This is a genomic window from Mucilaginibacter sp. OK283, from assembly GCF_900110415.1.
Lineage (GTDB): Bacteria > Bacteroidota > Bacteroidia > Sphingobacteriales > Sphingobacteriaceae > Mucilaginibacter.
The window spans coordinates 230,687-461,372 of record NZ_FODR01000005.1; the positions used below are offsets into that span (position 1 = coordinate 230,687).

General features: G+C 43.2%; 187 protein-coding genes and 1 riboswitch (1 of these 188 only partly in view). Of the genes, 103 read left to right on the forward strand and 84 right to left on the reverse strand.

What is annotated here, in order from left to right:
* The first annotated feature begins 171 nt into the window (after positions 1 to 171).
* Positions 172 to 567, forward strand: coding sequence for a hypothetical protein (locus tag BMX56_RS13960; RefSeq protein ID WP_090648789.1), 396 nt, complete (start codon positions 172 to 174; stop codon positions 565 to 567).
* A gap of 143 nt (positions 568 to 710) precedes the next feature.
* Entirely contained in the window at positions 711 to 1,538 is an 828-nt protein-coding gene (locus BMX56_RS13965) for an SDR family oxidoreductase (RefSeq protein WP_090648792.1), read from the forward strand.
* Between the two features lie 225 nt (positions 1,539 to 1,763).
* On the opposite strand, the gene BMX56_RS13975 is transcribed toward BMX56_RS13965, so the two are convergent.
* Both BMX56_RS13975 and BMX56_RS13980 read right to left on the reverse strand, forming a co-directional pair.
* On the reverse strand, positions 1,764 to 2,162 hold the full coding sequence (locus BMX56_RS13975) for a pYEATS domain-containing protein (RefSeq protein ID WP_090648800.1): 399 nt from the start codon (positions 2,160 to 2,162) through the stop codon (positions 1,764 to 1,766).
* A gap of 7 nt (positions 2,163 to 2,169) precedes the next feature.
* Positions 2,170 to 2,784 carry a hypothetical protein gene (locus BMX56_RS13980; RefSeq protein WP_090648804.1) on the reverse strand — a complete coding sequence of 205 codons (615 nt, stop codon included), beginning with the start codon at positions 2,782 to 2,784 and terminating at the stop codon, positions 2,170 to 2,172.
* A 407-nt stretch (positions 2,785 to 3,191) separates the two neighbouring features.
* Here BMX56_RS13980 and BMX56_RS13985 point away from each other — a divergent pair, with 407 nt between their 5' ends.
* Together BMX56_RS13985 and BMX56_RS13990 are read left to right on the forward strand one after the other, a co-directional pair.
* Positions 3,192 to 3,854 (forward strand): hypothetical protein, encoded by a 663-nt coding sequence (locus BMX56_RS13985; protein ID WP_090648807.1) that lies wholly within the window; start codon positions 3,192 to 3,194, stop codon positions 3,852 to 3,854.
* Positions 3,847 to 4,398, forward strand: coding sequence for a hypothetical protein (locus BMX56_RS13990; protein ID WP_090648811.1), 552 nt, complete (start codon positions 3,847 to 3,849; stop codon positions 4,396 to 4,398). Before BMX56_RS13985 ends, BMX56_RS13990 begins: the two co-directional genes overlap by 8 nt.
* Before the next feature lie 618 nt (positions 4,399 to 5,016).
* On the opposite strand, the gene BMX56_RS14000 is transcribed toward BMX56_RS13990, so the two are convergent.
* Positions 5,017 to 5,265: a hypothetical protein gene (locus BMX56_RS14000; RefSeq protein ID WP_090648821.1), complete on the reverse strand. Its 249-nt coding sequence runs from the start codon at positions 5,263 to 5,265 to the stop codon at positions 5,017 to 5,019.
* Between the two features lie 187 nt (positions 5,266 to 5,452).
* Between BMX56_RS14000 and BMX56_RS14005 the strand changes: the two genes are divergently transcribed.
* Positions 5,453 to 6,730, forward strand: coding sequence for a glycosyltransferase (locus BMX56_RS14005; protein WP_143065444.1), 1,278 nt, complete (start codon positions 5,453 to 5,455; stop codon positions 6,728 to 6,730).
* 173 nt (positions 6,731 to 6,903) lie between these two features.
* Here BMX56_RS14005 and BMX56_RS14010 read toward each other — a convergent pair whose 3' ends face one another.
* Complete coding sequence (locus BMX56_RS14010; protein WP_090649506.1) at positions 6,904 to 7,947, reverse strand: cellulase family glycosylhydrolase; 1,044 nt, start codon at positions 7,945 to 7,947, stop codon at positions 6,904 to 6,906.
* A 527-nt stretch (positions 7,948 to 8,474) separates the two neighbouring features.
* Between BMX56_RS14010 and purL the strand changes: the two genes are divergently transcribed.
* The 3 genes from purL to BMX56_RS14025 all read left to right on the forward strand — a co-directional run bounded on the left by purL (position 8,475) and on the right by BMX56_RS14025 (position 12,047).
* Positions 8,475 to 10,697, forward strand: a complete 2,223-nt coding sequence (gene purL, locus BMX56_RS14015; RefSeq protein ID WP_090648831.1) for a phosphoribosylformylglycinamidine synthase subunit PurL — start codon at positions 8,475 to 8,477, stop codon at positions 10,695 to 10,697.
* Positions 10,697 to 11,086, forward strand: coding sequence for an SMU1112c/YaeR family gloxylase I-like metalloprotein (locus BMX56_RS14020; protein ID WP_177183811.1), 390 nt, complete (start codon positions 10,697 to 10,699; stop codon positions 11,084 to 11,086). The genes purL and BMX56_RS14020 overlap by 1 nt, the downstream gene beginning before the upstream one ends.
* A 274-nt stretch (positions 11,087 to 11,360) precedes the next feature.
* Complete coding sequence (locus BMX56_RS14025) at positions 11,361 to 12,047, forward strand: NUDIX hydrolase (RefSeq protein WP_090648835.1); 687 nt, start codon at positions 11,361 to 11,363, stop codon at positions 12,045 to 12,047.
* 214 nt (positions 12,048 to 12,261) lie between these two features.
* On the opposite strand, the gene BMX56_RS14030 is transcribed toward BMX56_RS14025, so the two are convergent.
* Positions 12,262 to 14,976 (reverse strand): bifunctional YncE family protein/alkaline phosphatase family protein, encoded by a 2,715-nt coding sequence (locus BMX56_RS14030; protein ID WP_090648840.1) that lies wholly within the window; start codon positions 14,974 to 14,976, stop codon positions 12,262 to 12,264.
* Positions 14,977 to 15,281: 305 nt separating this feature from the next.
* On the opposite strand from BMX56_RS14030, the gene BMX56_RS14035 reads away from it, so the two are divergent.
* A complete protein-coding gene (locus BMX56_RS14035; RefSeq protein WP_143065445.1) occupies positions 15,282 to 16,058 on the forward strand; it encodes a hypothetical protein in 777 nt (258 codons plus the stop codon).
* A 5-nt stretch (positions 16,059 to 16,063) separates the two neighbouring features.
* On the opposite strand, the gene BMX56_RS14040 is transcribed toward BMX56_RS14035, so the two are convergent.
* Both BMX56_RS14040 and BMX56_RS14045 read right to left on the reverse strand, forming a co-directional pair.
* Positions 16,064 to 16,939, reverse strand: a complete 876-nt coding sequence (locus BMX56_RS14040) for a glycoside hydrolase family 25 protein (RefSeq protein ID WP_090648850.1) — start codon at positions 16,937 to 16,939, stop codon at positions 16,064 to 16,066.
* A 49-nt stretch (positions 16,940 to 16,988) separates the two neighbouring features.
* Entirely contained in the window at positions 16,989 to 17,381 is a 393-nt protein-coding gene (locus BMX56_RS14045; protein WP_090648854.1) for a group III truncated hemoglobin, read from the reverse strand.
* 135 nt (positions 17,382 to 17,516) lie between these two features.
* Here BMX56_RS14045 and BMX56_RS14050 point away from each other — a divergent pair, with 135 nt between their 5' ends.
* The 5 genes from BMX56_RS14050 (at position 17,517) to BMX56_RS14070 (ending at position 21,509) form a co-directional block, all read left to right on the forward strand.
* Entirely contained in the window at positions 17,517 to 17,954 is a 438-nt protein-coding gene (locus BMX56_RS14050) for a MarR family winged helix-turn-helix transcriptional regulator (protein WP_090648858.1), read from the forward strand.
* Positions 17,955 to 17,980: 26 nt separating this feature from the next.
* Positions 17,981 to 19,246 (forward strand): MFS transporter, encoded by a 1,266-nt coding sequence (locus BMX56_RS14055; protein WP_090648862.1) that lies wholly within the window; start codon positions 17,981 to 17,983, stop codon positions 19,244 to 19,246.
* Positions 19,247 to 19,319: 73 nt separating this feature from the next.
* Complete coding sequence (locus BMX56_RS14060) at positions 19,320 to 19,892, forward strand: isochorismatase family protein (protein ID WP_090648867.1); 573 nt, start codon at positions 19,320 to 19,322, stop codon at positions 19,890 to 19,892.
* A 148-nt stretch (positions 19,893 to 20,040) separates the two neighbouring features.
* On the forward strand, positions 20,041 to 20,892 hold the full coding sequence (locus tag BMX56_RS14065; RefSeq protein ID WP_090649513.1) for a YitT family protein: 852 nt from the start codon (positions 20,041 to 20,043) through the stop codon (positions 20,890 to 20,892).
* A gap of 188 nt (positions 20,893 to 21,080) precedes the next feature.
* Positions 21,081 to 21,509: a VOC family protein gene (locus BMX56_RS14070; protein ID WP_090648873.1), complete on the forward strand. Its 429-nt coding sequence runs from the start codon at positions 21,081 to 21,083 to the stop codon at positions 21,507 to 21,509.
* Here BMX56_RS14070 and BMX56_RS14075 read toward each other — a convergent pair whose 3' ends face one another.
* The 6 genes from BMX56_RS14075 to BMX56_RS14100 all read right to left on the reverse strand — a co-directional run bounded on the left by BMX56_RS14075 (position 21,510) and on the right by BMX56_RS14100 (position 28,014).
* On the reverse strand, positions 21,510 to 22,280 hold the full coding sequence (locus BMX56_RS14075) for an SGNH/GDSL hydrolase family protein (protein ID WP_090648877.1): 771 nt from the start codon (positions 22,278 to 22,280) through the stop codon (positions 21,510 to 21,512). It abuts the gene before it with no gap.
* Positions 22,281 to 22,359: 79 nt separating this feature from the next.
* Positions 22,360 to 22,746 carry an acyl-CoA thioesterase gene (locus BMX56_RS14080; RefSeq protein WP_090648882.1) on the reverse strand — a complete coding sequence of 129 codons (387 nt, stop codon included), beginning with the start codon at positions 22,744 to 22,746 and terminating at the stop codon, positions 22,360 to 22,362.
* Positions 22,747 to 22,873: 127 nt separating this feature from the next.
* Positions 22,874 to 23,878 (reverse strand): beta-ketoacyl-ACP synthase III, encoded by a 1,005-nt coding sequence (locus BMX56_RS14085; protein ID WP_090648886.1) that lies wholly within the window; start codon positions 23,876 to 23,878, stop codon positions 22,874 to 22,876.
* Positions 23,879 to 23,936: 58 nt separating this feature from the next.
* Positions 23,937 to 26,243 carry a 5-methyltetrahydropteroyltriglutamate--homocysteine S-methyltransferase gene (gene metE, locus BMX56_RS14090; protein WP_090648891.1) on the reverse strand — a complete coding sequence of 769 codons (2,307 nt, stop codon included), beginning with the start codon at positions 26,241 to 26,243 and terminating at the stop codon, positions 23,937 to 23,939.
* 166 nt (positions 26,244 to 26,409) lie between these two features.
* A riboswitch (cobalamin riboswitch) is annotated at positions 26,410 to 26,612 on the reverse strand.
* A gap of 103 nt (positions 26,613 to 26,715) precedes the next feature.
* Positions 26,716 to 27,390, reverse strand: coding sequence for a hypothetical protein (locus BMX56_RS14095; protein ID WP_090648895.1), 675 nt, complete (start codon positions 27,388 to 27,390; stop codon positions 26,716 to 26,718).
* A 12-nt stretch (positions 27,391 to 27,402) separates the two neighbouring features.
* Complete coding sequence (locus tag BMX56_RS14100; RefSeq protein WP_090649516.1) at positions 27,403 to 28,014, reverse strand: phosphatase PAP2 family protein; 612 nt, start codon at positions 28,012 to 28,014, stop codon at positions 27,403 to 27,405.
* 190 nt (positions 28,015 to 28,204) lie between these two features.
* Here BMX56_RS14100 and BMX56_RS14105 point away from each other — a divergent pair, with 190 nt between their 5' ends.
* Genes BMX56_RS14105 through BMX56_RS14115 form a run of 3 tightly spaced genes read left to right on the forward strand, consistent with a single transcriptional unit; the run spans position 28,205 to position 30,175 of the window.
* Complete coding sequence (locus BMX56_RS14105) at positions 28,205 to 28,948, forward strand: dioxygenase family protein (RefSeq protein WP_090648899.1); 744 nt, start codon at positions 28,205 to 28,207, stop codon at positions 28,946 to 28,948.
* Positions 28,949 to 28,959: 11 nt separating this feature from the next.
* Positions 28,960 to 29,511 carry a hypothetical protein gene (locus tag BMX56_RS14110; protein WP_090648905.1) on the forward strand — a complete coding sequence of 184 codons (552 nt, stop codon included), beginning with the start codon at positions 28,960 to 28,962 and terminating at the stop codon, positions 29,509 to 29,511.
* The gene (locus tag BMX56_RS14115) at positions 29,474 to 30,175 is read left to right on the forward strand and encodes a pirin family protein (protein WP_090648908.1); all 702 of its coding nucleotides are present in this window, start codon (positions 29,474 to 29,476) and stop codon (positions 30,173 to 30,175) included. Before BMX56_RS14110 ends, BMX56_RS14115 begins: the two co-directional genes overlap by 38 nt.
* A 305-nt stretch (positions 30,176 to 30,480) precedes the next feature.
* Here the strand turns inward: BMX56_RS14115 and tatA are convergent, their stop codons facing one another.
* The 5 genes from tatA to BMX56_RS14140 form a co-directional block, all read right to left on the reverse strand.
* On the reverse strand, positions 30,481 to 30,636 hold the full coding sequence (gene tatA, locus BMX56_RS14120; protein ID WP_090648911.1) for a twin-arginine translocase TatA/TatE family subunit: 156 nt from the start codon (positions 30,634 to 30,636) through the stop codon (positions 30,481 to 30,483).
* 142 nt (positions 30,637 to 30,778) lie between these two features.
* The gene (locus BMX56_RS14125) at positions 30,779 to 32,035 is read right to left on the reverse strand and encodes an aspartate kinase (protein WP_090648915.1); all 1,257 of its coding nucleotides are present in this window, start codon (positions 32,033 to 32,035) and stop codon (positions 30,779 to 30,781) included.
* Positions 32,036 to 32,842 carry a DUF3298 and DUF4163 domain-containing protein gene (locus BMX56_RS14130; RefSeq protein ID WP_090648921.1) on the reverse strand — a complete coding sequence of 269 codons (807 nt, stop codon included), beginning with the start codon at positions 32,840 to 32,842 and terminating at the stop codon, positions 32,036 to 32,038.
* 277 nt (positions 32,843 to 33,119) lie between these two features.
* Positions 33,120 to 33,575, reverse strand: coding sequence for a GNAT family N-acetyltransferase (locus BMX56_RS14135; protein ID WP_090649519.1), 456 nt, complete (start codon positions 33,573 to 33,575; stop codon positions 33,120 to 33,122).
* A 221-nt stretch (positions 33,576 to 33,796) separates the two neighbouring features.
* Positions 33,797 to 34,486, reverse strand: a complete 690-nt coding sequence (locus BMX56_RS14140; RefSeq protein WP_090648924.1) for a YggS family pyridoxal phosphate-dependent enzyme — start codon at positions 34,484 to 34,486, stop codon at positions 33,797 to 33,799.
* A gap of 43 nt (positions 34,487 to 34,529) precedes the next feature.
* Here BMX56_RS14140 and BMX56_RS14145 point away from each other — a divergent pair, with 43 nt between their 5' ends.
* The 5 genes from BMX56_RS14145 to BMX56_RS14165 all read left to right on the forward strand — a co-directional run bounded on the left by BMX56_RS14145 (position 34,530) and on the right by BMX56_RS14165 (position 39,770).
* Entirely contained in the window at positions 34,530 to 35,141 is a 612-nt protein-coding gene (locus tag BMX56_RS14145) for a DUF4296 domain-containing protein (protein WP_090648927.1), read from the forward strand.
* Positions 35,122 to 37,491: an endonuclease MutS2 gene (locus tag BMX56_RS14150; protein ID WP_090648932.1), complete on the forward strand. Its 2,370-nt coding sequence runs from the start codon at positions 35,122 to 35,124 to the stop codon at positions 37,489 to 37,491. Before BMX56_RS14145 ends, BMX56_RS14150 begins: the two co-directional genes overlap by 20 nt.
* A 19-nt stretch (positions 37,492 to 37,510) precedes the next feature.
* Entirely contained in the window at positions 37,511 to 38,029 is a 519-nt protein-coding gene (locus tag BMX56_RS14155) for a hypothetical protein (RefSeq protein WP_090648936.1), read from the forward strand.
* Positions 38,030 to 38,129: 100 nt separating this feature from the next.
* The gene (locus tag BMX56_RS14160; protein ID WP_090648940.1) at positions 38,130 to 38,492 is read left to right on the forward strand and encodes a VOC family protein; all 363 of its coding nucleotides are present in this window, start codon (positions 38,130 to 38,132) and stop codon (positions 38,490 to 38,492) included.
* A 192-nt stretch (positions 38,493 to 38,684) separates the two neighbouring features.
* Positions 38,685 to 39,770 carry an SGNH/GDSL hydrolase family protein gene (locus tag BMX56_RS14165; protein WP_090648945.1) on the forward strand — a complete coding sequence of 362 codons (1,086 nt, stop codon included), beginning with the start codon at positions 38,685 to 38,687 and terminating at the stop codon, positions 39,768 to 39,770.
* A gap of 177 nt (positions 39,771 to 39,947) precedes the next feature.
* On the opposite strand, the gene BMX56_RS14170 is transcribed toward BMX56_RS14165, so the two are convergent.
* Positions 39,948 to 40,490 (reverse strand): hypothetical protein, encoded by a 543-nt coding sequence (locus BMX56_RS14170; RefSeq protein ID WP_090648950.1) that lies wholly within the window; start codon positions 40,488 to 40,490, stop codon positions 39,948 to 39,950.
* Between the two features lie 229 nt (positions 40,491 to 40,719).
* Here BMX56_RS14170 and BMX56_RS14175 point away from each other — a divergent pair, with 229 nt between their 5' ends.
* The 4 genes from BMX56_RS14175 (at position 40,720) to BMX56_RS14190 (ending at position 42,999) form a co-directional block, all read left to right on the forward strand.
* A complete protein-coding gene (locus BMX56_RS14175; RefSeq protein WP_090648956.1) occupies positions 40,720 to 41,415 on the forward strand; it encodes a CoA transferase subunit A in 696 nt (231 codons plus the stop codon).
* A gap of 91 nt (positions 41,416 to 41,506) precedes the next feature.
* Positions 41,507 to 41,857: a four helix bundle protein gene (locus tag BMX56_RS14180; protein WP_090648961.1), complete on the forward strand. Its 351-nt coding sequence runs from the start codon at positions 41,507 to 41,509 to the stop codon at positions 41,855 to 41,857.
* A gap of 57 nt (positions 41,858 to 41,914) precedes the next feature.
* Complete coding sequence (locus BMX56_RS14185) at positions 41,915 to 42,571, forward strand: 3-oxoacid CoA-transferase subunit B (RefSeq protein WP_090648966.1); 657 nt, start codon at positions 41,915 to 41,917, stop codon at positions 42,569 to 42,571.
* A 92-nt stretch (positions 42,572 to 42,663) separates the two neighbouring features.
* Positions 42,664 to 42,999 carry a superinfection immunity protein gene (locus BMX56_RS14190; RefSeq protein ID WP_090648970.1) on the forward strand — a complete coding sequence of 112 codons (336 nt, stop codon included), beginning with the start codon at positions 42,664 to 42,666 and terminating at the stop codon, positions 42,997 to 42,999.
* Positions 43,000 to 43,078: 79 nt separating this feature from the next.
* Here BMX56_RS14190 and BMX56_RS14195 read toward each other — a convergent pair whose 3' ends face one another.
* Genes BMX56_RS14195 through BMX56_RS14205 form a run of 3 tightly spaced genes read right to left on the reverse strand, consistent with a single transcriptional unit; the run spans position 43,079 to position 45,521 of the window.
* Positions 43,079 to 43,711, reverse strand: a complete 633-nt coding sequence (locus BMX56_RS14195) for a uridine kinase family protein (protein WP_090648974.1) — start codon at positions 43,709 to 43,711, stop codon at positions 43,079 to 43,081.
* Positions 43,704 to 44,735: a LysM peptidoglycan-binding domain-containing protein gene (locus tag BMX56_RS14200; RefSeq protein ID WP_090648977.1), complete on the reverse strand. Its 1,032-nt coding sequence runs from the start codon at positions 44,733 to 44,735 to the stop codon at positions 43,704 to 43,706. Before BMX56_RS14200 ends, BMX56_RS14195 begins: the two co-directional genes overlap by 8 nt.
* A gap of 6 nt (positions 44,736 to 44,741) precedes the next feature.
* Positions 44,742 to 45,521: a DUF4905 domain-containing protein gene (locus BMX56_RS14205; protein WP_177183813.1), complete on the reverse strand. Its 780-nt coding sequence runs from the start codon at positions 45,519 to 45,521 to the stop codon at positions 44,742 to 44,744.
* A 95-nt stretch (positions 45,522 to 45,616) separates the two neighbouring features.
* Between BMX56_RS14205 and BMX56_RS14210 the strand changes: the two genes are divergently transcribed.
* Entirely contained in the window at positions 45,617 to 46,096 is a 480-nt protein-coding gene (locus BMX56_RS14210; protein ID WP_090648986.1) for a Dps family protein, read from the forward strand.
* A gap of 228 nt (positions 46,097 to 46,324) precedes the next feature.
* Here the strand turns inward: BMX56_RS14210 and BMX56_RS14215 are convergent, their stop codons facing one another.
* The 3 genes from BMX56_RS14215 to BMX56_RS14225 form a co-directional block, all read right to left on the reverse strand.
* The gene (locus tag BMX56_RS14215) at positions 46,325 to 46,681 is read right to left on the reverse strand and encodes a hypothetical protein (protein WP_090648991.1); all 357 of its coding nucleotides are present in this window, start codon (positions 46,679 to 46,681) and stop codon (positions 46,325 to 46,327) included.
* An 80-nt stretch (positions 46,682 to 46,761) separates the two neighbouring features.
* Positions 46,762 to 47,694 (reverse strand): helix-turn-helix domain-containing protein, encoded by a 933-nt coding sequence (locus BMX56_RS14220; RefSeq protein ID WP_090648995.1) that lies wholly within the window; start codon positions 47,692 to 47,694, stop codon positions 46,762 to 46,764.
* A 214-nt stretch (positions 47,695 to 47,908) separates the two neighbouring features.
* Positions 47,909 to 48,997 (reverse strand): DUF695 domain-containing protein, encoded by a 1,089-nt coding sequence (locus BMX56_RS14225; protein WP_090649000.1) that lies wholly within the window; start codon positions 48,995 to 48,997, stop codon positions 47,909 to 47,911.
* A gap of 197 nt (positions 48,998 to 49,194) precedes the next feature.
* On the opposite strand from BMX56_RS14225, the gene BMX56_RS14230 reads away from it, so the two are divergent.
* The 6 genes from BMX56_RS14230 to BMX56_RS14260 all read left to right on the forward strand — a co-directional run bounded on the left by BMX56_RS14230 (position 49,195) and on the right by BMX56_RS14260 (position 57,517).
* Positions 49,195 to 49,623 carry an SRPBCC family protein gene (locus BMX56_RS14230; RefSeq protein WP_090649005.1) on the forward strand — a complete coding sequence of 143 codons (429 nt, stop codon included), beginning with the start codon at positions 49,195 to 49,197 and terminating at the stop codon, positions 49,621 to 49,623.
* Between the two features lie 424 nt (positions 49,624 to 50,047).
* Positions 50,048 to 50,635, forward strand: coding sequence for an RNA polymerase sigma-70 factor (locus BMX56_RS14240; RefSeq protein WP_090649009.1), 588 nt, complete (start codon positions 50,048 to 50,050; stop codon positions 50,633 to 50,635).
* A 59-nt stretch (positions 50,636 to 50,694) separates the two neighbouring features.
* Positions 50,695 to 51,768, forward strand: a complete 1,074-nt coding sequence (locus BMX56_RS14245; protein WP_090649013.1) for a FecR family protein — start codon at positions 50,695 to 50,697, stop codon at positions 51,766 to 51,768.
* Positions 51,769 to 51,991: 223 nt separating this feature from the next.
* Positions 51,992 to 55,339: a TonB-dependent receptor gene (locus tag BMX56_RS14250; protein WP_177183814.1), complete on the forward strand. Its 3,348-nt coding sequence runs from the start codon at positions 51,992 to 51,994 to the stop codon at positions 55,337 to 55,339.
* An 11-nt stretch (positions 55,340 to 55,350) separates the two neighbouring features.
* Positions 55,351 to 56,799: a RagB/SusD family nutrient uptake outer membrane protein gene (locus BMX56_RS14255; RefSeq protein ID WP_177183815.1), complete on the forward strand. Its 1,449-nt coding sequence runs from the start codon at positions 55,351 to 55,353 to the stop codon at positions 56,797 to 56,799.
* Between the two features lie 25 nt (positions 56,800 to 56,824).
* A complete protein-coding gene (locus tag BMX56_RS14260) occupies positions 56,825 to 57,517 on the forward strand; it encodes a fasciclin domain-containing protein (RefSeq protein ID WP_090649028.1) in 693 nt (230 codons plus the stop codon).
* Positions 57,518 to 57,650: 133 nt separating this feature from the next.
* Here the strand turns inward: BMX56_RS14260 and BMX56_RS14265 are convergent, their stop codons facing one another.
* The 6 genes from BMX56_RS14265 to BMX56_RS14290 form a co-directional block, all read right to left on the reverse strand.
* Positions 57,651 to 59,474 carry a glycoside hydrolase family 35 protein gene (locus BMX56_RS14265; RefSeq protein WP_090649032.1) on the reverse strand — a complete coding sequence of 608 codons (1,824 nt, stop codon included), beginning with the start codon at positions 59,472 to 59,474 and terminating at the stop codon, positions 57,651 to 57,653.
* Positions 59,475 to 59,549: 75 nt separating this feature from the next.
* Positions 59,550 to 60,887 (reverse strand): vanadium-dependent haloperoxidase, encoded by a 1,338-nt coding sequence (locus BMX56_RS14270; RefSeq protein ID WP_090649035.1) that lies wholly within the window; start codon positions 60,885 to 60,887, stop codon positions 59,550 to 59,552.
* Between the two features lie 4 nt (positions 60,888 to 60,891).
* A complete protein-coding gene (locus BMX56_RS14275) occupies positions 60,892 to 64,230 on the reverse strand; it encodes a VCBS repeat-containing protein (protein ID WP_218152418.1) in 3,339 nt (1,112 codons plus the stop codon).
* A 102-nt stretch (positions 64,231 to 64,332) separates the two neighbouring features.
* Positions 64,333 to 66,177: a RagB/SusD family nutrient uptake outer membrane protein gene (locus tag BMX56_RS14280; RefSeq protein ID WP_090649040.1), complete on the reverse strand. Its 1,845-nt coding sequence runs from the start codon at positions 66,175 to 66,177 to the stop codon at positions 64,333 to 64,335.
* Between the two features lie 10 nt (positions 66,178 to 66,187).
* Complete coding sequence (locus tag BMX56_RS14285) at positions 66,188 to 69,487, reverse strand: SusC/RagA family TonB-linked outer membrane protein (protein ID WP_090649043.1); 3,300 nt, start codon at positions 69,485 to 69,487, stop codon at positions 66,188 to 66,190.
* A gap of 499 nt (positions 69,488 to 69,986) precedes the next feature.
* Positions 69,987 to 74,174 (reverse strand): hybrid sensor histidine kinase/response regulator transcription factor, encoded by a 4,188-nt coding sequence (locus BMX56_RS14290; protein ID WP_090649046.1) that lies wholly within the window; start codon positions 74,172 to 74,174, stop codon positions 69,987 to 69,989.
* Between the two features lie 718 nt (positions 74,175 to 74,892).
* On the opposite strand from BMX56_RS14290, the gene BMX56_RS14305 reads away from it, so the two are divergent.
* The 25 genes from BMX56_RS14305 to BMX56_RS14425 all read left to right on the forward strand — a co-directional run bounded on the left by BMX56_RS14305 (position 74,893) and on the right by BMX56_RS14425 (position 120,669).
* The gene (locus tag BMX56_RS14305; RefSeq protein WP_090649055.1) at positions 74,893 to 77,244 is read left to right on the forward strand and encodes a GH92 family glycosyl hydrolase; all 2,352 of its coding nucleotides are present in this window, start codon (positions 74,893 to 74,895) and stop codon (positions 77,242 to 77,244) included.
* A 108-nt stretch (positions 77,245 to 77,352) separates the two neighbouring features.
* Complete coding sequence (locus tag BMX56_RS14310; protein WP_177183816.1) at positions 77,353 to 79,050, forward strand: RICIN domain-containing protein; 1,698 nt, start codon at positions 77,353 to 77,355, stop codon at positions 79,048 to 79,050.
* A gap of 228 nt (positions 79,051 to 79,278) precedes the next feature.
* Complete coding sequence (locus tag BMX56_RS14315; RefSeq protein ID WP_090649060.1) at positions 79,279 to 80,664, forward strand: SGNH/GDSL hydrolase family protein; 1,386 nt, start codon at positions 79,279 to 79,281, stop codon at positions 80,662 to 80,664.
* Positions 80,665 to 80,691: 27 nt separating this feature from the next.
* Positions 80,692 to 81,513 carry an alpha/beta hydrolase gene (locus tag BMX56_RS14320; protein ID WP_090649063.1) on the forward strand — a complete coding sequence of 274 codons (822 nt, stop codon included), beginning with the start codon at positions 80,692 to 80,694 and terminating at the stop codon, positions 81,511 to 81,513.
* Between the two features lie 310 nt (positions 81,514 to 81,823).
* Positions 81,824 to 83,575 carry a RagB/SusD family nutrient uptake outer membrane protein gene (locus BMX56_RS14325; protein WP_090649067.1) on the forward strand — a complete coding sequence of 584 codons (1,752 nt, stop codon included), beginning with the start codon at positions 81,824 to 81,826 and terminating at the stop codon, positions 83,573 to 83,575.
* 24 nt (positions 83,576 to 83,599) lie between these two features.
* Entirely contained in the window at positions 83,600 to 84,043 is a 444-nt protein-coding gene (locus BMX56_RS14330; protein WP_090649072.1) for a DUF5004 domain-containing protein, read from the forward strand.
* 34 nt (positions 84,044 to 84,077) lie between these two features.
* Positions 84,078 to 85,079, forward strand: coding sequence for a DUF4961 domain-containing protein (locus tag BMX56_RS14335; RefSeq protein ID WP_090649076.1), 1,002 nt, complete (start codon positions 84,078 to 84,080; stop codon positions 85,077 to 85,079).
* A 108-nt stretch (positions 85,080 to 85,187) separates the two neighbouring features.
* On the forward strand, positions 85,188 to 88,283 hold the full coding sequence (locus tag BMX56_RS14340) for a SusC/RagA family TonB-linked outer membrane protein (RefSeq protein ID WP_090649079.1): 3,096 nt from the start codon (positions 85,188 to 85,190) through the stop codon (positions 88,281 to 88,283).
* Between the two features lie 27 nt (positions 88,284 to 88,310).
* Entirely contained in the window at positions 88,311 to 90,020 is a 1,710-nt protein-coding gene (locus BMX56_RS14345; RefSeq protein ID WP_090649521.1) for a RagB/SusD family nutrient uptake outer membrane protein, read from the forward strand.
* A 36-nt stretch (positions 90,021 to 90,056) separates the two neighbouring features.
* Positions 90,057 to 93,176 (forward strand): SusC/RagA family TonB-linked outer membrane protein, encoded by a 3,120-nt coding sequence (locus BMX56_RS14350; RefSeq protein WP_090649082.1) that lies wholly within the window; start codon positions 90,057 to 90,059, stop codon positions 93,174 to 93,176.
* 335 nt (positions 93,177 to 93,511) lie between these two features.
* A complete protein-coding gene (locus BMX56_RS14355) occupies positions 93,512 to 94,678 on the forward strand; it encodes a prolipoprotein diacylglyceryl transferase (RefSeq protein WP_090649085.1) in 1,167 nt (388 codons plus the stop codon).
* A 29-nt stretch (positions 94,679 to 94,707) separates the two neighbouring features.
* Entirely contained in the window at positions 94,708 to 95,904 is a 1,197-nt protein-coding gene (locus BMX56_RS14360; protein WP_090649088.1) for a DUF4185 domain-containing protein, read from the forward strand.
* A gap of 558 nt (positions 95,905 to 96,462) precedes the next feature.
* Positions 96,463 to 97,125, forward strand: a complete 663-nt coding sequence (locus BMX56_RS14365) for an SGNH/GDSL hydrolase family protein (protein WP_090649091.1) — start codon at positions 96,463 to 96,465, stop codon at positions 97,123 to 97,125.
* 103 nt (positions 97,126 to 97,228) lie between these two features.
* Positions 97,229 to 99,511 (forward strand): GH92 family glycosyl hydrolase, encoded by a 2,283-nt coding sequence (locus BMX56_RS14370; protein ID WP_090649095.1) that lies wholly within the window; start codon positions 97,229 to 97,231, stop codon positions 99,509 to 99,511.
* A gap of 411 nt (positions 99,512 to 99,922) precedes the next feature.
* Positions 99,923 to 102,850 (forward strand): discoidin domain-containing protein, encoded by a 2,928-nt coding sequence (locus BMX56_RS14375; RefSeq protein WP_090649098.1) that lies wholly within the window; start codon positions 99,923 to 99,925, stop codon positions 102,848 to 102,850.
* Between the two features lie 125 nt (positions 102,851 to 102,975).
* Positions 102,976 to 104,217 carry an L-fucose:H+ symporter permease gene (gene fucP / locus BMX56_RS14380; RefSeq protein WP_090649101.1) on the forward strand — a complete coding sequence of 414 codons (1,242 nt, stop codon included), beginning with the start codon at positions 102,976 to 102,978 and terminating at the stop codon, positions 104,215 to 104,217.
* A gap of 137 nt (positions 104,218 to 104,354) precedes the next feature.
* A complete protein-coding gene (locus tag BMX56_RS14385; protein ID WP_090649105.1) occupies positions 104,355 to 105,383 on the forward strand; it encodes a LacI family DNA-binding transcriptional regulator in 1,029 nt (342 codons plus the stop codon).
* Between the two features lie 245 nt (positions 105,384 to 105,628).
* A complete protein-coding gene (locus BMX56_RS14390) occupies positions 105,629 to 107,986 on the forward strand; it encodes an alpha-L-rhamnosidase-related protein (protein ID WP_090649108.1) in 2,358 nt (785 codons plus the stop codon).
* Positions 107,987 to 108,272: 286 nt separating this feature from the next.
* A complete protein-coding gene (locus tag BMX56_RS14395) occupies positions 108,273 to 109,220 on the forward strand; it encodes a BT_3987 domain-containing protein (RefSeq protein ID WP_090649111.1) in 948 nt (315 codons plus the stop codon).
* A gap of 243 nt (positions 109,221 to 109,463) precedes the next feature.
* On the forward strand, positions 109,464 to 110,036 hold the full coding sequence (locus BMX56_RS14400) for an RNA polymerase sigma-70 factor (protein ID WP_090649113.1): 573 nt from the start codon (positions 109,464 to 109,466) through the stop codon (positions 110,034 to 110,036).
* Positions 110,037 to 110,279: 243 nt separating this feature from the next.
* Entirely contained in the window at positions 110,280 to 111,245 is a 966-nt protein-coding gene (locus BMX56_RS14405; RefSeq protein WP_090649116.1) for a FecR family protein, read from the forward strand.
* A 203-nt stretch (positions 111,246 to 111,448) separates the two neighbouring features.
* Positions 111,449 to 114,796, forward strand: coding sequence for a SusC/RagA family TonB-linked outer membrane protein (locus BMX56_RS14410; protein ID WP_255369845.1), 3,348 nt, complete (start codon positions 111,449 to 111,451; stop codon positions 114,794 to 114,796).
* A 30-nt stretch (positions 114,797 to 114,826) separates the two neighbouring features.
* Entirely contained in the window at positions 114,827 to 116,641 is a 1,815-nt protein-coding gene (locus tag BMX56_RS14415; protein WP_090649122.1) for a RagB/SusD family nutrient uptake outer membrane protein, read from the forward strand.
* A 243-nt stretch (positions 116,642 to 116,884) separates the two neighbouring features.
* Positions 116,885 to 117,820, forward strand: a complete 936-nt coding sequence (locus BMX56_RS14420; RefSeq protein ID WP_090649125.1) for a hypothetical protein — start codon at positions 116,885 to 116,887, stop codon at positions 117,818 to 117,820.
* 266 nt (positions 117,821 to 118,086) lie between these two features.
* Positions 118,087 to 120,669 carry a BamA/TamA family outer membrane protein gene (locus BMX56_RS14425; protein ID WP_090649128.1) on the forward strand — a complete coding sequence of 861 codons (2,583 nt, stop codon included), beginning with the start codon at positions 118,087 to 118,089 and terminating at the stop codon, positions 120,667 to 120,669.
* A 162-nt stretch (positions 120,670 to 120,831) separates the two neighbouring features.
* Here the strand turns inward: BMX56_RS14425 and BMX56_RS14430 are convergent, their stop codons facing one another.
* Positions 120,832 to 121,833, reverse strand: coding sequence for a hypothetical protein (locus tag BMX56_RS14430; protein WP_090649132.1), 1,002 nt, complete (start codon positions 121,831 to 121,833; stop codon positions 120,832 to 120,834).
* A 281-nt stretch (positions 121,834 to 122,114) separates the two neighbouring features.
* Here BMX56_RS14430 and BMX56_RS14435 point away from each other — a divergent pair, with 281 nt between their 5' ends.
* A complete protein-coding gene (locus tag BMX56_RS14435; RefSeq protein ID WP_090649135.1) occupies positions 122,115 to 122,684 on the forward strand; it encodes a hypothetical protein in 570 nt (189 codons plus the stop codon).
* Between the two features lie 22 nt (positions 122,685 to 122,706).
* Here BMX56_RS14435 and BMX56_RS14440 read toward each other — a convergent pair whose 3' ends face one another.
* The 10 genes from BMX56_RS14440 to BMX56_RS14485 form a co-directional block, all read right to left on the reverse strand.
* Positions 122,707 to 123,084, reverse strand: coding sequence for a DMT family transporter (locus BMX56_RS14440; RefSeq protein ID WP_090649138.1), 378 nt, complete (start codon positions 123,082 to 123,084; stop codon positions 122,707 to 122,709).
* A gap of 2 nt (positions 123,085 to 123,086) precedes the next feature.
* Entirely contained in the window at positions 123,087 to 124,046 is a 960-nt protein-coding gene (locus BMX56_RS14445; RefSeq protein ID WP_090649141.1) for a sterol desaturase family protein, read from the reverse strand.
* Between the two features lie 3 nt (positions 124,047 to 124,049).
* Positions 124,050 to 125,489, reverse strand: coding sequence for an N-acetylneuraminate synthase family protein (locus BMX56_RS14450; RefSeq protein ID WP_177183817.1), 1,440 nt, complete (start codon positions 125,487 to 125,489; stop codon positions 124,050 to 124,052).
* Between the two features lie 14 nt (positions 125,490 to 125,503).
* Positions 125,504 to 126,310: an SDR family oxidoreductase gene (locus BMX56_RS14455; protein WP_090649144.1), complete on the reverse strand. Its 807-nt coding sequence runs from the start codon at positions 126,308 to 126,310 to the stop codon at positions 125,504 to 125,506.
* A 56-nt stretch (positions 126,311 to 126,366) separates the two neighbouring features.
* A complete protein-coding gene (locus BMX56_RS14460; RefSeq protein ID WP_090649147.1) occupies positions 126,367 to 127,713 on the reverse strand; it encodes an aminotransferase class III-fold pyridoxal phosphate-dependent enzyme in 1,347 nt (448 codons plus the stop codon).
* An 11-nt stretch (positions 127,714 to 127,724) separates the two neighbouring features.
* On the reverse strand, positions 127,725 to 128,663 hold the full coding sequence (locus BMX56_RS14465) for a transketolase family protein (RefSeq protein ID WP_090649150.1): 939 nt from the start codon (positions 128,661 to 128,663) through the stop codon (positions 127,725 to 127,727).
* Positions 128,664 to 128,665: 2 nt separating this feature from the next.
* Positions 128,666 to 129,535, reverse strand: a complete 870-nt coding sequence (locus BMX56_RS14470; RefSeq protein ID WP_255369846.1) for a transketolase — start codon at positions 129,533 to 129,535, stop codon at positions 128,666 to 128,668.
* Complete coding sequence (locus BMX56_RS14475; protein WP_090649153.1) at positions 129,525 to 130,367, reverse strand: cytidylyltransferase domain-containing protein; 843 nt, start codon at positions 130,365 to 130,367, stop codon at positions 129,525 to 129,527. Before BMX56_RS14475 ends, BMX56_RS14470 begins: the two co-directional genes overlap by 11 nt.
* A gap of 15 nt (positions 130,368 to 130,382) precedes the next feature.
* Entirely contained in the window at positions 130,383 to 131,447 is a 1,065-nt protein-coding gene (locus tag BMX56_RS14480) for a hypothetical protein (protein WP_090649155.1), read from the reverse strand.
* Between the two features lie 343 nt (positions 131,448 to 131,790).
* Positions 131,791 to 132,630 carry a phosphatidylinositol-specific phospholipase C/glycerophosphodiester phosphodiesterase family protein gene (locus BMX56_RS14485; RefSeq protein WP_090649531.1) on the reverse strand — a complete coding sequence of 280 codons (840 nt, stop codon included), beginning with the start codon at positions 132,628 to 132,630 and terminating at the stop codon, positions 131,791 to 131,793.
* A gap of 243 nt (positions 132,631 to 132,873) precedes the next feature.
* On the opposite strand from BMX56_RS14485, the gene BMX56_RS14490 reads away from it, so the two are divergent.
* On the forward strand, positions 132,874 to 133,503 hold the full coding sequence (locus BMX56_RS14490) for a hypothetical protein (protein ID WP_143065446.1): 630 nt from the start codon (positions 132,874 to 132,876) through the stop codon (positions 133,501 to 133,503).
* An 81-nt stretch (positions 133,504 to 133,584) separates the two neighbouring features.
* Here the strand turns inward: BMX56_RS14490 and BMX56_RS14495 are convergent, their stop codons facing one another.
* The 3 genes from BMX56_RS14495 to BMX56_RS14505 form a co-directional block, all read right to left on the reverse strand.
* Positions 133,585 to 133,914, reverse strand: a complete 330-nt coding sequence (locus BMX56_RS14495) for a PD-(D/E)XK nuclease family transposase (protein ID WP_369829640.1) — start codon at positions 133,912 to 133,914, stop codon at positions 133,585 to 133,587.
* Between the two features lie 233 nt (positions 133,915 to 134,147).
* Positions 134,148 to 134,669: a YceI family protein gene (locus BMX56_RS14500; RefSeq protein WP_090649161.1), complete on the reverse strand. Its 522-nt coding sequence runs from the start codon at positions 134,667 to 134,669 to the stop codon at positions 134,148 to 134,150.
* A 192-nt stretch (positions 134,670 to 134,861) separates the two neighbouring features.
* Positions 134,862 to 135,626, reverse strand: coding sequence for a DUF4262 domain-containing protein (locus tag BMX56_RS14505; protein ID WP_090649164.1), 765 nt, complete (start codon positions 135,624 to 135,626; stop codon positions 134,862 to 134,864).
* Between the two features lie 201 nt (positions 135,627 to 135,827).
* On the opposite strand from BMX56_RS14505, the gene BMX56_RS14510 reads away from it, so the two are divergent.
* Both BMX56_RS14510 and BMX56_RS14515 read left to right on the forward strand, forming a co-directional pair.
* Positions 135,828 to 136,535, forward strand: coding sequence for an RNA ligase family protein (locus tag BMX56_RS14510; protein WP_090649534.1), 708 nt, complete (start codon positions 135,828 to 135,830; stop codon positions 136,533 to 136,535).
* Entirely contained in the window at positions 136,507 to 137,634 is a 1,128-nt protein-coding gene (locus tag BMX56_RS14515; protein WP_255369847.1) for an AAA family ATPase, read from the forward strand. The genes BMX56_RS14510 and BMX56_RS14515 overlap by 29 nt, the downstream gene beginning before the upstream one ends.
* 127 nt (positions 137,635 to 137,761) lie before the next feature.
* Here BMX56_RS14515 and BMX56_RS14520 read toward each other — a convergent pair whose 3' ends face one another.
* Together BMX56_RS14520 and BMX56_RS14525 are read right to left on the reverse strand one after the other, a co-directional pair.
* The gene (locus BMX56_RS14520) at positions 137,762 to 138,223 is read right to left on the reverse strand and encodes a DUF1569 domain-containing protein (RefSeq protein WP_090649170.1); all 462 of its coding nucleotides are present in this window, start codon (positions 138,221 to 138,223) and stop codon (positions 137,762 to 137,764) included.
* Positions 138,224 to 138,352: 129 nt separating this feature from the next.
* Positions 138,353 to 142,543, reverse strand: a complete 4,191-nt coding sequence (locus tag BMX56_RS14525) for a hybrid sensor histidine kinase/response regulator (protein WP_090649174.1) — start codon at positions 142,541 to 142,543, stop codon at positions 138,353 to 138,355.
* A gap of 359 nt (positions 142,544 to 142,902) precedes the next feature.
* On the opposite strand from BMX56_RS14525, the gene BMX56_RS14535 reads away from it, so the two are divergent.
* The 3 genes from BMX56_RS14535 to BMX56_RS14545 all read left to right on the forward strand — a co-directional run bounded on the left by BMX56_RS14535 (position 142,903) and on the right by BMX56_RS14545 (position 144,579).
* Positions 142,903 to 143,448 (forward strand): hypothetical protein, encoded by a 546-nt coding sequence (locus tag BMX56_RS14535; RefSeq protein WP_143065447.1) that lies wholly within the window; start codon positions 142,903 to 142,905, stop codon positions 143,446 to 143,448.
* Positions 143,449 to 143,496: 48 nt separating this feature from the next.
* Positions 143,497 to 143,916: a response regulator gene (locus BMX56_RS14540; protein WP_090649184.1), complete on the forward strand. Its 420-nt coding sequence runs from the start codon at positions 143,497 to 143,499 to the stop codon at positions 143,914 to 143,916.
* A gap of 96 nt (positions 143,917 to 144,012) precedes the next feature.
* On the forward strand, positions 144,013 to 144,579 hold the full coding sequence (locus BMX56_RS14545) for a Crp/Fnr family transcriptional regulator (protein ID WP_090649187.1): 567 nt from the start codon (positions 144,013 to 144,015) through the stop codon (positions 144,577 to 144,579).
* 15 nt (positions 144,580 to 144,594) lie between these two features.
* Here BMX56_RS14545 and BMX56_RS14550 read toward each other — a convergent pair whose 3' ends face one another.
* The 5 genes from BMX56_RS14550 to BMX56_RS14570 form a co-directional block, all read right to left on the reverse strand.
* On the reverse strand, positions 144,595 to 148,734 hold the full coding sequence (locus tag BMX56_RS14550) for a hybrid sensor histidine kinase/response regulator (RefSeq protein ID WP_177183819.1): 4,140 nt from the start codon (positions 148,732 to 148,734) through the stop codon (positions 144,595 to 144,597).
* Positions 148,735 to 149,056: 322 nt separating this feature from the next.
* Positions 149,057 to 150,277, reverse strand: a complete 1,221-nt coding sequence (locus tag BMX56_RS14555; protein ID WP_090649193.1) for a glycosyl hydrolase family 8 — start codon at positions 150,275 to 150,277, stop codon at positions 149,057 to 149,059.
* 191 nt (positions 150,278 to 150,468) lie between these two features.
* Entirely contained in the window at positions 150,469 to 152,034 is a 1,566-nt protein-coding gene (locus BMX56_RS14560; protein WP_090649196.1) for an ArnT family glycosyltransferase, read from the reverse strand.
* A gap of 179 nt (positions 152,035 to 152,213) precedes the next feature.
* Entirely contained in the window at positions 152,214 to 153,521 is a 1,308-nt protein-coding gene (murA, locus tag BMX56_RS14565; protein ID WP_090649199.1) for a UDP-N-acetylglucosamine 1-carboxyvinyltransferase, read from the reverse strand.
* Between the two features lie 499 nt (positions 153,522 to 154,020).
* A complete protein-coding gene (locus tag BMX56_RS14570; protein WP_090649202.1) occupies positions 154,021 to 154,770 on the reverse strand; it encodes a DUF4290 domain-containing protein in 750 nt (249 codons plus the stop codon).
* 335 nt (positions 154,771 to 155,105) lie between these two features.
* Between BMX56_RS14570 and BMX56_RS14575 the strand changes: the two genes are divergently transcribed.
* From BMX56_RS14575 to BMX56_RS14600, 6 genes are all read left to right on the forward strand, one after another.
* On the forward strand, positions 155,106 to 156,215 hold the full coding sequence (locus BMX56_RS14575) for a mandelate racemase/muconate lactonizing enzyme family protein (RefSeq protein WP_090649205.1): 1,110 nt from the start codon (positions 155,106 to 155,108) through the stop codon (positions 156,213 to 156,215).
* 273 nt (positions 156,216 to 156,488) lie between these two features.
* Positions 156,489 to 156,947: a GNAT family N-acetyltransferase gene (locus tag BMX56_RS14580; RefSeq protein ID WP_090649208.1), complete on the forward strand. Its 459-nt coding sequence runs from the start codon at positions 156,489 to 156,491 to the stop codon at positions 156,945 to 156,947.
* A 416-nt stretch (positions 156,948 to 157,363) separates the two neighbouring features.
* A complete protein-coding gene (locus BMX56_RS14585; protein ID WP_177183820.1) occupies positions 157,364 to 159,106 on the forward strand; it encodes a sensor histidine kinase in 1,743 nt (580 codons plus the stop codon).
* Complete coding sequence (locus BMX56_RS14590; RefSeq protein WP_090649214.1) at positions 159,103 to 159,861, forward strand: LytR/AlgR family response regulator transcription factor; 759 nt, start codon at positions 159,103 to 159,105, stop codon at positions 159,859 to 159,861. The genes BMX56_RS14585 and BMX56_RS14590 overlap by 4 nt, the downstream gene beginning before the upstream one ends.
* 13 nt (positions 159,862 to 159,874) lie before the next feature.
* Entirely contained in the window at positions 159,875 to 161,401 is a 1,527-nt protein-coding gene (locus BMX56_RS14595; protein WP_090649216.1) for a TlpA family protein disulfide reductase, read from the forward strand.
* 453 nt (positions 161,402 to 161,854) lie between these two features.
* Complete coding sequence (locus BMX56_RS14600) at positions 161,855 to 162,877, forward strand: LLM class flavin-dependent oxidoreductase (RefSeq protein WP_090649219.1); 1,023 nt, start codon at positions 161,855 to 161,857, stop codon at positions 162,875 to 162,877.
* Between the two features lie 110 nt (positions 162,878 to 162,987).
* Here the strand turns inward: BMX56_RS14600 and BMX56_RS14605 are convergent, their stop codons facing one another.
* From BMX56_RS14605 to BMX56_RS14610, 3 genes are read right to left on the reverse strand one after another with little or no spacing between them, the layout of a single operon-like run.
* The gene (locus tag BMX56_RS14605; protein ID WP_143065448.1) at positions 162,988 to 163,551 is read right to left on the reverse strand and encodes a hypothetical protein; all 564 of its coding nucleotides are present in this window, start codon (positions 163,549 to 163,551) and stop codon (positions 162,988 to 162,990) included.
* A gap of 10 nt (positions 163,552 to 163,561) precedes the next feature.
* Positions 163,562 to 163,771 carry a hypothetical protein gene (locus BMX56_RS30185; protein ID WP_177183798.1) on the reverse strand — a complete coding sequence of 70 codons (210 nt, stop codon included), beginning with the start codon at positions 163,769 to 163,771 and terminating at the stop codon, positions 163,562 to 163,564.
* Between the two features lie 11 nt (positions 163,772 to 163,782).
* Positions 163,783 to 164,172, reverse strand: coding sequence for an SMI1/KNR4 family protein (locus tag BMX56_RS14610; protein ID WP_218152419.1), 390 nt, complete (start codon positions 164,170 to 164,172; stop codon positions 163,783 to 163,785).
* A gap of 168 nt (positions 164,173 to 164,340) precedes the next feature.
* Here BMX56_RS14610 and BMX56_RS14615 point away from each other — a divergent pair, with 168 nt between their 5' ends.
* Positions 164,341 to 164,985, forward strand: coding sequence for a hypothetical protein (locus BMX56_RS14615; protein ID WP_090649224.1), 645 nt, complete (start codon positions 164,341 to 164,343; stop codon positions 164,983 to 164,985).
* 185 nt (positions 164,986 to 165,170) lie between these two features.
* Positions 165,171 to 166,190 carry an LLM class flavin-dependent oxidoreductase gene (locus BMX56_RS14620; RefSeq protein ID WP_090649227.1) on the forward strand — a complete coding sequence of 340 codons (1,020 nt, stop codon included), beginning with the start codon at positions 165,171 to 165,173 and terminating at the stop codon, positions 166,188 to 166,190.
* Between the two features lie 223 nt (positions 166,191 to 166,413).
* Here BMX56_RS14620 and BMX56_RS14625 read toward each other — a convergent pair whose 3' ends face one another.
* Positions 166,414 to 166,815, reverse strand: coding sequence for a protease inhibitor I42 family protein (locus BMX56_RS14625; protein ID WP_090649230.1), 402 nt, complete (start codon positions 166,813 to 166,815; stop codon positions 166,414 to 166,416).
* A 337-nt stretch (positions 166,816 to 167,152) separates the two neighbouring features.
* On the opposite strand from BMX56_RS14625, the gene BMX56_RS14630 reads away from it, so the two are divergent.
* The 4 genes from BMX56_RS14630 (at position 167,153) to BMX56_RS14645 (ending at position 174,332) form a co-directional block, all read left to right on the forward strand.
* On the forward strand, positions 167,153 to 167,893 hold the full coding sequence (locus BMX56_RS14630; protein WP_090649234.1) for a hypothetical protein: 741 nt from the start codon (positions 167,153 to 167,155) through the stop codon (positions 167,891 to 167,893).
* 1 nt (position 167,894) lies between these two features.
* Entirely contained in the window at positions 167,895 to 170,666 is a 2,772-nt protein-coding gene (locus BMX56_RS14635; RefSeq protein WP_090649237.1) for a TonB-dependent receptor, read from the forward strand.
* 67 nt (positions 170,667 to 170,733) lie between these two features.
* Positions 170,734 to 171,921 (forward strand): DUF4249 domain-containing protein, encoded by a 1,188-nt coding sequence (locus BMX56_RS14640; protein WP_090649240.1) that lies wholly within the window; start codon positions 170,734 to 170,736, stop codon positions 171,919 to 171,921.
* A gap of 14 nt (positions 171,922 to 171,935) precedes the next feature.
* On the forward strand, positions 171,936 to 174,332 hold the full coding sequence (locus BMX56_RS14645; RefSeq protein ID WP_090649243.1) for a hypothetical protein: 2,397 nt from the start codon (positions 171,936 to 171,938) through the stop codon (positions 174,330 to 174,332).
* A 20-nt stretch (positions 174,333 to 174,352) separates the two neighbouring features.
* Here BMX56_RS14645 and BMX56_RS14650 read toward each other — a convergent pair whose 3' ends face one another.
* The 3 genes from BMX56_RS14650 to BMX56_RS14660 form a co-directional block, all read right to left on the reverse strand.
* Positions 174,353 to 175,156, reverse strand: coding sequence for a helix-turn-helix domain-containing protein (locus BMX56_RS14650; protein ID WP_090649246.1), 804 nt, complete (start codon positions 175,154 to 175,156; stop codon positions 174,353 to 174,355).
* Positions 175,157 to 175,340: 184 nt separating this feature from the next.
* Positions 175,341 to 176,312, reverse strand: a complete 972-nt coding sequence (locus BMX56_RS14655) for an aldo/keto reductase (protein WP_090649249.1) — start codon at positions 176,310 to 176,312, stop codon at positions 175,341 to 175,343.
* Between the two features lie 187 nt (positions 176,313 to 176,499).
* Positions 176,500 to 176,949, reverse strand: a complete 450-nt coding sequence (locus BMX56_RS14660; protein ID WP_090649252.1) for a hypothetical protein — start codon at positions 176,947 to 176,949, stop codon at positions 176,500 to 176,502.
* Positions 176,950 to 177,226: 277 nt separating this feature from the next.
* Between BMX56_RS14660 and BMX56_RS14665 the strand changes: the two genes are divergently transcribed.
* Positions 177,227 to 177,658 (forward strand): DUF1801 domain-containing protein, encoded by a 432-nt coding sequence (locus tag BMX56_RS14665; protein ID WP_090649255.1) that lies wholly within the window; start codon positions 177,227 to 177,229, stop codon positions 177,656 to 177,658.
* 55 nt (positions 177,659 to 177,713) lie between these two features.
* On the opposite strand, the gene BMX56_RS14670 is transcribed toward BMX56_RS14665, so the two are convergent.
* From BMX56_RS14670 to BMX56_RS14685, 4 genes are all read right to left on the reverse strand, one after another.
* On the reverse strand, positions 177,714 to 178,265 hold the full coding sequence (locus BMX56_RS14670; RefSeq protein WP_090649257.1) for a nuclear transport factor 2 family protein: 552 nt from the start codon (positions 178,263 to 178,265) through the stop codon (positions 177,714 to 177,716).
* 58 nt (positions 178,266 to 178,323) lie between these two features.
* Positions 178,324 to 178,749 carry a tautomerase family protein gene (locus tag BMX56_RS14675; RefSeq protein WP_090649261.1) on the reverse strand — a complete coding sequence of 142 codons (426 nt, stop codon included), beginning with the start codon at positions 178,747 to 178,749 and terminating at the stop codon, positions 178,324 to 178,326.
* 46 nt (positions 178,750 to 178,795) lie between these two features.
* Positions 178,796 to 179,371, reverse strand: coding sequence for a Crp/Fnr family transcriptional regulator (locus BMX56_RS14680; protein WP_090649540.1), 576 nt, complete (start codon positions 179,369 to 179,371; stop codon positions 178,796 to 178,798).
* A gap of 110 nt (positions 179,372 to 179,481) precedes the next feature.
* A complete protein-coding gene (locus BMX56_RS14685; protein WP_090649543.1) occupies positions 179,482 to 179,829 on the reverse strand; it encodes a winged helix-turn-helix transcriptional regulator in 348 nt (115 codons plus the stop codon).
* 105 nt (positions 179,830 to 179,934) lie between these two features.
* On the opposite strand from BMX56_RS14685, the gene BMX56_RS14690 reads away from it, so the two are divergent.
* The 3 genes from BMX56_RS14690 to BMX56_RS14700 all read left to right on the forward strand — a co-directional run bounded on the left by BMX56_RS14690 (position 179,935) and on the right by BMX56_RS14700 (position 182,290).
* Positions 179,935 to 180,531 carry a short chain dehydrogenase gene (locus BMX56_RS14690; RefSeq protein WP_090649264.1) on the forward strand — a complete coding sequence of 199 codons (597 nt, stop codon included), beginning with the start codon at positions 179,935 to 179,937 and terminating at the stop codon, positions 180,529 to 180,531.
* 174 nt (positions 180,532 to 180,705) lie between these two features.
* On the forward strand, positions 180,706 to 181,764 hold the full coding sequence (locus BMX56_RS14695; RefSeq protein ID WP_090649267.1) for an alpha/beta hydrolase: 1,059 nt from the start codon (positions 180,706 to 180,708) through the stop codon (positions 181,762 to 181,764).
* Positions 181,765 to 181,846: 82 nt separating this feature from the next.
* A complete protein-coding gene (locus BMX56_RS14700) occupies positions 181,847 to 182,290 on the forward strand; it encodes a DoxX family membrane protein (RefSeq protein ID WP_090649269.1) in 444 nt (147 codons plus the stop codon).
* A 94-nt stretch (positions 182,291 to 182,384) separates the two neighbouring features.
* Here BMX56_RS14700 and BMX56_RS14705 read toward each other — a convergent pair whose 3' ends face one another.
* Both BMX56_RS14705 and BMX56_RS30520 read right to left on the reverse strand, forming a co-directional pair.
* Entirely contained in the window at positions 182,385 to 183,275 is an 891-nt protein-coding gene (locus BMX56_RS14705; RefSeq protein ID WP_090649275.1) for a dienelactone hydrolase family protein, read from the reverse strand.
* A gap of 293 nt (positions 183,276 to 183,568) precedes the next feature.
* Positions 183,569 to 183,697, reverse strand: coding sequence for a hypothetical protein (locus BMX56_RS30520; RefSeq protein WP_255369849.1), 129 nt, complete (start codon positions 183,695 to 183,697; stop codon positions 183,569 to 183,571).
* A gap of 403 nt (positions 183,698 to 184,100) precedes the next feature.
* Here BMX56_RS30520 and BMX56_RS14710 point away from each other — a divergent pair, with 403 nt between their 5' ends.
* The 3 genes from BMX56_RS14710 to BMX56_RS14720 all read left to right on the forward strand — a co-directional run bounded on the left by BMX56_RS14710 (position 184,101) and on the right by BMX56_RS14720 (position 187,455).
* Positions 184,101 to 186,401, forward strand: coding sequence for an ATP-dependent helicase (locus BMX56_RS14710; RefSeq protein WP_090649278.1), 2,301 nt, complete (start codon positions 184,101 to 184,103; stop codon positions 186,399 to 186,401).
* Between the two features lie 150 nt (positions 186,402 to 186,551).
* Positions 186,552 to 186,920, forward strand: a complete 369-nt coding sequence (locus BMX56_RS14715; RefSeq protein ID WP_090649281.1) for a helix-turn-helix domain-containing protein — start codon at positions 186,552 to 186,554, stop codon at positions 186,918 to 186,920.
* A 232-nt stretch (positions 186,921 to 187,152) separates the two neighbouring features.
* Entirely contained in the window at positions 187,153 to 187,455 is a 303-nt protein-coding gene (locus tag BMX56_RS14720; protein ID WP_143065449.1) for a hypothetical protein, read from the forward strand.
* A gap of 229 nt (positions 187,456 to 187,684) precedes the next feature.
* Here the strand turns inward: BMX56_RS14720 and BMX56_RS14725 are convergent, their stop codons facing one another.
* Positions 187,685 to 189,124 carry a tetratricopeptide repeat protein gene (locus tag BMX56_RS14725; protein WP_090649287.1) on the reverse strand — a complete coding sequence of 480 codons (1,440 nt, stop codon included), beginning with the start codon at positions 189,122 to 189,124 and terminating at the stop codon, positions 187,685 to 187,687.
* A 556-nt stretch (positions 189,125 to 189,680) separates the two neighbouring features.
* Here BMX56_RS14725 and BMX56_RS30190 point away from each other — a divergent pair.
* The 11 genes from BMX56_RS30190 to BMX56_RS30215 all read left to right on the forward strand — a co-directional run bounded on the left by BMX56_RS30190 (position 189,681) and on the right by BMX56_RS30215 (position 201,628).
* Positions 189,681 to 189,836 (forward strand): hypothetical protein, encoded by a 156-nt coding sequence (locus BMX56_RS30190; protein ID WP_177183821.1) that lies wholly within the window; start codon positions 189,681 to 189,683, stop codon positions 189,834 to 189,836.
* Positions 189,837 to 189,901: 65 nt separating this feature from the next.
* Positions 189,902 to 190,045 (forward strand): hypothetical protein, encoded by a 144-nt coding sequence (locus tag BMX56_RS30195; protein WP_177183822.1) that lies wholly within the window; start codon positions 189,902 to 189,904, stop codon positions 190,043 to 190,045.
* A gap of 50 nt (positions 190,046 to 190,095) precedes the next feature.
* Entirely contained in the window at positions 190,096 to 190,251 is a 156-nt protein-coding gene (locus BMX56_RS30200) for a hypothetical protein (RefSeq protein WP_177183823.1), read from the forward strand.
* A 66-nt stretch (positions 190,252 to 190,317) separates the two neighbouring features.
* Entirely contained in the window at positions 190,318 to 191,313 is a 996-nt protein-coding gene (locus tag BMX56_RS30205) for a hypothetical protein (RefSeq protein ID WP_177183824.1), read from the forward strand.
* A 39-nt stretch (positions 191,314 to 191,352) separates the two neighbouring features.
* Positions 191,353 to 191,523: a hypothetical protein gene (locus BMX56_RS30210; RefSeq protein ID WP_177183825.1), complete on the forward strand. Its 171-nt coding sequence runs from the start codon at positions 191,353 to 191,355 to the stop codon at positions 191,521 to 191,523.
* Positions 191,524 to 191,711: 188 nt separating this feature from the next.
* Positions 191,712 to 193,085: a dipeptidase gene (locus BMX56_RS14740; protein ID WP_090649296.1), complete on the forward strand. Its 1,374-nt coding sequence runs from the start codon at positions 191,712 to 191,714 to the stop codon at positions 193,083 to 193,085.
* A 160-nt stretch (positions 193,086 to 193,245) separates the two neighbouring features.
* Positions 193,246 to 195,063 carry a glycoside hydrolase family 2 protein gene (locus BMX56_RS14745; RefSeq protein WP_090649299.1) on the forward strand — a complete coding sequence of 606 codons (1,818 nt, stop codon included), beginning with the start codon at positions 193,246 to 193,248 and terminating at the stop codon, positions 195,061 to 195,063.
* Between the two features lie 278 nt (positions 195,064 to 195,341).
* The gene (locus BMX56_RS14750) at positions 195,342 to 197,831 is read left to right on the forward strand and encodes a glycosyltransferase family protein (RefSeq protein WP_090649304.1); all 2,490 of its coding nucleotides are present in this window, start codon (positions 195,342 to 195,344) and stop codon (positions 197,829 to 197,831) included.
* A 509-nt stretch (positions 197,832 to 198,340) separates the two neighbouring features.
* On the forward strand, positions 198,341 to 200,557 hold the full coding sequence (locus BMX56_RS14755) for a transferrin receptor-like dimerization domain-containing protein (RefSeq protein ID WP_090649307.1): 2,217 nt from the start codon (positions 198,341 to 198,343) through the stop codon (positions 200,555 to 200,557).
* 491 nt (positions 200,558 to 201,048) lie between these two features.
* The gene (gene tnpA / locus BMX56_RS14760; RefSeq protein ID WP_218152421.1) at positions 201,049 to 201,444 is read left to right on the forward strand and encodes an IS200/IS605 family transposase; all 396 of its coding nucleotides are present in this window, start codon (positions 201,049 to 201,051) and stop codon (positions 201,442 to 201,444) included.
* A 7-nt stretch (positions 201,445 to 201,451) separates the two neighbouring features.
* Positions 201,452 to 201,628 carry a T6SS immunity protein Tdi1 domain-containing protein gene (locus tag BMX56_RS30215; RefSeq protein WP_177183826.1) on the forward strand — a complete coding sequence of 59 codons (177 nt, stop codon included), beginning with the start codon at positions 201,452 to 201,454 and terminating at the stop codon, positions 201,626 to 201,628.
* A 43-nt stretch (positions 201,629 to 201,671) separates the two neighbouring features.
* Here the strand turns inward: BMX56_RS30215 and BMX56_RS14770 are convergent, their stop codons facing one another.
* The 3 genes from BMX56_RS14770 to BMX56_RS14780 all read right to left on the reverse strand — a co-directional run bounded on the left by BMX56_RS14770 (position 201,672) and on the right by BMX56_RS14780 (position 204,612).
* Positions 201,672 to 202,031, reverse strand: coding sequence for a response regulator (locus tag BMX56_RS14770; protein ID WP_090649313.1), 360 nt, complete (start codon positions 202,029 to 202,031; stop codon positions 201,672 to 201,674).
* Positions 202,032 to 202,058: 27 nt separating this feature from the next.
* Entirely contained in the window at positions 202,059 to 202,469 is a 411-nt protein-coding gene (locus tag BMX56_RS14775; protein ID WP_090649316.1) for a response regulator, read from the reverse strand.
* A gap of 181 nt (positions 202,470 to 202,650) precedes the next feature.
* Positions 202,651 to 204,612 carry a M1 family metallopeptidase gene (locus tag BMX56_RS14780; protein WP_090649319.1) on the reverse strand — a complete coding sequence of 654 codons (1,962 nt, stop codon included), beginning with the start codon at positions 204,610 to 204,612 and terminating at the stop codon, positions 202,651 to 202,653.
* 195 nt (positions 204,613 to 204,807) lie between these two features.
* Here BMX56_RS14780 and BMX56_RS14785 point away from each other — a divergent pair, with 195 nt between their 5' ends.
* The 5 genes from BMX56_RS14785 to BMX56_RS14805 all read left to right on the forward strand — a co-directional run bounded on the left by BMX56_RS14785 (position 204,808) and on the right by BMX56_RS14805 (position 211,448).
* The gene (locus tag BMX56_RS14785) at positions 204,808 to 205,752 is read left to right on the forward strand and encodes a DUF6438 domain-containing protein (RefSeq protein ID WP_090649322.1); all 945 of its coding nucleotides are present in this window, start codon (positions 204,808 to 204,810) and stop codon (positions 205,750 to 205,752) included.
* 100 nt (positions 205,753 to 205,852) lie between these two features.
* Positions 205,853 to 207,862, forward strand: coding sequence for a thioredoxin domain-containing protein (locus tag BMX56_RS14790; protein ID WP_090649325.1), 2,010 nt, complete (start codon positions 205,853 to 205,855; stop codon positions 207,860 to 207,862).
* A 25-nt stretch (positions 207,863 to 207,887) separates the two neighbouring features.
* Positions 207,888 to 208,385, forward strand: a complete 498-nt coding sequence (locus BMX56_RS14795) for an FKBP-type peptidyl-prolyl cis-trans isomerase (protein ID WP_090649328.1) — start codon at positions 207,888 to 207,890, stop codon at positions 208,383 to 208,385.
* 525 nt (positions 208,386 to 208,910) lie between these two features.
* Positions 208,911 to 209,432 carry a hypothetical protein gene (locus tag BMX56_RS14800; protein WP_090649331.1) on the forward strand — a complete coding sequence of 174 codons (522 nt, stop codon included), beginning with the start codon at positions 208,911 to 208,913 and terminating at the stop codon, positions 209,430 to 209,432.
* Positions 209,433 to 209,561: 129 nt separating this feature from the next.
* On the forward strand, positions 209,562 to 211,448 hold the full coding sequence (locus BMX56_RS14805) for a S9 family peptidase (protein ID WP_090649334.1): 1,887 nt from the start codon (positions 209,562 to 209,564) through the stop codon (positions 211,446 to 211,448).
* A 392-nt stretch (positions 211,449 to 211,840) separates the two neighbouring features.
* On the opposite strand, the gene BMX56_RS14810 is transcribed toward BMX56_RS14805, so the two are convergent.
* The 13 genes from BMX56_RS14810 to BMX56_RS14875 form a co-directional block, all read right to left on the reverse strand.
* A complete protein-coding gene (locus BMX56_RS14810) occupies positions 211,841 to 212,725 on the reverse strand; it encodes a polysaccharide deacetylase family protein (RefSeq protein ID WP_218152422.1) in 885 nt (294 codons plus the stop codon).
* 187 nt (positions 212,726 to 212,912) lie between these two features.
* Complete coding sequence (locus BMX56_RS14815; protein WP_090649337.1) at positions 212,913 to 213,800, reverse strand: NAD(P)-dependent oxidoreductase; 888 nt, start codon at positions 213,798 to 213,800, stop codon at positions 212,913 to 212,915.
* Positions 213,801 to 213,804: 4 nt separating this feature from the next.
* Positions 213,805 to 214,083: a LapA family protein gene (locus BMX56_RS14820; RefSeq protein WP_090649341.1), complete on the reverse strand. Its 279-nt coding sequence runs from the start codon at positions 214,081 to 214,083 to the stop codon at positions 213,805 to 213,807.
* A 1,070-nt stretch (positions 214,084 to 215,153) separates the two neighbouring features.
* The gene (locus BMX56_RS14825) at positions 215,154 to 216,056 is read right to left on the reverse strand and encodes a DMT family transporter (protein ID WP_090649344.1); all 903 of its coding nucleotides are present in this window, start codon (positions 216,054 to 216,056) and stop codon (positions 215,154 to 215,156) included.
* Between the two features lie 52 nt (positions 216,057 to 216,108).
* Positions 216,109 to 217,212 (reverse strand): LptF/LptG family permease, encoded by a 1,104-nt coding sequence (locus BMX56_RS14830; protein ID WP_177183827.1) that lies wholly within the window; start codon positions 217,210 to 217,212, stop codon positions 216,109 to 216,111.
* 83 nt (positions 217,213 to 217,295) lie between these two features.
* Positions 217,296 to 218,426, reverse strand: coding sequence for a tRNA guanosine(34) transglycosylase Tgt (gene tgt, locus BMX56_RS14835; RefSeq protein ID WP_090649347.1), 1,131 nt, complete (start codon positions 218,424 to 218,426; stop codon positions 217,296 to 217,298).
* A gap of 187 nt (positions 218,427 to 218,613) precedes the next feature.
* Positions 218,614 to 219,318, reverse strand: a complete 705-nt coding sequence (locus tag BMX56_RS14840; protein ID WP_090649350.1) for a hypothetical protein — start codon at positions 219,316 to 219,318, stop codon at positions 218,614 to 218,616.
* 61 nt (positions 219,319 to 219,379) lie between these two features.
* On the reverse strand, positions 219,380 to 220,099 hold the full coding sequence (locus tag BMX56_RS14845; RefSeq protein ID WP_090649353.1) for a hypothetical protein: 720 nt from the start codon (positions 220,097 to 220,099) through the stop codon (positions 219,380 to 219,382).
* 274 nt (positions 220,100 to 220,373) lie between these two features.
* Positions 220,374 to 221,063, reverse strand: a complete 690-nt coding sequence (locus tag BMX56_RS14850) for a hypothetical protein (protein WP_143065452.1) — start codon at positions 221,061 to 221,063, stop codon at positions 220,374 to 220,376.
* The gene (locus tag BMX56_RS14855) at positions 221,039 to 223,429 is read right to left on the reverse strand and encodes a hypothetical protein (RefSeq protein WP_090649359.1); all 2,391 of its coding nucleotides are present in this window, start codon (positions 223,427 to 223,429) and stop codon (positions 221,039 to 221,041) included. Before BMX56_RS14855 ends, BMX56_RS14850 begins: the two co-directional genes overlap by 25 nt.
* Positions 223,430 to 223,507: 78 nt before the next feature.
* Positions 223,508 to 224,674, reverse strand: coding sequence for an alpha-xenorhabdolysin family binary toxin subunit A (locus tag BMX56_RS14860; RefSeq protein ID WP_090649363.1), 1,167 nt, complete (start codon positions 224,672 to 224,674; stop codon positions 223,508 to 223,510).
* Between the two features lie 753 nt (positions 224,675 to 225,427).
* Positions 225,428 to 225,643, reverse strand: a complete 216-nt coding sequence (locus BMX56_RS14870; protein WP_090649368.1) for a hypothetical protein — start codon at positions 225,641 to 225,643, stop codon at positions 225,428 to 225,430.
* 184 nt (positions 225,644 to 225,827) lie between these two features.
* Complete coding sequence (locus BMX56_RS14875) at positions 225,828 to 226,712, reverse strand: Rpn family recombination-promoting nuclease/putative transposase (RefSeq protein ID WP_090649371.1); 885 nt, start codon at positions 226,710 to 226,712, stop codon at positions 225,828 to 225,830.
* A 240-nt stretch (positions 226,713 to 226,952) separates the two neighbouring features.
* Here BMX56_RS14875 and BMX56_RS14880 point away from each other — a divergent pair, with 240 nt between their 5' ends.
* From BMX56_RS14880 to rsmG, 3 genes are read left to right on the forward strand one after another with little or no spacing between them, the layout of a single operon-like run.
* Positions 226,953 to 228,071, forward strand: a complete 1,119-nt coding sequence (locus tag BMX56_RS14880) for a glycosyltransferase (RefSeq protein WP_177183828.1) — start codon at positions 226,953 to 226,955, stop codon at positions 228,069 to 228,071.
* Positions 228,062 to 228,667 carry an RNA polymerase sigma factor gene (locus BMX56_RS14885; protein ID WP_090649377.1) on the forward strand — a complete coding sequence of 202 codons (606 nt, stop codon included), beginning with the start codon at positions 228,062 to 228,064 and terminating at the stop codon, positions 228,665 to 228,667. Before BMX56_RS14880 ends, BMX56_RS14885 begins: the two co-directional genes overlap by 10 nt.
* Positions 228,657 to 229,289: a 16S rRNA (guanine(527)-N(7))-methyltransferase RsmG gene (gene rsmG, locus BMX56_RS14890; protein ID WP_090649380.1), complete on the forward strand. Its 633-nt coding sequence runs from the start codon at positions 228,657 to 228,659 to the stop codon at positions 229,287 to 229,289. The genes BMX56_RS14885 and rsmG overlap by 11 nt, the downstream gene beginning before the upstream one ends.
* Before the next feature lie 247 nt (positions 229,290 to 229,536).
* Here rsmG and BMX56_RS14895 read toward each other — a convergent pair whose 3' ends face one another.
* The gene (locus tag BMX56_RS14895) at positions 229,537 to 229,779 is read right to left on the reverse strand and encodes a hypothetical protein (RefSeq protein WP_090649383.1); all 243 of its coding nucleotides are present in this window, start codon (positions 229,777 to 229,779) and stop codon (positions 229,537 to 229,539) included.
* A 627-nt stretch (positions 229,780 to 230,406) separates the two neighbouring features.
* Positions 230,407 to 230,686: the 3' end of a M56 family metallopeptidase gene (locus BMX56_RS14900; protein WP_143065453.1), read on the reverse strand. 1,376 nt of this gene lie beyond the right edge of the window; 280 of the gene's 1,656 nt are visible here — the last part of the coding sequence; its start codon lies beyond the right edge, outside the window — the gene reads right to left on this strand; it ends in the stop codon at positions 230,407 to 230,409.

Below are 230,686 nucleotides of genomic sequence, written 5' to 3' on the forward strand. Positions count from 1 at the left end.
ACTATTTATTTTCTACAAACAGGTAGCCTCTACGAGGCAGCTTGGAAGTGTATTATCGTTTAAAGGTTAACCGTTTGTAGATGAAAAAGTGTAAAAGCGATTTCGCTGTCCGGGAATCAAAATTCTCATCACATACTGAAACAAAAAGCTATTTTTAATCAAAAAATATTGATGAAACGTTTACTGGTATCCCTTTTCATTTTAACGTTGTTTATAACCGGGGTAGAAGCCCAGGACGCTATTGGTACAAGTAAGCGTGAAAAGAAGGTTTTAAAACTGATAAACTCGTTACCTGAGATTGTAAGGGCCAGGAAGTATATGGCAGAACATGCTAAAGAGAAGCGAACGTTAAAAGCTTATATAGAAAGCACGCCTACTTTAAGCAAAAAGTATTACAATGTTTCGGTGTGCGACGATGCTAATGATCATTTGTTTGCCCACTATAGATTTAGGGTGAATGCAGGTACTTATGCCATTTATTACGACGATTTTGAGCATGATAAACTTGTCCCTTTAAAGGTTTGGGAAAAACATGCATATGGCATATATAGCGCGCCCGCATTGTAACCCATTGCCGTACGCCGGCAAGCAATGGATCAACGTAAACAAAGGGAGGTGGTTAGAAGCCGGGGAGGATGATTCGTATAACATTCAATAAAAAAAGGTAGGAATTTTGTGTCGTAATAATTAACATAAACAAGCATATATTTATGAAGAATGTAATTGTAGTAATTGGCGCAGGCTCCATAGGGCAGGCTATTGCACGCAGGGTTAGTGCCGGAAAGCATATTTTGCTGGCCGATTTGAAGCAAGAGAATGGAGATGCTGCCGCCAAAGTGTTGAGCGAGGCAGGTTTTGAGGTAAGCACCACAACGGTTGATATTTCGTCGCGTATGTCTATCCAGGCGTTGGTTGAAAAAGCGACATTAATCGGCAGCATAACCGGATTGATACAAGCCGCCGGTGTATCGCCGTCACAGGCATCGCCTTCAACGATACTGCATGTCGATCTTTATGGCAACGCTGTCGTATTGGAAGAATTTGGCAAAGTGATTGCCAGCGGCGGATCCGGCGTAGTTATCGCTTCCCAGTCGGGGCACCGCTTGCCGGCATTAACTCCTGAACAGGATAAGGCGTTGGCAACCACACCTGCGGACGAATTGCTATCTTTAGATTTTTTACAGCCTGCCCAGGTTAAAGATTCATTACATGCTTATCAATTATCCAAAAGAGGAAATTCACTGCGCGTAATGGCCGAAGCTGTTACTTGGGGCAAACGTGGTGCGCGGATCAACGCGATTAGCCCCGGAATTATTATTACGCCGCTGGCTAAGGATGAACTAAGCGGCCCCCGCGGCGAAGGTTATCGCAAAATGATCGATATCTCCGCTGTCGGAAGAGCCGGTACTCCCGACGAGATTGGAAGCGTAGGCGCTTTGCTTATGGGGCAAGACGGAGCCTTCATTACCGGCAGCGACTTTTTGATGGATGGCGGTGTAACAGCTGCTTATTGGTACGGCGACCTTGCTCCGAAATAGCGAGATTGACCGCGAATCTCGTGGTCTCTATGCCCTCCCAGCTACTGCAAAGTATTTTCGCTGAGCTTGTTATAACTATGGGGATACCCCGTTGATAAGTAAACACCATGCAGCGTAATAAATACCCAACTCCCCATGTTTAACTCCATCCGGGAGTTTGCGTTTTTTAACCGTATAAAAACATACTGGCGTACAAACCCGGGGGGCGGCGCCCAGGTACAGAATTTACCTGTCATTACAAATTAAATTTACATTTCGCTTATTAGGCGATGTTAAATCTACCCGGTACGATTCAAATGTATCTGCTAAGCCGTTATTGTAGCTGATTCTTATTTTTATATAAATTTCTCCCCAACCTTTATTACACATGGTAAAAAAAGGATTATCACCGTTGTTTATTACCACAATATGTTGCTGCCCATAAGTGCCATCCAGGGTATAATCAATTTGTTTTATTGATTTTATAAATTGCGGGTTGCCTATTACAAAAACCTTCCAGCTTTTATAATCGGTTCTGTTGGTACTATACTCTTTGTACTCATTGTCAAAGTGTCCGGGCTGAGATTGTCCCCAACATTCGGGCAAGGTTAATAATAGGAGAAACAAAATTGATACAATTTTCATGGCGCAATCAATTTTCGGGGATCAGTTCAACAGTAGGAGTTATTGGGTTAAATGTTGGCGACACCCATCTTTTTTTTGTTTTCGTATCTTCCAGCACTACTTTAGGGTAGGCATCCTGAAAATCTTCGTTAGTATAATAAAAAGTGACTTTATAACCTTGCCCCGATGGTTTAACAGGCAGCTCAACGCCATTTTGAACGTCATTATAGTTTTTGTAAAAAGTAAACTTTAATGAAGAAACCTCCGGGGGCACACCGTTTGGAAGGTCCTTCAGTTTAAACCGGTAGCAGAAAAAATTTGATTTTAAAATAGTGATAGTTTCGTAGGTGTTTTGTTTAGTATTTATACTGTCCAGCTGCATTCTTTTAATCATTGTTTCATAAGCTGTTAATTTGCTGTCTGTTGATTTATAATAAAAGAAAACACTAACAGCGATGGAGAGTACCGCAATTAATATAAATAACGTTATCACCGAAATGTCGAGTTGCAGGCCATAGCCCCCAAAGTGTTGCTTTTCTATCAGTTTTGCCTGGTTTCCCCACCGGTACATAGCCATGCACAGCAAAATGATGATCATCCCAAATATTGGCAGTATTGTGTAAATAAGCGAGCCGATGGTCATGTCGATGCGAGTTACAACCTTAATTTGCTACTTGAAAAAACTTATTTAAATGTAAAGCTTATTTAAATTTCAGGTAAATGAATTTCTTTAAAATAAAGTTATTGTATCGCAAATTGTAAACTATTGTAAATGAAATGTAAACTATTGTAAATGATGTTTTACACTTTATAATGATATTCCCCGGCAAGATTATCCTGTGCCGGCCGAAATTAAAGCACCTGCGGAAAAATGGGTTGCACATATTCTTTTTATCCACTATATTAGTTTAATATTCAGCTTGTTATAAGTTGCCGGTATTTTAATTTCTCCGTTTTAAAATGCCAGTCAATCTGTGCCCTCTTAAGCCTGTTAGTATGACTTTGCAATGTGTTTTAAAAAAAGCTGCTATCCTTTTGGTCTTTATGCTCATGTGTAGCTTAAAGGGTTTTTCGCAAACTGATAGTCTTCGTTTTTATGCCAGTCAGTTAGATTCAATTTATAGTAAATGGGTTAACTCGCCCGATAGCACGCTTAAAAAAGATTCGGTTATAACGGCCTTTTTACACGTAAACCCTACATCTAAGATAAAAGCTGCAGGCACGCTTCAAGGCTTTGCCCTTACATATAATACCCCCGAAATAAACTGGTATGAATTGGCAACGGTAATAGACAAAGATTCTGTTGGTTATTTAATTAAGGTGCGCATCCCCCGAAAAATTTATAATCAGCATAAAATGCTCACCTGCTGGGCTGTTTGGTGGGGGCGCGAGACGCAGGTTGTTAAATATGGCGGTATTAATATGCGAATAAAACTAACGCTGCAATCCCAACCGCAAAAAGCCAGCGTATATTTAATACCGCACAGAATTTGGAAGAGCAAATTTGAAAACACCACGTGGCAAGATCATATCGGTTTGTTGAGTGATTACATGGTGGATAGCGATCAAACAAACACCGCTGTAACCATTGATGAAACTGTCTATACAGTGGTATTCAAGTTGGGTAATAAATTCCTTACCCGTACGCACTATACCAGGCCGATGGATATAGAACCAACTCAAAAAGTCACTGTAGATTTTCAAAATGAATAAATGGAAAACTATTTTAAAAGCCGGTTCGGGAGTGTTTGCAACCATTCCGGGTTTGGCGGTGCTTTTAAGCAATATTGGGGTACCACCCGATAGTTCAAAATACCTGTTTTGTGGCATTATAGAATCCTTTGGCGTATTTACGCTTTTAATATTGAGGTTCAACTCCGGCTATTTCAAATCCCTTTCTGTAAAAACCATCAATCTTTTAGCTATAGTTTCGATAGTAACATTTGGGCTTACATTGTTTTTTTACCTGTTCCTTTTTAACCAGTATGTTGTGGGGTATAAGGATTCGAAGTCCGTATTTTTCCCGGTATGGCCCCAGGGCGAACTTAGGCAGGGGCTGCAGGAAACAGGCAGTAAAGCCAACTTAATAAGGGAGTGGGGCCGTGATGATGTACGCACGGTTATCCAGTCGTCGTCATCGGCCATGTTAAACTATAGCATGCTGCTGTTTTTACTAATATACCAACTGATTTTCGTATCGCTTACCTTTGCATTTGGGATACTTTCGATAAGGGTTAGCGAGATTGATAAAGGATAGTATTGGAGAGCTTTTTTGGAATGAGGCAGTTTTAGCGTTAAAGTGTACTGTGCCGGTACAAGGTGACACACCCTGATACGGGATGACACGCCATGGTACGGGGTGGTACACCACTGGTGGTTAATATTTTTAACTGAAACGGAGTTTTTGAGCCAGGAAATCGGTATTATGCTTTACCGGTAATCCGCGCCGTTGTTGGAGGTGACAACTCCAACAATAAGCAGCCGAAACTTTCAGACTAAGAAAATCACAAGTCAGCCATCGCTCAATGTCCACAATACAATGCTTGCACCAAAATTGGTTTCTAATTTATAAATCATTGCTTTCGTAAGAGAGCTTTATATTAGGTTTAGCGGAGGCAATTTTGTTTATTATCTCATGATCCAATGAGTCGTCATAAGTGATTTCATTAAGAAGAGCAAATTGAATTATGCTATTCGTGAATACTGTCCGGTCATTGAACTTTACATTTTGTAAAATTAAATGCTGTACCGGCAAGCCTCGCATAAGCCAAAGTTCATCTAATTCCACATACTCAAATTTTAAAAAATCGATTTTTTTAAAAGCCAACAACCAGTCCGGAATTTTACAATAAGTTCGCTCGTCGGGGCGGATATATTAGAAAGTGGGCTGTAAAATTAATCGCTTCACTTCGTATAGATCTTCGCTAACGGCTTTTGTCAGGTCATCGCGGTTGAAATCGGCGGTAATAAATAATATATATGGCACATCGTTTAATCCAACTAAAACGCATTTTGGATTGAGATAAAATATTTTGGCCTCGCCATTTAGGCCACTAAAATCTGCATTTACAGTAGTATAGCTTATTTTCGATATCGGAATTTTATCATTTTGAGGTTTCCTCATCGTAGCCTAATAGTCTAATTACAAAAAAGTATCAAAAAATAAATATAAGAAAATTGGCTTTCGCCAAGCAATGAATTGATTATTGTTTTAGCCTGAAAAACTGCCTCGATGAGGTGCCCATTATTTTTTACCAATTACTAAAAGAAATCCTTTTGTATCAGTTCCTTTGTAAATAAACCAACCACAATTGAACATAGGGATTTTTACTTACGGAACACGGGGCGATATACAGCCCTATATTGCTTTGGCTTTAGGGCTTAGCGAAAAAACACACCAGGTAATTATTGCGGCGCCAGGAAATTTCAAGGAATTAGTGGAGGGCTATGGCCTTGCCTTTCATCCGCTGTATGGAAATGCCGAAAAAATGATGAATTCGCCGGAGGGGCAGAGCGTATTAAAAACAGAGAACACCATTAAGCTGATGAAGTACTTTTTTAAAGCGCTTCATGAAATAAGGGGGCCTTTACGCAAAAGCTGTATAGAAGGAATTAACCAGGTAGATTTTATTATAGCCAATGCAGCAACGCTGCCCATTACCAGCGCGATTGCAGAAAAGCAACATAAAAAAATTGCGCTGACCTATTTTATGCCGCCGGTTGTACCTACAGCTGAATTCCCCTTGGGCGATTTTGATTTCCTGAATTTTGCCTGGTATAATAAACTTACCTATAAGCTGGCGCACCTGTTTTTCTGGAAGTTTGTAAAGAAAGAGACCAACGAATTCAGACAAGAATTAGGCCTGCCCATTTTAAAGGTAAACCTTATAGACTATATTGGCAAGCAACAGCCACTCGACTTATATTGCTTAAGCCCCAGCCTGATTCCGCAACCTAAAGATTGGGATGATAACCATAAAATAACCGGCTTTTTAACTGTTCCGGAAGAAAAAATACCGGGCCAGTTTAAGGACGAAACCCCGGCTACATTAAATGATTGGTTACAGCAGGGTGATAAACCCATATACATTGGCTTTGGCAGTAACGGCGTTGGCAATACCGAAAAGTTTATAGATATTTTAAACACCATTTTAAATAAAACCAATGAGCGGGTTTTGTTTTGTACAGGCTGGTCGCTTTTCGAAAACCTACCGGTGCATAAAAACCTGTTTGTAGCAAAATATGTAAACCACGGGGCTGTTTTACCAAAATGTAAGGCAGGCGTATTTCACGGTGGCGCCGGAACGCTGGCAGCTATGCTGCGTAGCAATTTGCCGGTAATTATTATTTCGTTTTACACCGACCAGCCAACCTGGGGCAAAATAGCCGAACGGATGAAATTCGGGGTGCATATCCCGGTTAAAAAGCTCGATGCCGATAAGCTGATTTCGGCGCTATCAAAAATTCAAACCAATGAAGTAAGGAACAATGCGGCAGCTATTGGCGGGCAAATAAGGAATGAAAAAGGACTTGAAAATGCCGTGAACGAAATTGAAAAGTACTTTAATGAAGCAGCTACCGGAAATTAAGCCGGATCTACATAGTTTTATACATGGCAGACGGCTTTAGAGTTTCTTTTCAAGTAGGTATTGAAGAGCCCGGAATAAAAAACCGCCTCATAATTGCATATGAGGCGGCCTTATTGATTGTCTTGCTAACGATATTCTTGGATATATATATTAAAGGTAAATTGTAAAAAGGGTTAGTTTAGTCCCCAACCATAACGAACGCGGAAAACGCCGGAAGAATTTACAGTGGTTAGGGTTATGTTATTGCCGCTTCCGCCTCTTTTTTGGATGCTGTAACTATCATTGTCTCTCAGGCCAGGCCAGTAAACGCTTGCAATACCATTGTTCCGGAATACATTACTCGATCCTACTATGTAAGCAATCTCATTGTCGGATTGTGAACCATTCTGGTAATCTTTACCACTGTTCATTGTTGCCCCAAATTCGGTAACTACAGTCCTTGAACCATAACTGCCATACCTGTTTTGCCAGTCGGTTTGCCATCCAGCGGTAGAGTGTGTTGACCAATAAGCATAGTTATGCAATGAAAGCAGGCAGCTGGTAAAGCGGCTGTCGGCGCCAACCCCTGTTACGTTGTCTGAATAGCCAGTACCGCTTAGCAACACCCTGCCTTTTGCAACGCTGGGATAATTAGCCAGCCACTGCGCATAGATGGTTGTTAAACTGGATAAACTGTAGCCGTGCGGTTCATTAAACACCTCAAAATAAACGTTACTGTTGCTGCCATATTTATTAACTACAGTTTGCCACATGGCCCAGAAATTGGTCATGTTATCTATCAATCCATCGTTGGCCGATGCGCTATCCCAGCAACATATAATTACTTTCATTCCTTTGTTAAGGGCTGCATCTATGGCGCCAGTATAAGCGCTCCACCACGACTGGGATACACTGGGATAATTAATAGGTAACCTTACTGTATTGACGCCCGGCATGTTGGTTTGAAAGCCCGATAATATTGAATTGGCTTTTGCATTAACCGTGCTGTAACTGTCGGAAGCGGTTAAACCGGATGGGATAACCCAGCCATCCACAAAGTTATCGCGGCCATCGGCCCAGTTTACACCGGCTATAGAGGCAGCTCCAACCGCCATTGTGGTTGCCGAACTTGTTGGTTTGGCATTTGCCAATGAGTTCGCTGGTGTCAGGTCGGTTGTGTTTTTTGTACAACTACAAAAAATAGAAATGGAACATAGGAAAATTAAGGTTTTTTTCATTTGTTTTTTTTGGTTTATAATTGGTTGGTTAGCAAGCATATTTGGCATATATCCCGTAAAGCCGTCAAAGCATAGGCTACGGAATTGGTTAGTACGCAATAGTTGATAATCAGAACCAGGAAGTTTTGGTTGGTTTATAATGTGAGGCTAAGGTAGATGGCAATGTGCAATATAATGACTGGCTTAATCAGCATTGTAAGGGGGTAAACTCAGCATTTGCGTGTTTTTTTCTGTCCCTCAGCTTTCTAACTGCAAATTCCATTTCCTGTGAGTTTCTTTTAAAGGGGGTATGTGTATACGCTTCTTTTATTAAACAACCAACGCTTTTTAGTAGCGGGTAGTTAGTATCAAGTATCAAGACGGGAGAAAAGTCCGGAAGTCCGATCGGTCAGCTGCGAGATGGCATTCCTCTTTCCCGACTTTCGGACTCCCGGACTTTCGGACTTTTTTCCATCTCAATACTACCTTTCGCCTTTCCGCTTTTTTTCCTAATTTTGCGCATCCTTTCAAAATAAAACAATATTACCTTGGAGCACCAGGAATTAACCACCGTTGAAACCGCCAAAGATTTAGGCTTACTACCCGAAGAATTTGAACGTATTAAAGAGATATTAGGGCGCGTGCCCAACTTTACCGAACTATCCATCTTTGCGGTAATGTGGAGCGAACACTGCTCGTACAAAAACTCCATCACCTGGCTAAAAACCCTGCCTAAAGACAGCGACCGTATGCTGGCCAAAGCAGGTGAAGAAAACGCCGGCCTGGTTGATCTTGGCGATGGCATTGGCTGCGCTTTCAAAATAGAATCACATAACCACCCGTCGGCCCTTGAACCTTACCAGGGTGCTGCAACCGGCGTGGGCGGTATTAACCGCGATATATTTACCATGGGTGCAAGGCCCATTGCCCAGCTAAATTCCCTGCGCTTTGGCGACCTCAAGTTGGAGAAAACCCAGTGGCTGGTTAAGGGTGTGGTAAAAGGCATCAGCCATTACGGCAACGCTTTTGGCATCCCTACCGTAGGTGGCGAATTGTTTTTTGACGATTGCTACAACGTTAACCCGTTGGTAAACGCCATGTCGGCAGGTATTGTTAAGGCGGGCGAAACCGTTTCGGCAACATCATACGGCGTGGGTAACCCTGTTTATATTGTAGGTTCTGCCACAGGTAAAGATGGTATCCATGGCGCGGCCTTCGCGTCGAAGGATATCAGCAAAGATTCGGTGAACGATTTGCCTGCCGTACAGGTAGGCGATCCTTTCCAGGAAAAACTGTTGTTAGAGGCTACCTTAGAAGTTATTAAAACCGGTGCCGTGGTTGGCATGCAGGATATGGGCGCTGCCGGTATCATTTGCTCCAACTCCGAAATGAGCGCCAAAGGCGAGCATGGTATGCGTATCGACCTGGATTTGGTACCTACCCGCCAGCCAAACATGAAACCTTACGAAATTCTGCTTTCTGAATCACAGGAGCGCATGCTGATTGTGGTACATAAAGGCCGGGAAAAAGAGGTGGAAGCCGTATTTGATAAATGGGACCTTAATTGCGCCATCATAGGCGAGGTTACCGATACCCAGCGTTTAGAGTACTACATGCACGGCGAAAAAGTAGCCGATGTACCTGCCGATGACCTGGTTTTAGGCGGTGGTGCCCCGGTTTACGAACGCGAATACCGCGAGCCTGCTTACTTTGCCGAGAATAAAAAATTTAATATAGATGATGTTGCCGAGCCCGCCAATTTGGTTGAGGTTGCCGAGCATCTTTCTGCACACCCTAACCTGGCATCAAAACGTTGGGTAACCGACCAGTACGATAGCATGGTAGGTGTACAAACCATGACAGCCAACCTGGCCTGCGATGCAGCCGTTGTTGCCGTTAAGGATACCAACAAGGCCATCGTATTAACAACAGACTGTAACTCACGCTACGTATACGCCGACCCTTACACAGGTACAGCGATAGCCGTTGCCGAGGCTGCACGTAACATTACCTGCGCCGGTGGCCAGCCTGTTGCAATTACCAATTGCTTAAACTTTGGTAACCCTTACAATCCCGAAGTATACTGGCAGTTTGTAAGCGCCATTAAAGGTATGGGCGATGCCTGCCGCAAGTTTGAAACCCCTGTTACCGGTGGTAACGTAAGTTTCTACAATCAATCTGCCGATGGCGGTTCGGTATTCCCAACACCAACTATTGGTATGCTGGGCGTAATGGAAGATACCGAAAATATCATGACCGCCGATTTTAAACAACCCGGCGATTTGATCTACCTGATAGGCGAATCGGTAAATGATATCGCTTCATCGCAATACCTGGCCTCATGGCATAAAATAACCGCATGCCCGGCCCCGTATTTCGATATCGAAAAAGAGTATGCCACGCAGCAAACCATTAAAGAACTCATTAAACACCGCGTGCTTGAAAGCTGCCATGATGTGGCCGATGGTGGTTTATATACTTGCTTGTTAGAGTCCGCCATGCCAAACGGCCTGGGCTTTGATATCGAAACGGATGCGGCTATCCGCAAAGATGCTTTCCTTTTTGGCGAGGCGCAAGGCAGGATAGTGGTAACCGTAGCACCAGAAGAGCAGGAACGTTTTGTAGAGTTTATGGCCACCAGCGAAACGGAGTTTAGCCTGCTGGGTACTGTAAACAACGGTTTCCTGAATGTAGATGGCGAACTATTTGGCCACGTTACCGATGTTAAAATGGTACACAGCAATGTGTTACATTCAATATTAGGCGAATAATGCTGAAACTGAACCGGGTGCACCACATCGCCATTATTTGTAGCGACTACCAAAAGTCGAAACATTTTTACAGCGAGATACTTGGTTTAAAAATAGTGCGCGAGGTTTACCGCGAAGCACGGCAATCATACAAGCTTGATCTGGAAGTGGGCGACAGCTACCAGATTGAGCTTTTTTCATTTCCACACCCTGCCCCACGTCTGTCCCGACCCGAAGCTGCAGGCCTGCGCCACTTAGCCTTTGAGGTAGATGACCTTGATGAGGCCGTATTACATCTGCAGGAATTGGGGGTAGAGGTAGAACCTATCCGGGTGGATGAACTTACCGGTAAACGCTTTACCTTCTTTGCAGACCCGGATGCTTTGCCATTGGAGCTGTATGAGGGATAGTGGTAAGTATCAAGTAGTAAGTATCAAGTATCAAGATTTGACATTCGGACAAAAGACTTTCAGAATTTCTCGAATTTGCTTTTAAAATTATTCTAATTCTTTAATTCTATAAATTCAGGTTCAGACAATGCGTTAGGGACAGTAGCGGATACCGGCCTGAACGTAACGCCTTGTGACGTATGAGCGAATGGCCCGGCCGCAGGCAACGCCCACATATTAAATTCCGCTACTGAATAATTTGCGTAAATTTTCCGCATATTGATAACTTTGCAATATGCCCACCACACAGGATATTAAAGTAGCCGTTGATGCCGTAGTATTTGGATATACCTCCAAAGAAGGACTATCCGTGTTGCTGATTAAACGCAACATCAATCCTTTTAAAAATACATGGGCATTGCCCGGCGGCCTGGTGGACAACCATGAATCATTAGAGGATGCCGTACAACGCGAACTAAAAGAAGAAACCGGCATCAGCATCAACTACCTGGAACAGCTATATAGTTTTGGCAACCCGGGTCGCGACCCGCGTAACAGGGTTATCTCCATCACTTACTATGGCTTGGTTAAACCGGATGCATTCGAGATTAAGGCTGCCACCGACGCCGCCGAGGCGGCCTGGTTCAATATAAAAAAAGTCCCTCAACTGGCGTTTGATCATAATACGATTATTGGCGCGGCACATGATCGCCTCAAAAACAAAATCCTTTACCAACCGGTAGGCTTCGAGTTGCTGGAAGAAAAATTTCCCTTCTCCGAACTGGAAAAACTCTATATGGCCGTGTTGGATAGAGAGATGGACCGGCGTAATTTCAAAAAGAAGGTCATCAAGTTTGGTTTCCTGGAAGAAACAACAGAAAAACAAGTGCTTGAGGGAGCGGGCAGGCCGGGAAACCTGTTCCGTTTTAACCAGGAAAAATATTTCCACCTTCAAAAACAGGGCATCAATTTCGAAATTTAATTTTTTGCACAGTTTTTATTGGGCAAGCTTTGAACCGCCGGGGTAATTGGTCGGGAAAATAAGTCAGCCTACAGCCAGCTACCACGCATATAACTATCGTCTTTACGCTCCTCGGCCCCGTTTTTCCTGTCGGCATCACCACATTCAATGCAGCTATCAATGCGCCAATTTTCCGCGCTTTATCAAGAAAGAGGGGGGCATCTCCAGGGCCTTATTAATCGTCATCATCATCCTTGCCGGCTTTGCCCGCTAATTTTGTGGGGTAATTTTTTTTGCCTTTTGCGGCATACCATAAAATGCGGTTCAGCATGTCGTCGTTGCCGCCGTCAATGTGGTCAAACTCCGGTTTTGATGATGCTTTGGCAAAATATAAAGCTTGCCCCTTAAGCGCGGCAAGTTTAGGGTTGATATTATTTAGCGGGATGCGGTTTGGCACAGCGTTGTAAGTGTAGGCAGCTGGCCTGTCGCTAAAGCAGCCGAACATGGGCAAAGCTGTCGCATCAATAATATTCATCGGCGGGATGCCCAATATTTGTTCTATCGACCGTACAACGCAAGTTTGATTATAATTGGTTGATACGGTTTTTTGCAATTGACTGTACGGGCTTACCACAAAACCGGTTGTACGGTAAGCAGATACGTGGTCCCACCCGGCTTGCGAGTCATCCTCGGTAACAAATATCACGGTGTTTTTCCAGAAACGGCTTTTGGATACGGCTTCAATAATGCGGCCAAGGGCAAGGTCGTTATCGGCCACCATTGCTTCCGGTTTAGGAAGGCCTGGCCGGGTACCTTGCGTATGATCGGTTGATAGCGCCATTACCATCAGTTCGGGCAGTTCATCGCCGGCTTGTTTTTCATAGCCCTTTAACTCGCTGATAAAAGCCGAGGCCCGTACCTGGTCGGTTATTTTTAACTCGTCCGATCCGGGGTAGTTTTGCGATAGCATGGGTCTCACCCTTGATATGGTACTGGTGTTATAAAACTTAAGCGGGATGCCGGCTTTATAGTTATTGTACATATCCGTCCAGCTTAATTTTTCATCATAATGCGGTGCCGATGCCTCGCCGTAGATCCTTACTTTTTTACCATGGTCGGCGGCGTTATTCCATATAAAACCTTTCTTGTCGTACACCAACGCGTCTTCCTGCACATGCGGGTAGCTGCGGAACCAGGCGCGCACGTTTTTTTCTACGTAGTCGGTCACCATGGCGGCGTCAGTCCATTGGTGCCCTTCGGCCGAGCATTTGCCGGATGCATAGTAATTATCAAGCAATACAAAATCTTTGGCCAGTTTATGCTGGTTGGGGGTGATGCTATCGCCATAAATACACAACGAGGGCATGCCTTTACCTTTAGGCAAATCGCCTAAAACCTGGTCATAAGTGCGGTTTTCTTTGATAATGTATAGCACGTGCTTAAATACCGATGGTTCGCCAATACGGTCGGGCATTGGCTTTGGTGCTATGTTTTTGCGCGGTACCAGTTGGGCTATATCCTGCCTGAAGGTGAGGTTAAGCGTTTTAACACGGTTGGTATATGTTTTTAATAACTCATCATCAGGTAAGGGGATGATGGATACCGTAGCCTTTTCGTGGTGCGAGTTATAAGCGGTAACATCATCAGGTACCTGCGGCCCGGCTTTAAACTCTTTGGTGCTTACCCTTGATCCTTCGCCTTCCAGGTTGGTTACAAAAAGGGTGTTACCAACAACCAGTAAGCCGCCGGGATAAGCCTCGGTAGGGATAAAGCCTTTAACAGCTGTTTTGCCCTTGCCATTGGCTGATGAAGTTGAGCCAAGCTGAACTACCGCAACCGCATTATCAAGCCCGTTGGCAACATACAACGTGTGTCCATCTCCACTAAGCGCCAAAGCGTTTGGCGAATCGCCGATGTAGCCGTTTTTATCCTGCATTAGCCGTACAGGGATATTTTCAATCACTTTTAATGTTGTGGCATTTATTACAGATACATTATCGCTGTTGGCATTGGCAACATATAAAAAGCGGTTGCTTTTATCGGCTATGATAACATTGGGGTGCAGGCCAACCGGGATTTCGTTTAATACATTACCGCTTGCAATATCAAATACCTGTACGCTCCCGGTACTTGTTGCGCCTGTTTTTGGGTCGATGTAGGTTTTGCCATAAGGTACGCCCGCGGTTTCCCTGCTGGTTGTATCGGCAGGTTCGGCACCGCCCCAGTTGGTAATGAACAGGCGTTGCCCAACAAGCGCAAGGCCATAAGGCGCTACCCCGGTTGGTTTGGTATAAATGGTTTGGCCGGTGCTTAGATTGATTTTTACAAGCTGGTTGTTGCCGTTTAAAGCCACATATAAATAATCGGTACCGGCTTCATTGTTAATAACCAGTTCATTGGGCAAGGCCAGTGGCGATGGCGCAGCGGGTTTGAATTCAAATGCATTTTTGATACTGATATTTTGCCCGTCCCATACGGCTTGCATCACAAATGATTTATGCGAATCGCCATTGGCGGCGCTCCAGAAAATGTGTGTTTCTGAACCATTTTTATGAACCTTTAAGCCCGAATAGGTGCTCATCAATCCGTTGTATCGTTTATCCTGGGTATAAGTCCATTGCGCTGTCACCTTGCTGCCAACAGAATCTATGAGGGTAATGCCGTACCGGTCTTCAACGGCTAAAACCGAGGTTCCCGGGATCAGTTTGATATCAAGGCTATGGTTTTCAAAATTCGGGTCGCCAAAGCGCACCACTTTACCGGCGGGGTCAATTAGCCTGTTGTACGGCATCATTACAGGCAATATCTTATTGTTTAAGGTGCTATCGTCATAGGTACTGTGTATGTTGCTTTGTTCCTGGTTGCCGGCGGTGCCATCGGTTATAACCGAATGACAGGCAGAAAACAGCGCAATCAATAAAGCACAAAAAGATAATGTAGATATTTTCATAATAAAAGATGTCTTGTATGATGGGTGCCTTTCAGGGCTAAAAGTTTTGGCATATGATACGATTCCGGGGTATATGGTGAAATCGCTGGCTTATCGTTGCGCTTTCTGTTTCCAAACAAATTGCTCATATTTATGCAAGATACTTCCATTCTGCCATGAAAAACTGTGTACTCCAGTGTATGTGTTTAATTGTGTTGTGTGCTTGTTCACATAAAAAGCAACCTTCGGCAGAAACGAAACATGCTGTTAAGGCTAATAAGCCGGCTAAAACTTCAATCACCAATAAGGCGCAATATACAAACCCCTTGTTTAATCAGTATGTGGTATTTATTAAATCTTTAAATTTAACCGATCCGGAAAATGCCACAAAGGCCGCGAGAAGGTATGCAGATTTATTTAAAGGACAAGCACCCGCCACTTGCGATACCGCTTTTTTGATTTTTAGCGCATACTACGATAAACTGAATAATAGTCTTGATGATACCCATTTTAACCGTGCCGACCGAAGCGATACTATACTCATCAATAAAGTAAAGCCAGGCAAACTGCCGGTAAAAGTTGCAAAATACCTTAAGCAATTAAACGATAACGGTTTTACGATTATTATGGAAGAAGGGGATACCTATGTGGGGCAAGACAGGGATTTTATAGCCAGGTGGTTTTATGATTCTGTTTCGCCGGTCATGAAGGTGTACCTGGAGCAATTGAATAACGAGAATAAAGCTGTTTACATTGAAGATGCTTCGATAATTATAAGCGCAAAGCGGTTGGTAGACAGGGAAATATGGTGGGAGCAATTTGTAAAGGACAACCCCGGTTTTATAAGCATTGCCGATGCTGCCATTAACCAAAAAAGTTACTTGCAGGCACTGCTCCAGGGAACCGATAACACCTGGGTTATGGACGATAAAAACAATTTAAGCGATTATTTTAAAGATGCTTACAGCTATCTGCTGGATAAATACCCTTTGTCATCTGCCGCTAAACTCGTAGCGCCATACTATACCTTTTTAAAGGAGGGACGTAGGTACCGGGCCGATAGCTTGATGAATGTTTATAAGAAAGAAGGGATAACGGGGTGATTTTTTTACTTCACCAGCAAATTTTCAAAAGCAGTAGTATCGCCTTTAAAAATACTCATATCAACTCTTTCATTAATGCCATTGATATGGGCCCTGTCGGAGTGTTGCCAAAACTGCCAGTTGGTATTGCTGCTTACATTTAACTGCGGTTGGTAATAGTGGGCTATCCACAGCGGGTACTCGTCAAAATAGCCTTGCAGGTAGTCCCGGTAAAAGCTTAAGTTGGTGTAAATAATGGGTTTTACACCGGTTTTAGTTTCTATTTGGTGAATGAACAGCTTAAGCTGGGTACGCATTTTTTCGGGTGTGGTGCGGTATAGCCTCTCCACGTCGACAACCATCGGCAGGTCGCCTTTTTCAATTTTTACCGTTTGCAGCATGAATTTAGCCTGCCATAAGCCGCTTTTCTGGGGCAAAAAGAAATGGTACGCGCCGCAAATCAGGCCGGCCTTCGGAGCTTCGCGCCAGTTGCGCTGGAAATAAGGATCAGTCATTAAAACACCTTCAGTAGCCTTAATAAATGCGAATTTGATATGTACGCCATCCTCGTTCATCTGCTTTACCTTTTGCCAGTTTATTTTGCCCTGGTACGATGACACATCAATGCCGTGCACGGTATAATTGGCCGGTATGCGCACGCCAAAACTTTTATAGGTACGGTAATTAGTGGGCTCGCCGGCATCTAATATCCATCGCCAGGTTGCGGTTGCCGTTTTTAAAACATAGCCATAATAAAAAGGAGAAAGCACTATGAGTAGTAAGCCAATAGCAGCAAATATCCATCCTGTAGGAACTGCGGACGATGTTTTTTTCTTCGCGGCAGCTTTCCGTTTTACCGGAACTGTGGTTTTGGCAGGTGTTTTTTTAACAGGTGGCGGCACAAGGCAAAATTACTAAAATGCGCCCGCATATTGCCCGGTAAATAAATAGCTAAACGATATTATGCGGATTATTTTTAAAGTAGGCTATTTTATATTGGAACATTTCGGCCATTTTACCGGCACGCCATTTGGCTTCATCGGCCTTTTCGCCGGCAAAAAGGCTGTCAACTGTGGCTGTAAATAAATTCAGCCATCCATTAAAATGCTTTTCGTCAATAGGTAAGCGTGCATGGGGCGGAAACGGGGCGCCGTTATACGTATGTTCCTGTAAGAGCAGGGTTTGCCAAAAGGTATACATTTTTTCAAGGTGGGGCAACCAGCCATCGCCTAAGCGTTGGTTAAAAACGGGAGCCAATAAAACGTCTTCGCCAATTTTATTGTAAAAGGTATCAACTAATAGTTTGATATCATCTAATGAAGTTATATCGTGTTTTGTACTCATGGCTATACCAGCAATTCCACAGCAAAGCTACCCAATGTGATATAACACCTATGTAAAAAATAGAGGTAATTCAACAAATGCTTAAAATTACCTTATATTTGTAAGGTAAACTTATAAGTTTACTTTATAATAAAGATGACAGAGCAAAAAGATATTCAACTGGCAGCCGACTTGCGTACAGTGGTAACCAGGCTGATTAAAGTACTGCGAAAACATTCGGTTACAGCCGACAAGTTGTCGTTAACCGAACGGTCGACGATTGCCCTGCTTGATCAGCACCAGGAATTGCTGCCTAACGAACTGGCGGCTATGGAAAAAATAACTACCCAAAGCATGTCGCAGATATTGGCCAACCTGCTGCAGCGCGGTTTAATCAAAAGGCGGATCTCGGAAACCGATAAGCGAAAGGCCATCATCACCTTGTCTGATCTTGGCCGCAACATGCTATACCAGGTGCGTAACGAGCGCAACGCCTGGCTTAATGAAGCCATAGCTGCAACCTGTACACCCGAGGAACAGGAATTGATAAAAAAAGCCATTGGCCCGCTAACAAAAATTGTTGATTTTGAATAAAGCCTTTTTTAAAGGATAGGGGAGTAATGAATATAAACACTTTTAATGCATTTAGAAGCCGGAATTACAGGCTCTATTTTACCGGGCAATCCATATCATTGGTAGGCACCTGGATGCAGAAAACCGCTGTTAGCTGGGTAATATACTCGCAAACACATTCTAAATTTTTATTGGGGGTTACCCTTTTTGCCAGCCTGTTCCCTTCGTTTTTATTTTCGTTTTTGGGCGGGGTAGTTTCAGATAGGTATGATCGTTATAAATTATTGCTGTTTACACAGGCCGGATCAATGGTGCAGGCCATTTTACTTACAGCGCTTGTGTTTTTTGGGCGATACGTGATTTGGGAAATCATCGGTTTAAGCGCTCTTCTGGGTATCATTAATGCTTTTGATGTGCCTGCCCGTCAATCGCTGGTTTATGAGATGGTTGATGATAAAGCCGATTTGCCCAATGCGCTGGCGCTTAATTCATCTATGGTAAACCTGTCAAGACTGGTTGGGCCGGGTATAGCCGGCCTGGTGCTGGAGAAATTTGGCGATGTAGTGTGCTTTGGTGCCAATGCCGCCAGTTTTATTGCTGTAATTGCTTCGATATTGTTAATGAAGCTGCCCCAATCCAAGCCGAAAGTACATGCGCACAATATCTACTTTGAGCTTAAAGAAGGCTTTAGTTATATCAAAAATACGCCTTCAATTAAGTTTGTGCTGGTAATTTTGGCCTTAATAAGCCTGATGGTTTTGCCATTTAATACGCTGATACCGGTTTATGCCAAGGATATTTTTAAGGGAACGGCATCAACTTTTGGGATAATAGATAGTTTGATAGGTTTGGGTGCATTTTCGGGCGCCATATTCCTGGCATCATTAAAAGTAGGGGGAGACCTTAAAAAGATACTGGCCATAAGTACATTGATTTTTGGCGGGGGGCTGGCGTTGTTTTCGCATATGCCCAATTATTATATCGCCCTTTTGTTTGCAGCTATTACAGGTTTTGGGATGATGGCCCAGATCACCATCAGCAATACACTCATTCAAACTACCGTTGATCCGGCTATGCGCGGCCGTGTAATCAGTTTTTATGCCATGGCATTTTTTGGAATGCAGCCCTTGGGGGGCTTGCTGGTAGGAGCTATCTCGCAAAAAATAGGCGTTCCAGATACTGTTTTAGGCGAAGGCCTTGTGGCGCTGCTGCTGGGTTTGTTGCAATTAAGGTACCTCAGGAAAACGAGGCTCAAAAAAGCTACCGAAGTATCTTTGCAACACTCTCCTGTTAACTCACTAACATCGAATTGATACACACGAATTTCACGAATTTGATGGACACGAATGAATACTAACAGCGATAATTGAAATAAATGCAAATTATATGATAACTACAATTGATAAAAACACCGCACTCGTATTAATTGATTTACAAAAGGCTGTTGTGCAAATGCCCACGGCGCATCCTATGAGCCAGGTATTGGAAAATTCGGCTAAGTTGCTTGCAGCTTTTCGTAAGGCAAGCCTGCCCGTTGTAATAGTAAATGTTAACCCTGCAGGCTCGGCTGCTTTTGCCACCCGCAAGGATAGTAATCCAAACGCCGGTTCGGTACCTGGTCCGGATTTTTTGGATATAGTGCCCGAAATTAAAGTAGAAGAGGGCGACATCAGGATAACCAAAAAAACATGGGGCGCTTTTTACCAAACAGGCCTGCATGACGAATTGCAAAAGCGTGGCATTACCCAGATTGTGCTGGCCGGTTTGGCTACCAGCATAGGTGTTGAAGCTACCGCCCGCAGCGCCAATGAATTTGCCTATAATATTGCCTTTGCCAGCGATGCTATGAGCGATAGGTTTGCCGATGCACACGATAGCAGTTTGAAATATATTTTCCCGAGGATTGGAGAAGTAGGCACCACAGATGAGATTATTGCTAAACTGAGTTTACAGGTTTAGCACTTTTAAATAGCCGGGAGTTAGGATATTTAGGTTTTGGCACTTTAAACTATTTATATTTTGCATCTCAAAACCAATTCGTTCTTAATTATCTGCTTTATTAAAACCCGTTTTAGCGCCGGATAAATTATATTTGGGCATGAAGGTAATGAAGGTCATCAAAGAATCAATATCTATCGGGTTGGGTATCCTGGCAGCCGGCTTTGGCCTTAAGGGTTTCCTATTATCCAGCCATTTTATTGATGGGGGGGTAACAGGTGTATCAATGTTGGTTGCAGATATCTCGCCCATTCCTATTTCGGCACTTATTTTTGCAATCAACGTTCCTTTTTTATGGCTGGGTTATAAAAAGCTGGGGCTGTGGTTTGCCATAAAAAGCACCATCGCCATTGGTTTGCTATCGGTAAGCCTGGTAGTAATTAATTTTCCGGATGTAACGCATGATAAGTTGCTTACAGCGGTTTTTGGCGGCGTTTTTATAGGTACGGGCAGCGGCCTGGCTATGCGGGGCGGCGCCGTGCTTGATGGTACCGAGATAGCAGCAGTACTCATCAGCAAACGAACTCAGCTGCTAAAGGTGAGCGATTTTATTTTGCTGCTCAATGTAGTGATATTCGGGCTTGCTGCCTTTTTGCTGGGCGTTGAGCCGGCCATGTACTCTATATTAACCTATATGGCTGCCGCCAAAATGATCGACTTTATTTTGAACGGTATTGAGCAGTATTCGGGTATCACGGTAGTATCTACCCATAGCGAGGCCATTCGCCGGGCAATTACGCTTTCGTTGGGCAGGGGGGTTACCATTTACCAGGGTAAAAGTGGTTACGGCAAGGATGGCCACGTAAACGACCCACGTGACATTATTTTTACCGTTGCCACCCGGTTGGAGATTCCGTCGTTAAAACAAACCATCCTGCGGATAGATCCTAAGGCATTCATTGTACAGCAAAGCGTGGATGATACTACCGGGGGATTATTAAAACGTAAAGGATTACATTGAGGAAGTCCTTAGTCGATAGTCTTAAGTTCTAAGTCAAGAAACAATATATATGATGGCACTAATTATAAGTGGAATTTTAAGTTATGAGCCTGGGAAGAATAAATTTGATAAGTGCTAACCTTGAAGTCAAGTTTTCTTTTTGACTTAGCACTTAAGACTATTGCCTTAAGACTTAAAATTAAATAGTTATGAGCAAAATAACACCTTTCCATGTTGCTGTGCCGGTTTATGACCTGGACGAGGCCCGCAAATTTTACCGTGAAGTTTTAGGCTGCAGCGTGGGCCGCAGCGATACGAATTGGACAGACTTTAACTTATATGGCCACCAGTTTGTTATTCACCTGAAACCCAAACCGGTTGATGATGCCAAACATCATTTTAACCCGGTTGATGGTCACGATGTACCGGTGCCCCATTTTGGTGTGGTACTGGAATGGAATGACTGGGTTGCGCTTGAGGCTAAATTAAAAAGCCTGAACGTGAAATTTGTTATTGAACCCTACATTCGTTTTAAAGGCCTGCCCGGCGAACAAGCTACCATGTTTTTCCTTGATCCATCCGGAAACGCATTGGAGTTTAAGGCTTTTAAGGATATGGGGCAACTGTTTGCAGTTTAACTAAGCCGGGAAACCGTAATTCTTTTTTGCTGCCTTAATCCATTCACGGGCTATCAATTCGTGCCCGGCCGGCATAGGGTGCACTCCATCCCAGATCCAGAATTCGGCTGGTGCTTTTTTGAGTGCCGCATTAAATATGGCTTGCAGCGGTATAAAAACGGCATTGTATTTTTCCGCAAGTTGCTTGGCTACCAATTGTCGCGGTGCTATTTCGTCCTGCCAGCGTTTTAAATCGGTATTTACCTGCCCAACTGGCAAAATAAATGGTTCGCAAATCAACAATTTTATATCGGGGAGCGCGGTTTTAGTTTGATTAAGCAGGGCATCATAATCGTCCCTGAACTGATCAACCGTAGTTGGATTGTTATTGTGGATTACATGGTGTACATCGTTTACACCAATCAGAATATTCAGGATGTCGGGCTTCAAATCTAAAGTATCCTTTTGCCAGCGCGCCTGTAGGTCGCGCACGGTATGACCACTGATGCCCCGGTTTAAAAACATCATTTGCTGGTCCGGATGATCAAACCAAAGCCTGGCTGCTACAAGGTACGGGAAACTTTGGCCCATAATATGGTTCCAGTCTTTATCGTATGACCGCCCGCCGTCGGTTATGGAATCGCCCTGGAAGAGGATGGTTTTGGGTGCAACATCCGCATTAACTGCATTTTGAGGAGATGCAAACAAATAAGGCGCGGCCAGGGTGCCAATTGCACCTAAGCCAATTTTCCTGATAAAGTCTCGTCTTTTATTGGTGTTGTTCGTGCCCATTGCCAGAATACTAACCTGTATTGTTTTACTAACGGGTATAAATATAGGCGTTTTAGTTAAAGCAGAGATTTTAATTACCTTAATCTACAACCTTTACCGGGTGTTTATGCTCGTCAATAGCCACAAAGGTAAATGTGCCGGTAATGGCCTTCTCGCGTACAAAGGAGTACATCTCTTCTATAAAAATCTCCACCAAAACTTTCATACTGGTGTTGCCAATATGCGATACGGTGCCTACCAGTTCGATAATGGTGCCCGCCGGGATAGGTTTATTAAAATCAATCCTGTCGGACGATACGGTAACCATTCTTTTTCGGGTGAAACGTGTGGCGGTTATAAACGCTACCTCGTCCATCATGGCCATAGCCGAGCCGCCAAACAGCGTATCGTAATGGTTGGTGTTATTGGGGAACACGGTTTTAAAAATGCGTGTTTCGGATGCTTTTATTCTTTCTTCGATGGTCATGGAGCGAACAAAATTAAAAGGCCTGTCATGCTGAGCCTGTCGAAGCATAGCGGGCTAAGGCCTCTCCGCGCGTCCTTCGACAGGCTCAGGATGACAGGCCCGTCATGTTATTTAATTTAAAATTATCCTACGCTTTCCTCAAAGTGCCCCATTTCAACAAGGTTGCACCCCATGAAAAGCCGGCGCCAAAGGCGGTGAAAATAATGTTATCGTTGTGTTTAAAATCGTTCTGAAAATCCCAAAGGCAAAGTGGTATGGTAGCTGCTGTAGTATTACCATATCTGTCGATGTTTACCTTAACACGATCTTCGGGCAAGCCAAGGTTTTCGCCAACGGCATGGATAATGCGGTAATTGGCCTGATGAGGTATCAGCCAGTTTACATCATCTATCGTCATATCGTTGCGTTTTAATACCTCGGTACAGGTTTCTGTCATGCCTTTTATTGCCGCCTTAAAAACAATCCTGCCTTCCTGGCGAATGTAATGCTGGTTAGCCTCAACAGAATCTACCGTAGCCGGAATTTTTGAACCGCCACCAGGCACCAGCAGGTATTCGCGGCCATGGCCATCAGTTTTAAAAACGCTGTCAATTAAACCTATATCCTCGGTGGTAGGCTCCAGCAAAACAGCGCCGGCGCCATCGCCAAAAAGGATACAGGTATTGCGGTCTTTATAATTAATAATAGCACTGTTTTGGTCGGCGCCAATTACAATTACTTTTTTGTACCGGTTGCTTTCTACCAGGCTTGCACCAAGCGTGTAGGCATATAAAAAACCACTGCAGGCAGCGTTTACATCGGTAGCCCAGGCGTTGCTTAAACCAACCTTATCGCACACGATGCTGGCGGTTGATAAAAGCAGGTGATCGGGGGTAGATGTAGCTATAATAAGGCAATCAATTTCTTCTGCGGAAACACCTGTATTTTCTAACAAATTTTTCACAGCAGCAACGGCCATATCTGAGGTGGCAAGTGTAGGGTCGGTTAAAATCCTTCTTTCCTTAATTCCTGTACGTGATACGATCCAATCGCTGTTTGTGTCAACCATCTTCTCTAAATCGCTGTTACTTAATATATTATCCGGAACAAAACCCCCAACCCCTGTAATAACCGCGTTACTTTTTAATCTCATAAAATGCCAAAAATCTGAAAAAACAGGCAAGTATACGCAAATTGCCTGTTTTTACCCGTCAGGATGCTATTGTTTCTACAACTAACTGACGAAGATGTTTCGCAGCGGCCACCATATTTATGAGTGCCACCTGGGTTTCCGGCCATTTACGGGTCTTCAATCCGCAGTCGGGATTAACCCATAAATTGCCGGCGGGCAACAATTCGGATGCTTTCTCCAGCAGGCTTACCATTTCATCAACGGTAGGTACGCGCGGTGAATGGATATCATAAACACCGGGGCCAATTTCGTTTGGATATTTAAAATCGGCGAAGGCCGCTAACAGCTCCATTTGCGAGCGCGATGTTTCAATGGTGATCACGTCGGCGTCCATATCGGCAATGTTGCCAATAATGTCGTTAAACTCGCTGTAGCACATGTGCGTATGGATCTGTGTTTCGTCGCGAACGCCGCTGGCCGAAATACGGAATGCTTTTACCGCCCAGTTCAAATAGTTTTGCCAGTCTTTTTTACGCAAAGGGAGGCCCTCACGAATAGCAGGCTCATCAATCTGGATTACTTTAATGCCGGCCGCCTCCAGTGCCACAACTTCATCACGAATGGCCAAAGCTATCTGGTTGGTAGTTTCGGACCGTGGCTGATCATCCCGAACAAACGACCATTGCAGTATAGTTACCGGGCCGGTTAGCATGCCTTTCATCAGTCTATCGGTGTTTTGCTGCGCAAAGCTGCTCCACTTGACCGTCATATCCGCGGGGCGGCTTACATCGCCATAAATAACCGGTGGCTTAACACAGCGGCTGCCATAACTTTGCACCCAGCCATTTTTGGTGAACAGGAAGCCATCCAAACGCTCGCCAAAGTATTCAACCATGTCGTTACGTTCAAATTCACCATGAACTAACACGTCCAGGCCAATCTCTTCCTGCCAGCGGATGGCATCAATGGTGGCTTTTTCTATCTCGGCATCATATTGAGCTTCGGTTAGCTCGCTTTTTTTAAGCCTTGCCCTTAACGAGCGGATATCATCAGTTTGCGGGAACGATCCTATGGTAGTTGTAGGGTACAGTGGTAATTTAAAGCGTTGCTGCTGAATTTTTTGGCGGGAGATGAATCCGCTTTCACGTTGCGCATCGGCATCAGTTATGGCTGCCACGCGTTGTTTGATGTCCTGCTTATGAATGAGTTTTGAAAGGCTGCGGCTGGTAATGGCGCGCAGGTTTTCTTGCAGTAATTCATTGTTGCCGCCGATGATTTGCGCCAATTCATTTATTTCGTTCAGTTTTTGTTTGGCAAAAGCCATCCAGTTTTTTATCTCGGGAATGATGGCGGTTTCCAGCTCCAGGTCGAACGGGGTATGCAGCAACGAGCAGCTTGGCGCTATCATCACCCTATCCGCGCCCAATACGGCAATAGCTTTTTTTACGTGGGTTAACGAGCGTACGTAATCGTTTTTCCAGATGTTACGGCCATCAACTACACCTAACGATAAACTCAGGCTATCGGGCAATACGGTGAGTACTTTGTACAACTGATCGGGCGCTCGCACCAAATCAACATGAATGGCGCTTACCGGCAAGGTTACGGCCAGTTCGGTGTTTTCGTGCAGGCTCTCAAAATAGGTAGTAAGCAATACTTTAATGCCCGGGCATTGCTTGCTTATCTCCATGTAGGCATAAGCATAAGCGGCTTTCTCTTTGTCGGTAAGGTCAAGCGACAGGAAGGGCTCATCAAGCTGTACCCAAACAGCACCATAACTTGCTAATCTTTTTAACACCTCGACGTAAACCGGCACCAGTTTTTTGATCAGGTCTATCTTATCAAAACCGGGTTGTTTTTCTTTACCTAATAAAAGGTAGGTTACCGGGCCAATCAATACCGGTTTTGGTATGTTGCCGGTGTGTTGTTTGGCCAGGATAAACTCGTCAAGCACTTTTTCGCTGAATAGTTTAAACTGCTGATTTTGTACAAACTCTGGCACAATGTAATGGTAGTTGGTATCAAACCATTTGGTCATTTCCATGGCTGTAACGTCCAGTCCATCCTTTTGATAGCCGCGGGCCATGGCAAAATACAGGTCGATTTCGGTATTGGCCTTGTTTTGGGTTAATACGGGTGTGTACCGTTCGGGGATGTTGCCCAGCATGAGCGAGGTATCCAATACCTGGTCGTAAAAGCTGAAATCGTTACAGGGGATCAGGTCGATACCGGCATCAACCTGGGTTTGCCAGTTTTGCAGGCGAATTTGCCGGGCAGCGGCAAACAAATCGTTGCGGGTAATTTTACCGGCCCAGTATTGTTCGCTGGCCTTTTTGAGTTCACGGTGGGCACCTACACGTGGGTACCCGAGATTGTTTTTGAGCATACGCTAAAACGTTTTTGGTTAAACATTAAGTTGACTTAATGCTCCTTACGGTTTTCGGTATGCTTTCGGAGTAAATGGTAATAAAAGACAAAAGCATAACATACGGGCATATAATGGCCATGTACGTCATTCTTTTTTCTTCGACTACTGCTTCATTGCGCGAAAGCATTGTCTTTTACATAGGGGCAAGTATCCTGGCTTGTAACATTGTTGCCGTCCTTCTCATTCGCGCGGGGGCGAACAATGGACTTTGTTAAAGGCAACAACCTTTTGTGTTACTTACAGTTGCGCGACAGCCCGTGATTTACACACGGTTCCTTATTAATCCCTGTGTTTTAAACACCGGGAACCACTCTGCAGAAAAAAAGTAAAGAACTTTATTGGGGACAAATATAGGGAAAAAATGTGCAGATTACAGATTTCAGATGTGCAGATGAGTTTTTGAATTTGAAAATTGACAAGGTGATATGCATTAAATTTTAGAAAAGACATTGGCAGTTTCTTTTTTATTGGGCCGTACCAATCTCAAATATTTTCTCTCGAATTTAAATGGCAAAAATGGTTCGATGCTGTCGATATATTTTTCAAATTCACTATCCGCTTGTTCAAAAGGAAACCACAAAGTCATGCTAATACAGTTACTTCGCGATAACCACACCAAGATTCCAGAGGTGTATTGTTGATTTGGTAATATAGTTTTTGAAATAGGATCGATCAATTCAAAGTCGTAAGATAACATCAGATCAACCGGGCCTAAATTATATTTTGGCCAAGGCTGGCCGATAATCATGAAATCGATGGCTTTTTCTAAATCATCATTTATCAATTGCCATTCTATTTTTTGTTGTTTTGTAGGGATATTGTCAGGATAATGATAACCTACTGGAGTGGCTGTACCATTGCCGAAAAGCTTTTTAATTTTATCTATTACTACATTAGCCAATTCCGGAGATTCTCCATGATCTTCATCGGCAGTATAACCTTTGAGGTAAATATTTTGAGGTATAGTTACATCTGCTGTTGTGCAATTAACTAAAAATATTTTTATTTTTTCCCAGGCATTTTCAATTTTTCTTCCTCCTATTAAGGCTTGGGTTATTCTGCTTGCGGGCAAGCTATAAAGGATATATGGTTTCTTTGCTATCATAAAGGCAATTTTCTACTTCTTCAAAAACAACATCGGCAACGCGCTCGCAGCTCCCAGTCCCGCACCCGTTGCTACATCTGTAGGGTAATGTACCCCCAGGTACATCCTTGAATACGCGGTTGAGCCCGCCCATAGATACGCGGGAACTATCACATACCATTTTGGATAAGCGGCAGATAAAGCCGTTGCTGTGGCAAATGATGATGAACTATGCCCCGATGGAAAAGAGTAGTTTCCGGGGCGGTAAACGGGTGTGATATTGATGTTCTGGATGAATGGCCGCGGGCGCTTTACCAGTACTTTTATGAGTTGGGTTAACCCGGCGGAGATGGCCGTGCTGCTGGCTACGTAAAGGGCATTTTGCCGCATCTCCTTATTATTACCGATGATACCGCCAACCAGCAGGCCCGCAGGTACGCCAATATTGCCATATTCCAGGTGATTGCTCATGAACAGGAAAAAACCGGTTTGGGCCGGAGTGCGGTGTTCCTGTAAATTTATCAGGATGGCATCATCAAATGGTGGAGTGCGTAACTGTGCGAAGGTAGTGTTAATATGCAGGCATAAAAGCAGTTGCGATGGAAGCGCGATGACTAAAAATCTGAAACGTAAATACCCGCGCATTGCCATTTTTAGTTTTAGGGATTTGTATTGCCCCAATATAAGGCTATTTACAGCGATTTGTTTAGCCGGTTTATCTTTTCATCGACACAAAACTCTCGCTTACCGACACTTGGTATGTCACTTTCCTGATACATTTTACTTTTGAATCGTTAACCGGCATCACAAAATATAAACTAAAAAGATTAAAGTCATGGAACGTAAAAATTTCTTAAAAAGCCTGATGATAGGCGCAGTGTCAACATCGGTATTGGTTGAAGCCTGCAAAAAAGATTCAGTAACCACTACTACAAGCAGTACATCAGGCACCACTTCTTCGTCGAGTAGTTCTTCCGGGTCAAGTTCCAGCTCGGGCACCTGCAGTGTTATCGAAACCGAAACCGAGGGGCCTTATCCAACCCATTCACCGGCATCATATGTACGTAGCGATATTACCGGCGACCGTACCGGTTATAAAATGACTGTTAATATTACCGTTAACAACAGCAATAACAGTTGTAATGCCTTATCGGGCGCGCAGGTTGATATCTGGCATTGCGATGCCGAGGGCAATTATTCGGAGTATGGCGGCAGCGGCTCACAAGCTACCAATTATACTTCGGTGCATTTTTTACGTGGCAGGCAAACTACCGATGCCAACGGCCTGGTTAGTTTTACCTCTATTTTCCCCGGTTGGTACACCGGCCGTGCAACGCACATTCATGTGCATATATATAATTCGGCAGGTACATCATTAAAAGTTACACAAATAGCTTTTCCTGAAGGTACGGGAACTGCATTGGCTAGTGTGGCAGGATACAGTAAGGGAATGAGCGGTTATACCTATAACGCTACCGACGGCGTGTTCAGCGATGGCTATGCCCTTGAGCTGGCCACCATTACCGGCAGCAAGACAGCCGGCTTTGTATTGTCAATCAGCATGAGCGTATCTGCTTAACCAGAAATAACATGGACACCCGCGTAATTACACTTTGCTATCGAAAAATTATCGATATAAACTCAGCCAAACAATGGGATAAGGTGGTGTTTGAGGCATCGTACATGGAGTTTAAAATGCAGGCCCAAAACTACAGCCACGGTACCGCTTTTACCAGCTATGCCAACCTGCTAAAACATGTGCCCAATGCCAAAAGGCTTGCCGGCATGGTTACCCCGGCCATAACCGGGTATTTGCAGCAGTTAGGTGGTATAGTGCCCGATGTGCTTAATAATGTGGGTAAGCGTTTTTTAAAGTTCGATAAATTTCAGTTCGAGATCATCAACTCCGATATTAACGACAAAGCCAGGCACCAGGTGGCTGTTAATTTTTATACAGACACGCTGGTTTGGCACGATACCATTGCCGACTTTTTGCTGGTAGCCGATTACCGGCCCCAAGCAACCGGCGACGAAGAAGTGCTGAGCAACCTGTTTAAACTGCCGCCATATGTAAATATTCATTCACTCCAAAAATTGCAACAACATGGAAAAGACCTCACCCGGGCAGATTCACCTTGCTGATCAGCGGGTAATTACCGAAAATAATACCTTCAGGCGGTGCAGCACTTTTAATTACGACGGGCATTTTAATGAGCACCGTAAGGCTTTTGGCCCCCTGCGTGTATTTAACGACGAGATTTTGGCTGCCGGTAAATCAATTTCCATACAGGTACAAAACGCCTGCTATTTTGTAGCGGTGCCGGTAACCGGCGCCCTGCTTGTTGAGGATACCGAAGGGAAAAGTACGGTAGTTGATGTAGGCGAGGTATATATTAATTACGCAAACAGCGGCGATATTTTAACTTTAAATAACCCATACCCAAATGATTGGGTTAACTTTTTACAGCTGCAGATAGATGCTGATACAGAAGTGTTCCCGTTTTTTAAGCAAACCTTTTGCTTTGATTTTGTGGGCAGGCAAAATGAATTGATAAGTATTATTCCCACTTTATTCAGGCTGCCTTTTAACCTGCACATAGGTCGGTTTGATGGACGTGCCGATGCCCTTTATCAGTTGAAAACACCCGGTTCGCTGTTTTATGCATTTGTAATTGCAGGCGCCTTTGAGCTGCAAGGCCGCCTGATGCACGAACGCGACGGCCTTGCTTTGTGGGGCCTGCAAGAAGCTGATATGGAGGCTTTAAGTAATAGCGCCGTGATGCTGGTTTTGGAAATGGAGGGATAAAATAAAAAAAATGTCATTTCAAACGAACCAGAGGTGGGCTAAGTAGGAGGGGTGAGGAGAAATCTTATACGCTCTGCAATGCGACTATGCTTATGTATTGCAAAGCGTATAGGATTTCTCCTCACGCCAACACTCAAAGCCCGCCCCAGTTCGTTCGAAATGACAATTTTTCTTTTATTAAAAAGATGTGTTCACAAGGTAGCCTTGTTTATATGGATAACATTTATTGATAATGTTTTTGCAAGCAAAAAAGGCGCATCGAGATAACTCATGCGCCTTTGTTAGTTTTCCTTTTTTTAGTTAAATTATTCTTTAATGGCTGCGTCTTTTTCGGTTTTACCATCGTTAAATGCTTTTATACCCTGGCCCATGCCGCGCATCAGCTCAGGGATTTTTTTGCCGCCAAACAATAACAATACTGCAATAATGATGAGTATTATTTCAGGTGCTCCTAATCCCATAATTTTAAGTTTTTTTGATGAATGTTTTAATTATTAATCCCTTATCAACCTAAAAGTACCAAAGTCGACACATTATACAGGGCATTGTATCGGCGAGGTGCTAATTTGTGCCGATGAATTGGTTGTCGCGTCCGAAAATACCTTATCTCACCACCATTTGCGCCGTATTCCTGCTGATTTGTTCCAGTAAGATCGTTTTGCCTGCAGTTAATTCTTTTAGCGAATCTTCATCATAATGCCTGGTGGTAATCAGCGTTAAGCCACTATTGTATTTTACTTTAAATTCCTGCTTAAGATTACGCAGCAGTTTTTCAAAGCGCTCCTCATTAAAATCAAAACAAACCGTAAAACTAAGGGCCGAGGTTTGCATTACGTTTACCTTTACCTGGTTTTGGGCAAACAAGCCAAAAATGCCGCTCAGGTGATCTTCGGATATAAATGAATAATCAATTGGCGAAATGGAAAGTAATACCTGGTTTTGTTTCAGGATAATAACCGGCTTTTCAAACTTGTTGAAGCCATCTTCTTTAATCACGGTGCCGGGAGCATCGGGATGGGTAAAAGGCTTTACCAACAAAGGTATTTTGGCGTTTTGCAACGGCTTTATTGTCTTTGGGTGGATAACGCTGGCGCCGTAATAAGTCATCTCGATGGCTTCGGTATAAGATAGTTCATCAAATTTTACCGTGTCGGCGAAATATTTGGGGTCGGCATTCAGGATACCGGGAACATCTTTCCAGGTTGTAACCGATTCAGCACCCAAACAGGAGGCAAATATAGATGCAGTATAATCAGATCCCTCGCGGCCCAAAGTGGTAGTGAAATTTTCGGATGTGCCACCCAAAAAACCCTGGGTTACCACAACGCCTTTTTGCAGCATGGCAGGGATATCCTTGCTGATGCTTGTCCGCGTTTTATCCCATTGTACAATGCCCTCGCGGTAGCTGTTATCGGTGTGGATATAGCCACGCACATCAAGCCATTGGCTTTTTATACCGGCTTTGTTAAGGTAAGCAGATACAATGCGGGTTGATACCAATTCGCCAATAGATACCACCTGGTCGTAAATAAAATCGTAGCTATCGTGCGGCTCATCTTCAATGGCCCAGTCAATTTCCACAAAAGTATTGGCAACATCATCAAAAACAGGATCGTTGGCATCAAACAACTCATGCAAAATATCAAAGTGATATTGTTTGATGCTGTCGAAGATGCTATGCATATCCTCGGTTTGATCTACATAAGCCTTGGTGAGCTTCTCCAGCGCGTTGGTGGTTTTGCCCATGGCCGATACCACGATGAGTAATTGTTGGCCATAGTATTGCTTTACAACACTGGCTAAATTGATAATACCATCGGCATCCTTAACTGATGCCCCTCCGAATTTAAATACAAGCATTTATTTAATGAATTTACCCACAACCGAATTTGGCCGAAGTAATGTTTTAATTTGTGAATAGGGGATAAACAACCCGGTTATCCCGGCAGCATAGGGCTTAATTTCATATTGGTTGTAGATGAATTTGAGCCCTATGGGTGTAACCGAAAAATTATCGTTCAGCGCGAATTTATTGTCCTTAAAAAAATAGTCGCGGGCCAGGGATGCTGTATCATTTAGCTTTTCCTCCTTACGGAAAATTCCCTCGGCAATGGCCTTTAGTTTATCGGCATAACCGTCAATAAAAAGATCATTTAAGGTGATGCTTTTGTTGGCTTTGGTATTCCAGTTGATAAAATATGTTCCCGATGATCCGTGTGCGCCGCCCTGATAGGTATAACCACCAACTTCGAGGGTGGTTATGCTGGAATCCTGCATCAACACTTTGGCATAGCTGTCGAGCGTAAAAAACATGCTTGACCGTGGATCCGTTTTTTTAAAATCGGCGTAAGCTTTTAAAAAATGTTTACCCATCAGTTCAATGCTGCTATCTGGTTTGCCATCCATTGCAAACAAGCTGGTGAGCTTTTGAGTAACCGAATCGTTAAGCTTTTGCTGAGCCGTAAATACAGGGTATTTTACTTTTACCACGGTACAACCGCTATCCGGTTTGCTGCCGCAATCTGCCGCACGCTCATGAATAGATTTATAAGTATAGGCAAGCGTGTCTTTTATTGTTTGTTTATCTTCTTTGGGTTTAACGCTCCATTGGCACGATGCAAATGCAAATCCAACTAAAATAAAACAAAGCCTGTTGATGGTTTTCATGTTAGATGTTGTTTTAATAGTTATAGCTTAATACACCAATAGCTTGTTTGGTTTTACAAGGGCATTGTTTTTGAACGCTGGCGAAGACTCACCCGACGAGGCTTCGCCCGTCACCCTCTCTTCACCTGCGGTGGAAAGAGGGGCTTGGAATTTGACTAATGTTGCTCATTTACAATAATTTATCTGTAGTCAAGCCCCTCTTTCCGGCGAAGCCGAAGAGAGGGTGGCCAGCGCAGCGTAGCCGGGTGATTCTTCCCCGCCATGCAACGCCGGTTTGTTAATACTGCTCCAACTGCTCTTTCGACAACGACACATTAAGCCACCCCGCCTCAATATTAGCCTCGTATTTTTTGTAAAAGTTAATAGCCGGTTCGTTCCAGTCAAGCACTTGCCAAACCATGCCGCTAAAGCCAAGTTCTTTGGCTTCCACAATTAACCTTTCAATCAAAAGCTTGCCAATTTTTTGGCCGCGATATGCCTCGGTAACAATTAAATCTTCCAGGTACAAGCGGCAGCCTTTCCAGGTTGAGTAGCGGATATAATAAAGCGCGAAACCCACTATCAGTCCGTCAACTTCGGCCACGTAAGCCTTCCAAACAGGTTTGGCGCCAAAACCGGCATCAATAAACTCGTCTAAAGTAACGGTTACTTCCTCCGGCGCCCGCTCAAATAAGGCCAGCTCATGCACCAGTTCCAACAACCGCGGGCAATCTTCAACGGTGGCAACACGCAAGGTAGCCGAAGCCCCCCCCGCCCCCTGAAGGGGGAGCTTTTGATTGGTATGGTTTGTTATTTCGTTAGTTTCCAATTCTGTAAATTCTTTAATTATGTAAACCGTGCAGCGCTCTTGAGCACCTATTAAAACAAATAATTTGCGAAAAATTCCGGCCCAGTTACCCCAATCAACCTAATCAACCACTCACTACTCACTACTCACTACTCACTACTCACCAACTAATTATTCTTCCAATGCTTCACCACCCTGGTGCCAAAAATAGTGCTGCCCAGGCGTACCATGTTGCTGCCTTGCTCAATGGCTATTTTATAGTCGGACGACATGCCCATCGATAAAATGTTAAAACTATCATCTTTTCTGAAATAGCTCACTTTTATTCCGTCAAAAAAGGTCTTCAGTTCGTAATATTCCTCTTTTACCTGCTTTTCGTTATCGGTATTAGTGGCAATGCCCATTAACCCGCGTATGCGAACGTTTTTACAAGCTGCAAATTCATCAGATCGTAATAGCTCTATCGCCTCATCAAAACCCAGCCCAAATTTAGTTTCCTCGTCGGCAATATAAATTTGCAGCAGGCAATCAATTACCCTGTCGGCTTTTTGGGCATGCTTGTTTATTTCCTGTAGCAGCTTTACGCTATCAACAGATTGTATCATGCTTACAAAAGATGCTATGTATTTTACCTTATTGGTTTGCAGGTGGCCAATCAGGTGCCATTCAATATCCTTGGGCAATTGCTCGTATTTTTCAACCAGTTCCTGTACCTGGTTTTCGCCAAATAAACGCTGCCCGGCATCATATGCTTCCTGCAATACGGCAGCGGGTTTTGTTTTTGATACGGCTAACAATATTATCTTGTCGGCCTCCGTTTCTTTTTTTAAGCTTTTGATATTATCTGCAATGCTCATTTATCCGTAAATTTGCTTAATTAATCAGCCGCTAAATTACAGAATGTATAAATACTTGACCTTGTTTTTTTCAGTAACACTTTTTTTGTGCGGTTGCAAAAGCGATAGTGTCCCCTCAAAATTTATCCAGCCCAAACAAATGACTGGCTTATTGATACAGATACACCTCATAGACGGTTCGTTATATAACGGTTTGCAGGGGGGCGATAGCCTGTACAAATATGGCATGGGCAAATATTTAGCAGCCTTTAAAAAATTCAATACCGATTCGGCCCAGTTCAGGAAAAGCATGCAGTACTACGCCAGCGAACCCGATAAGCTGTTTAAAATATATGACTCTGTTGAGGTTAGGATAAAAACCATGTCGGATTCTGTTAACCTGGCTCAAAACAAACAGCGAATGGCTAATCAAAAAGCCGATTCGTTGAAGGCCGATTCGGTAAGAAAAGCGATGCTTAGACCGAAAACTGCTGCCCAAAAAGCCGATTCGGTTAAGCAGGCAAAAATCAGGGAAAGCGTGATGGCGCGGAAGGCCGATTCGCTAAAGAACGATTTAGCTAAACAAGCAAAAATCAGAAGAGCGATGAATTCAAAAATCGACTCGGCAAAAAAATTAAAACATAGAAAAAAACTTAATGCTGTACCCATTAAATAGTGTAGATAAGCTTGGGTTTACCGAAGTAAAGGAATTAATAAAAGCTCATTGCCTGAGCGAAATGGGCCAGCAAATGGTTGATAAGATACAGGTGATGAGCAATTACGACCAGATTGCCAAGTTTTTAAGCCAGGCCAACGAGTTCAAAAATATCCTAGTAAACGATGCCGCACTACCCATTCATCATTTTTTTGATATTAAATCCCTGGCCAATAAAGCCCGTATAGAAGGTGTTTTTTTGAGCGAGGAAGAATTTTACCAGGTGCAGGCCTCCCTGCAAACCGTATTTGCCGTTATCGCTTACTTTAGCGAACGGGAAGGCCTTTACCCCAACCTGGAGGCCCTTTTTGAGCACCTGCCTATTGAGAAAGCCATCCTGAAAAAGATTGACGCGGTTATTGACCCTAAAGGAAAAATACGCCCCAATGCATCGCGCGAGTTACAGGAAATAACATCGGGCATAGCCAAAGCCGAGCAGGAAGCCCGCAAAAAGATTGACCAGATATTTAAAAATGCGTCATCAAGCGGCTGGACGGCTGATGGATCGCTCACGGTACGCGATGGCAGGCTGTGTATCCCGCTGTTAGCCGAAAACAAGCGTAAGCTAAAAGGTTTTATCCACGACGAATCGGCCTCGGGCCAAACCGTTTATATGGAACCCGAAGAGGTTTTTACCCTCAACAACCGGGTACGCGACCTGGAATTTGAGCGTCGCCGCGAGATTGTAAAGATATTGACAGCGTTAACAACCGAGTTAAGGCCTTATGCGCCGCTTTTGCTATCATACCACAGCCTGTTAACCAAGCTTGATTTTGTACGCGCCAAGGCCCTGTTTGCCATTGATATTGAAGGCGAAATGCCCCAGGTGGTGAACGAGCCGAAACTAAAATTATTTAATGCCCGTCACCCGCTGCTGTTCCTGAATTTTAAAAAGGAGCAAAAAACGGTGGTGCCTTTAAACGTACAGATTGATGAAGGTACACGCATTATTGTAGTATCGGGCCCTAATGCGGGCGGTAAATCTGTTTGTATGAAAACGGTTGGCCTGCTGCAAATGATGGTTCAGGCGGGCTTGCTGATACCGGCTGCCGAAGCCAGTGTAATAGGTGTGTTTAAGCAGATGTTTGTTGACATAGGTGACGATCAATCCATCGAGAGCGATTTGAGTACCTATAGCGCCCATCTATCCAAAATGAAAAATTTTGTGGAGCAGGCCAATGGTAAAACCCTGATACTGATTGATGAGTTTGGTACCGGTACCGATCCGCAATTTGGCGGGCCCATTGCCGAAGCTGTGCTGGAATCGCTAAACCATAAAAAGGTGAGGGGCATGGTCACTACCCACTACAGTAACCTCAAGATCTTCGCCAGCAATACCGAGGGGATAGAGAATGCATCGATGCTGTTTAATAACGTAGAGATGAAGCCGCTTTACCGGCTGGAAGTTGGCAAGCCCGGCAGCTCGTATGCTTTTGAGATAGCCCAAAAAATAGGCCTGCCGCCAAGTGTACTTAACCTTGCCCGCAATAAAATAAGCGAAGGCCAGAAAAAGGTAGATACCCTGCTGGTTGACCTGGAACGCGAAAAACGCGAGATATCTGAAGCCAAACAAAAGCTGGACAAGCAGCAGCGTAAGGTGAACGAGTTACAGGCCGAGAACGAAAAGCTGAAAAGTTACCTGGACGAAAATAAAAAAGTACTGATACGCGAAGCTAAAGACCAGGCCAAAAATATTATCCTAAACGCCAATAAGCTGGTGGAAAACACCATATCTGAAATTAAAAGCAGCAACGCCGATAAGGAGAAAACCCGCACCCTGCGCGAAAACCTGAACATTGAACTTAAAAAGAACACGGTAAAAGTTGAGCCGGTAAAACAAAGCCCCGCGGCTTCCGCCGAGGAAGAGCTGAAGCCTGGCGACTGGGTAAAATTAACCGATTCGGAAACTACCGGGCAGGTGATTGAGATCATTCGTGATAACGTGGTAATTGCCATCGGCGATTTGCGCACCGTGGCTAAAAAGAAAAAGGTAGAGCGGGTGAGCAAATCGTCGGTGCCTAAAGAGGTGAGGCGTACCATGAACTCGCATACCAGCGATTTCGCTAATTTTAGTCCGGAGATTGACGTGCGCGGCCAGCGCACCGAAGATGCGCTGCACAATATCGAAAAACTGTTTGACCGCGCCCTGATGATGGGTTTTGGTAACCTGAAAATCATCCACGGCAAAGGCGATGGCATTTTGCGCAAAATGATACGCCAATACCTCAAAAAATACGACCAGGTTGATCGCCTTGAGGATGAACATGCAGATAGGGGTGGCGATGGAATAACTTATGTATATTTGAAATAAAAGTAATTATTGATTTAGAATGAGATATTGGTTTGTCTTTTTTCTTTTAATAAATTTATCAGCAAAAGCACAAAGTGTCATTAAGCCTGATATATTAAGGGGTGACACCACGTTTAGTATCCAGGGTGAAAATTATTCTGGTTACGTATTCCCTGCTAAAAGTAAGGTTGATATAGATGCAGAACAAAAAGGAAGATTTACCCCTACGATTGATGATATTAAGGCGGCAGAACTGGCTTTAACTCACATTTCCAAACATCCACAAATAATAGATGGAAAAAAAATGTATGGACGAAAAGTTTTAGCAGATGTTACGCCTGGCTTTAGTAATTACAAAAGGCAGTATGTGGGCTATATAAATGTCGAAAACCAGAAAGTATTGCTTATTAATATTTTGAATTTCAAGAATCGGACTGAAGCCAAGGAATATTTCAAAAATTGGGAACATCATTTTATTATGGGTTTTGATGGCTTTTATGAATATAACTACACAGATTTTAGGTTTAATTTATCAACAAAAAAGATGGAGGATAATTAAACTGGTGAGTAACACGCTGTAAAAATTCATCATCCCGGTTTAAGGAGTAACTTGTGTTTATTTGAAATAAGTTAGTATATTTTCCAAATATTATAAACCAATGGGCCTAAAAACTATCACTCCAATGTTATACACCCGGCAGGTACGGGAAACAGTAGATTATTACATTAGTAACCTGGGCTTTACATGTGTTGGATATGATGAGCGCTGGGGTTGGGCAACGGTTAGCCGCGATGATATCGAAATTATGTTTGCGCTACCCAATGAGCATGAGCCCTTCGGGATGCCCAAGTTTACCGGGTCGTTGTACATCCGTACGGATAAAGTTGATGAGCTGTGGAAGGAACTGAAAGAACAGGCCATCATTTGTTACCCCATTGAAACTTTTGATTTTGGCATGCGCGAATTTGCCATTTACGATTACAACGGGTACCTGTTGCAATTTGGTACTCCGGTTGATTAGTCATTTTGCTTCGTGTCATTAGGTCATTAGTTGGTGTGTGCTTCAAAGGTGCTTGCGAAGGCATTGAAAGGTGTGAGTTTGGTGTTTAAAAGGATGTTGAAGGTGTGCGAACGGTGCATGGCAGGAGGGATGTTTACTGGCTTGTTTTACGCCGGCAAAATTCATAAATTAGGCCTGTAAACCGGCAAAAAAATGCGTAAATTATACTTTATAATTCTGTTCCTGGTAACTTCAGGAGGCCTATTAACCTGCCAGGCGCAAAGCCTGGTGCTCAAAAGCAAGGATACCCATATCCGATACACCGGCCGCATTAACATGACCGATGAGGCTGCGGAATTTTACTGGACAGGTTCATCGGCCGTAATTAACTTTAAAGGTACCGGCGTATCGGCTGTGTTACAGGACGAGCGGGGCGAAAACTATTTTACAATTATTGTAGATGGTAAGGTAACCAACACCTTACACCTGGAAAACGCCCAGAAAACATACACCCTTGCCGAAGGCCTTCCCGACGGTAACCATAGCCTTGAACTATTCAAACGCACCGAATGGGATAAGGGTAAAACCACTTTTGTGCAGTTTATATTGGATAAAGGGGCATCTATATTACCGGCGCCACCTGTTAAAAAACGCAAAATTGAATTTTTTGGTAATTCCATCACCTGTGGCTACGCTGTTGAAGATACTACAGGGCAGGATAGAGGGAGCGCCCCTTACGAGAACGGCTATATTAGCTATGCCGCTATAACGGCACGCCATTATGATGCGGCTTACGTGGCAACGGCTAAAAGCGGCATAGGGGTATTGGTAAGCTGGTTCCCGCTCATTATGCCCGAAATGTATAACCGCCTTGACCCAACCGACCCGACAAGCCTTTGGGACTTTACAAAATATACCCCCGATGTAGTGGTAATCAACCTGTTTCAAAACGATTCGTGGATAGTTAAAATGCCTGATAATCCACAATTTAAAGAACGTTTCGGCACAAAGCCACCCGAGGCTGATCAAATCGTCAAAGCCTACCGGGAGATGGTAAAAAATATCCGCAAAAAATATCCCAAAGCCCAAATTCTTTGCATCCTGGGCAGTATGGATGCCACCAAAGACGGTTCGCCATGGCCCGGATATATCGAAAAGGCCGTTGCAAGTTTAAGCGATAAAGGCATTTACACTCACATGATCCCTTACAAGAATACGCCAGGGCACCCAAGCGCTAAGGAACAGCAGGCCATGGCCGATGACTTGATAGCTTTTATCGATAAGAATATTAAGTGGTGACAAATGTGCAGATTTCAAATTTCAGATGTGCAGATAATTTTTGTCTGAACATGGATTAAGCACATTTATCAGATTTTGATTTGCAAAGCCACATTTCCTGTAAATCATTTAATCAGAAAATACCGAGTTCAAAAAAAAATCTGCACATCTAAAATCTGCATATCTGCACATCAATTTTTATTCCCCAACTTTCTGCTGGTCAGGCACCTCATTTGGCCCTGGTATATTGGCTTGGTTGTCTTCGCCTTTGCCGTCATCGTCGGCGGTTCCTTCCTGGTATTGTTGCTGCGATTCGCCGGGTTTTTCGTCTTCCTCGCTACCGGTATTTTCGCCGTTACCCTGGCTACCTGTAGCCGCATTATAATCTGAATACCCTGACTGGTTAGGATCCTTAAAATTATTATTTTCCGGATGCTCTTCAGATGGCTGCGTGCGGCGGAAGTACTCATTGTTATAACCCGCGTTTTGCGACGGATTGGCCGGGTCATCACCCGATGGTGTCAGGTTGTTTTCGCCAAAACTTTGCCCGCCCATGCCTTGCCCTTCCATACCGGGGGCATCCTGTTTTTTTATGTCGTCTTTCGATGTTGGGTAGCCATGCTGCAGGTTTTCTTCCGTCAGGTTATCATCATCGTCTACCCGATATGCATTAGGCTTATTTTGCGTTTGTTCGTTTGGTAAGTCATTACTTTCGCCAAACCCGTTATCTTTTAATTCCATAGTTTTTATGTGTTGATGGATAATTATAATGTTCTAATTTTCTAATTGTTTTATTTGTTTAATTATCATGAATAATTAAAAATCAAAAGTTAAAAATTGAGAATTAAAACCACTTCAGTATGGTGGCGCGAATAATTTATCGTTGGTGACTACCGATTGAAAAAATCTTGATTCCTGGCTCTTGATTCTTGACTCTTATCAGTAGTTTTGAAATAACCAATTATAAAACATGAACAAAGTAGTAAGTGATGCCGATGAGGCCATTCGCGACATCCGGGATGGTATGACCCTGATGCTTGGTGGTTTTGGTTTATGCGGATTACCCGAAAAATGTATAGCCGCACTGGTGAAAAAAGGAGTAAGCCAGCTTACCTGTATCAGCAACAATGCCGGCGTTGATGACTTTGGCATCGGCCTGATGCTGCAACAACGGCAGGTAAAAAAAATGATTTCATCGTACGTTGGCGAAAACGCTGAATTTGAACGCCAGCTTTTAAGCGGCGAACTTGAGGTGGAGCTGATCCCCCAAGGTACGCTGGCAACACGGTGTATGGCCGCAGGCTACGGCATGCCAGCTATTTTTACCCCGGCGGGCGTTGGTACTGAGGTAGCGATAGGCAAAGAGGTCCGCAATTTTAATGGTAAAGATTACCTGATGGAAATAGCCTTTGATGCCGATTTTGCCATTGTAAAAGCCTGGAAAGGAGATACCATGGGTAACCTTATTTATAAAGCAACCGCCCGGAATTTTAACCCTGTTATGGCTATGGCCGGAAAGGTAACCATTGCAGAGGTAGAAGAACTTGTTGAACCTGGTGACTTGGATCCTGATCACATTCATACGCCGGGAATTTATGTACACCGGATTTTCCAGGGTAAAGACTACGAAAAACGGATTGAACACCGGACGGTAAAGACAATTTGAAAATTTGAGAATTTGAAGATTTGAAAATGTATGAATAATTTGAAGATTTGAAAATGGTTAAAAATGGTTAAAAATGGATAAGAATGATTAAATGAGAGACGATAAAGAAAACCTGATTGTTAAATTGACTTTTGAGTTCGCGCTTGATATTATTGAGTTTTCGGAGGAGTTGGAAGCTAATAGGAAATTCGCTATTGCGAAACAAATCATCAGATCCGGTACATCAATTGGGGCAAATGTGCGTGAAGCTCAAAATGCGGAAAGTAAAAATGATTTTATACATAAGTTTAAAATAGCTGCTAAGGAGGCCGACGAGACTGAGTATTTCCTATTGCTTTGCCAGTTTTCTAAGGGTTATCCGTTTAGTATGTCATTGATTGAGAAGTTGAAGGTGATCAATAAAATATTATCAAAAATTATAGCGAGTGCAAAAAGTGGATAGTATGAAAATTAAATCCATCTTCAAATTTTCAAATCCTCAAATTTTCAAATTAATTTTATGTTAGATAAAAACGGCATCGCTAAACGCATCGCCAAAGAAATAAAAGACGGTTACTATGTTAACCTTGGTATAGGTATCCCCACATTGGTGGCCAATTACATCCCCGAAACGATGGATGTGGTTTTGCAATCGGAGAACGGGTTGTTGGGGATGGGGCCATTTCCGTTTGAGGGAGAAGAAGACCCGGATGTAATTAACGCGGGTAAGCAAACTATTACCATGCTGCCTGGTTCGTCAATATTCGATTCGGCTATGAGTTTCGGGATGATCAGGGCCAGGAAGGTTAACCTGACTATATTAGGCGCCATGGAAGTATCCGAGAACGGGGATATAGCCAACTGGAAAATTCCCGGTAAAATGGTGAAGGGTATGGGTGGTGCTATGGACCTGGTGGCATCGGCAGAAAATATCATTGTAGCCATGCAGCACGTAAACAAAGCGGGCGAATCGAAGTTATTACCTAAGTGCACCTTGCCTTTAACCGGCGTGCACTGTGTAAAAAAGATAGTAACCGAGCTGGGCGTATTTGACGTTTTGCCGCAGGGCGGCTTTAAATTACTGGAGCGGGCCCCCGGCGTAACTGTAGAAGAGATAATAAAAGCGACCGCCGGGGAGTTAATTATAGAAGGAGAGGTGCCGGAGATAGTGCTTTAAAAAAATACCTTAATGAGGTATGGCATTAATAGAAAATTATTTGCATCTTACAGATAAGTTATTGCGTATAAATGACAATATTAAATTAAGTTATGATAGATTATCCAGAACTGATACTAATATTCATTTTGTTATCCATTACAATGCCCGTTTATCTCCTGCCATCTATAATGGCCAGGGAAAAAAATAACTTTTTATCAGTGCTACTGTTGAACGTACTTTTAGGCTGGACTGTGATAGCCTGGATAATTTCGTTAGTTTGGGCGCTCCGCACTGACAAAGACCCGCTGCGATCATACAAACTCAATACCCACAACTGCTGCCCTAAAATAGAAGCTGAACTTACAAAGTTGAGAAACCTGTTCAGGGCCGGCGTAATTACCAAAACCGATTACCACAACGAAACCAGGAAAATTATAGGAAACTAATCTTAATTTGAGGATTTGAAAATTTGAAGATTTGAAAATGTCTGAAATAATTTGTTAATCCTCAAATTTTCAAATTCTTTTAAAAAAGCTTTTCTCTCAAATCAGCTGATATTTCTTCTGTCACCGCGATGATATCGTCTGCAACGTGTGTGTTGTTGGTTATCACCTTATCGCATTCATCTTTGTAAGGTAACAGGAACTCTTTATAGGCTGGCACCACATGGTTTACCCATTTGTACATCACATCATCGTGCGAGTAGCCACGTTCCAGCAAATCGCGTTTAAGGCGGCGCTGCAGGGCTATGTCATCTTCGGCCTCTATGAAAATTTTCATATCCAGCATGCCGGCAATCTCTTTAAAGTGCAGTATAAACAGGCCTTCTACTATCAGGATTGGGGCAGGCTTTATTTCCAGCACCTTTGGGATGGCATCGGGGTTGTTGAAAGTATACTCATGCTTAATAACCGGTTCTTTATTTAAAAGCTTGCCAATATCATCATGAAAATGCCGGTCATCTATAGTCGAGGGTAGATCAAAGTTGTATAGCTTATTCTCCTCCTTGGTCATATTGTGCGCCACGGGGATGTAGTAATCGTCTTGCGATACCAGGGATACTTCATCGGCAGTAAAATGCTCCAGGAAACATTTCAAAAAAAAAGTTTTGCCAGATCCGCTTCCACCGGCAATTCCAATAATATAAGGTTTATTCATTCGGGCTTCCGTAGCTGATATTTACGTTAATGCGTTTATCTAAGGCGCCTAAAGCATCGGCAGTATTTTTGGTCATTACAATGAGCACATTTTTGGTAGCCTCGCTATCGGTGAAACGACCCACTACTTTAGCATAAGTAGTATGATTATTCATCGGGTTGGTGATTTTTATAACCGTGCCTATTGGTGCGGTGCGGTGTAACACCAATTCTTTTTTAGGGTCAAGGCTGGTATCATCTATCCAGGTGGCTACGCCTTTTTCGTTTTTTTCATATAAGCCAAAACGGTTGGCTTTAAATTTTGCGTCGGCACTATCAATTGGCATGTTTGCCGAATCGGTTTTCAATACATCCTGCTTGGCAACCGTCCGTTCTTCTGGCGGCATACCGGTACGAACTTTGATTATCTGGTCGGCTTTTAGATCATCAGAGCTTAAGTTGTTTAAATTTCTGATATCCTCAACTGAAGTATTGAACCTTTTTGCGATAGAGTAAATCGTCTCGCCGGCCGATACCTTGTACTGTTGTACATTATCCATATTTACAGCTGCGGCTGGCTGCGTTGTTGTTGGTGCAGGTGTAGCTGGCTTTGGCGCTGCTGCAACCGGTTGCTGTACTACCGGCGCGGTTTGTGGCTGTGCAACCGGTTGTTGAACTACAGTTGGCGTTTTGGTAACAGGGGGCTGAACCTGGGGCTTTTGCTGTACTACAGCCGGTTGTACCGCAGGTTTTGTAGGCTGCACAGTGGTTGCCGTTTGTGTTTCATCAAATGGCAGGTCGGTAGGTACTTTAATAGTACCGCCAATTTTAAGCGGGGCGTTGTTGTTAAACTGGATAATGGCTTTTGGGCTTACTTTATAGCGCCTGCCTATGGAGTAGTAATTGTCTTTAGGATCTAATTTGTGAAGGATGATTTTTTTACCATTTTGGTTTTCAACACCAATGGAATCTTTAGCAGTGCTTGCAAAAACGGAGACAGAAATGGTTAGTAGGGGAGCGATCAATAAAAGGACCTTTAATTTCATAATATGTTATAATACAGTATTTTGTAAATTTAAAACTATTAACACCGACCTGTTTTTAAGGTAGATCAGTTTATTATCATGTACTACAAACGCCTCGGGCTGCAATTTTTGTATATCGCTTTGCAACAAATCGTGATAAACAGTACCACCTTCATCGTCAAAAATATAAAGGTGCTGTTTAAGTTGCCCGTCCAAAAACGTGTGCAAAGATACAATTCTAAAATTATTGTGCTCAAGGTAATCCACGGTATTTCCGTAGGCGTCAACACCGGGGGGCAAACTTTTAAATGCTTGTGCCGGTAACACCTGCGGGCTTAAAATATGGTTGTTGAAGCCCACATCAATAACAGGCTGATAGGTTCTTACTGTCCCCCCGGTTTTGATATCGGCCAGAACGAGCTTTGGGGGCTGTATTTGAGTATTGTAAACTACCGGTCCAGTTGCCGAGAGATGATCAAATGCCAGGGTGTAATTGCTCCATAAGGTTTTTCCGGACAGCCCGTCAATAGCTGTTAATCCCTTGTGTGCCGGGCCTTTTTCTGATTGATAATTATGCAAAACAAGTACTCCGTCAAACGCGGTCTCGATACCTGTAAGCCATCGCTCGGGAGTTGTAAGTCCTTCAAAGTTTACGATACCGCTATCCAGGCTGATTGATGTAAATGAAACCAATTTATCCCCGCTATTGCGTACTTCCAGAAATATAATATTACCCGGCCCGTCAATCTCGATACGCCACACGGGCCATTTACACTGATGTTGGATGAATGGTAGCAACTTTGTCATAAAGTGTGTAAATATGCTTAATATCTTCAAAACAGTGTTAATTTTACCAAACATTGCCGCTGCGGCGGTATTAAAAGCACTAAATCACTACTACTATGAATGCTGAACAAATTAGCTTAGAAGAAACAAAAGTAAAGCCGGTTGTCGACCATTTGAACGATCTTTTGGCAAACTACCACATCCATTACCAAAAACTACGCGGATGCCATTGGAATGTAAAAGGGCCAAGTTTTTTTACGTTGCACCTTAAGTTTGAGGAGTTGTATACCGCTGCTTTATTAACCATTGATGAACTGGCCGAAAGGATCCTATCGTTAGGTAAACCACCGTATAGTACTTTCAAAGACTATATTGAAACTGCCCAAATTAAAGAAATCCAAACCATTGGTTTAAAGGATACCCTAATGGTAAAGGCCATTATTGACGACCTTGCCGCCCTGATAGCCAAGGAAAGGGAAATATTAGATATCACTGCCAAAGCCGGCGACGACGGTACCAACGATATGGTGAACCGCTTTATGCAGTTTAATGAAAAAAATACCTGGATGCTGCGTTCATTTGTGAACGAAGATTAAGGCGTTAATAAAATAGATGCAAGAATTAAGAATCAAGAATTAAGAGGGCCGCTTGCATTTGTAAGTGGCTTTTTTATGAAAATTTTTGCTGATAAAATATAGCGAAATTTATGCAAGTATCTTATTATCTATTACCTTTAAAGCCATTAAACTAATTTATAAAGTAATTAAACATACGTTGATTTAGCTTTGATGATAAGAATGAGTGATGTGTTAATTATAAGTAATTTATCCAAGTGGATATTTCAGATATATCAATGCCAACGGAATTAAAAGAAAAGGTATCTCAATTAAAGCGGTTTTGAATTCACGTACGTAAAAAAACATCACCATCAGGAAAAATATCAGGGCAGCGTTTAAAATGTTACCTGCTAAAAAAGTCTGCGGCATAAGGATAAGTAGTCCGCTTAGCAGTGTCAAAACCGATAGTACTTTTAGTGTAGCCTGGCTTAAATTCAATTTGCCAAACAATTCTGCTTCGAGGCCAGTGGCACCTGGTTTCATTGTTAATCCCTGCCAGCCGTGTTTTATGCTCATAAAGGCTGCAAATAAAATAAGGGCGCCGCTAATTAATTTAATGGTCATGATGTTATGTTGTTATAGCGCTAAGCTACGTGCCATTGTCCATAACATGTTTGCAATCATCAATCAGCTATTTATCAATTTCAAACAATTTTTGCCCGTATCTCAATTGGCGATAGTGATGTTTGTTTTTTAAAGAAGTTTGAAAAGTGCGATAGCTGTTCAAATCCCAGGCTGTAGGCAATTTCTGATATGTTCCAATCGGTTTGTTTGAGCAGGATTTTAGCTTCCTGGATAAGCCGGTTGGTTATATGCTCGGTTGTGGTTTTGCCGGTATTTTCTTTCAAAACTTTATTCAAATGATTACTGTGGACGGCCAAGCGGTCGGCATAATCGCGCGCAGTTCGTAATGTTATTTTTTGCTGTGGAGATGCTATCGGGAATTGCCTTTCCAGCAACTCGATAAACAGGGATGATACCCTGGCCGATGCATTATGCGCACTGTTGTAGGTGGTTAGGGGCTCCAGTTTTTGGCCGTAATGAATTACCTCCATTACATAATTGCGGATAAGATCGTACTTAAACAAATAATTAGAGCTTATTTCCTGCTGCATTTTTTTAAACATCAGCTCCAGTTCGTTTGCCTGCGCATCGGTAACCTGGAAAACCGGGTAGCCACCCGGGCGAAAGATGGGTAATTCATCTAATACAGCCCCACTTTTTGATTGTATTAAAAAATCGCCGGTAAAAATGCAGAAATATCCGGCCTGGTCCGTATCCTGCGGTACCCAGTTATAGGGTATTTTAGGCGTAGCAAAAAGCAAAGCATTTTTTTCGATGTGGATCACCTTATCAGCATATTCCGCAATGTTTTTCCCCCTCACCAGGCTTATTTTGTAGTAAGCCCTGCGGTTGTAGGGCATATGCCCCGGGTCGTCTTTAAAACGAGGAATCAGTTCTTCCAGGTTGAATATATTGAAATGTCCTATTTCTTTATTGATGCCGGCCGGTAACAGCGACTCTGTATCGTCTTTACCTACCTGTTTATAAAATTCGTCGATAGTGATGGCTTGCATAGCTGCTTGTTAAATACTAAGATAAAGGTATTAATTACCACACAATTAAACTGATAGTGATTTGAATATGATAAATATATGATGCTTTATTTCTTAATTTATATCCCCAATACTATGATTTTAAAATACATTGCACTTGAATATAGTAAACAATGATTCTACTGGTAGCCCATCGATACAACATAAATTAATTGCTGTTCGCCGCATGTTATAACTATCTAAACCGCTCGAATGATTGCCAGTATTTGTCTTTATAAACATCATATGTTATATCAACCTGGCCGGAATACTTTTGTACAATACTATAAGCGACAATGGATGGTTTTCTGAAATCTCTGCAGGCAAAATATATATCCCGGGTGTTTTCTGCAGTTTGGCGGCCAATGTTCAGGTAACCGTCGAAGTCTTTCAATTCACGAAGTATATCCTTTTCAATATCATCCAACAGTTGATAGGTTTTGTCGTCGGGCATGCCGTTATTGGCTGTACCGCCATATTTAATTTCAACACTCATAATCCAGGGGTGCGATGCTTTGCTGTCCCAGTTAAGTAAATCGGTGTTAATGATAGCCACCACGGGATTGCCGCTGTTCAGGGTTGCTTCAAGCCCCGAATAAGTGTCGTTTTGTGTGTTGTGTCTTATGCCTTCGTACTTTTCAATAAATTCTTTTTCGCGCCATTTTAAAAAATCTTTTAGTTTGGCTATTGGTACTAATTCTTTTTCCGCCTCGCTTTTACCTATAACATTCACGTTATCTATGGTTGTAGCAAAATTTAGTTCGCCAATGAAATTGTCAAGGAAAATGTATATCCCATTGATGATGGTGTCTTTATTTTTTTGGGTAAGGTCGTCATGTAAAACGGTGATATCTATTTCATCAGGGAATTCATTCGAAGTGTTTGCATAAAAATGGATGTTTTCATCTGCAAATTTATAGCCGCCCATTTTGATATATACGTTTGTAATGTCTAAAGCAGGTTTCAGTGCGGTAAACTTCCAACCATTTATTTGGGGGGCGGCTTTAACAAGCTCTTCTACAAAGGGAATGTTTTTGATTGCGCCATCGGCAGTCAAAACAAGTTTGACGGTATGCTCATCAAATATGCCGGTTGAAAAATAAAATCCATCTTTAAGCTCGTTAAGCTTTGGCGAAAGTTTGTCGAAAAAATCTTTGTGGATATCCCTCTTTTCTTTAACTACTCTGAAAAAAGCCTTTTCATTTTTTTGAAACCAAGTCCAAAAATCTGCGTACGACCTAACAGGTTGTTCGCCACCTTTAAATATATTCTTTAGAAAACTCATCGGCTATAGTTTTTTTAATGATAGGGCAGAATTATTGTGATAAAGGATGCTTATTGTTGCGCCAAATATAAAAACGCAATTAATTATATTAAACATTTCTACCTGTAATTCACACCCCACAAATGTCGCATTTAGCCATATTCCGTTTTAAAATATTCTGCTAATTTTATAAACAACAAATCAATAAAAAAAATAAAATGGAAACTGCAGCTAAAACACCTATCACCGTAGAAGCCACCATAAACGCGCCTATAGAAAAAGTTTGGGAGTCATGGACTAAACCGGAGCATATTACCCAATGGTGCCATGCATCAGACGATTGGCACGCGCCTTACGCCGATAACGACGCGCAAACAGGCGGCAAGTTTAAAACAACCATGGCTGCAAAAGATGGAAGTTTCAGTTTTGATTTTGAAGGTGTTTACAGTAATGTAGCGCAATATAGCCTGATAGAATATGGGCTTGGTGATGGCCGGAAAGTAAGAATTGAGTTTGTTGGCGATGGCGACACCACTAAGGTAACGGAAACATTTGACCCCGAAACGCAAAATCCTATTGAAATGCAAAGGGGAGGCTGGCAGGCTATCCTGGATAATTTCAAAAAATATACTGAAACCAGTCTTTAACTATTTTTGCTAAATAAAGCCATTGGTCTTATATTTGCATATTAAGCAGGCGTAATCTGCGCTTGATTGATATTTTCCTATGGTGTAATGGTAGCACTTCTGATTCTGGTTCAGACAATCGTGGTTCGAGTCCATGTGGGAAAACCTTGAGCGGACAGAGACGGATTTTCGTCTCTGTCCGCTTTTTTTTTGATACCATTGTTATAGCAAGGAAGTATTTTATTGGGCGCAGCAATTTCCTGATCTTCCCTCCATATTCGCTTTAAGACCCGCCTCAACAACCACTGCTTGTTCGAATTGTAAAAGCAGATTAGTAATAAGCTATTATAGTTTACTTCTGCTTTGTTTTTCTCAACTAAATTTAGCGTAACCAATTGTATGCATTTCCCCCCTGTAAATGCGCGTACCAAAACCTCATTAAAGAATGTTAAATATTAATATTAAAGATCTATTAATAAAAATTGCGCGTGACAGTGATCTGGCATCTTTTAAAAAGATCTACTTTTTATACTACGAAAGGTTGTTGAAGTTAGCCTGCTCCTACGTGAAGGTAACGGAGGTAGGCGAGGAGATTGTGGACGACGTTTTTGTGAAAATATGGGCTAACCGGGCCGGGCTAACAGAAGTGAACAATTTGACGGTTTATTTATATGTAGCGGTAAAAAACAGGGCCATCAATCATAATTTGTCAAATCGGATAACTTGTGTTGATATAGAATCGGTTAGTTTTGAGCTTAAAGATGCCAATGGTTCTGTTGAGGATGTAATCATCACCGATGAACTCGCAAAAATCATCAATTATACCATACAGCGGCTACCCGATGAATGCAAAGTAGTATTTAAATTAGTTAAGGAGGATGGTTTGAAATATCGTAAGGTGGCCGAGATACTAAATATCTCAGTTAAAACCGTTGAGTATCACATGAAAAATGCGCTTAAGGCAATAGCCACGGCAATATCTGCATCGCCTCATCACCATAAAAGAACAATAAAAAAAGCATCCTCAAATTAAATTTTATTTTTCACTGGGGTATTTTCATTTTCTCCTGTCCTTGTTTCTGAAGCAAAAAAATGGATCAGGACACTATTTGGACACTTGTCGGCAAAAAACTTAATAACGAGGCTACTCCCGAAGAGCTTCGTCAACTGCATCATTTGCTCATGCAGCCCTGGGCCGATGTTTATTCCATACAAATATTAGAGGCCATGTGGCGGCAAAATCCCAATAAGCCACCCCGTTTTATTCCGCATAAACTTCAGCAAAAATGGGATAAACTCGAGAGCCGACTCGAAACCGGTAACACAGATTCCGATACATTTCAAAGCCCTGCTAACGAGGCTGTCCCCCGGATTAAAAATACAAAGCGTAGGGTTATTCAGGCACTCGTTGCAGCGGCTTGCCTGGTGTTTGCCCTATTGTCTTTTTTTTATTGGAAAAATTATTCAGGTAACTATAATGTTAAAACCTATCAAGTTGTAGCAGCTGGAAGAAACATTAGCAAGATTGTATTGCCCGATGGCACTAAGGTTTGGCTTAACGCAGGGAGCGAAATTTTTTACAAAACAAATTATGGTAACGGCAACAGGGAAATACGCCTGACCGGCGAGGCTTTCTTTGATGTTGTGAAAGATGCCGAACATCCATTTATTGTAAATACGGCTTCTATGCGTATAAAAGTGCTGGGCACTGCTTTTAATGTCCGGTCGTATGCAAACGACAATGTTTCTGAAACATCACTGATACGGGGGAGAATAGAATTGATTACCACTACGGGGCCAAAACAACGGATTATATTAAAACCCGCCGAGAAATTGACAATCCTTAATCCCAAACACAATCATAACAATAAAGACGAAGCCCTGATTACCTTGAGCACTTTGCGCACCGCAAAAACCGACTCGTTGCCGTCAGAAGCGCAATGGCTGGAAAATAAACTGGTATTTGATAACGAGTATTTTGATGAAGTGGCAAAAAAAATGGAAAGATGGTATGGCGTTTCCATTTCATTTAAAAATGATGATTTAAAGGAGAAAAGGTTTAGCGGGAAATTCACCACGGAGTCGCTAAGTACAGCGTTGGAGGCACTAAGAGCAACCAGCAATTTTAACTTTTTGATTGAGTACAAAGAGGTGATTATTTACTAACCAATAATGTTAATACCTAAAAATATGCCTATGATAAAATTTGAACTTTAAAACTATTAAACCAAAAAAGCGGAGAATGTTGTCGCATTCCCCGCAATAATTGGTACCGCAACTACGAGTCTTCTTAAACCAATAATTAAAGTAACCTAAATACTAAATTATGAAAAAAAATGCTTGCCGCATAAGTAATGTGCGGTTGCAATGCCTATTAAAAATATTACTCATGACAAAGTGTACCTTAATCCTGATAATTATATCTGCATTTCAGGTTTTTGCAAAAGGCTACGCCCAGGATAAAATTAACGTTAATCTTCACGATGTTTCGGTAAAAAAGGCGATTACCGAAATTGAGAAAAAAAGCAGTTATCGTTTTGTTTACAACGACGATGCCCTGAATGAAAAGAATATTGGCAACATCATCCTTAAAAATGCTTCGATAAGCGAGGCGATGGATGTATTGCTAACCAAAACAGATTTAAAATATAAGCTGGGCAATAACAACCTGGTTATAATTTTTGATAAAACCTTACAGCCGCCGCCCCGGTATATTACCGGGCGTGTAACCGACGATAAAGGAGGCCCGTTGCCTGGCGTAAGTGTAAGGGTAAAGGGGGCGCAAACGGGTGTTGTTACCGATTTAGACGGAAAATTTACCATCAACGCGCCGGATAACGATGCTGTGTTAACGTTCTCATTTATCGGCTTTATATCTACAGAAGTAGCGGTCGGCGATCGTAAAACTATCAATGTTACACTAAAGGAATCGTCTACCGATTTAAACGAGGTAGTGGTAACCGGGTACGGTCAATCGGTGGTAAAACGCGATTTAACCGGGGCAATATCAACCGTAACTGCCAAACAGATAGAAGAACGCCATCCAATAAACCTTATCGATGCTTTACAATCACAGGCATCGGGCGTATTGGTAGTAAATGACTCGGGCGAGCCTGGCGCAACCGGCTCCATTCAAATACGCGGCGGGTCTACCTTTTCAACTGCCGGTAATTCGCCCCTCTTTGTAATTGACGGTATTTTAAGCCAAAGTGCCGATAACGTAAACCCCAATGACATCCAATCAATTGAGGTGCTAAAAGACGCTGCATCCGCCGCTATTTATGGTTCGCAGGCAGCCAATGGTGTCATATTAATTACAACCAAGCGTGGGCAGCCGGGTAAGCCGCTTATTAACGCCCAGTATGCCCGCATTTTTGGCGTAATGGCCCATAAGCTGGAGCAGCCAAACTCAAAAGACCTGCGTGTTGAAAGAAATTTGTACAACGGTAATAGCCCCGATAAACCAACCACCACAAACGACTCATTAAATGTGGTTTTTAACTCAGATAACGATAATCAGAGCGTAATTACACAACTGGCCAAAAAAGATATCATTGATTTTGGCGTGAGCGGCGGCGAAAAAAGCGTACAATACTACTCAAGCATAAGGTATATTAATGATCAGGGGCTGATAGTTAACAGCTATTCAAAAACGTTGCAGGCCCGTTTTAATTTAGATTACCAGGTATCGCCTAAGTTTAAATATAGCAACCGTTTATCTTTTGGTTTCAATACCAACAATAACATTAACGAAGGTAATACCATTAACCAGGCATTTCAGCGGCCGTCAAACTTAGCGTTGTATTATCCCGATGGTACCTTAACCGGTTACATTAGCGGGCGTCGCAACCAGTTGTCAGTTGCATTACTGGAGGTTAACGTAACCAATACGTATACCGGCGATTTGTTTAACCAGGTTGATTATAGCATTACCAAGGACCTGCGCTTAACCAATAACTTCGATTTTGGTTTATCAACGCCCCATAATACTTTCTTTGATCCTAAATTATTAAGCAGTGCCAACCCGTTGGTTAATTCGGGGAGGGAGAGTTTTGCCGTTAACACCAACTGGGCATACCAGGGATTTTTAAATTACAATAAAACATTTGGCCAAAACCATTCCATATCTGCCGTAGCAGGTATAAGTGCCGAAAAAACGCAGAATAACAGCTTTAAAATAGCGGGTACAAATTATGCAAACGAAACTATATATACCTCAAACGTTGCCGGTACTGTAGATTTGACCAATACGGGAACCGACGCCGGATCAACCAGCCGCGAATCATTTTACGCCCGTGCAGGTTACAACTACAAAAGCCGGTACATCATCAGCGCAGTTTATCGCCGGGATGGATCGTCAAAATTTGGTTCATCCAATCAGTTTGGTAATTTTTATGGCTCATCTGCTGCCTGGCGCTTCTCCGACGAATCGTTCATGAGTTGGTCTAAAAAAGTCCTGGGCGATGCTAAGCTGAGAGTGAGCTATGGGCAGGTGGGTAATGATCGTATTCCGGCCAACTCCAACCTGCTGATTTATACTTTTGGCTCGTCCTTTTATAATGCTATCAATGGCGTAGTTTTAAGCAACCAATTTGGCAATACGCAATTAAAATGGGAGAGTAACATTCAGAAAAACATTGGTTTAGATCTTCAATTCTTCAATTCCCGGCTCAATATAACAGCTGATTATTATCAAAAGGTAACTAAAAATTTGCTTTATCAACGTAATATTCCCGTGGAGACGGGTTTTACCAACGTATATGTAAACGTTGGCGATATTGCAAATAACGGCTGGGAGTTTTCTGTAAACGCAACACCGGTTGCTGCCAAAAATTTTATCTGGAATATTAACGCGAGTTTATCTATCGAGCGCAACAAAATCAGGAGCCTTTACAATCATCAACCATTTTTGGCCACGGCAGGAGGCGCTACCTACCTGGTTCAGGAGGGCGGCAAAATCGGCGATTTTTATGGCTACAAGGGCCTGGGCGTTTACAGGTATGATGCCTCAAACGCTTATGACGGTGATTGGAATAGGTTAACACCGGTTGGCGTATCTGCCGATGGTAAAACTGCCACGGGCTATGAGCTGAACGGTAATACTTATACGGGTACAGTGCACCATATGTACGCTGGCGGAGCTTTATTGCTGGGGGGCGATATGATATTTGACAACGTTAAAAAGGATAGCGTGATTGATGCTAACGATAGGCAGATCATTGGTAATGCCCAGCCATCGTTTTACGGTGCTATCATCAATACGTTTACTTACAAACAATTTAGCTTGTCGTTTACGCTTAACACCACCTGGGGCGGAGAGGCTTATAACAGCCCAAGGCAAACTTTAGATAACCTTGCAACATCGGGCATTGTTGCCGATAATAATACCACTTATAATTCGTGGAAAAACCAGGGGGATATTACCAATATACCTTATATGGGTCGCAAAAACTCAACCGCTAACTTCCCTGGTACGCAAACCCGGTTCCTGGAAAATACTTCGTTTATAAGGCTCAGCTATGCAAAGTTTACCTATAACCTGCCTGCAAATATAGCTTCGCGCATTAAACTCAAAAATATTGGGGCTTATGTGTATGGAGCAAACCTGCTCACCTGGACAAATTATTCCTGGTACGATCCTGAGTTTTCTTCAAGTTCGGCATTAACACCGGGGAATGACAGTGGCCGGTATCCGCGTAGGCGCGAGTTTGGTTTTGGAATAAATGTTAATTTCTAATGAATTTAGTCATGAAAAAAATATTACACATTACTTTTTTGATGCTTTCCATTGCGTTGTTTAGCTGCAAAAAGCTGTTGGATCAGCCCCCAAAAAGTCAGTTGGCGAGTAGTGAATTTTGGAAAACATCTGATGATGCCAAGGCCGGTATTGCCGGGATATACGATGGTATTCAGGATATGTTTAGTACCCAGTATATTTATTGGGGCGACGGACGGAGTGATAACCTCACTTTTCACCCCACTTATAATGATGGCCTGCCGCTGGCATTAAACGTATTAACGCCTACAACCACCGGTGCCGATTGGACGCTGATATATGCTGCTATAAGCCGGGCTAATTTTGCCATAAAATATATTCCTGCTATTGATGGTATCGATCCTGTTTTGTCAAAGGATCTGCAGGCGCAAGCCTTGGGTATAAGGGCCTACTGTTATTTTTGGTTGATACGGCTTTGGGGAAATGTGCCAGTATGGACAGAGCCTTATGAAGATTTAAGTACCGACCCATACAAAGTTGTAACACCGGCAGCTGATATTGTAAAAAACGTCATCCTTCCAGATTTGCTTAAAGCCTATGACCTGTCTGACCACACCGCTGCTGTAGTATGGAATTTGAATTCCGGTGGTATTGCAGCCATGCTAATGGATGTTTATATGTATAATCATGATTATACCAATGCCTTATTGTGGTGCGATAACCTGTTTAAATTAAACCGTTACAGTTTGGAATCCACCGCCAATTGGAAAAACAATTTTATTGCCCCAACAAATACAAAAGAGAACATTTGGAGTTTAAACTGGGATTTTACGGTTGATGGCGGTAACAAAACCTCGCAGGAGATAGGTGCCGGTGATACCAATAGTGATTTTGCTGTTGATCCGGACTTATGGACCTATTATACAACGGTAACGGCTGATATCAGGGGCTCTCAGAGTATTGATTTTAAAGTGAGTAACCACGATAAAATATTAAAGTATTATGCCCCCAACCTGGATAAGAACGGTAACCAGATTTATCCCCCTTCGCCACAGGCCAACTTGTATTTTCCGCTGTATCGCCTGGCCGATATTTACCTGCTGAGGGCCGAAGCTTTAAACAAAACAGGCGACCTTACCAACGCCCTGGTTTATCTGAATAAGGTACATACCCGGGCGGGCCTGCCTGCGTACCAGGCAAGCGATTTTGCCAATGCCGATGCCATGCTTTACGGCAGCCCGGTAAATGCCAACGGTATCCTGCGCGAAAGGCAGTTGGAATTTTTCTGCGAGGCGAAGCGCTGGTTTGATTTGCAAAGAAACGACATCATCATCAGCACTATGGATCCGGTGATCAGGAACAGGCAGTTGGCCAAGGGATTCCCTTCTACCGGTTTTGGCGATCCGAGAAAGGTATTGTGGCCAATCAATCAAAACGTATTAAACGCTAATACTAAGCTAACTCAGAATCCACCTTATTAATCATGGCATTTTAAAACAATATCAAATGAAAAAGATAAAACAAGCATCCATATGGTTAGTTTTTGCAGGCTTATTAATAAGCATGGCGGGCTGTAATGTGGCCGGATTAAAGTTGCAGGAAAATGCCGATTATCACCCTTATGTGCTCGATCCGCATATTGATAAAACCACCTGGCAATACATTAAGGACCGCAGCTACAATTTTGCCGGTAAGGACACCATTTTTAAACTGATGCGGCAGGCTATTGAATATTCGGGGATAGATACAAACCTGTACATTAAAACAAACTGTACATTTATCCTATTGCATAACGATGCCATTTACAGAACAACCCTGGTGAATAAAGTACCCACCATAACTGCTGATTGTTATTGGGGGAAATACCTGGTAAATGGTGTGCCGGGCAAAAAGTGGAGCGATTACCCCAAAGAGCAGGTAAAAAACTACCTGTTGTATTTGATTGTGCAGGGAGCATACTCATTTAATAACTTAACGCCCGGCAATGTGATTGCCACTACGCTTCAGCCATTAAATTATGATCCGTTAAATCCCACGTCCGTGATAACACTGCGTGTTAACGACGATCAGAATTTTACCATGCGGTTAAATGATTTCTCAAATTCTGTAGGCTATGTAAGTGTACGAACAAGCAATATTTTGCCTGTAAACGGCGCCATACAGGTAATTGACAGGGTACTTTTCTATCAAACTAAATAATACCTAAACTTTATTTGATGCCTGCCGCATCGGAAAATCTGCTGTGGCAGGTTAATCAAAAATTAAAGCACTGATGATAAATTCCGGTTGTGGAATAGTATCCGTATGGATTTATCATTAGTGCTTTTTGTTTTTAAAGCTGTAGTTGATCTAATACCGGCTTACTCAAGCCGGATAATTGATTTTGTTCCGGTTTCAATAGTTCCAGGATAACAATATCATTATGTCCTTTTTTTAGCCATTCTGCAGGCAGGTATAGGGTTTGCTGCGGGCCGATATTCCAGTATCGCCCCAGGTTGTGCCCGTTCACCCAAACCACGCCTTTGCCCCAGTGGCTCAGGTCAAGGTAGGTATCTGCAACCTTGCCGAGGTTAAAGCTTCCCTTTTTAATTGATGGCGAACTGGAATTATGCTTAGCTGTACCAAACTTAACCGTGTTTAAATTATTGAAGGGTAACGAATACATTTTCCAATGCAGCACTTCGTTGCCGGCGAAAAGAACCTGTTGGGTAATGCCCTTTTTATTTTGTAACAGGTACTTGCCGAAGTTGATTCGGCCGAGGTTTTCAACCAAAATATCCAATTTTGCTTTCCCGGCTGGCAAAGTAAGGGTTAAGCTATCCTGGTTCTGCCGGCGATCAAGCGTGCCAACGGTTTTGCCATTAATCATCACTACCGCATAGTCTCTTAATTCTTTAAGCTTAAGTACACCGGTTTTACCGCCTGTGATTGTGCTACGGTATAATACAAAGCCATAGTCCTGACGCAGGTCTTCAAAAGTAAGCGGGGTGATGTTTGCTTTGGGGGCAGGCAAGGCATTCAACAGGCTTAACGAATGTACAAACTTAATTGCCGGTATAGCTACAGCCGGTTTAGCTGCCGGAACAGCAGGAAGCTTCACGCTGGCAGGCAAGTGTTTTTGTATTACCTCCCTGAATTTCATGAACTTTGAGGTGGCATTACCTGCCTCATCCAATGGGGCATCATAATCATAGCTGCTGATTTGCGGCTCGTAAGGAGTTCCGTCTTTATAATTGGCGCCGTTCATGAATCCGCGTGTTGTACCGCCATGAAACATATACATATTGATAGATATACCTGCTGCCAACACAGAATCAAGGTGACCTGCATAATGTTCGGCAGGTACGGTATGATGTTTGGTGCCCCACCAATCAAACCAGGCCGGGTACCATTCGGCAATATAGTATGGGCCTTTACCATCATGGTTGTCGTTGATGATTTTTTTCACCTTAGCGGGGTCATCCAGCCCGTTAACGGCCGGGAGCAGGCCAGGCAAGTGGCCTTTTACCAAATCGGGCGCCGGATCGCAGGTGTACAGCAAGCCATCGAAACCGGCCTCTTTAAAGAACTTTTGGTTGATAGCAAGGTATTCCTTGTCGCTGCCGTAGGAACCGTACTCGTTTTCTATCTGTACCATTAATATGTTACCACCGTGGTTTATTTGCAGCGGGGCCAGTTGTTTGCCTATCTCTTTAATATAGCTTTCATATTCTTTAAGGTACCGGGGCTCTTTACTGCGTACTTCTAACCCTTTTTCGTTTTGCAGCCAGTAAGGATAACCGCCAAATTCCCATTCGGCACATACATAGGGGCTTGGGCGCAGTATTACCCATAGTCCTTCTTCCCGGGCTATGCGCACAAATGCTGCTACATCGTTATTTCCTGTGAAGTCGAATTTTCCTTTTTGCGGTTCGTGCAGGTTCCAAAACACGTAAGTTCCTATAGTATTTAGTCCCATCGCTTTGGCCATTTTCATACGCGAGCGCCAGGCCTCGCGCGGTACCCGGGGGTAATGCATCTCGCCCGATATCATCTGGAAAGGTTTGCCATCCAATAAAAAGGCATCGTCACCTAACGCAAAGGTATGGGTTTGAGCAATTGTGTTAATGACATTTAAAAGGAACAGTATAGATAGTGCAAGGTATTTAAGTTTCATATGGGCATTATTAAAGTGTGAGTTGGGTTAGCATTAGATTGGGACAGAATAGATTGCAGGCAAAAATTATTTTATTTAATGATGTATCGACGGGTTTTCATACTTGGCCAATACCCATTGGCCAACTTTAACTCCTTGTATTATGCCATTATCAATTGCATCTTTAAAGTGAATGCCACCCCAAAACCGGGACATACCTGCTTCGGTAGCGGCCTGTGTAAATGAATTGAAACTGCGGGGGGCAAGGCCATATTTTTGTTCCACATTATCGATATAATGGAAATTGTTGCCGAAGTAATGGCTAAGTATTACTGCTGATGCTGACGATATAACCGAGTGGCCGCTGATGTACTCAGGGAAGGGCGGTGTTTGCAGCAGCGGCTTCCAGTTAACATCAATATATTTACGTATTGCAGTTTCAGGGCGCACCCTGTTGGTGCGGTATTTATCGTCCCAGCAACATATAAAACCATCCAGCAATCCTATGGCCACCATGGTATGAATCTCCAGCGCTTTTGAAAAACCGGTTTTTGTTTGTCTGCAGGCTATACCGGTGATGCCCATCCAGTGTGCGCCTGGCGAAATCTTTTTTAACCCTATCAGCATGTGCCCGTTATCCTGAACAGCAAATGGATTGCAATCCCAAAAGCCTGCTATAGTGCGTTGCGCGGGTGTTAATCCTTCGGCGCTTGCTTTATAATTCATCATCATGAATTTATAAAAGGCGCTATTTTTATCGGTCGAAAAAGGTATAGGGGGCGCGGGCAGAAACTGAGAGGCCGAATCAAGCGTGAGCGGACGAATAGTGTTAAAATAAGGCTCAACAGGGGCCATATAAGCCGGTGGGGTAGGGTCCCAGGTCCCCTCTTTGCCAAGCGGGGTGTACCTTGTATAATTACTAATCCTGTTGTATTTGTCTTTTTTAACATAAGCCAGTATCTGCTTACTGATAGCCTGCGCATAATGTTTTGAGCTGTCGATAACCTCGTCGGTAAAACCTATCTTTTTACACGAATCCAAAAAACTCTGCTCATATTTTATTAATAAGCTACCTGAGGGCTGCAGCTTTCCGGCAGTTTCCATCATGGCTATTAATGCACTTAACTGGTAGGCATATCCTTTGGCATAAGCCGGTTTTTTAACAACGGGGTATTCATTTAAAACGCCATGCATGCTCTTAACACTTTTGTCGTTTTGCGCTACAACTTCATATCCCGCAAGGCAGGTATATGAAAAGAAACGAGCGGCTAAAGGAGGGTTGGTTACATCATGGATCATAATAACCGTCATATGATCAATTACCTTGGTAATATCGGCGCTTGTTAATGCCGGCTGAGCCTGCTTTTTATTACAGCTGTTATATAAAATAGCCGTTGTAAACAGGATAGTTGTTAAAAATGCCTTCCTTTTCATAAAATTAAAATCCTTTATAGGCTTTTACTCCCTGTTGATTGATCCCGAATAATAATGTTTGATTAATTTCTATAACGCTTCTTACGTCGCCCCATAATTTAAACCCAGATTGAAGTTGAGGGATATATTCAAAATGTCCCTTCCCATCGCCTTTTAACAGTATGCCATAATTGGCGTCGTACTTGCCTAAACGCAGCCGGGCCCTGTTAATGTTGCCGCATAAAAGTAAATCCTGGTTGCCGTCATGATTATAATCGAGACCGGTTATTGTAAAAACGGGTGAATACTGAACCTGTAAAGGTAACGGGGATGAATGTAATTTACCTTTGCCATCACTTAAAAAGCAGGTAGTAGCCAGGTTATTGGCTTGTAAATGTCCTACGTCTTTTAATTCTACCGGGGTAAATATATCTGTAAGCGTAGCATCGGCATAACTCTTATAATCAGGAAAACGCGGGCGCATCATGCTAATCTGCTCTAAAAGCTCATCCCTTGAAACATATGGATAGCTGTTATGCTGAATGTAAAAGCAAAAGATAGGATCAACTGCGCCGTTATCGTCAAAATCCTTATAATACATTTCTGCTGGCTCTTTATCGCTGGCTTTGCACTGGGTATTTAACCCCTGGTTGCCAACAATCAGGTCGGGGTGCCCGTCGTGGTTAAAATCTTCTATTAATATTTTGTTCCACCAGCCACTATTGGGCTTGTCAAAATAAGCCTTTGTGTTATTTACCAGCTTTCCGTTTTCATTGATCATTACGGTTACCGGCATCCATTCGCCAACTAAAACCAAATCGGGTTTTTTATCTCCATTCATATCTACCCATGCAGCATCGGTTACCATACCTATATGTTGCAGGCCTGGGTTGTATTTTACGGTTTCGTCGGTAAAGTGTCCTTTGCCATCATTTATCAGGATGTAACTCTGTGGAGTTTCCGGATACCTGCCAGGTATTACCCTGCCGCTTACAAATAGGTCAGGATGGCCATCTGCATTAATATCAGCTACTTTTACACAGCTTTTACTACTGCGCATTGCGGGTAATGCATCTTTTGCTGCCCGGGTGAAATTACCTTTTCCATCATTTAAATAAAGCCTGTCCTGTAACAAAGGATCATCAGCTGTATAATTATCATAACCTCCGGAGGCCACGTATAAATCTGGCTTGCCATCGGCATTGGCATCAAAAAATACGGCATCCGCATCGGTGCTTTTTTTATCGGCGTCAAAAGCAGGCTGTGATTTTACGGCGAATTTACCACCTGCTTCTTGTATATATATGGTGCCTGGTTTTCCGTTACCGCCACCTACATACACATCCTCCAGGCCATCGGCGTTTACATCGCCTTTTATCATACACGGACTTGTGAATGATAACGGGTTTACCATTAGTGGCTGCCTTTTAAAATCATTAAGCGCATTTTTTTCCTGTTTGTTATTTACTGGTGAGGCCACCTCTGCGAAAATAGGCTTTACAGCCCTGGGTAACAAAGAAGTGTTAACAGCATTTTTTTCATCCAGCGTTAACTGTTGATTTGCTTTGATGTTTTTTATCACCTGCTCTTTGCCCTGCTGCCATACTATGCGCAATGAATCAACTTCACTATCGTTACCTAATCCGAAATGCAATATAGGCGATACGCTGGATTGAAAGCCGCGGCTTGGCATCTGTTCAAGGTACTGTTTTTTGTTTTTTGTATAAATGGTAACTTTTGCCCCTACACCCTCGGTGTTTTTACCCGCACCATTTAGTTTGAGTTGCAGGTAATGGTTATTTGCTTGTTTATCTGATTCGTTTTGATAGATGAATGCAGGCTGGTTAATGTTATTGGTCACCAGGTCCAGGTCACCATCGTTATCCAGGTCGGCATAGGCTGCGCCGTTGCTGTTTGATGATTGTGTAATGCCCCATGAGGCGCTGGTGTTGGTAAACGTTAAATTGCCATTGTTTTTAAAAAGGTAACTTTTTACCTGCGATGATGGCATTTGTTGTACCAGATTGTATATATCCTTACGCATTAATCTTTTATCCTTCAAAAAATCGCCCATATATTTTACAAAATCCATGTTGGTAAAATCGCGGGTGTAGCCGTTGGTTACAAACAGGTCTTTCCAGCCGTCATTGTCATAATCGGCAAATAGGGGAGCCCAGCTCCAGTCGGTATTGGAGATGCCTGATAGCTGCCCTATCTCGCTGAAAGTACCATTCCCATTGTTTATTTGCAGCATATTGCGCATATATTGGTAATAGAACCCCGTACGAAGCGTTAAGCCGAACTTTTCGTAATTATCAGGTGCAAACAATAGCTTTTGCCTGTGATTATCTTCAGGAAGCATATCAAGTGTAAAAATATCCGGTAAGGCATCATTATTTATGTCGGAAACATTATTCCCCATAGAAAACTGTGAGGTATGCCCCAGTGAAGATTGCAATTTATTGGTGAAGGTACCATCGCCGTTGTTGATGTACAAAAAATCGGGTATGGTGTAGTCATTTGATATGTAAATATCCGGCCATCCATCGCCATTGATGTCGGCTATTGCCGCTCCCAGGCCATAGGTTAAATCAGAACTGCTTATTCCAGCTTGTTCTGTTACATTTTTAAAAACGTTATTGTCGTTTTTGTATAGTCGCACGCCATTAGGCGAATTTAATTTCTTTAAGATAGCCGCTGTATTTACCTCATCTAAAACCGGCAGTTGAATAGGGCTGTGGTTTAATAAAAACATATCCAGGTCGCCATCCCTGTCGTAGTCAAAAAATACAGCTTGTGTGCTGTATCCGGCATCTGCTAATCCATATTGTTGTGCCTGTTCTGTAAAATGCGGAACACCATCTTTGTCGTTCCCGCCATTGATAAATAGTTGGTTCTGGCGTTTTTCGGGCCTTAAGTTTCCTGAGTAACAAACGTAAATATCCAACTTACCATCGCCATTTACATCGGCCATGGTAACCCCTGTTTTCCAGGGACCGGGCCGGCCGGCCACATCTGCAACGGTGGTAATATCCGTAAACTGCATGTGTCCTTTGTTCAGGTACAATTTATTATCGGTCATGTTGCCGGTAAAATATATATCCAGTAAACCATCGCCGTTTAAATCGCCCGTTGCAACTCCGCCGCCGTTATAAAAGTATTCATACATCAGCACGTTGGTATTTAACCCTTCGGTTAAAGTATTGCTGAAATCTACGTGGGTTTGTTCCGGGGCGAGTAAAGTAAATAGGGGAGTGCCGTTGTTTCCATCGGTACCCTTAACTTCGGCTGAATGCCCGCAACCTGTTAATGCAATAATGCCGGTTAAAAGTAACTGTGGAAATAATTTAATGTAAGTGTTCACCAAGGGCCGTTTAAATTTATAGGTTAAAACTTTAAAAGAATGCCGGTATTTTACCGCCGGCATTCTTTAGGATAAATATATAAGAATTTTATTTCCCTTTAATTAATACCCAGGGTTTTGAACTAACTTATTGTTTTTGTTAATCTCGTCCCTGCTAATAGGCATAAAGTAAACTCTATCCTTCCATGTACGGTTTTCAACTCCGGGGTCAAGTTCCTGTACTGTGTAGGTGTAGTTGTAATTATCGGTACTATGCCTGTAAACACTTACTGATTTACCTGCCTTTAAAGTCGCCGTAATTTTCATGATCCTTACTTTATTGCCCAGCGTTGTTGGCGCAATCATCCAGCGGCGTGCATCATAAAAACGTTGTTCTTCAAACATCATTTCTACATTGCGTTCGTTGCGGTACCGCTCTTTAAGCGCGGCGCCTGCATCTGTAATTGCCGGCATGCCCGAACGGAAACGGATTTTATTAAGCCAGTTTCGGGCCTCGGTCTCCTGGCCAAGTTCAATACATGCTTCTACATAATTGAAAACAATTTCGGTGTACCTGATTAAGGGCGATGGCACTTCCGACCGGGTGTTCTGATCTACAATGGCCGGGTTAGGGTCCATAAACTTCCTGATGGCATAACCTGTACGGGTACCGTTCCAGTTTTCGATAGGCCCATTCCTGGTATCCAAACCAAAATAAGCTACAGGACTGCCCGAACTGCCGGTTTGATAGGTACCCATTTGTATTTCATTATAAGGGTCTATCCCCGCGCCATCAGGTGTACGTGGTTTCCAGGGCGCGCCATCATATAAAACAGATGCATAAAAACGAGGATCCCTGTTTGTATAAGGATCTGCCTTTTGTGCCGCATTGTTCCAGTCGAATTTTGAACCATCCATCATTTCATAATCATCTACCATGTTTTGAGTAGGCTCGCTCGATGTCCAGCCATGGTATCCGTTAGTACAATTGTTCCTGCCGTACCATGCACCCCATTCATCCTTGCTATTGCTGAAATAGCGGGCAAACAAGATCTCTTTTTCGCCCCCATTTCTTGATAAATAGGAATTTTGATAATTGGTAAATCCATCGGCAGCAGTAGCAGGCGCACTTAAATTAAGCGCATAGCCATATGTGCCGGATTTAGCCAATATAACCAATGCGGCATCCTGTGCTTTTTTCCAACGGGCATCGTGGTCGCTGGTTGTATAGCCCAAATATTCGGGATGCGCATAACCGCTTAGGGTGCTTATAGTTTTTAATTTTACGGGGTCATGCAAATCACTGGCTGCATACATTAGCACCCGCGCTTTTAGCGCCAAAGCAGCATCACTTGTGGCACGGCCTTTTCCCAAATCTTTGCCTTGCAGCAATGTGCTCGCTGCATCCAGTTCGCTTACTATAAAATCAACACATTCCGCGTAAGTATTCCTGGCAATGGTAAAATCAGGAGTATTAAGGGCATAAGTAGCTTTTACAAGTGGAACGCCGCCGTAATAGCGAAGCATTTGATTATAAAAATACGCGCGCATAAAATGAGCTTCGCCGGTAAGCCTGTCTACAAGCGTTTTGTCAAGCTTAGATTTGGCAAGTTGCTCTAAAGCAAGGTTAGCCGACCTTATCCTGGCGTACATTTCGTTCCATTCATAGGTATTGTTCACCCAGCCTAAATTATCCGGGCTTATGTTCCCCTCCATTATATTCTGCTTCCCAAAATTATAGAGCGCATTATCGGTGATACAATCCATATTTTCCTGGTTCAGCCCGGCATCATGCAGTCCGTTATACAACTCTGTTACAAAGGCTTCAGAAAGATTTGGATCTGCCCAGGTAAGTTCTGCCGATGCCTGGTTCAAAGGTTTCGTATTCAAAAATTCCTTTTTACATGACGCAAGCAGCACTCCCGACAGTATCGCGATTGTTGAAATATTTCTTATAAATGTTTTCATATCGTTCAAATTAAAATTTTACACTTACGCCCATATTAATAACTTTTCCCTGTACATAATACTGACCAGATGAACTGGTTGCTTCGGGATCAAATATTTTCTGTTTAGAGAATGTAAGCAGGTTAAGACCATTTACATACAAGCGCAAATTGCCTATACCAACTTTTGAGGTTAAGGCTACTGGAAGAGTGTAACCCAATTCGGCATTTTTTAGCCTGATATAATTGGTATTAAGCAACCAATAAGTATTTCCGCCTGAAAAATACTGGTTATTTCTATCAACTGTACGCGGGTCTTTTGTACTTGGGTTATCAACTGTCCAACGATGATCATAGCTATATTGCAGGAAGTTACCAATGGTTCCAGACTCTGTTTGCAGGAAGAGTTGTGCGCCTGCCGCACCCTGGAATAAAACAGTCAGATCGAAGTTTTTATATTGTACTCCAAAATTAAAACCGCCCTGGAAAGTAGGCAAGGTGCTTTTATTGCTCCACACACGGTCATCTCCGGTAATTTTGCCGTCAGGTCCAATGTCATTACCATTGGCATCTTTTTTACCATGCAAATCTTTATACCTCATGTCGCCCGGACGAAGGGTACTGGCGCCTACGGCGCTGTAATCAACCGTATTGGCATCAACTTGCGCCTGGGTAGAGAATATACCGTCATACACATAATAAAGCTGAGATCCGATAGGTTGTCCGGTAGATTTTTGCCAGGCCGGTGCTCCCGGAGATTCGTTCCATAAATCGATCCGGTTTTTGTTAAATCCGCCGTTAACTCCTACATTATAGCTTACTTCACCAACCCTGTCATGGTAATTTAATTGAAACTCCCATCCTTTGTTGGTTACCTTTCCATAATTTATAGGAGGTAATAGTCCCCCTGGTATTGCTGTCGCGGGTGTTGACCCAAGCGCATTTAACAATATCTGGGTGCGTTTGTTTAAAAATGCCTCAAATGTAAAATCTAATTTTCCGTTTAATGTAGTACCTTCCAATGCCACGTTGGTATTGTTGGCAACCTCCCAGGTGAAATCGGGGTTTGGCGCCACATTTTCTGAAAGTGTTTGAACCGGCGCACCATTTACGATGTACGAGCCAACGTTGTATAATGCCAGATATGCGTATTCTGATAAAGTTTGGGTGCCTGGCTTAACAACATAATCGAGACCCATTTGGCCCCATGACCCACGTAATTTCAAGTTTTGAAAGATTTTTACGTTGTTTTTAAAGAAATCTTCTTCCGAAATTCTCCAACCGGCAGATATACCGGGGAAAAAGCCAAAACGGTGATTCTCGGGAAACATATAAGAACCATCTACCCGCCATAAAAACTCAGCCAGGTATTTTTCTTTATAGTTATAATTAACGCGGCCAAAATAATTTAAACGCGCTTTTTGCCAGGCGGTGCCATAATTACCTATCTCTGAGTTGCCACCCCAATTTAACTGGTCAATAGCAATTGAGTTGAAGTATTTGCGGTTCGCGCCAAATTGGCTATCGTTTGATTTTTCTTTGGTTACACCGGCAAGCAATACAACGTTGTGGCTGCCAAAGCTGTGGTTATAGCTTATGATACCTTCAAGCATGCTGCTCAGCTGATCGTCTGATCCCTGGCTTAAATTTGCCTGGGCCGGCCCGCGGGCTACTTTGGTAAGTACCGGGGTGCCGCTTGCATCTTTGGTAACATTATCCCAGCTGTACACATACCATGGTGTTTGCCAGTTTTTGGTTTGTTGCATGTATTTATCCAAAGCAACATTTCCGGTGATTTTTAACCCTTCAATGCCCGGAATTGATATTTCAATTTTGCCGTTAGTTTGTAAAAAATACCTGGTATCTTTAGCATAACCTGTTTTATTGGTAGTGATAAGTACCGGCTGCTGACCGTTTTCAATATCGGGGCCTGGTAAGCCATTTGGCCAGTAAGCCGGCCTGTAAGGGTACCCCCGCATCAACATCCTGAATATATCATTTGCACCTCCACCGTCCGGGAAGAAACGGTTTTCCTGGCGGCCTGATACACCAACCCAGGTGTTGATGTACTTATTAACTTTGGCATCAACGTTTAAACGGAAATCATATTGTTTATACCCTGTAGCCGAGTTTTTGTAATATCCATCTTGGTTTTGATACCCTATTGAGGTGAGGTACTTAATGGCCTCTGAACCACCCGATAATTGAACAGTTTGGCGTGTTTGAGGCGACCAATCTTTTAACGTTGCTTTAAACCAGTCGGTATTGGGGTGTCCCCAGGGATCAGAGCCATCAGCAAATTTTTGGAAATCGGCTGGCTGAAAGGTAGCCGTTGTTGTGGCCCCATTATCCGGCCGGGTAAACTTTCCCGCTGTTTTAAATGCGGCAGCAGCCTGGCTCCAATAGTTTGAAGGCAAACCATACAGGTCAATCTCGTTTACCATGGTGGCATATTCGGTTGCATCGGCCATTTTAGGTAAGATTGTAGGCCGTGACCATCCCTTATTATAGCTATAAGAAAGATCGGGTTTGCCCAGTTTACCATGCTTGGTAGTAATCAAAATAACACCATTAGCCGCCCTTGCGCCATAAATGGCTGCAGATGCATCTTTTAACACCGAGATACTTTCAACATCGGCAGGGTTTATACGGTCGATACTGGTTTGCCCGGCAGGTGCAGGAACCCCGTCTATAACAAGTAATGGAGCGTTATTGCCCAGGGAGTTTCTACCACGGATTAGGATGGTTGAACCATCGTAACCAGGTTCGCCGCTTGCATTCGTTGCAACAACGCCTGGCATACGGCCGGCAATAGAGTTGGAAAGGTTAACAGCGGGCGATTTTACTAATTCATCTCCCTTAACGGTTGTAACTGATCCGGTAACGGTTACCCTTTTTTGCACGCCGTAACCAACCACAACAACCTCGTTTAATCCTTTTGATGATGACTGTAGCTTGATGTTTAGTATGGGTTTGCCACCTACAGGTACCTCTAATGTGGTATAGCCGATATATGATACAACCAATACCGCATTCTCGGCAGCTGTAATTGTAAACTTTCCTTTTACATCGGTTACAGCCCCTACGTTTGTACCTTTAATCAATATTGATACACCAACCAGTGTTTCGCCGGTAGACTGATCAGTTACTGTTCCTGTAACTTTTATCGGGGCGTTGATATTCCCCTCGTTTGTTTTTGTGAAATTTGTTTTTTCGATTTTTGCTGCGCCGGCGTATGACGAACCAACAAATATTAATGCTATTAATATTTGACTTAGCGCAATTTTAAAGACCCTTAACAAGTTTACAGTCTTATGTAAATTGTATTCCATATTAGCTTATTTAAGTTAATTAATATTTAATGCACGCTATAAAAGCGGGATAATTGGAGGGGGTAAATTCGTTCCGATTATTTTCCCCCGGGTTGTGGGTGACTGTGCTTATTTTTCTTCCATATTGCTTATTTAGGTTTTATATAAATTAATTGGTTGTATTCGGCAATGGATTACAAAAAGCAAACCCGGATGGTATCCTTATCGGCGCAATATGTGATACTATCAGGCCGCCTATCCTTTATTAAGCTATTAATTGGATAAGCCTTTGTAACATTTTTGTGTCTAAAATAATATCGTAGTCAAACCTGCGTTTTTCAAGTTGACACTACTTGTCGACCGTTATTTTAATAAAATTAAATGTGGTTAGTACATTTATAGTTGGCAGTACTAAGATGGGTAAAATAAACACCCCCCAAGAGAGGTAAATTCATACAACTTGAGGGGGTAATTGGTAAAAAAATGCTTAATATTTAAATTTTCGCTACTTTTTAAGAAATTAATTTTTGTTGATTTTAACCTTTACAATATTCCTGGTGATATTGGCATGAAATGGAACGCGAAATTTTTTTATGTATTCAGAAGGGTTAAGTCCGAATAGTTTGCTAAACTGCTCTCTGAAATATTTAGGGTCGTTTATGCCCACCTTATAAGCAGCCTCAGAAACGGTACAATCGGTGTTAAGGAACATTTCGGCAGCTTTTCTTAAACGAATAAACCGTATAAACCCATTAGCAGATTGCCCGGAAATGGCCCTGATCCTTTTATAGAGGTTAGAATGGCTCATTCCTACCTCATCGGCCAGGGTTTTGATGCAAAAATCACTATCGCTTAAGTTATCTTCAACCACTTTGATACAGGCCGCCAAAAACTCCTTATAATCCGGCGGAACTTTAAGGTCATTTGATTTTAAGGTAATTTCATTATAAAAATATTTTTGAAGGCTGTTCTTACTTTTAAGAATACCTTCAACGCGGGCTAAAAGTAATTCCCGCTCAAATGGCTTGCTTATATAATCGTCGGCGCCGCCTTCTATGCCTTTAAGTTTTATTTCGGGAGATGAGCTTGCGGTTAATAATAAAACGGGGATATGGCTTAGTATTGGGTCCTCCTTAATCCTGCTGCATAACTCAATACCGCTTATCCCTTGCATCATAACATCGCTGATAACTATATCCGGCAAAAACTGGTATACCTTATCTAAACCTTCGGCACCATCTGCCGCTTCAAAAATTTCGAACTTTGACGAGAAAATTTGTTTCAGGTACTGTCTCATCTGTGCATTGTCATCTACAATAAGCATAGATTTTGATTCGAAATCAAATGGATCACTTTTTTTACTTTTGGCCGCACCTGAATCTTTATTCAGCCCCGGAACTTCCTCATAACTCTCAATAAGTTCGTCTAAAAAAACAGAGGTTTCTATAACATCTTCAAAAATAAAGTTCGGGCTTAAATGCTCTTTTCCTTTTAACAAGCAAACCTTAAATATGGTGCCCGCTCCATTTAAACTGGTATAACTGATGCTCCCTTTATGGCTTTCGATAAACTTTTTTACAAGGTAAAGGCCAATGCCAAATCCACCACTAAGTGGCGTCTCATCCTGTACCTGGTAAAATTTATCAAATAACTTTTCACCTATATCCTCGGCAATTCCGCGTCCTGTATCTTTAATTTCTATATTCACCAATGTTTCTGTTTGGGATATATAGCAATTTACCATCCCATTATCCGGCGTAAATTTTAATGAATTTGATATCAAATTAAACAAAACGATCTCGATTTTTTCCCTGTCGGCAAATACTTCTATCGTGTCTGTCTCGGAAACAAAGTCAAACAATATGTTTTTACTTTTGGCCTGGTGGCTGAAGCATAAAAAAACCTCTTTGCATAAGTTTACAATATTTAACCTTACAATTTTAAGGCTGTCAGATTCGCTTTCCGCTTTTCTGAATAGCAATAACTGATCAACCAAACTTAAAAGCCGGCGTGCGTTACGAAAAACGATACTCAGGTTGTTTGTTTCAGTCTCTCTTGCTCCCGGGTTAAATAATAATTCTTTAACCGGGTTGATAATTAGGGTAAGTGGTGTCCGAAACTCATGGGAAATATTGGTAAAAAACGACAATTTTCGCTCGTTAAGCTCTTTTTCTTTTTCGGCAGATATCTGGGCTATTTTTACTTCATACTTTAACCGGGCCGCGTTGCTGCGATAGCGTAAATAGTAATAAATCAATGTTGCTATTATTAGCAAAGAGCTCATATAGGCCCACCATGTTTGATACCATGGGGGCAGAATTTTTATTTTAAATGTTGCATAATTTTCAAACCAGATACCATCCTGGTTTGCTGCTTTAACTTTAAATATATAATCGCCGGCCGGCAAATAGCGGTACGTAACCGATTTTTGATTTTTTACATAATTCCAGTTTTGTTCTAATCCCACCAATTTATAGGCAAATTCGCTTTTTTCGGCATAAGCATAGTTTAATGCTACATATTGTATCGAAAAAACCGGTTGGTCGGGCTTTAAGGTAATTTGGGTTGATTCATTAATACCAGCGTTTAATATACTGTCTTTCTGACCCACTTCAACCTCTTTGCCAAACAGCTGGAGTCCTGTAATCAAAACCTTGGGTTTAAATGAGTTTTGCTTAACCTCTGCCGGATAAAATACGTTGTAACCCTCGGTACCGCCAAATACCATAAATTTTTTAGTACTGCTGTACATTGACGAACCTGGGTTAAACTGCCCGGCTTGCAGCCCTTCTGAACTATCGTAATTAATAATCTTGCCTGTTTGCAGGTCAATCCGCGATAATCCTCTGTTGGTACTTATCCAAATGCCGCCGGCCTCATCTTTTTGTATCGCGTTTACTGTATTATCAGCCAATCCATCTTTTTCAGTATATCTTTTAAATCTTTTGTTTTTTATATCATACACAACAAGGCCATCTCCTTCGGTACCTATATAAAGGTTTTTGTTTTCATCTAAATACAAAGCATATATAAAGTGGCTGGGCAAAAACTTTTCTGCTTCGGCTTCACTAAAATAATTAACAAACTTATTTTGATTTTTTATGTAATATTTAAGGCCGGATGCCGATGTACCAATAAAAAGGTTGCCGTTGCCATCTTCGGCAAGTGCCCGGATATAATCTGAACCAATGCCGCTATTTTGTGGGTTGTAGTTAACAAACTTGTCACTTCCGGCGGGCAATAAGCTTAAGCCTCCGCCATTGGTGCCAATCCATAAATTATTTTTTGAATCATCAATAATCGTCCTTATATCGTTTAAACATATACTTGTGGGGTCATTTGTTTTATGAAAAAAATTGGTAAAGGAATCCGTTTTTTTATTGTATCTGAATAACCCGTGCGAGTAAGAACCAAACCATAATGTATTGGAATGATCTTTATATGCGCAAAGTATATTATTGCAGGTTAATGAACCTTTTTGCCCATCGGACCTGTAATATTTTACAACCTCGCCACTGAGTTTTTTCTTGTAAATCCCGTCGCCGTCGGTACCCATCCACAGGTATCCTTCATCATCCATACACATACCATAATATCTTAAAAAGCTGCTGCCATAGTTATCTTTCAACTCACTTTGGAACTTTTGAAATTTTTCCGGCACGCTGCTCAATAAATAAATTCCATCCCCATATGTTCCAACCCAGATATTTTTATCCCGATCCTGGAATAAGGTTTCGATGGTACGGGCGGTAATGCTGTAATTGTCTTCCGATCTTACGGGATCAATCGAGATATCTTTATACGATGACTTTGCAGCTTTGTCGAGATTTATAGTATACAAGCCTCCATCAAGCAAGCCAACAAGCAGGTTTTTATGTTCATCCTCCAAAAGCGAAAAAAAATAGTTACTTCGTAATTTATAAGTTGAGCCTAAAAAAACGCGAAAGTTGTTTTCTTTTCTGTTATAAAGCACCAGCCCTTTACTGGTTGCTATCCAAATGTTATGATTATGATCTTCATAAATAGAAGTAATGAGGCCCTGGGGAATAAGTTTAAGGGCGAACTGGCTATTCAGGTTTTTTGAAACCACTCCATTACTCGTATTAAAAACATTAAGGCCGCCGTCCCTTGTTCCTACCCATAATAGCCCGTATGCATCTTCAACAACATTAGTAACTGATAAATCGCCTAATAAACCAGGTTGTTCCTTTTTAGTATAATTTTTAAACTGATGAGTTTTTATATTGTAGGAAGAGAACCCTGATGCGCCACACGAAAACCACAATTGGCCTTTATTATTTTCAAAAATACTGTTTACATTGTTTAAATAGGTTGGAGGAACCCCCAGGGGGGCAAATTTTATAAACCGTTCCTTGTTGGTATCAAATTTATAAATCCCTCTTCTGGATGATATCCAAATATCCCCCTGCGTATCTTTAAATATGCTTTGAACATAATTACTTGGCAGGCTATATGGATTATTGGGATCCAGCTTAAATACCTTGAAATTTGTACCATCAAACCGGTTTAAGCCATCGCTGGTAGCAAACCAGATAAATCCTTTGTTATCCTGGGTTATGCCATTGATTATACCAAAAGAAAGACCATCTTTCAATGAGTATTTCGTTATTTTTTTGGTAAATAAATCTTGAGAAAAACAAAGGGAAAAGGCAGATACGCCTACCAGGGTAAGTAATAATTTTCTCATTAAGTATTAATAACAGGTTATGAAAGGCCAGGCGTTTTTCAAAAAAACGCCATATTCAAATGTAGTTTATTTAAAATAAATAACATATCAAAAACAATAAAATTTAGTTTGCTGCGTTTTTCGACACTTGTATGTTCCCGATTTTTTATTTGAAAACATACACCGGCTGGTTGCTCTTTTTGCGGCCCGTTCCTGTTGCTATTTGTCTGGCAAATTGACGGAAGTATTGCAGGCTGCATTTAAATTATGTGAAAAAAAATGCAAATTATCTGTAGACCAATGCGGTTAACAGACGATTTTTTATCATAAACAGGCAAAAAAATACAAATAATTTCAAAGAAATATTTCCTTCGCCTCAACATCATATTTTTGCGCTTTTGAAGGGTTGCCGGCACCACGGGCTTTTTAAATATTTTGTGATGTAGCTGCATTCAAAATTTGTTTTGATAACATTTGTCCCTTACCGGTTTTTTTGAAGGTGCAAATTCCGTTTTACAGTTTATTCCCCGATATAAACCCGCCATGAAATAAACGGCTATGGTTGATCTGTTTTACGGGCAGGCATAAGTACAGCTTCGCAATGTATTTCGTAGTAATAAAAATACTTTGTAAAAATTATCTCACAAAATTTTGCTAAATCGTTTTTATTAGATAATTTGGTCGATAATTACCAATTAAGGATAACCGCTTCTTAAATATATTTTTCGGGGATTAAAAGATGAGCAAAACTAAACGGGCCGTGTTTGCGGCTTTGCCGGGTAAAAAATATTTCACTGTATTGCTAACTGCAGCACTTGCCATTAGTGTAACGTTATTAAAAGCCCAAAGCCCCGCAGGTTACGTTAATCCCTTTATAGGTGCCAGTACAAGTACTGCCGATGCAGGTACATATCATGGCCTGGGCAAAACTTTTCCGGGGGCTACTACGCCGTATGGAATGGTGCAGGTAAGCCCTAATACCATTACGGGCGGCGATAACGGCCCGGGTTACAGTTATGAGCAAACCAGTATTGAGGGCTTTGCCATGACACAAATGAGCGGTATAGGGTGGTACGGCGACCTGGGCAACTTCCTGGTGATGCCTACCGAAGGCAAAATGTACACCATAGCTGGTAAACCGGATGGCTCCATGAAAGGCTATCGCTCGCTATACGATAAAAAAAGTGAGAAAGCATCGGCCGGATATTACAGTGCTTTGTTGACCGATCATAACATTAAGGCCGAAATGACGGCTGCCCCTCATAGCGGGATGCTGCGTTTTACCTTTCCGCAAGGCAACGATTCGCGTATCCAGATTGATTTGGCGCGCAGGGTAGGGGGTACGTCAACGCTGCAATATGTAAAAGTTGTTAACGATTATACTATTGAAGGCTGGATGAAATGCACGCCCGACGGCGGCGGTTGGGGAAATGGCGACGGGCATGCCGATTACACCGTTTATTTTTATGCTCAATTTAGCAAGCCGTTGAAGGATTTTGGTGTTTGGAGTGCCAATATCCCCGATGACTGGACCCGTAAGCTTGATGATGTAACCGGAAAAAAATACTTAGATAGGGTTGCCGAAGCCGAAATATTAAAAGGCGCAACAGAAAAGCAAGGCAAACACCTGGGTTTTTACACGCAATTTGCCACCAGGGCCAATGAGCAGGTATTGCTTAAAACAGGTATCTCCTTTATCAGCATTGCCGGAGCGAAGAACAATTTAAATACCGAAATAAAAGACTGGAATTTTGATGCTGTATACCAAAAGGCTGTTGCAAATTGGAACAAAGCTTTATCAAAAGTAAGCGTGCAGGGCGGCACGCCGGAGCAAAAAACTGTTTTTTACACAGCGTTGTATCATACCATGATAGATCCCCGGATTATAAGCGATGTAGATGGCAAGTATCCGGGCGGCGATGGTAAAGCGCATCACGCGGTTAATTTTAACAAGCGGACTATTTTTAGCGGGTGGGATGTGTTCCGCAGCCAGATGCCCCTGCAAACCATCATCAACCCGGGCCTGGTAAACGATGAGATCAATTCGCTGGTAACATTAGCGCAGGAAAAGAAAATGGATTACCTGGAGCGCTGGGAGATCATGAACGCTTATAGCGGTTGTATGATTGGTAACCCGGCTGTATCGGTAATTGCCGATGCTTACGCCAAAGGCATCCGTAACTATAACGTGCCCGAGGCTTATCGCCTTGCGGTGGGCTCTGTTGAAAAATTTGGCAATGGCGATAAAGGTTTTACAGGTGGTGATTTGAGCTTATCCTTAACTTTAGAATACGCCTATACCGATTGGTGTGCAGGCCAGCTGGCTAAATGGCTGGGGAAAACTGCCGACGCCACAAAATATGCCCAACGAGGGCAGGCCTACAAAAACGTGTTCGATACCGAAAAAGGCTGGTACAGGCCCAAAGATGATAACAGTAACTGGAAAGCCTGGCCCGATTCGGCACGCACCAAACAATGGTACGGTACTATTGAAAGTAACCCCTATCAACAAGGCTGGTTTGTACCGCAGGACGTAAAGGGCATGGCCCAAATGATGGGTGGCAACGCCAAAACCATTGCCGACCTGAACAATTTTTTTGAAAAGGCCCCCGATAACATGATGTGGAACGATTATTACAACCACGCTAATGAACCGGTACACCACGTGCCGTTTTTGTATAATCGGCTGGGCGCACCATGGCTTACCCAGAAATGGACACGGGAGATTTGCCGCCGTGCCTACCACAATTCGGTTGAAGGCCTGGTTGGGAACGAAGATGTGGGCCAGATGTCAGCCTGGTATGTGCTGGCTGCCAGTGGCATTCACCCGGTTTGCCCCGGCGATACCCGGCAGGAAATTACCAGCCCCGTATTTAATAAAGTAGTTTTAAAGCTCGACCCGAAATATGCAAAAGGGCAAACGTTTACAATAACTGCGCTCAAAAACTCGGCGGCCAATGTTTACATCCAAAGCGCAAAATTAAACGGCAAGGCTTACAACAAGTGTTACCTCGACTTTAAAGATATAGCCGCGGGCGGCACACTGGAACTTACCATGGGCAGCAAGCCAAATAAAAACTGGGGAATTTAATATAAGTAATGTTTTAATTAAGAGTGGTTGAATTGTGAAGATATGCTAAATCGATTTATAGAAACCAATAATAAATTATATATCTATCAATTAATCAAAAACCAAATTATGAAAACCAAATTATTTACCCTGCTTATTGCCGGCACCACTTTAGTTGCTGCCTGCAAGCGCGAAAAATCGGCTAAGCCCGAGCCCCCTGTAACTAATCCCGGAGGGGCCAAAATTCCGTTGTCCGGATCGCCTGTATCCGCATATGGCACTTTTTATATCAGTAATGTATCCAGCAGTAAAATCATCGAAATAAATGGCGTAGGCATGTTAAATGATGGCAATGCTGCCCAGCAATACCAATATTTTGGCAGCGGTACGGCAACAAACCCTAATCAAAAATGGTACATTGTTCAGCAAGGTACCGGCGCCATTACCAGCAGCACCAAATTTAAACTCATGAATGTTGCCAGCGGCAAATACCTTGAGGTACCCCTGGCATCTACCACGCCGGGAGTAGGCTTATGGCAGGATAAAACCAATACTAACAATGCGCAGCAATGGTATATCCAATCGGTAGGTACCAATGTGTACAAAATTATTAATGTAGGCAACGGCCTGGCGGTAACCAACGAGGGCGCTTCAACCAGTAATGGCACCGCCATAACGCAGGAGCCTTTTGTATCTGGCAACACCTCCCAGCAATGGGTATTAAACAGCATCACTGCCGAATCATATCGTGATGATGATGTGGTAAACTTTTTTCACCGGGTAAACGGTACCGTTGCTTTTGATGAAGGTAAAAGTATTGCCCTTACCTATGGCGCCAATAGCGGCAAGGTACTTTGGATAACCGAGGATGCGTACGCGGCCGATCAGCTGCAATCAAACGGGCAGTTGTATTGCCAGTTTTTTAAATACCATAATTCGGCTTTATTACAGCCGGCAAGTCATAGCTGGGATCAATCATTAACGCCCAATATAACTACTACAAATTCGCCCATTAGCAATTTGGAGATTATTGAAAGCCCCGGTGACCATAACAGTACTTATCGCTGGCCGGGCATTGGGATTGAGGCAGGCAGCAAGGTTTTGTTGTATACTTATGAATCTGCAAACGGATCGACCCCTGCAAACCAGGCCGTGTACTCCATTAACCAAAATACGGCTGGTTTAAACTGGGGTGCGGCAACAAGGCTTACGCCAAATGGTATGTCGGGCCAAACTGATGTTGGTTTTTCCAACGGTATGGTGAAAAATCCGGCGGGAGATTCGGTTTATGTATATGGCAGCAAAAGTGTTTATTTTAATTCATCAAATGTATTCCTGGCGCGGTTTGCGGTGAGCAACCCAACCAGCTGGACATTCTGGACGGGCTCAGGCTGGTCGGCCAGCCTGCAATCTGCATCAACAGCTGCAATTACGGTTGGTTCGGGCAATACAACGCAGCAAAATGTAATCATATCAAAAGTGAACGGCAAATATGTAATGATGCAAATGGATCTGGGTTACTTCTGCGATCCGGGCAATCACAACATTTATATATCTACAGCAAGCAGTCCGAAGGGGCCGTTTACTGCGCCGCAATTGGTATTTACCATTAATGATATGTACAACGGGCACCTGGCTAAATATTACACGCCGGCAATACATCCCGAGTTTAATAATGGGCATAACGAGCTTTTGGTTACCTATTGCTTAAATTATAATGCCGATGGTGGCAGCTGCTCAACCCAAACCTGTTTTAATAATAACCAGGACCCCAATTATTACCAGGTGAAAGGGGTAAGGATACCATATTCGCTGGTGGGATTGTAACAGGAAAAGAGCGGGGAAGGTGCGACTCTCAGCTTGAGAGAGGATTTAACAAGAAAAGAGCGGGGGAACGTGCGATTCCCCTCTTGAGAGGGGGGAGGGGTGTGTTTATACGGGCGGATAATGAACGCCGGTTAACACACCCCTGCCACCGCCCGGTCTTTCGCGCCCCCTCTCGAGAGGGGAATGGCAAAGAGAACAGAAAAGAATATAATTTGAACAAACCATACTATGAAGAGAACATTTTTACTATTAGCCGGCATTAGCCTTTCCATTTGGGCCAGCGCGCAAAAAATTACCCCTTTTAAGGCGGGTGACAGGGTGGCATTTGTGGGCAACAGCATTACCGATGGCGGACATTACCACTCGTACATATGGCTGTATTACATGACCCATTACCCCAACGCACGGATAACCTGTTTTAACGCGGGTATTGGCGGCGACGTTATAGGCCAGATTTATGATAGGTTTGATGATGATGTGCTTGATAAAAAGCCTAACGTTTTAACCCTTACCTGGGGCATGAATGATAGCGGCTATTTTGAGTGGTACCGTGCCGATGCCCAGGATGTGATGGATAAAAGGATCCAGGGGAGCTATAAATATTACGGCATGCTGGAAGATAAGCTGAAACAATTGCCGTCTATTAAAAAGATCTTTATTTTGGGTTCTCCATACGATGAAACTTCTAAGTTCACCACAAAAAATATCTATCCTAAGAAAAGTATAGCGTTTTCAAAAATTATCGATTTTCAGCAGGAGGCGGCTAAAAGAAACGGCTACGGTTATGTAGATTTTTATCACCCCATGGCAGCCATCAACCTGCGCGAACAGGCAAAGGATTCCACTTTTAGCCTTACGCCAAATGATAGGGTGCACCCCGATAACGATGGCCATCTGGTGATGGCCTACCTGTTTTTGAAAGCCCAGGGGCTGGATAATCAGTATGTTGCCGATTTAAGCATCAATGCCCAAAACAAAAAAGTGTTAAAGGCTGTAAACTGCCGCATCAGTAATATAACAGCCGGTGCAGATTCGGTTGCGTTTAATTACCTGGCCAATTCGCTGCCATATCCAATCGATACCATTCCGCGTGGTTGGGGCAATCGTAAAAAGCAGGCCGATGCGCTAAAAGTAGTTCCGTTCACCAAAGAGTTTAACCAGGAATTGTTGAGCGTTAAAGGCCTTAAGGACGGCGATTACAAGGTGATGATTGACGGCGAGCAGATAGGCAGCTGGTCGGCCCGGCAACTGGCCGATGGCGTTAATATGGCCGAAATTACCACAACTCCCCAATACCAGCAGGCCATCCAGGTTCGCGAACTGAACGAAGAGCGTTGGGATATTGAGCGCCGCACAAGAATGTATGTTTGGATGCAGTATGATTTTTTAAAGGGCAAAGGTTTGCTGCACAACGATAGCAACGCAGCTATGGATACCGTAAAAAAATACGCTGTAAAAGACATTTTTGTGAATGGTAATAAAGATAACTATAGCCGCGCCCGCTACAAAAGCCTGCGCGATGCCTGGCAAAAAGAAACGGATGTATTAACCGACCAGATTTATGCCATTAACAAACCCAAAAATCATCGCATTACCATTATAGCTGCCAAATAACCATAACCGGAAAATACCTATACCCATATGAATAAAAGAACAATAATAGCCCTTATAGTCTTTTTTATAAGTTTTATAAAGGTTGATGCAGCTACAGTAGATACCGTTTTAACGCACAGTAACGCCATGCGCCAGGATATTAAGGCGGTAGTAATAAAGCCTGCCGGTTACCAGGCGGGCAAAAAGTTCCCGGTGCTGTACCTGTTGCACGGCTTTAGCGGCAAATACAGCGATTGGATTTTAAAAGTACCAGCCATTACCAAACTGGCCGATGAGTATCAAATGATGATAATATGCCCCGATGGCAATTTTGCCGGTTGGTATTTTGATAGCCCTATGAATAAGGATTGGCAATACGAAACTTATGTTGGAACCGAACTGGTGAACTGGGTTGATAAGCATTACGCAACAATTGCCGATAGGAGCGGGAGGGCCATTACCGGCTTAAGTATGGGTGGGCACGGTGCCATGTACATTGCCTTTAAGCACCAGGATACTTTTGGCGCGGCGGGCAGCATGAGCGGCGCGCTGGATATCAGGCCCTTTTCGGATGCGTTTGGTATTGAGCAGGTGTTGGGAAAATACAGCCAATACCCCGAACGGTGGGAAAAAAACAGCGTTATCAATATGATATACCTGTTGAAGCCAAACTCGCTGCTTATTACGTTTGATTGCGGTTACGATGATTTTTTGTACCCGGCAAATGTTGCTTTTCATAATGAGCTTTTAATGCGCAAGATTCCGCATGATTTTACGGTAAGGCCGGGAGCGCATACCTGGGAATTTTGGAGCAACTCGATTGTTTACCAGGCGCTGTTTTTTAGCCGCTACTTTAACAAAATAAAGTAGGGGATAGTGTTATGAAATTTAATTACCGGGCTTATAATATTTAGCCCGGTTTTTAACCACTTTTTTAATTTTTAGCGGCTTTTAGTGCAAACAAAATAAATTAAAAAAAAGTGTTCGAAAAATTTGCTAAATCGTTTTTATGATTTAAATTAGCAGTCAGATTAAACATCTGTTATAAACCAACTAATACCAATATACTTTTTTTTAGGCAATCTGCGTAAAGCTGCCAAATTTAGCTAAATCGATTTTTCGATTTAATTTAAATGGACTTGTAGTGTTAAAAATATGCTATTGTAAATAAACCTGTAATATGAAAAAAATTTACTTCAAGGTTCTTACTTTTTCGATGTTCGGGCTTGCGCTTTGGGGCATGTCATCCTGTAAAAAGGATGGTTTCCTGGGGCAAACCACTACATCAAACTTAACCCAAAGCACGGTATTTGCCGATAGCGCCAATACGGTGGCGTTTTTGTCAAATATCTACAGTAATGTGGGGTTCAGCTTTAGTCCCGGGCGCTTTTTATACGGGCCTATTTTATCGCCCACAACCAACGGCGGACTTGATGCTGCTTCGGACGAAGCAGAGGTTTACACATCAGCCGGTTCTACCGCTTTGGCTTTTGAATCGGGTACTATCAATGCGGCTGTAGTTACCGATGATGCTTATAAAAACAGCTATACCAACATCCGCGCAGTAAACCAGCTGCTGGCCAATTTGCCAAAATCGCCTATAAATAATTTCACCAAAACGCAGATGCGTGCCGAGGCTCATTTTTTGCGGGCCTGGTACTACGCTATATTATTAAAACACTACGGCGGGGTGCATATAGTTAACGATAAGATTTACAACTATACAGATGCCATTCCCGCAAAACGGAATACCTACGCCGAAACGGTAAACTATATTTTGGCCGATTGCGATACCGCCGCGCTTGAGTTGCCAACCGTTCAAAGCGGCTTAAACTATGGCCGCGCTTCAAAGGGCGCCTGCCTGGCCTTAAAATCAAGGGTATTGTTGTATGCTGCAAGTCCGTTATTTAACGGGCAATCGATAGGTGATGGCGCTACAAAAGAACTGGTAGGCTATGCCACTTACGATAAAGAACGCTGGAAACTGGCCGAAGATGCCGCAATTGCTGTAATTGGCACAGGAGCCTATAAACTCAATGTGGATAATGCGACCGCAGCAGGCTATGGCTTTCAGCACCTGTTTACCTTACCCCTTAATACCGAATATATTTTTGAGCTGATGCGCGGCAATAATGCCGATTTTGAAAGCTTGTGGCAACCACCATCACGTACGGGCAAAAATGGAGCCCTGCCTTTGCAGGGTTTGGTTGATGCATTCCCGATGAACACGGGCAAAGCCATTACCGACCCAACTTCCGGCTACGATCCGCAAAACCCTTATGCCAACCGCGACCCACGTTTAGATTATACCGTTATCCGCGATCAAACGCTTATCCAAAACAGGCTGTCGTCGGGCAAATCGCCTATTAATATTTTTACAGGTACGTATAATGGTCAAACAACCGGTCCCGATGCGGTTAATGTGGGCACCCGTACGGGCTACTATACCAATAAAATGCTCGATCCGGATGCGGTATCGCAGGATTTTACACATCCAACCAAAAGATGCTGGCCATTAATACGTTATGCCGAAATTCTGCTGAACTACGCCGAGGCTGCCAACGAATATGAAGGCCCAACCACACAGGTTTACCAGGCTGTCGAGGCTATCCGCCAGCGGGCAGGGTTAAACCCGTACCAGTTGCCAACCGGGTTAAGCCAGGCCGATATGCGTAAAGCCATTCAGAACGAACGCCGTATTGAGCTGGCGTTTGAGGAGCACCGCTTTTGGGATGTGCGCCGCTGGAAAATAGCCGACCAAACCGACAATATCCAAACCTACGGTATGGAGGTTGACCGCAATAATGCATCGGTTACTTATAAAACGTTCCCGGTGCGCAAGCGCAACTTCCGCACGGCTATGTACCTGTGGCCTTTCCCGCAAACGGAGGTGGCCAAATCGCCTGAGATGTTACAAAATCCGGGATATTGATCACCATTATAACCTAAAAAGCAAATGAAAAAGAAAAATATAATGCAACAGTGCGGCTTTTTGCTGGTGGCGATAGCGGCTGTTTTGATGGCATCATGCAAAGCCGAAAAGGTATTGCCGGTAAAAGAATCTATCAAAGATATCACGGGCAGCTGGCAGGTGATCAGGGCAACACGTAACGGCACCGAACTTACAACCCTGATCGATTTTACCAAATTCAGGGTGAATTTTAAAGATGGCGGCTATACCATTGAAAACCCGCTGCCATTTTTGGTAAACGCCAACGGCAAATTCTCGCTCGACGATCCGGAATATCCGTTTAAAATAACGTTTACGGCAACCGGGGGCACCCCTGTATCAACGCCATTCAATTACCCTATTGTGAATGGTAAAAGGCAGCTGAGCATCACATTTAGCCCGGGCTGCCCAAACAACAGCTATGTGTATGTACTGCAAAAAGTTAACTAACCATAAACCATAACATACTAATACAACAGATTTTATGAGATCATATTTACATATAAAAGGTAAAGGTTTATGGAAGTTTTGCGCCTTAACTGCCCTGGCTATTGTACTGGCCTGCTGCGGCGAGGTGATAACCAGCGTTGACCAGCCTGCAACTGCAACAGCGGGGTCTACAATGACCGTAACCGTTCACCTATCTATACCAACGGCGGCAGATGGCGGGCCCGATTACCTGGTGTTTGGCTTTTTGGTACCTAAGGGATGGAAAGCGGCCCAAAATACCGTTGTAACCTACTCCGGCGCGCAGGGCAGCGGCAACATGACGCTGATACCCGAAGGAACCTTAGGCAAAAACGGAAACGGTTTAACCTGGACAGCCTACATGAAAAAAACTTTCCAGATTGGCGGTAACCTTATTGACGATATGGAATGGGTGGCTTATCAGTCAGATAAAGCATATTCACACACCGGCGGGCTTGAATTTAAGGGCGATATCACCATTAAAACAAAAGTGGCCGCCGATAATAATAACTACCTGGTAAAATTAGGCTACACCATTACCGATACCGGCCACGGCTTTACCAGCGATCAGTTTGGTACCTATTACAGCGAAGTAGTAACACCCTGCTTTGAAGTTACCGGCGGCACCGGCGACCTGATTGATTTTTGTAATCCGCAGCTTACCACAGTTAACCCGCCAAAATCGTTAGATAACGACATCATTACGCTAACCTTTGATGGAACGGTTGTAAACACGCCGCTAAACAACGCTGCCGAAACTTACCTGTGCGCTACCGCCTATACCAGCGATGGTAAAACCATCAGCGTTTGCGAGCAAACTGATAAAACCAAAATGATACAGGCGGTGCCAAACAGTAAAAAGTACCAGTTAACGTTTTGGCCCAAGTCGTTTTTTAACACAACGGCGGCGCAAACCATCACGAAAATAGAGTACTTCATTACCGATAAAACAGGCACTGCAAAGGTTGGCTATGGTAACACACTGGCGCCGTTTGTTTACACTTTTAAGTGCTCGTAACCAATTATAATACAAAAGGATGCTGAATTAACCTCGTTTTTAAAATCAAAGGTTGAGGTAGCTGCTAAAACGATATTTAATTATTGCCAACAATTTAAATCTTATACTATGGCTTATTGCTACTTAAAGAAATGCTTTACAGGTTTCGTCATATTGATGCTTATGCTGGTAAAAACCGGGTACGCAGCTATGCAGGATACCACAGGCAGGGGTAGTACCCATCCTGGTTGGGTAAGCGGGGTTGTACTTGATGAATATGCCAACCCTTTAAACGGGGTTAAGGTAATGGTAAAAGGTAAAACCGATGCCAGCTTTACTGATAAAGACGGTCGCTTCGAGATTAACGCTGTCAGCGGCGATAAGCTGGTATTTACGATGCTTAACTATTACACCAGCGAGGTAAATATCAGCAGTAAAAGCCCAGTCACCATAAAATTGCTTGATACCTATTTAAAAACGCCCGAAACGATAAACGTGTTATACGGCACCAAAAAGGCAGCTGCAAACCTTGGATCGGTTGCTGCCATTTATACCAACCAGCTTACAACCACACCGGCATCGTTGTATACTTATGCATTGCCGGGGCAGCTGCCAGGCTTGTATACGCAGCAATACAGTGGCTTTGCCAGCCCGCAAACCAGCACCCAAACCGTAGCCGATTTTATTGGCAACGTGGTGCAACACAACAATTACTCGGCAAATGATAATACCGAAATAGGTTTATCGCTGCGCGGACAAACGCCTATAACCATTATTGACGGGGTACAGCGCGAAATCTCTTCTATCGATCCGGAAAGTATCGAATCGGTATCGGTTTTAAAGGATGCCTTATCAAATATATTGCTGGGTATCAACAGCTCGCGCGGTGTTTTACTGATCACTACCAAACATGGCCAGGCTGGGGCGCCCCGCATTTCGTTTACGGCCGAAGCAGGTTCGCAGCACCCTCTTGATCTGCCGAAACCGTTGCCGGCCTACCAGTATGCTTATTTATATAACGAGGCGCTGCAAAACGACGGTAAGCCAACCATTTACAGCGCCGATGACTTTAACGCCTATCGCAACCATACCGATCCTGCTCATCACCCTGATGTAAACTGGTTTAATACCTTGCTGCGTAACAGTTCGCCAATAAGCAGCTACAAGCTGAATGTTAACGGCGGCGGCAGTGTGGCGCAGTACAGTGTTTCATTAAACTATATGGATCAGCAGGGCATGTTTAAAACCTCGCCGGCTGCAACTTATAATACCAATAACGAACTTAGCCGCTACATTATCAATTCGGATCTGAGTGTAAACGTTACCAAAAAGTTTACGGTTGATTTGCAATTGTTTGGCCGTATTCAACAAGCCACCCAGCCGGGAACAGGCTACTCGGGCATCCTGAACACCTTGTACAATACGCCAAACAACCCCTACCCGGTTTATAATCCTAACGGATCATTCGGCGGTACTACGTTGTTTACCAATAACCTGTTGTCGCAATCGCAGTTTTCGGGCTATCAGCGCACCAACAGTAACGATGTAATGGCCAACCTCGATCTTAATTACGATTTAAGCAGCGTAACAAAAGGCCTTTCTGTAAAACTAAAAGGCAACCTTGCTTTTGAATCGCAGGGCCTGGTAAACCGGTCGTTGCAAAACAATACCTATTTGCTTAACAAGGATAGTTCGTACTCGGCTGTAGGTACACCAATATCGCAATCAAACGGCTTTGCCACGGTATCAAGCGCCCGTTATTCTTTTGCGCAGGCCGCTTTAAATTACGAGAGGCAGTTTGGAAAAGGCACCGTAAGCGGCATGTTGTTGTATGATACCCGGTCGGTTGTATTAAACTATGACTTATCTGGTGTTACCACCAACAGGGCAGCCAAACTGGGCTACAACTACGATGGCAAATATTTTATTGAAGCATCGGCCAACAGCAGCGGCTACAACAGGTATCCGCCTGGTAACCAGTATGGCATGTTTTACGCCGTTGGCTTAGGCTGGCAAATGGGGCAGGAACGTTTTATAAAAGATATTAGCTGGATAAGTTCATGGAAATGGCGTGCCACTTATGGTAAAACCGGCAATGCCAATGTTGATAATTTTGGTTACTACAACTTTTTGCAAACATACGGTACGTCAATTGGCTATCCTTATACATTGGGTACTGCCCGCAGCGTAATTCAAAGCTATAACGAAAATACCCTGGCCAACCCTTACATCCGTTGGGAAAACGCCAAAAAGCTGGATATTGGTACCGATATATCCCTGTTTAAAGATCACTTTAAAATCACTGCCGATTACTTTCATGACAGGTTCTATGACCTGTTACAAACCCGCGGCAATAGCATAGCCTTGTTAGGAACTACCTACCCGGCCGAGAATATTGGCGTGAAGCTGTATAAAGGTACCGAACTTACCTTAACCTACCAGGACCACGCCGGTAATTTGAACTACTTTTTAACGGCTAATGCAACGCGCCAAACATCAACCAATGTATTCAGCGATGAAGAGCCCGCGCCGTATCCATGGTTAAGGCGCACCGGCTTATCAAACGATGTAATATTTGGCTATACTGCTTTGGGTTTCTTTAAAAACGCGCAGGATGCAGCCACCAGCGCCACCACAGTTGGCTATACACCACAGGCCGGTGATGTAAAATACAAAGACCTTAACGGCGACCACGTGATTAACCAGTTTGATCAATCGGCCATAGCCAATACCAAACCTTTAATTTATTACGGCTTATCATTTGGTGTTAACTATAAAGGTTTCAGTGTAAGCGTAATTATGCAGGGTGTTACCAACCACCAGATTATTTATAACAACAACCTGGTAAACGGCTTTGCCGGCCTTGGTCTGTTTGGCAACATTTACCAGGGCCAGGGCTATGACGCCCTAACCGGAAGGTGGACACCAGAAACAGCCGATATAGCTACCCTGCCGCGCTTATCATCAACCGGCAATGTTAACAATGGTTTGCTATCAACACTGTACATCCGGTCGGCAAATTACATGAGGCTTAAAAATGCCGAGGTAGGCTACAGCCTGCCGCTGGAGTGGGCACGCAAACTAAGGTTATCGGGCATCAGGGTATTTGCCAATGGCGAAAACCTGTACACATTTTACGGCTACAAGGGCGTTGATCCGGAAGTGTATGGCTTGGCGTACCCTATACAACGCGTGTTTAATGCAGGTATAAACATTAAGCTTTAATTATTGGCCAACATTAAAATTATGATCATGAAGAGAATTAAAAATATACACATAGCGGCCGTACTCATTTTGGTAATACTGGCAGGCTGTAAAAAATATGAGCAATTTCCGGTTGATAAGGTAGGCATTCAATATGTTTTTGATCCTAAGGATTCCTTAGGCAGCAGCGCGCAGGAATTTTTGTATGGTATTTACCCGGTAATGAAAAGCGGTCATAACCGAGTAGGCGGCGATTACCTGGATGCTGCATCTGATGATGCGATGTCATCGGCATCGGGGCCAACAAACCAGGTAACCATTTTGGGTACAGCCGCATACAACTCCTACACCATTCCTGCAGATGAAAACCTTTGGGCCTACTATTATGCGGGCATCCGCAAGGCCAATATTTTTGTGAATAACATTGGCGTAGTGCCGGTGATGGCTAAATACAAAGGCTACTCGCAAAAGTATGTTTGGAAAAGCGAGGCCCGTTTTTTAAGGGCGCTGTTTTACTTTGAACTGGTAAAACGCTATGGCGGTGTGCCATTGCTTGGCGATAAAGTATTTACCATAAGCGATAACGTATCGTTACCACGCAACTCATTTGCCGATTGCATTAAATACATTACAAGCGAGTGTGATGCCATTAAAGATACATTACTAACCGCCCCGGTTGATAACCCCAATGCCGATGCGCACAGGGTAACCAAGGGCGCGGCGCTGGCTTTAAAAGCAAGGGTGTTGTTATACGCCGCAAGCCCGTTGTTTAATGGCGGTAATATTGATGCGGCAAACCCGCTTACGGGTTATACCGATAATAGCCTGGCCCGCTGGGCGGCGGCATCGGCGGCGGCAAAGGATGTCATGAACCTGGGCGCATACTCGTTACCGAACGATTTTAAGGGTGTGTTTTTGAACCAGAATAACAGCGAAATGATCCTTATAAGGCAAACGGGTTCTGATAACGGGATTGAAACTGCCAACGCACCGATAGGTTTCCCGGGCGCGGCTGCCAAAGGCCAAACCAGCCCAAGCCAGCAACTGGTAGATGCTTTCCCGATGAGTAACGGCCTGGCTATTACCGACCCGGCATCTGGCTACGACAGCAATAACCCCTACGCTAACCGCGATCCGCGCCTTACTTATACGGTGTTTTATAATGGAGCCCGCTGGCTTAACAGCGATCTGCAGCTGTATGAGGGCGGTCAAAGCAAGCCAAATACCAGTCTGCAGCAAACTAAAACCGGGTACTACATGCGCAAATTTATGGGTAACGAAGAAAATGCGAACAGTTTCCAGGGCCACAACGCCGATTGGCTGGTGATACGCTATGCCGATGTGATATTAGGGCATGCCGAGGCTGAAAACGAAGTGAACGGCGCCACCAGCGATGTTTATAACGATATGATCAGTATTCGCAAGCGTGCAGGCATAGCAGCAGGCGGCAATGGCTTATACGGTTTAAAAGCCGGTATGACCAAAGATGAGATGCGCGATGCCATCCACAACGAACGCCGGATAGAATTTGCCTTTGAAGAGAGCCGCTACTGGGATATCCGCCGCTGGAAAACAGCCAATGTGGTCATGAACCAGCCATTGAAAGGGATGTCTATCAATAAAATAGGATCGAGCTTAACCTACAATATAGTTACAGCGCTGGATACCAAATTTAACCAGCCGGCTATGTACCTGTACCCTATACCCTACGATGAAGTGTTAAAGAACCCGAATATGAAACAAAATCCCGGATGGTAATCCTTCAATCAATTTAACCAAATTAATTAAGCAGTTATGAGAAAATTCATACTTTTCTTTCAAATAATAATAGCCATGCTCCCGGTGGTGGTATTTGCGCAAAACAAAACCGTAACCGGTACCGTGCGCGACCTTACCGGCGCTTTGCCGGGCGCATCAGTGGTTGAAAAAGGATTGCCAACCAACGGGGTAATTACCAATGGCAACGGTAAATTCAGCCTTACACTTAAAGGGCAGTCAAACGCTATCATTGTTAAATTCATAGGTTATATACCGCAAACCTATACGTTTAAGGATGGCAACACAGCCGATATTATCCTGCAAACCAACAGCAACGGTTTAGATGAGGTTGCAGTAGTAGGGTATGGCAAAAGATCAAGGCCTACCAATACAGGCGCTGTAAGTTCCATTTCGGCGGCTGATATACGTACTGTGCCAACGGCCAACGTGCAGAATGCTTTAACCGGCAAATTGCCGGGCTTTTTCTCGCAGCAGGCATCGGGCCAGCCGGGTAAGGATGCATCTGACTTTTATATCCGTGGTGTAAGTTCATTAAACCCCGCAGGTAACCAGCCGCTAATTATTGTTGATGATATTCAGTATAGTTATGACCAGTTGCAGCAGATCAACGTAAACGAAATAGAAAGTATATCGATATTAAAAGATGCCTCGACCACGGCTATTTACGGTATTAAAGGAGCCAATGGTGTATTGGTAGTAACCACCCGTCGCGGTAAAAATGGCGCACCAAAAGTTAACTTAAGGGTCGAGACCGGTTTGCAGGCGCCAACCAAAACGCCAACCTTTTTAGATTCATACAACTCGGCAGTGTTAATCAACGAGGCCTACGGTAACGATGGGCTCAACAAGCCATTCACGCAGGCAGATATCGACCATTTCAAGGCCGGCGACGATCCTTACGGGCACCCGGATGTTGACTGGTATAACAAGATATTCAAGAAAAATACCTACCAGGCCAATACCAACCTGGATATATCGGGCGGTAACAACGCGCTCAAGTATTTTATCTCGGGAGGTATCCTGAAACAAAATGGATTGGTGCGTGACTTTGCCGATCCACAAAGTCTGGTAAACACCAACTATTATTTCAACAGGTACAACTTCCGCTCCAATCTCGATTTAAAAGCCAACAAAACGTTAGACCTTCGTTTGGATGTAACCACCCGTTTTTCTGACTTAAATCAGCCTTATAACGAAAACGCCGTGGGCGAGATCTATAATTTTACCAAGGAGACGCCATTTACGGCACCCTACATCAATCCCAATGGTTCGTACTCTTATGCTTACTCGCCGTTTAACCCCGAGCATTTGCCAACGCTGAATGCCAGGCTGGCAACAGGTGGCTACCAGCACTCGCGCCGTACCGACTTTAACTTTCTGTTTGGCGCTACCCAGAAGCTGGATGCGTTAACCGAAGGTTTATCATTAACCGGCCGGGTTGCCTACTCCAGTATTGAGCAGTTTACCAAGCAAATTTTTAATGGCGGTATCCCGGCTTATCACTTTGATCCAACAACCAATCAATATGCTTTAAGGCCAGGTGCTACTTACGTATATACACCTTACGCGCTTACGGGTAATACCGATATCAACAGCAACAACTACGATGTACAGCTATATGCCAATTACGATCATAATTTTAGCAACTCGCACCATGTAACCGGCTTGCTGTTGTTTAACCAAACATCGCAAACTTACAATGCGCAGTCGCTGCTGGACGCCTCGCTGGTTGCGGTGCCGCAAAAATTCCAGGGGATATCCGGCAAGTTAGGGTACGATTATAAGCAGAAATACCTGTTGGAGTTTAATATTGCTTACAACGGTACCGATAGGTTTGCTGCCAATCACCGGTTTGGATATTTCCCGGCGATAAGCGTTGGCTATAACCTGGTGAAAGAGAAGTTTTTTACTGAAAAGTTCCCGGTGTTTAGCCTGTTCAAGATAAGGGGCAGTTATGGCCTTGTTGGCTCAGATGCTGCACCAGGTAACCGCTACGTGTACAACCAGGTTTATAAACAGGGCGGTGGCTATTATTTTAACGAAAACCCGCAGGGCTACGGCACCATTTATGAAGATGCCCTGAGCAACCCCAATGTAGTTTGGGAGCGTGCCAAAAAAACCGACGTAGGTTTGGACATGAACTTGTTTAACGATAAGATCTCGGCCACTATCGACTTTTTCCACGATATCCGTTACGATCAATTGATTGTTCCAGGCAGTGTACCCGAAATTATTGGTGTGGCCTTGCCTGCGGTAAACATCGGTAAAACCCGCAACCAGGGTTTCGATGGGCAGATATCATACCACAGCACTTTAGGAAAAGTACAATACAATGTAGGCCTGGTATTTTCATACGCCAAAAACAAAATCCTGTTCCAGGACGAGGCATCGCCTGCCTATCCATGGCTGGCTTCAACCGGCAAACCGATAGGGCAGCAGTTTGGCTACCATTACCTGGGTTATTACACGGCTAATGATATATCGGCTATAAACGCCTACCAGGCTGCCCATGGCGGATCAAACGCGGGTAACCCTATAGCCGTGCCCGATAACGGCCTGCCGCTGCAACCCGGCGACCTGCGTTACCAGGATTTGAACGGCGATGGCATCATCAATGTGTTTGATAAACGCGCAATTGGCAATCCTAATTTGCCTAATACCTCCCTGGGCTTGTCGCTGCAGGCCGTATACAAAGGATTCAGCATCAGTGCACTGTTTGCCGGTTCGTTTAACTATAGCTTCGCGGTGCTGGGCACCGGTATCGAGCCATTTCAGAGCCAGTTTCAGCCCATCCACCAGGAACGCTGGACGCCGGCAACCGCAGGCACCGCCAATTTTCCGAGGTTAACCACCAACCCTACATCGGTTAACAGCCCTACATCTTATTTCTCAGATTACTGGCTTATTAACGCGCATTACATCCGCTTAAAAACAATTGATGTGGGTTATCAGCTGCCTACCAAATTGCTGCCATTTAAAATTAATAATGCCCGTATTTACTTAAGCGCATACAACCTGTTTACATGGACAAACTTTAAAAAATACCAGCAGGATCCTGAGGTTGCCACCAACACCGCGGGTGATGCATACATTAACCAACGGGTACTTAATATTGGCATCCAGGCCGGGTTTTAATAATGAGGGGGGGAAGCGCGTAGTACCCATCAGCTAAACTGGAAAAATAGTAATGACATGGTGGCAAATGGGGCTGTTGTGAACGCAATAATATTTTGTGTATCCCCTAAAAAAAGCGGCGGAAAAGTGCGATTCCCCTCTCGAGAGGGGTGGAGGGGTGTATTTATGCGCGCGCAATAAAACGCTGAAAAACAAACCCCTGCCAACGCGCTTCCCATCCCGCCCCCTCTCGAGAGGGGAATAAAACGTAGCCGGGTTGAGTAGTGGCCCGCGTTCAATCCGCTGCCATTACATATTGTTTGCTTATGGAATCATTTAATAATTAAATTAGTGCAATGTTTCCAACTATAGGCCACCTCATTTATTACCTGTTCGGCATTAATTTTACGTTTCCTGTTCAAACGCTGGGCTTGTTTGTGGCATTGTCTTTTTTGTTTTCGTATATGGTCTTTAGCTCGGAGTTTAAACGGTACGAAGCCTTAGGTAAAATTAGAGCGTTTACCCGTAACGTAGTGGTAGGAGAAAAGGCGTCCGTTGCCGAAATCAGTATCAACTCCATTCTTGGCTTTTTATTAGGTTTCAAGGCCTTTGGGGCCATGTTTAACTATACGGTGTTCAGCGCCAATCCACAAGGGTACCTGTTGTCGCTTAAAGGTAACCTGGTAATGGCCATACTCACCGGTGCTGTATTTGGTTTATGGGTTTATGCGGATAAAAAGGAAAAGGAGCTGGAACAGCCTAAGGCCGAGGTGCAAACGGTTCATCCTTACCAGCTGATGGGGCTTATTGTTTTTTCGGTAGGTTTTTTTGGCTTTATTGGCGCAAAGTTATTTGACACGGTAGAACACTGGAGTAATTTCAGGTACGACCCCGTGGGCACTTTATTCAACGTTCGCGGCTTTTCATACTACGGGGGATTGATATTTGGCGCTTTAACTTACCTGTACATCGGCCATAAAAAAGGAATGAAGCTGGTACATTTGGCCGATATCGGTTCGCCGGGCATGATGCTGGCTTATGGCATTGGCCGTATAGGTTGCCAGCTTGCCGGCGATGGCGACTGGGGTATTACCAATAGCCATCCTAAGCCAGGTTTAATACCGGGTTGGATGTGGTCGTTTACCTATCCGCATAATGCCATTAACGCGGGCCTTCCAATACCCGATTGTGCCGGCAATTATTGCAACCAACTGTTACATGGCGTGTACCCCACACCTTTTTACGAGGCCACTATTTGCCTGCTTTTTTTTACGCTGATGTGGGTGTTCAGGAATAAGATTATCAAACCGGGTTTTATGTTTTTTTTATACCTGGTGCTTAACGGCGGCGAAAGGTTTATGATCGAGCTGATCCGCATTAACCCCAAATATCAAATTTTTGGAATGGACTTTACCCAGGCCGGCTATATTGGTTTATTAATGGTAGTTGGCGGCCTGGTTGGCTTTGTATGTTTAATTATAAAAACTAAAAATAACTTGCAAAAGCTACAACCCGTAACATAGGTTGTATGCTTTATTAATTGAATTACCCTATGAGAAACTTTGCAGTCATCACCTTGTTTTTTTGCATTGCAGCAAGCCTGCAAACCATAGCACAAACCGATGGTAAAAAGGTAAACCTTACCGATCTTAATTTCACTGTCGAGGCGGCCCCCGAGTGGAGCAGCCTGTTAAAGCGCGAAACCGGCTGGTTTGGAGGCGACGGGATTTATACTATCCCGTTAAACGGAGTAGAAAACAAGCAGGCGAAAGCCAGCGATAAAATCCTGTTTATTTTCAGCGACTCGATGATTGGCAAAATAGAAAACGGCACGATGGTGCCGGGCTTTAAAATGATCCATAATTCGGTGGCTGTACTCCATGGCAACCAGCCTGCCGATACGGAAATAAAGTTTGCCTGGGATATCGATAAGGCAGGCGCCCCCGAATCCTTATTTATTCCACACACTGCCCAAACCGCTGCCGGGGATTACTACTGGCTTGGCGATGGCTTTGTAAACCAGGAATTGAATAATGCCATTTATATTTTTGGCTACAGGGTCCGTAATGTGGGCACCGGCGCCTTTGGGTTCAGGGAGGTTGGCAACACGCTGATAAAAATTCCCGCAGGATCGCAGCCGCCGTACAAAGACCTTAAGCAAATGGATACGCCATTTTACCTCACGGATGCAAAAGGTGACATCGGATCGTTCGGGGCCGGCATTTATGTGAATACCACAAAAGCCGGTGCACCGAAACCCGATGGCTACATTTACGTTTACGGGGTGCACGGCATAGGCAAAAATTTGATGGTGGCCCGGGTTTTACCAAAAGATTTTGAAAAGTTTGACAGGTGGACTTTTTACGATGGCACCAACTGGATAAAAGACATGAACAAGGTAGCCGATGTTACCAACAGTGTATCCAATGAGCTAAGTCTCACCGCGCTGCCTGACGGCCGCTATGCGCTCATTTTCCAGGTAGGAGGCATGAGCACCAATGTGGGCATGCGGATAGGGGCGACACCCTACGGTCCCTTTGGCCCGGTAATAAAGATATGGGATTGCAAACCCGACCTGGAAGAGAAAACCTTTTTAGTTTACAATGCCAAAGCACACCCAAGCCTATCCGCCCCCGGCGAACTGCTGATTAGCTATAACATTAACTCTGTTGATTTTATCCCCGATTTGATGAAGAAGCCTAACCTGTACAGGCCAAGGTTTATCAGGATGAAAATTAGTAGCAAGTAGTTAGTATCAAGTATTAAGATTTTTAAAATCTACTGTCGCCCTAATATTATTAAGATGGCCGGAGCGTGCAATCATGGTTAACAAAGGTTAACATAATTTCGATTTATTTTAACTTAAATATCTTACAGTTAGTGAGTTAAGTAAAAAACATGGTTAACATGTGTTAACCATGTTTTACTGTCGCCTTAGGTTTCTCCGATGCTATTAAGTTAAGCGTTTTCAGCCCCGTAGGGGCATAACATTTGTAGATAAAAATAGAAAAATAATGCTCCGTGCCGTAGGTATGGAACTTATGTGGCGTACCTACGGCACGCAAAAATGTTAAATTACAAGTTACTACAAATGTTTTGCTCCGATGGAGCAACCTGTCAATTCCTTAACTTAATAGCATTGGAGAGACCCCGCGGGGACGAGAAAACTCAAAGCATACGTTGTGAAAAAAATAGTTAAAACGTAGAATCGTATTTCTATCCGGGGAAAAATTAAACAAAACAACTTTCATTCTTGCTTCTTGCAACTCAAAATTATATATTCGCTAAATCAATTTAGCTAACCCAAATGAAAAAATTCTTATTGTTTGCCGGCATTATCATGCTGTGCAGTTTTCAAACTAAAAAGCCAACCAAAGTGGTGTTCTTTGGCGATTCTATTACCGAGTATGCGGTGCAGCCCAACGGCTTTATCACGCTGATTCAGCAACGCCTTAAAACCGAAAAAAAGGACCAGGATTATGAAGTTGCCGGGGCAGGCATTGGCGGCAATAAGATATATGATTTGTACCTCCGCTATGAAGATGATGTATTGACCAAAAATCCAGATGTGGTAGTGATTTGGGTAGGGGTGAACGATGTATGGCACAAGCGCATGTTTGGTACCGGTACTGATTGGGATAAGTTTGGCCGCTTTTATACCGCGCTTATCAAGAAACTGCAGGCAAAAAACATCAAAGTGCTTATATGCACCCCAGCCAGCGTGGGCGAGAAAACTGATTACAGCAACGAGCTTGATGGCGACCTGAACAGATATTCCAACATCATCCGCGACCTTGCCAAACAAAATAATTGCGACCTTTTTGATTTTCGCACCCTGTTTCATGAATATAACCTTAAAAATAACCCGAACAACAAAGGCGAAGGCATCCTGACCAAGGATGGCGTGCACCTGAACGACGAGGGGAATAAATTTGTGGCCGATTTGTTTTATAAAACCTTATTCAAATAGAATAAGGTTTTTAATTAATCTTTTGCTAAATCGATTTATTAATTATATTTGCTTATCAGATGCCGATATCCATCATCGGTATAAACCACATTATATACGCCAAATGAAAATACGGTTACTTACATGCGTTCCGGCGCTTTTATGGGCCAGTGCGCTATTTGCGCAAAGCGATAACCTGGTTAAATACGTAAACACCCGGCAGGGTACCAATACCAAATACGAGTTTAGCTACGGTAACACCTACCCGGCCACCGCGCTACCCTTCGGCATGAACACCTGGACGGCCCAAACCGGCAAAAACGGCGACGGCTGGAAGTACCAGTATTTTGAACATACCATCCGGGGTTTCCAGCAATCGCACCAGTGCAGTTCATGGGTTAATGATTATGCTGTGTTTTCGCTGATGCCGGTAACCGGCAATTTGGTGGTTAATGAGGATAAACGCGCTGCCGGCTTCAAACACGAAAACGAAACTGCCCAACCCAGCTATTATAAAGTAAAACTGGATAACAATATCACCACCGAAATGACGCCCACCGAGCGCGGGGCACATTTACGCTTCAGCTTCCCTAAGGGGCAGGGCGCTTACCTGGTGCTGGATGGCTACACCAAACTGAGCATGGTGAAGATAATCCCAGGCGAACGTAAGATTATAGGCTGGGTTAACAATTGCCGTTGGGCGCCACAGGGTTTTAAAAATTACTTCGTAATCACCTTTGATAAACCCTTTGCTGCTTACGGTACCTGGGAAAATAAAAAAGATCAGCTATCGCCCAAAAACTTAACTGCCGAAGGTGATGGCGTTGGCGCTTACCTCAAATTTAAAGATGGCGAAATCGTGCAGGCCAAAGTAGCATCCAGCTATATTAGCCCCCAACAGGCCGAACTTACCCTGCAAACCGAATTAGGTAAATACAAAAACTTCGCCGATACCCGCAAAGCGGCAGATGCGGTTTGGAACACGCTGCTTGGCCGCATGAAAATTGAAGGCGCTACCGAGGATGATAAGGCCACCTTTTATAGCTGTTTGTACCATGCCAACCTTTTCTCGCACCAGTTTTTTGAGTACGGTAAAGATGGTAAGCCTTATTATTACAGTCCGTACGATGGTAAAACACACGATGGGTATATGTATACCGATAATGGCTTTTGGGATACCTTCAGGGCACAATTTCCGCTGAATACCATTATTCACCCTAAAATGCAGGGGCAGTATGTGCAGGCCCTGTTAGATGCCCAGCAACAATGCGGCTGGCTGCCGGCCTGGTCGTTCCCGGCCGAAACAGGAGGGATGCTTGGCAACCATTCTATTTCCATGTTAACGGATGCCTGGGTTAAGGGTATCCGCACCTTTGATCCAAAGCAGGCACTGGCCGCTTACTACCACGAGGCTACCAACAAAGGTCTATGGGGCAGCGCCAACGGCAGGCCCGGCTGGAAGGAATATTTTGCCGATGGGTACGTCCCCTTTACACCTCAAACACAAGGCTCAACCGCCTGGACACTGGAGTTTGCCTACGACGATTTTTGCGGTTACCAATTGGCCAAACAAACAGGAAATGCCTACTATGAAAACGTATTTGGCAGGCAGATGTACAACTACAAAAACCTGTTCGATCCCAAAACACGCTTCATGCGGGCCAAAGACGCCAAAGGCAACTGGATAGAGCCCTTTGACCCGATGGACTGGGGCGGCCCCTATACCGAGGGCAATGCCTGGCACTGGACCTGGTCGGTTTTCCAGGATGTACAGGGCTTGATTAACCTGATGGGTGGCGATAAGAATTTTACTGATAAGATCGACTCTGTATTTACCGAGCCGGGCACCATTAAAGTAGGCGGCTACGGCCAGGTAATTCACGAGATGACCGAAATGGCTGCCTTTAAAATGGGCCAGTACGCTCAGGGTAACGAGCCTATTCATCACCTGTTATACCTATATAACTATGCCGGCCAGCCCTGGAAAGCACAGCAGCACTTACGCGAGGTGATGGATAAAATGTACAACGCCGGCGAAAACGGCTACCCCGGCGATGAGGACGAAGGCCAGATGTCGTCATGGTATGTGCTAAGCGCGGCGGGTATTTACAGCGTTTGCCCCGGCACTGATGAGTATGTGATTGGCAGCCCGGCCTTCAAAAAAATGACAATCACGCTGGAAGACGGTAAAAAGTTCATCATCGAGGCCAATAACAACAGCAAGCAAAACGTGTACATCCAATCGGCTACGCTCAATGGCAAGCCCTATACGCACAATTTTATTAAACACGGCGATATTATGGCCGGCGGTATCCTCCGTTTTGAAATGGGGGATAAGCCTAATATGAATCGTGGTTTGGCTGCTGAGGATAAACCGTTTTCGCTTTCAAAAAATACATCAAACTAAAAAAAATGAACGTAATTATTTCGTGTTTTGTTAATTGCTTTTTGTGTTTTTGAGCTGGGCAGGCCTGTCACCCTGAGCCTGTCGAAGGGCGCGCGCAGAGGTCTTTGCCCGTGTACTTCGATAAGTTATCCCTGATATGTTGGGGTTTACCCAAACATTTCGGTCGAACGCCGGCTACGACTCACCCGGTCGAGGCTACGCCCGACCACCCTCTCTCCGGCTGCGCCGCAAAGAGGGTTGAGCTCTTTTTTTTCTGTTTTTTTCGCCCCTCTATGCGAAGCAGTCGGAGAGAGGGGCAGACGGGCGTAGCCTCGTCGGGGTGAGTCGACTCGCCGCCATGCGATATATTATTTTCAAACTAAACATCACTTCATAATGCCTTTTAATTTTTCCCCCTTTTTAAAGCGATCAATGTTCATGATCTGTGTTGCCGCCTGCACCGGGGCATCGGCGCAGGATATCGTTTACCTCGGCAGTGCCAACCCGCAAACCAGCTGGAAAGTAAAAGCACAGGCCGAAGTAGGCGCCGATAGCGCTAATATTTACAAACCCGGTTACGATGCTGGCAGCTGGGTTAAAGGCGTGGTACCCGGTACTGTTTTTAATGCCTACGTGGTAGCCGGGCTGGAAAAAGATCCCAACTTTGGCGATAATATTTACAAGGTTGATAAGGCCAAATACGACCGCAACTTTTGGTATCGTACGGAGTTTAAGATCCCGGAAAATTATACTAAAGAAAAGATCTGGCTAAACTTTAAGGGCATCAACCGCAAAGCCGAGATTTACCTCAATGGCAAACAAATTGGTGTTTTGGATGGCTTCATGCAGCACGGTAATTTTGATGTTACGGGTTTAGTTAGCAAAAGTAGCTCAAACGTTTTAGCCGTATTGGTGTACTGCCCGGTTAACCCATTGGTTAATTATGCAAGCCCAACCTATATTCCATCAGCCAGTTGGGATTGGATGCCTTATGTTCCGGGATTAAATTCGGGGATAACTGATAAAGTGTATTTGAGCAATACGGGCAGTATTACCTTACAGGATCCGTGGATCCGCACCGAATTGCCAACCAATGCAAGGGCCGATGTATCGATAGCGGTAGGTGTAAAAAACAGCACGTCTAAATTTCAAACCGGGGTGTTAACAGGCACTATTCAGCCAGGCAATATTGAGTTTTCGCAAAAGGTGTTTGTGGGGGGCAATAGTACTGCGGAGATAAAACTGGATAAAAAACGCTTCGAGCAGTTAGCCATCAACAGCCCCAAACTATGGTGGCCAAACGGCTACGGCGAGCCGAATTTATACACCTGCAAGCTGAGCCTTAAACTGGGCGACGAGGTATCTGATAGCCAGGTCATTAAATTCGGTATCAAAAAATACAGTTACGATACTGTAGGTAATGTACTGCATGTTTTTGTGAACGGAACCAAAGTGTTTTTAAAAGGCGGCAACTGGGGCATGGCCGAGTACATGCTGCGCTGCCGCGGCAACGAGTACGATACCAAGCTTAAACTGCACCGGGAAATGAATTTCAACATCGTGCGCAACTGGATAGGATCGACCACCGATGATGAATTTTATGATGCCTGCGATAAATATGGCATGATGATCTGGGACGATTTTTGGCTCAACTCCATCCCCAACCTGCCCAATGATGTCAATAATTTTAACGCCAACGCGATAGAAAAAATTAAACGTTTCCGCAATCACCCATCCATAGCCATTTGGTGCGGCGATAACGAGGGCACCCCCATGCCGCCATTAAACGGCTGGCTGGCCGAAGACATCAGCAATTATGATGGAGGCGACAGGCGCTATCAGCCCAACTCGCACGCCGGCAGCTTAACCGGCAGCGGCCCCTGGACTAACTTTGACCCCCGCTGGTATTTCAGCCGGTTCCCGAATGGTTTTGGCGGATCGCCGGGTTGGGGCCTGCGCAGCGAGATTGGTACTGCTGTTTTTACCAATTACGACAGCTTTAAAAAATTTATCCCTAAGGATAAGCTATGGCCCCGTAACGAGATGTGGAACCTGCATTTTTTTGGTCCATCGGCAGGCAATGCGGGTCCGGACAGGTATGATGAAGGTATTAACAAACGCTATGGCACAGCAACAGGCATCCGGGATTATTGTCGCAAAGCGCAGCTACTCAACATCGAAACCAATAAGGCGATGTACGAGGGCTGGGAAGATAACATGTGGGAAGATGCATCGGGCATCATGACCTGGATGAGCCAATCGGCCTACCCGTCGCTGGTTTGGCAAACTTATGATTACTATTACGACCTTACAGGTGGCTACTGGGGAGCTAAAAAAGCCTGCGAGCCGTTGCACATTCAATGGAACCCGGTAAACAACTCCGTTAAGGTTATTAATACGACAGGCAGCAATGTAAACGATCTGACGGCCGAAGTGGTGGTTTACAACACCGACGGTAAACCTGTAAGCGATTACCACCAAACCAAGCAAGTAGATGCCATTGCCAACGCCGCGGTAAACTGCTTTACCATCAATTTTAAAGAAGAACACACCAATTTAGCACTGAATAAACCTACGGTAGCATCCTCGTTTGAAAACATGGAAGCTGCTTTGGCAACCGACGGCAATAGCGGCAGCCGCTGGGCCAGCAGGCAAAACGATAATGAGTGGATTTATGTTGACCTGGGTAGCGAGCAGGTAGTGAACGGCGTAAAACTAAACTGGGAAGAAGCTTACGGCAAAGCCTTTAAAATCCAGGTATCCAACGATGCTAAACAATGGCGCGATGTATATGATACTGAAGATGGACATACCGGCATACAGCAGCTTACTTTCGACGAAACCAAGGCCCGCTATGTTAAAATGCAGGGCATACACCGCGGCTCGGGCTGGGGCTACTCGCTGTGGGGTTTTGAAGTGTATGGCGGCGAGCCTAAAAGCAACGGCTTAAGCGAGGTGCATTTTATCAAACTAAAACTAACCGATAAAGCAGGCAAACTGGTATCAGATAACTTTTACTGGCGGGGTAACAAGCGTACCGATTTTACCGCGCTAAACAACCTGCCCAAAGTAAACCTGAAAATAACCTCGAAAATAACTAAGGCCGACGGTAAATACTATATCAATGCCACTATTACCAACCCGGCGTCATCCCCGGCTGCGGCGTTTGCTATACGGGCACAGGCGGTGAGGAAGAGCAATGGCGAGCAGTTATTACCTGCCTTGATGAACGATAACTATTTTAGTTTGATGCGGGGCGAGTCGAAAAATATCAAAATAGAGTTTGACGCCGATGTATTGGGTAACGATAGCCCTGTATTATTGGTACAGCCTTATAACGATGCTATTAAAGCAGAGTAAATGTTAGCATGCTTTCAATTTCATTAAAAAATAAGATTTTAAAATAAATCGATTTACTGCTGTGGAATTTAAAACATTTCGATTAATTTGACGCCGCCAATTGAAAAACCGATTAAACCCATATAATGAGCATCCCAGCAAAATTTACCGAACGCAAGTACCTTGTGGTATTAATATTTGTAACCTCCCTGTTTTTAATGTGGGGTGTATCCATGACGCTTGGCGATGTGCTGAACCGGCACTTTCAAAAAGTACTGCATATTACCAAGTCACGGTCGGCATTGGTACAGTTTTCCATCTTTGGTGCTTATTTTATAATGGGTATTCCTGCAGGGATGTTTATGAAAAAATTTGGATATAAAAGTGGGGTGCTATTGGGGCTTATCCTCTATTCTATTGGTGCGTTTTTGTTTATCCCGGCTGCCAACGCCGAATCTTTTACATTTTTCAGAGTAGCGTTATTTGTACTGGCCTGCGGGATGGCCACGCTCGAGACCGTTGCCCATCCATTCATAGCGTCACTCGGCGATCAGCGTACCAGCGATCAGCGTATCAATTTTTCGCAGGCATTTAACGGGGTGGGTGGGGTAATTGGTCCGGTTATCGGAAGCTATTTTATACTTAGGGCTGGCCAGGAACATTCAAACGATCTGGTATCTGTAAAACAGCTTTATATTATTATAGGTTCCGTTATAGCACTGGTAGCTTTACTTTTTTCGTTTATAAAGGTGCCACCGTTAACAGATCCCCATATCATTTCGGATGATTCCTATGCCAATGATTCATTGATTAACGTAGATGAAAAGAAAGAGGATATCAGGCCCCGCCATTTTATTTTCGCCGCCTTTACGCAATTATTTAACGTTGCTGCCCAGGGGGGGACTTGGGCATTTTTTATTAACTACGGGCATGAAATAATGCATTTTTCTGATGAAAATGCAGGTTATTATTTTTCTTTAAGCATGGTGATGATGATCATCGGCCGGTTTGCAGGTACTTTTCTGATGAGATTTATAAAACCTTACAAGCTGCTTGCCGCTTTTGCACTTTGCAATATTATCATGTGTATCATTGTGGCGCAAGGTTTTGGCTGGCCATCATTTATTGCGTTGTTATTCATTAACTTTTTCTTTAGTATCATGTTCCCTACCATATTTAGCCTTGGTATAAAAGATATGGGGCCTCATACCCAGTTGGCATCATCCCTTATTGTAATGGGCGTAGTAGGTGGAGGGTTGTTTCCCTATTTTATGGGCCTTATCGCCAACCATAACGTGGCTACTTCATATTATTTGCCTATTATTTGTTACCTTGTTATATTTGCCTTTGGTTTTAGCTACCCAAAATTAAATAAGCGGTCGGCATAGAGACCAATTTCATTTGTACTTTCCGGGCAAATCTTTTTCAGTTAATCGATTTACTAACAAAATAAATCGATTAACTTTTGGCTATACTCATATAATTTAATATATTCCCCGATATTTGAAATAACTAATATAAACGGGTGAAAAAGAAATTATCTATCGTTGATATCGCGAACGCGTTAAACGTATCAAAAACTACGATATCATTTATTTTAAACGGCCGGGCCCAGGAAAAACGTATTGGTGCCGACCTGGTTGAAAAAGTGATGAAATATGTGGCCGAAGTAGGGTATAAGCCAAACTCGCTGGCCAAAAGTTTAAGAACCGGCAAATCAAATACCATTGGGTTGATGGTGGAAGATATCTCCAACCCCTTCTTTGCAAGTATAGCGCGCCTGATTGAAGACCGTGCCTACAAAAACGGCTACAAGATTATTTATTGCAGTACCGATAATGATACCAGCAAAACCCAGGACCTGATCAATATGTTTCGCGACAGGCATGTAGATGGTTACATCATGGCTCCCCCTGAGGGGATAGAAGAGGATATTGAATCGCTGATAAAAGACGGGATGCCCGTGGTTTTGTTCGACAGGCACCTGCCTGGCGTTAAAACCGATTTTATTGAGGTTGATAATCTTTTCAGCACCTATAATGCCACCAAGCATTTAATGGATCAGGGTTTCAAAAACATAGCATTTGTAACCTTCGCATCGCACCAAACCCAGATGATGGATAGGGTAAGGGGTTACCAGGACGCTATGAAAAGCACCGGACTGAAGCCTACCATTGTAAAAGAGATCGTCTTTAACCAGGATGAAGAGCAGATTATGGCCCCGCTTCGCGACTTTTTTAAAGGAAATCCCGATGTAGACGCCATCCTTTTCGGCACCAACCACATCGGCACCTGCGGATTAAAGATCATGCACGAAATGGGCCTTAAGGCCCCCACCGATATCGCGGTTATCTCCTTTGATGATTACGATGTGTTTAAACTTCACTCGCCGCCTATAACAGCGATAGCGCAACCCGTTGAGGAAATAGCTGATAATGTTATAACGGTATTGTTAGAAAAGCTTAACGACCGCTTATCATCGCCTAAGCTACAATCGATTATCCTGAAAACGGATTTAAAAATCAGGAACTCGTCGCTAAAAAACGCTGTCTGAATTTTATCGCGCAAAGACGGTAAGAAGCTAAGAAAATAAGCAAATCACTTTGCGTCTTAGCTTCTTACCGTCTTTGCGCGAAATAAGCCATCTTTTTTACTTTAGATGTTTAAAGTCGATTGCCTCAGTCCAATGGTTATCGGGTGGTGGTTTTATATCGAAAATATAATTTAATGCTAAAACGATTTATTTTGTTTTTTATGCGGTAAATGCATATTATTGTTCAATCAATCAGATAAACCATAATGAAACTTTTTTTTGTTACCATAGTATTTGCCCTGGGCTTATTGCCGGCAAAGTACGCCGGTGCTCAATCGTCGGATAACGATGCCGCCCCAAGGCAATGGAATGCGGCCTGGATAGCTTTGCCTGGCGACAACGGCGTAAACTACGGCATTTATTACTTTCGTAAAATCATAGATATTGCCGGTAAGCCGGCAACTTTCATCGTGCATATATCGGCAGATAACCGTTATAAATTGTATGTCAATAGTAAGCTGGTATCATTGGGGCCGGCACGGGGCGATACCTATTATTGGAATTACGAAACTGTTGATCTGGCACCATATCTATCGCAAGGGAAAAACACCATAGCTGCGCTTGTTTGGAATGAGGCCCAATACAGCCCTGCGGCACAAATAAGCGTACGCACAGGTTTTATTTTACAGGGTAATTCGGCAAAGGAAGAGATATTAAACACCAACAGTACCTGGAGGTGCGTGCGCGATATTGGGCATCAGCCAGTACCGGGGTATTTTTTTGCTGCCAGCCGGGGAGAGATGGTAGATATGCGGCAGGCCGTTAAAGGCGATTGGACAGCTACGGGTTATGATGACAGCACCTGGTTTGCCGCCGGTAAAGTGGCCGACGGAAGGCTAAAGGGCACAGCCTGGGGCATAGAATGGGCCTTGGTGCCATCATCCCTGCCCCCAAGGGAGATGACCTACCAGCGCCTTGTTCAATTACGCAGAGCTAATGGTGTAACCGTTGCGCCGGGCTTTCCGGAAAAAAAGACTCCCTTAACCATCCCCGCAAACACTACGGCTACGCTGGTGCTCGATCAAACTTTTGAAACAAATGCCTATGTAACGTTAAATTTTAGCGGCGGCAAGGATGCAGGCATATCGCTTGGCTACGCCGAGTCGCTTTACGCAAAAGGCAGCAAGGGTGTTATTAAAGGTAACCGTAATGATGTGGAAGGCAAGGAGTTTGTAGCCAGGATAGACAGCTTGGTTGGCGATGGCAGCCAGGGGCAATCATTCACAACGCTTAATTTTCGTACGTATCGTTACATCAGGCTCATTGTGCAAACTAAAAACGACCCGCTGGTAGTTGATGACCTATACGGCACTTTCACGGGTTACCCTTTTAAACGCGCATCGGTATTGAATACAGATAATACCGAAATGAAGCAAATGCTGGATATTGGCTGGCGCACCGTAAGGCTTAATGCCTGGGAAACATACACCGACTGCCCGTATTACGAGCAGCTGCAATACATTGGCGATACGCGCATACAGGCCATGATATCGTACTACAATACCAGCGATAACCGGCTGGCGCGCAACGCACTTAACCAGATGGACCACTCGCGCTTACCCGAAGGCGTAACTGCCAGTTGCTATCCATCAAGAGGTACGCAGGTTATTTCACCATTCTCGTTATGGTACATAGGCATGCTGCATGATTACTGGATGTACCGTGGCGATAACAACTTTATCAAAAATAAACTGCTGGGTGAAAGGGGCGTACTCGATTTTTTTAGTAAATATCAACAGGCCGACGGATCGTTAAAAGATACCCCGTACTGGGCCTTTGTTGATTGGGCCGGTAACATGTGGGGCGAGGTAAAAGGCAAAGATGGCAGCGCTGCTATTTATGACCTGCAACTACTGTGGGCATACCAGTGGGCGGCAGAAATGGAAGCCAAAATAGGTTTGCATGACTATTCCGTTTTATACCATAAAAAAGCCGCCCAGCTAAAGGCTACCATACAGCGTAAATACTGGGACGCCGGCAGAAAATTGTATGCCGATACTAAGGAACGAAAAGGCTTCTCGCAGCATGTTAACGCCTTGGCCATACTTACCGGCACGGTGAGCAACGCCAACATACCCGCTGTGGCTAAAGGATTGCTTAAGGATACCAGTTTAACCCAATGCTCGGTTTACTTTAAATATTATCTGAACCAGGCGCTGGTAAAGGCAGGTTTGGGTAACGATTATATGAACTGGCTGGGTATTTACCGCCAAAATATAGCCATGGGCCTTACTACCTGGGCCGAGTATTCTGATGTGAACACTACCCGTTCAGATTGTCACGCCTGGGGAGCAAGCCCCAACATTGAGTTTTTCAGAACGGTTTTAGGTATTGATAGCTACGCGCCGGGTTTTGCCAAAATAAAAATAGAACCCCATTTAGGTGCTCTAAAAGATATCAGCGGCGAAATACCCCATCCAAACGGTAAGGTTTTTGCCGGCTATAAATTTGAAAACGGCCATTGGCAAATAAATATCAATTTACCGCATACAACCACCGGCATATTGGTTTGGAAGACAAAACAATACGTATTAAAAGCCGGCAACAATTCTTTTGTTATTTAAAGATAGGTGAGAAGGGCTCCAAATTTGGGGCTCTTCTAATTCAGACATTTGCAGTACGCTCCCGCGTACTTAGCGGCTTTTTATATTGCAAGCCTTCATTTCCGGCATCCCACTATAGCGGTGTTCTTCGGCCGTCCGGGCATCCTTTTTACGTGCCGGGTGCGAATTTTCGATCCCGATAAATTATTTGCGGCTTTTTGACCAGGTAACTAAGGGTATATGCCTGGTTAATGTACTCCCCTATAAATAAGGCAAATCACAAATCCATAAAATTTACAGTTAACCCATGAAAAAAAACTTTACTAAACTTTCTTTGGCCATTATGGTGCTTACGGTACTTTTAAATTCCTGCTCAAAAGTTGCAGATAATTACGATTATAAAAAGATGGCAACGTCGATAGAATTACCTATTGCCGCCCATGCAGGTCCTGCGTCATTCGAAAACGGGGGCTTTAAATACAATATCTCGCAGTTTATCAGTTCAACACCGCAGCCGTTGGCTACTACCGTATTGGTATCGGCAGTAAAGCCTTTAACCAGCGCAGTTACAGTTACTATGGCTGTTGATAATTCGGTTGTAACGCAGTTAAATACGTTACACAGGTCGCTTTATACTGCCGATAGCACCGCGGCTGTAGCAAATGCAGGCAGCCTTCCCGATCCGTCTGAATCAAAATACGATACTTATGTACCGCTGCCCGCGGCCGACTTTACCATACCCAGTAACACCGTTAATATCCCGGCGGGGCAACTGACTGCCAGCTATGTAATTAATGTTACTACCGCAAACCTGGTGCTTGGCACAAAATACATGTTGCCTGTGGCCATAAAAGATGCTCAGGGCCAGGCCATCAACTATTATAAAGCAGTATATTATATTATAAATGTAGCCAGCAAGTACCAGGGCGATTACACAGCCAACGGCTCAATTGCATTCCCCAACCCGGCCAGCGACAGAACATGGAGCGCACGAGCCAAATCATTAACTACCATTGATGGTAATACCGTACGTTGCGAGGCTGCCGATTTGGGCGGCAGTAATTACTTTATGAATTTGAAAGTAAACAGCGATAATACAGTTACAGTAACATCTGCAGCCGGTGCGGCAAATCAAACTATCCAAAATAACGGCGTTTGCGTTTATGAGCCGGCCACCAAAACGTTTACCTTAAACTATAAATATGTTGGCGGAACCGGCGACAGGCGTATTGCCGAAACCATTGCTTTAAACTAAACAGTTAATAATAAGTTAATAGGCTGCCTTGTGGTTTACAAGGCGGCTTTTTTACTTTATGGGCAATTGCGGTTTGTAACTATGTTGGTATCAACATAAAAAAAGAGGCAAATGAAACAGACCGGAATTTTTTGAAAATATTAAATGTTAAGCTTTTTGCGGTCAATCTATTGATAAAACAAAAAATATGCCGTATTCTTAACAAATTATTAATAATTTAGGCAATAAGTTTGGTAATACGTAATGAACTCGACCGTAGGTTTTGCTGATAATGAATTGCTCAATCTTCTTGCCGAAGGTAAAGAGTTTGCATTTACTGAAATTTATAACCGTTACTGGAAAAGGCTGGTCGCCCTGGCATATAGTTATACTAAAGATAAATATGCCGCTGAAGAAATTGTACAGGAGGTTTTTTTTAGTTTATGGAACCGCAAAGGCACCCTTAAAATAGAAACCTTAAGCTCGTACCTGGCCACGGCAATCAAATTTTCGGTATTTAAAAGTGTATATACCAGGAACAGGCAAGCGCAGATCATTGAAGGGATAGCCAAAACCGTGATGGCCGATTTACCCGAAGATTTGGTACATGCCAAATTTTTAGAAGAGTACGTTAACGGCATTGTTGAGCAATTGCCCGAAAAATGCCGGCAGGTATATAAATACAGCCGCCAGCAAGGCCTATCGGCCCAGGAAATAGCAGTCGAGATGGATATTGCCGAAAAAACGGTAGAGGCGCATCTTACAAAAGCCCTTAAGGTGCTGCGCTTAAATTTAAAGGAAATTATGCTGCTCATTATTTTCCTTAAGCATCATTAGTGTTAAGTTAATAGTCCTAAGTCTTAAGTCAAAAGCCCAATTTATTCTTTTTGACTTAGAACTTAAAACTTTCGACTTAGGACTATCTGTCATTGCATAACTAACATCAATTCAATTTGCCTTATGCGTTTGCGCTGATTAGCCGCTGCTTTTTTTATTAAAAATCGCTTTTTTATCACTTTTTTTTAAATGCACTAAGGGTAAATGCCTTTTTAGTGTACTCCCTTTTAATTGCTGCTTAATATGGACGAGCTTTATCAGAAGTACTTAATAAAAAAATACCTTGACGGGACGGCTACGCCAGCCGAGCGGGACGAATTGTTGCTGTGGTACCGGGCCAAAGGCGAGGAAGACTTTGAGTGGCCATATGAAAGCCAACTGGAAGAGGATGAGGCCAAAGCACGGATATTTGATGGTTTACAGCAACGCATAAAAGCCGCCGAAGCTGCGGAACCAACAACAAGAAATTATTTTTATAAGATAGCTGCTGCCGCTTCTGTTATACTGGCCGTTTGCATTGGGTTGCTATGGAATAACAACAGCAAACCAGTAAAGCCGCAAAGCAACACCGTATTTACCAGGCCGGGCGAACGTAAAATAATTAACCTCGTAGATGGATCGGTGATTTGGCTGGGTTCCGGAAGCTCGGTTACTTATCCTGTAGCCTTTGTGGGCACAACCCGGGAAATCAGCTTTGAGGGCGAGGCCTTTTTTGATATCGCCAAAGATAAGCACCATCCGTTTATTGTACACACAGGCACAACCAGCACCAGGGTTTTGGGTACCACCTTTAATATCTCGTCATTTAAATCGCATAAAGAAATTGTTGTTGCATTGGTAACAGGTAAGGTCTCATTTACCGATGGTGGTTCGGGTGTCTTACTATCGCCTGCTAATATGGTGGTGTATAATAAGCTAAAAAAAACAACCAAAGTATTGCCAATTCCTGATTTGGCAGCTGTAATGGGCAGGCGCAACGGCTATTACGAATACCGCAACGTATTGGTGAAGGATATTGCCGAAGATGTGAGCAGAAACTTTAACATGAAAATACAGGTAGTTGGCGATGTTAAGAATACCCTGTTTTTTGGGCGGATAAAGCCGGGTGAAAGCCCTGTGCAGTTTTTAAAGAAAATGGCGCTGGTGGTTCACGCATCGCTCATCAGTAAAGATAATTTATGGATCATTAAAGGAGGAGGAGACATTTGATTTAAAATTCTTACGCTCTATATATCAGTAATGCCCCGGGCAAGGGGGCATTGTACTGATAATCAAAAAACGTCATAGTCAAAAGCATTACCCCAATGGATTGGAAGCCCCGGAGGTACCTGCTGTTTTTTTAACATTTTTATTGAAGTGAATATATGAAAATTAATGTATCCCGCAATAGGGGACACAAGTATATGCTTTTTATGAGGATTAGCACAGTAATTATAGCGGTTTTGTGCAGCACAAGTTTATCAATGGCGGCAAGTTTTGCAAATGGCCAGGATGTACTGAAGAAGCACGTAAGCGTCAATTTAAAAAATATTACATTAAGCAAAGCGCTTGATAATATTTCTGCTGCATCTGGTGTAAAGTTTACTTACAACGGTACAGTGGCTAACAGTAAAATAAAAATATCGGCAAAGGTATCTAATCAGGAGTTGGGCAAAGTGCTGGATAATGCACTAAAACAAACACCCTATAAATACACGGTGCTTGATGACGAGATATTGATACGGTACGTGGAAATAGTCCCCGAACCTATCCAGGCTGTACAGCGTATTTTAACAGGTAAGGTTGTTGACGAAAAAGGCGAGGCATTGCCCGGCGTAACCGTAAGGATTAAAGGGACAGATCGTGGCGGTATTACCGATAACAGCGGTAAATACCAGATACAGGTTAATAATGATGCCGAAATTGTAGTGTTTGCATTTATTGGCTATCAAAACCAGGAAATAACGGCGAAGGACAGCAAAGTCATTGACGTTAAAATGGTGCCAATGCCGCAAAACGAGTTAAAGGAAGTTGCCGTAGTTGCTTATGGTACACAGCGCAAGGTGAGTTTGGTTGGCGCGCAATCAACAGTTGATGTGGGCGAACTGAAACAACCGGTTGCCGATATCAGCACGATGCTGGCTGGCCGTTTATCGGGTATAGTTGGTGTTCAGCGCTCAGGCGAACCGGGCAGTAACCAGGCTGATATCTGGATTCGCGGTATATCTACATTTACCAATAACAATACTGGTCCGCTGGTATTGGTTGATGGTGTTACCCGGTCAATCAACAACCTCGATCCGCAGGATATTCAATCATTTACCATCCTGAAAGATGCCTCGGCAACAGCTGTATACGGTGTGCGTGGTGCAAACGGTGTTATTTTGGTGCAAACCAAAAGGGGCAAAGTTGGCAAGCCGAAGATAGATGCAGACTATTATGAAGGCTTTACCTCATTTACCCGCAAGCCCGAAATGGCCGATGGTATTACTTACATGAATGCTGTAAATGAAGCCAACATCACCAGGGGAGGCGTTGCCAAATACTCGCAGCAGTATATTCAAAACACGCAAAATAATGTAGACCCGTTGCTTTATCCTAACATCAACTGGATTGATGCTGTATTTAAAAACACCAGCCGCAACAGGCGGGCCAATGTGAACATGACAGGTGGTGGCCCAAATTCAAGGTATTATATATCTGCAAGTTATTATAACGAAGGCGGGCTTTTAAAAACAGATAAGCTATCTACTTATAATTCAAATATCGATTACAGCCGGTATAACTTTACCAGTAACGTAGATGTTGATATCACCAAAACCACCAAGGTGGCATTAGGCGTTCAGGGTTATGTAGGTAAAGGCAATTATCCTGCAATATCGGCAAGCGATATTTTTGGCCAGGCCATGATCGTATCGCCGGTGGTATTCCCTATTGAGTATCCTGGTGGCTATGTTCCGGGCGTAAACCCTAACGGCGATCAGCGTAACCCTTATGCCGATTTAACCAGGCGTGGATACAGCACAACTTTTACTAACCAGTTGTACTCCAACATCAGGCTTACACAGGATTTTGGCTTTTGGCTGCCGGGTTTATCATTCAATACCTTATTTGCGTTTGATGCCAGCAACAGCAACAGTATTTTACGCCAAAAACGTGAGGATACCTGGTATCCCGATCAAAATACGCCCTATAATGCCGATGGTACTTTAAACCTGGTACGCACCTATACAGGTAACGGAAATTACCTCAGCTACAACGCATCAAGCGGTGGCTCAAATAAAATTTATACCGAGTCGTCTTTTAACTATGACCATGCGTTTGGCAAACATCGCGTAGGCGGGTTATTGTTATTTAACCAGGAAGACAGGTCGGATTTTCCTGCCGGTAGTTTTGCCACCTCTATACCTTACCGCATCCGCAGCTTGGCGGCAAGGGTAACCTATTCATTTGCCGACAGGTATTTTGCCGAATTTAATGTTGGGTACAACGGATCGGAAAACTTTGCTCCCGAAAAACGCTATGGGTACTTCCCCGCATTTGGTGTGGGATGGCTTGTATCTGAAGAACACTTTTTCGAGCCTTTAAAGGATGCTATATCGTTCTTCAAATTCCGTTACAGCAATGGTATTGTGGGTAGTGGCGATATTGGTTTAGGGCGGCGTTTCGGTTATCTTACATTGTTGTCTGATGGCTCATCGGGTTTCACTTATGGTTTGGGCAATACCAACGGTATAAGTGGTATCAGCATAACCGATTATGGGGTTGATGTAAGCTGGTCGCGGTCTCATAAACAAGATCTTGGTTTGGATATCCGCGCCCTGCACGATTCGTTTTCACTTACCTTCGATTTGTTTAAGGAGCACCGTACAGGAATCTTCTTACAAAGAGCTGCGGTACCCGGATATGTTGGCTTGTCATCATCACCTTACGCCAACCTTGGTATAGTTAATAATAAAGGCTTTGACGCAACTATCGAGCAGCGTATTAATGTAGGTAAGGTTGTATTAAACTTACGTGGCAATATCACCTATAATAAAGATGTTGTAATTGAAAACGACCAACCTACCCCTAAATATCCATGGAATGATCAGCGCGGTCATAATGTACTGGCAGATTTTGGCTACATAGCCGAGGGTTTGTTTACCACCCAGCAGGAGATAAACAGCAGCGCTACCCCAGGCGCAAAAGCGAGCATTAAACCAGGCGACATCAAATACAAAGATTTAAATAACGATGGTATCATTAATGCTTACGATAAAACAGAAATAAGCAAAGGCGATGTGCCTTTCCTTACCTATGGCTTAGGCTTTAACGTAGCTTACAAAGGCTTTAACCTGGGCGCGTTCTTTGTTGGAACCGGGCATGCATCGCGGTATATATCGGGTAATGCTATTCAGCCATTTTCAACCAATGGAGGCATCAGTAACGCCTATGCCAACATCACCGACAGGTGGACAGAAGCCAGCCCGCGCCAGGATGTGTTTTACCCCCGCTTAGCTTATGGGGATGGCGACAATACCAACAACACGCAGCATAGTTCATGGTGGGTAAAAGATGTACAGTTTATCCGCCTTAAAACGCTTGATTTTGGTTACACCTTCTCCAAAGCTTCGTTGAGTAAAATTGGCATGAGCAACCCGCGTATTTATATTATGGGTTACAACCTGCTTACTTTCAGCAAGTTTAAACTTTGGGACCCTGAGTTGAATACCGGCAATGGTACCGCATATCCAAATGTTAAAACCATATCATTAGGCCTGAGCGCTCAATTTAATTAACAGAAGTAACATTTAATTCAAGATAATAAAATGAAACGAATTATAGTAGCCTTAACGCTGGCATGTATGTTAACTGTTAGCTCTTCATGCAAAAAAGGCTTTTTAGACCAGGTACCCGATGACAGGCTTACCCTTGATGAAACCTTTAAAAACCGTAACACAGCCGAGAAATTTTTAGCCAACGTATACTCTGCCATACCCGATGAAGCATCACAACGTTTCCCCGGATCAGATAACAGCATTGGTGAATGGACAGGCGGATCTGACGAAGCAGAGTACGATTGGGGTTTTGTGGCCACCCAGAATATCAACAATGGCAATTACGATGCGTCCAGCGGTTTTATAAGCGGTTTTTGGACAACCTATTACCGCGGTATCCGCTCGGCCGGTATCTTTATGGATAATGTGGATAAGGTTTCTGATATGCCTGCCTCGCTAAAAACGCAATACAAAGCCGAAGCAAGGGCGCTAAGGGCTATCTATTACTTTTGGCTGATGCGTATTTATGGCCCGGTAGTTATCACCGGCGATAAAGCAATTGCCCCTGATGTTTCATTTGCCGATGTGCAATTACCCCGCAACTCGTTTGATGAGTGCGTAACCTATGTTACCACCGAGCTTGACGCTGCCATTGCCGATTTGCCCCTGAAAGCGGCAAATAACAATAACCTTGGCCGTATAAATAAAGCTTTTGCAACGGCAGTAAAATCGCAGGTGTTGTTGTACGCTGCAAGCCCGTTGTTTAATGGCAATACAGACTATGCCGGTATGGTAAATGCCGATGGTAAAAAGCTCATTAACCAAACTTACGATGCCACCAAATGGCAAAAAGCAGCCGACGCGGCAAAAGCTTTCCTTGATCAGTTTGTACCGGGTACGTTTGATTTGTACCGCGAAAACGATGCTTCGGGTAACTTTAGCCCATACCTGTCATGCCGCGACGTAATGCTGGTTGACTGGAACAAGGAAATCATTTACGCCAGGATTGATGCCGGCGTAACCAACAGGCAGTATGAAACCACACCTTACCACTCCGGTTATGCCGATGAGGTAAGGGGCAGCGGCGGCTTAGGCGCCACGCAAACCATGGTTGATGCCTACTTTATGGCAAACGGCCGTTCAATAACCGATAATGGTTCGGGTTATGTTGCTACCGGTTTCTCCAATTTTCAGGCACCCTATGATGACCAGGCCCGGAGTACCTATAACCAATGGACAAACCGCGAGCCGCGCTTTTATGTAGGCATTACTTATAACGGCAGCAAATGGCTAAACACCAATAGCGGCGAGGTTATTACCCAAACCTATAACACCGGCAACTCTGGCAAGCAAACTGGTGGTAATGATTATTCGCCAACAGGCTATATTGTGCGTAAAAACGAGCCGATAGGCGATTGGCGCACAGGCGGCCGCTCATGGGTAATGTTAAGGCTGGCCGAAATTTATCTGAACTACGCCGAGGCTTTAAATGAAGCTTCGCCGGGCAATGCCGATATTTTAAAATATGTTAACCTTATCAGGAACCGTGCAGGCATCCCCGAATACGGTAGCCCATCACTGCCGGCACCGGCAGGGCAGGCTGCCGTTAGGGAAGCCATCAGGAAAGAGCGCCGCGTAGAACTCGCTTTTGAAAATACCCGTTTCTTTGATACCCGTCGTTGGAAAATAGCCGAAACCACCGATAATGGTCCGTTTAAAGCGTTAAACATCAGCACCAATCCGCCTGAGTTTTATAATGTGGTAACTTTTGAAAACCGCGTGTTTGAAAAAAGGAATTACTTTTACCCAATACCACAAAATGACGTAGATAGCGATAAGCAACTGGTACAAAATACAGGTTGGTAACCGCACCTAAGATTTTTTCTATACCTATGAATCCGGGGCCGGCTGTAATGGCTGGTCCCATTTTTTAATCCTTGTATCTGCCTTTATATAAGGCCTATGTGTTCATAAAATTCTGGTGGTTCTTAATCTCTTGTAAACATAAACTACTGTTAATTTAATAGTACTAAGTCTTAAGGTAAATTTATTCTCTTCTGACTTAGAACTTAAGACTTTCGACTAAAGACTACCCTTCATTACACTACTATGAAATTTAAAAAAATAATACTGCTATGCACGTTAATAACAGCAGTCACGGTGCATAATTCATGCGGTAAATCAAAAAACAACGTTGCCCCTGCGCCGGTAACTGTTATTAAACCCGATACCAATAAAATAGGTGTACCCCCTAAAACATGGCAGGAACATTGGTTTGAGCATAAGCTTTTGCTGCACCTGGTTTATTATGATAAAAATACTGCCGTTTATTATGACGATAACATGGAAACTTCAGTTACCTGGCCATATAAAACCATGTCGGCTGTTTGGGCTTATGCCAAAAAAACTTACGGCTTGTTTGGCGATTCTACAAAGCTATACTGCGTTTTTCATAAAGGTACCTATGGCGGTGGTCATCCCGCTTCGTATTTTGACGATAGCCATGATTACCGGAATACCATAGATTGCGGCCTTGACGATTGGACAGCACCTACCGGCCAGCAAATAGGTATGCCCATTCACGAAACCGGGCATATTGTTAGTGGCGCCAGCCACGGCGTTAAAGGTTCACCATCTGACGCGCTTTGGGGCGACAGTAAATTTATGGAGATTTACAACTACGATGTGCTCATGAACATCGGCATGAAAGATGAAGCAGGCCGGGTGTATGAACAAATGCAATCGCAGTATGATGATTTCCCGGTGCCGCATGTGCAATGGTTCAAAAACTGGTTCTATCCAATCTATTCCAAATATGGCAAGGCCCAATTACTGAACAAATATTTCGACCTGTTGGCTAAATACTATCCCAAAAATGGTAAAGAGTATGCTCATGACCTTAACTGGGGCGAGTTTATCCATTTTTGGAGTGGGGCTGCCGGTGCCAATCTGAAAGCGCAGGCAACAATTGCCTTCGGCTGGAAAGACGAATGGGAAACCCAGTTTAAACAGGCCCAGGTAGATTTTCCGAACCTGAAATATTAAATGACCCGCCCTGGCTGTGTTTTAATCGAGTAGTAAAAGCAGCCCGCTTTTCTATCTTTTACCGAAATAAAAACGATATTTTAATCAATTGGCGAAATATCGTTACGTATATATTGCTGGCTTTGTTTAATTAATTGGTTTGTAGTGATTTATGATAGGGTTCGAATTTTGTAGCTTTGGTATGACAAACTACCTCCAGTTTTTTTCCGGATTGTTGAGCTCAATTCGTAAATTGAACGGAGATTGGCAACAATACCTACACTACTATGTTGAAAAAACTACCATTGATCCTTTTATTCGCTGTGGGCTCCTTAGCGTCTAATGCACAAATAACCAGTAGCGCCCGCGCAAATAAAACTCAAATGACCGGTGATAGTATTACCATAAGTGCGCATCCGGAATATGATGATGTAACCGGGGTGCATCGCTGGCTGTTTGGCGAAAACTTCCGTAAAGACTGGGCCCAGCCCGTTAAGCTGCCTGTCATCCGGCTATCAAAATTTAAAGGAGGCCTTTCTCCGTTAAAACAGGGTGGGGGGATGGAATCAAAATCGTTGCGGCTGGAGGATAAAGATGGTAAAGAGTGGGTGCTGCGCAGTGTAGAGAAAGCCCCGGATAAACTGCTGCCCGAAAATTTGCAGGGAACTTTTGCTGTTGACTGGATAGGAGATGAGTTTAGCGGCCAGCACCCTTATTCGGCGCTGATTGTGCCGCCGCTGGCCGAAGCTGCTCATGTGCCGCACGCCAATCCTGTGATTGGCGTTGTAGCCGATGATGCTGCTTTGGGCCAGTATAGCAAGGTTTTTACAGGTTTAATTTGCCTGTTGGAAGAACGTGAGCCGGCAGGCCCATCAGATAACACGATTAAGATGGAGCGTAACCTAATCAAGAGCTATGACAGCAGATTAGATGGGGAAATGTTTTTGCGTGCCCGGATGCTTGACCTGCTAATAGGCGATTGGGACCGGCATGAAGACCAATGGCGATGGGCAGGCGATATCAGTGGTAAACAAAAAGCTTATATACCGGTACCGCGCGATAGGGACCAGGTATTTCACGTTAACCAGGGTTTGTTACCATCCATAGCCGCGCTGCCCTGGATAGATCCTGTTTTAGGAAATTTTACTGCCGATATTCCCCACGTAAAGTATTCGATATTTAAAACAAAATTTTTGAATGCAGCGCCCGATGTGCAGTTTACCTACGCGCAGTGGATGAAGATTGTTAATGACTTTGTTAAAGCCGAAACTGATGATGTTTTGGAAGCCGGCCTTAAACTGCTGCCCAAAGAAAACTACCGGCTAAGGCATAATGAGTTGCTGGCGATATTAAAAAAACGCAGGGATAACATTCCGGCAGCTATGACCCAATATTTTTATTTTGTAAACAGGATTGTTGATATCCGTACAACCAATAAAGACGAGCTGCTTACCATTACGGGAGGGCCGGATAAAACCCTGCGGGTTAAAATTGACAAGCTTAACAAAAGCGACGATGTAAAAGGATCGTTTATGGATATAACTTATGATCCGGCCATTACTAAAGAAATCAGGATTTATGTTTCGGGAGGCGACGATCATATTGTGGTTGATAATAGTACATCGCCGATAAAATTAAGGTTTGTTGATAGTACCGGCCATAAAACTTACGATATCAAAAACTCGGTAAGTACCATACCAGTTTACGGCTCAAAAGATAGTATTACTTTCATCGGCAAAACCAATCGTTTAAGCAACCGCCTATCGGCCGATACCAATGCCACCAGGTTTAGGCCAACTAATTTATATAACGTTTGGATGCCGCTGGCAACAGCTGCCATTAATGCCGATGATGGTTTTCTGTTAGGATTGGGCTTTAAGTATACGGGGTATGATGGTTTCCGCAAGTTGCCTTATGCTACCCGGCAACAATTGATGATCAGCCATGCTTTTGCTACCGATGCTTTCAGACTTAATTACAGCGGCGAATGGGCGCAGGTTATTGGGAAAGCCGATTTTGTAATGAAAGCAAATATCCTGGCGCCCGATAATACCACCAACTTTTTTGGCCGTGGAAACGAAACTGTATTGGTTAAAAGCGAAGGATACCGCAAATATTACAGGGCAAGGTTTAACACTCTGGAATTTGACGCCGCGTTACGCTGGCAAACCGGCAAAGGAAGCTTTTTTAGCGCAGGGCCATCTGCACAGTACTATCACTACAGCCCCGACGATAACACAGGCAGGTTTATTTCACAGCCGGCGCTTATCAACTCATATGATAGTGCAAGTGTAAATAAAAACAAAGCCCACCTGGGTTTGATGCTGAATTTTACCAGCAATAAGCGCAATAACAACGTATTGCCATTTAAAGGGTACTATTTTGAAGTTACTTTAACAGGGTACAAGGGGCTTAATGATTATTCAAAAGCCTTTGTGCAAATTAAACCCGAGTTTACGTATTACCAGCCGCTGGATGCCAAAGGAAACATCGTGCTATCCGATCGTGTAGGCGGGGGCATCAGTTTTGGCAAACCGGCGTTTTATCAATCCATGTTCCTGGGTGGCCAGGGGAACCTTTTGGGATATCTGCAAAACAGGTTTGCCGGGCAAAATATGTTTTTTAATAACCTGCAGGGCCGGGTGAAAATTGCCGATATAGCCAGTTACATTTTACCGGGTCAATTGGGCATCACCGGTTTTTACGACACCGGCCGGGTATGGATCAGTGGCGAACACTCCGATAAATGGCACACAGGCGCAGGTGGCGGTCTCTATTTTGCACCCGCAAGTTTAACCGTATTGCAGTTACTGGCAGGGCACTCTGATGAAGGTTGGTACCCTTATATATCGCTTAATTTCAGGTTGTGACCTGGTGTTAATTATAAGTCTTTAGTTCTGAGTCGCTGTTTAAATGTGATTTAGATTATTTATGTATTAAGCAAAAAGCAATGCCGTTGGCTTAGCCAACGGCATTGAATAAACTTCATTTTTAAACAGATCTAAGAAATAACTCTCTCGATGATTGTTGCATTACGGAGTGCAAATCGTTTTTAGTTTTTTGCTATAATCTGCATTTAGCGGCTCGTTGGTTTGGGCAAGCCGCTGTGATCCCACGTTGGCAGGGCAGGCAATGCCTTTAGGGCCGTCATAAACCAGGTCGGGTTTGGTATTAATCAATTCTTTAGGTACATATATCTGTACGTTGGTAACCGAATATCCCCTCGGAAAATAACGGATATAATAACCATCCGGGTGTAACGACCATATGCCCGATGGCACTTCCGGATCAGGTTGCGGAGCTATGCCGGCCAGCATGGCATACTTTTCCATTTCTTCATATGATGCGTTGCCCGATGCAGCCAGCTGGCGGATGTTATTCTCGGCCTCAAAAACGCTTTGGGCGGCAGGCGGCAGCTGGTCTTTGGCTTTTGCTATCAGGCCTGCCGGAAGTACGCCCAATGCGCCACCCTCCAGCATAAGCAGTTCCTGCGGAGATAATAGGGTGGTTGCTGTTAGTTTAATATCTGTACCAAAATCGGCAAAACGGGTACGGGCCACTATTGCCCAAAGTAATACCTGTATGCTGCGCTGTTTTACTTCGGGGTGTTTTTCTGCATTTTTAAGTATCAGTATCACAACATCAGCCTTGGGGCCCAATACCGGTGCCAGCATATAGCCGTCGCCGGTACTTGGGCCATGTGTACCGGCATGCAGGCAATAACTTTTATTGGTCATTTCAAAAAAGCCGGCGCAAAGTTTAAAACCGCCACCGGGCGCTTTGGGTAAAAGATACAACGGATCGGGTTGCTGTCCTTCAATAAATGATGGTGGTTTAGAACCTGTTTTGTTTACATCTTTAAAACTGGTTGTAATGGCCTGTGGCTGTTTTAGGATTTTGCTTAAACCACCGCCCGAGGCTATTTCGGTGCCTTTATCTAATATTTTTTTACCAAGGCCTCCAAATTGGGCCTGGGCAGCAGCAACATAAAACATAAATGCGATGAGTGCGGTAATCTTTTTTTGTATTTTCATAAGTAGCAGGATGTTTAGATACCGCTAAATTAACTAAAACAATATTAATCTAATACTGCAATTAAGTCTGTTTTTTTCAACGTTAAAAGTAAAATCAGAGTTGCAGCCATTGCCGGATATTCGCGATAATGTTAAAAACGAAAAAACAACTTTAAACTTCCTGCTTACTACTGTTGCTTTAATCGGGCGTATTTTATCTGGTTATATTGCGTCATCAGTTCATTTTTTCTGGATCTTTCTAAATAAAACCCGATATTATTGTAATACTTTAGCAGAACAGCATGACCCTTAAACTGGCCTTAATTTTACTCGCTTTTGCAGGATACTTTTGCAAAAATACAGCTTCGCGTCAGAAATGTGATCTAACAGATAGCTTGGGTGTCAGGATTTCGACCATTGAGTACAAAGTAAAGGCGAAGCAGGAAGACGCAAAAGACTTTGATAACGGGATTATGCCCTGGGTTAGCCTTGACGATCCGGGTAAGCAGTTAGATAGTCTTATCGATGCTGATGAAATAGTTTTGCCATTTGCCAAGGTTACGTTGATTATTGACTACCCACTGACAAGGCAGGTGACGTTTGACCTGGAATCAGCCTCAAAAAAGTTCTCCCGTATTGGATTGATTAAAGCCATCAGCGAAAAATATCACGAAATTTATGCGGAAGAAGAAAAATCTACGAAAACGGAAATTGTACCGAGGGATAAGAGGGAAGGCCTGATCAACAGGAATGAAACTAACGGAAAATATGGAATTTGTTGCCATGATCTGTCCGACCTGGATTTAAGTTCAATAGATGTTTTTAAAAACGATCAAGGTAAAATATATCTTATCCTTAACGTAGATTCTTAAAGTACTTCAAACGGTCGATTTGTTATTTCACTTCCGCTCCGAAAAACTTCAGTCCTAATATTCCGCTCATAATCAGTGTCATAAAAAACACCTCCATCCAGGATAGTTTCTGGTGAAAGATAGCCATTTCGGCAATTTTGATGAGTACAAGGGTGATAGCTGTCCACACGGCATAAGCAACTGCGGTGGGTACCAGTTTAATGGCCAGCGAGAAGAAATAGATATTGCCTATCCCGAAGAGCACGTACCCGGCAAAAGGCAGCCAAACCGGTAAGCCGTATTGTAAGCTTAAAGCCGAATGCCAGCGCAGGGCTTTCAGGTCGCTGAATTTCATGAACTTGAGCGAAAATGTCCAGGCAGCTTCAAATGCTGCGGCTATGATAAGATAGATCCAGGCCAATGTTAGTTTTGTTGTATGAGGTTATCTTCGGTGGATACTTGTTTTATTGGTAGGGGCGTTGGTTGTAAATCAATCACCGGTTCATTGTATTTAACCGGCAGCCTTTTTTTAAGCCAGCTAATTGCCCTCGGGCGCAGGGTATAATACCATTTAAACCAGGGATATTTTAAAAGTTTTGACTCGTCGAAACGTTTTATGCTGAAGGCATGCTGTAAAAAGTAATCCTTTGGATAATCATAATAAAGCCCCCAGTTTTCGGGATTGTTGCCTGGCGCATGCCCAGGGTCATACACGGTATCAAACAGGTGATCCCACACAGATAGCTTTGTAGCGAAATTGGCATGAAAAACCTCCTGGTAATTGGCATGGTGCCACAAATGAAGCTCGGGGGTGTTAAAAATGTACTTCCACCTGCCGAATTTTACTTTAACGTTGGCATGAATAAACATGCCGTACATCGCATCTATCAGCGCCTTGATAGGTATTACCATGGGGTTTGCGCCAAGCAATATGATAGGGGCAAACTCGATGGTTTGGTTAATCACTATCTCCATGAAATGCGAGCGTGAGCCTGCTAAAAAATCAACCTCTTTACCGGAATGGTGCGCTTCATGAATGCGCCAGAACACTTTATTGGAGTGCTGAAAACGGTGGAAAAGGTAGATGTATAAGTCATGTGTTACCACAAAAAATAATACCTGGACGGCCAGCGGCCAGCTGCCAACAGCACTCCAACCCGATAGATCGAAATGCTGTTGTAGCGGCGCAATGATATAGCTGAAGATCAGGATCTTCAAAAAATAGCTCTGAATCAAAGTATACCAAACCAAATCAACCCAAAATCCTTCCCTGAAAAATGCGAGGCCTTTGCGATAAGGCGAAACACGTTCCCAGGCGATAATGAAAACCACCCAGCAGGCAAGGATAATGGTTGTTATGGTGTATACTTTGTCCAGCGGCATTATTTACACTAATGGTTTTTCTTTGTATTCATCGCTGATGTTTACCCTTAACCTTTTCATAGGGGCCAGCTCAGACTCATAAACTCTTTTTTCGCCGTCGCCGGTTGCCGTTTCCACATCGCGGATATCGCGTACCAGGCGTTGCAGGCCTTGTGGCTCAACAGACGCGGCATGGTCTGATCCCCACATGGCCCTATCGAGCGTAAAATGGCGCTCAACAAAGGTTGCTCCTAATGATACTGCGGCAACCGTAGTAGCCAGGCCGGTTTCATGGCCCGAATAGCCGATTGGTACACCCGGATATTTGGCCTCCAACGTCTGGATCATTTTAAGGTTTAATTCCTGCGGGGCGCATGGATAGGCCGAGGTAGAGTGCGCTATGAACAACGGGTAGTTTTCATCAAAGGCATTCACAAAATCCATGGTGGCCTCAATCTCTTTCATGGTGGACATGCCTGTTGATAACATTAGCGGCTTACCGGTTTCCAGGATGCGTTGGATCAGGTCGAAATCTGTTAACGATGCAGATGCCAGTTTGTATAAAATGGTATCAAAGCGCTCCATAAAATCAACGGAGGGAACGTCCCAGGCTGATACAAACCAATCGATTCCCAGCTTTTTGCAATAGTGATCTATAGTTGCATATTCGGCAATGCCAAACTCTGTTTTGCGTTTGTAATCGATGTAGGTGATGCGGCCCCAGGGGGTATCGCGCATAATTTCCCATTGGTCTTTAGGTACACAAATTTCGGGTGTGCGTTTCTGGAATTTAACAGCATCAGCCTTGGCGGCAACCGCCTCGTCAATCAGCTTTTTGCAGGTTTCCAGCGATCCGTTATGGTTAATACCAATTTCGGCAATAATATAGCTTGGCTGTCCTTTTCCAATAACACGGCCGTTTTGCAGGGTTATAGTGCCATTACGGGTACCGGCTGATAAAGTAGCATTACCTTTGGCATCTATAATAAATTCTGCAACCTCGCGGAAACAGCCTTCGCCGCCATTTAGGGTGCTTACAAAATCAGCCTTTGTTTTTATCAAAGGCAAAGCATCGGCAGGGCAGGCGGTTAGGCCAGCCAGTTTCATTACTTCCAGGTCGTTATAATCATCGCCTATGTAGGCAACTTCGTTTAATGACAGGTTTAAGCGGCTGCAAATTTCTTTTAAAACAGCAACTTTATCTTTAATTCCTGTATGCAATTCTACTATCTGCAATTTGGCGGCCCTTTTTATAAGGGAAGGGGAGTGTTCGCCGGTGATGATGCCGGTATCTACGCCTGCAAATTTACGCAGCCGTTCCACACCCATGCCGTCGCGCATGTTGAATTTTTTAAGCAGTTCGCCATCGGTGTTATAGTAAACACCGGCATCGGTTAGTACACCATCGTTGTCGGTTAGCAAAAGTTTGATGCCCGCCGCTTTTTGTTTTAAAATTTCATTCATGTTTTATGTGTGAATTAAATTGCTGTCCATCCTCCATCAACTACCAGATTTGCACCCGTCATGTACGCCGAGGCCTCGCTGGCCAGAAATACAAGCGCGCCCTGGTAATCAGCTGCTTTGGCCATACGGCCCAGTAAAGTTTTTGCTGAATAATTGCCTATAAAATCTTCTGTTTGTCCGTTCTCGACGCCACCCGGCGATAGGGTATTAACTCTTACCCCGGTATGCCCCCAGTAAGCAGCCAAAAAACGGGTAAAGTTGATGATAGCCCCCTTGGTTACCGGGTAAGCTGCCGATTTATAAAATGTCTGCTCGCCGGCGGCATTACGGTATATCGTTTGGTCGGGCCCTACCATGCCGTAGGTGCTGGCAATATTGATGATACTGCCACTGCCCTGCAGGGCCATATGGGTACCCAATATCTGCGAGCTTAAAAATACCCCGGTTACATTTACATTTAGTGACCGCTGGAAAGCCTCTAACGGATAGTTTTCAAATGCCGAAAGCTCTTTGGCCATAGCAGGATCTTCAAACTTATCGTTGATGGCTGCGTTGTTCACCAGGATGTCCAGGCCATCGTATTTATTCAGTATGGTATTAAGCGCGTCAATTAACGATTGTTTGCTGGTTACATCTAAGCCTATCCCAATATGGTTTTGGCCTAATTGCTGCGCAAAGGCTTGTGCGGCTTCGGCATCAATATCGGCTACTACCACATTGGCGCCGGCCGCTGCCAGCGCTTCGCAGTGTTTTTTTCCTATAAGGCCAAGTGCACCCGTTACTACTGCCGTTTTTTGATTTAATGAAAATAAACCCGTCATCTAAATTTCTATATGATTTGTGCTACTGACTTGCGACTAAAGACTTATGACTTCAATCACCCGGCTATAACGCTTTTAGGTTTAATGTTATAGTTGCTCACCTTACGGAAAACAGCCTCCAGTACTTCGCCCTTTAAGTAATTTTTGATATTGCCACTTTCAATTGCTTCTTTTACCAGGGGCAATACATCTCGGTATGCTAACAAAATGTAGTCGATATCTTCGGAAGTATGGCTGTAACACATATTATGGAAGCCGGCCCAAAGCACACCGCGTTTTATCATCTCCTGTTGCATCAGGGTTTTAACCTCTAAGGCGCTGCCTGCTTCGGGAGTAAAAGTTACCATACTGCGGCAGTTAAAACCTACGCAGCGGGTGTATTTATCCATGCCGGTTTCAATTGCAATAAGGTTGTATCCATCTTTTAATAGCGCGCCGTGTGTATCTAAATACAGCGGCACATTTTTATTACGCAGCTCGTTAATGGTTGCGATACAAGCCGCTAATGATAGTGCCTCGCCGCCAAAGGTGGTGTAGCTAAATACTTCGGAATTAAATAGTTCCATTACATCGGCTCGGCCGGTTAATAAGGCTATGGGCATTCCGTTTGCACAGGCTTTTGAAAACACGGCAAGGTCGGCCTTAACATCAAAATATTCCTGTGCGCCACCAACAGCGACACGGAAACCCGTCCACATTTCGTCAAATATCAGCAGGGTGCCATTTGCTTTGCATACCTCGGCGAGCTGCTGCAGGTAGCCGGGTTTGGGGGCTTCAAAAATAAAGGGTTCCAATATTACGGCGGCCACGGTTTCATCCAGGGCGGCTTTTACCGATTCGATATCGTTATATTCAAAAGTGTAGGTTAAATCCTGTATGGCATCGGGCACGCCTGCGTTGCGGCTGGTAATACCTATATACCAATCGTGCCAGCCATGGTAGCCACAGCAAAATATTTTATCGCGGCCTGTAAAAGCGCGGGCCACGCGTACAGCTGCCGAGCATACATCCGCACCTGTTTTGCTGATCTTTACCGCTTCGGCATTAGGGACTACCTGTTGTACCAGTTCGCTCAATTCAACCTCTAAGGGATGCATCAATGAAAAGGTAATGCCATCTTCCAGTTGCCTGCGGATAGCTTCGTCAACGGCAGGGTAGGCGTAGCCCAGCGAGATTGGGCCTATGGCCGAATTAAGGTCGATATACTCGTTACCATCTGCATCCCATACGTGCGATCCTTTGCCTTTTACAATGTATTTAGGGGCTACACCATAGGTAAACTGGCCGGGGCCTTTGGCCAGGGTTTGTGTAACGGGCTTTTGTACTTTTAAAGCTCGCTGGTATAGGTTGTCAGACTGGCTGATGTTAGGAAAATTGTTGTCGAGCGCTATTTTATTAGCCATAATACTGTTTTTTATTCTGAAAATTCAGGTGTTAAAATCTCTGGTTGGTGGTGGGCTGTCTGGTAGCCCAATATCCTTTCGGCAATTTGTTTGCCTGTAAAGCCTTCATGCTGCAAAACATCGGGCAGCAATGCAGGCCTGAACCATTTATTGTTCAGGGCTATGGGCAGTACTTTTGCGGTGGTTTGGTGTTTTAATAATACTTCGGCCACAACGCTGTACAAACCGCCTGTTACAAAATGATCTTCGAGGGTTACTACCAGGTTGCTTTGGGCGCATGCCTGTAGTATAGCCTGCTCATCAACCGGTTTAAGGCTGCGCATGTTTACCAGCCCTACAGAAAGGCCTTCGCTGCGCAACATGTCAACCGCAATAAGCGCCTGTTCAAATAATAAGCCGTAGGTTAATATAGTTACGTCGTTGCCCTGGGTTATCACTTCGGCTTTGCCTAAAACAAAGGGCGCGTGATTATAGCTGGTTTTACGGGTATTAATTCGGGTATAAGCCGGATTTTCGCTGCCCCAGATTTGTGGCAGCATTTTTACCAGGTCATCTTCATCTGCCGGGGCAAACACGGTTACGTTGGGGACGCCGCGCATAATCGAAATATCTTCAATAGCCTGGTGGGTAGGGCCGTTACCGTCAGATAAAAGGCCGGGAATAAAGCCGCTCAGCTTAACCGGCAGGTTGGGGATACCCAGATCGGTACGTACAAATTCAAAGGCGCGCATGGTTAAAAACGCGGCAAGGGCATGTACTACAGGGGTGCGGCCACGCAAGGCCAAACCGGCGGCGGCGCCTATCATGGTTTGCTCGGTAATACCGGTGTCAATAAAGCGTTTGCCCAATATGCCGGGCAGGTTACGTACCAGCGCACGGTTTTCGGCAGTCATTACGATGATCTGCTCGTTGGCCAATGCCGTTTCTGTTAATAATTCTTCGTAGGTCATATTTATCTCACTACTAAAGTTTCTGATGTCAATAGGGTGTTTTGGTCGCCGTGGAGTTCAAGCAAAAGCTGACCAATCTCATCTGCAGAAAAATTGCAGAACCAACGGTCGGCACGCTCTTCAATACTGGGCAGCCCTTTGCCGCGTACGGTATCGGCAATCACTACATTTAGTTTTCCTTCTTCAAAAGGATACGCGCCGAATGCGTGTTGTAAGTCAATAAAGTTATGCCCGTCTATACGTTTTACGGCAGCGCCAAAGGCCCTGAATTTATCGGCGAGTGGTTCCAGCGGAATCAGGTCTTCGGTGCGTACATTGGCCTGGAATTGGTTACGGTCGACCACGAAGATCAAATTATCCAGTTTGTAGGCATTGGCTACCAATACGGCTTCCCAGCAGGTGCCTTCGTTTAGTTCGCCATCGCCTAAAATACATACCACCTTGTTGCTGCCACCGCTTATTTTAAGATCGAGTGCAACGCCGATAGCTACCGAAGGCAAATGGCCCAACGAGCCGGAATGAAACTCGATACCCGGGATATGGGTATTGGGGTGCCAGTAAATATGATCGTTAAGGGACAGGTGATTTTTAAGCCTATCCTTATCCAACAAGCCCAACTCGGCAAAGGTGCCATATAAGGCAGGCACATCATGCCCTTTTGAAAGGAACAGGTAATCCCTATCGGGATGGTTAAGATTATCCTTGTTGATATTTAAAAACCGGCTATATAAGTAAACTATCAAATCAACAGCGGATAACGATGCTCCTGTAAAGCATCCGCCATCTGTCGACATGCGCACAATGTGTTCGCGCACGTTTAAAGCAATAGCCGTTAACTCCTGCTCGTTGATGTTTGGGGTGTTATGCTTCACTTTGTTCAAATTGTTGTGAGTTTTCCTTCGGTGCTTTTTTTGTTTGATCGGGCAAAATGGTTTGCAATTCATCCAGGTGATGGCGGTACCAGTTTACGCCTGCGTACTGTGTGTTGATTTGCATTATTTCGGGCTTGCGGTTAAGCAGGTTAAGTATATCCTGGCAGGAAAACTGGTGGCAGATAGGATATAACTCGCTGTATACTTTTTCAATAAAATAATAATCCTTGGGGTAATCAATCGTAAACCTGTGCGACATGGAATAATCCATGCCTGTTTGCCAGCTTACATTGCCAATGCTAAAAATGAGCGGGTTTTCCCAGATGTAAGGCGTGGTATGTTCCAGCTCGAGCGGGCGGCCGGCGTTTTCCCAGGCTTGTTTAAGGCAGGCCATGGTCATTACCTCCACATCGTTGCCATCGGGCCAGGTGGCCGGGTGCAGGTTGCTTACATAGTCGTATTTACCACGGTTGGCAAAAAAATATTCAAGTACCTGGTCAATAATACGCGGGTCTATCAGTGGGCAATCAGATGGGATCTTTAACACAATGTCGGCTTTAAACCGTCGGGCGGCCTGGTAGTGCCTGTCAAGCAAATTGCCCAGGCTACCGCGATAACTGGGAATATTCATCTCCGAAGCTTCCTTCACGATGATATCGTCCTCTTCATTTTCGGATGTAGCGATGATGATATCGGCTTTGTGCTGCATCATTTGCAGCCGTTCAATCATGCGCGCCAAAAGGCTTTTGCCCAGTATGGGGAGCATTACTTTGCCTGGCAGGCGGCTTGACGCCATGCGGGCCTGCACTATAATCACAATTTTTTCTGTCATGGTACTTATTATTAATTACCAGTTTGCTATCAGTTCGTTTGTTAATTCCGGTTGTTGTTTGCCAACCCGGTATTTATAAATGGCCAGCTGCGGATCAAAACTTTTTTTAGTCCCCTTGTGGTTTAAGTATTCACGGCAAAGCGCGGCAATTGCTTTGGCCGATGTTCCTTCATTTTGTAAAGGCGCAAGCTCGTGCAGCTCGTTAATATCAAACCAGGAATGTACTTTTTTGCCCAGTGCTATGCCTGTATACACCACCGTGGAGTATTGCGTAATCAATTCGCAGCAATTGGCTATCATATGGGCGGTATTACCGTCTTTATAGATCATCGTAGTTAGGGGGGCATGTTCACGGATCTCTCTTTCGGCCCTGGCAAAATTCTCGTTAGGATGAAGTTTGAAAAGCAGGGGCCTGCCTGCCGCTATTTTAACGGCTTTTTTGATAAATGCTACCCTGTGCTCTATCCGGAAGGTTTCGCGCATATCAGTTGTAGCAACCATTACGTAGTCGCGGTGCGGAAAATCGTTATTTAAATGCTGCTGCTGGTTGTCATAGTTGGGCATGCCGGTGACAATGATCTTGTTTATATGGGTGCCTTTATCGGCAAACTGCTGCTTATAACCTTCAGACGCCGCACAATAAACATCGCATATATTGGCTGCACCGTTTAGTGATGTATTGCCGCACATGGTTGATGGCAGCCTAAGGGTACGTACAATTTTGCTCCAGGTGGTATAGCGGTCTATCATACCCTCCTGCACCCAAATGGTTTTAAATTGGCGCATGCGCCTGGGTACAATCATATCGGTACAATACACTACAAGGTCGTACTGATTTTTTTGGGCTCTGAAATCAACCTGTAATGAGTTTTGATATAAATACCTTTCAGATTTTAACTTGAATTTGCGCGATAGTACCGTGCCGTTAAAAATGGGGGTTTTAGCAAGCAGGTAGTTTAGGAGCGCATTATCTGTAAATAACTGACTAAACCAGCAATCAAATTCGGGCAACTCATTTGCAATCTGGTGCATTTGGGTTGTTTGGTTAATTGAACCGGTAATGAATAGTATCTTCTTCATTCCTTTACTTTCAATTATCGGTGTAGTTAAACTCAAGGGTTGAATGCTTTACTTGTTTATTTAAACTATAAAGCCTGGCTGATGCTTTGCTTTATAATTTGTTAAAAGTAATCGCGCTACTTTTAGATAAAGCGAAGCCAGCGTTATGAAATTATTAAGAGGTGGTTTTTGGGAAAAGAATTTATTAACAATGCTGGTAGAGAATCAAGATATTAGATTCAAGAATCAAGACAGAAAAAACAAAAGGCTTATATTGCAATAAGCTTTAATGAAGTAATAGCTGGTAAAATTAATCGCAATTGATTTAAGATTAGGTATTTATATTAAATCTTGATTCTTTCTTTCAATCAACCTTAGCATAGCTTTTTGGGCCTGTTTGCAAAAAGTTTTTAAGTTCAACCAACCTATCGGTATTAATTAAGTCAACGCCGCAGTTCAGCAGCTCGCGCCATACTGCTTCATTCTCGGGCGAAGCCCAGAGTCTTACCTTTTTACCAAACTTGTGTGCCAGCAACACGTACATACGCAGGCGCTGCCTTTCAAAGGGCGAAAAATCGCCTTTTCCGTCCCATTTTAATAAATGAGAGTATTTGCAGCTTGCAGTTTGGTATAAATCTCTTGAAGCCGTATCCTGCCTTACCTGCATAAGGTCTTCATCAATGAAGGCCATCCTGCTGTTTTGTGCTTTGATCAGGTTATATGGCCTGTGGCCGGTAATTACAACGGTTACCTGTCGTTGGGTGTAAATGCCGTTTTCGTAGCCGGATAAAATAGATTTGTATTTTTCGAGCACCAACTGCAGCGCCTGGTAAGTTTTAGCACCGTCAGATTTTATGTCGATCATCAGTGTTAACGGATAGGTGGGGCATTTGATCTCTTTATTGGTGCCTATGATGCATTCCATCAGCGGGGCCAGGTACAGGCGCTCCAACGTTCTTTGTTTTTTGAAGAAGGGGAGGATGTGTGCTACAATCAGTTTGTTGTTCCTTAAATAAACATCGGCCTCAATGTTTGTAAAACCATTATCCAAAGCATCATACAAAGGCCGTTTGTGCCAGTAATCATTGTGGGCAAAGCCATTGGAGATAGTGGGATTTTGGGGGTAGGCGTTGTGGCCGAGAAATATCAGCAGGCTCAGGAACAATAACTTAAGGTGCTTAGGGCAAAAAATTGCTGTTCGCATCGATAATTTTTTTGTTTCCCCAAATGTACCTGTCCAATGTTGCATAAATGTTACCTTATTATGATGAAAATTTTTATAGCGACAAGGGTTTGATAACACTTTTTTATACGATAGTAACCGTTGTTTGGTTAGCTGATAATGATATATTTTATTGTTTATATCATAATTAGCCGCCAGTAATTGTACCCGTTAAGAAATATAAACGGTATAAAAAATCCTGATTTTACTTTATATGATTTAGCCATGGAAAAAAAATTGGGAACTACAGGCAACGTATTTGTAAAAGTGGCAGTAATACATGTAAATGATTATTTACTAAAACCACGTCAAATGAAAGTTCTATCAAAATTAATAGCCGTTTCAATTATTGCCTCAGCTATATTTTTTACAACAAATGCACAGGCTCAAACAGTTGCAGCTAAACAATTTACCTTTAGCCTGGGAGCAGAAACAGGTTTGCCAACCGGTATATCGCGCAAGGGCAGTAGCTTTGTATTGGGGGCAACGGGCCAGTTTCAATATGGTATTACCAATAATTTCGCGGCGACATTTGCTGCCGGCGGTTATCATTTTTTTTCGAAAACAAACCCAAATACCGGCAAGAAATTTGATAGCTACGGCGAAATTCCGGTTAAAATAGGTGTTAAACAGTTTTTTATGCCCAACCTTTATGTTGGTGTTGAGGGCGGTTTAGCATGGGAAAAATTAGAAGATGGGCAGGGATGGGCGCCATTTCACAGGCGCGACCTGGCCGGACGAATAGGGTACGCAAACAAACACTGGGACCTGAGTGCGCGGTATGAGGATTTTTACATGAAGGATTATCACACAGGCCTGGTGGCTTTGCGTTTAGCTTATGGCTTTGGGTTGTAAGCCAAAAGTTAAGGCTTAAAGCAGAAAGCTAAACTAAAGGGGAGCGATGATTTTGTCGCTCCCCTTTTTTAGTGTGGATATTTAAAGCTTTTCTATTTCTTCAGCAGAAAGTTTAGTAAACTTTGAGATTTGGGCAAGTGGTAGACCATCTTTTTTCATTTCACGGGCAATATCTAAGGCCTTTTTATATTCACCTTTCTCCATACCTTTCGCCTCACCCCAGGTCTCAGCAGTTGATACAGCGTAATTCATCACATTTTTATTGTCCCATTTGTATTTTAAGCTGCTATCGTACATCGTTTTTTCCTCCTTTGTCAGGCTTATATATTCTGCAATGCTGAATAATTTTTCAAATATGGGTTTACGCAGATATGCTGGTATCTTGTCCAGTTGGCTCATATTCTTTAACACATAAAGCCATCTGTCCAGATCAGTATCTAACTCATTACCCGTTTTAACAAATTATTCATAAATATAATTGTTTTAAAAAGATATTCATTAAGGCTTCGCCATTCCGCCTATCCTTGGGTGTCTGGTCAAAAAGTTTATTGGTTATTCAACTCCACAACAAATGTAGCCGGCACAAAACAAAAAAGCCACGCTATAACTAAATATAACGTGGCACCTTTGCTGTGTACTGCTATTTACCCCTTAGTAACCGGTACGGTTAAACTAATAGTCAACTCCTCCGGCGATCCGTTGCGGGTGATATTAAAATCCTTTGGTTTTACTTTAAAGCTGCCTTTAAAAAGGCCTTCGTTACCTTTATCATCAAAAGTAAAATGAATGGTAACTGGTTTGGTAACACCCTTCATGTTCAGGTTACCTATAGCCTGGTAAGCGTTGCCGCTTTTGCTAACCGCCGTTGAGGTAAAGGTGATGGTGGGATGATTGTCGGCATCCAGGGCATCTTTGGCGTGGTTGTTTTTGATAAAGAAACCGGTAGCAATACTTTCTACATCAATAGATGCCGAAATTTTTGACTGCCCGGGGTCAACTTTGTCAAACTGGATATTGGCCTTTAGCGTTTCAAATTTGCCGCTGATACGGCCGCCCTCAAATTTAACCTCATAAGGGCTTTTAACTTTATAAGTAACAAGCGATAGGGCAAATGCCGAAAGGCTGATTACCAGCAAGACGATTAACGAATACGTGATCTTTTTCATATTATTTCTTTTTACATTAATAGATGCCCCCGTGTTTATTACAGGCAGGTATGTAAAATACGTTTTACAATATAGGTAGGTTGCCTTGGTTGTTAAACTTAAAGGTATGACTGTAGTAAATTGATTTGGTTTATTACCTTTTTATTCCTGTTAGTACAGGAGTAATCCAATTAGGTTAAGAAGAGCAGAATACTAGTTAATAACCTCTTCATCCGCACTTTCGGCATATTGCCAATTCTCATCAACGCTGCTTCTCCAGGCGCTCCAACCATATTGCAGGTGATATATTTCGTTAATACTGGGATCAAGTTTGGTAATCTCTTCAAGGCAAACCAGCAGTGAATCAGTTATATCAGGGTGATCGCTGGTGTGAAACTGCCAGTCGCCGTCTTCGTTATGATAAACGTATAATATTGGTTGGCCCTCAAATACCTGTTTTGTGGTATATACGCCCATGTTCTTTTCCTCGTAAAATTTAAAGCCGATATCCCTGTCTAAAAGTGGTTGTTTGAATTTCCAGGCCGGATTAAAAGCTTCATCCCACGGGAATAGCTGCTGTTTATCGGGCCAAACTAATTGAAAAACGGGATAATCATGGCTATAATCGTAGAACCAGCTTGCATAACCGAGGTAATTAGGATAAAAGGCCTTATCAACTTCAATAAACTGAACTTGGTAACCCTGTAAATAGCCGGGATATAATACGTTAGGAACGACGGCACTACCATCTTTTGCTATATCGCGAACGTGATTTAATATGCCGGCCATAACGTTGGTATTCAACCCGAAACAGATGACTTCCGGATGCCTGTAGTTTTTATACAAACCAATTGTATAAACAAAGCCAGGCAGGTAGTTGTCCGGCTCTATCAAAGCCAAATGGCACCCATATTCTTCAACATTGTTAATAATAATCGCTTCGGCTTCCGTATTGTGCTGGCTGTGGTCTTTATCCATGATAAAAGAATTTGGCAGAAATATACAAAGTTTTTGCCTGCCCGTAATTCAAAATATCTTTCTACATTTGCCGCAGATTAAATCAGTCTGTCAACACTTTGAGCCATGTAATCTCATTAGCATAAAAAATGTTTAATGATCTTCCCCAACACCCGCGGGGAGGAAACAAATTTACTATTTCCATTTCTTAAATTTTACAACATGGCTATTTCACAAAAATATGGTCGTACGTATCATTACCCGTTTTCGCCCGGTACTACCAGCGACGACAGGATACAACACGACTACTGGGCGCATCTGCAGCAGATTCCCAAATTGATACATACCGAAAAACTGGATGGCGAGAATAATTGCCTGTCGAAATATGGTGTATTCGCCCGCTCACATGCCGCCCCAACGGTTTCACCGTGGACACAGAGCATCCGTCGCTTTTGGCAATTGATTAAAAATGACCTGGGCGACCTCGAGATTTTTTTAGAGAACCTTTACGCGATACACTCCATCGAATACCATAACCTGGACAGCCATTTTTATGTGTTTGGCATCCGCGAGCATGACCGCTGGTTAAGCTGGGACGAAACCCGGTTTTATGCCGCAATGATAGGATTGCCAACCGTGCCCGAGCTTGCTGTTGTAACAACACCGGCAAGCCAACAGGTTTTTGAAAAAGACGTACTGGCTTTAACTGCGGGCAGGGGGACGTTGGAGCCGCACGATATTATTACGGGCACGCCAACAACCATTGAGGGTATTGTTACCCGTAACGCAAACGGCTATGCCACTGACGAGTTTGCCCGTAACGTATTTAAATACGTACGCAAAGGACACGTTAAAACTGACGAACACTGGACGCGCAGCTGGAAACGCGCCCGCTTAAAAAATGAAGGAGGTACCTATGTGGGCCGTTAATGAACATAAAGACTGGGACAGCCTGGCAACCCGTTTTGAATGGGTAAGCAGGATGGAAGGGGTGCAGCAAGACCCAATTTACCATGCGGAAGGTAACGTGGCTATTCACACGCAAATGGTATTGGCTGCTTTGATTGCCCAACCAGCTTACCGGCAACTGCCTGCACACGAGCAGGAAATACTATGGGCAGCCGCGCTGCTGCACGATGTTGAAAAATATAGCACCACCGTGGTTGAGCCTGATGGGCGTATTACATCAAACGGCCATGCGCGTAAAGGCGCCATGACGGCCAGGCAAATATTGTACAGGGACGTGCCTGTCCCGTTTGCCATCAGGGAACAGGTGGTAGGCTTGGTGAGGTACCACGGCCTGCCGCTTTGGGTATTTGAGAAACCCGACCCGGCAAAAGCTTTGATTATAGCCAGCATGGAGGTTAATACCGAATGGCTGGCTTTATTGGCGCGTGCCGATGTTCTGGGGCGTACCTGTGCCGACCAGGCGGAAATGCTTTTTAAAATAGACTGTTTTGAAGCATTTTGCCGCGAGCAGAACTGCTGGGGAACTGCACGTAATTTTGGCAATGACGACGCCATGATGTACTACCTGCAACATGACAATGCCTACGCGGATTATGTTCCTTTTGAGCAGACTGCCTTTGAAGTAATATTGATGAGTGGCTTGCCGGGTGCCGGTAAAAACACGTTTATCCAAAAGAATTACCCGGATATGCCGGTGGTGTGTTTGGATGATATCCGGACGGCACGGGGAATTTCGCCAACGGATAAGTCGGGTAATGGCCAGGTAGTGCAGGAGGCTAAGGAGTTAGCAAGAATTTACCTGCGTAAACAAACCGGTTTTATATGGAACGCCACCAACACTACCCGCCAGATGCGGCAGCAACTGGTTGATTTGTTTACCACCTATAAAGCCAGGGTAAAGATAGTTTATGTAGAGGTGCCCTATACCCACCTGCACCGCCAAAATAAAAGCCGCGAGGCCGCCGTGCCCGGTGCCGTATTGGATAGGTTGATTGGTAAGCTGGAAGTACCGGCGCTTTGGGAAGCCCACCAGGTTGAGTATAATTCCGTCCCTTTTTAATTAAAGGGGAGGGGTTTGGGTAGATGATTCCTGTTTTATTATATTCGACTGAAGACAAACAAGGCGGTTAACCAATTTAGGATAACCGCCTTGCTTATTTAAAAGTAAACGCTTATCAGCACCAAATTTAACTCCCAAACTGGGTTAAGTGATGGTTTACATGTTTATAAAACATATTATTCCATTCCCCAACCTTTAAAGGCCCAAACGAATGCGACATTTTTCCGTCGAACTCCTTTTCGCCAAGTTGCTGCGTTTTTTGGATGTAGCCAATCAGCCTGGCTTTTTCGGTCTCAAAATCTCTTTCGGTGGTGATGATAAAGGCCGGGGCGGTAGGCCCATTATGTTTGTAGGGCACTTCGCTTACCACCTTATTTTTTACCAGCAGCTTCAGGATCAGCTTCATAAAGCCATTAGGTTTGGGGTGTTTTTCCTGCTCGTAAACCATTTCGTACGATACACAGCAATGCGCAAGCATTTGCGATACATTCATTTTACCCCATTGTGGAGTGGTGGCTGGGGTAAGGGTGTTAATCCTTCCGATAATACCATCAGCAACGGGCTGCGAAAAGATATTGGGTAAAGCCATAATGGTTTGTTTTATATTGATTTATGGAGTTTTAGATTTGTGACGATGCTGTAACTGGATATGAGGTAAAAGGTAAAACTTTTTACAACGAATCGAGGAATAAATACTAAGAAAAAAATGAGGTGAAGTTTATCCTCCTGAATTTACCAGTTTCCCATACTTTTCCAGCATACCAATAATTTCGGCAAGCTTCATGGGTTTGCTCAGGTAATCGTTCATGCCGGCTTGCAGGCAGGCTTCCTTGTCTTCTACCATCGCATTGGCCGTCATGGCTATAATAATAGGCTGTATGGCCATGTTTTTCCTGATGTGGCGGGTTGCTTCCAGCCCGTCCATTTCGGGCATCTGGATGTCCATCAGGATAACGTCGTACGGCCTGGCTGCTACCGCGTCAATAGCTTCCCGGCCGTTTACCGCAATATCGGGCTGATAGCCCATTTTATTGAGTATCTGTTTGGCTACCTTTTGGTTTATCGCATTGTCTTCGGCTATCAAAATATTTAAGGGGTATTTAATAGCCAGTTCTTTTGACAGGCCATCTTTTGCAGGTTTTTGATCGGCGGCGACAGCTTTATCACTTTTAAGCTGATCGATAATGTGTTTAAGCAATATATTGTGCTTGGCCGGCTTGGTTAATATTACATTAAAAAGGTCAAACTCGCGTTTGGTTTGTTTATCAATAGAGCTTAGTAAAATCAGCGGCAGAGAGGGGTGGGCTGCCTTTATTTTGCGTGCCAGTTGGGCGCCATCCATCTGCGGCATGTGCATATCTGTAATAACAAGTTCAATTTGATTGTTAGCTTCTAAAATGGCTAAAGCCTTATCGCCGGAACTGGCTATTACAGGAACAAATTTCCAATGCTTTAGCTGGTTTTCCATAATATTGCGATTGGTGGCATTGTCATCCACCACCAATACCTGCTTATTTTCAAGGTTGGCGGTATCCAGGTTAAAATTGCTTGAATTGGTTTTTATGCCCACCCTGGTTTTTATGTTAAAGCTAAATGTGGTGCCATGTGCAACCTGGCTGCTTACTTTAATCTGGCCGCCCATCAAGTGAATCAGTTTTTCGCTGATAACCAACCCAAGCCCGGTACCGCCGTACTTGCGTGTTGTACTTGAATCTACCTGCGAAAAGGCTTTAAAAAGGCGCGACAATTTATCTTCAGATATCCCGATGCCCGTATCGCGGACAGTGAATGACAAGTTAAAATCCTCGTCGTCTCCCGAAAGCCTTTCTACATCAATGAATATTTCGCCTTCGGTGGTAAACTTAATTGCGTTGCCTACCAGGTTTATCAATACTTGCCTCAGGCGCATCGAATCGGCAATGATATGCTCTGGTACGCCGGGCGCTATCTGGTAAATAAGGTCGATGTTTAATTTCGACGCTTTATCGGCAAAAAGGTCGAGTACGCTTTCCACGCAATCTCTGATGTTAAAGTCATGCTCTTCCAGCTCCATGTTGCCCGATTCGATTTTAGAGAAATCGAGGATGTCGTTAATTACTGTCAACAGGGCGTCGCCCGAGTGTTTAATAGTTTCGGTGTATTCGGCCTGCTCCGTGGTAAGGTCGGTATTGGCCAGTAAGGTTGCCATGCCTATCACACCGTTCATGGGGGTACGAATTTCATGGCTCATGGTAGCTAAAAAGATACTTTTGGCTTTGTTGGCGTTTTCTGCCTCCTCCCGGGCCTTCTCTGCCGCTTCGCGCGATCTTCTTTCTTCTATAGTAAGTTGTGTAATGCTTTCAGTACGTTCCTTTACCTGCATTTCAAGGTATTCTTTTTGTTGCCTTATTGTATGCGTTCTGTACCTGAAAAAGGCATAAATGGCGCCCGCAAATGCTATAACGGCAAGCGTATCAAACCACCAGGTAAGCCAAAAGGGTGGTATAATAGTTATCTGAAGCGGAGTTGTTACCGGCGACCATAAACCCTGGCTATTACGATATTTTAACCGTACATGATAAGTGCCAGGCCCAAGGTTGGTATATAAGGCTGTATTATGGTTGCCTATATAATTCCATTCTTTATCAAAGCCGTCTAAATAATAAGCATACTGCTTTCTATCTGCCGATGCATAATCAAGTGCTGCAAACTCAAATGAAAACACTGATTGTTTGTAGGATAAAGTAAGGTTGCGGGTATCAGTAATGTCATTTTTTAACGGCGATGGGTCCTGGGCATTTGTGGCAATGGTAAGCGGTTTGTTAAACAATTGAAAAGATGTGATAACCAGGGGAGCAAAACCGGCCTGTTTTAATACTTTACCCGGCGAAAAACAATTAAACCCGTTAATGCCGCCAAAATAAAGGGTTTTATCATCTGTTTTTAAGGCCGAGTGAGGCTTATATTCGTCGCCCTGCAAACCATCTTCTGTTGTATAGTTATAAAAGGTTTTATTTTCGGGATTAAACTTAGATAGCCCACCGTTACTGCTGATCCAGAGGTTACCGGTATCGTCGGCCCTTATGCCGTATATAATATCGCTGGGTAAACCGTCTTTTTTTGTAAACGTAGTAAAGTGGTTGTGCAACGGATCAAACAGGTTGAAACCCGAAAGGGTAGCCAGCCATAGCCGGCCTTTATCGTCTTCAAAAATATCGGTTACACCATTATTGCTTATACTGTTTGTTTTTTCGTCATGAACAAAGCGCGTAAAAGTATTTGTAGTGCGGTTAAAAAGGTCTAAACCGCCGTCGGAAGTGCCAATCCAAAGGTTGCTTTTTTTATCTTCAAACATTACATAGGGCCTTGGGCTGCTTATTCCTTTGAGATCGTTTACGTTAAAACGGTAATGAGTAAATATTTTGGTGTTGTGGTCGTAACAGTCTAACCCATCGTTAAAGGTAGCTAACCAGGTCTTCCGGTCGCGGGTATGTAAAATGTAATAAATATTGTTGCCGCCAATTCCCTGTGGCTTGGCATCGTCATGTTTGTAGTTGGTAAAAACATTTGTTTTAGGATCATATACACTAAGCCCATCGCCCCAGGTACCTATCCAAAGCTTCCCTTCATAATCTGGTTTAACTGTAAGTACATAGTTACCTGTTATGCTGTTTTTTCCATTAGCTGCTTGTTTATAGTTCTTAAACGTTTTAGTTGCCGGGTCAAACTTATTTAGGCCGCCGCCATCGGTGCCAATCCAAATTTTATGCTCTTTATCCTCGGCCAAATCAAGCACGTAATTATTTGAAAGGCTTTGCGGGTGGCTGTTATGCCGGTATAATGTAAAGCTTGATGTTGATTTTTTTGACAGGTTAATGCCCCCACCAAAAGCGCCAACCCACATATTACCCGTCCGGTCGCGGCAAATACCGTATACAGAGTTGCCATTAATACTGTTATTATCTACCTCGTCGTGCTCGTAAGTGCTGAATTTGCCTGTTTGGCTATTTAATACGCATAGACCACCGTTTTCGGTGCCAACCCACAGATTGCCTGCTGCATCGCTGTTTAAAGCATAAATAGTATTGGATGAAATGCCACCTGTGCGGCTTTTGTCCTGCACAAAACGTTTAAAAGTTTTATTGGCACTATCAAACAAAAAGAGGCCATCGCCCTGGCTGCCAAGCCATAAGTTATGAAATTTATCTTCGAATATACAAGGGATAATTTTACCCAATATAGTTTTTGTTGCTGGGTCATAATAGGGGAAATGAATAAAATTGTTTGTTTTAGGATTGTAAAGGTTTAAACCTCCGCCACCGGTTCCTATCCAAATGCGTTTTTCCGAATCTTTGTAAACGGTACGTACATTATCCTCGCTCAAACTGCCGGCATCTTTATCATTGTGCTGAAAGTGGTAAAAAGTATTGGTTTTTAAATTATAGCGGTCGAGCCCGCCGTTTTGGGTTGCTATCCATAAATTGCCATTATCAAAAAGTAAACGGTTAATAATGTTATCATTAATGCTATTTGGGCGGCTAATGTCATGCAGGTACCTTATAAAATGCCCGGTTGAGCGCTGGTACATATTTAAGCCGCCCTGGGTGGCCAGCCACATGTTGCCGCTACTATCTTCGGCAATATCGGTTATCGTATTATTGCTTAATGATCTGCTGTCCTTGTCATCGTATCGGTAAGTGATAAAACGATAACCATCATACCTGTTAAGGCCGTTTCGGGTAGCTATCCACATAAAACCCCGGCTATCCTGAAAAATGCAGTTTACGTTTATTTGCGATAGTCCTTCGGCAGTGCCCACATGCAAAAATTTAAGACTTTCGTTTTGAGCATAGCTGCTAAACGGTATTATAATGCAAATTAAAAGTAAAGCACTGATAATATGTTTAAGCTTATGGCATGGCCTGTACATAGAACGTTGTTAATATGCTGTGTTGAATTAAGAAAACTGCCCCCTGGCACCGGGTTTATATACAAAATTTGTATACGTTGATATTAGTAATAGGTTACTCCAAATTTAATGATATCTCGGGATTTTAAAAGCGATTTAGCAGTATGTGTCGTAAAAATTATCGTTAATGGCGTTGCAAAAATACTGACTGACAATAACTTTGCCCTGAAACCGGCTGATGATACCTGTAACACAGCATTGCATAAATTGATTATGCTTTTTATATTTAATAAAGGTTGGGGGCCGAAGAGTATCAGGAACAAATGGCACATTTAATTTAGTATTAAATGCTATATTTAATAAATATAACAAACCTTATTATGATTCCCGATTTTATATCAAAACAACGCAAAACCCGGCTTGAGTTATTGGGCTGGTATCAAATTGTGGGTGGTATAGCCGGCGTGTTGGTAACCTTTTGGATATTATCAAAAACAGAGCAAATTACCTGGGTGATTGCGTTGCTTTTTTTACTTGCATTCGCATTGTACAGTTTCTCTATCTATTGCGGAAAATTACTCCTGGGCGCACAATATAGCAGGGGTCTAAGCTTATCCATACTAAACCAGGTACCGCAAATTGTAAGTTTTGCTTTTATTGGTTATGCATACCAATATAATGGCGGTGCTGCGGTTGAACTGGCGTTAAGTTATGGTTCCGGTACTGTGAGTAGCGGCCTTAATTTTGGTGTTGATTTTGGAATGATGCCAAAATGGTTGTTTTCAATCGCATCTGACGATTTATCTTTTAAACTGTCTGTCAATTTGTTGGCAATTTACCTTATTTATTTTATCGACAAATTAAGGGAAGCCCTGCTACACGAGAAGGTAAATCATGAAATAGCGGGAATTGAGCCGGAAATCTAAAATATTTTTAAAATGTCAAACAATTCTATTTTAAATTGTTGTATTTGAATGAATTATAATCAAACCACCAATGTGCTGATCATTGATGACGATGCGGTTAATAATTTTATTGCCGAAACCCTTATTAAAAAAGCAGCCAAAGACGCGGAAATTACTATTTGTTTAAACGGACAGGAAGCCATAGAACAATTGCTAAGCATCAAACAAAGCTCGGGTAAGCTACCCAGGTTTATATTTTTAGATATTGCAATGCCGGTAATGGACGGCTGGAAGTTTCTTGACGAATACCACCGTTTAAAGTTGGGCGATGGAAGCAATAGTGAAATTATTATGGTCTCTTCGTCACGGTTCAGGCACGATATTGACCGTGCGCTTGGGAATGCCATAGTGAAAGAATATGTTAAGAAGCCGCTTAGCATGGAATTGGTAAAAAGGATATTAAGGGTAGATCATCACGATAATTGGTAGCGATTTATAGCATCTGCTTTTTGCCTGCAATAATTTATCAGGCAACGTTGATTCTACAGCAGAATTGCTGAACTTAGACCAACTTTTATTGTGAACATGAGTACAGAACTAAAAAACTTTATCAATAACTATGTAAAGTTGGAAGATGCCGAACTGGATGATATTGTTGGCCGTTTTAAAAAAAGACAGGTATGCAAAAATGAGTTTCTTTTAAAGGAGGGCGATATTTGCAGCGATCTTGTTTTTGTTCAGGAGGGATGTTTGCGTTTGTTTTACCTTACCGGCGATGTAGAGATATCCGTTTGGTTTGCTTTTAAAAATTCATCGGCTATTGATATTTATAGCTTTATAAGCGAGAAACCCTCGGTGTATTTTTTGCAGGCAATTGAAGATAGCGAAGTGATGTACTTGCCCAAAGCCAAATTGTTAAAACTATACCAAACACATCCCAAAACGCAGGAAATGATGCGTAACTTTTGGGAAGATGCTGTGCTTAATCTTATTGACAGGTTTACCGCGCTGCAAAGAGACTCGGCAGAGGAGCGTTACCTTCAGCTGTTGTCAAAACCGCCATATTTGCAAAAAATTCCGCAAAAATACCTGGCTTCATTTATAGGGGTTACGCCAACGTCGTTAAGCCGTATCCGGAAAAATATCAGGTAGCTTCAGGAGTGGCTTTTACCTTTTGTTTTTATTGTAAGCGTCTATCAAGACAGCCAATAAAAGTTCGATGTTGATAGGTTTAGATAAATATCCATCCATTCCGACTTTAAAACAATTGTCTTTATCCTCGCTAAGCGCATTGGCGGTAAGCGCAATTATAATGGGTTTGGCGCCATATTTTTTCCTGATAAGCTTTGTGGCTTCAAGTCCGTCGATATTAGGCATTTGGATATCCATTAAAATGATTTCGTAGTGCTCTTGTGCTATCATTTGTAACACTTGCCGGCCATCATTTGCCAAATGAGGCTGGTAGCCCAGTTTGTTTAATACGCGGATGATGAGCTTTTGATTCATTAAGTTGTCTTCGGCGACAAGCATTCTGAAGGGGTAATCCAACGCGAACTTTTCTGATAACAAACTCGTTTTCTTTTCGGCGCCGGCTACTGCTTCATTTTTTAACACTGCTTCAACAATGTTATAAAAATGCTGTTGCTTAACTGGTTTTGCAAGTACAGATGTAAACAGGTGTGGGTAATTTTTTTTGCTGTCGTTGCCAATGGAGCTCAATAATATTATCGGGCTTAAAACACTTAATGCTTTTATACGGTTAGCCAGGGTTATACCATCCATATCGGGCATTTGCATATCGGTTATAACCACGTCGATATTCTTGGTATCTGATAATACTGATAATGCATCTTGTCCGGAGGATACGGCTGTTACATCAATTTTCCATTTTTCGAGGAGCGTTTTTAATATCCTTAAATTTGTTTCATTATCATCAACAACCAACATTTTTTTTCCTTCAGCTATCTTACCATCTGGCAATGTTGTAGCCTGGGATAATTGAATACCTTTTTTACAGTTAATGCTAAAGGTAAAGGTACTCCCTATCCCTTTTTTACTTTGAACGGTGATTTGACCGCCCATTAATTTGGTCAAACGCTCACTTATAACCAGGCCAAGCCCGCTACCACCATATTTGCGTGTTACTGATGAGTCTATTTGGTTAAATGCTTTAAATAAATTGCCAATCTGGTCTTCAGAAATTCCGATTCCGGTGTCTCTTATTCCTAACATTAGTTGTAAAGTATCGTTATCAGATACTGTTGAGGTTACATACACAAATACTTCGCCTTTGTGGGTAAATTTTATTGCGTTGCCAACCAGGTTTATCAAAATTTGCCGCAAGCGCAAACCATCGGCAAAAATATCGGGCGGTACCCCGTCGTCAATTTGATAAATCAGGTCGATTCCGGCCCTTGCAGTTTTTGATGCAAACAAGTCAAATACATCTTCAATACATTTTCTAAGATTAAAGTTGTGTGGATCGAGCTGCAGGTTGCCCGATTCGATTTTCGAGAAATCGAGGATATCGTTAATAACAGTTAATAGCGATTCGCCGCTGTTTAATATGGCTTCGGTATATTCCCTTTGTTCGGAATCCAACCGCGTATCTGAAAGTAACGAGGCCATGCCCAATACACCATTCATTGGGGTACGGATTTCATGACTCATGGTGGCCAGGAAAGTACTTTTGGCCATATTGGCCTTCTCAGCCTCTTCACGGGCTTTTTGTTCCTTTTCACGTTGGTCAATTAATTCTTCCGACTGCGATTGCAGTTCTGCTGATTGAGCCTGGTATTGTTCGGCCTGCACCTGTAACTCTTCGTTTAAGGTTTTTAAATCGCTGGTTTGTTTACTTATCTGTGCAGTACGCTCATCAACTAATTTTTCGAGCTCGTGTTTTTTTGCATTAAAAAAATTAACTCTTAGCTTATACGCAATGTAAACCCCTCCCAAAATAAGTATAGTTGCCATTGTGCGGAACCACCATGTTTTCCAGAATGGAGGCACAATTATTACCTTAACTGTGGTTGGAGTATCGTTCCATACGCCATCGTTATTGGATGCTTTAACTAAAAAAGTATAGGTTCCAGGGTCAAGATTGGTATAAGTAACGGTATGCTTATTTCCAATATATCGCCATTCGGGATCAAATCCTTCCAGTTTGTAGGCATATTTATTTTCCTGCGAAATTGTATAATCAAGTGCCGCGAATTCAAAAGTGAATACTGACTGAAAATACTCGAGTTTGATTTGACCGGCCGAAAAGCTGTTTTGTTTCAAAGCGGGGTTTGATACAGGTAAGCGAGCGGGCTTGTTAAATAAATTAAAGCCGGTTATCCGTACAACAGGAACATTATTATTAAAACTTAGTTTAGTCGGGTCAATTATATTAAAACCATTTATGCTGCCAACAGCAATGCGGCCATCGGCCAGCCTGGCCCCGCTCGACAAACCAAACTCCATGCTTTTGATCCCATTATGTTCGCCAAAATTTCTGAAAGTTTTTGTAGCCGGATCAAACCGTGTAATACCCTTTAAGGTAGTAATCCACAAAAATCCCTTGCTATCGGCAGTTATGTAATTTACTGTATTGTTTATCAGTCCGTTATCTTCAGTGTACGCAGTTATTTTCTTTGTTTTAAAATCATAGCAATTCAAACCGCCTTCCATAGTACCTATCCACATGTGTTCGTTATCTTCATAAAAATAACTTATTACATTACTGGTAAGCTTGCTGTTTTCAATGTTCAGCCTTGAAAACCTGCTGGTGGCCGGGTCATAGATACTTATTCCGTTTGAATAACCTCCTACCCAAATATGGCCATCATGGCTTTCGTACAGCGCTTGTATCGAGTTGTCGGCTATCGAGTTTGGATCTTTGGGGTTATTAATCCATTTTTTTATTGTTTTGGTTTTTGCATCATAGGTATTTACGCCTCCCTGATAAGTGCCCATCCAAATGTTGCCGCTACGATCCTCAAGTAAAGTATAAACGGCGGTGCTGTTGATATCGGTTGGCTTATTTCCCATTGTAAAATGGTTGAATAGCTTCGATTTAAGATCGTAGCGGTCAACTCCATTGCTATAGGTGCCTATCCATAGGGCATCCTTTGCTTTGGTCATTAAAATACACGAGGTGTAGTTACTTACCAGGCTGTTTTTTGCCGAACTATCATGGAAGTAGGTAATGCCGGTACCAGTTGCCGGGTTGAAGTATACCAAACCTGCGTCTGTGGCTAAGTAAAGCTTGCCCTTACTATCGGGTACTAAACCCCTGATGATATTTTTTGCCGATGGCGCATTAGTGGGTGAGGATTTAAAAGAGGGGAAAACATTAAGATTTTTGTCGTACTTTAAAACACCATCACTTGAAGTGCCTATCCATAATGTATGTTGCTGATCGGCAAAAAGAGCGTAGATGCCATCATTTGGCATATTTTCGTTTTCGGGAGACGGCTGATTTATAGGTATAAAAGCTTTTTTATCAACATTTAACAGTTGTAATGTAGTATTGGTGCCAACCCAAAGTTTTCCCGCTTTATTGGCCGACAAACTATAAATGGGATTATTGCCGGTAGCGCTGTAGCGATCGGCCTCGTTAGCATAGCGGTTAAATGTCAGGCTGCTCCTGTTAACTAAGTTCAGGCCATTGTTTGTTCCTATCCAAACGTTGTGGTATTCGTCTTCGGCAATGGCATTTATTGAATTATTGCTGATGCTTTTGCTGTTTTTAGGATTGTGTGTAAACCGTTTAAAATTTCCTCTTTTTTCGTTGTATAAATTCAGGCCATTATCTGTGCCAACCCACAACCGGTGGTAACCATCCTCGCAAATGGAATACACAGACGCGCTGCTAAGGCTATTGGTATCTTTGGGGTTATGAATAAAGCGTTTAAAGCTGTTTTTGCCATTTGCAAGCAGATTTAAACCGCTATCGGTACCTATCCAAAGGTTGTTTTTAGCGTCATTAAAAAGACTGATGATATTATTATTGCTTAATGCCGACAGTTTTTTAGGGTCGGCTTTAAAATTTACGAATTCATCTTTTTCCCTATCGTATTTACTAAGCCCACCCATGCGGGTACCAACCCAGATATTACCTTTTTTATCTTCGCAAATAGTTAAAATATTGTTGGCTTGTAAACTTTTGCTGTTTCTTGACTGATGTTTATACACGGTAAACTGATACCCATCAAACTTGTTAAGACCATCCTGGGTACCAAACCACATAAAGCCATAACTATCTTTTAATATGCTTGATATCGAATTTTGTGAGATACTGTTTGAGCTGTTAACCCGGCTCATTTTTAAACCGATGTCCTGTGAAAAAGCATTGCTGTTTAGCAAGAGCAGCAAGAACAGGAGAAATGTTAACAGGGGTTTATTGAACATTATACAGGGGTATTCAGCACGTGGTTTATACGCTAATTTTCATTCAAATGTTTAATGGCTTAAATTAAGGTAAAATTTTTATAATTGAGGCAGACAGTATACATGAAACATCAGTTTAATGTTAACCATGGATAAATGATAAATTATTGATTATTAGATGTTTGTATGATGTTTTGCCTGAAATGTGTTAAGTTATGTTAACCCAATTTACATGCGTTTGCCCTGAGGCAAATAGCTAAACCTTCCAGTAATTGCCGCTGAGTATGATCATATTTAACATTTTAATGCTGTTATCATAATAGTCATAATCTTTCAGCTTAAAATGAAGCAGGTAATCCCACGTATGGTTTAGCCATTGCTGGTTTTTAGAATCTGTCATGGCCGAAACAGCAAAAGGCGCTATAAAGCTCAATGCTTCAAAATGGCGGGTGGGCAGGTCGTTACCAGCTAATGTGTAGCCTGCAGATATGTTATCAGGATTATCGCTGCTTGTCGACCGGATCCACCGGTTAATTTTGCCGGTTATTACTTTCGCCCTTTCATCGCCATATAATAAATAGTCGGCGGCTATGCGCCAGGGTACCCGGCAGGCATTATAATTATAACAGCCATCATACTTCGATTCCAGGTACATAGGCCTGGCCGGACGCGGGCTTTTGTTTACCTGCTGTATAAAGTCGGGCACAAGGCCTGCATCCGGGCTGTATTTTTGCTGCAGGCGGGCGAAAAGGCGATAGGTGTTATCAATTACTTTATCCCAGCGTACATCGCCTGTAGCGGCCTTAAAAGCTTTAAAATGCGATGGCATAAAATCTGAAGTACGGGTATCAAAATAATCATCGCTATCGGTTTCAACATCATTGCCAAGCAGGATGGTAAACTGCTGCCGGTTAATTTCATATTTCATGATATCGGCAATCAGCAATTTAGCTGCTTTTAAATAATTAACATTACCACGGCTACCCCATTGCTTATCGGCCAGTAATAATGAATAAGCGATGTCCATATCTCCATCTGTTGCCGAAGAATGATCGGTGTTATTGCCCTTTTTATCCTGCGCCCATGCCATCAGGTATTGCCCTTTGCGCGCAGGATGCAATTTATAATATCGGAACAGCGCGTCATACACTGTTTTTGCAGAAGCGTCGGCGCCGGCCATCAGGGCTGCGATAATCATGCCATAGCCTTGTCCTTCGGATACGCATTGTTTGTTGCCCGGCCTTTCAAACCAGATGTAACTTTGGCTTTTATCCGCAGCCTGTTTTACATAGCGGCTTTTCCATTGCCAATAAAAAGTGAGGACGCTATTATCAAGGTTTTGCTGATTGATGTGATTGGGCAGGATGGAACCTTTTGTATAAATTGTATGCTGGGGAAAAGGCTTCGATACATGCTGCGCGCTTAAACTATGGCAGGTAAGCAGTGTAAGCAATAAAGTAATTCCCTTTTTTAGCATGGTTTTTTATTATATAAGAAAAGCCATTCAATGCAATATTTACCTATTTTAACGCAAAGGGTGCAGATTGTTGTTGGGTGAATGGCATAGATGTCAGAATGCCCGCTGTTAGATCTGCAGAAAATCATCGAAATTTCTACCTTTCGCCTTTGACCTTTATCCTTTCGCCTAAATGTCTTTCGCCTAAATAACTACTCCATCCTCTTCCGGATCAACTCCTTACGGTACCTTTCCTTCAGCGGGAACTTGATATCTGTAAGCAGGTAAATACCGGTGCCTTTTTCGCGGGCAAGATAATATTCCACTTCGCCGATTTTTTTGTAGGAGCCTATCATGTTGCCGGCTACAAACTGCCGAATGTTTTCGCCGCCGCTGTCATCCACATAAATCATGTATTTACAACTTAGCGTATCCGGGGCCCACAGGGTAAAACTACTGTTAAGGGATACTACATCGGGGTAGTTGTATTGTTTGCGGTAGTGATGCAATGCGCCGGCCTCGCCGTAGTTGTCGGCGTATACAATGGTTTGTTTCTGTTGTTCAGGCGTAAGGCTGTTGTAAGCGACACCAACTTTTTTGGCCATTTCGTCCCAGCCCAGCATGTCGGCATAATCTTGCGTTGTAGCGTGCAACTTTTGATCTTCCCAGGTCATTGCAAACCTAAAGGGGGGCAGGTTTTTGCCGGTGAACCTGAAAAAAGCCAGCGTTTGTTGCAACGGTAAAATGGGTAGTACCAAAGGAAGTAACAGCATATTAGGGATGGTAAAGCAGGCAATAGTTAAAGTACGCAAAGCGTAACCACTTGTTTTTAACCATCGTTCAAACCCAAAGCCTCCTGCGGCAAACAACATAGGATAGGCCCCAAACAGGTAATAGTTTTTACCGTCCATTTCGAGTAAAAAAATGAATATCAGTACGTAAGCGATAGCTAGAAACTGGAAATTGCGCAGCTTGAACGAAAAGATTAAAAACACAAACCCCGTGAACCAAACAAATAAAGCGATGCCATGAACTGTAAGTTGCTGTTTAATAAAGTCGCCGGTGGTAATATAATCAAGTTGTTCCTCGCGGAGTGCTTTCATATGAGTTATCACCGGGAAATGGTGCGTTACCTGCCATATAAAGTTAGGCAAAAATATGAGCATGGCTAAAGCCATTGCGCCCAATATGTGCTTGTTAAATAATAGCTTACGCTGTTTGCTAATGAGGATGCCCACTATAAGGGCGATGGTGAAAAACAACATGGTATACTTGGTAAGCATGCCAAAACCAACTGCCATGCCCAACCAGTATAAATATCTTACATCGGTTGTATTAAGGTACTTAATAAACAGCCAGACTGTTAAAACCCACCAAAACTGATCAAACACTACCGGCTGAAAAAGGTAATCGCTTGCAGCAAAGGCCGGCGAAAATATCAGGGCAAGGCAGGCCAGGGTAATGGCAAACCTGCGGCCCCCAAATTCAACTACAATACGGCCTGTAAACCAGATAATGAGCCCTGCAAATACGGTGGGGAAAAGGCGTGCGGCAAAAACCGAATTGCCAAATAAGGTGATGGTTAGCTTGGCCAGCAGCGCGATAAATGGCGGTACTTCCTTATAACCCCAATCCAAATGATCGGCCAGTACAAGATGTAAAAACTCGTCGCGGTGAAAGCCGAAATGCCCAATGGCAAACAGATTTAAAACGACCTTTATAAATACAAAAATCAATATGAAATAAACGTACGTCGACTTCCGGTTTCTGTAGGGCATGTTTTAGGTAGCTTAAGGCTGAATGCAGCAAGCTGAAGGCCTGATGCTGGAGGGTAAAGATAATTCTTTACCGGTAAAAAGCAAAAGGGGGCAAGGGGAGGTAAAAGGAGAAAGGTTAAAGGCGAAAGGTGGGAAACTCTTTGCGGCTACCTTTAACCTTTCGCCTTTTACTTTTTACCTCATATCCGGGTTATATCGGCCCCTAAGGCTTTTAAGCGAGTATCAATGTGCTGATAACCACGCTCAATTTGTTCAATATTGTAAATGGTTGATTTGCCTTGTGCCGATAATGCCGCTATCAGCAGGGAAACCCCGGCACGAATATCAGGCGAGGTCATGCTGATGCCGCGTAATTGTACTTGTTTATCTAAACCGATAACTGTAGCCCGGTGCGGATCGCAAAGGATGATCTGGGCGCCCATATCCAATAGTTTATCTACGAAGAACAAACGGCTCTCGAACATCTTCTGGTGGATTAAAACCGACCCTTTGGCTTGTATTGCCACTACTAATACAATACTCAGCAGATCTGGAGTGAAGCCGGGCCATGGGGCATCGGCAATGGTCATGATAGAACCGTCGATGAAGGTTTCAATTTCATAATGATCCTGTGCAGGAATGTAAATATCGTCACCACGTAACTCTAACTTGATTCCCAGGCGTTTAAATACATCCGGGATCATGCCTAACTCTTTGTAATGCACATCTTTAATAGTGATCTCGGACCCTGTCATGGCAGCAAGGCCGATGAATGAACCAATCTCGATCATATCCGGCAGCAAGCGGTGTTCGGTGCCGCCTAATTTGGTAACACCCTCGATGGTAAGCAGGTTTGAGCCTATGCCGCTGATTTTTGCACCCATGCGGTTAAGCATTTTGCAAAGCTGCTGCAGGTATGGTTCGCAGGCAGCGTTGTAAATGGTGGTGGTACCTTTGGCAAGCACGGCAGTCATCACAATGTTGGCGGTGCCGGTTACAGATGCCTCATCCAGAAGGATATAGGTGCCTTGCAGGTTGGATGCATCTACATTAAAAAAACCATCCTCGGGGTTATAATCAAAGCGGGCACCAAGCTTCTCGAAGCCCAGAAAGTGCGTATCCAGCCTCCTGCGGCCTATTTTGTCGCCGCCGGGTTTGGGGATGGATGCCTTGCCGAAACGCGCCAGCAGCGGCCCCACAATCATGATAGAGCCCCTTAAGCCACCACCCTTGGTTTTAAAAGCCTCCGACTGGAAAAAATCCTGGTCGATGTCTTTGGCTATAAAGGTATAAGTTGACTCGTCTGTTTTTTCGGTGATAACACCCATATCGCCCAGTAGCTCAATGAGTTTGTTAACATCCTTAATGTCAGGTATGTTGCTGATGGTAACTTTTTCTTCGGTAAGCAGTACCGCCGAAATTACCTGTAGTGCTTCGTTTTTGGCCCCTTGAGGGGTAATTTCACCTTTTAGCGGTTTGCCGCCGTTTATCACAAATGCGTTAGTCATGGGTGTTTATAATTGATAGGTCAAATGCTTCAAATGTTGTGAACACCCGAAAGTGTTAAATGTGTTTTTATATCCGGCAAAGATTATAATTTTTCCTGATTGTTCGTTCATTAGTTCAGTTTGTTCATTAGTTCACTGGTTCATTAGTTCATTGGTCTTGCGTGGCGGTTTTAAGGGTTTTGCTGGTGCATGACTTTTTAAATAAGCCTTTTTACGTATAAGAATGCAATAAATGATCAAAAAGGTGATAGAAAAGGGCAATTTTGGTCAAGAAATATCCAGAAAAATTCAAAGAAAATTCAAGTTTTTTTAGTTTAAAAAGTCGGCAAAACAAACAACCCCGTTCTCTATCAAAGAACGGGGTTGCAGTATTTATCGTAATAATTTACCGGTGTATCAACCGCCGATTGTAAAAATCATCCTCACCAAAAAATCCATTAGACAAGACCAATGAACTAATGAACTAATAAACCAACCGGAACTAATAAATCAACCAGGACTAATATTTTTTAGCTCCCTGGTTACGGTTACGGTTGTTTTGGTTATTGTTGCGCGGGCCGTTGTTGTTTTGGTTATTGTTAGCACGGCCGCCACCGCCACCACGGTTGTTGTTATTGTTGTTTTGCTGGTTGTTACGGCCACGGCTGTTATTGTTGTTGTTTTGCTGGTTGTTGTTTGGCCTAAACTCAACGCGGTTAAGGTTAACGTTTTCATCCAGTTTTAAGGTGCCGCCAGATAAGGCGTATAAATCGGCAATAATGCTTTCGTCGGTAACAGAATCTTTGTTCCATTGTACGTAGGCCATTTTCATGAAATTGGCTATAGCCTGTACCATGTGGCGTTTGCGCTCGGGCTCATCAATTGCCTTGGCCTTTTCAATCATCAGCTCAATGGTTTTGCCATAGTGCTTGTATTTAATACGCTGGTGGGGGTAACGCAGTGGTTGCGGCTTCAGGTGGATAGCCTCGGGCGTTGGTTTGGGGTAGGGGGCATCCACATCAATCTGGTAGTCAGATATAATGTGCAGGTGATCCCATAGCTTGTGTTTAAAATCGGCCACATCGCGCAGGTGCGGGTTTAAAAAACCCATCAGGTCAATTACTACCTGTGCGTAGCGGTTACGTTCTTCTTTAGTGGGTAGTGCAACTATGTACTTAACCATGTTTTGTACGTTGCGGCCATATTCCGACAGGATTAGTTTATTCCTGGTTGAATTATAGTCAAATATAGGCGTGTTTTCTTGTGCCATGCAATTAATAATGTTTTAAGAAAGTTTTAAGTTAGCCATGCGTCTTTTCCCTGTGTAACAAGGGCCCAGGAGGCTAAAATTGAATTGTATTTGAATAGTAGTAACGCAAATATAACATTATAGTTATATAATGTGCAAATAAAAAAAAGAGCCGATGCCTCACGTATCAATTACATGCATTAGAAAAATATGTAATTTGCGGCAACATAACCCGCCTGTCATGCTGAGGAACGAAGCATCTGTTAACCACCAAGCATGGCCAACATGCAAAGTTTGGGAATAGATGCTTCGTTCCTCAGCATGACAGGGAGGGCAGAGAAACGAATACCGTATCCATGCAAAACAAACTACTCATTACTCACATCGATGTTTATCGTTTTAGCATCCCCATGGAGCCGTTCACTATTGCCACCGGCACGATGGACCATGCTCAAAATGTGTTTATCCGGGTGCATACTGATGCCGGGTTTTACGGGGTGGGCGAGTGCTCGGCCTTCCCGATGATTGTGGGCGAAACGCAGGATACCTGCCTGGTGATGGCTAAAGATTTTGCCCGGCTGTGGATTGGTAAAGATGCGCTTGATATACCCGCACGCATGCAGCAGCTTCACGCCGCCGCCGCAGGCAATACCACCATTAAAAGCGCCTTTGACATTGCCCTGCACGATTTAGCTGCCAAAAATGCCGGCTTGCCATTATACCGGTTTTTAGGCGGCGAAAAACGCATTGTGGAATCAGATATCACCATTGGCATTGATAGCCCGCCAACTATGGCCATGAAGGCGTTGTACTTTAAAGCCTCGGGGGCAAATATTTTGAAGGTAAAACTGGGCAAAAATGCAGATGCTGATGTGGAACGGGTTAAACAGATCCGCGAAGCGGTTGGCCCCGAAATGCTCATCCGCATTGATGCCAACCAGGGCTGGAGCTTTGACGATGCCGTTTTTGCCCTGCAGGCGATGGGCGAGTACAACGTTGAATTTTGCGAACAGCCCATGCGCACCTGGTACGATGACCGCCTGCCTGAACTGATGCAGCTATCGCCCGTAAAAATTATGGCCGACGAAAGCGTATACAACCACCACGATGCCCGCAAACAGATCAACAGTGGTAGTTGCCACTATATCAATATCAAAATGGCCAAATCGGGCGGACTGCTGGAGGCTAAAGCCATCCACGACGAAGCCGCATCCAAAGGCATAACCTGCATGATGGGCGGGATGCTGGAAAGCCGCATAGCCCTGAGCGCCAAACTGCATTTTGTATACGCCAGCCCCAACATCAGATTTTATGATATGGACACTTGCATGCTGGGCCACCTGGTTGACCCCTGCATTGGCGGCGTTACTTATGATGGCTATAAACTGAATATTGATAATGCCATAGGCATTGGTGCCGATGCGGATGAGGAATTTTTGAAAGGGTGTGAACATTTTAGGGTGTAGATGATTTTTTCGCGCAAAGACGCAAAGAAAGAAGAACCCTGAAAAAAAATCGTTATGGCGTGCAACGAAATATAGTTAAACCAATGTATTAAACTACCGTCATTGCGAGGTACGAAGCAATCCCGAACTATGTGGGACTTAGCATGTCGGGGATTGCTTCGTGCCTCGCAATGACGGATATTTGATATTGACAGTCTGTAACTTACAAGTACTTCATTATAAGGCACGAAGCGATCCCGAACTATATAAATACATTAACCAACCGTCCCACCCATGCTCATCCGCCCCGCTACCCTCACCGATATCCCGGCCCTGCTGCAATTTGAGCAGGGCGTTATCACTGCCGAGCGCCCCTTCGATCCAACCCTGGTGCCCGGCGCTATCAAATATTACGACCTGGAAATGTTTATCACTTCGCCCGATGTGGAACTTTTAGTGGCCGAATTGGACGGCCAACTGGTGGGTAGCGGCTACGCCCGTATTAAACAAAGCGAAAAGGTTTATTTTGACTTTGAGCAATTTGCCTACCTTGGTTTTATGTACGTTTTGCCGCAACACAGGGGCAAAGGCATCAATAAACTCATTATCGACAGGTTAAAAGAATGGGCCAAAGCACAAGGCCTTCAAGAACTGCGTCTGCAGGTTTATGCTGATAACGAAGGCGCTGTACGGGCTTATGAAAAAGTGGGATTTGAGAAGCATATGGTGGAGATGCGAATGGGGTTGGAGTGAGGTAGCGCTGTTCGAAGTCTCTGACTTCGAACGTCTATGCCTGTAGTTTGCAACTACAGTAACCGCATCTTATATTTATCAACAAAAAATATCATGTTTAAAAAAGGCTACGTTATCCGCGATTAGCAAGTATGACATTTACAGTTGTGGGTTGGATAGACTGATTCATCCGGCAGCAATACCACGATTTGGTAATTGAGTCGTTAAAATATTATCAGCAAAAAAAAGGCTGCACCTTCATGCATATGTAATTATGAGCAACCATGTTCATTTAATAGCATCTGTTGATGAAGGTCTTACTTGAAGTGAATTCGTCCATACCACCCAATTCAAAATAACTCCTGCCATATTCAAATCAGCGTATCTTAACCAGGGTTTAAAAGCTTTACTTTGTTGCATAAAATCAAATGGAGCTGATGCGCAGTATCATCATATTTATATTTTGTGCTTTCCTGGGGCTTTGCTGCCAGGCGCAAAAGCCGGTAATGTACCTGGATAGTATCAACCCGGTCATCCGGTACGATAGCCATGGCGATTCTATCCGGAAGTATTTTTCCCTGACATTTTTTAACTACCAAAGCTTTCACCCTAAAAATAAAAAAGTGCTGCTTACTGCATTTTACTCCAATAAACTGGCGGTAAACTATCGGCAGGCTGTACAAAAAATACCCCGGTTAAAGGAATACGACAACTCCCGGTCGCAATCATATATCCAAATGGTTGATGGTTATGCGGGCAGATATGCCATCCCTATTTTTGATTCGTCGGGAATAGTTATAACGGTTAATGGTATCAACCCGCAAAATGTAAACCAATTTCAATTCAGGGTTATAGAGGATAAGCAGAAAGTGGTATTACCTTGGACAAAGCCAAAGTTGTTTTGCAAAGCCTACCTGATGACTCAAATTGCCGAAATTGGTAAGATTGATGAGCTATCTGCATATTTAGGCCAATTTAAAGAGGCCTATGGCAAAGCGCTTACCTTCCAGGTACGCAGGATTAATACGCCCGACAGTATTGAATCTTCGATCTCGGCGTATTGGGTAAAATGGCAGCCAAGAGTTGTGGGTGTGTTTACGTTTGCGCAACTGCCCGATTTTTTAAGTCTTTTTAAAAAGCAGTGGACAAGCCCGCTGGAAGACCCAAGCCAAAGCGATTGGAGTAAGGACACTGTTTTGTTGAAGTTGAGAAAAGACTTCCGGCACAACGAAAATAACCTGATTTTTTATTTGGATGATATTATTAAGTCGCGAAGTATTATTGAATATAACCTGGTGAACGGAAAAGACAGCACCGGCTGGACGGTTAATGATTTTGATTTTAACTTAGTGTGGCTCAAAAATCTCTCGCCCGGGCATTATCAGTTAAAAATACGTTATAGCGTACAGCGCAATAATATTTGCACCTATGCATTTACTGTAACAGCAGCCTGGTATCAAACGGTATGGGCAAAAGCAGCCTTAAGTATGCTTGTTGTGTTTGCCGTCGGGTTTGTACTGCTACTCTGGCGATCAAGGAAGCAGACAGCAAAGCTTAAAGCAGAAAGTACCTTAAAGCAATTGGTACAAACCGAGCTCAGGTCCATCCGGTCGCAATTTAACCCGCATTTTGTGTTTAATGCCCTTAGCTCCATACAAGGGCTTATCACCAAAAACGATTCGCAAAACGCGTCGAAATATTTAATTGAGTTTAGCAATCTAATGCGCGATTCACTGAAAGCCAGTGACAAGGAATTTGTAAACATTTTTACCGAAATAAAGATATTGGAAAACTACCTGGCACTCGAAAAACTACGGTTTGGCTTCGATTATCAAATTAAAGTGAGCAGAGAAATAGATGCCAGCGCCATTGAAATGCCCGCTTTATTTTTACAACCCCTGGTAGAGAATGCGGTAAAGCATGGTATATCGGCCCTGCAGGAAAACGGGCAACTGATTGTGCTGTTTGAGAAATTGGATAACGACATGGTAGTTACTGTAAATGATAATGGCAAAGGCTTTAACCCCAATGATAACGCTAACGGCTTTGGCCTTCAGCTAACCAAAGAGCGCATAAAATTGTTGAACCAGACATTGAACGGGCAGCACATAGAGTTTTTGGTAAAACGGACGGATAATGTAACCCAGGTTATTATCCATTTTAAAAATTGGCTAATATGATACGAGCGGTAATTATAGACGACGAAAAAAACAATATCGAAAATATTGTGCACCTGTTAAAAAAGAATGAGCTGCCGGTAACAGTTGTGGGCACAGCCACCAATGCCGATGACGGGGTTAGTTTGATTACAGCAAGCAATCCCGATTTGTTGTTCTTAGATATCCAGATGCCGGATAAGAATGGCTTTGAAGTGCTTAAAGCTTTGCCACATCAACAGTTTGAAGTTGTTTTTGTTACCGCGTTTGACAATTACGGGATACAGGCCGTTAAATTTTCGGCTATAGATTATTTGCTGAAGCCGATAGATCCGGAAGAATTAAAAGCATCGGTAAGCAAAGTGGAGGCTAAACTGATGCAAAAGAAGGCTAACCTGCAGCTTGAAAACTTAATGGAATTTATAAAAGATAAGGACGCGAAAAAGGATCACAAATTGGCCCTGTCTTCAACTAAAGAGATCAGGTTTGTGCACACCGGGGATATCATCCGTTGCGAATCATCAAATGCTTACACCCAGTTCTTTTTATCAGACGGAACAAGTATCATGGTATCAAAACCAATTTTTGAATATGACGAATTATTAAGCAGCTACGATTTTATCAGGTGCCATCAATCGCACCTGGTGAATATAAAGTTTATCAAAAGTTTGCTCAAGGAAGATTCGGGCTATTTATTAATGGACGATAATACCCGCATCCCCATCTCCAGGAACAAAAAAGAGAACGTAATAAAACGCTTACACACTATAAAAAAATAAAAAAAATCATATCATGAAAAACCTATTACTGGCAGCATTAGTGTTCTGCAGCAGCTACTTAAGTGCCCAAAATTTACCAGCTATTGCCATCGAGGATAAAAAAATGGACGCCTATCTGATGAACAGGAAGCCCGCAACATTAACCGTGCAAATAAAAAACCTGCCCGATAGCGTTAAAAAAATAAATATCAAATATACCCTTGTACAACTCGGCGGAAGCATGCAGGCAACTAAATATGCAGAAACAGATGCCACCGGCCAGGTAAAAATAATTCTTGATGAGAATTTGCCTTACCAACAAATTTGGTTAGACGCAGGTAACTACTTATATACAGGGATATATGTGGATAAAGGGCTTACTGTTACAGTAGACACGCGGAAAGTACCTAAAGATGGCGCGTATATGATAGGCGAGGGGATTACCTTTTCTGGTTACGACGGCGAATTAAATACCGTAATGAACAAAAAAGTGTTGTTTAAAAAGAAAGAAAGGGAGCGTTTGGTTAATGATCTGCGGGCCGTATGTAACTGGAGAAAAAAATACACTGCAGATGCCTTCACTTTTAAAACCGATTCTGTTTTAAGGCTATTGAAAAGTATAGATAGCGAATTCATCAGCGGTTACCCTAAATATGGATGGGCTGTTAACAATGAAACCTTGTCGGAGTTTTACGGTGAAATTTGCATCGCCTATTGGAATGACACCATACCCGGCCAGCTTATTAAGCAGATAAACGCGCACCAGCCAATATTTACAAGTAACGATGGTGTGATGTTTTACAAATACCTGGGCATTTATACAATGGCCAAAAAGCGCTTTAAAAAAGAATCGGCGCTCAACAGTATCATGATGCTATGTGATAGTTTATATACGCAGCAGCGATCAGATCTTTTAAAACTATTTCTTTTAGAATCGGAGAAAGATAATTATGCCCGCACTTACCCCATGATCATCAGCAGTATCAAAACAGCCTGGTGCAAAAAAATCGCTGCAGATGAAATGATTAAGGTTGATGATAACCAAAAGAGAATAGATAGCGTTTTAGCTTTATCAACAAAGTTAGAAAAGGCGGATATTGGTACCCCCTTAATTCGGTTACCTTTTGATGCCAGCTTATACCAGTTAGATACTATAGCAAATATCGATAGCTTTATATTAAATTTAAAGGCAAAATTCCCCAACAAAGCTCTTATTATTGATTTTTGGGCAACCTGGTGCGCCCCCTGCATAGCCGACATGCCGTTCAGCAAAAGTTTGCACCAAAAAAATAAAGATCTGCCTGTTGAATACATTTATCTATGTACCACCAGTAGCTCAAGTATTGATATATGGAAAAACAGAATAGGAGAGATGCAAATACCCGGTACGCATATTTACGTGAATGATAAAATCATCGCCAGGCTAAAAACTGTGCTTAATGCGGAAGGGGGATTCCCAACTTATGTGGTTATTGACGTTAATGGCAAAGTAAACAAGTCAAAAATTACCAGGATGGAGGCTTTAGACAGGGAAAGTTTAAAAAAGACTGTAGGACTTTAGCAGAATGCAGGCTGAAAACGCTGTATAAATTTTAGCCGCACCGTCTTATTTCGACCACTTTAGCGCAAGTGTTGTGTGGTTGCATGGGGGAGAATCACTTATGAATTTTTTTAATAACACACTTATAGAACAGGCCCGCCACCCCATTTAGTGCAAATGTTGTGCTACTGCATGCGCGGGGATCACTTGTGATTTTTGCAAACCAATCACATCGTAAGCACAGGTCCGCCATTGCATAACCCATAACACAAGAGCTGCGCTGAAAAGAGGGCAGGTCAGCCAATGTCCAAGCCACGACACAAGACCTATGCTAAAATGACACCACAGCAACGCTGATCTGCCACAACCAATGCCATAATATCTAACCTCACAAACCAAATCATTATTACCAACCCGTGACCTCCGTCCACCACCCGTTTACTTACATTTGCAGGTAAATTATCGAATTTAATGATGAAGAAAATAGGATTTTTATCATTCGGGCATTGGTCCAACCATCCCGCGTACCAGGCCCGTACTGCCAGTGATACCTTGCTGCAGTCGATTGATCTGGCTGTTGCCGCGGAAGAAATTGGTTTGGATGGGGCTTATTTCCGGGTTCATCATTTTGCGCGGCAGTTGGCATCGCCATTCCCGCTACTTTCGGCTATTGGGGCAAAAACCAGCAAGATTGAGATTGGGACGGGTGTTATCGATATGCGTTATGAAAACCCCATGTATATGGTAGAAGATGCCGGCGCTGCCGACCTGATTTCGGGCGGGCGTTTGCAATTGGGCATCAGCCGGGGTTCGCCAGAGCAGGTGATTGAGGGCTGGCGTTATTTTGGTTACGAGCCTGCTGCCGGGGAAAACGATGCTGATATGGGACGAAAAAAGGCCCTGGATTTTTTAGATAAGTTAAAAGGAGAGGGGTTTGCCCAGCCTAACCCTTACCCGATGTTCCCGAATCCGCCCGGCTTGTTACGGCTGGAACCGCATTCGGAAGGGCTACGGGAACGCATCTGGTGGGGAGCTGCATCTAATGCAACCGCGGTTTGGGCTGCCGAAAACGGCATGCACCTGCAAAGTTCGACCCTGAAATATGACGAAAGCGGCAAGCCTTTCCACATCCAGCAGGCAGAACAGATCAGGCTATATAAAGAAGCCTGGAAAAACGCCGGGCACCAGCGCGAAGCGAGGGTATCGGTAAGCCGCTCCATTTTTGCACTGGTAACCGAGCAGGACAAGCTTTACTTTGGCCAGCAGGGAAAAGGGGCCGACAGCTTTGGTTACATCGAAGCTGATAAACGGGCGGTCTTCGGCAAAAGTTATGCAGCCGAACCCGATCAGCTCATCAAAGAACTGGCCCAGGACGAAGCGATACAGGAAGCGGATACCTTGCTGCTTACTATACCGAACACTTTGGGCGTTGATTACAATGTTCATGTGTTATCGGCCATTTTGGAGCATGTTGCCCCGGCATTGGGTTGGCGATGAATAAGCTTAATACGCCGCCGTTGGTGCCTCCGGAACGAACAGCGGGGTAGTTCGTTTTATTCCAAACTTTAAACAAATACAAGGTAGCATTTTTGTTTTTGCCTGATCAATTACCTGATATAAATCACGCCTGGCTTGCCGGCCACGGGCGGCGGCGGTACAAAACCTTTGCGCGAGCCGGGCTCAAGCGTCCAGATGTTGATTACATCGGGGACTGATTTGTTTTGCTGTTGCTTTTTAATCACGTCCAACTGGCAAATGGACGATACGGCTACCGCCAGGTTCATGTCGTCAACATAAAAGCCATCTACAGCAAACCTAACGTCTTCTTTTATATCCAGCCAATCTTTAATTTCTTTAAACGACCGCGTTTTTATTTCAATTCCTTTTTTAAGGTTTATGAATAAAATTCCATCTTTAGAAAGGTTCCTGAACTGCGGCGGAATATTTTCCGTGCCCTTAAAAACGTTGATGGCCTCAATATCATTAGGGTTAATGTTTAGGCCGCTGCCAATAATTTGGTTATTTATTACATACAAGGGTATTCGTTGCCTTGCATCTGGTAAGTGCCGGTAAACTGTATCGGCTTGTGCCTTAACAAGCACAGTACTAAAGCAAAGCAGTATAAATCCAAGTCCTTTTTTAAATGTCAGGTGGTCAAGTTTCATCATCATAAAATTGAATTTAATACAGGATGCAGTTATGCCTTAATTTCCATAAAAATACTTTGATCAAATAATTTATCAGCGCGCTAACCCCGGTAAGCCCGTCGTGTTCCCAAAATGGCGTTTTTACATCTTCTTCATAAAATCCAAAACCTAAAGGAAGTAACTTTCTAAATTTAAATATGGCTCTTCGCCAGGGATCCAGTTTGCGAATTTCCAGTACTGCCATTTGCTATTAGCTCACTTCGGCGGAATCAGGAAAAAATATTGTTCATCATTCAAACCGCCAATTACTATGGCTCTGTTTAATTGCTCACCCGCATTAGCTAATATGCCCTTATTCCACACCTCCAATAAAAAGGCGTCTACATATTTCAGGTAATTGATTTTGTCTATTGTTTCAAATGTTGGCTCTGTAACATCGCGCGGTGTGAAAAATCCATTTGTGATTGATAGAAATCTTTTATAATCGTCGGGTAATTTAATTCCTAATCTACTTTCTGCTGCAAGTATTGCTTCGTTAGAAGCAGCTGTTGTTCCTAACCAATTTGACTTTATTTGTTCATCAGTAAATGTTGTTCTATTCAGTCGAATTGCCAATTTCGAGATTTGCTGGAGGATAGTTTTCATTAAAAATTAAGGGCTATAAGATTTCCGGTACGGAAAGATACAGAATCTTTCGAAGATGACTTAACAGCACCTTTCATAAACCCTTTTCTTCTCCTATAAAAAGGAGTTTTTTACCCTGCCGGATAAAATGGCGACACGCTATTTTGCAACAACTTAAAACATCAGATCATGACAACATCAACAATTAAATTATTGCCTGACCCACCGGCCCCTAATGGGATTAATGACTTTCCGCTTCCGCCACCGGCAAAAGTAATATTGAAAGTACCCCTGCCCGATCAAACCATAGTTATCAAAGAAATCCAGATGGTGGGCTTTAAAATTATCTGGGAAAAACGGCTTACCAACCAGCAATTGGAATTCAAGCAACAATGGGTACGTGTAAACAGTTGCACCATTACGCCTGATACACCTTTTTCGCAGGAAGACTCGGTAAGCATTGGCGTAGCGCTAAGTGTTGGCGCCCGTGAGGAGTTTTCGGCCTCGCTTGGTTTAAAAGTGGCATCGTTTATAGATATAGGCGCAAAACTGACCCTGGAGCTTTCGGCAGAAGTGACACTTGCTGAAGTGGTTACTAAAAAGAAAACCTTCAATGCCAAAACGCAGGTGCCGCGGGCATCCTTTATGTGGTGGCAGCTCAAAAGTACCTATACAGTTACCGGACATCGTAATGTGGTTATAAAAATAGATGGAAATGAGCAGATTGCTGAAAATGTCGACTTTTCAAATCCGCTGGTGTGCGATGAGGACGTTAGTATGAGTACTCAATTCCCTGCTTCGGTAAAAGCAGACTTTACGGTTTCCGACATCTAACATGCCCCCGTACGGTTAAATATGAGGTAAACTATAAAAGCCTTTGGTTGAAAGATCAAAGGCTTTTATAGTTAAAAACTTATGTCATAAATCAGACACTTAATACCTATCGCTCATTTGTTTAAAAACAAATTACTTACGACCTTTGAATTGAATGTTGTAACATTTAATTCAAAGGTAATATAATGGAAATAGGAATAGATAGCTTTGCTTCGGCGATGTACGGCAGTAACGAGTTGAGCGGCGTTGATGCGATGGAGCAACTGCTTAACCGCATTGCTTTTGCTGATGAAGTGGGTTTGGACGTTTTTGGGATTGGCGAACATCATAAAAAGGAGTTCCTGGATTCGGCCACTGCGGTGATCCTGGCCGCTGCTGCCACGCGCACCAAACGGATTAGGCTTACAAGCGCGGTAACTGTACTAAGTGCTGCAGACCCGGTGCGTGTGTACCAGAGCTTTGCCACGCTTGACCTGATCTCGAAAGGCCGCGCCGAAATGGTGGTTGGCCGCGGGTCGTCTATTGAGGCCTATCCTTTGTTCGGTTTCAGCCTGAACGACTATGATGCGTTATTTAAGGAGAAATTGGATTTGCTGCTTAAAGTTAGGGATAGTGAATTTGTTACCTGGTCGGGCAGGTTCCGTGCTCCCTTGGCCGATCTGCCGGTTTATCCCAGGGCTTTACAACCAAAGTTGCCGGTATGGTTGGGCGTGGGTGGTACCCCAGAGTCGTTTGCACGTGCCGGTACGCTGGGGCTGCCCTTGATGGTAGCCGTAATTGGTGGCGAAACGCACAGGTTCAGGCCCCTGGTTGATCATTACCGCGAGGCCGGCCGTCGGGCAGGTTTCAGCCCTGAGCAATTAAAAGTGGGCCTGCATTCGCCAGGTTATGTGGCAGCAACCAACGAGGAAGCGATTGCCGACTATTACCCCGGCTATGCAGAGCTTTGGACTAAGCTGGGCCGCGAACGCGGATGGCCGCCGGTAACCAAAGCGCAATTTGATAGCCTGGCAGCGCCAAAAGGTGTTTTAGTATTAGGCGGTCCGGAACAGGTAGCCGAAAAGCTGCTGCGCCATAGCGAAGCATTGGGGGGAGTAGATCGGTTTACCTTCCAAATGGATAATGCCGGGTTAACGCATGTGCAGTTAATGAATTCTATCGAACTGATTGGCAAAAAGGTTATCCCGCTGGTTAATGGCGATTAGCTGAATTGCAATACACCCGTAACAGGTAATTGAAAATACCCGCATGAGGGATATGTTAGGTTAAGAAAATAGAAGGGCGAATAATATCGAACACTGAATTTCGAATTTCCAACACCGAAGTTTTTCTTCATTATTCGATATTGGGACATTCGGTGTTCGATATGAAGCCATCCTTAATTCCTTAACTTAATTGGGATACCAGCCAACATTGTTTTGATGATTTTTATTTTACGACGATCTGGTTAGTAAACATTGATATAGTCTCGGTACTGGCACGGTGGGCGGTTACTTCGAGCGTAGTTGTGCCGCTTCCTTTTGCGGTAAACGTCCAGATATCCTTACCAAAATCGCCTATTAGGCCTGGGTGTACACCTACATGTTCCTGATGGCTCACCAATGTTAATACCGAAGCGTTGTACTGTGGCGTGTTAAACTGGTAACCGCCATCGCCGGGGTTGCCTAAGGTTAACGAAATGGTTTGCCCTATGGAAACCGAGGCTTTGCTGCCTGCATCGGCCGTAGTTAGTTGCTTAACAATACCTTTATCTCCCATGTTTTTATCCTTATGGCAAGCCATTATAGCCATACAAGCTATGATACATGTAAAGTTGTAAATTAATTTCATGATAAGTTTAGTTTGTTAGTTTATAAATGTAAGCACATTATATTAATAACCATTATATATCATATATACGTTGTTACGATACTAAACGCTACAGTCAATACCTATTAAGAACAAAAATTAAGCTTGAAAATACCAGCTGCAGACCCGGACAAAACAAACAGACGGTATTTTTTTCGACCCTTGGTTGCATAACTAATAAAAACGTTAAGTATCGAATTGTTAATATGATATTAAATACTGTAACAAATTTATTATATTACACTTAAGCAGCTGTCAAATTAATAAAAATTTGGTTTTACGGTTAAAAATGGTTTAATTACTGAATAAATATTAACCGATGCCTGTCCATTATCCAACTAAAATAATACTTTGTTTTGTTGTTGCCCTGTTGTATAAAACCGTATCTGCACAATCTTCAGATAGTTCGGCTTATGAGGCCGCGCTAACCAATACAACAAACCGGTTTTACCAGGGCGTCGGTGAGCAATCCCGGTTGTATAACGGCCTGGTTTATGACTCTTATGACTCATCTATTAAAGGTAGCCCTTACCTTGATGATATTGATGCCTGGCGGCCAGGCTCGGTTGAATATGATGGGCAAAACTTTGAAAATGTATCTATGATCTATGACCTGTACACCGATCAACTGGTGGTACTGCTGTACAATCACGCTTCGCCAATTGCTTTAATAGCCGATAAAGTTTCCGATTTTGATTTACACCAACGGCATTTTGTTAGGGTGCCTAATAGTAATGGCGGCATAAAGGCCGGTTTTTACGAACAGCTTTATGGCGGCAAATCGCAAGTAATAAAAAGGACCGAAAAATTGCTCAAATCTACATCGGGCAGCAACGGCAGGGAGCGGTTTTTTGTGCCCTTTAAGGAGGCGCCCGATTATTACATCAAAAAAGGGTCTGTTTATCATAAAGTGAGCAACCAAAGTTCGGTACTCGACCTGTTTGCCGACAAGAAGAAGGAACTTAAGCAATATATAAAAGACAAGCACTTACAGTTTGTTGACCTGCCCGAACTGGCGCTGACTTCAGTAACGGCTTATTATGATAGTATAACCCAATAATATGAAAAAATTTTACCTGGCTATTATTCTTTTATTGGCGGTTAAACTATTGCATGCACAGGTTACTTCAAAAAGCATCAGTGTTAATTTTCAACAGGCCGATATTGATCAGTTTGCCGGCGACCTTGAGGCCAAAACAGGTTACCGGTTTTATTACGACCGTACCCAGTTTGATAGCTTGAAAATAACGCTGCAGGTAAATAACCAGCCGCTGGAAGCGGTGCTTAGGCAGGCTTTTCATAACTCTGCCTTTCAATATGCTATAGTTTCATCAAAAATGCAGGTTTTTTTAACGCTTGGCAAAGAGATCCGTACGCAACCGGCCGAAGGTTATTTTAATGTAAAACCGGGGCAAAGTAAGCCGGTTACGCCATCGCCTGTAATTGATTTTACAACGGCGCCCGTTAAAAAAACGGTAATTGAATCAACCATCGAAAACAAACTGTATGAGATTGGTATAAAAAGCAACGAGTTAAAACCCGGCAAAGCAGCTTTATCAGGCTATGTAAAAAGTGCCAAATCGGGCGTGCCTATTGCAGGCGCAAGTATTTATGTAAGCAATACCAGCATTGGGGTTACAACAGACCAGTTTGGTTATTTTACGCTGGCGCTGCCGCGCGGCAAACAATTGCTGATAGTTAAAGGGATAGGGATGAAAGATGCGCGCCGACAAATTATGCTTTATACCGATGGTCAATTGAATATTGAACTTCAGGACCAGGTTACCACGTTAAAAGAAGTAAAAATATCGGCAGATAAAGTGGCTAATGTACGCAGTACCGAAATGGCTGTAAGCAGGCTGGATATTAAAAGTATAAAACAGGTGCCCGCTGTTTTTGGCGAGGCCGATGTTTTGCGCATTGTATTAACCTTGCCCGGTGTACAAACTGTTGGCGAAGCCACAACCGGGTTTAACGTAAGAGGGGGAGCTGCAGATCAAAACCTGATACTGCTTGATGATAAAACGATTTATAACCCCGCCCATTTTTTTGGTTTCTTCTCGGCCTTTAACCCCGATATTGTAAAAGGGATTGAGTTGTACAAAAGTACCATCCCCGAAAAATTTGGCGGGCGTTTATCATCGGTATTGGAAGTTACCGACCGTGAGGGCAATAAAAAGAACTTTACAGGTTCGGCAGGTATAGGCCTGCTTACCAGCAGGCTTAATGTTGAAGGGCCTATTGTGAAGGATAAAACGTCGTTCATTTTTGGCGGCCGTACCAGCTATTCAGATTGGTTACTAAAATTATTGCCGGCGGAGTACAAACACAGCCATGCATCGTTTTATGATTTTAACCTCGATTTAAGTCACCAGGTTAATAAGGATAATAACATTTATATTACTACCTATTTAAGCAACGACAATTTCAGGTTAAACAGCGATACCACTTATAACTACAGCAACAAGAACGCCAACATTAAATGGAAGCATAATTTTAGCAGTAAGTTATACAGCTTGTTAAGCGTTGGTTACGATGGCTATAAATATGATATTGCCAGTACAGCAAACCCTGTTAATGCCTACAAACTTAAATTTGGTATTAATCAAACCAATTTTAAAGCTGATTTTACCTACTACCTTAACCGCAACAATACCCTTAATTTTGGTTTAAGTTCTATTTATTATAAGCTAAACCCGGGGAGCGAAACGCCCAATAGTTCATCCTCGTTAATAATACCCGATAAGGTAGCGGATGAGCAGGCCCTGGAAAGCGCCTTATACCTGGGCGATAAAATAGACATTACGCCCGATTTTACCATTAGTGCAGGTGTCAGGTATTCGCTGTTTAACTACCTTGGCGCGCAAACTGCACGTAATTATGCGCCCGGATTACCGCGTACCCCGCAGAACGTTGTTGATAGCACCAACTATGGCGGCGGCAAAGTAATAAAAACTTATTCCCGACCCGAAATAAGGGTTTCTGCCCGTTACAATATCCAGGATGATTTGTCGTTAAAGGCCAGTTATAATACGCTTGCGCAGTATATTCACCAGCTTTCAAACACCACCGCTATATCGCCAATTGATATTTACAAGCTAAGCGACCCCAACATCAAACCACAGTATGGCAGCCAGGTATCTTTTGGTATATTTAAAAACGCGCAACAAAACACCATCGAAACTTCGGTAGAGGTTTATTACAAACACATCGATAATTACCTGGATTATAAAAGCGGGGCAAAACTGGTAATGAGCCATGCCATTGAGCAGGAAGTTTTAAATACCCAGGGCAAGGCCTACGGTGTTGAGTTATCTGTTCGTAAAACTACCGGCAAGTTAAACGGCTGGGTTAATTATACTTACTCGCGCACATTTTTAAAGCAGGACGATGCCATTGCAGGCCAGCTGATAAACGGCGGGGCATACTACCCGGCAAATTACGATAAACCGCACAGCTTTAATTTTACCGGTAATTACCGAATAACCCACAGGTATAGCGTTTCGCTGGATGTTACCTATAGCACCGGCAGGCCTATCACGTTGCCCATTGCCAAATATTATTCAAACGGCGCCGAGCGTGTATTTTATTCCGGACGAAACGAATACAGGATACCGGACTATTTCAGGTCCGATTTTTCTATCAATATAGATGGTAACCATAAAATACACCAAACCTTCCATAATTCATGGACGGTAGGGGTGTACAATTTAACAGGAAGGCAAAATGCATATTCAACATTTTTTCAGCAACAGGGCGGGGTAATTAACTCGTACCAGCTATCCATTTTTGCCAGGCCGATACCGTTTATAAATTATAATATAAGGTTTTAATGTTGATGAGAAGGACAAATGACAGCGAGGTTGATTTATTTAACAATGCTATTGAGGGATTAATACGATGAAAAGGATACTAAATATATTATTAGTAGTATTAATGGGAGCAACGGCTTGTAAAAAGCAAATCACCATTGCTCCCTCGGCCAAAGTAACCAGCTATTTGGTAGTTGATGGCAATATCGCATTGGGCGATTCAACCACCATAACATTACGCCGTACGGTAAACCTGGATAGTAACGCAAAAGCCAACCCCGAATTGGGGGCTGTAGTTACTGTTGAAAGCGCAGGCGGAGCAATTTACAAATTGATTGGTAAAGGTAACGGAACTTATGTGTCGGCACCGTTAAACTTGTCTGCTGCCGAAAAATACAGCCTAAAAATCACCACGGTAAACGGTGGGAAATATGCTTCGGATTTTGTACCGGTAAAAAACTCGCCGACAATTGACAGTGTGAGGACTGCCATAACCAATGTTGGCTTGCAAATTGGGGTTGATACACATGATGCAACTAATAATAGCAAATATTACAGATGGGAATATACAGAAACCTACCAGATTCAAAGCGCGTTTGAATCATTAATTACAGTGGTTCAAAACCCAACGGCGCCCCCGCCCGATTTTCAGTATGTCCGGACTCCCGCACAAAAAATATATAATTGTTGGATAAGTGACACCTCCAACACTATAATTACCACTACAACGGCCAAACTTTCAGCTGATAAAGTAAGTAACGCACCACTGGCGTTGATTCTCGCTAACTCAGAAAAACTTAGATTCAGGTATAGCATGCTTGTAAAACAGTATGCAATTACGTCTGATGCATATAACTATTTTGAGTTGTTGAAGAAAAATACAGAACAGATTGGCGGAATTTTTGACCCGCAACCATCAGAGCTAACAGGCAATTTACATTGTATCAGCAACCCTAACGAGCCTGTTATCGGTTTTGTTACCGTAGGACAAGTAACCCAAAAACGAATTTTTGTTGATAAAACAAGCCTGCCGGCAAATTGGGTGGCCGAAACTCCTTACGGCAGCTGCCATTTAGATACATTGCTTTATGCCCGTAAGGTAACAAGCACCATTCCAAATATCCCTCCAATATATATTAATGAAGTATACAATCTTATTTATTCGGGTATAACATTATCGGTTGATTATGCGCCAGGAGGTTACACCGCATCAGCACCTATTTGTGTTGATTGTACCTTGCGGGGCACCAATAAAAAACCATCATTTTGGAAATAAAACAACACCAAACCATGAAAAAAATTACCAGTATTTTTTTCGCAATAGCGATCATGTCGATAACCAGGTTGTTTGGGCAGGTATTACCCGAAGTGCAGGCCAATTTTAATGATTACACATCAAACGCGCTGCAGGAAAAGTTATTTGTACATACCGATAAAAACGGCTACACCGCAGGAGAAGTGCTTTGGTTTAAAGTATTTAATGTGGATGGTATTTTTATGAAACCCATTGGGTTAAGTAAGGTGGTATATGTTGAAGTACTTGATGATAGGCAAACGCCGGTTTTACAAACAAAAATTGCCATGAAGGATGGTGGCGGAAGCGGTTCATTGTATATCCCGGTTAATTTACCAACGGGTAACTTTGAATTGCGGGCTTATACCGGCTGGATGAAAAACTTTAGCCCTGATTATTATTTTTCAAAAAAGGTGGTCATTATAAACCCGCTGAAAAGCCCCGAAAAGGCAGAGAAAGCCCAATTAGCGGTCTATGATATCCAGTTTTTTCCTGAAGGTGGCCACCTGGTTAGTGGTATGGAAAGTATAGTAGGGGTAAAAGCTGCCGATCAATTTGGTAAAGGCGTAAATTTTAGGGGGGCCATTGTTAATCAGAACAATGATACGGTAGCCAGGTTTGAGCCTTTGAAATTCGGAATCGGACGGTTTGTTTTTAAGCCTCAAATTAATGCTACCTACCGTGCCCTAATTAAAATTGAAGGGAAAGTAATACAAAAGGATATGCCGGCCATAAGCGATAAAGGCTATGTAATGAGTTTAAAAGATAATGGCAGCGGCCAGCTTTCAGTTAGTGTTAATACAAACCTGCCTGATGGCAACGTTTTTCTTTTTGCTCAAAGCCATCAGGTGGTTAAAGCAGTGCAATCATCTGCTGTAAACAACGGTATAGCCAATTTTATTGTAGATAAAGGCAGGCTTGGTGAAGGAATATCACAAATAACAGTTTTTAGCGCCGATAAAAAGCCGGTTTGCGAACGTCTTTATTTTAAACGCCCAACAAAAAAACTATCTATCGGCGCCAGTGCAAGCGCTGCACAGTACGCTATACGTAAAAAAGCTGATGTTGCTTTAACTGCGCAAGGTGCCGATAAAAAGCCGGTTGCAGCCAGCCTGTCGGTATCTGTTTACAGGATAGATTCGTTGCAGCACAACCAACAGGAAGATATCCTGAGTTACTTATGGCTAAAATCTGATTTGAGGGGAGAGGTTGAATCGCCGGGGTATTATTTTAATGATCAAAACGCGGCAGTTACCTATGCTGCAGACAACCTGATGCTTACCCAGGGCTGGCGAAGTTTTGCCTGGGACGATGTGTTAAATAAAAAAACACCGGCTTTTAATTTTTTACCCGAGTTAAATGGCCCGGTTATTACTGCTACCCTGGTTAATAAATTGAATAACCAACCCGAAAAAGATATCCAGGCCTACCTGGGCATACCTGGTAAACATATCCAGCTATATGCCGCTAAAAGTGATGCACGTGGTAAACTGGTATTTAACATGCGTAACTTTTACGGGCCAAATGAAATTGTTGTTGAAACCAATACAGTTGTTGATACCAATTACCGGATAGATGTATTGACACCATTCTCTGACCAATTTGCTAAAGCGGCAACGCCGCATTTTGACGTTACACCAGGCCTTCAAACAACTTTTGAAGATGCAGCATTAGCCATGCAGGTGCAAAATATTTATAATGGCGTAAAAATGAGGCAGTTCGCCGATTCGCACCCGGATACCACGGCATTTTATGGCACGCCCTACAAAACTTACCTGTTGGATAACTATACCCGTTTTACAACGATGGAGGAAGTAATGCGCGAATACATCAGGGAGGCAAACGTTTTTCATACCGGCAACCAATTTCATGTAAAAGTGGTTACCGGTATTGGCATAGGTTTCCTGGCCGATGATGACCCAATGATGCTGATAGATGGCGTACCTTTTTTTGATATGAATAAAGTATTTAAGGTTGATCCGCTTAAAATTCGTAAACTGGAGGATGTACCGTATAACTACTCGCTGGGGCCATCATATGAGCACGGGATATTTAGTTTTACCAGCTACAAAGGCGACCTTGGCGGTGCCGAAATAGATCCGCATGCTGTGGTACTCGATTATGAAGGGTTGCAGCAGGAGCGCCGGTTTTACTCGCCGACCTATGATACCGAGGCGCAGGCTGCCAGCCACATGCCCGATTTCAGGAATGTACTTTACTGGTCACCATCTGTAAATACAGGTGCCGATGGTATGCAACAATTGTCATTTTATACATCCGATCAACCCGGTACTTATGTTGGCGTAATACAAGGGATAACCCAAAGCGGCGAGGCGGGCAGCCAAACCTTTAGTTTTGAAGTGAAACCAAACTATTCATCACAGATAAAGTAAGAAGATTTCAGGGCTGGTTGCTACCCCGTAGGCGCCTTGCCAAACTTTTTCTTGAAAGAATGCGAGAAGTGAGAGAGGCTTTCAAAACCCAGGTCGAGGTAAATGGCGGATGGTCTTTTGTTTTTGGTTTCTATAAGATGGCGGGCTTCCGTCAGCCTTTTTTCTTGCAGCCAGTGCCTGGGCGCCATGCCGAATGTTTTTTGGAAGTCGCGCTTAAACCCGGCAAGGCTTCGCCCCGTGAGTTGCGCAAATTTTTCGACGGGGAGATTGAAATGAAAATTGCGAAGCATGAATTTTTCCAGGTCAATCTTATAAGGTTCGGAAAAGTCGAACAGAAAGTTCCTGAGCTCGGGCATAATATGCAGCAGCAGCTTTACACCCTCATTTACTTTTAAAATACCCAGGTCAGTCGTCAGTTTTTCTGCCGGATTACGTACATAAGGTATTACAGACTGAAAATAACCTTGCAGAAAATCGTTTGCGGGAATAAGAATATTGGGAGGGCCAGTGTATTTATGCTGTATATCTATATGCTCGTCCAGCGCTATCTTCCTGAGCAGGTCTTCCTGCAACGAAATCACGATGGTTTCGTAATCCTCATCAGGCAGAGGCGTTTTGGTGATTTGCCCCAGTTGATTTTTGCCTATCAGCAACATCTCGCCCCTTTTCATCGAAATTTTTTGGCCCGAGGTTTCTAAAGTAAACTGGCCGGAAACCTGCAATACCAGGGTATGATGCGACATAAAGCCCACCCTATGCTTTTGCCGGGTAGAGAGATAGGAATAAAATATTACTCCTGGTATTATTTCGGTTGGATTTGTCACGACGTAAAGATATAAAACAAGTGGGGCTTATGGCCAAAGCGCAGCAAGCAAAAAATAAAGGGGAAATAATATCCAACACTGAATGTCGAATATCCAACACTGAAGTTTTTCCTCATTATTCGATATTCGACATTCAGTGTTCGATATTTCAATCTTCCATTTTAACTAATTGTACAGCAAAACCTTATCGCTGCAGATATGTGCCTCCAAGTATAGCACCGGGAGCAAATTGCGTGTTAAGTGTATTCATCTCGCCGGGGGTAAATTCAATTTCCATGGCCTGCATATTCTCCGGCAGGCGGGTCCTGCGGCTCATGCTTACCAATGGCATAATGTCATCACCCTGCGCATTCACCCAGGCTATCGCCAGTTGGGTAGGAGTGGCCCCTTTTTCTTTAGCCATTGTTTTCAATACCTCTACCTTCTCCAGGTTTTTTACCAGGTTATCGCCCTGAAAACGCGAGAAGTGGCTGTGATAATCATTGGCCGCCAGCGGTGCCTTCATGTCACCGGTAAGCAAACCTTCGGCGGTGTTGGCAAAAGCTACTATGCCAATGCCCAGTTCTTTCGCTGCAGGCAGCAAGTCGGTTTCTATCTGGCGGTCAGCTAATGAATAACCTATTTCCAGCGCCGTTACAGGGTGTACACTGTGGGCCTTGCGCAACTGTTCGGCAGTTATTTCAGAAACGCCGAGGTGTCGCACCTTCCCTTCTTTAATCATGTCGGCTACGGTGCCTATCACATCCTCTACCGGAACGCTGTTATCAAGCCTGCAGGGCTGATAAAGGTCGATAGTATCTATCCCTAAGCGCACCAGCGAATAGTTGATGAAGTTTTTGATGGCTGCGGGACGCAAATCCAACCCTATCCATTGGCCGTTATAGAAAATAGCGCCAAATTTAACGCTGATGAATGCGTCGTCCCTTCGTCCTTTGATGGCTTTGCCTACCAGCAGCTCGTTATGGCCACTTCCATAAAAATCGCCTGTATTCAGGAAATTAATCCCGTTATCTAATGCCGCCTGAATGGTTGCAATACTCTCACTTTCGTCATTCACCGGTCCGCCCCAAACCGACGACATGCGCATGCAGCCTAATCCGAGTTTAGAAACCAATGGCCCATTGTTGCCAAGGTTTATTTTTGTTATGTTTTTCATAGCTGATATTTATCTTTTAACGATACAAAGATCAGCTTTATACCCTATGCCCGGTGTCTTTTACGGCTCAATTTACTTGTCTGTGTGGCTCAATTACCCGAGGTGTTTATTTTACTGACTTAGCCAGGACATAGTGCCGCAAGCTTGGTTGCTGGTTTTATCGGGTAACTTATGCGTATAAAGACCTTCAGTAAACTCCGTTATAAAAGCTCTTTTTAAACCTTACCTGCATAATGGCATGCATCAGCAGTTGAATGCCGATATAAAAAAAGCCAAGCATCCACCAGCGGCCCATCTGCGCCGTTTGGGGAGAAAATAAATCAGCAATTAAATTCGCTGCGAAAAATAGGGGCATAGCACATAAAAACCAGTAAACAATTCTTATAAAATACAGCGATAGCATATTTTGGGGTAAGTAGAATTTTATGCGGTTGATGAATAACAATTCCAGCCAGTGCCCGCAAAAAACAATACAAAAAACTGCCGACCAAATCATTTCAAACAACACAAGTTTGCTTTTTCCGCTTGATGGAAATACGTGCACCCCATATAAAATGGCAGCAATTATTGTTGTAGTAATAATTGTGCGGATAACTGTGTGAACAAATGACTCTGTATTTTTTTCAGAATTTCCCATGTGTTAAGCTTAGCTTTGGTTTATAGCGATCTGATATAAATCTGTTAACGCAATTTAAGCTATTTTACCTTTTTAGTCTGCCTGAATAAACGAAAGTTTTTAAAAAATATAAGGCTTGCAGGCTGGTGGTTTTTACCAGCTGGAAATTTGAATGGTGGATCAAAGCAAAGAACAAGGCACTTTCGAAAAAACGTAAAAGAGGCGAATTGCTGAATGACCAAAAACAAAGCGAGCTTTTGAAAAACAGGATTAATTAACCCATAATTCAATATTTGATATGAACGTACAAGAACAAATCAAAGCGTATATCGCCAGCCAGCCCGAACCAAAACGTGTTGAAATGCAGGAGTTGCATGATTTTATACTCCAGGTGTTACCAGGAAGTAAACTATGGTTTCTTGATGGTAAAGACAGTGAAAATAAAACCGTTTCAAATCCTAATATAGGCTATGGATCTTACACTATTAAATATGCCGATGGCAAAACCAGGGAATTTTATCAGGTTGGCCTGAGCGCAAACACAACCGGAATATCTGTTTACATCCTCGGCATTAAGGATAAAACATACTTAGCACAAACGTTTGGAAAAACATTGGGCAAGGCCAGCGTAACCGGTTATTGTATTAAGTTTAAAACAGTAAAAAATATAAACCTTGATGTACTTGCAGCTGCAATTCAATATGGCGTTGCAGCTACAAGTGAAAGTTAAATTTTAAATCGGGGTATTATCTGCAAGTTTGATGCTTTGGTATCCCGGCTGGAATTTATTGTGTAGCACCCGGCACCGTAAGCTTTTGCCGTTCTTTTAGTGCTGGCTGCTTAAAGTATTCAATGAGTTCCAGGGAGTAAATAACACTGGTGATCTTCCATTTTCCATCTCTTTTTATCAGGCCCAGGTATTTGTTGCCCCAGTTGGTCATTTTATTATCGGCCCAAAAACTATAATCCAAAGTTACGGATGCAACTGTTCCATCTTCAATAATTTGAATATTATCAAACTTGTCTTCGGTTGTTTTATAGCTGAACAATGATCTGAAAAAGCCTTTGTAGCTTCCCGAAAAATAATTACTGCCTGCATTTTTTGCTCCCTTCCGCTCTATTTCTTTGGCTTGCGACCCGTCTTTAAGGGCGGCACACCAGGTAACAGGGCCATCGTTGAACAAATTGTAAAATGCTGTGGAATCCTTTTCAATTACGCTTTTTATGTAGGTGTTTATAAGGGTACTTATTTCTTTTTTATTGGCTGTGGTGCATTGAGCGTGTGATTGCTGTATGGTTATTAATAGTATTAACAAGATGAGTTTTATGGTTTTCATTATGGCTGATTTTATAAGATTTATGAAGGTGACAAACACAGGCGAAAGAGATACGGCGTTAAACGCCTGGGCTAACTGTGTTAGGTTTTGTTTGATTAGTGATGTAGTTATACTCCATAGTTGTGCCGTTGTAGCCGTATGCATCTGCTTTCATTTCCTGGATGGCGGTGTAACTTGCCGGGTGGATATTGCCAAGAAGCGTAGTTAAGGCAATATGTATAGCATCAATATAATTGGCCTTCTCAATTTTAAGGTTGGATGAGTCGGTAATTTTGATGTCGAGATGAAAGCTTTTTGCCTGTAATTCGGCCAGGGACAAGGAATTGATAAACCAGAGATAATCCGGAACAAACGATACGACGACTGCCGTAACCTCAGGCTTTTTATTTAAAACATCTTTTGTGATTCTGCTGATCTCAGTTGCAAGCTGTTGGGCTAAAGCAGGATCTTCGGGGCCGCTTACTTTTAAATTGATTATTGGCATACTTCAATGTGATTAATGAAGTACGAAGTTCAGTTTAAAGTATACCTTATTTATTGATATATGTTAAGAGTTTGATGCGGCTGAGTGATTCGGGTTTAACACCTAAATAAGACGCGATATGGTATTGCGAAACCCGCTGTTCTATCCCCGGATAAAGTGAGTTCAGATTTTCCAGTCGCTGTGATGCCGAATACTTTAAAAACGATGTTTCCCGCTTACATTTCCTGATAAAGTATGTATCAGAAATATATTTGCTGAGCTTAAGAAAAGCGCTATCCTGCGCAATAAGGTTATTTAGCTTTTGGTAACTGATATAATGGATGGTGCAGTCAGTTAGGGCTTCGATATTGCAATTGGTGGCTGTTTGGGTTAAAAAGCTGGTATAGGCACTTACAAAATCATTATCAAAATAAAAATCATTGTTAAATTCCTCTTCATTATTCCGCACATATGATCTAAGTGTTCCGGACGATACAAAACCAATAAAATTACATACCGAACCTTCGCTGATCAAATGCTCCTTTTTCTTTAAGTCTTTTGTTTTCAGCAGGGCACAAAATGTTTCCCAATGATGGATATCCATTCCTAATTTTTGGTTAAATAAAACTGCCAACTGTTCCATTTTACGGCTATTTGTGGGATGATTTAAAGGTAAGTTTAGTTTTGCTGCGTTAACATCCTCCAACTATTATAAAATATGGCTGTGGTATGGTGCAAATGTTATCAACGGGATTATTCCGCTACCACAATGTTTTTGCGGCCCCAATCGGCCAGCGACTGCATAACATCATTTAGCGACTGTCCTTTTTCGGTAAGCGTGTACTCTACCTTCGGTGGCACCTGGGCATATACTTTACGGCTTATAATACCATCGGCTTCCAGTTCTTTTAAATGTCTCGATAAAACTTTCAACGCTATGCCTGGTATTATTTTATGTAGCTCGCCAAACCGCTTGGGGCCGGTTATCAAAATCCAGATGATAACGGGTTTCCACTTGCCGCCAACAATGCCAATGGCTGCCGTTATGGGGCAATCGCAAACCGGGTCGATATATTTTTTATTTATTTCTGCTGTTAACATATTGGTATTTAACATTAGTGACAAATTTGTCAATACTTGACAACTGTGCCATTACTTGACAAAAGTAAAGTATTGGCTTAATATTGTTGAAAAAAGAAAGCTATTATGAAAATAATTATTGTAGGTGCCACAGGCACAATTGGAAAACACATTACCGAAGCATTGCAAAAGGACAATGAAGTGATAAAGGCCGGATCAAAAAGCGGCGACTTGCAGGTGGATATCTCTTCGCCTGAATCGATAGAAAACTTTTACAAACAGGCAGGCAAGTTTGATGCCCTGGTTTGCGCAAGCGGCGACGGCCATTTTGGGCCTTTGGGCAGTATGAAGGATGCCGATTTCAGGATTGGAGTTAACAGCAAACTGATGGGGCAGGTTAACCTGGTATTGATAGGGCAGCACTACATCAACCCAAAAGGGTCGTTTACTTTAACTTCGGGCTCGTTGGCCGAGGATCCGATTGTGTTAGGGGCTAATTTAAGCGCGATGAACGGCGCTATCAACGGTTTTGTGCGCGGAGCAGCGGTTGAGCTTGAAAACAACGTACGCATAAATGCTGTGGCACCCGATGTGGTAGAAGAATCGCCGGCCTATTTCCCATATTTTCATGGGCATATCCCGGTGAGCATGCACCGGGTAACGCAGGCGTACCTAAAAAGCGTGCTGGGCAGCCAAACGGGGCAGGTTTATAAAGTATTGTAATGGGCGGTAGTGTTGTTTATGAATAAATGCATTTGGCCCGCGGCTGGCTGAAATATCAGCCCCGGGCCGAACGCATCTGTGCAAAATTGCTATCCCTGAGATACACACCTAATGGTATTGTTACAAATATTAAGCGCTATGTTTTATACATTGTGCCCATAAACCAGTTTCATTATGTTGTTTAAAACCAGGATACTTTACCCAGCCATTGTGTTGTGGTTGTGCTCACTTGCTTCATTCGCCCAGCAAATAAATTATCCGCCTGCTGATAAGGTGGCAGCCGATTTTAAAAAGCTGCTTGAAAGGCCACGTGTTCCGTTAAATCCCGCTTTTGAGGTAACCAAAACAGATTCGGTTATAATTGAGCATGGTTTTATTTACAGCGAAAAAAATGAAAGGGTACCCATGCTTATTTACAAGCCGGTTACCGGAACCGGACCGTACCCGGCGGTTATTTTTTTACATGGCACGGGCGGGCGGAAAGAGGATAACAAAAAAATATTGTACCAATTGGCCAAACGCGGGATCATGGGCGTGGCCATTGACGCCCGCTTTCATGGCGAACGTATTGCCGGCGGCGCACACGGCTCAACAGAATATGTAGCAGCCGCCACCGCGGCCTGGAAAAATAAGGACAAGGCCCGCCAAACCCACCCGTTTTTGTTTGATACCGCTTTTGACCTTTGGCGGGTAACCGATTACCTGGCGAGCCGGCCAGATGTTGATGCAAACCGTATTGGCATGGGCGGTATATCTATGGGCGGCATCGAAACGTGGCTTGCTGCATCGGCTGATACGCGGATAAAAGTAATTGTGCTGGATATTTCGGTACAAAGCTTCAAATGGTCGTTAGATAATGATAAATGGCAGGCGCGGGCCGGTACTATCCAGGGCGCTCACTTGCAGGCTGCCAAAGATCTTGGCGACTCTGTTTTAAATAAACGCAACGTAAAAGCCGTATGGGATAAATTGCTGCCCAATATTACCGGCGAATTTGACTGCCCCTCCATGCTTCGGCTAATGGCGCCGCGAGCGCTGCTGATTGTGGGTACCGAAAATGACCCGAATTGCCCATTACCCGGTGCAAACATCGCCTATGCATCGGCCATGCAGGCCTATGTCTCTAAAAAAGCTACGGATAAAATCAATCGTGATGTAACGCCGAAGCTTTTTCATACATCCACGCCGGAACATTTTAAAATGACGCTGGATTGGTTTAGTAAATGGTTGTAGGTTAAGGTTTGCAGTTTAACAACATAATCCAACGGCTAATGAAAGGATAAGTTTTTAACTTTGGGGCTTCAAATAACCACAAATGAAAAACTCATCAGGAATAGCACAATTAGTTTTACGTGTAGCGCTCGGACTGGGCTTTATTCTGCCGGTATTGGACAGGCTGGGCGCACTGGGCCCAAAGGGATCAACCGGTGTAGCCTGGGGCGATTGGAAGCATTTTGTTGACTACACTAATACATTAACACCTTTTTTAAACCGTACCCTGGCCAATGTAATGGCAGCCCTGGCCACCCTCGCCGAAATTATTTTTGGCATTTGCCTTATAATAGGTTATAAAACTAAGCAGGTTGCGCTGGGAGCGGCGCTGCTAACCCTCGCGTTCGGCTTATCTATGGCTGTTTTTTTAGGCATCGGCGCTCCTTTCAATTACCCCGTTTTTGTTTTTACCGGTGCCGGATCGGTTTTATCCGGCATAGGTCGTTACAAGTGGAGCGTTGATGATTTTACGGGTGATAAAACATAGTACAGTGAGGATTTAATGTCATCAGAACTATTACGGCTGTAACAATCGAAAAATCGAACAGCGGAGACAGCTGCGGATGAGTTTTTATACAGTTTTATAATTTCAACTGCTCTCCAAAAAAATCAATCGTACGTTTCCAGGCCAGTTCGGCGGCGGCTTTATCATACCGGGGGGTGGTGTCGTTATGAAAGCCATGGTTTACGTTTTGGTAAATAAATGCCTGGTACTTTTTGCCGTTCTCTTTTAGCGCCGCCTCATAGGCCGGCCAGCCCTCGGTAATCCTGGTGTCCAACGAGGCATAATGCAGCATTAGCGGCGCATTAATTTTAGGTACCTCTGCAGCAGCGGGCTGGGCACCGTAAAAAGGGACGGCAGCTGCCAAATCGGGCACGCGCACTGCCATGGTATTGGCTATGCCGCCGCCAAAGCAAAAACCTACCACACCTACCTTGCCGTTACAATCTTTATGGTTTTTAAGGTAATTGAAAGCTGCTATAAAGTCTTCTTCCATTTCGCCTTTATCGCGCTTGCTTTGCAGGGCACGGCCGGCATCGTCATTGCCTGGGTAGCCGCCCAGTGGTGTAAGCGCATCGGGCGCGAGTGAAATAAAGCCGGCCAGGGCGGCCCTTCGGCCTACATCTTCAATATAAGGGTTTAGGCCGCGGTTTTCATGAACTACAATGATCCCCCCAAGCTTATTCTTAGCCTCAGCCGGTTTTGATAGCAAGCCTTTTATTGTCCCGCCGCCTTTTGGCGATGGATAATTGATATATCCTGATGTTAAGCGTGGATCATCGGGTTTAATTTGCACGTTGCCCTGGTAGTCGGGCATCAGGAAACTCATCAGGGCGGGTACAGTTAAGCCGCCGACTGCATAAAGCGAAAGCCTTTGCACAAAATCGCGTCGGTTAAGCCGGTTGTGTGCATAATCGTCATACAGGTCGAACACCTCCTGTTTAATGTCGTCTTTGTTTATCTGGCTCATAAAAAGGTTTTAGTCAAATTTAGCAATTCGGGGTAATGGTTTGTTATTCAATTGGTAACAGCTTTGCTACGTACAGATGTTTTAATTATTTTGAGATATATAGTACGGACGAAGCCGATAGTAGGAAATAAGTTTAGCCCGATGCTGAGTAGTGAGGTGAAAAATATAAATTGTTGCTGTGAAGGTTGCTTATGCAGTATTAGTAACCATTCGCAAAAATACGGGAAGCAATGTAAATTATAAACACAAAAAGCCCGTTGGCTTAAGTTCAACAGGCTTTTTGTGTGGCGCGTTTATAGCAAAGGCTTTCTCTTGTACCTTTTGGCAAGGATTTTTGCAGCCTCGGTCTTTTCCTGTTTGATAGTTTTAGGGTCGCGCATTTCTTTGGTGGCCTCGTTCTTTTCTTTTTCCCTGGTTTCCATGGTGCAGTGTTTTAATTGTTATTAAGATAAGTTTCTTTTAGGTTAATTTGTTTTGATTTTTGAGTATTATAATGTCATTTTAATATCAAAAACAGAAACGTTTTTAATTTATTAGACTGTTTTTTTGCTTCAATCTATGTATTACACGAATGTATTAAATATATAGTTAATAAAGAAGAGAAATAAATAAAAAAATAGGGCTAACTAATTATGGATGTGTAGATTACAGATATGTTGATTTTAGATGTGAAAATTGCTATCTGAGTTCAGACACCATCTGCACATCTTAAATCTGAAATTTGCACATCTGAAACCTCATTGTTAGTATTTCTATGCTAATCTTACTTTCCCCTTTCGGCACAAAACCTTAATTTCGCTGTTTCAAGAAAAAGAGGAAAAGATTTTGGATTATTTACAGGGTTTAAACCCCGAACAAAGGGCAGCAGTAGAGCAAACCGAAGGGCCGGTAATGATTATTGCCGGCGCCGGATCGGGCAAAACAAGGGTGATCACTTACCGGGTAGCACACCTTATCCGCAAAGGTGTTGATCCGTTTAATATATTGGTTTTAACATTTACCAACAAAGCCGCCCGCGAAATGCGCGAGCGTATCACGCATGTAGTTGGCCCTGAGGCCAAAAACATCTGGATGGGTACTTTTCACTCGGTATTTGCCAAGATTTTACGCGTAGAGGCCGAAAAAATTGGTTACCCCAGCAACTTTACCATTTACGATACCGACGACAGTAAAAGCGTGTTACGCGCCATTATCAAGGAACTTAACCTTGATGATAAGTTGTATGCAGTAAACTTTGTGCTTAACCGTATTTCGGCATCAAAAAATAACCTGATATCATTCAGGGAATATAACAAGAACGAGCAGATACAGGCCGATGATATGTCGACAGGGCGTGGGCAGCTGGGGAAAATTTACGAAATGTATGCTACCCGCTGTTTCCGTGCCGGCGCCATGGATTTTGACGATTTGCTTTACAAAACCAATGAGTTACTTAAATTGCACCCCGATGTGCTTAACAAATACCAGCACAAGTTTAAATACCTGATGGTTGATGAGTACCAGGATACTAACTTTTCGCAATACCTTATTGTGAAAAAACTGGCCGCTGTTAATGAAAATTTATGTGTTGTGGGTGATGATGCGCAAAGTATTTACGCTTTCCGTGGAGCAAATATTCAAAACATCCTGAATTTTGAGAAGGATTACCCCGATTTGAAGGTGTTTAAACTGGAGCAAAACTACCGGTCGACCCAGAATATTGTGAATGTTGCCAACAGCATCATCAGTAATAATAAAGAGCAGCTTAAAAAGAACGTTTTTAGCGAGAAAGAAGCTGGCGATAAAATAAAGATAATGCGTGCCTTCAGTGATAACGAAGAGGGCAAAATGGTGGCCGAGGCTATAATGGAAGACAGGAGCCGGTTGGGAAAAAAATGGAATGATTTTGCCATCCTGTACCGCACTAATGCCCAGTCGCGCTCCATGGAGGAGGCCTTACGAAAGTTGGGGGTGCCCTATAAAATTTATGGGGGCTTATCATTTTATCAGCGTAAAGAGATCAAGGATTTAATCTCCTATTTCCGCCTTACGTTTAACCCCAATGATGAGGAAGCGCTGAAACGCGTTATTAATTACCCCAAACGCGGCATTGGCGATACCAGTGTTGACAGAATTATTGTAAGTGCCGATGCGCACCAGGTAACCCCCTGGGAGGTAATTGCCGAACCGGCTAAATATTATGATGGTAAGCCGCCATCGACCCTTGCGGCCTTTGCAACCATGATTCAAAGCTTCCAGGTGCTTGCTAAAACCAAATCGGCTTACGAGTCGGCTTTGTATATTGCGCAGCACTCAGGGCTTTTAAAAGACCTGTATGAGGATAAATCTGTAGAGGGTCTTAACCGTTACGAAAATATACAGGAGTTGCTGAACGGTATCAAAGAGTTTAGCGAGCGCGAGGATATTGAAGAGAAAGGCCTGGATGTTTTTATGCAGGATATTGCCCTGCTTACCAACGATGATAAGGATAAAGATAAGGATGCCGATACGGTATCGCTAATGACTATACATTCATCAAAAGGACTTGAGTTTTCGCAGGTGAACGTGGTGGGGCTCGAAGAAAACCTTTTCCCTTCGCAAATGTCGCTCAACTCGCGCAGCGACCTGGAAGAAGAACGCCGCTTGTTTTACGTGGCGGTAACGCGTGCCGAATCAAAACTTACCATTAGCTATGCCACATCACGTTTTAAGTTTGGAACGCTTATTAGCTGCGAACCAAGCCGCTTTTTGGATGAGATAGATGCCAAATACCTTGAGCTTGATTACAGCGCCAAACCAACAACCAGCAACAATCCATTTTTTGATGACGAGCGCAAAGCCTGGACCGGGGGGGGCAATAAACAACCTGATGCTTTCTCGAAACCAAAGCCTGCAACATCGGCACCTGTAAAAACAACATCAATACTGGCCAAGGCGCATGTGGTATCGGCAGGGTTTAAACCATCAGATACCTCAAACCTGCAGGTAGGTATGGAGGTAGAGCACGAACGCTTTGGCTTTGGCAAAGTGTTGAGCCTGGAAGGTAACAAACCCGATGTCAAGGCCACTATCTTTTTTAAAGAAATAGGCCAAAAACAACTGTTGCTAAAATTTGCTAAACTGTATATAATTAACAATATAAACTAACAGTTAATTCCGATTTTGTGGAATTGTTTCCCCAATCACACCAATTTCGCCACATAGATTGTGTTGAGACGACACAGATTTAAAGGTAAATTAATGATGGCATAACGTTTGGATATGTTTTAATAATTAATTTATTTATTGATACCCCAAATGAGCGAGATCACAAAAAAGAAGACAAATAAGTTTGTCGGCAAAAACATTCGTACCCTGCGCCACCAGCACGGCTGGAGCCAGGAAGATGTAGCAAACCGTTTAGGCATTTCTATCCCTGCCTTTTCAAAAATTGAAACAGGGGTCACGGATATCAACCTCTCGCGCCTGGAACAAATTGCAAATATATTTGAGCTTAACGTGGTTAACCTGCTTGCCCTTGATGCCGAAGAAATTGATCTTACACCATCCAATCTTAGCGTTGCCCAAAAGAAGCTGGTTGATCGTGAAACCGAGATTGCAAATTTGCAACGTAAAGTAATCTTACTTTATGAAGAATTGCGCAATAAAAGCGCTGTAGCCGTATAAATTTAATAGCTGTGTTGTAAATCTTACACATCCGGGTTTACCATACACTAATTGCTACACATTGCTCATCCGTTTTTTTTTGCTATTAAATATTGATTAATAATATTTAATAGCAGGAAACATTTGTAAAATTTATAGGCGATATAAACATAAAAGTTTTATATCGCCTTCTTATTTTAGGTTTTGGAGTAAAAATTGCGGCGTGTTTTTCACCCTGAAAAATATGCTCAATATGTCTAATTACCTGATTTCCATCTCAAAAAACGAAGCTTTAAAAAACGGTACTATTCATGATCCACACAGTAAGCTTAAAGTTAAAGCTTTTGATATGTTGCGCTCTACTTTTAAACCCCGTAAAGGCGAAATAACGTTTTTTGTTACGGCAGGCGATGAAACCCTCGCATTTGAAACGCAGGGCTACAAAAGGCACCGCCAGTTGCTTATACTGCAAATGATATCATGGTACTGTATTTACCTGGGGCTTTTTGAAGCCCAGATCCATAGTACGTTGCCAATGGCTTTTAATTTTAATTAGTTGCAACGGTTTTATTTAGATATCCGGAGGTTTGATTTTGTATTTTTAATGAATTTGAAGCTTTTGTAGTGTAACAATGCTAAGTTGTGAACCATTAGCCGAATTTGTTTATTTGATTTAAAACTAAAAATCACCCGGTATATTCATAAGTGGCTTGACTTTAGATAATTGTAACCGGTTTCAAACTCTTGGTATTGTTTCGAATGCCCGTGCTGATTTTTTTAACTGATCAGCTTGTGCCGGATTTTGGTGGGCTGTGCAGCATATCGCTCATCTCGATGATTTTTTCATCAATTTCGGATACACACCTATCCATCATGGCTATGCATTCTTTTTCGTCTACAAGCCCCTCTTTTTCCAGGTTGATAAGGCCGCGCAGGGTGGCTATAGGCCCCCGTATCTGGTGCGATAGGTAGGAGGAGTGTTCGGATAATTTGCGGTTTTTGATCTGGAGGTCTTTCGTGCGCTCGTCTATGATCTCTTCAAGGTGGTGGTTTATACGGTCAAGATTGTCTTTCTGTCGTGATACTTCGCCGTTGAGCAGGGTAAGCTGGGCATTTGTTTTTGCCTTGCGTTTTACGTTGCCAAACAACAACCCTATTACAACAAGTAAAAGGCCTGCAACTATCGTTACGGCCCAAAATTTGGTACGGTCATACGCCTGCCGTTCGGCAATGCGTTCGTTCTCTTTTATCTGTTCCTCCTGCTTTCGTGTGGCCTCAATCAGCTTCATTTGTACCGATGTATTGGTTTTAAAAGTGGCGCTGTCAATTTTATATATTTCGCGCAGGTAAAACATGGCCTTGGCGTAGTTTTTACGGTTATATTCCAGTTCGTATGTGGTATGTTTGTAATCGTATTCCAGTTTAGGGTCTTTTACAAGCCGGGTATAGTTTATACCTTCGTTTACTATATTTTCGGCCTCATCAAATTTTTTCTGGTTCATGTACAGCGATGCCAGCGTTAAATCAATACTGGCTATTGATTCGTTTAAATCCTGCCGTTTTGCGCTCGCGTTAGCTTCAAGCAACATCACTAAAGCCTTATCATATTGCCCCAGCTTAAAATAAACCACCCCAATATTTTGTGCGCATTGCACCAGGTTCACCGAATCTTTTAGTGATTTAAAAATAGACTGGCTGTTATTATAATATTTGAGTGCCTGGCTGTAGCTGTTTTTGCGGGTATAAACGTTGCCCAAATTAAGATTAAGCGAGGCAATTAAACGGATATCGTTTATTTTGTTGGCGATGGCCAGGGATTTAAAAAAGTAATCGAGCGATTTGTTGCTGTCATGATCGCGATAAAGATTGCCCATGTTATTATACACTTTGGCTTCGCCGCCCAGGTTGCCGGCCCTGGTAAAAAAAGTAGCGGCGCTTAAGTAGTTTTCAAATGATTTTTCGGGCTGATCAAGGTAATAATTGGCCAGGCCCAAAACACGGTATGCCTCGGCTATACCATTATTGTAATTTAATTTACGTGCCAGGTCCATAGCCTTGGTAGCGTCAATAACTGTTTGTTCAGGATCGGTTAAACGATTTGCCAGTGCCTGTTTATTGATGCGGATAATTTCATTCGTATCTGCCTTTGCATCTCCATCAAGATCCTTCGCGTATAAGGCAAATGTGGTAAGAAAAAATAAAAGAAATGTGATGGTTCTTTTCATTAAAGCGCTGTTACAATATATTGAAAGTGAAAGTTATAAATTATACCGAAATATATTAGCAATCCCTAAGAAAAAGATGTTGATAATTATTTTATGGATTTTTCTTGAAAATTAAAAAACATATCTATATTTGTCTTGTTAATTGATTGATATACAGTTTATTAAATTGCTGTAATATGAATTTAATAATATTTTTTTAGCATAAAAATGACGTTTAAAACTGCTTTTAGGCAGTGAAAAATATCAAGAAATGTTATATGTGTATTAATACGCTGCCTGTTGCTTAAATATAATTGATAAAGTATAAAGTTGCTTTGTTGATAATTGCGGGATTTTATGTTTAAAACTAACAATTTAATTTTATAAAATATGTACAATTTGGGTACAAAAATGTAACAATTTTTAACAGTAGTGCACATTATTTGGCAAAAAGAAGAGGATAAAATATAACTGGGAGATTTTACAGGCTATCAAAAAAAGCCTTTACAAATTGTTGGATCTATATGATTAATTAATACTTAAAATAATATAATTTTAATATAAAATATTTATAAATATGAAAAAATTGACACTCTTAACATTGCTTGTAGCAAGCACAGGAGTTTTATCATCAGCTGTTTTGATATCGCAAAAAAAAGTTGAGCAACCACAGGCGGCCGGTTTCATAAAGGTGGATTCGGGCTTTAAAAAAGACCTGGCAAATGCCGATTGATTATCAGGCAGCGAAACGAAAAAGAATAATTAGACTACAACAAGTACACAAAACATATAATGATCATGAAAAAATTCATCACCCTCACCCTGGCAGTTTTATTCACCGCGGTTATTTCGTCTTGTAAAAAGCAAACTATAATCCGCGAAACGGCGTCACTGCATTCGTACGAAAACAGTGCACGCAGGGATCTTGGCAGTGCAGATTAATTTTAAAATGATCAGTTAAAATATTTAAGAACTCAAAAATTAAAAACGAAATGAAAAAGTTCATCATCATAACCCTTGTTAGCCTAACCGCTGCAACAGGTATTTTATCATCACAAACTACTGTTAAACAAACCGCAAAACCAGAGGCAATTTCCCTTGCACCGTCAATATCGGGCTTCAAAAAGGATTTAGGCCAGGCCGACTAAATTATATACATCAATAACATTTACAATCAAACAAAATACTACATCCCCTTTCTTCAAATAAAAATCATGAAAAAGCAATCAATCATAGCAGCATTAGCACTAAGCACTATCCTTACATCATTTGTAAGCGCAGATAAAAAAACAGCAATCTTATCATCCAGTCAAACAGCTTTCACCGGCGGTCCGAAAAGGGACTTGGGTAATGCCGATTTCACCGGTGGTCCAAAAAGAGATTTAGGTAATGCTGATTTTGCTTTCACCGGCGGTCCAAAAAGAGACTTAGGTAATGCAGATTTCACCGGTGGTCCAAAAAGAGATTTAGGTAACGCAGATTTCACCGGTGGTCCAAAAAGAGATTTAGGTAATGCAGACTTTGCATTCACCGGCGGCCCCAAAAGAGATTTGGGTAATGCTGATTTCGCATTCACCGGCGGTCCGAAAAGAGACTTAGGTAATGCAGACTTTGCGTTCACAGGTGGCCCGAAAAGAGATTTAGGTAACGCAGATTTCACAGGTGGTCCAAAAAGGGATTTAGGTAATGCTGATTTTGCATTCACCGGCGGCCCCAAAAGAGATTTGGGTAATGCAGATTTCACTGGTGGCCCAAAAAGGGATTTAGGTAATGCTGATTTCGCATTCACAGGCGGTCCAAAAAGAGACTTGGGTAACGCAGATTTCACTGGTGGCCCAAAAAGGGACTTAGGCAATGCTGATTTCGCATTCACTGGTGGCCCAAAAAGGGATTTAGGCAATGCTGATTTCGCATTCACAGGTGGCCCAAAAAGGGATTTAGGCAATGCCGATTTCGCATTCACAGGCGGCCCCAAAAGAGATTTGGGTAATGCAGATTTCACAGGTGGTCCAAAAAGAGATTTAGGTAACGCAGATTTCACAGGTGGCCCAAAAAGGGATTTAGGTAATGCTGACTTTGCATTCACCGGTGGCCCTAAAAGAGACTTGGGTAACGCAGATTTCACTGGTGGTCCAAAAAGAGACTTGGGTAATGCAGATTTTACCGGTGGCCCAAAAAGAGATTTAGGCAATGCTGACTTCACAGCATAATTGTCTCTCCATTTTGACAGCTTATAACAACACCACAACATGAAAAAGATCATCATCGCAATAGCCATCATATTAACATCAGGAATTACAGCCTACTCATTAAATAATAAGGAAACAAAGGCAACTCCCGATACTACAAAAAACCAAACCGTGTCATTCACTGCTAAAGCAGGTCACGGTCCCAAAGCTGACCTGGGCACTGCCGATTAATTAACGTGGGCCGATGTGCTTTTCAGCTTTTAAAAGTACAGGCGTTCGTTTTCCCGAAACACTTTTATATTCCCTGGATATTTCGGGGAATTTGTGTTTGATAGGGCGCTTGGTTTTGTAACGTCCGTCGTTATGCAGCGTTCGCCCAAATCAATAAACATCAATATATTTGCGCCAAACTAAATACCATGCAGCACATAAAGCAATATGTTGATGAGCACAGGCAACGTTTACTCGACGAATTATTTGCCCTTTTGCGTTTCCCTTCGGTTAGCGCCGACCCCAAATACAAAACAGATGTTTTAAATACTGCCGACCATGTAGCCCAAAAGCTGCGCGACGCAGGCGCCGATAATGTAGAAGTATGCCAAACGGCCGGCTATCCCATTGTTTACGGCGAAAAGATAATTGATGCCGCAAAGCCAACCGTGCTGGTTTACGGGCATTATGATGTGCAACCAGCCGATCCTATCGAGCTATGGCACACGCCTCCGTTTGAGCCTACCGTGCGCGACGGCAAAATTTATGCCCGCGGCGCCTGCGATGATAAAGGCCAGTTTTATATGCATGTAAAAGCATTTGAGCTGATGATGCAAACAGATACCTTGCCCTGCAATATTAAGTTTATGATTGAGGGCGAGGAAGAAGTTGGCTCATCAAACTTATCCATATTTGTTAAGGCCAATAAAGAAAAACTGAAAGCCGATGTGGTGCTGATATCGGATACGTCGATGATCAGCATGGAGCATCCGTCATTAGAGACCGGCCTGCGCGGGTTATCGTATGTCGAGGTAGAAGTTACCGGCCCTAACCGCGATTTGCATTCGGGCGTTTATGGTGGAGCGGTGGCTAATCCTATTACTATCCTGAGTAAAATGATTGCCGCTATGCATGATGAAAATAACCATATCACCATCCCCGGCTTTTACGACGAAGTAATTGAACTTACCCCGGCCGAACGTACTGCCCTTAACAACGCACCTTATGATGAGGCTGAGTACAAGAAAGATCTTGATGTTGTTGAACTTTGGGGCGAAAAAGGCTATTCAACATTCGAACGCACCGGTACACGCCCAACTTTAGAGGTCAACGGCATTTGGGGTGGTTACATTGGCGAAGGCGCCAAAACGGTATTGCCATCAAAGGCCCACGCAAAAATATCTATGCGCCTGGTACCTAACCAAACATTTGAGCAGATTACTGAACTGTTTACTAAACATTTCCTGAGTATAGCCCCAGCCAATGTAAAGGTGAAAATAACACCGCATCACGGCGGCGAACCCGTCGTAACGCCAACAGATAGCATTGCCTACAAAGCCGCTCAAAAAGCCATCGCCGAATCATTTGGCAAAGAACCTATACCTACACGCGGCGGCGGTAGTATTCCTATTGTTGCCCTGTTTGAAGCCGAACTTGGCCTTAAAACAGTATTAATGGGCTTTGGTTTGGATAGTGATGCGCTGCACTCACCCAACGAAAAATACGATATCTTCAACTACTATAAAGGGATTGAAACTATCCCGTTGTTCCATAAGTACTTTGCTGAACTAAGCGAAGCTTAGTTTTGGAACAATGATTTTTAAATAAAAGATTCAAGGCCGGTGGATATTTCGCCGGCCTTTTTTATTTTGGTATGCCTAAGAAAACAGCTAAACAGATCGGGACAGCTAATCGAATAAATTGTTTTAAGTTTGACTTAACATCAAAGTAAACCTATCAACCATGACGAAAAACCAAAGTAAACGGCTATTGCTATCCTTGCTTTTTACCTTTATTTGTTGTTCTGTTTTATTTGCCCAGGAGGCTTTATTACCCACTGCCTGGACAAAAGCGGCTATGGACGCGCCTGTTCCGTTTCCCGAATATCCTAGGCCGCAATTGCAGCGTAGCGATTGGATGTGTCTTAATGGCCAGTGGGATTACCAGGGCGGAAAAAATGTGCAGGATGCGCTTGCTCCTCAAAAGCCATTGTCATTTGCCGGCGAAGTAAATAAAATCCGTGTTCCTTACTGTCCGGAATCCGTATTATCCGGCATTCAGCGTAAGCAGGAAATTAATATGTGGTACCGCCGTAGTTTTGAGGTGCCTTCCGGCTGGAAAAATAAACAGGTGATCATTCATTTTGATGCCGTAGCCCATCATACCACCTTATTTGTAAACGGCCACAAAGCGGGAGTACACGCCGGTAGCTATGATGCATTCAGCTTTAATATAACGCCCTTTTTAACAGCGGGCAACAATACTGTGGTTGTGGCGGCGTATGATTTAAATGATGGCCGTGTGCCATCAGGAAAAAGCGGGCCGCGTGGCGATTATACCTTCTGCTCGGGCATTTGGCAAACCGTTTGGCTGGAACCGGTTAACAAAACCTACATTGATAACATCCGTTTACTGCCCGACCTGGCAAATAACCGGCTAAAAGTGCAGGTAAATACACAGGGGAGCGGAAAATTAACTGCCGTGGCACTTGATGGCGACAAAGTGGTATCGCAAGCAGAATCAGCCCGCGATACTTACTTTTACCTGCCCATTAAAGCACCTAAACTTTGGTCGCCAGATGACCCATTTTTATACGATCTAAAGATCAGCCTGAAAAATGCCGATGGCAGCGTTGCCGACGAAGTGAAAAGTTACTTCGGGATGCGCGATATAAAATTGGGTAAGGTTAACGGCGTTATCCGTCCTTTAGTAAACGGCAAATTTATCATGCAGCTTGGCTTGCTCGATCAGGGTTACTGGCCCGATGGGGTTTTAACGGCACCTACAGAGGAGGCGCTTAAATATGATATCAGTTTCGCCAAAAATGCGGGTTTCAACCTTATTCGCAAGCACATGAAAACCGAGCCGCAACGTTTTTATTACTGGGCCGATAAAATGGGCTTGTTTGTTTGGCAGGATATGCCGGCCATCTGGTATCAAAATGAAGATACCCTTAAAACACGCAAGGAATTCCGGAAGGAATTGAAGGCGATTATGGACGATCATTATAATTCGCCATCCATCATTACATGGGTGCCTTTTAATGAAAACTGGGGCGCGTTTGATGTTAAAAATATAACCAATTGGGTTAAGCAGTACGACCCATCCAGGCTGGTTAATGGCAATTCGGGCTTTAATAATAACCCCTCGTATCAAAAAGCCTATGGCGACCCCGGCAATGGCGATTATGTAGATACCCATATCTATGTAGGTCCATACGATGCCTCGGTGCCCGACGACCGTCGCGCGGCATCTTTGGGCGAATTTGGTGGCGTTGGCCTGTTTGTTCGTAACCATATGTGGCCGGTAGAAAATAACGCCTATGATTATGAGCCAACAAAGGCACGCCTTACCGATAGGTATGTGTTTTTACTGGATGAGGTAGAACAGTTGATGAAATACAAGGGTTTAAGTGTTGCCATCTATACCCAAACCACCGATGTTGAACATGAAGTAAATGGCATATTAACCTACGATCGCGCTGTTGAAAAGATGGAGTTAAACAGGGTAAAAGCCGTAAATGAAGCAGTTATTAAGGAGAGTTATAAAATTAAGCCATAAGCTCGGAAATCATACACTCGTCATTGGTCATTTCGCTTCGTTGTCATTAGTCATTGTCGCTTCGCTTGTCATTGGTCATTAGTCGGATTTATTTGAGATTTTTAAAACAATCGTCAGCCAATCAAACTTGCCCCTAAATGACCAATGACCAATGACCAATGACCAATGACCAATGACCAATGACCAATGACCAATGACCAATGACCAATGACCAATGACCAATGACCAATGACCAATAATAATTGTATTTTTAAAAAATTATATAATTATTGCTGCATATGATGGATTGGCTAAAGCGTAACGGTATACATTTTGCCGTTGCGGGTGTTTTTTTGGTACTGTGTTTTTTATATTTTTCGCCTGCATTTCAGGGCAAAACGTTGGGCCAGGGGGATGTGCTTGGTGCGCAGTCGACCCAAAAAGAGATTATGGACTACTACGCCCGCGATACTACCATTTTATGGACTAACCAGATCTTCGGCGGTATGCCCGCATACCAGATCTGGGCACCTTACAAGGCCAACATCGCCACGCACATTATAGGTGTTATTGGCTACACCGTACCTAACCCGGTTGGTATGGTGCTGGTATTTTTGTTTGGTACCTACTTTTTATTTAATGTGTTAAAGCTTAGCCCGTGGCTGGCAGCAGCCGGTGCTGTGGCTTTTACATTTACAAGCTATAATATGATATTACTGGCGGCCGGTCATACTAACCAGGCTTTTGCCATCGCCTTTTTTGCGCCAATAATAGCCAGTATTATGCTGGCTTTAAGGGGGCGGTATTTGTTGGGTGCATCCTTATTGGCTTTGTTCCTGTCTATCGAAATTAAGGTGAACCACCTGCAAATGACCTACTACCTGATGCTGGCCATTTTGATTTTGGTTGGTATCGAGCTTTATCATGCTATAAAAAATAAAACCGTTACATCGTTCCTTAAGCCATTGGGTTGCTTGTTAGCGGCATCAATCCTGGCTTTCGCGGTAAACGCATCTACTTTGTGGAGCACCTATGAATATGGCAAGGATAGCTATCGTGGCAAATCAAATTTAACCACCGCCACCAAAGAGCCGCAAAATGGCCTGGCTAAAGATTATATTTACCAGTACAGCCAGGGTGTGGCCGAGTGCCTTACCTTTTTGGTGCCAAATGCCTCGGGTGGTGCATCGGGACCGGAACTGATTGATCAAAATTCAGAAACCGTTAAAGTATTTACCGATAAAGGCGAGCAGCCGGAGCAGGCTTTAAATTATGCTCAGCAAATTTCTTCGTTCCCCGGCCTGTCACTTTACTGGGGCGAGAAACGGCCGGGCACCAGCGGCCCCTATTATTTCGGTGCAAGTATTTGTTTCCTGTTTGTATTGGGCCTCATTATAGTAAAAAATCGAATGAAGTGGTGGCTGTTGGGTACAGCGGTATTAACTATGCTGCTGTCATTCGGCGGCAACTGGCCATATGTATCCGATATATTTCTGAAGTACTTTCCGCTATACAATAAGTTCCGTGCGGTTGAATCTATTTTGGCGGTGGCCGGGCTTTGCTTCCCCGTGCTGGCCTTCCTGGCCATACAGGAGGTTATTATTACGGTTGATAAAAAGGTTTTGGTTAAAAAGCTATTGCTTGCCTTGTATTTAACCGGTGGGCTGGTGCTGATATTGATCCTGGTGCCCGAATTGCTGCTCAGTTTCAGGCCAAGCGACCAGTTAAGCAGTATCACAAATTTAACTCAGGCTTTAAAAGGCGATGCTGCAACTGCTAACGCGTTGGCCAATGCGGTAGTAAAAGACCGGATTAATCTTGAACGCTCCGACGCCATCCGTTCGCTGGTATTTGTGCTGATTACTTTCGGTATTGTTTGGGCGCTTATAAAGCAAAAACTAAGCCTCATGACAGTATCTATGTTGCTGTTCGCTATCGTACTGGTTGACCTTTGGCAGGTAGATAAACGCTATTTAAAGGATGCCAATTTTACCGATAAACAGGAATCGGCAGTACCGCAAAGACCTGTTGATGCGGAGATAGCTAAAGATCCGGATCCTGATTTTAGGGTATACGACGCCACGGCCGCTATAAAACAAGATGTACAGAACCCGTTTTTCCATAAAACTTTAGGCGGGTACTCGGCTGCACGAATGAAACGATATGATGAGCTGATAGATAATCAATTTACCAGGGGAGCAAATCCGGCTGTATTGAACATGTTAAATGCCAAATATGTCATCGTGCCCGATTCATCTAAACAAGGACAAATGTTATTGCCAAATCCCGAGGCATGCGGTAATGCCTGGTTTATAAAAAGTATAAAATATGTTGATGGCGCAGACGCGGAAATGAAGGCACTTAGCAGCTTCTCGCCAAAAAACGAGGTCGTGGCTGATAAAAGTTATCAAAGCGTTGCCGGCAATTTGCAGGCAGGCGATACTACTTCCGTAATCAAACTGGTAAGCTATAACCCCGACCATATGACATACAAATCGGCGTCAAAAACAGGTGGCGTAGCGGTGTTCTCGGAGATATATTATGACAAAGGCTGGAAGATGCTGATTGATGGGATAGAGAAGCCATACTTCCGTGCCGATTACCTGCTGCGTGCGGCTTCAATCCCGGCAGGTGAACATAAAGTGGAGTTTGTATTTCATCCGGTATCGTATTATGTTGGGGAAGATATTTCGATGGCAGGTTCGGTGTTGCTTGTGCTGTTGCTGGGTGGTGCGATTTTTGGAGATAACTTAAAGAAAATGATAAGAAAGAAAAGCAAGGACAAATAATTTTGATTTGAATTGTTTAGAGATACCGGTAGTTTGTCAGAACTCGGATTAAGCAGATTTTTCGGATTATTTGGATTTGATTTGGAGGACGAGACAATCAAAAAAATCCCGGTATTCCTCTAATCCGATGAATCGCGGTTCAGACAAAAAAGCGTTAGGGATCGCAGCGGAAAGCCCGGAGCGAGGGGGTAGGGTGCGATGGCCTGCGAGGACTTGCAGCGTAAAGCCCGCCCGCAGGGAACGCCCAAAAAAGTATCAAGTAGTTAGTATCAAGTAGCAAGATTTTTGATAACCGGGAAAAAAAATTAAAAAGCCAAAACAATAGCATTGATATCGAATTCCACTTATGAACCATGAACCATGAACCATGAACCATGAACCATGAACCATGAACCATGAACCATGAACCATGAACCATGAACCATGAACCATGAACCATGAACCATGAACCATGAACCATGAACCATGAACAAATTTTATTATCTTCACGCATCACCATATACACTGTCATGAAGAAAACCCTTACCCTTGGCTTATTGGCGCTGTCGTCGGCAAGTTTCGCTCAGCAAAAAACATTAATTGGCTTTACGCCGGCATCGTCGGCAAAACAACTGGAAACCGAAAAAACGTTTGATGCAGGTTTAAGTCCGCAACGCATTGGCGAAACCATTAAAACACTTTCGGCATTTCCGCATAATATCGGTTCGCCGGGCAGCAAGGCTGTGGCCGAAAAGATATTGGCCATGTATAAAAGCTACGGGCTTGATGCGCATATAGAAACCTATACGGTACTTTTCCCAACGCCTAAAACGCGGGTGCTTGAACTAACCGGGCCGACAACTTATACGGCTGTGTTAAAAGAACAGGCCGTGCCGGAAGATGCCACATCCGGCCAGCCCAATCAGCTGCCAACTTACAATGCCTGGAGTGCCGATGGCGATGTTAGCGGTCCGCTGGTATTTGTAAACTATGGTTTGCCAGATGATTACATTAAACTGGCTGCCATGGGTATTGATGTTAAAGGTAAAATTGTAATTGCCAAATATGGCCGCTCGTGGCGTGGCATAAAGCCCAAAGTAGCCTATGAGCACGGAGCTATAGGCTGCATTATTTACTCTGACCCTGCTGATGACGGCTACTCTGCCGGCGATGTATACCCCAAAGGAGCGTACAAGAATGAATTTGGCGTGCAGCGCGGCTCGGTAATGGACATGGTGATTTACCCCGGCGATCCGCTTACGCCGGGCGTTGGCGCAACTAAAGACGTTAAACGTTTAGACAGAAAGGATGCAACCACGATATTAAAAATACCTGTATTGCCCATCAGCTACCACGATGCACAGCCGCTATTGGCCGCGCTTGATGGCCCTGTTGCACCCGGCGGGTGGGCAGGCTCGTTGCCTATAACTTATCACATAGGCGGCGGCAAGGCTGTAGCTCACCTTAAAATGGAATTTAACTGGGATATGGTGCCCGCCTATGATGTAATTGCCAAAATAAAAGGATCAACTTATCCCGATGAGTGGGTAATGCGTGGAAACCACCATGATGCCTGGGTAAACGGCGCTAACGACCCTATAAGCGGACAAGCAGCCATGATTGAGGAAACCAAAGCCCTTGGCGACCTGTTAAAAACCGGCTGGAAACCCAAACGCAGTATTATATATTGCTCATGGGACGGCGAAGAACCAGGACTGTTAGGATCAACCGAATATGCCGAGGCGCACGACAAAGAATTGCAGCAAAAAACGGTGGTATACATCAACTCGGATAGTAATGGCCGCGGCTTTTTAGGGGCAGGCGGTTCGCAGGCGCTGGAAAGTTTTATTGACGAGATAACAAATGGTATAACGGACCCACAAACCAAAGTAAGTGTGTTCGATAGGAAAAAGGCAATGCAACTGGTAAATGCCAAATCAACCGGCGACAAGAAAGAGATATTGGAGCGTAAAGGCGAAAAGCTGGAGGCGCTGGGTTCAGGATCTGATTTTTCTTCATTCCTGCAGCATTTGGGTATCCCTACGCTTGATTTCGGCTTTGGTGGCGAAGACGGCGGCGGCGAATACCATTCCATTTATGATTCGTTTGATGATTACAAACGTTTTAAAGATCCTGATTTTGCTTACGGCGTTGCCCTGGCCCAAACTGCGGGCCACTCGGTATTGCGCATGGCCGATGCCGAAGTATTGCCATTTGATTTCAGGAGCCTGCAAGCTACCATTGCTAAATATGCTACCGAACTTACCAAACTGGCCGATGATACCCGCGAAGCCACCAAAATTGATAACCAACTGATAAAAGCTAACGACTACACCCTGGCTGCCGACCCAACCCGCCTGTACAAAGCGCCTGTTGCTAAAGATACCGTACCCCCAATTGATTTTAAACCACTAACCGGCGCCCTGGATTCGTTAAAGAAAAGCGCCGATAAACTGGCTATCTACTGGAGGGCCGCCGCCCTGAAAGATGGTGACCACGATAAACTAAACAAACTCCTGTACCAGGCCGAGCAGCAATTGCTTGCCGCCGAAGGGTTGCCTCGGCGTGGCTGGTACAAACACACCATTTACGCACCGGGCTTTTATACCGGCTATGGTGTTAAAACCATCCCCGGCATCCGCGAAGCCATTGAACAACGTAACTGGGACGAGGTGAAACAGCAGATAGGAGTTGTGGCCGGCAGGATTAATGCATTGGCTGGATATTTGGCGACGGGAGCGAAGTAGGTCAGTTATCCAAGTTTTTTAGAACTATCTGGCTGATCATATGGGCCGTGCCTATGGCACTTATGCTTGTTTACATTTATGTACCCCGGGTTGAAACCCGGGGCTACAAAATGTTTCGGGCCGATGGCCCTTAGCTGCATTTGACCGGAACAGACATGGCTAAACATAATACAGAGGCGTAGCCTTGATCCATTTTGTAGCCACGGGTTTTAACCCGTGGTATAAGAACAAATGAAGAATGAGAGCCGTGGGCTCGGTATATATAAAAAATAGCAAATATTAACAGCCCCATAAAATGACAAATATCGCTGGCCTGAAAAGATGTATTTTTAAAGGAACGCAAACATGATTTAAATTACAAAACCAGAGGCGTAGCCTCGATCAATTTTGTAGCCACGGGTTTCAACCCGTGGTATAAAAATAAATGAAGAGTGAGAGCCGTAGGCTCGGTAAATATAAAATAAATAGTAAACATCAATTGCCCCGATAAAATGGCAAACACCTATCATCAAATTTACATTCAAACAATCTTTGCAGTTAAATACCGGGATGCTGTGATTGAAAAAAAATGGAGCGCCGAACTGTTTGGTGTAATAGGCAATCTAATCAATGAAACCAATTGCAAAACAATTATTGTAAATGGTGTGGAAGATCATGTACATTGTTTTATCGGCTTGAAACCTATTGTTTCAGTTTCGGATCTAATGCAAACAGTAAAAGCAAAATCATCAAAATATATTAATGATCATTCGTTAATCCCTAAGCGTTTTGAATGGCAGGACGGTTTTGGCGTATTTTCCTATAGCCAATCGCAGGTTGATAAAGTTTATAAATATATCCAAAACCAGGAAGAGCATCATAAAAAACAAACATTTAGAGAAGAATAATAAGCATTTGGGAAAAAATGAAGTTTATAGCTTCAAAAAGCTCCCCATTATTGGTGGCGAATATTCGGTAGATAACATAGAACCTACTGATATCAGCGTTCATTTTACATTAACGGGTATGATTCATGAACAAATCAAAGATTTGCCGGATGGGACAGAAGTGCAGATTAAACCCATTGATTAACTTGTAGGAGTTATTGCATACAAAATTAAGCGGCTACTTCTTATCAATTCAAAAACTTATTGATGGTTTTTACCAGTTTGTTAATATCGAAGGGTTTCGGTATAAAAGCGTCGTAACCAAAGTTTGCCAGTGATATGGCCATTTCATGATATGCGGATATTAATACCACGGGGATATGGGCGGTTTCTTTGTTTTTTTTGATCAGGATGCAAATTTGGCCGCCGTTTAACCCAGGCAACATATAATCGGTTAAAACCAGGTCGGGCGAGAAGTTTTTTATCGATCCGATAATATCATCGGTACGATTGATGCCGCTGACCGAAAAATTATTGAAATTTAAAACGGTTGTGAGCACGGCAAGAATGTCGTCATCATCTTCGATGATCAAAATATTTTTAGCCATGTGAATATTATATATGCTATATTAAATTCACGAATTGGCAAAAATGTTTTTTATTTTTTCAAAATTTAACGGCTTATTTATAAAGTCGATTACAAGAGGATTCTCTTTCGACCTGGTTACATCGTCGATGCTTACAGACGAAGTGAGTATATAGATTTTGCTTTTCTTTAACGAGTCAATTTTTAACCTGTCAAATTCGGCCAAAAATTGCCACCCGTCCATTACCGGCATAGCCAGATCCAGAAAAATAAAATCCGGAAGCTGCCCGGGGTTGTTTTCATTAATTTTGCTGAGCTCGTCTATTGCACTTTTGCCATTTTGGAAAGAGTCAATATGAGGATCCATCAGCACCTTTTTCATCAATGCTTTTACGATAACGCAATCCAACTCTTCGTCATCTATGACAAGAATGCTCACACCCGAATCAATAATTCCCATCAGCCGATAAACTATTAAACAACATTAATATTCCAATATGTTGTATATACGGGAATGAATTTATTTTGTTACAACTTTTAATTAAAACGGGTACATAAAAAATGGCGATGTGTTTTAACACATCGCCATTTTTTATGCTACAAATCACTAATTCACTAAATCAGTAACTCAATAATTAAAATCACTCCCCGTAATACACGTTGTTTTTCAAATCAACATCGGGTAATTCGTGTTCCGGGTCAATCACCATTGATTTAATTTTTGATGTTGATGGATATTTAAACGTCCATACGCCGCCGCGCTGCCAAACGTTTACCGGCAGGTGCAGGGTTTCAACCTTGCCGTTGGCCTGGGTAATTTTCAGGTCGACAGGCATGGCCATTTTTTCGTTGTTGGTAATGGTGATCAGGGCGCCATTTGCAGCGTTATCGTCAATATATTTAACGCCGGTAATGGCCTGGTCAATTTTCCAGGTAGTAGTAAACCAGCCTTTCCAAAACCAGTTCAGGTCTTCGCCGCTGGCATCGTTCATCGCGCGGAATAAATCGTAAGGCAACGGGTGTTTAAATGCCCAGTTTTTAATGTACTCGTGAAATGCATAATCAAAACGCTCGGGACCTAAAACCACATTACGCAAAATATCCATCCCTAAAGCGGTTTTAACATAGTACTGGCCGTAATCATTCAGGCCTATGGCTTCGGGCGCGGTCATCAGCGGATCTTTACTGTTGCGGTACATACCTAAAATGCGTTGCGCCTGTTTGCTGGTATCGTTATACTCGCCTTTGTTAAATTGTTGCGAGGCATATTCATTAATAAAAGTGTTGAAGCCCTCATCCATCCACATGTATTTACGCTCGTTTGAGCCCACTATCATCGGGAACCAGTTGTGGCCAATTTCATGGGTAACATCTCCCCACAGCTGGCCTTTTTTAAGGCCGCCAAGGCAAAATATAGCACCGGGGTATTCCATGCCAAGGGCAACGCCAGATACGTTCACAGCCGAGTTCCATGGGTATTCAAAATAAGCTTTTGAGTAAATCTCCATGCTGTTTTTCAGGTACTCGGTCGACCGGCCCCAGCTATCAACGCCGGCGCTCTCAACAGGGTAGGCCGACATAGCAAAACCCTTACGGCCCGATGGGAAATTAACCCTTGCAGCATCCCATATAAAAGCATTTGATGCGCCAAAGGCCACATCGCGGCTGTTAAGCATTTTGTAGTGCCAGGTAAGGCTTCCCTTAAACGGACGGGTTGACGATTTGCCAACTTCATTCTGTTTAATAAGCATTACTGTTTTATCGCTGCTTTTTGCTTCGGCCATACGGCTCAACTGTGCAGGCGATAATACCTCCTCGGGGTTCTGTAAATCGCCCGATCCTACAACTACCATATTGGCGGGGGCAGTTATGTAATAGTCAAAATCGCCGTATTCGCAGTAAAATTCGCCAAGGCCCATGTAGGGCAAGGTGTTCCAGCCTTCTACATCATCATAAACGCACATGCGGGGGTACCATTGGGCAATTTCGTAAACATAACCTTGTTTAAACTTTTTGCGGCCCATGCGGTCGGCACCGTAAAAAGGGATAGCAAAATCGTAGTTTATTTTTACGCTTATTTTTTCGCCTTTACCTTCCATTGGGGCATTCAGGCGCAATTGCATACGGGCATCGGTAATAACCGGGGTAACTTTATAGGTTTCGCCTTTGTAAGTAACCTCAACCGAGCCTATGTGGTAACCACCACGACTAAAGCCGCGCACATCAAAGCGGTCGCCGCTATAGGGGGTTACGGCTGCGCCGCGGGAATCGGGTTTAAATAAGTTTTGGTCAAGCTGCAGCCACAGGTAGTCTAATTGGTCGGGGCTGTTGTTGGTATAGGTGATGGTAACTTCGCCGGTAATGGTGGTATCTTTACCTTCGTTCAGGGCGGCTTTAATCTGGTAGTCGGCGCGGTTTTGCCAATAAGTTGGCGATGGTTTGCCGGCATTTGAGCGGGTGCCTTGCCCGGTTACCGGCCAGGTAATGGGGCCAAATGATTCCTGGTGATTATACTTAACAGAGTCGGTTTGTGCCGATGCCGGGTTTGCCGATGCAAATAAGCCAACAGCACATAAAATGTTGATCAGTTTTAAATAGCGCATTTTGTCAGTCAATAATAAAAACCGCAAATAAAGGGAAATAAATTGTGATGTTGGTAACAGGCTGGTTTAAAGTGGCTATAAATGTGGCGATATTCATATTTTATTCATGCTTTGTTCTTTTAGCAAGTTAATCAAAGCTACTTCTGATAGGTTTATTTATACCTTTATAGTAATATTTAATAACTACTAACCCTGATGCGTCAACCTAAACCAATAAAATATCTGCTATTGATTTTACTTTTTTTGTTGCCCGCTCAAATTGTTGCGGCCAACGCTATCGACGATCTGAAAACCGACAGCGACGTCTTAAATTTGTTGGTAAAACTTGATACTAATTTTTTAAACCATGGAAGACCATATATCGAAGTTTTGCCGACTGATAAATTAATACCTACCCTGAAATGTAGTGATATAGCCCGGCAATGGGATATAAAGACCTGGGAAAAGGTTGATTTTAATAATGATAAACTAACTGATCTATTGGTGACTGTAAGTGACGCGGGATCGGCCTATGTATATGCGATAATAGATCAACCATCCGGAGGCATGAAATTAATCCGAATAACACAAGGGCTGTCCCATGGTTGTCAGATAGCTAAGCCCATATGGATTGGTAATAAACAGATGTTGCGTTTTTATGCTGAAAGTTCTCTTTATAATGAAACTACAAAATCGCAAGACTGGACGCGAACAGACACCCTGATTTTTTTATACGGTGATTTTGTTGAATTTAACAACAAGCCCGACAATTACCAGGTTAAATCTGTTTATATTGAAACATCGGGTTGCTTTGGTACCTGTCCGGTATTTAAACTTAAAATATCTAAGGATGGAGAAGCCACCTACAATGCCAAATCATATAATCCTAAAAATGGAAATTATAGAGGTAGCGTTTCGTTAGATAGGTTGGCGCAAATAAAATCACTTATCAATTATATAGGGATTAAAATGCTTAAAGACTTCTACAGCGTAAATTGGACCGACGATCAAACAGCGCTGATTCAAATTGAATTTACTGATGGCACGGTTAAAACAGTTAACGATTATGGTATGATAGGTAGTTTTGGCCTTAGTCGACTATATAATTTACTTTTTGATTTAAGAAGAAGCGAAAAATGGGATTGGGTTAGTTTCGATTGAATAACTACCTATCCCGCCAAAACTTTTCCAAATAATCCCGCTTTAACCTACAGGTACAATTATATTCGCACATTGCATTGATAACGCAATACCATCTGCTATGAATAAACTTGCAAATTCCACCTCTCCATATCTATTACAGCATGCCAACAACCCTGTAAACTGGTACCCCTGGGGTAAAGAAGCCCTGGATAAGGCCAAAGCCGAGAATAAATTGATATTGGTAAGCATTGGCTACTCGGCCTGCCACTGGTGCCACGTAATGGAGCACGAAAGCTTTGAGGACGCAGCCGTGGCCGCCGTAATGAACGAGTATTTTGTTTGTATTAAGGTTGATAGGGAAGAGCGCCCCGATGTTGACCAGATTTACATGAGCGCCGTGCAACTCATGAGCGGCCGTGGCGGCTGGCCGTTAAACTGTATTTGCCTGCCCGATCAGCGGCCAATTTATGGCGGTACCTACTTCCGTAAAAACGACTGGACATCGCTGCTGTTTAACCTGGCCGATTTTTATAAACAAAAGCCGGAGGAAGCGGAGGAATACGCCGTTCGCCTGACAGACGGCATCCAAAAATATGAATCGATCCAGTTTATAGCCGATCAGCCGGACTACACAAAGGACGACCTGAAAGTTATCGGCGATAACTGGAAGCGATATTTTGACAGGCAGGAGGGAGGTACAGGCAATGCGCCCAAATTCCCGATGCCCAATAACTGGCAATTGCTGATGCGATATGCGCATTTGACCAACGACGACGAAATTGCCAAACAAGTAAAATTAACCTTGCATAAAATGGCTTTCGGCGGTATCTACGATCATATAGGCGGCGGCTTTGCCCGCTACTCGGTTGATGGCCGCTGGCATGTGCCGCATTTTGAAAAAATGCTTTATGACAATGCCCAGCTCATAACCCTGTACTCCGAAGCCTACACCTGGCAGCCAGATGAATTGTATAAAACAGTGGTTGATGAGATCATCCATTTTGCCACAACCGAATTGGCATCACCGGATTTGGGTTTTTACTCGGCTCTTGATGCCGATAGCGAGGGGGTAGAGGGTAAATTCTATATTTTTACTAAAACCGAAATTGAAACCATTTTAGGCGACGATGCCGACCTGTTTTGCATTTACTACCATATTACCCAAGACGGCAACTGGGAAGAAGAACACTCCAACGTGCTCTTCAGAAAAGAAACGGACGGGCAACTGGCCGAAAAGCTGGGCTTAGGGGTGGATGATTTGTTATTACAAGTAAAAGCATCCCGCAAAAAGGTGTTTGAAGCCCGCCGCCACCGTATCAGGCCAGGTTTGGATAACAAGATACTGGCATCATGGAATGGTTTGATGCTGAAAGGCCTGTGCGAAGCTTACCGGTCTTTCGCTGAACCGAAATACCTGGAAATGGCTTTGAAGAACGCCGATTTTATCATGAATAATCTTATAGGTCAAAATGGCAGGCTATCGCGGGTTTACGGCAGCCCGGTAATTGAATGTATCCCTGTAGCGTTTTTGGACGATTATGCCAACATCATTGATGGCCTTATAGCCCTGTACGAAGTTACCTTTAATGAATACTGGGTGCAGCAGGCAAAAGCCCTTGCCGATACTGCAATGGCTCATTATTACGATGAAGCTCATGGTATTTTCTTTTACACCGCCGATGATGATGAGCAATTGATAGCCCGCAAATCTGAAATTATGGACGGGGTTACGCCGGCCAGTAACTCGGCAATGGCACGCAACCTTAAAAAATTGGGCCTGCTTTTTGATAATGAAAATTATGCAGCGGTTTCGGCACAGCTGTTACGCAACATTATGCCACAGTTGGCAAAGTATGGTACGGCTTATTCAAACTGGACTATGTTATTGCTTGATGAAGTTTATGGTATTTATGAAGTTGCCGTAACCGGCTCCGAAGCCGAAACTGTAAGAAAGGAACTTGAAAATAATTACATACCCAATAAAATTATATTGGGAGGTACAAAAGGAAGTTTACCTTTGTTACAGGATAAGTTTGGTAAATCAACACAAATTTTTGTTTGTATAGATAAAACCTGCGGATTACCTGCTAATAACACGGCCGATGCACTAAAACAAATGCAGGCCTGATTGCTTATTTATAAAAACAGTAACAATGAAGATTGAACCACAGCACGTAGTGTCATTAACTTACGATTTGTATGTTGACCAGGATGGTACCGAAACTTTAACAGAAAGTGCCACACAAGAACAACCTTTAACTTTTTTGTTTGGTGCCGGCCAGATGCTGCCCAAATTTGAAGAAAACTTAAGCAGCCTTTCAACAGGTGATACTTATGAATTCCGTTTAACTGCAGGCGATGCTTATGGCGAATATGATGAGGAAGCCGTAGCCAACCTGCCTAAAGAAATGTTCCAGGGTGCAGAATTACCTGAAGTAGGTACTATTTTGCCTTTGCAGGATAATAATGGCAACCGTTTTCAGGCCCAGGTAGTATCAATAGCCGAAGATGCGGTAATTGTCGATCTTAACCACCCTATGGCCGGCCAGGAACTGCACTTTAAAGGCAGCATCCTGAACGTACGCCCGGCTACGCCAGAAGAATTATCACACGGCCACGCGCATGGTCCGGATGGTAATCACGCTCACTAAGTTTATTGATCGTAAAATATTTGGAAGCCCGTTATGTGAATAGCGGGCTTTTTTATATCCCTTAATACGCGTAATTGTGAGGTACGAAGCAATCCCCTGCATGCTAAGTCCCGCATAGTTCGGGATTGCTTCGTACCTCAATGACGGTAGTTTAGAGCATCGTTTAACTATATCCCTTTCACGTTATAACGATTTTTTTGCAGGTTTTACCTGGTGGGTACTCGCAATGGTGCCTTTCTCATAGCAGTTTTTTCCAGCGTAGGCTGGTGGTTACTCAATACTTCTTCTGCACATTAGCGATTGCAGCGAATACCTGCCCCGCGCTTAATGCCTGTGCAGTATAAGCGTAGAGCGCGGCCGCAGGCAACGCCCATGATGTTATTGGTAGAAACCAAAGCATGTTGCGTAAATTATTTATATCTCTTCCAAGAGATATAAAATGGCTTTGCGAGACCTGAAATCTTTTCATTAAGACATTTTTGAATACGTTGGTAGTTACAAGTATCTTTACGTAATGTTATTTAAATGCTTAACGAAAAATTAGGAAGTTTTAGTTCCGATACCATACGCAATTGTATTAGTCGTGACATTAAAATGCGCATCAGAAATATTTTTATTATGATATTGGTGCTTGGGTATCTTGCCATCAAGCTATATATTGAAGGAGGTAGAACAATTGATGCTGTGTTTATTGTTACTATGACACTTGGCGTGTTAATAATTGGCGGCATTCAGTATGCTCAAATCAGTTCACCCGGAAAAACTGTAGTCAAAACGGCGGTAGCAATTGAGGTATCAACAGATGTGATCGAAATAATTACCTCACCTTACCAAATCTTGTTTTTTATTGACAAGCCCTCGCAAAGTATCACGATGAGAACAAATAGAGCAAGGGTAAAGGCGATTAATTACCCAGTGAAATCGATTTATGATCTGGATTTTCGCGCATACCTGCTTTTCGACGGAACGGAGGAGGTTTATGTAATTACAGATTATTTTGAGACTAAATTGAGCGATTTGTTAATTGGTAAAAACTACACTGTTTAGTTAATTTTTTTACTAAATATTTATTTAAACGATTGTCGGCTTAAGTTGTCGAGTCTCATTTAAAATAGGTTTAACACGTTTGCTTTTTATAGGATATTTGCTGTAACTTGCTGAAAATTAAACCTAAAAATGAAATACCTATCCTTACTGGCCGTGGCTGTAATGTTCAGCGCGTGCAAAAGCACAAACAAGCCTGCCGATGTAAAATCATACACCATTGAGCAGTTGTATAACAATAAATCAATAGCAGGGGCGGGCTTTAATGCCGATGAAACCAAAGTGCTGATAGAGGACAACAGCACGGGGATATTTAACATCTACGCCATTAATTTGGCCGATACCTCATCAAAACAGCTCACCCATTCAACTAAAGATTCCTATTTTTCTATAGGCTACGTGCCGGGCACCAACGATTTTTTATACAGCGCCGACCAGGGTGGTAACGAAAATAGTCACATTTACCTGCAAAAAGCAGATGGCTCGCCGGTGAAGGATCTTACACCTTGGGCAAACACTACCAATAGTACAAACGGCTGGAGTACCGATAAAAAGTACCTTTACGTTGTAAGTAACAAGCGCGACCCTAAGTTTTTTGACGTTTATAAACTTGATGCGAAAAACTGGAAAGATGAGTTGTTATATCAAAACAACGACGGCTATTCGCCCGGCCCTGTTTCAAAATCCGAACGGTACATCACATTAACCAAATCTATCACGACTGATGAAAATGAGTTGTACCTTTATGACAGAACGACAAAAGCCACCAAAAAGCTAAGTAACGATAAAGACGCAACCTGGTACCCGGCGGCTTTTACCAAAGGCGATTCGAGTCTGTACTACATTACCAACGACGGAAGTGAATTTAGTTATTTGGTAAAATATAACCTGGTAACCGGGGCAACCGCCAAGGTTTACAGCACCAACTGGGATGTTGTTGGCATGGAGCTAAGCGACCTGGAAAAATATTACACCGTGTATGTAAATGCCGATGGTAAAACCAAGGTTTTGCTGTTTGATAATAGTACCGGTAAACAAATGGATTTTCCGGAAATTAAAGATGGCGAGGCTAAGTCGGCAGTGTTTTCGCCAAGCGAGAAAAACATAATGCTTACGGTAGGTAGCAGCACAAGCCCGAATAACCTGTACGTTTACAATTTTGATAGGAAGGAATTAAAACCGATAACCCGCACACTAAACCCGGCGGTAAGCAGTGATGATTTGGTAAGTGCAGAAGTTGTCCATTTTAAATCTTTTGACGGGTTGGAAATTCCGGCGATTTATTACAAACCCAAAAATGCCGGCAAAGATAAACCGGTGCCGGCTATACTTTGGATACACGGAGGGCCGGGCGGCCAAACCACAACCAGCTTTAGTAATCAAATACAGTTTTTGGTAAACCATGGCTACGCGGTGTTGGCGGTTAATAACCGGGGCAGCAGCGGTTATGGTAAAACTTTTTACAAGCTGGATAACAAAGACCACAGCAACGGCGATTTAAAGGACTGCATCTGGGGTAAAAAATGGTTGCAGCAACAAGCCTACATCGATACCGCCAAAATAGGCATACTGGGTGGTAGTTACGGCGGCTGCATGGTGCTGGGTGCCCTTGCCTTTCACCCTAACGAATTTAAAGTGGGTGTAGACCTCTTTGGCGTGGCCAACTGGATGCGGACACTCAAAAGTATCCCTCCGTACTGGGAGGCCCAGCGTAAAGCCCTTTACGAGGAATTGGGCGATCCGTACACGGCTGATAGTGTACACCTGAAAAAGATTTCGCCTCTGTTCCATTACCAAACCATCAACAAGCCGCTAATTGTTTTCCAGGGCATGAATGATGTGCGGGTGCTGCCCATTGAAAGTAAGGAAATTGTGGATGGGGTTAAAAAGAACGGCGTATCGGTGGAATACATCACCTATCCCAACGAAGGCCATGGCTTTACCAAAAAAGATGACCAGATAACAACAGCCAACAAAACCCTCGCGTTTTTAGATAAGTATTTGGCTGGGAAAAAGTAGGACTAAGTTTGCACATTGATATCATTGCTTCGTTCTTTATATTGACATGATTATAAATAACTGATTATCAATGTTGTTTTTAACGAAATCTATGTCATTGCGAGGAACGAAGCAATCGCGAACTATACAGGGTGGACTTGCAGAGTTCGCGATTGCCGCGCTACACTCGCAATGACATGGTTGTTGCGAGGCTCTAAAGCCAACATGTAATCCCTGTTTTTTTCAGGATCATCCTGATATGTACTCGCAATGGCAAATTGTAAAATGGCTTTCAATGCTTTATCTTATTAACGAAATAACCAATTGCATTGAAGTGGCGATGATCACAAAAAACGGCCCCTCTTAAAAAAGAAAGGCCGTTTTCACATTCCCCCTTCAGGGGGTTAGGTGGCTTAGAAACTATTTCTTACGCTATTGCTGAAAGTTTTAGTTGTCCAGTAGCCACTATCTAAAATACGGCGTACCGTCATCAGCGGATAATCAGGGTCACGTTTATCGGCAAGCTGGAAGGCTATTTTAAAACCTTTCTTTTGAATTTCCGGCAATACCGGTTTTTTCCATACACCAAATGGGTAGGCAAAATATTCTATTTTTTTACCGGTAATTTCTTCCAGTTTTTTGGTAGGCTTGTCAATCTGGGTAACCCAGTCGTCAACTGGCTTCGTGGTTATTTTTCCGTTTTTGCCTTTGATCTTAATTTCAGAGTTATGCGAGTACTTATCTACCCGGTGATGGTCCCAGGTATGGCTGGCAATTACATTGCCCTCGTCTGATAGCTTTTTAACCATGTCTGCCGTCATATAATGCGGACGGCCTAACGATACTGTCATCACAAAATAAACTGCCTTAAACCCGTACTTTTTAAGCGTTGGGTTGGCAATGGTAAACTGGTCAAGATCGGTATCATCAAATGTAAGCATGATTGGTTTTTTGGGCAACGCCGCGCCCGTGGTAAGGTAGGCGTACAACTGATCGGGCAGGATGGTATGGTAGCCACTATCGGCCAGCATTTTTATATGCTCTTTAAATGCGGCAACCTGAACAATGTAATCTTTGGCTCCTTTGGAATCAGTAGGCTTCCAATCACGTATCTGGTGGTAGCAAACGATGGGCACCTGTTTGCGGGCCATCACAGCTTTGTTATCTACAGAGGCGGCCGAAGCAGGCGCAGGGCTCGTGGCAGATGCACTGGCAGACTTGTCGGTTGGTTTTCCCTGGCATGACATGGTTGCGCCCAATGCGCAAACTGCCATCCATACAAATGTTTTCTTTATCATAAAATAGTGGATGTTTTTTTTAATTAGTTCAACAACGGCGAAATTAGGATTTTATTGAGATTTTCTTAGGGTTAAGAATCAAGAGTCAAGAATCAAGACGGAAATTTCCTACACCCTGAATCAAAAAATCTCATTTCAAATTTGTAATCAAACTAAATCCGAAATCGAAAATCCCAATTCCGAAATCCTAAAGTCCTGCATCTTCGCTTACACCGCGGCCAAAACCTTCTACCCAGTCCCTGTCGCCAAGTCCTTTTGCTACGGCGCTCAATAAGCGGCTGTGCACGGCGTTTACAAGTGGCATGGGTGTGTAGCTCGCCTGCGATAGTTTAAAGGCAAGGCGGGCGTCTTTATAGCCTAATTTGGCTTTGAATCCTACGGGTTCATATTGCTTGTTTGCAATCAGCCTGCCGTAGTTTTGGTAAATGGGGGCGTTGAAGAGCGTTGAGCCAAAAAAGTTAGCCACCTGCGTACGGTCAAGGCCATTCTTCTCGGCAAGAGTGTAAGCTTCGGCCATCATCTCCATTGATGCCATGATCATGAAATTGCCGGCAATCTTCACCACGTTGGCGCCGCCAACTTCTTCGCCAAAATCGTGTATGGCCTGGCCCAGGCAATCGAGTACTGGTTTGGCAATATCTTTTACCTGCTGCGGCCCGGAAACGCAAATGAAAAGTTTTTTTGCCGCTGCCGCCTCGGGCCTTCCGAACACCGGTGAAGCCAGGTAATGGCTGCCCGCCTGCTCATGGGCTTTGGCCAGCTCAACTGCTGTTTCGGGCGATATGGTGCTCATGGATATGTGCACAGCATTTGGCTGTAGCGTTTTTAAAATTCCGTCGGGCCCTGTAACCGATTCTCGCAGCACCTCATCTTCCGATAACATGGTGATCACGATAGGTACACCGGCGGCCGCCTCGGCAGGTGTTTGGCATTTGGTGATGCCGGCCTGGTCAAGCTCGTCGGCTTTGCTGAGGGTGCGGTTATGGACTTGCAGATGGTAGCCTGCCTCGATAAGGTTTTTGGCCATGTGGATGCCCATGTTGCCAAGGCCGATAAATCCGATTTTGTTTTTCATAGTGTTAGTTAATGTAGTCCCTGTCTTCGTCACTTAGTGTATTTTTATCTTCTTTTTGGTGGATGTTGTCGTGGTAACCTTCAATATCATATTTTGCTTTTTTGGGGCGGCCAACCATAAAGCCCAGGACAAAACCTACAAGGGTCATGGTGATCATGATGGCCAGTTTGGATACCCTGAAACTCATGAACAAAAACGCGAAGGTTACATTGTCGGTATTTTGGGCAAGAGCGGCCGTAAGCAAAATGGTGATGATAATTATTGTGATGGTTTTTATGCTCATGATGTTTTGATTTAATAAAGTTAACAGTTAATACAAGATGCAGTTTTTAATGTTGAAATAAAAGGGCGTTTTAGATAGTGGAGAGATTTGAGATATTAGATGTGAGATCTGAGACACTGGGACGGCCGATAGTTTGATGTTCCAAATTTGTAATTATTCCCGATCTGATTTTTCTGTCTGTACATGTATTTTTTCGCCTCACGAATTTGAAGCGAAATTCCGTCGCGAAAAAAATCGGACTGATTTCATCTGTGAATTTTATTGGTGGGGAAGTGGCCGGGCAGTCAGTCGTCATTGCTGGACAATTTTTGTTGGCGTTTTTTATGGCGGTGTACGATCTTAACTTTAATATTTCGGCGTTTTTAAAAGCCAGATTCATTCGCTGTATTCGTTGATGAGAAGTAAATTTTTGCTGCTCAGTTTTCAGTCCTGTATACAAAACCGATACCTGCCTTCATTTAATTTGAATTCTCATTTTTTCATTCGGTACACTTTGATGTATTGCTATGTATTAATTCTAAATCTGTATTTTTTGGTTAAATAACATGCTTTAAGTATCTCATTTAATGATTTGTATACGCATATTAATTGACATATTTTTTGCTTACTAATTTTTTTAGTTTTTTATGGTTTGACTTAGCTTTCTTTTGTTTAATTTTTACTTCTGATGAATTATATAAATTACTGATTTTTAATTAATTAAAATATATTAAAAAACATGATTTTTAATTTTTATCAAAGAAATTATCAGATATAAATCTCCTTTTGGTATTTTTCCAACAGTTTTCCATTTTTGAATTTTAATACACTAACTAAAAATTGAATTTTGGCGCTAATCGACGCACGTTGATTTAAACAGGCTGGAATGTGCCGGAAAATTACAATCGCTCACAGGGCTTAAAAATGGCATTTTATAGCACATGAATTTATCCCCTACTCAGGCACTGTTGGCGCAAAGAATACCTGGATGAACGACAACTTTTTTTGGCAAAGGGACTACCGGCAGCCAATAAAAATAACAGGGAGGATTGATTCAAAAGAACAGCGTAACGCTAAAGATAATGGAAAGATTAGCCGCGATTTTTGCGCCTTGCAATTTGCGACTGTGCAACCGGGTACAAGAAGATGGTGGACAGGATAAGTACCGAACCCGCCCAAAAACCGATGGACATTTTATTCATATCGCCGAAGAAAATAAAAGCCATGATGATGCCATATACCGGCTCCAGGTTGGTGATGAGCGCTACCCGGAAGGCCGAAAGTTCGCGCATGACGGATACCCCGGCAACATAAGCAAGCGAGGTGCACACCGTGCCAAGCAGTACCAGGTAGCCAATATCTGCCGGTTTTAAAAGTAGTTTTTGGTTATATCCGTTGGTTGCAAAAAGGTACATTGAGATCCAAAAAAATGCTCCTGTGAGCTCATAAAAGGCAATGATAGGAGCCTCACTTTTCTTAACAAACCGCGAGTTTATAATGGCAAAAAGCGCCGCGCAAACTGCGCTTGCCAGCCCGGCTATGATTCCCTTAGTGTATTGAGTTTCGAATTTGAAAATTAAAATGATGCCGGTAATGATTAATAAACCCGCCATGATTTCCAGTTTAGAGATCCTGCTTTTGTTAATCAGGGGTTCAAAAATGGCAGTAAATAAAGTGATGCTGGAGAGGCAAACCAGTGTTACCGGCACCGTAGAAAGCTTGATGGAAGCGAAGAAAAGTATCCAATGGCCGCCCACCAAAGCGCCCGTAAAAACCATTTTCAGCATGGTTTTTCGCTCAACTTTAAAATCGGTTTTGCTGAATTTAAAATATAAAAACAACGAAACAAAGGCAATTAGCACCCGGTACCACACCAATTGTACTGCCGAAATGGTGATTAATTGACCCAAAATACCGGTAAAACCCCAGATAAAAACTGTAAAATGGAGTATAATCAGGTTCTTATTGAGCGCTTTTGGGCTATTTTTATCCAATTTTTCGACAATTTATTTCAACTTTCCAGCAATTTTAAAACACTTTTTAACACTATTTAGGTGCTTTTAACAACACGTAATAACCTAATATGCCAAATAATGTATTAGGAATTAGCACCGTAAAAATTGGCGGGACACCGCCTTTTATCGAAAATACGATCGAGAATTTCTCGATAATGATGTAGGTAAAACACAACAAAATCCCAATCCCAAGTGGCAATCCTACGCCGCCACGCACCTTGCGGGACGATAGCGCGACCCCTAAAATCGTTAAAACATATGCCGATAAAGGGTACACAAAGCGGTGATATTTTTCGTAATAAAGGTTGTTTAAAACCTCCGGCCGGCGTAGCTTTTCCTTATCGATATTCTTGTTCAGCTCGCTTAAAGACATCGCCGCGTATACGTTATCGTACACAATAAAGTCGGTTGGGTGCATGTCCAGTACCGTGTCTTTTTGGCCCGGATTGTGGATGAATTGTTCCTTTAAACCCTTTATATATCTAACATCGTAGTTCTTTAAAGCCCAGATCCTTTTTACAGAATCGTAGGTTACCTGCTGGGCAATGAGCTTTTCGCGCAGGGTATCGCCGTTAAATTTCTCCATAATAAAGGTGTAGCCGGTGTGCACTGTTGGGTCATAATTGGCCAGGTAAACAAAGGTATGTTTATCAATTTGCATGTGCACCTCGCTCTTGGTAGGGTCGTTATCGGTGATTCCGTTGGCGTTCTCAAAATCGTTTTTAAGGTGGTTTGTATACGGGATAAGGTACACATTGGCAAAAAACGATACCACAAATATGAGCGATGCAGCAATAAAATAGGGCCTTAAAAAGCGGTTAAAACTGGCCTTGCCGCTCAGGATGGGAACGATTTCTGTTTGGTTTGCCATCTTGGCCGTGAAGAAAATTACCGCCAAAAAGTTAATCAGCGGCGATAGCAAATTGAGGTAAAAAGGCACAAAACCGGCGTAGTATTTAAATACAATATCGTGCAGTGTAGCGTGCCTGCTGGTGAAGTTATCCAGCTTCTCGGAGATGTCAAACACCACCGAAATAGCCGCGAAAATAGCCATCGTAAACACAAATGTGCCCAGGTATTTTTTAATAATAAACCTGTCGATAACCATCAGGTACCGGTGTATAAAAGTCCTCATCGGCAGATTAAATGTTTTTTAAAGCCATGGTTTATATTATGTAAGCAACGCTTTTTACGGCGCATTATTTGATCGTCCTGCAATTATAATCGCTGCCCTAAACGGCCCACCATCACGTTTTTCCAGGCATAAAACTCGCCGCTGATGATCTTTTTACGCGCTTCTTTTACCAGCCACAGATAAAAGTGGAGATTGTGCAGGGTGGCAATTTGCGCCCCAAGCATCTCGCCCGAGTGGATCAAATGGCGTAAATAAGCCTTGCTGTATTCCTTATCTGCAAATAAATCGCTGTCGTCTTCTATCGCGCTAAAGTCGTTTTTCCACTTCTCGTTCTTGATATTAATGATGCCGTTTTTGGTAAAAAGCATGCCGTTACGGGCATTGCGGGTAGGCATAACGCAATCAAACATATCAATTCCCAGGGCAATATTTTCCAATAAATTGATGGGGGTGCCTACGCCCATCAGGTAACGAGGCTTGTGTTCGGGCAAAATATTGCATACAATTTCGGTCATGGCGTACATTTCTTCGGCTGGTTCGCCTACCGAAAGGCCGCCTATGGCATTCCCTTCGCGCTCAAATGAGGCAATAACTTCGGCCGATTTTACCCTTAAATCTTTATAAACCGAGCCCTGTACAATGGGGAAAAGTGTTTGGCTGTAGCCGTATTTTGGCTCGGTGCTATCAAACCTGTCGCAGCAGCGTTTAAGCCAGCGATGCGTCATTTCTATCGACCGCCGCGCATAACCATACTCGCAGGGGTAGGGGGTACACTCGTCAAAAGCCATGATGATATCGGCGCCAATAACACGCTGAATATCCATCACATTCTCGGGTGTAAACAGGTGTTTTGACCCATCAATATGCGAACGGAAGGTTACGCCTTCCTCCTTTATCTTACGTACTTCGGTAAGCGAATAAACCTGGTAACCGCCGCTATCGGTTAAAATAGGGCCGTCCCAGCCATTAAATTTATGCAGGCCGCCGGCGCTTTCCAGCGTATTAAGGCCGGGGCGCAAGTATAAATGATAGGTGTTTCCTAATATAATCTGTGCTTCTATATCCGTTTTAAGCTCGCGCTGGTGCACCGCTTTTACCGTGCCGGCTGTGCCAACGGGCATAAATATGGGGGTTTCAATAGTGCCATGATCGGTGGTGATTTCACCGGCACGGGCCTTTGATAGAGGATCTTGTGCTGCTAATTTAAATTTCATTTCGAGGGGGTAAAATTAGCAAAAAAAAACTACCAGCCCCCTCTAAATCTCCCCCGGTTGGGGAGACTTTAACTACACTTTTTTTAATTCTTTCTGCTAACCGGCAGAAAGAATTAAGGTGGGCTTAATCATCGGGAAGTTCTTAACTTAATGACATTGGGAAGAAGCCCTGCGCCTTTATGTCAACTCATCTTCCCATTAACTCATTAAGGTAAGCTATATTAATAGTTTTGTTCACTTTTTCAGAGATATCGGCAAACGATACCGGCCTTTTTACATCCTGATCGTCAATAAAAAAGGTATGATCAGCCTCCTGGTGTATCTTATCAACAAGGGTGTCGATAAACCAAATGCAACTGGCGTTGATGGCAGGTGCGTTTTTTTGTTCTTCGGAAAAAAAGGTTAATAACCCTATTGTCCGCCCGAATATCTGCACAGTTTCTGTGGTGGTTGCCAGGTATAAGTTGTTGGCATTTTTCAAATAAAAAAAGCAGGGGCTTTGGTCTACAAAGGTCAAGGTAAATTGGTTTGCGCTGTTTACATCCTCGATGTTAACAGGAAGATCAAAAGTATTGGCTTTAACAGTTTGGTAAAGATTAGGATATTCACTACAAGTCATTACATGGGTTTTGCTTGTTCTCGGGCTACGGCAGGTTAGCATATATTTGTTGTCAGTCAGGCTAATAAATGACCATCGTATAAATTCATCAATTATACTATTATTACTAACAATATGCGTACTCCTGTCTATCTCGCTATCTAAGGGTACGTAAACGTTCCTGGGATTCAAAATAAAAACAACATCCAGAAAGATACCACTTAAACTGCCTCGGCCTTGTACAAGCGAAAATAGTTTGCCCTGCATGGGGTTGGCATAGTTAATTGGGGGCATGATATAGTAGATTAATTGATTATAGAATAAGATTTACGATGCTGGCCAATTTGGGGTTAACTCATCTTCCCATCAGGGTGTTAAGGTAAGCCATGTCAATAGTTTTGTTCACTTTTTCAGAGATGTCGGCAAACGATACAGGCCGTTTAATATCCTGATCGTCGATAAAAACGATATCACCGGCCACCTGGCGAATCCTGTCAACAACGGTATCGATGAACCAAACGCAATTGGCGTTGATAGCCGGGTTGTTTTTTTGATCTTCGGTAAAAAAGGTTAATATCCCAATGTTTAGCCCCAATATCTGTACAGATTCTGTGGTTGTAGCCAGGTACAAATTATCGGCATTTTTTAAATAAAAAAAACAGGGGCTTTGTTCTACATAGGTCAATGTGAATTGGTTGCTCCGGTCTATATTTTCTGTATTAACAGGAAGATCAAAATGATTTACTTTAACCGTTTGGCAAATATTGGGGTACTCGCTGCAAGTCATTACGTGAGTTTTGCCTGTCCGCGGGCTACGGCAGGTAAGCATGTATTTGTTGTCAGTCAGGCTGATGAATGACCATTGGATACAGCTATCAATTAAATTATTACTCATAATATCTGTAATCCTGTCTATCCCCAGATCTACACGTTCTGCCGGCGGGATGGGCATGTAACCGGGCCTGGGCACCCAAATGATAACTTCGTCCTGAAAAAGACCACTTAAACTGCCTTTGCCTTGTGCCAGTGAAAATAATTTCCCCTGCATAGGACTGGCATAGTTAATTGGGGGCATAATTTTGTAGATTAAATTGGTTTATAGAAGTAAATGTGCTTGTAAAGGCTTTAAAAATGTTAAGTTTTATTTCGCGCAAAGACGCTAATCAATAGTAAACTATCCGTCATTGCGAGGTACGAAGCAATCCCCGACATGCAAAGTCCCACATAGTTCGGGATTGCTTCGTACCTCGCAACGACGGTCTGTTTTTTGTATTTTTAGGAGTTTCTTAGCGATCTTTTCAACTCTGCGCGAAAAACCTATAACCGCGATTTCCCAATGCGATAACCGTTTATTGCGACTTCAAAAATGCATCGCATTCTGTTTGAAGCTGATCCCATGCTGCTATGGCTACAGAAATGTTCAGCCCGGCGATGAGGGGGATTGTAAAATCAACCGGGCTTGTTGTTGCAAGGGCTTCCAGGTCATCGGCAAGTGCCGACCATGCCCCCCGAATGCTTCCGGTGGCATGGTCAAGCACCGCTAAGCTTGCGGTTATTTCTTTCATAAAACCAAATTCTGTACCGGCAATATCAATATCGAGGCTTTGGTTGGCTTTATTGAAGGCTACTATCTGATTTACAATATTGATGAAAGAAGCAGATAAAGCCTGGGTTGAGCCATATAAAGCCGCTATCGCTACCGTTGCCTGTTGCTGCACTGCGGGTGTCATATCCTGCTTATCTTTAATCAATTGCTGCACCGTATTATCCAGTGCCGAAAAATCAGCCCTGGCTTTTGAGGCGTATCCCATCAACAGGTTACATTGAGCTTTCATTTGCGGGGCAATGTCAGTGTCCCACAGGTAGGCTGCAGCAAGTGCATCTGGAAAATGAGGAAGGTGCTGCTTAATCACGTCCTCAATAGCCTCTCCCTGTTTGCAGGTTTTTACACGGGCTTTAATGGCATCCATATCCGTTTTGGGTATGGTAAACAGCGCCCCCATATCAAAAGTTATCAGTGATCTGCCTGTAATTCCCATGTTTCTATACTGTTTTTTTTCAGCGACTTTGTTTGTATTGCAGAGCCTGCAAATGATAGTGTTATTTTGTTCACCTGGCTACGGGGCACCTTTTTATCTACCGAGATAGTCCATTCTGTAAAAAGGGAGGGTTGAAAGTAAGCGGCCTGTAGTTCCTTACTAATCTCGCCCGGAATGTCGGTGATAATTTTACCATTCTCTTCATGATATCCGAATGTGAGTTTTTCGGGCTTGCTGCTAAAACTAAATTTCTGTTTTTTGTACTGGTCGGCATATACACCAGAAGTGCGGATGCTTACTTTAAGCATTTTAGCAACGTCGATGCCATGTACTAACGCCTGTACGCTGGTTACCCTGGCCCGGTCCATATCCTGGAACAGTTCTGAATCCGTTCCAACAGCAATGGTAATTTGCCCATCTTTGATAAATGCCGCAATTGCGTCTGTATCAGTAATATGGATACTATAGCCCTCTTCGGATATTTTAAAATCCTGCGGCTTCGGTTCAAATTTCCCCAGTGCCTCCGCATAATCCGTTTTCATCGAGGCCAGATCATTGGTAAGTTGCGCGGCTGTTTTTAAAATAGAAGGAGCGACTGTGGATTCCTGCAAGGCCCAGTATTTATATGCCCGGGTATAATTTCTGATAGCCAGGTACATATAAGTTTTCATGTTCATTTGCAATACATAAACGTTATGCAGGGTGTTTTTATCTGTCGCGATATCTCCTTCCAGCGCTTTAAGATAGTCTTTATAAGATTCAATCATGTTTGCGCTTACCTTTTTTTGCATATATAGCCTGGCCAATTCCTGGGTAACCTGTACCATGGCTGCCTGCGCGGCTGATTGCGCCTTTCCGTATATCGAAAGGATATCCAGTTGCTGCCGGTATTCTGTAGCGCCGGCAATGCTTTCACCTTCTGCACCCCTCATCATATCATCTACCTGTAACCGAAAAATGTCCCACTCGGCCTGGCTGGAAATGTCACCGGAATCAGGTATCTCAAAGTCGGTAACAGCTTTAGTATAATCCATGCTTTTGGCAACCTCTCTTAAATCATTCATGAATTTAAAAGTGTTCTGCAGCATTTTTGCTATGTTTTCGAGCTTTGACATAGCCTTGGATAAGTTGCCGATAGCCGTGGCAAATTTTGATACTGTTTTTGCCGAATCTGCTGCCGCAGCGGCGGCTTCTCCTGCTTTGGCCACCGCACCGGCGGTAGCACCCGCAGCGGCTACATCGCCAACGCACATTGCCCCTATGGATGCTGCAAAAGTGCCCACGGCCATACATATCTGAAAAGCAGCTTTTAAGGTTTGGTCGCGCTCCCATATCGCTACGCCTGCCTTAAAATCGGCGGCAGCCCGCATACTGGCTATATTTGCCGATGTCATGTTGGCTTGTGCCTGTTCGTATGCATTTTTTGCGGCATCAAGGTTAGATACAGCTTGTTTTATTAAGCTATCGGTAAATGCAGCGGTATTATTAAAATAAGTAAGCATTTGGTTTCCGGCCCTAATCTGATCGGCTTTACTTACCGCGTCCTGGGTTACCAGGTTGTATTGAGTTTCATAATTGCCAACAGATGCCAGATAGGCGGTGGCAAGTGTTTCGTAAATGGCAGGGCTAAGCTGCGGTATAAAATTTAAATTACTTGCTTCAAGCGTAAGTTCGCCCAACAGGGCCGAGCTTTGGTAATAAAGATCGGCGAGGACAACGTTATTTTGAGAAGCAGCCTTAACCCAGCTAAGTATAGCCCTTGCCGCGCCTGGTTCGGCATCTACAAGGCGTGTACTAAACTGGTAAAGAGAGGAAAGTGTGAGCTGCAACTCTATGCCAGGCAGGGGATGTACGGGGTTATCTGTAATGAGTTTAAGGTCTTTTGAATACAAGTCGACCAGTTGAGTTTTATAATTAGCGTGTTTAACATGAATACCTAAGCCTGGAAAATCGGCGATGGCGAAATTTTTATTTTCATCGGAATGCGGGCCTAAAGTGTTTATTTTAAGTTTGCCGCTAATTTCTGTGGCAAATAGCATAAAAGTTGCAGCATTGGTTGAGCTAAAATCGATGTTAACCACCGATGAATTGCAAACCAGTCTGCGACTAATGATAAATATCCCGCGGTTAAAAAGCTGGATATTGGCAGCCGGCATCTTTACAATATCTGCGATGATATATACAATAACCGATTTGTTTTTATCGGCGCTTGCCAATACTTCGTCCATATCCACAAACAGGTCGCGGAAAATAAGCTGACCGTTAAAGGGAATTGTAGCGGTTGTGCATGGTATTTTATCTTTTGATAGCTGGGCGTTTTTATAATAATCGGCCCAGTCTTTTTTGTCATGTACTGAAATTGCCATTTTAATGGAATTAAAAAGTGTAGGTTAAGTTTACAAGCCGGTTTTTTGCCCGGCTTGTGTTTATATCACATTTTGTTTTTATGCTAACGCACTTTCTTTCTGGTGTATGCTCACCCTGTTTTTCCGGGTCAGCAACCTTTCAAGATTATCGGCAGCATAAAAAGCCACTGTAGGGTTGGGTACTATAGTAATATAAGCGTTAATGCGGTAAGCATTAGCCTCGTCGGCTACTTGCTGCCACAATACTATAGCCGCCTCGATACCAAGCCCCGCAATAAATGATGGCATATCTTTAATTTCGCCGTTAATAGTGGCCAGTAGGCTGGAAAGGTCATCCTTCAGCGCGTTCCACATGCCTTGTATTTTCTGAATGGCCGGCAAGGCGTCATCTATTTTTTTAGTGATGCCGGTGATATCGTTATTAATGCGGGTTAAATCGAGCACAAGCGTGGCGTCGGCGGCAATTTTAGCCTCAAGGCTGTTCACCAGGTCGCCAAGTGCGTCTATTCTTGCTTTTGCCTTGGTTGCTTTGTCGCCATAAATGCCGGCCACAATCCCTGCGGCAATAGATCCACACGGCCAAATCCAGGCGTAGCTTGCCGATGTGGCAGCTACAATAATATCGTGCTTATACTCGTCTTCCGCATCGGCAAGGTCAGCCTTATCCTGGGCCAGTTGGGCTTGCATTGTTTTAATAGTTCCACTTGTTCCTGATATCTTGTCGCTATAAGTTTTAAACAATGTGCCAATGGCCGCTTCGTTAACTGATGTATCTAAAGAAAATTTCTGCATAGCCGCTGCAACATTGGTAGCATGGGTTGAAAAAGCCTGGGCTTCATTGATCATTACCTGCAGCGTTTGTTTAAGCTGATTGATTGATACGGTATCAGTGGGGTCGGCCTCGATTTTTAACAGCAATGCTAAAATAGCCCGGTAAAATATCGGCACTTTAACATTGTAAGCGATGAGGTTTGAAGCGCACTTTACGCTGTCGGGTTTGGTAACAGTATCAAAAGTGTCGCAAATGTCATATAGGTTTTTGTAACCCTTCACCAGGGGCTCAAATTGTTCAATGCCTCCGGATGGTACTGCAGGCAGCGTTTTTTGCAAAAGCGCAGTGGTAGTTGGTAATAACATGGCACCGGTAACAAATACCTGTATTGATAACCACTCATTGGTAGATAGTACGAAGGTGGTGCCTTTAGCCAGGTCGCGCGGACTAAGATCGATTGTTGGGTTTGACATAAAATTGAAAGTTAAATTGGGTTTATAGATTATATTAATTTGTGTTGAAGCAAAACGCCGACAGATACCGGTTGCTTAAAAAACAAAACTCAACGTACCAGGCAATGCCCGGGCCTTTTGAATTATTTGTTTATAACCCCGGTGTTGCGAGTTATTTGATAATGCAAGGTCAGTTATTTGATAAAAGGAAGGCAGGGACAAAACAGCTTTTATTTGAGGGGCTTTTTAGCTGTAAAAACCGATACAACCAGGTGGAATTTCTGAATATTTAAGGGTGCTAAAAAAAGGATAGCAGCGGCGCCATCTCGCTAACATGGAAATAGTCTCTTTTTTGGGGTGATTTATTAAGATAGTTGAGGACCCCGTTTTTTGTATGTGATTTACGGAAGCTGTTTATTTTATAGGATGTTAGGTGTAACCTTTGCAAATGGAACTAATAGCTTTGTTGGCATAGGTAATTGTTCCTCAGCGTTGTATAGGCAGGTTAATCCTTTCCTGAAAAAAATATGGATAGGGCAGGTTAAGTCCGAAAAAGAGTTATGGGTTACAGAGCCAAATGAGGGGCAGTTATGAATATTGAGGCGGAGGTTATTAATTTAAATCTACCCTTGGCTTTTTCAACAAAAGATGCATTAACAGACGCTATTGAAGATATCTTTTCTTGAATATTTCTTCAGAAAGAAAACCTCAAAATATGGATTTTACAGCCGTTCCGCCTATTTATAATTAAAAAAGCGATGAGCTGATGCTCAACTAAAGCTTTTCTATTTCTTCGGCAGAAAGTTTGGTGAATTTTGAAATTTGGGCAAGTGGCAGGCAATCCTTTTTCATTTCTTTGGCAATAGCAATGGCTTCTTCACGTTTGCCTTTTTCGATGCCTTTTATCATGCCTTGTTCCATGCCTTCCTGCCGGGCATAATCGATCACATTCTTATTATCCCATTTGTATTTTAAGCTGCTATCGTACATCGTTTTCCTCTTTAGTAAGGTTAATATATGCTGCAATACTGAACACTTTCTCTCCGAAGATAAACCGTAAGTTTATTCATTCCTGGTATACTCTTTAGGCTTTAGGGAATAAACCTCAAATTGGGGATGTTGAAAAGAAAACTCTGCCTGTTTTATAATTTAAAAAGAGATATTTTGTGTTTGACTAAAGTTTTTCTATTTCCTCAACAGAGAGTTTAGTAAACTTTGAGATTTGAACAAGTGGCAAGCCATCTTTTTTCATTTCACGAGCAATGTCCAAAGCTTTTTTATACTCGCCTTTTTCAATACCTTTTTCCATGCCTTCCTGCCGGGCATAATCAACCACATTCTTATTATCCCATTTATATTTTAAGCTGCTATCGTACATCGTTTTTTCCTCCTTTGTCAGGTTTGTATATTCTGCAATACTGAACAATTTCTCAAATATGGGTTTCCGAAGATAAACGGGAATCTTATCCATTTGGCTAAGGTGCTTTAAAACATAAAGCCATCTATCCAAATCGGTTTCCAGTTCGGTCTCCTCTTTCACAAATTTACTCAATTCTATATACGTATAACCCAGTTTATCGTAAAAAATTTCACCGGTATCCCTGTTGCACAGGCAAATATCATGCAGGTAACTGTTTGCCGGGCTATCTTCCAGCGTAAAATCTTCTAACAAAGCTATTAAATATACCTCGGCTATGTTGTAACCCCAGGTGTTTCGTTTGCCTTTTGGCGCCTGGTCGCTTATAAGGCGACTGGTATAAAATAAAGCCCTTTCTTTAAAATATCCTTGTTTCGCCCGTTGCACCTCAATTATAAAACGTTCGCCGTTATCACCAGTACAAAGCAGATCGAATATGGCCGAGCCCTCGTCTTTTAAATCGCCCGGATGTTCGTTTTTATTGTAAACTAAGTCTACAATATGCTTACGCCCCCTGAATACTTCATTTAAAAAGGCGGTCAGCAAGTCTTTATTAGGCTCGCTGCCGAATATTTTTTTAAAAGCGAAGTCAACCAAAGGGTCGATATATTTCCCGGTAACAGGTGGGGGATAGTTTGGCATAGTCAAATATAAAAGTTTATTCGTTATCCAACCTAGCTGTGAAAGTAGCTCGGGCCTGGCAAAAATAGAAGGTATACGTTGGATGACAGCATCGGGGAGCAACTTATCCACATAAATACCTTTTATATTAAAAGTGTGGAAAACTACCTGGTGCCATGTCTCCTAAGCCTTAAATTTAACCCGATTAAACCCTTTAAATTCGTGTAATTTTAACAACTTTGCCTGATTATTTTTGGCTCATTGGAAACTTATATACAAATAGTACTATTTCTACTTTTTCAGCTCTGTTTTATCGTTCAGCTGTACTACCTGGTAAGCAACCACATTAGTCTTGCCGGTTACAAACCCCGTGAGGAGCTGCCAACGGTGTTAATACCTGTTTCGGTAATCATCGCCGCCCGTAACGAGGCGCAAAACCTACAGGAAAACCTGCCCTCGATACTGGAACAAAACTATCCCGATTTTGAGGTTGTGGTGATAAACGATTGCTCATACGACAGATCGGATGAGGTTTTGGAGGATATGGAGCGCCGGTACCCCAACCTTAAAGTGGTTACCATAACCGAGCATGACCGCTTTAAAACCGGAAAAAAATTCGCACTTACGCTGGGCATAAAGGCCTCAAAAAACGAATACCTGTTGTTTACTGATGCCGATTGCAAACCCGTATCGGCAAATTGGATAACCCGGATGGTAGCCAATTTTGGCGGTGGGGCCCAAATAGTTTTAGGTTATTCGCCGTTTTATCAAACCAGGAGCTTTTTGAATTTGTTTACCCGGTACGAGTCGGTAAAGGCGGCCACAAATTACTTGTCAAGCGCGTTAAACGGCAATGCCTACATGGGGGTTGGGCGTAACCTGGCCTATACCAAAACATTGTTTTTTAGTGCAAAAGGCTTTGCATCGCACATGCACGTTATATCCGGCGATGACGATTTATTTGTGAACCAGCACGCCACGCCTTATAATACTGCTATTGAAGTACACCCGGATACCTTTATGTACACTGCGGCAAAATCAACTTTAGCATCGTGGTACAGGCAAAAAAAAAGGCACGCCGGGGTAGGTAAATTATATAAGGCCAAACACCGTAAAATGCTTATTTTTGATGGCATTAGCGGCTTTTTGTTTTATTCGCTGCTTATACTATGCCTGGTTTGTAAATTCGAACCGTTGTTGGCATTAGGTTTGTTGCTTTTTAGGCTGATTATCCAATTATTAATTTATAATAAGGTGTTCAGGAAGCTGGATAGCAAAGATCTGATTTGGTATTTACCGTTTTTTGATATCATATATTATATGTATTTAATTGGATTTGGATTAGTTGGGCTACTTTTAAAAACCACCCAATGGAAATAAACGCAAATTTTACCGAAAACGCCAAGAATGATTTTCACCTGGTAGTGAAGGCCCGTACGGGCGATCAAAAGGCGTATGCCGACCTGATGCACCGTTATAAGGATTCCATATATTTTATGGTACTTAAAATGGTGAACAATAAAGAGGACGCCATGGACCTTACCGTGGAGACCTTTGCCAAAGCATTTGAAAAGCTGGAAAAATATCAGCCCGACTATGCTTTCAGTACCTGGCTTTTTAGGGTGGCCACCAACAATTGTATTGATTTTATCCGTAAAAAGAAACTCAATACCCAATCTATCCACGGGATGACGGATGAGGATGGCGACGAAAAGCCGCTTCAAATTAAAGCCGACGTATTAAACCCGGAAGAAACATCTATAAAAAAGCAGCAAACCCAGGAGCTGAAATTGCTGATAGAAAGCCTGCCGCCGCGCTACCGCAACCTTATTACCCTGCGTTATTTTGATGAGCTATCCTACGAAGAAATAGCACAGCAGCTGGATTTGCCATTAGGTACGGTAAAGGCGCAATTGTTTAGGGCCAGGTACCTGCTTGGTAACATCATCAACCGTTTTAACAGGGATGACATCTGATATCGTTTTTAAATATTTTCCCGAACTAACAGCGCAGCAACGTGCCCAGGTTGAGCAGCTGCCCGAATTATATAACACCTGGAACAGCCAGATTAACGTGATATCCCGCAAGGATATTGATTTGCTGTATGAGCGCCATGTTTTACACTCTATGGGTATTGCCAAGATAATGCCTTTTTTGCCCGGCGAAGGTGTACTTGATGTTGGCACAGGCGGTGGTTTTCCGGGCATTCCGCTGGCAATATTATTCCCCCAAACTTCTTTCCATTTAGTTGATTCTATCGGCAAAAAAATAAAGGTTGTGCAGGAAGTTGCCAAAGCGCTGGGCCTTACCAATGTGAAGGCTACCCATGCGCGTGCCGAAGAAATTGACGAGAATTTTGACTTTGTAGTATCGCGCGCGGTAACCCAATTAAAAGATTTTTACCCCTGGGTGCGCAGCAAATTCAAAAAGCAATCAGGCAATAAACTGCCAAATGGTATCCTATATTTAAAAGGCGGCGACCTTGACCAGGAGATCAAAGAATCGGGCCTTAAAGTGCAGCAATATTACCTTAAAGATTATTTTACCGAAGAGTTTTTTGAAACTAAACAGGTAATTTATGTGAAGGGGAAGTTGTAATTCAAAATTCAAAAGTAAAAATTCAAAATTTCAGTTTACGTTGGCTGCCGCGGGGTTTTAACCCTTGGCTAAAATGGTTTCAGCTTTCAGCTGAAAAGAAGCCAAAGGCTTCAACTGGCTTTACCCCGGTTAGTTGCGTTAACCTCGCGGGGGCATTACCGTTAAAAGTAAAAATCCAAAAAGTGCATAGTAATCTTGTTCGGGATGTTTTCCCGGTTGCTTGGTGGAGCATTTCACTTGATTTTGCTCAAATCAAGTGATCGTGGTGTTGGTTATCGGTTCGCGATGCGGCGAAGAATATCAGGCCAATTACAAACAGCGCACCGCCGGCAAATACTGGTAGTTTAAATGTCCAGCTGCCATTGGGCCCGGTAACAATTTCTTTGCTGCCGCTGCTATCAACAGCGTTTGATGTTTTTTTGTAAAAAAAGTTGCTGGTAATAAACAGCGCAATACCCAAAATGGCTACAATAATTCCAAACTTTTTCATGATGATTAAATTTAAATGATATACCCAATCGGTATTTTAGGCACTGTATATCAACTGAGTAGTATATCAAATTTAACAAGTTTAAATGGTAAGTGTATACTTTATTTAATTATTATTTAAGCAGATGCAAAAAGCCGGAATACGCGGGTATTGATGGTATTGTGATGTCAATTGTTTGTTTTGGCATCCTGTAGTCAGAGAAACAGGCATAATGGTTCGAAGTCGGAGACTTCGAACAGCGGGAAAAACAGGTATAGTGGTTCGATGTTGGGGGACGGCGGATTTTATGCTCCGTAGGAGTTACCCGTTTGTAGCTAAGACGCATCCCAATGATTTTGCGCCGTAGGTGCTACCTCTGAATTAGAAAGGTATTCATCTTTTCAGCGGTTAGGTAGCCTCTGCCGAGGCAAAGGTTGGGGGGGCAATTGAGCTACAAATGGGTAGCACCTATGGTGCATAGGCACCGGCATATAGATGCCCAAATATAGCATGTATCACAATGAAAGATATTGGTATTTATTAAAACAGATGAGGAGCGTTTTACACAGAAAAATGCCGAAGCGGTTTTAACCGTTCAGCAATTTTTGACCCATTGGGTTTGGGAGTAATTAGTTTGTTCCGTGATTGCTAATTTGCCTCCGGTGTGGCCTCAGCAGGGGATACAGCTGGAGTCGGTTTCGGATAGATGGTTGCCGATATCAGTTTTAACTTCAATTTAACAGGTTTTGCCACTGTAACTTTAGAGCTCAGGCTTGCCGATACCGGTTTCAACTTCAAAGTTTTAGCAGGTTTTGGTGATAGTGGCTGTGTGCCGGGTTGAGGGGCTACAGGCATTCCAACCGTATCTTTTGAACTAACAGGAGGTACTGGCGGCGGCGGTGGCATTCTGTTTATATCTTCTGATCTA

Excerpts from the sequence above, each read along its gene's own strand:
- BMX56_RS14325 (WP_090649067.1), top strand. The coding sequence starts at position 81,824 with ATGAAAAAAATTTACTTCAAGGTTCTTACTTTTTCGATGTTCGGGCTT.
- BMX56_RS14640 (WP_090649240.1), top strand. The coding sequence starts at position 170,734 with ATGAAAAGGATACTAAATATATTATTAGTAGTATTAATGGGAGCAACG.
- BMX56_RS14805 (WP_090649334.1), top strand. The coding sequence starts at position 209,562 with ATGAAATACCTATCCTTACTGGCCGTGGCTGTAATGTTCAGCGCGTGC.
- BMX56_RS14390 (WP_090649108.1), top strand. The coding sequence starts at position 105,629 with ATGAAACTTTTTTTTGTTACCATAGTATTTGCCCTGGGCTTATTGCCG.
- BMX56_RS14555 (WP_090649193.1), bottom strand. The coding sequence starts at position 150,277 with ATGCTAAAAAAGGGAATTACTTTATTGCTTACACTGCTTACCTGCCAT.
- BMX56_RS14370 (WP_090649095.1), top strand. The coding sequence starts at position 97,229 with ATGAAAATACGGTTACTTACATGCGTTCCGGCGCTTTTATGGGCCAGT.
- BMX56_RS30185 (WP_177183798.1), bottom strand. The coding sequence starts at position 163,771 with ATGGCAGTACTGGAAATTCGCAAACTGGATCCCTGGCGAAGAGCCATA.
- BMX56_RS14425 (WP_090649128.1), top strand. The coding sequence starts at position 118,087 with ATGTTGAAAAAACTACCATTGATCCTTTTATTCGCTGTGGGCTCCTTA.
- BMX56_RS14000 (WP_090648821.1), bottom strand. The coding sequence starts at position 5,265 with ATGAGGAAACCTCAAAATGATAAAATTCCGATATCGAAAATAAGCTAT.
- BMX56_RS14190 (WP_090648970.1), top strand. The coding sequence starts at position 42,664 with ATGATAGATTATCCAGAACTGATACTAATATTCATTTTGTTATCCATT.
- BMX56_RS14795 (WP_090649328.1), top strand. The coding sequence starts at position 207,888 with ATGAAGATTGAACCACAGCACGTAGTGTCATTAACTTACGATTTGTAT.
- BMX56_RS14115 (WP_090648908.1), top strand. The coding sequence starts at position 29,474 with ATGGAAAAGACCTCACCCGGGCAGATTCACCTTGCTGATCAGCGGGTA.
- BMX56_RS14220 (WP_090648995.1), bottom strand. The coding sequence starts at position 47,694 with ATGCAAGCCATCACTATCGACGAATTTTATAAACAGGTAGGTAAAGAC.
- BMX56_RS14840 (WP_090649350.1), bottom strand. The coding sequence starts at position 219,318 with ATGCCCCCAATTAACTATGCCAACCCCATGCAGGGCAAACTATTTTCG.
- BMX56_RS14685 (WP_090649543.1), bottom strand. The coding sequence starts at position 179,829 with ATGTTAACAGCAGAAATAAATAAAAAATATATCGACCCGGTTTGCGAT.
- BMX56_RS14405 (WP_090649116.1), top strand. The coding sequence starts at position 110,280 with ATGGACGAGCTTTATCAGAAGTACTTAATAAAAAAATACCTTGACGGG.
- BMX56_RS14105 (WP_090648899.1), top strand. The coding sequence starts at position 28,205 with ATGGAACGTAAAAATTTCTTAAAAAGCCTGATGATAGGCGCAGTGTCA.
- BMX56_RS14540 (WP_090649184.1), top strand. The coding sequence starts at position 143,497 with ATGAATTATAATCAAACCACCAATGTGCTGATCATTGATGACGATGCG.
- BMX56_RS14515 (WP_255369847.1), top strand. The coding sequence starts at position 136,507 with ATGAAGGAGGTACCTATGTGGGCCGTTAATGAACATAAAGACTGGGAC.
- BMX56_RS14855 (WP_090649359.1), bottom strand. The coding sequence starts at position 223,429 with ATGGCAATTTCAGTACATGACAAAAAAGACTGGGCCGATTATTATAAA.
- BMX56_RS14210 (WP_090648986.1), top strand. The coding sequence starts at position 45,617 with ATGAATGCTGAACAAATTAGCTTAGAAGAAACAAAAGTAAAGCCGGTT.
- BMX56_RS14020 (WP_177183811.1), top strand. The coding sequence starts at position 10,697 with ATGCTGAAACTGAACCGGGTGCACCACATCGCCATTATTTGTAGCGAC.
- BMX56_RS14335 (WP_090649076.1), top strand. The coding sequence starts at position 84,078 with ATGAGATCATATTTACATATAAAAGGTAAAGGTTTATGGAAGTTTTGC.
- BMX56_RS14125 (WP_090648915.1), bottom strand. The coding sequence starts at position 32,035 with ATGCTTGTATTTAAATTCGGAGGGGCATCAGTTAAGGATGCCGATGGT.
- BMX56_RS14485 (WP_090649531.1), bottom strand. The coding sequence starts at position 132,630 with ATGCGAACAGCAATTTTTTGCCCTAAGCACCTTAAGTTATTGTTCCTG.
- BMX56_RS14045 (WP_090648854.1), bottom strand. The coding sequence starts at position 17,381 with ATGAGTACAAAACACGATATAACTTCATTAGATGATATCAAACTATTA.
- BMX56_RS14815 (WP_090649337.1), bottom strand. The coding sequence starts at position 213,800 with ATGAAAAACAAAATCGGATTTATCGGCCTTGGCAACATGGGCATCCAC.
- BMX56_RS14600 (WP_090649219.1), top strand. The coding sequence starts at position 161,855 with ATGAAGAAAATAGGATTTTTATCATTCGGGCATTGGTCCAACCATCCC.
- tgt (WP_090649347.1), bottom strand. The coding sequence starts at position 218,426 with ATGAAATTTAAATTAGCAGCACAAGATCCTCTATCAAAGGCCCGTGCC.
- BMX56_RS14315 (WP_090649060.1), top strand. The coding sequence starts at position 79,279 with ATGAAGAGAACATTTTTACTATTAGCCGGCATTAGCCTTTCCATTTGG.
- BMX56_RS14455 (WP_090649144.1), bottom strand. The coding sequence starts at position 126,310 with ATGACGGGTTTATTTTCATTAAATCAAAAAACGGCAGTAGTAACGGGT.
- BMX56_RS14885 (WP_090649377.1), top strand. The coding sequence starts at position 228,062 with ATGGAAATAAACGCAAATTTTACCGAAAACGCCAAGAATGATTTTCAC.
- fucP (WP_090649101.1), top strand. The coding sequence starts at position 102,976 with ATGAGCATCCCAGCAAAATTTACCGAACGCAAGTACCTTGTGGTATTA.
- BMX56_RS14345 (WP_090649521.1), top strand. The coding sequence starts at position 88,311 with ATGAAGAGAATTAAAAATATACACATAGCGGCCGTACTCATTTTGGTA.
- BMX56_RS14625 (WP_090649230.1), bottom strand. The coding sequence starts at position 166,815 with ATGAAATTAATTTACAACTTTACATGTATCATAGCTTGTATGGCTATA.
- BMX56_RS14260 (WP_090649028.1), top strand. The coding sequence starts at position 56,825 with ATGAAAAAGATAAAACAAGCATCCATATGGTTAGTTTTTGCAGGCTTA.
- BMX56_RS14750 (WP_090649304.1), top strand. The coding sequence starts at position 195,342 with ATGATGGATTGGCTAAAGCGTAACGGTATACATTTTGCCGTTGCGGGT.
- BMX56_RS14675 (WP_090649261.1), bottom strand. The coding sequence starts at position 178,749 with ATGCCAATAATCAATTTAAAAGTAAGCGGCCCCGAAGATCCTGCTTTA.
- BMX56_RS14245 (WP_090649013.1), top strand. The coding sequence starts at position 50,695 with ATGGATCAGGACACTATTTGGACACTTGTCGGCAAAAAACTTAATAAC.
- BMX56_RS14610 (WP_218152419.1), bottom strand. The coding sequence starts at position 164,172 with ATGAAAACTATCCTCCAGCAAATCTCGAAATTGGCAATTCGACTGAAT.
- BMX56_RS14110 (WP_090648905.1), top strand. The coding sequence starts at position 28,960 with ATGGACACCCGCGTAATTACACTTTGCTATCGAAAAATTATCGATATA.
- BMX56_RS14705 (WP_090649275.1), bottom strand. The coding sequence starts at position 183,275 with ATGAGCCAGATAAACAAAGACGACATTAAACAGGAGGTGTTCGACCTG.
- BMX56_RS14525 (WP_090649174.1), bottom strand. The coding sequence starts at position 142,543 with ATGTACAGGCCATGCCATAAGCTTAAACATATTATCAGTGCTTTACTT.
- BMX56_RS14290 (WP_090649046.1), bottom strand. The coding sequence starts at position 74,174 with ATGAGAAAATTATTACTTACCCTGGTAGGCGTATCTGCCTTTTCCCTT.
- BMX56_RS14830 (WP_177183827.1), bottom strand. The coding sequence starts at position 217,212 with ATGAGGACTTTTATACACCGGTACCTGATGGTTATCGACAGGTTTATT.
- BMX56_RS14550 (WP_177183819.1), bottom strand. The coding sequence starts at position 148,734 with ATGAGCCGGGTTAACAGCTCAAACAGTATCTCACAAAATTCGATATCA.
- BMX56_RS14195 (WP_090648974.1), bottom strand. The coding sequence starts at position 43,711 with ATGAATAAACCTTATATTATTGGAATTGCCGGTGGAAGCGGATCTGGC.
- BMX56_RS14460 (WP_090649147.1), bottom strand. The coding sequence starts at position 127,713 with ATGGCTAATAAAATAGCGCTCGACAACAATTTTCCTAACATCAGCCAG.
- BMX56_RS14785 (WP_090649322.1), top strand. The coding sequence starts at position 204,808 with ATGCGTCAACCTAAACCAATAAAATATCTGCTATTGATTTTACTTTTT.
- BMX56_RS14740 (WP_090649296.1), top strand. The coding sequence starts at position 191,712 with ATGCAGCACATAAAGCAATATGTTGATGAGCACAGGCAACGTTTACTC.
- BMX56_RS13965 (WP_090648792.1), top strand. The coding sequence starts at position 711 with ATGAAGAATGTAATTGTAGTAATTGGCGCAGGCTCCATAGGGCAGGCT.
- tnpA (WP_218152421.1), top strand. The coding sequence starts at position 201,049 with ATGGCAAACACCTATCATCAAATTTACATTCAAACAATCTTTGCAGTT.
- BMX56_RS14175 (WP_090648956.1), top strand. The coding sequence starts at position 40,720 with ATGAACAAAGTAGTAAGTGATGCCGATGAGGCCATTCGCGACATCCGG.
- BMX56_RS13960 (WP_090648789.1), top strand. The coding sequence starts at position 172 with ATGAAACGTTTACTGGTATCCCTTTTCATTTTAACGTTGTTTATAACC.
- BMX56_RS14025 (WP_090648835.1), top strand. The coding sequence starts at position 11,361 with ATGCCCACCACACAGGATATTAAAGTAGCCGTTGATGCCGTAGTATTT.
- BMX56_RS30200 (WP_177183823.1), top strand. The coding sequence starts at position 190,096 with ATGAAAAAGTTCATCATCATAACCCTTGTTAGCCTAACCGCTGCAACA.
- BMX56_RS14595 (WP_090649216.1), top strand. The coding sequence starts at position 159,875 with ATGAAAAACCTATTACTGGCAGCATTAGTGTTCTGCAGCAGCTACTTA.
- BMX56_RS14055 (WP_090648862.1), top strand. The coding sequence starts at position 17,981 with ATGAATATAAACACTTTTAATGCATTTAGAAGCCGGAATTACAGGCTC.
- BMX56_RS14775 (WP_090649316.1), bottom strand. The coding sequence starts at position 202,469 with ATGGGAATTATTGATTCGGGTGTGAGCATTCTTGTCATAGATGACGAA.
- BMX56_RS14225 (WP_090649000.1), bottom strand. The coding sequence starts at position 48,997 with ATGAGTTTTCTAAAGAATATATTTAAAGGTGGCGAACAACCTGTTAGG.
- BMX56_RS14590 (WP_090649214.1), top strand. The coding sequence starts at position 159,103 with ATGATACGAGCGGTAATTATAGACGACGAAAAAAACAATATCGAAAAT.
- BMX56_RS14480 (WP_090649155.1), bottom strand. The coding sequence starts at position 131,447 with ATGAAGAAGATACTATTCATTACCGGTTCAATTAACCAAACAACCCAA.
- BMX56_RS14655 (WP_090649249.1), bottom strand. The coding sequence starts at position 176,312 with ATGAAAAACATAACAAAAATAAACCTTGGCAACAATGGGCCATTGGTT.
- tatA (WP_090648911.1), bottom strand. The coding sequence starts at position 30,636 with ATGGGATTAGGAGCACCTGAAATAATACTCATCATTATTGCAGTATTG.
- BMX56_RS14800 (WP_090649331.1), top strand. The coding sequence starts at position 208,911 with ATGCTTAACGAAAAATTAGGAAGTTTTAGTTCCGATACCATACGCAAT.
- BMX56_RS30520 (WP_255369849.1), bottom strand. The coding sequence starts at position 183,697 with ATGGAAACCAGGGAAAAAGAAAAGAACGAGGCCACCAAAGAAATGCGC.
- BMX56_RS14100 (WP_090649516.1), bottom strand. The coding sequence starts at position 28,014 with ATGCGCGGGTATTTACGTTTCAGATTTTTAGTCATCGCGCTTCCATCG.
- BMX56_RS14140 (WP_090648924.1), bottom strand. The coding sequence starts at position 34,486 with ATGAGCATTGCAGATAATATCAAAAGCTTAAAAAAAGAAACGGAGGCC.
- BMX56_RS14230 (WP_090649005.1), top strand. The coding sequence starts at position 49,195 with ATGGAAACTGCAGCTAAAACACCTATCACCGTAGAAGCCACCATAAAC.
- rsmG (WP_090649380.1), top strand. The coding sequence starts at position 228,657 with ATGACATCTGATATCGTTTTTAAATATTTTCCCGAACTAACAGCGCAG.
- BMX56_RS14575 (WP_090649205.1), top strand. The coding sequence starts at position 155,106 with ATGCAAAACAAACTACTCATTACTCACATCGATGTTTATCGTTTTAGC.
- BMX56_RS14770 (WP_090649313.1), bottom strand. The coding sequence starts at position 202,031 with ATGGCTAAAAATATTTTGATCATCGAAGATGATGACGACATTCTTGCC.
- BMX56_RS14820 (WP_090649341.1), bottom strand. The coding sequence starts at position 214,083 with ATGAGCATAAAAACCATCACAATAATTATCATCACCATTTTGCTTACG.
- BMX56_RS14375 (WP_090649098.1), top strand. The coding sequence starts at position 99,923 with ATGTTCATGATCTGTGTTGCCGCCTGCACCGGGGCATCGGCGCAGGAT.
- BMX56_RS14145 (WP_090648927.1), top strand. The coding sequence starts at position 34,530 with ATGTATAAATACTTGACCTTGTTTTTTTCAGTAACACTTTTTTTGTGC.
- BMX56_RS14180 (WP_090648961.1), top strand. The coding sequence starts at position 41,507 with ATGAGAGACGATAAAGAAAACCTGATTGTTAAATTGACTTTTGAGTTC.
- BMX56_RS14095 (WP_090648895.1), bottom strand. The coding sequence starts at position 27,390 with ATGATAGCAAAGAAACCATATATCCTTTATAGCTTGCCCGCAAGCAGA.
- BMX56_RS14790 (WP_090649325.1), top strand. The coding sequence starts at position 205,853 with ATGAATAAACTTGCAAATTCCACCTCTCCATATCTATTACAGCATGCC.
- BMX56_RS14570 (WP_090649202.1), bottom strand. The coding sequence starts at position 154,770 with ATGGCACAAGAAAACACGCCTATATTTGACTATAATTCAACCAGGAAT.
- BMX56_RS14395 (WP_090649111.1), top strand. The coding sequence starts at position 108,273 with ATGAAAAAAAACTTTACTAAACTTTCTTTGGCCATTATGGTGCTTACG.
- BMX56_RS14670 (WP_090649257.1), bottom strand. The coding sequence starts at position 178,265 with ATGAAAACCATAAAACTCATCTTGTTAATACTATTAATAACCATACAG.
- BMX56_RS14365 (WP_090649091.1), top strand. The coding sequence starts at position 96,463 with ATGAAAAAATTCTTATTGTTTGCCGGCATTATCATGCTGTGCAGTTTT.
- BMX56_RS14155 (WP_090648936.1), top strand. The coding sequence starts at position 37,511 with ATGAGATATTGGTTTGTCTTTTTTCTTTTAATAAATTTATCAGCAAAA.
- BMX56_RS14270 (WP_090649035.1), bottom strand. The coding sequence starts at position 60,887 with ATGAAAAGGAAGGCATTTTTAACAACTATCCTGTTTACAACGGCTATT.
- BMX56_RS13975 (WP_090648800.1), bottom strand. The coding sequence starts at position 2,162 with ATGAAAATTGTATCAATTTTGTTTCTCCTATTATTAACCTTGCCCGAA.
- BMX56_RS14545 (WP_090649187.1), top strand. The coding sequence starts at position 144,013 with ATGAGTACAGAACTAAAAAACTTTATCAATAACTATGTAAAGTTGGAA.
- BMX56_RS14630 (WP_090649234.1), top strand. The coding sequence starts at position 167,153 with ATGCCTGTCCATTATCCAACTAAAATAATACTTTGTTTTGTTGTTGCC.
- BMX56_RS14645 (WP_090649243.1), top strand. The coding sequence starts at position 171,936 with ATGAAAAAAATTACCAGTATTTTTTTCGCAATAGCGATCATGTCGATA.
- BMX56_RS13990 (WP_090648811.1), top strand. The coding sequence starts at position 3,847 with ATGAATAAATGGAAAACTATTTTAAAAGCCGGTTCGGGAGTGTTTGCA.
- BMX56_RS30195 (WP_177183822.1), top strand. The coding sequence starts at position 189,902 with ATGAAAAAATTCATCACCCTCACCCTGGCAGTTTTATTCACCGCGGTT.
- BMX56_RS14160 (WP_090648940.1), top strand. The coding sequence starts at position 38,130 with ATGGGCCTAAAAACTATCACTCCAATGTTATACACCCGGCAGGTACGG.
- BMX56_RS14615 (WP_090649224.1), top strand. The coding sequence starts at position 164,341 with ATGACAACATCAACAATTAAATTATTGCCTGACCCACCGGCCCCTAAT.
- BMX56_RS14330 (WP_090649072.1), top strand. The coding sequence starts at position 83,600 with ATGAAAAAGAAAAATATAATGCAACAGTGCGGCTTTTTGCTGGTGGCG.
- BMX56_RS14715 (WP_090649281.1), top strand. The coding sequence starts at position 186,552 with ATGAGCGAGATCACAAAAAAGAAGACAAATAAGTTTGTCGGCAAAAAC.
- BMX56_RS14280 (WP_090649040.1), bottom strand. The coding sequence starts at position 66,177 with ATGAAAACATTTATAAGAAATATTTCAACAATCGCGATACTGTCGGGA.
- BMX56_RS14755 (WP_090649307.1), top strand. The coding sequence starts at position 198,341 with ATGAAGAAAACCCTTACCCTTGGCTTATTGGCGCTGTCGTCGGCAAGT.
- BMX56_RS30210 (WP_177183825.1), top strand. The coding sequence starts at position 191,353 with ATGAAAAAGATCATCATCGCAATAGCCATCATATTAACATCAGGAATT.
- BMX56_RS14490 (WP_143065446.1), top strand. The coding sequence starts at position 132,874 with ATGGAAAAAAAATTGGGAACTACAGGCAACGTATTTGTAAAAGTGGCA.
- BMX56_RS14725 (WP_090649287.1), bottom strand. The coding sequence starts at position 189,124 with ATGAAAAGAACCATCACATTTCTTTTATTTTTTCTTACCACATTTGCC.
- BMX56_RS30190 (WP_177183821.1), top strand. The coding sequence starts at position 189,681 with ATGAAAAAATTGACACTCTTAACATTGCTTGTAGCAAGCACAGGAGTT.
- BMX56_RS14850 (WP_143065452.1), bottom strand. The coding sequence starts at position 221,063 with ATGGGAATTACAGGCAGATCACTGATAACTTTTGATATGGGGGCGCTG.
- BMX56_RS14265 (WP_090649032.1), bottom strand. The coding sequence starts at position 59,474 with ATGAAACTTAAATACCTTGCACTATCTATACTGTTCCTTTTAAATGTC.
- BMX56_RS14665 (WP_090649255.1), top strand. The coding sequence starts at position 177,227 with ATGAACGTACAAGAACAAATCAAAGCGTATATCGCCAGCCAGCCCGAA.
- metE (WP_090648891.1), bottom strand. The coding sequence starts at position 26,243 with ATGCTCAAAAACAATCTCGGGTACCCACGTGTAGGTGCCCACCGTGAA.
- BMX56_RS14720 (WP_143065449.1), top strand. The coding sequence starts at position 187,153 with ATGTCTAATTACCTGATTTCCATCTCAAAAAACGAAGCTTTAAAAAAC.
- BMX56_RS14475 (WP_090649153.1), bottom strand. The coding sequence starts at position 130,367 with ATGACAGAAAAAATTGTGATTATAGTGCAGGCCCGCATGGCGTCAAGC.
- BMX56_RS14895 (WP_090649383.1), bottom strand. The coding sequence starts at position 229,779 with ATGAAAAAGTTTGGAATTATTGTAGCCATTTTGGGTATTGCGCTGTTT.
- BMX56_RS14085 (WP_090648886.1), bottom strand. The coding sequence starts at position 23,878 with ATGAGATTAAAAAGTAACGCGGTTATTACAGGGGTTGGGGGTTTTGTT.
- BMX56_RS14165 (WP_090648945.1), top strand. The coding sequence starts at position 38,685 with ATGCGTAAATTATACTTTATAATTCTGTTCCTGGTAACTTCAGGAGGC.
- BMX56_RS14320 (WP_090649063.1), top strand. The coding sequence starts at position 80,692 with ATGAATAAAAGAACAATAATAGCCCTTATAGTCTTTTTTATAAGTTTT.
- BMX56_RS14700 (WP_090649269.1), top strand. The coding sequence starts at position 181,847 with ATGAAAAACTCATCAGGAATAGCACAATTAGTTTTACGTGTAGCGCTC.
- BMX56_RS14350 (WP_090649082.1), top strand. The coding sequence starts at position 90,057 with ATGAGAAAATTCATACTTTTCTTTCAAATAATAATAGCCATGCTCCCG.
- BMX56_RS13980 (WP_090648804.1), bottom strand. The coding sequence starts at position 2,784 with ATGACCATCGGCTCGCTTATTTACACAATACTGCCAATATTTGGGATG.
- BMX56_RS14450 (WP_177183817.1), bottom strand. The coding sequence starts at position 125,489 with ATGAATGAAATTTTAAAACAAAAAGCGGCGGGCATCAAACTTTTGCTA.
- BMX56_RS14150 (WP_090648932.1), top strand. The coding sequence starts at position 35,122 with ATGCTGTACCCATTAAATAGTGTAGATAAGCTTGGGTTTACCGAAGTA.
- BMX56_RS13985 (WP_090648807.1), top strand. The coding sequence starts at position 3,192 with ATGTGTAGCTTAAAGGGTTTTTCGCAAACTGATAGTCTTCGTTTTTAT.
- BMX56_RS14780 (WP_090649319.1), bottom strand. The coding sequence starts at position 204,612 with ATGCGCTATTTAAAACTGATCAACATTTTATGTGCTGTTGGCTTATTT.
- BMX56_RS14200 (WP_090648977.1), bottom strand. The coding sequence starts at position 44,735 with ATGAAATTAAAGGTCCTTTTATTGATCGCTCCCCTACTAACCATTTCT.
- BMX56_RS14430 (WP_090649132.1), bottom strand. The coding sequence starts at position 121,833 with ATGAAAATACAAAAAAAGATTACCGCACTCATCGCATTTATGTTTTAT.
- BMX56_RS14170 (WP_090648950.1), bottom strand. The coding sequence starts at position 40,490 with ATGGAATTAAAAGATAACGGGTTTGGCGAAAGTAATGACTTACCAAAC.
- BMX56_RS14185 (WP_090648966.1), top strand. The coding sequence starts at position 41,915 with ATGTTAGATAAAAACGGCATCGCTAAACGCATCGCCAAAGAAATAAAA.
- BMX56_RS14030 (WP_090648840.1), bottom strand. The coding sequence starts at position 14,976 with ATGAAAATATCTACATTATCTTTTTGTGCTTTATTGATTGCGCTGTTT.
- BMX56_RS14635 (WP_090649237.1), top strand. The coding sequence starts at position 167,895 with ATGAAAAAATTTTACCTGGCTATTATTCTTTTATTGGCGGTTAAACTA.
- BMX56_RS14070 (WP_090648873.1), top strand. The coding sequence starts at position 21,081 with ATGAGCAAAATAACACCTTTCCATGTTGCTGTGCCGGTTTATGACCTG.
- BMX56_RS14810 (WP_218152422.1), bottom strand. The coding sequence starts at position 212,725 with ATGATAAAGAAAACATTTGTATGGATGGCAGTTTGCGCATTGGGCGCA.
- BMX56_RS14075 (WP_090648877.1), bottom strand. The coding sequence starts at position 22,280 with ATGGGCACGAACAACACCAATAAAAGACGAGACTTTATCAGGAAAATT.
- BMX56_RS14845 (WP_090649353.1), bottom strand. The coding sequence starts at position 220,099 with ATGCCCCCAATTAACTATGCCAGTCCTATGCAGGGGAAATTATTTTCA.
- BMX56_RS14505 (WP_090649164.1), bottom strand. The coding sequence starts at position 135,626 with ATGGATAAAGACCACAGCCAGCACAATACGGAAGCCGAAGCGATTATT.
- BMX56_RS14580 (WP_090649208.1), top strand. The coding sequence starts at position 156,489 with ATGCTCATCCGCCCCGCTACCCTCACCGATATCCCGGCCCTGCTGCAA.
- BMX56_RS14435 (WP_090649135.1), top strand. The coding sequence starts at position 122,115 with ATGACCCTTAAACTGGCCTTAATTTTACTCGCTTTTGCAGGATACTTT.
- BMX56_RS14860 (WP_090649363.1), bottom strand. The coding sequence starts at position 224,674 with ATGTCAAACCCAACAATCGATCTTAGTCCGCGCGACCTGGCTAAAGGC.
- BMX56_RS14520 (WP_090649170.1), bottom strand. The coding sequence starts at position 138,223 with ATGGCTTTACCCAATATCTTTTCGCAGCCCGTTGCTGATGGTATTATC.
- murA (WP_090649199.1), bottom strand. The coding sequence starts at position 153,521 with ATGACTAACGCATTTGTGATAAACGGCGGCAAACCGCTAAAAGGTGAA.
- BMX56_RS14500 (WP_090649161.1), bottom strand. The coding sequence starts at position 134,669 with ATGAAAAAGATCACGTATTCGTTAATCGTCTTGCTGGTAATCAGCCTT.
- BMX56_RS14340 (WP_090649079.1), top strand. The coding sequence starts at position 85,188 with ATGGCTTATTGCTACTTAAAGAAATGCTTTACAGGTTTCGTCATATTG.
- BMX56_RS14250 (WP_177183814.1), top strand. The coding sequence starts at position 51,992 with ATGACAAAGTGTACCTTAATCCTGATAATTATATCTGCATTTCAGGTT.
- BMX56_RS14620 (WP_090649227.1), top strand. The coding sequence starts at position 165,171 with ATGGAAATAGGAATAGATAGCTTTGCTTCGGCGATGTACGGCAGTAAC.
- BMX56_RS14285 (WP_090649043.1), bottom strand. The coding sequence starts at position 69,487 with ATGGAATACAATTTACATAAGACTGTAAACTTGTTAAGGGTCTTTAAA.
- BMX56_RS14400 (WP_090649113.1), top strand. The coding sequence starts at position 109,464 with ATGAACTCGACCGTAGGTTTTGCTGATAATGAATTGCTCAATCTTCTT.
- BMX56_RS14240 (WP_090649009.1), top strand. The coding sequence starts at position 50,048 with ATGTTAAATATTAATATTAAAGATCTATTAATAAAAATTGCGCGTGAC.
- BMX56_RS14445 (WP_090649141.1), bottom strand. The coding sequence starts at position 124,046 with ATGCCGCTGGACAAAGTATACACCATAACAACCATTATCCTTGCCTGC.
- BMX56_RS14585 (WP_177183820.1), top strand. The coding sequence starts at position 157,364 with ATGCGCAGTATCATCATATTTATATTTTGTGCTTTCCTGGGGCTTTGC.
- BMX56_RS14870 (WP_090649368.1), bottom strand. The coding sequence starts at position 225,643 with ATGTACGATAGCAGCTTAAAATACAAATGGGATAATAAGAATGTGATC.
- BMX56_RS14305 (WP_090649055.1), top strand. The coding sequence starts at position 74,893 with ATGAGCAAAACTAAACGGGCCGTGTTTGCGGCTTTGCCGGGTAAAAAA.
- BMX56_RS14510 (WP_090649534.1), top strand. The coding sequence starts at position 135,828 with ATGGCTATTTCACAAAAATATGGTCGTACGTATCATTACCCGTTTTCG.
- BMX56_RS14130 (WP_090648921.1), bottom strand. The coding sequence starts at position 32,842 with ATGAAAACCATCAACAGGCTTTGTTTTATTTTAGTTGGATTTGCATTT.
- BMX56_RS14050 (WP_090648858.1), top strand. The coding sequence starts at position 17,517 with ATGACAGAGCAAAAAGATATTCAACTGGCAGCCGACTTGCGTACAGTG.
- BMX56_RS14255 (WP_177183815.1), top strand. The coding sequence starts at position 55,351 with ATGAAAAAAATATTACACATTACTTTTTTGATGCTTTCCATTGCGTTG.
- BMX56_RS14360 (WP_090649088.1), top strand. The coding sequence starts at position 94,708 with ATGAGAAACTTTGCAGTCATCACCTTGTTTTTTTGCATTGCAGCAAGC.
- BMX56_RS14310 (WP_177183816.1), top strand. The coding sequence starts at position 77,353 with ATGAAAACCAAATTATTTACCCTGCTTATTGCCGGCACCACTTTAGTT.
- BMX56_RS14605 (WP_143065448.1), bottom strand. The coding sequence starts at position 163,551 with ATGATGATGAAACTTGACCACCTGACATTTAAAAAAGGACTTGGATTT.
- BMX56_RS14695 (WP_090649267.1), top strand. The coding sequence starts at position 180,706 with ATGTTGTTTAAAACCAGGATACTTTACCCAGCCATTGTGTTGTGGTTG.
- BMX56_RS14680 (WP_090649540.1), bottom strand. The coding sequence starts at position 179,371 with ATGGAACAGTTGGCAGTTTTATTTAACCAAAAATTAGGAATGGATATC.
- BMX56_RS14355 (WP_090649085.1), top strand. The coding sequence starts at position 93,512 with ATGTTTCCAACTATAGGCCACCTCATTTATTACCTGTTCGGCATTAAT.
- BMX56_RS14560 (WP_090649196.1), bottom strand. The coding sequence starts at position 152,034 with ATGCCCTACAGAAACCGGAAGTCGACGTACGTTTATTTCATATTGATT.
- BMX56_RS14535 (WP_143065447.1), top strand. The coding sequence starts at position 142,903 with ATGATTCCCGATTTTATATCAAAACAACGCAAAACCCGGCTTGAGTTA.
- BMX56_RS14690 (WP_090649264.1), top strand. The coding sequence starts at position 179,935 with ATGAAAATAATTATTGTAGGTGCCACAGGCACAATTGGAAAACACATT.
- BMX56_RS14010 (WP_090649506.1), bottom strand. The coding sequence starts at position 7,947 with ATGAAAAAAACCTTAATTTTCCTATGTTCCATTTCTATTTTTTGTAGT.
- BMX56_RS14410 (WP_255369845.1), top strand. The coding sequence starts at position 111,449 with ATGAGGATTAGCACAGTAATTATAGCGGTTTTGTGCAGCACAAGTTTA.
- BMX56_RS30205 (WP_177183824.1), top strand. The coding sequence starts at position 190,318 with ATGAAAAAGCAATCAATCATAGCAGCATTAGCACTAAGCACTATCCTT.
- BMX56_RS14415 (WP_090649122.1), top strand. The coding sequence starts at position 114,827 with ATGAAACGAATTATAGTAGCCTTAACGCTGGCATGTATGTTAACTGTT.
- BMX56_RS14875 (WP_090649371.1), bottom strand. The coding sequence starts at position 226,712 with ATGCCAAACTATCCCCCACCTGTTACCGGGAAATATATCGACCCTTTG.
- BMX56_RS14060 (WP_090648867.1), top strand. The coding sequence starts at position 19,320 with ATGATAACTACAATTGATAAAAACACCGCACTCGTATTAATTGATTTA.
- BMX56_RS14215 (WP_090648991.1), bottom strand. The coding sequence starts at position 46,681 with ATGACCATTAAATTAATTAGCGGCGCCCTTATTTTATTTGCAGCCTTT.
- BMX56_RS14065 (WP_090649513.1), top strand. The coding sequence starts at position 20,041 with ATGAAGGTCATCAAAGAATCAATATCTATCGGGTTGGGTATCCTGGCA.
- BMX56_RS14420 (WP_090649125.1), top strand. The coding sequence starts at position 116,885 with ATGAAATTTAAAAAAATAATACTGCTATGCACGTTAATAACAGCAGTC.
- BMX56_RS14465 (WP_090649150.1), bottom strand. The coding sequence starts at position 128,663 with ATGACCTACGAAGAATTATTAACAGAAACGGCATTGGCCAACGAGCAG.
- BMX56_RS14660 (WP_090649252.1), bottom strand. The coding sequence starts at position 176,949 with ATGGGAAATTCTGAAAAAAATACAGAGTCATTTGTTCACACAGTTATC.
- BMX56_RS14745 (WP_090649299.1), top strand. The coding sequence starts at position 193,246 with ATGACGAAAAACCAAAGTAAACGGCTATTGCTATCCTTGCTTTTTACC.
- BMX56_RS14080 (WP_090648882.1), bottom strand. The coding sequence starts at position 22,746 with ATGACCATCGAAGAAAGAATAAAAGCATCCGAAACACGCATTTTTAAA.
- BMX56_RS14205 (WP_177183813.1), bottom strand. The coding sequence starts at position 45,521 with ATGACAAAGTTGCTACCATTCATCCAACATCAGTGTAAATGGCCCGTG.